The following is a 230,686-nucleotide window of genomic DNA, read 5'->3' on the forward strand; positions in this document are numbered from 1 at the left end:
CCAGGCGCCCGCTGGCACGGCGAACCGCATGCGCGTGGTGCTGCTGGGCGGCGATACCAACCCCGAGATCCCCTGCACCTATGGCGAGGTCACCCTCAATGAGATCCGCCGCTACCGCGCCGATGTCACGCTGCTCTCGCCGGTGGGCATCAGCGCGCACGATGGCGTGACCTTTGGCAACGAGCATGAAGCGAGCCTGGCCAGCGCCATGGCCGAGCAGTCTTCGTCCATGCTGGTGCTGGCCGACTACAGCAAGATAGGACTGCGCAGCCGCTACGCCGTCGCCTGCCCACCCACCCAGCAGACGCTGATCACCAATGCCCATCCCGCCAACACCGAGGCCTTGGCAGCGCTCGGCGCCCAGGGCGTGGCTGTGCTGCCCGTCTGATAAGGCTGACCAGACGCCGTAGCCCTTCACACCTGCAGCGCAGAGCCCACTTCCGCCGCGACCCAGGCCGCATAGGCGGGGCTGGCCGCGCTCTCACCCCAGAGCCACTGCGGCAGCGCATAGGGGTGCAGCGGCAGCAGCAAACGCTGCAAGGCCAGCAGGCTGGGGGGCGTGGTCTTCCAGGTAATGCGCCATTCATCGGCCTGCTGCAACTGACCGTCCCACCAGTAGTGCGAATGGATTTTCTCGACCTGGGCGCAGGCCGCCAGGCGGGCCTTCACGCCCGCCTGGGCCAGCGCCTGGGCCGCCGTTTCACTGTCCACCGTCGTGCTGGCCCATGCCACCAGGTAGTGGCCGGCCGGGCCGGGGTTCATGGCCAAGGGATGCATTATTCAACTCCATGATTTTTATCAAACACGCTGCATTTGGAAGGCTGCTTGACAGCACCCCAACCACTGAGAATATATCCAGATTTTTAGCCGCCAGTATGGAACTTATCCACAGACTGCCCACTCCAACTGCCCTGAAAGCGGAAACGGGTGTCAGACAGCGCCCCGCCAGCCGCTATGGTCGCGATAAAGAAATGTGAATAGCATCAAAATCAGGAGCAAGCTATTCTTTATCTACGCCAATCCTCGCCGTTCTTAGTCAGAACTTAAACCCGAGATTACCGCACTGCAGCATGGGAACTCCCACAGCATCAAGGGACTCCTACCGGTGTTACTATGTATCGCATAGACGAAAGGACTTCTAGCGTGACAACTCATTCTGGAGCCGCCACCATTTCTACCGCATTGGCTCCTGCAAACCCATGGTCGTTGGTGCCACCCCTGGGCAATCTGGACGCGTACATCACTGCGGTCAACCGCATCCCCATGCTCACCCCCGAGGAAGAGCTGGGCTATGCAAAGAAACTCAAGGAAAACGGTGATGTAGAGGCCGCCGGCCGCCTGGTGCTCTCGCACCTGCGCCTGGTGGTATCCATTGCCCGCCAGTACATGGGCTACGGCTTGCCGCACGGCGATCTGATCCAGGAAGGCAACGTCGGTCTGATGAAGGCCGTCAAGCGCTTTGACCCGGACCAGGGCGTACGTCTGGTCAGCTACGCCATGCACTGGATCAAGGCCGAGATCCACGAATACATTCTGAAGAACTGGCGCATGGTCAAGGTGGCCACCACCAAGAGCCAGCGCAAGCTGTTCTTCAACCTGCGCTCGATGAAGCAGGGCTTCAAGGCCGAAGCGGGCATGGAAGACGGCGCGATGCAGCGCGAGACGCTCTCCGAGAGCGAAATCGACGCGATGGCCGCGCACCTGAATGTCAAGCGCGAAGACGTGATCGAGATGGAAACCCGCTTGTCGGGCGGCGATGTGCTGCTCGATCCGAGCCCCTCCGATGACGGCGAGCAGGCCTATGGCCCGATCGCTTATCTGGCAGACGCCTCGCATGAGCCCACCGCGATGATCGAGTCGCGCCAGCGCGACTACCTGGCCACCGATGGCATTCAGGAAGCCTTGGCCACCCTGGACGAGCGCAGCCGCCACATTGTGGAAGAGCGCTGGCTCAAGGTGAACGACGATGGCTCGGGCGGCATGACCTTGCACGACCTGGCCGCTGTCTACGGCGTCAGCGCCGAGCGGATTCGCCAGATCGAATCGGCAGCGATGAAGAAGATGCGCAAGGCCTTGGCCGAATACGCTTAAGCCGTATTGCAACGATCTGCTATCGCAGCACACATCCATATCGCAATTGGCGATAATCAAAGCGCACATGCCTCCGGCCTGTGCGCTTTTTTTATGGCCCGTATGAGCCCGGCGGACGTACAGACGGATAAACCTCCACCCATGCGGGCAGCCATGCGAATCTGGAGCTTTTATGCATTTTTCCCTGTCCCGCCGCTGCCTGGTGGCAGCCACTTTGGCCACCCTCGCCAGCACCGGCGCCCTGGCTGCGGACAACTGGCCGAGTAAACCCCTGCACCTGATCGTGGGCTTCCCGGCAGGATCCTCGCCTGACCTGACCGCCCGCGCGCTGGCCGAGCCGCTGGAAAAGGCCCTGGGCCAACCGATCATCGTCGAGAACAAGGTCGGGGCTGGCGGCAACATCGCCGCCGAATACGTGGCGCGCGCCACCGACGGCTACACCTTCAGCGTGATGATCAACGGCAATATGACGATTGCCAAGCTGCTCAACCCCGCGATCCGCTACGACCCGCTGACCGATCTGCAGCCTGTCGGCCTGATTGGCGTGGCCCCGCTGGTGCTGGTCGCCCCGGCCAAGGCCCCGGAGGGCAAGGCCTTTTTCGAGGCCGCCAGCCAGGCGGGCAGCAGCTGGAGCTATGGCTCACCTGGCGTGGGCACCATCGGCCACCTGGGCATGGAGCTGCTCAAGAGCCGTGCCAAGATCAAGCCCGAGCACATCCCCTACCCCGGCTACCCGCAGGTATTTAACGGCATCCAGGGCGGCGATCTGCAGCTCTCGATGCTGCCACCAGCACTGGCGATGAACCAGATCCAGGCCGGCAAGCTGCGCGGCATTGGCGTGAGCTCGGCCGCCCGCAGCCCGCTGGCTCCCGGCCTGCCCAGCCTCAAGGAGCTGGGTATTGCCAACTACGACATGGAAATCTGGAACGCCGTGGCCGCCCCCAAGGCCATGCCCAAGGCCCATGTCGACAAGCTCGCTGCGGCCGTGGGCGAGATCGTGCGCAGCCCCGAGATGCGCCAAAAGCTCGCCCTGCAGGGCTGGCAGGCGGTGGGCAGCTCGCCCGAAGGCCTGAAAAACCGCATTGATGCCGATGTGAAGGCGCTGGGCGCCATCATCAAAGAGCAGAACATCCGCGCGCAATGACGGCCGCCCAAGTCTTCTCCGACCTCAGCGCCTGGCAGGTGATGGCTTGGGGCCTGGCATTTTTCAGTGTCCTGTATGTGGCGGGTGGCCTGGGCATGACGGCGCTCACCGGCTTTCTACAACGACGCGGCATCGGCCAGGTGCTCGATACCCGGCCGCTCAAGCCCGACCAGTTGCGGCGCGAGTGGCGCCAGTCTTTCCATTCGATCCTGGTGTTTGGCCTGGGCATGGTCGTGCCCTGGGGCTTCGTGCAGTTGGGCTGGGCGCATTTTGCAGTGGCGCCCAGCGGCTGGCAAATCGCCATCGAGATCTGGGTGCTGCTGATCTGGAACGATGTGCATTTCTGGATCAACCACCGCCTGCTGCACACGCGCTGGTTCAAGCGCTTCCATGGCGACCACCACCGCTCGGTCGTCGTCACGCCTTGGTCGACCTACAGCTTTCACCCCATCGAGGCGATGATGTTGGGCAATGTGATCCTGCTGCCGATGGTGCTGCATGACTTTGCCTTCTGGTCGCTGGCCTCGGTGCCGGTGTTCAGCATCTTCCTGAACGCCGTAGGCCATGCCAATTACGACTTCTTCCCGCGCGTAGGGCCCCGCCACCCGCTGGCTGCCAGCCGCCGCCACCACCTGCACCATGCCCGGCCCGCCGGCAACTATGGCTTTGCACTGGCCTTTATGGACCGCCTGATGCGCAGCGAAGCAGACCCGCTGCCCCCGCGCCCTCCACGCCCGGCCCCAGGCCGCCCCGCTGCTTGACCCGGTTGGCATGACCCGCGACGACAGCCCGCCCCTGCCCGCCACCGCCTCCCGCACACTGCCCCGGCTGCGCCACTGGCGTGACTGGCAATCGCTGCTCTACATGCTGGCCCTGCCGCTGATCGCCACCTGGCAGTGGCAGCATGGCCTGGTCTGGTGGCTCTATCTGGTCCAGCTATTTTTGACCTTGGGCATCGGCGTCATCCACCACAACCACACGCACCTGCGCATGTGGACGGGGCCGCACAGCCGCTGGGCCAACCGCGCCACCGACTATGCGCTGACGTTGCTGCAGGGCCACCCTACCTTTGTGTTCTGGCCCGCCCATGTGGCCAACCACCACCGCTACAAGCATGGCGAGCAGGACATCGCCCGCACCTACCGCTTTGGCGGTGACAGCAACCACCTATGGGGCTACCTGCTCCACCCGCTGCAGGCGGCCTGGGTGCTGTACCCGCTGTTCATCCGCTGGCTGGCGGGGCTGCGCCGGCGCCAGCCCGGCGCCTTTCGCTACTGCATGGGCCAGTACGCACTGTGGCTGGGCAGCTGGGCGGGGCTGCTGGCGCTGGATTGGAAAAAGGCGCTGGTCTTTGTCATCCTGCCCCAGCTCCATGGCCTGCACTGGCTGCTGGCCACCAACTACCTGCAGCATGCACATGCCGATGGCCGCAAGTCCCCAAAGTCCAAAAACGATACCGACGGTGGCATGCTGAACTACGCGCGCAATTTTGAAGGCTGGGTCAACCCGCTGCTCTTTAATATTGGCCTGCACACCGCCCACCACGAATGCCCGCATGCCCACTGGTCCGCGTTGACCCGTTTGCATGCTGAAGAATACCGACACCGGGTCCACCCGGCGCTCAATGAGGCAGGCCTGTTGCCCTATATGGCACGGGTCTTTGTTGGAGGGATGGTTTGCCGATCGGCCCGCAGCCGGTCGCTGATGCCGCCTATGGAGAAAAAGTAGTCATCTATGCCAGTCGCTTATTCGCAGGTCTATATCGAATCCGCCGGTCACTTCATGCCCGGCGCCCCCATTGCCAACGACGGCATGGATGCCTATGTCGCACCACTCAACCGCCTGTCCGAACGCATCAAGCGCCGCATCCTGGCGGAAAACGGCATCCAGCAGCGCCACTACGCGATTGCGCCCGATGGCAGCACCCGCTACAGCAATGCGCAAATGGCCAAGGGCGCCATCGAAGCGGCCCTGGCGCAGGCCGCGCGGCCGCTGGCCGACATTGGCTTTCTGGCCAGCGGGTCCTCTGGCGGCGACGCGCTGATGCCCGGCTTTGCCAGCATGATCCAGGGCGAGATGGCCGCCCCGCCGATGGAGCTGCTCAGCGTGCAGGGCGTCTGCGCGGCCAGCGTGGGTGCGCTGCAAAGCGCGGCGCTGGCGGTGGAGCACGGCACGCATGCCCATGCGCTGGCGGTGGCCAGCGAGATGCCCTCGCGCCTTTTCAAGCGCTCGCGCTACGCGGGCCAGGACTACAACACCGATTTCGATGCGCACTTTTTGCGCTGGATGCTGAGCGATGGCGCCGGCGCCGTGCTGCTGGGCCAGGGCGCCGCGTTGCCCCAGCGCCCCGACCTGCGCCTCAAACTGCGCTGGACCCACCAGCGCAGCTTTGCCGGCGACTACCCGGTGTGCATGCAGCTGGGCCTCACGCATGACCGCCAGCGCAGCCACCTCGATTTCCCCTCCTGGGCCGAGGCCGAGGCCGCAGGCGCGCTGTCCCTGCGCCAGGACATCCGCCTGCTGCCCCACCTCTTCGATGTCTGCATCCACGAGTACGCCCGCATCGCCCACCAGGGCTGGCTGCCCGAGCGCGGCATTGACCATTTTCTGTGCCACTACTCGTCCGAGAAATTCATTCCCGTCGTCGATGAGCTGCTGAACAAGGCGCAGCTGTCGATCCCGCGGGAGCGCTGGTGGAGCAACCTGGCCTGGCGCGGCAATACCGGCGCGGCCTCGATTTTTGTGATGATCGCCGAATACCTGCAGACCCAGCATGAGCGCTTGAAACCCGGCGACACCATGCTGTGCTTTGTGCCCGAGTCCGGCCGCTTTACCGCTGGCTATATGCTGCTGGAGGTGGAGCGCAGCACGCCTGCTGGCACGTCTGCCACCAGCGCCAGCACCCCGGCCCAACGCGCGCCCCAGGCCGCAGCCGCTGCAGAAAGCGCGCTGATCGCCCCGCCCCATGATCCGGCCGCAGCCCCAGCGGGCCTGGCGCCCTTGCTGACCGAGCTGGCCAGCATCTGGCATGACTACCGCTCCCAGGTCTGGCGCACGCCGCTGGTGCACCGCATCCACAGCGGCCAGATCCAGCAGGCCGACTATGTGCGCTGGATGAGCCAATGGGTGCCGCAGGTGCGCGAAGGCAGCCTGTGGATGCGCGAAGGTGCCACCTCGCTCACAGGGGCCTATGCCGAGCTGGCTGCGCTGATGGGCGTGCATGCCAGCGAGGAGCAGAACGACTTCAAGATCCTGCACCAGGACTACTTGAATGCCGGGGGCACCGAAACCGACATCCAGCAGCTGCGCCGCAACCCCGGCGGCGAGGCGCTCAACAGCTACCTGCACAGCCTGGCAGCCACTCCCAACCCGATTGGCCTCCTGGGCGCCATCTACATCATTGAAGGTACGGGCCAGCGCATCGTTCCCAGCCTGCTGCCGCTGTTGCGCCAGCACCTGGCGCTGGGCCCAGAGTGCTTCCGCTTTCTGGAGTACCACGGCGCCAATGACGAAGACCACCTGGAGCGCTGGCTGCTGGCGGTGCAGATGGTGATGGCGCTGGACGAGACCGGCACCGCCGCAGCAGCGATTGCCGCGACCGCACGCCATACCTCTGCGCTCTACCTGATGCAGTTCCGGCACATTCTGGAAGCCACGGCCTCGGAGCGCGCACGATGACCGATTTTCGGGACATCCCCCACGACGAGCGCGACCCCAACCCCTGGCTCGCGCTCTACCTGGACGACAGCACGCCGCTGCCCGACCATGTCAAGGCCGCCTGGCTCAAGGATTCGAGCAGCCGCTCGCGCCAGTTTCTGTTGCCCTTCATCCGGCCGATTGCGCGCATCAGCATCATTCTGATCCAGGTGCTCAAGGTGCTGCTGCCCAAGCGCTGGGCGCATTCCAAGCTGCTGCACCGCACCCTGGCCTTCAGCATGAACCGCTTTGTCTCGCCCGAGGCGAACTGGCTCATCATGCGCCACTTCCACCTGGGCTCGCAGATCCTGAGCTTTATCGGCGCCAATGCGCCCACGCCCGTGCCCACCAAGCCGCTGGCCCCGATGGAGATCGATGACATCAAGGACGAGCTGTTCCTGAAGCACGACCTGAACCTGTTCAACTTTGTCATCCGGCTCAACACCACGCTGCGCAGCCACGGCCAGCACATGGGCCCGGTGGCCGAGCCCGACTTTGGCATGCTCTGCGACCCACCGCTGCAGCTGGCCGCGATGCCCCATGGCCGGCTCAACATTCTCGATCTGCAAAGCGCCATCGAGATCTACACGCCGGTGTACCAGCTGCTGCTGACCGACAACGATTTCTGGCGCGCCAGCAATTCGCTGCAGCTCGATGAAACCGTTGCCATCTATGCGGCCAAGATCCTGTCCTCGCCCGAGCACCTGGTGATGCTCAACAACAAGCACCCGCTGGTGCCCCTGTCCACCTTGCGCGCTGGCCACCGCCTGGTGCTCCATGGCCTGTCCACCGAGATGCTGCACTGCCTGCTGATGCGCATGGCCACCGGCGAGACCCCGCTACCCAGCCGCGAAATTGCCAAGACCCGGCAAGCGGCGGGCCGGCCTGCGCAGGCCGGCTGATCAATCTCCACCACAGTATTCGATGCAGACTCCGCCCCCAGAACATCCCATCCGCAACCCGCCTTGGCACCCCTGCGGCGCGGGGCATGTCGCCGTCTATGGCACCTTGCGCGCCGGGGGCGTCAACGACATTGCCCGGCTGCAGCCTGGCATCGCCCTGCTGGGCCGCAGCTTGCTGACGGGAACGCTGTATGACCTGGGCTGGTACCCGGGCCTGCAATTGCAGGGCAGCAGCCTGGTGCTCGCCGAGGTCTACCCCTTGAACGATGCACTGGAGCAGGCCATGGACCGCATCGAAGGCATCTGGCCGCAGGATGTGGGTGAATACACCAAGCGCGTGCTGACGCTGGACGTCGCGCTGACCAGCGGCGGCCAACAGCCGCTGGAGGTGCTGGTCTACGAGGCCCTGCCCCCGGCCTTGCAAGGCCGCACGCAGATCACGGCGCAGGACTGGCTGGCCTGGATTACGCAGCAGGGCCGCGAGCACCCCGATACGGCTTTTAGCCTCAATACGCCCCAGCGCTGATGCCCTCGGTACGGCAACTCAGCCCAGCAGGAGGCCCTGCTTTTCGATAAAGGCCACCACCTCATCGAGGCCGTCCAGTGTCTTCAGGTTGGTCATCACAAAGGGCTTGGTGCCTTTGGGCGTGCTGCGCATGCGTTCGGTGTCGCTGCGCATCACCTCCAGGTTGGCACCGACATAGGGGGCCAGATCGGTCTTGTTGATCACAAACAGATCGCTCTTGGTGATGCCCGGGCCGCCCTTGCGCGGGATCTTTTCGCCGGCCGCCACATCGATCACATAGATGGTCAGGTCCGACAGCTCGGGGCTGAAGGTCGCAGCCAGGTTGTCGCCGCCCGATTCGATAAACACGATATCGGCATCGGGAAACTGGCCCAGCATGCGGTCGATGGCTTCGAGGTTGATGGAGGCATCTTCGCGGATCGCCGTGTGCGGGCAGCCGCCCGTCTCCACCCCCATGATGCGCTCGGCTGGCAGCGCGCCGCTGACGGTCAGCAGGCGCTGGTCTTCCTTGGTGTAGATGTCGTTGGTGATGGCGATCAGGTCCCATTTGTCGCGCATGGCCTTGCACAGCATCTCCAAGATGGTGGTCTTGCCCGAGCCCACGGGCCCGCCGATACCAACGCGCAGCGGAGGCAGCTTTTTGCTGCGGTGGGGGATGTGGTGCAGTGCAGTGCTCATGATCGAAAAAGCCGTGAGTATTGGTGTTCATGCCGGGCCGAAAGAATGGCCAGCATCGGGGAAAAAGCCTGGCGCTGGTCATCGCCCAGCACCAGCGCATGCTCGGCCGCCGCCGGTATCGCCTCTGCCAGCCGCGCCAGAATGCGCTGGCCGGCGCTCTGGCCCAGCGGCACGGATTTGATCGCTGCCTGCACCATGTTCTCGGCCCAGCCAAAGGCATAGGCGAGCAGCGCATCGCGCGCGCCTGCGCCTGCCAGGTGCGCGGCCAGCGCAAAGGCCAGCGGGTAGCTTGCATCCTGGGCAGCCAGCCAGGCCACCCGGGCCAGCGCCTCGCCATCATCGGCATAGCGGTTCTGCAACCAGGCCACCAGCGAGCGGCCCATCTGCTCGGTCTGCAGGCGCAGCTCGCTGCTCTCGCGCGTCTGCAGCACCCAGGCGTTGAGTGCCACCAGGCGCCCACGCTCATCGCTGTGCCAGGCCTGCATGGCCTGGGCCAGCACCGCCATATCGCCCCGGGCCTGGCTGAGCTGCAGCTGCTCGGCAATCCAGTCGGCCGCCTGCGCCTCGTTGCCCACCAGCGCGGCATTCACGCCCGCCTCCAGCCCCTCCGAATAGGAGAAGCCGCCGATCGGCAAAGCCGGCGAAGCCAGCCACATCAGCTGCAAAAAGCTGGCGGGTGAGAGGGTGAGGAGCGGCGTGCTCATCCGAGGTGGTGCGGATGCGGATGGGAATGGCCATGCCCATGGTGGCTGTGGCCATCGTTGGTGACATGCCCGCCATAGGCGCCGCCTTCCGGCTCAAAAGGCAGCTCCGCCTCGACCACGGTCATATGCATGCTGCGCAGCATGTCGGCCAGCACATGGTCGGGCTCGATCTTGAGGTGGTCGGGCTGCAGCTCGATGGGCACATGGCGGTTGCCCAGGTGGTAGGCGGCGCGCATCAGGTCAAAAGCCGAGCCATGCTGCGCGCAAGCGCTGATATGCAGCACGTTCTGCGGCGCGGCCACCACCTGGATCACCGAGCCGTCCTCGGCCACCAGCACATCGCCTCCGCGCACGGCCTGACCGCGTGGCAGAAAAATCGCCAGCGCACGGCCGCTGCTGTCGGTGGCCGAGAAGCGCGATTTCTGGCGCACATCCCAGTCCAGCTCGACAACAGTTGCGCGCTTGCGCAGGGCCGGTGCCAGGCCCTGGCCAGCGGGCAGGCATTTGGAGACTTGCAGCATCGCCCCGTCCGTCATGGCAGCTCCAGGCGCATAAAGCAGCTGTTCGGATCGGGCTGGTAGCTGCCAAACGGTGCGCAGTCCACAAAGCCATTGCGCGCGTAAAAACGGCGCGCCGGTGCAAAAAAGGCCTCGGTACCCGTCTCCAGGCTGATGCGCCTGGCCCCCATCGCGCGGGCCTGGGCCAGCACATGGTCTAGCACCTGCTGGGCGGCGCCTGAGCCGCGTTGCGCCGCCTCCACCCGCATCGATTTGAGCTCCAGGTGGCCGGCATCCAGGGTCTTGAGCGCGCAGGTGGCGACCAGGGTCTTGGGCTCCTGCGCAGCGGTCCAGCCGGTCCACAGCTGCAGCCCGGGCGCGCGCAGCTGCGCGGGGTCGAGCGCATGCACGCTCTCGGGCGGCGAGATACGGCGCATATCGCTCAGGTGCGCTTCCAAAAAGGCCAGCACGCGCGCGTCGGTCACGGGGTCCAGCTTGAAAATCAATGGGCTTGCCATGGGTCCTTACCGGTTCAAAACAGAAAATAACGCTGGGCCATCGGCAGGCTGCTCGCTGGCTCGCAGGTCAGCAGCTGGCCATCGGCGCGCACCGCATAGGTCTGGGCATCGACCTCCATGTGCGGCGCCAGGTCGTTGTGCACCATGTGCTGCTTTTGCAAGCCGCGTATGCCTTTGACAGCCGACAAGGTCTTGGCCAGGCCAAAGCGCTGGCCAATGCCGGCAGCCAAGCCCGCTTGCGAGACAAAGGTCAGCGAGGTCCTGGCAATCGCCCCGCCAAAGGCGCCAAACATCGGGCGGTAGTGCACCGGCTGGGGTGTCGGGATCGAGGCATTGGGGTCACCCATGGCCGCCATCGCGATAAAGCCGCCCTTGAGAATGCAGCTGGGTTTGACGCCAAAGAAGGCCGGCTTCCAGATGACGATATCGGCCCACTTGCCCACTTCGAGGCTGCCCACCTCATGGCTGATGCCATGGGCAATGGCCGGGTTGATCGTGTACTTGGCGATGTAGCGCTTGATGCGGAAGTTGTCATGCCGCTCGCTGTCGCCGGGCAAGGCGCCGCGCTGGAGCTTCATCTTGTGCGCCGTCTGCCAGGTGCGCAGGATCACCTCACCCACCCGGCCCATGGCCTGGCTGTCGGAGCTGAACATGCTGATGGCGCCAATGTCGTGCAGGATATCCTCGGCCGCAATGGTTTCCTTGCGGATGCGGCTTTCAGCAAAGGCCAGGTCCTCGGCAATCCCGGCATCAAGGTGGTGGCAGACCATCAGCATGTCCACATGCTCATCCAAGGTGTTGATCGTGTAGGGCCGCGTCGGGTTGGTCGAGCTGGGCAGCACATTGGCCTCGCCCACCACTTTCAAGATATCGGGCGCATGGCCGCCGCCCGCCCCTTCGGTGTGGAAGGTGTGGATGGTGCGGCCCTTGAACGCGGCCACCGTGTCTTCGACAAAGCCGCTTTCGTTGAGCGTATCGGTATGGATCGCCACCTGGGTGTCGGTGAGCTCGGCCACATCCAGGCAGTTGTCGATGGCCGCCGGCGTGCTGCCCCAGTCCTCGTGCAGCTTGAGGCCAATCGCGCCGGCATCGATCTGCTCATGCAGGGCCAGCGGCAGGCTGGCATTGCCCTTGCCCAGAAAGCCCAGGTTCATCGGGAAGGCATCGGCCGCCTGCAGCATGCGCTCCATGTTCCAGGCGCCGGGCGTGCAGGTGGTCGCAAAGGTGCCGGTGGCCGGGCCGGTGCCGCCACCAATCATCGTCGTCACGCCGCTGGTCAGCGCCTCTTCGATCTGCTGGGGCGCGATGAAGTGGATGTGCGTGTCGATGCCGCCAGCGGTCACGACCATGCCTTCGCAGCTGATGATCTCGGTGCCCGGGCCAATGATGATGTCCACACCCGGCTGCGTGTCCGGGTTGCCGGCCTTGCCAATCGCGGCAATGCGGCCGGCCTTCAGGCCAATGTCCGCCTTGACGATGCCCCAGTGGTCGATGATCAGCGCATTGGTCAGCACCGTGTCCATCGCGCCCTGCGCACTGCTGCGCTGGCTTTGCGCCATGCCATCACGGATGGTCTTGCCACCGCCAAACTTCACCTCTTCGCCGTAGCCGCCCGCACGCAGGGTGAAGTCCTGCTCCACCTGCACGACCAGTTCGGTATCGGCCAGGCGCAGGCGGTCACCCACCGTGGGCCCATAGGTCTCTGCGTATGCGCGTCTGTCCATTGTTGCCATCAGAACCATCCTGTCTTAGAACGCTGGCACAGCATGCCGGGCTTCATTCCAGCGCCCCTTGCACCAGGCCGCGAAAACCGTAGATCTGCCGCTCGCCGCCAACATCCACCAGCTCCACCGTGCGCTGCTGGCCGGGCTCAAAGCGCACCGCCATGCCGCTGGCAATATGCAGTCGCATGCCGTGCGCCGCCTGGCGGTCGAAGCTCAGGCCGGCATTGGTCTCAGCAAAGTGGTAGTGCGACCCTACCTGGATGGGCCGGTCGCTCGCGTTGTGTACCACCAGCGTGGTGGTACGGCGCCCGGGGTTCAGCGTGTGTTCGCCCTCGTCCAGCAGCAGTTCACCTGGGATCATGGTGCCGCTCCTCGTCAGGCCAGGCGCGTCAGCATGGCCGCGCCCAAGACCGCGGTGGCCCCGCCCGCCAGCTTGGCCAGCCAGCGGTGGCGCTGCATGAGGGCCTTGCCCAGCACCATGCCGCCCACATGCAACAAGGCCGAGCCCAGCGCCATGCCCGCCAGCGCGCCCGCCGATGCCAACGCCGAATCTGCTGCCAGCTCAAAGCCGTGGGCCGCGCCATGGAAAAACGCAAACACCCCGGCCAGCGCAGCGGCCAGCACCCAGGGCATCTGCTTTTGCACCGCCACCAGCAGGCCCAACACCAGCACCGATGCGGCAATCATCGGCTCCACGCCGGGCACCCACAGACCGGCAAAACCTGCCAGCGCCCCCGCCACCAGCAGGGCCACAAAGGCGGCCGGTGCGCGCCAGGCGGGCGTCACCGTCAGCGCACTCCAGGCGCCCACGGCCAGCATCGCGGCCATATGGTCGGCGCCAGTAAACGGATGGGCAAAGGCATGGCCAAAGCTGCTCAAAAAGCCATGGTGGCCGCCACCATCGGCGCCCACATGGGCCATGGCTGACAGCGGCAAAGCCGCAGCGGCGGTGGCCAGCGCGGCAGAGAATTTCTTGAAGTTCATAGTGGTCGAGTGCGCGAGAAAAATGGGAGGTTCAGACAATGGGCTCATGCACGGTGACGAGCTTGGTGCCATCGGGAAAGGTCGCCTCGATCTGGATATCGGCAATCATCTCGGGAATGCCCTCCATCACGTCGGCGCGCGTGAGCACCGTGCGGCCGGCGCTCATCAGTTGGGCAACGGTCTTGCCATCGCGCGCGCCCTCCATCACAAAGGCGCTGATCAGCGCCACCGCCTCGGGGTAGTTCAGCTTGAGCCCCCGGGCCAGGCGCCGCTCGGCCAGCAAGGCGGCGGTAAAGATCAGCAGCTTGTCTTTTTCGCGAGGTGTCAGTTCCATACCTAGTGCAAAGCAAGGCACATGCCAAGGGGCTACAACGGCTGGGCATGCACGCTTTCCGTGCCGCCACCCGCCCGCCTTGCACCACATGCATGCACAGCAGCCGCGCATGCACCAATTCGGCACAGACCACACCCCAGAGCAGTGCAGTTCCTGGCACGTGGCTTGCAAAAGCCCACGCATGTCTTTCGTCCCCCTGCTCCCGCTCCCGATCCCGGCCCTTGCGCCCTGCTGCCCGCCAGGCACCCACCGCCCGCCGCAGCCATGAGCTGGCATGCCCAACTAGACCTGCGCTACGGCCAGCAAGCCGGCAAGACGTCGGTGCAGTTCAGCCACGATGGCCCGCTGCGCATTCTCAAAAGCCTCTACCCCGAAGGCCCGGGCATTTGCCACAACGTGCTGGTGCACCCGCCCGGCGGCCTGGTGGGTGGCGATATGCTGGATATCTCGGTCGAGGTGGCGGCAGGCGCCCATGCGCTCGTCACCACGCCGGGCGCAACGCGCTTTTACAAGAGCAATGGCCAGCCGGCCTTGCAGCGCACCCGCCTCAAACTGCAGGCCGGCGCCCGGCTGGAATGGTTGCCGCTGGAAGCCATTGCCTACAACGCCTGCGATGCGGCCAATGAGCTGCAGATGGAACTGGCACCGGATGCAGAGCTGCTGACCTGGGACATCACCGCGCTGGGCCTGCCGCTGGCGGGTCAGCCCTTTACCCAGGGCGTGTTTTCGCAGCACATCGCATGGCCGGGGCATTTTCTGGAACGCGGCCGTATCCGGGCCGATGATGGGCTGCTGCTCAACGCACAGCTGGGCCTGGCGGGCCAGCGCTGCCTGGGGAGTTTGATCTACGCCAGCGGCTCGCCCATCAACCGCGCGCAACGCGAAGCGCTGCTGGAGAGCACCCAGCAGCTGCTGGACGCAGGCCCAGCGGGGTTGATGGCCGGGGTGACCGCGCCGAACGAGCATATGCTGGTGCTGCGTGGCCTGGCGCCCGTGGTGGAGCCGGCGATGCAGCTGTGGAAGACGGTCTGGGGCCACTGGCGCAGCAGCCTCTGGGGCCTGCCGGCGCAGCGGCCGCGTATCTGGTCGATGTGAGTGCAGCGCTTGCCCAGCGCTGTTAAGCGTGTAAGCGCTTAAGCGCCGTCGATCAGCTGCTCGATATCTTTGGCCAGCGTTTCAACGGGGGTGCCATAGCGGCTGTACAAGCGCAGACGCCCTTGCGGGTCAAAGATATAGTCGCCAGCGGTATGGTCCATCGTGTAGCTGCCCGGGGTCTGGCCCTCGACCCGCTTGTAGTAGACCTTGAAGTCCTTGGCCATCTTGGCCGTTTCCTCGTCGCTGCCGCGCAGCGCCAGAAAGCTGGGGTCAAAGTTGGCGAGGTAGGCCTGCAAGATTTCGGGTGTGTCGCGCGATGGATCGACCGAGGCGAAGATCACCTGCAGCTTGTCGCCCTTGGCGCCGAGCTTTTGCTTGACGGCGGCCAGGTCGCCCAAAGTGGTCGGGCAGACATCGGGGCACTGGGTAAAGCCAAAGAACACCAGTACGACCTTGCCCTTGAAGTCGGCCATGCTGCGGCGCTGGCCATGCTGGTCGGGCATGGAGAAATCCTGTCCATACTCCTTGCTGCCCGTCAGGTCGATGGCGTTGAAATCGGCCTTGGATTTGCAGGCGGTGAGGACACCGGCGGCCGAGGCCAGCATGGCCGAGCCCGCCAGCCAGCGAAGGGCATTGCGCTTGTTCATTGCAGATTTACCAGCTCACATAGTGGTCCACCAGCAGCGCCACAAACAGCAGGCTGAGGTAGACCAGCGAAAAACGGAAAGTCTTGCGCGCCAGCGCGTCGGAGTAATTGCGCCACAGCGCAAAGGCATAGCCAAAGAACCCGGCACCCAGCACGACTGCGGCCACCAGGTAGATCCAGGAGCTCATCTGGATGATGAAGGGCAGCAGGCCGGCGGCAAACAAGACCACGGTGTAGAGCAAGACCTGCACGCGGGTGTAATAGTTCCCATGCGTGACCGGCAGCATCGGCAGGCCGGACTTGCGGTAGTCCTCGACCCGGTACAGCGCCAGTGCCCAGAAGTGCGGCGGCGTCCACAGGAAGATGATCAAAAACAGCAGCAGCGCCTGGGGCGAGACATCGCCGGTCATCGCGGCCCAGCCCAGCACGGGGGGCATCGCGCCCGATGCGCCACCGATCACGATGTTCTGCGGTGTCAGCGGCTTGAGGATCACCGTGTAGATGACGGCATAACCGACAAAGGTCGCAAAGGTCAGCCACATCGTGATGGCGTTGATCCAGACGATCAGAATGGCCGAGCCGGCGATGCACAGCCCGGCAGAAAACATCAGGGTCTGCAGGTTGGACAGCTCACCGCGCGCTGTGGGGCGCCAGGCGGTGCGCTTCATGCGCGCATCGATGCTCTGCTCGACCAGGCAATTGAAGGCGGCAGCGGCCCCCGCCACCAGCCAGATGCCCACACACGCGACGGCCATGCGCAGCAGCTCGGCGCCGGTGGGCACACCGGGCACGGCCAGCACCATGCCGATCAGTGCGCAAAACACAATCAGCTGCACCACCTTGGGTTTGGTCAATGCATAGAACTGCGCAAAGCGGTTCGGCATTGGCGTTGCGGCAAGTTCGGTCATCGGGGCACTCAGTCTTTGTTCCATACAGCGTCATCAACTCGCAGCACTGCGGGCAGGTTCAGGGCCCGCAGTACACCAGATCCAGGTCAGCACCACCATGATGGCGGCAGCGCCCCCGGTGTGCAAAACGGCCGCCAGCATCGGCCAGTCCAGCACCACATTCGACAGTCCCGTGGCAAATTGCAGCAGCGTCAGGCCCACCAGCCAGCGGCGCTGCTGCCGTAGCAGCGGCACCGTGCTCAGGGCCCAGCCCAGCCACAGCAAGGCGGCAATCACCAGGTAGGCAAACAGCCGGTGCATGTAGTGGATGGCCACCAGCGCTTCATAGCTGATATGCGCACCGTCGGCCAGAAAGCCCAGCGGGCGCCAGATCTGGAACCCGTCAAAGTTCATCGCCGGCCACCAGGCGCCATTGCACATGGGAAAGCTGGTGCAGGCCAGCACCGCATAGTTGGTACTGACCCAGCCACCCAGGGTCACCTGCGCAAACACCAGCAGCGCCGTGACCGCCACCAGGCCGCGCAACAGGCGCGGCACTGGGACTAACCCTAGATTATCGGCAAATTGCGTGTGGCGCGTTGCCTGCACGGTTAATAGCATCAAGAGCACGGTGCCGCCCAGCAGGTGCAAGGTGACAATCGCCGGGAACAGCTTCATCGTCACCGTGAGCGCGCCAAAGGCCCCCTGGATCAGCACCCAGACCAGGGTGACCGTCGGCCACCAGGGGCTGATCGGCTGCGGCCCGCCGCGTTTGCGCTGCAGCCAGGCACTGGCTGTCAGCACAATGATGAGGCCGCCCACCGCAGTGGCCAGGTAGCGGTGGATCATCTCCACCCAGGCCTTGCCATGGGTCACCGGGCCGGTCGGCATCGCCGCCTGCGCGGCAGAGATCTCGGCATGCGCGCCAATCGGGCTGGCATTGCCGTAGCAACCGGGCCAATCCGGGCAGCCCAGGCCCGAATCGGTCAGGCGCGTGAACGCGCCAAACATCACCAGGTCAAAGGACAGGAACAGGGTCAGCACCGCGAGCACCTGCAGGCGCTTGAGCGGCGTGGCACCGCGGTGGCGCCACCAAATCCAGACGATGGGGCCCAGCGCAATGATGGCCCCGGTCAGCAACACACGCGCCAGCGGCGCGAAATCATATAAATCCTGCGATGTCATGCTAGCTATCCACTACCGCCCTTCCTTGTCCCAACTCGACGACGCACGCAGCAGCCGCTCCAGATCCTTGCGCGCCTTGGCCGCATCGGAGCGGCTGAGCTGGGCGGGAAAACGCATCATCCAGTGGCCCAGCGGGTCCACCACGTACAAATGTTCGCCCAACTGCTGGCCGGCCGCCGGCTGCAGCCACTGGACCACCAGCGCCTGGGGCACCCGCAGCACGGTGGCCTGGTCCAGTGCCGTGCGCAAGGCTGGCGGCGGCTCGCCGTCATCGGTCACCAGCCAGACCCAGTCCAGCCGGTCCTTCTCACGGCCCAGGCTCTCGCGCAGCTGGCGCTGCAGGTAGAGGTTGTTCTGGCAGACCTCGTCGCAGGCCGCGCCCGAGGCACTCAGCAGCAACCACTGGCCCTTGAGGCTTTGCAGCTCAAAGGGCTGGCCGTCCAGGGTCTTGACCTGCGCGACCGGAATCGTCGGCTGCTGGCCCACCAGCTCGCCAAAATTGCGCCGCCCTTCGGGACGGATCACGTAGTAGGTGAAGTAGGACGCGATCACCGGCGCCGCACAGACCAGCAGCACCAGCAGCATCTTGAGGCGGCCACTGCGCGAGCGCTCGGCCTCCTCCAGTGCGGCTTCCGCCTGCTCGGCAGGCGGCAGGCCATGCACGGTCAGGCCCAGCAGCGCCTCGTCAGCGGGCGGCGGCGCCTGGGTGGCTGCGGCGTCGAAGGACACGTCGGACAATTTGGAACCAGACATAGAGGATCGCAATCAGGCTACACAGACCAAACCATTGAAATGCATAACCATAATGCTTTTCCACGCCGCTGCCTACTACGGGCCAGTCGCGCAGCAGGCCCTCACTGGCCGGCCCGGTCTGCACCACGGTCAGTGCTGCCAAGGGCAGTCCGGTCTCCTGCGCGTAAGCATCGGTGTCGAGATTCTGCCGGATTCGGGAAACCCCTGGCTGCGCGGCGGACGTCTGCAGCTCCAAAAGGCGCGCCGGCTGGCCCGCCACCCGGCCCTGCAATTGCACGGTACCGCCAGGCGTTTGCACCTGCGGCAGCGCCAGGCGGTCTTCAAAATTGCGGGGCGCCCAGCCCCGCTGCACCAGCACGGTCTGCGGCTGGCCTGGCGCTACCGAGCCGGCCAGGCGCAGCGGTGTCAGCACATAAAAACCGGGGCGCGCCTGCATCTGGCGGTTGTCCAGGTAGACCGAGTACTGTGGCAGCCATTCGCCTCGCAGCACCACCTGGCGGTGCTGCAGGCTGGAACGCTCGGCCTCATTCATGGGTTGCAACAGGCTGGCCCCGTCCAGCGCCGGCAGGGCTGCACGCGCATCGAGCTGGGCATGGTAGGCCAGCTTCTCATCGGCGCGGCGCAGCTGCCAGAACCCCAGCGAGGCGGTCAGCAGCATCGAGGCTGCTGCCGCAACGGTGATCAGCACAAAACGCAGCTGGGCGCGGCGCTCCGTAGGGGTCTTGGGGATGGAGGAGGAAGCAGAAGGCGCGGGCATACGCTGCTTATACCCGGTGCAGAGCGCGGCAGCCAGCAGCACGCTGGCCACAATGCTGCGAGGAGAGGCTATTGGGGTGCAGGCCGATAGCGCCCCGTCTGGCGCTGCCGCACAATGGGTTTGTTGCGCCGGGCGCCAGAGAGCCGTTCGAAGCGACTCGCAGCGCACTCCAAGAACACCGAGACCACCCTGAGGACAGCACCATGCATCTGCTCATCGCACTCGCCTTTGTCGTGATACTGGCCTGCCTGGCAGCGGCCGGGATTTTCATGCTGCGCGGCAACCAGTCCGGCGCCGGCAGCAAGCGCATGGCCTGGGCGCTGACCTTGCGCATTGCGCTGTCGGTGCTGGTGTTTGCCGGCATCTTGCTGGCCTGGAAGCTGGGCTACCTGCAGCCCCATGGCATACCGCTGGGGGCTTGAGGCCCTCGGCAGCACCCCCACCCCAACTACATCCAGTACACGAGGATATAGAGGCCCAGCCAGACCACATCGACAAAGTGCCAGTACCAGGCAGCACCCTCAAAGCCAAAGTGCTTCTTGGCGGTGAAATGGCCTTTTTGCAGCCGCAAGGTGATGACCAGCAGCATCAGCATGCCGATGAACACATGCAAGCCGTGGAAGCCCGTCAGCATGTAGAAGGTGGAGCCGTAGGTGCCGGAGTTGAGCTTGAGGTTGAGCTCGGTGTAGAGGTGGAAGTACTCATAGCCCTGCACACAGAGGAAGACGATGCCCAGCACCACGGTCATCCACATGAAGCGGATGCATTTGCTGCGCTGGTCGGCCTGCAAGGCATGGTGGGCAATGGTCAAGGTAACGCCCGAGGTCAGCAGCAGCGCGGTATTGATGGTGGGAAGCCAGAAGGGCCCCACGGTCTGGAACGGCTCGACGATGCCCGCTGGCGAGGCGGTCGCGCCCATTTCCACGCTGGGCCACACGGCCTTGAAGTCGGGCCAGAGAATGGCATTGTCCAGGCTGCCCAGCGCCGGCAGCGAATGGGCACGCGCCCACCACAGCGCGGTGAAGAAGGCGCCAAAGAACATCACCTCCGAGAAGATGAACCAGCTCATGCTCCAGCGGTAGGACAGGTCGATGCGGTGGCTGTAGAGGCCCTGCTCGCTTTCACGGATCGCATCACCAAACCACTGGTACAGCACAAACAGCCACCAGGCAATGCCGACAAAGAGCAGGTACATGCCCCAGGTGTGGCCATTGACCCAGTTGCCGGCGCCGGCAATGACAAAGCCCAGCCCAATGGCCGCCATCACCGGGTGGCGGGACTCGGCCGGAACATAGTAGTACGGTGTGGTGCCATGGGAAGTCGCACTCATCGCTGCTCCTGGTATTTCGTTTATTAATTCATTCTTCCGCTATGCCAATACTGGCATCAAACCAACCATTGCACCAGGGCCATCAACCCCAGCACAAACAGGAAGATCGCCACCAAACCCACGGCGATCACCTGCAGTGGCGTGATCTGCACGCCATCCTCTTGCCATTCCGAACCCTTGCGCACGCCCAAAAACGACCAGGCCACGGCTTTGACCGTGCGCCAGAGATTGCCCTTGCGCGGCGGTTGCGGGCCGGGCGCGCTGGCCATCAGGATGCCCCTGCCGGTGCGCCAGCACCCTGCACCGCAGGCGCCAGCACCGCCGTCGATGCAGGTGCCGCCGGGATGCGGCCACCGACCTCAAAGAAGGTGTAGGACAAGGTGATCGTCGTCACATCCTTGGACAGCTTGGGGTCGATCACAAAGGCCACCGGCCATTCCTTGCGCTCGCCCGGCTCCAAGGTGTACTGGTTGAAGCAGAAGCATTCGAGCTTGTTGAAATACGGTGCGGCCTGCTTGGGCGCATAGCTGGGAATTGCCTGGGCCGACATGCGGTGGTCCTGCTCGTTGCGGAACTCGTACATCACCGTGCTCAGCGCGCCGGGGTGCACCTGCATCGAGCGCACCGCCGGCTTGAAGCTCCAGGGCCCGCGCGCATTCGCGTCGAACTCGACGGTGATGGTGCGGCTCTCGTCGACCTGGCTGTTGAGCTTGACGTTCTTGCCGGCCGTGCCGTTGCCCGGCACATCGCGCTCAGTCAGCGCCAGGATGTTGATGCCGGTGACCTCGCAGATGCGCTTGTACAGCGGGATCAGCGCGTAGCCGAAGGCAAACATGCCAAAGGCGACCACGGCCAGCTTGCCCACCATCTTCGCGTTGTCTGCGTGTCTGCTCACCTGCTGCTCCCTGTGCTGCTAGAGCACCGTCATTTTTACGAGAAATCCGATGAAGAACGCCAGCGCGATCGACGCCAGAATCCATGCCAGTCGCCGGTTGGCCTTGCGCTGCGCCGGCGTGATCATCCAATCACCTTGGTCGCAGTCGCATCCAGCTTGGGCGGGGTCTCAAAGGTGTGGAATGGCGCGGGCGATGGCACCTCCCACTCCAGGCCTTCGGCACCTTCCCAGGGCTTTTGGGGAGCCTTCTCGCCGCGGTGGCGCATGCCGGGCCAGACCACAAAGGCGAAGAAATACACCTGCATCAGACCAAAGCCGAAGGCGCCGATCGAGGCGATCATGTTGAAGTCGGCAAACTGCATCGGGTAGTCGGCATAGCGGCGTGGCATGCCGGCCAGACCCAGAAAGTGCATCGGGAAGAAGGTGATGTTGAAGAAGATCAGCGAGCCCCAGAAGTGGATGCGGCCGCGCGACTCCGAATACATCACGCCTGTCCACTTGGGTGCCCAGTAGTAGTAGCCAGCGAACATCGAGAACAGCGAACCGGCCACCAGCACATAGTGGAAGTGCGCCACCACGTAGTAGGTATCCTGCAGCTGGATATCGATGGGCGCCATCGACAGGATCAGGCCGGTGAAGCCCCCCATCGTGAACACAAAGATAAAGCCCACCGAGAACAGCATCGGCGTCTCGAAGGTCATCGAGCCGCGCCACATCGTCGCCACCCAGTTGAAGATCTTCACCGCTGTGGGCACCGAGATCAGCATGGTCGCATACATGAAGAACAGCTGGCCGGTCACCGGCATGCCGGTGGTGAACATATGGTGCGCCCAGACGATAAAGGACAGGATCGCAATCGCTGCCACCGCATAGACCATCGAGGCATAGCCAAACAGCTTCTTGCGGCTGAAGGCCGGCACGATCTGGCTGATGATGCCAAAGGCCGGCAAGATCATGATGTAGACCTCGGGGTGGCCGAAGAACCAGAAGATATGCTGGTACATCACTGGATCACCACCGCCAGCGGGATTGAAGAAGCTGGTGCCGAAGTGGCGGTCGGTCAGGGTCATCGTGATTGCGCCAGCGAGCACCGGCATCACGGCAATCAGCAAGTAGGCGGTGATCAGCCAGGTCCAGGCGAACATCGGCATCTTCATCAAGGTCATGCCTGGCGCGCGCATGTTCAAAATAGTGACGATGATGTTGATCGAGCCCATGATGGACGAGGCGCCCATGATATGCATCGCAAATATGCTGGTGTCCATCGACGGACCCATTTGCAGGGTCAATGGCGCGTACAAGGTCCAGCCGGCAGCGGGCGCGCCGCCGGGCATGAAGAACGAGCCCACCAGCATCAGGCCGGCCGGGATCATCAGCCAGAAGCTGAAGTTGTTCATGCGCGCAAAGGCCATGTCGCTCGCGCCAATCTGCAGCGGCAGCATCCAGTTCGCAAAGCCGACAAAGGCCGGCATGATCGCGCCAAACACCATGATCAGCCCGTGCATCGTCGTCAGCTGGTTGAACAGCTCGGGGTTGACCAGCTGCAGCCCAGGCTGGAACAGCTCGGCACGGATCAGCAGCGCCAGCACGCCACCCACCATCAGCATGGTGAACGAGAACAGCAGGTAGAGCGTACCGATGTCCTTGTGGTTGGTGGCAAACACCCAGCGCCGCCAGCCCGTGGGCGCACCATGGTGGTGGTCGTCGTGGGCATGGTCGGCGTGGCCGTGGTCGCTATGGCTGGGGTCTGTGGGGAGAACAGCGCTCATAAATCTTGACTCCGATGGCTCTTCTAGGGCTTGCACGCCTTAGGGTGCAGCAACAATATCGACACGGCGCGCCTGGCTGTCAGCGCCCTCACCTGCGGTTATGGTCTGCGGCTTGCGCATCTCGATACGCGCCTCTGCCACGCCTTGGGCCACCAGCAGCTCGGCCACGGCCTGCGCGCGCTTCTTGGCCAGCTCGGCATTCTGGTCGGCATTGCCGGTGCCATCGACAAAACCGGACAACGCCACCTTGCCGCTTTGGCCGGCCAGCGTGGTGGCGGCTTTCTTCACGGCCTCCTGGGCCTGGCTGTCGAGCTCACTCTTGCCACTGGCAAACAGCACCTGGGAGATCGGCGCCTCTGCGGTGGCCGATGCCGATGCCGCAGCAGGCGCAGCAGGCGCAGCGGTTGCAGCAGCGCCGGCATCAGACGCCGCAGGGGCCGCGGCGGGGGCTGCAGCCGGCGCAGCACCTGCTAAGCCTCCGCCTTCCGGGAATTTTCCGGTACGTGCCGCGACAAACTGGGCTGGCTGCACCATGGTGCCGGTCTTGTTGCTCCAGTGGTTCTTGGTAAAGGTGACGACCGCTGCCAGGTCGGTATCGCTCAGCTGTTTCCAGGACGGCATGGCGCCATTGGCGCGGCCTTCGAGCACCGTGTGCATCATGTCGGCCGTGGGGCCCAGCACCACCGGGCTGCCATCCAAGGCCTTGATGGGGCCGGCCCCCTTGCCATTGGCCTGGTGGCAGGCGGCGCAGTTGGCGGCATAGACCTTCTCGCCCCGGGCCACCAGTGCGGCCAGCTCCCAGACCTTGTTGGGGTCATCGGCCTGCGCGGCCAGCAGTTTCTTTTGCTCGGCGACCCATGCGGAGTAATCGCTGGCCGACAGCACCTTCACATGGATGGGCATGTAGGCATGCTCCTTGCCGCACAGCTCGGCGCACTGGCCATAGTAGTCGCCGGTTTTCTCGGCGCGGAACCAGGTGTCGCGCACAAAGCCGGGGATCGCATCCTGCTTGATGCCAAAGGCCGGCACCATGAAGGAGTGGATCACATCGGCAGCGGTGGTGATGATGCGCACCTTCTTGTCAACGGGCACGACCAAAGGTTTGTCGACGCGCAGCAGGTAGTCATTGGGCGCCTTGGAGACATCGCCGCTGTTGGACATCGCGCGCTGGCCGCTGTCCAGCGTAGAGATAAAGCTCAGGCCCTCGCCTTCGCCGGTCAGGTAGTCGTAGCCCCATTTCCACTGGTAGCCAGTCACCTTCACCGTCAGGTCGGCATTGGTGGTGTCCTTTTGTGCGACCAGCACCTTGGTCGCCGGCAAGGCCATCAGGATCACTATGATGAAGGGCAGCACCGTCCAGGTGACCTCGACCGTGACCGATTCATGGAAGGTGGCGGGCACCGCCCCCTTGGATTTGCGGTGCTTCCAGATGGAATAGAACATCACCGCGAACACACCGACAAAGATGATGGTGCAGATCCAGAGCATCATCCAGTGCAGCGTGTGCTGCTCCTGGGCAATTCGGGTGACGGGGGGCGCCAGGTTCATCTGCCCAACGGCCGGGCCGCCGGGAAGACTTTGCACCGCATGTGCTGCCGAGGTGAGGCCAGATGCCACCAGCAGCAGCCAAGAAGCCAGCTTATGAGAATCACTTTTCATAGTTGTCACTTACTTCTCATCTTCTCATCGTTATGTAGGGCAGGCTGGGGTGTCCTGTGGGGGGAAGACATCCAGCCGCGTGGTGCAGACACCGCCGGGTGCATCTCCGCTTGCACCCATGCCACTTGGTCATTACAGCGAGCATGGCCGCAACCGCGCAAGATTGCAACCCATGCAATCCCGGGATCATTGGAGATTGACAACAGCAGCTGTCCACCACTGGACAGCGCGCCCATATGTTAGGTGGTTTGCTGAATCACCCAATCGCCTGCGCACAACACATCAGCAGAGCCGGCAGCGGCCCCAGCCATCAGGCGCCACCTGGGCGCCCCTGGCGCAGCATCTGCTGCATGTCCTGTACGCTGATGCTGCTCTCGCCCTGCACTTTCATGCGCGGCGTGGGCTTGAAGGCATGGCCGTAGATGATCTCGAACGAGACCACCAGGCGCCCCTGCTCCTGGGCATCGGCCAGCTTGGCCGTCAGCAGGGCATCGAGCTGGTTGCGCCACTGGCGGCCACGCAGGCCGCCAAAGCGGGCCGGGTGCAGGTTGCGGCCCAGCTCGCGCAGCTCGGCGCGCAACTGGGCGGCGCCTGAGTACGACAGGGTGATGCGCTCCATGTCCATCACCGGCTCGGCAAAGCCGGCCTGCACCAGCATATCGCCCCAGTCGTGCATATCGGTAAACTCATGGCTGGCAGCGGGCCAGCCCTGGCTGGCATAGGCCGCACGCAGCTCCTTGAGCGTATCGGGCCCGAAGCAGGAAAACATCACAAAACCGTTGACCGCCAGGCTCTGGTGCCAGGTCTGCAGCAGCTGCTGGGGGTTGGGATGCTGGTGCAGCGCCATATTGGCCCAGAGCATCTGCACACTTCCGGGCGCCGGCAGGCCCCAGTGCAGCTTGGCCTGGCGCCAGCGGCTCAGCGCCCACCAGGGCTTGTCCAGCTGGCTGCGCAGCAGCGCGGCATGGGCCGGGCGGCTTTCCACGATATGGATATCGGCCGCCGGGTAGCGCTCTGCCACCTGCTGGTGCGCCTCCAGCCCGCCGTATACGGGCTCCCAGCTGCACCAGGCCTCGGGCTTTTGCACGATCCACTGCAGCCGGTCCTGCATGCGACGGCCCACCTCTTCGTGCAGCCAGGGGCTGTGCGCAGGCGCGCGCCGCTGCCAGGCATGGGCGGCGTTGGGGTCGATCGACGGAGGTGCGGTAAATTCAGCCATGGGGGAACACCTGCGCTTTGGCGCGCAGATTATTGATTGGTATTAAAGCGATGACAGCAGCCACACCCGAGAAACACCGGCCCAGCCTGTGGCAGCGTGCGGCCCAGGTGCTGGGCCACTGGCCCAGCCAGTGCCTAGTCTGCCGCAGCTGGCCCAGTGACTGGATCTGCACGGCCTGCGCCAGCGTCTGCTGGCAGCCGGGTCTGCGCCGCTGCAGCCGCTGCGCACTGCCGCTGCCGGCCAGCACCGAGGTCTGCGCCGGCTGCCTGCGCGATGCGCCGCTGTTGCAGCGCTGCCATGCCGCCGTGGACTATAGCCCGCCTTGGGATGCCCTGGTGCTGCGGCTCAAATTTCACCAGCAGCTGGCATGGGCAAACCGCATGGCGCAGTTGCTGCTGCACACGCCGGGGGTGCTGGCCAGTCTGCAGCAGGCCAGCGTCATCCTGCCCGTGCCGCTGTCTGCTGCCCGCATGCGCGAGCGCGGCTACAACCAGGCACTGCTGCTGGCCAAGGCACTGCGCCGCCAGGCCCCTGTCTCGCTGCGACTGGCAACCGTGCAGCCGCGCTACCTGCAGCGTCTGGTGGACACGCCCGCCCAGGCCGGCCTAGGGCGCGCTGCCCGGCTGCGCAACCTGCGCCATGCCTTTGCGCTGCGCCCGGGCCTGCAAGCGCAGGATCTGGGTGCGTGCCCATTGCTGATCGATGATGTGATGACCACCGGCGCCACCTTGGGCGCGGTGGCGCAGCTGCTGCAGGCGCAAGGCGCGCCAGCGGTGCAGGCGCTGGTGTTTGCCAGAACGCCGGCGCCCGGCCAATAGCGCAGCGGTCCACCCTTGTTTGGCGGGGCCGCTACACTGGCGCCCTTGTTTTTGCGCATTTGCCATGTTCAACGTCGTCCTGGTCGAACCCGAAATCCCTCCCAACACCGGTAATGTGATCCGCCTGTGTGCCAATACCGGCAGCCGCTTGCACCTGATCGAGCCGCTGGGCTTTTCGATGGAAGACCGCTTGATGCGCCGCGCCGGCCTGGACTACCACGAGTACGCCGCCACCCAGCGCCATGCCCATTGGGACGCCTTTATCGAACGCATGCAGCCTGCCGCCGACCGCATGTTTGCGATGACCACCCATGGCAGCAGCCCGGCGTTTGATGTGCGCTTTCAGCCCGGCGACTGGCTGGTGTTTGGCTGTGAAACCCGGGGCTTGCCAGTGGCGCTGCGCGAGGGTTTTCCCACCAGCCAGCGCGTGCGCCTGCCGATGGTGGCGGGCCAGCGCAGCCTGAACTTGTCCAATGCGGTGGCGGTGACGGTGTTCGAGGCCTGGCGCCAGAATGGCTTTGCGATGCCGGACGGCACGCCAGCGCAGTAACTACCCACCTGCCCCGCAACCTCAGCGGGGCATGTCTGAGAACCTGTTCAAAGTCTCTTCGCAGCCGCGTTGGAGTGCAATCGGGATGAGTTCGAAGGGATGGAACGCAGCTTGCACCGGGGTGCAAGCAAGGGCCAGCGCGAAGAAATCGCCCGATTTCACTCCAACCCGTAGGGACAGTGGCTTTGCGAGCGGTCTGCTTCGTTGCAGCGCTTGCCAATAGCTGGCTATTGGCTGCGCGCTGTGCCTCGCATCCCATCTCGCAAAGACACTGTCGCGGCGCGAGGAGACTTTAAACAGGTTCTTAGGCTCAAGCCGCGCTTTGCGAGCGCTTGACGAAAAACAGGCCCATGCCCACCAGCATCAGCAGGCCGCCAAACACCTTGTTCTGGATACGCATGGCGCGGCTGTCGCGCAGCAGGCGGCGCAGCACGCTGGCGCTGCCCGCGTAGCCATGCATCACCACGGTGTCGACGGCCAAGGTGGTGGCCGCCAGAATCAGCAACTGCAGCCACAGCGGCCGCTCGGAGGTCATGAACTGGGGCAGCACCGCCACCATGAAGATGATGCCCTTGGGGTTGGTGGCATTGGTCAAAAAGCCGCTCAGCGCCCGCTTTTGCCAGCTGCCGCTGGCGGGCTGCTCGGCCTGGGTGTCCATGATGCCGCCCTTGGCGCGCCACTGGGAAAAGCCGATATAGATCAGGTAGCAGGCCCCGACGATCTTGACGACATTGAAAGCCGTCTCCGAAGCGATCAACAGCGAGCCGACACCGGCCCCGGCAATCAGCAGGATCAGGAGCAGGCCCAATTGCAGGCCCAGGATGGTGGCGCTGGTCTTGCGCACGCCGTACGAGAGCCCGTGGCTCATTGACAACACGGCGCCCGATCCGGGAGATACGGCAATGATGCAAGCCGCAACGAGATACGCCATCCAAGTATGCAAATCCATGGTCCATCCTGAGGCAGCAGAGCCGTCTGCCACCAACGCAGCCCCTGCGGGGCAAAGCGGCGATTATCGCGCGGCCCGGCCAGGCCCGTGGGCGCCGCTGCCATTGCCGAGCATCCGCACATCCCTTTTTGATAGCTAAGGCGGCAATACCCACCTGCGCCAACCGCAAAACATTGCAATAAATTACCGTGACCCGGCAAATAAAAGTAATCTGTGCACCGCAACGACAAAACACCGATAACAAAACGCAAGCATGGAACACGCTCCCGCCTGGCTTACCTATACCTTTCTCTACCTGGCCGCAGCCGTCATCGCGGTGCCGATCTCCCGCGCGCTGGGCCTGGGCACCATCATCGGCTACCTGGTCGCGGGCATCATCATCGGCCCCAGCGGCCTGCAGCTGGTCAGCAATGTGCAGGACATCCTGCATTTCTCCGAATTCGGCGTCGTGCTGATGCTGTTCCTGATCGGGCTGGAGCTGCAGCCCAGCCGCTTGTGGAGCATGCGCCGGCCCATCTTCGGCGTGGGCACCGCCCAGGTGCTGCTGTGCACCGCCGGGCTCTTTGCAGCGGGCCTGGCTTTTGGCTATGACTGGCATCTGGCGCTGATTGCAGCGCTGGGCCTGGCGCTGTCATCGACCGCGATCGCACTGCAAAGCATTGCCGAGCGCAACCTGATGTCCACCACCAGCGGCAAGACCAGCTTTGCGATTTTGCTGTTTCAGGACGTGGCCGCCATCCCGATCCTGGCCATGATTCCGCTGCTGGCCGTGGGCCACCAGGCGGCGCAGAACGACGGCAACATCCTGCTGGAGATCGGCAAGACCCTGGCCATCATCGTGGCCGTGATTCTGGTGGGCCGCTACCTGCTGCGCCCGGTGCTGCGCTGGATTGCGCAAAGCGAGTCGCGCGAGATATCGACCGCCACCGCCTTGCTGCTGGTCGTGGGCATTGCCTTTTTGATGCTACAGATTGGCCTGTCGATGGCGCTGGGCGCCTTTCTCGCCGGTGTGCTGCTGGCCGACAGCGAGTTCCGCGCCGAGCTCGAGACCGATATCGAGCCCTTCAAGGGCCTGCTGCTGGGCCTGTTCTTCATCGCGGTGGGCATGAGCATCGATTTCGCGGTCATCCTGCAGGCGCCGCTCACCATGCTGGTGCTGGTGCTGATGTTCCTGCTGATCAAGTCCGTGGTCATCTATGGGCTGGCCAAGCTGCTGCGCATGCCGGTGCAGGAGCGCCCGCTGTTTACCCTGCTGCTGGCCCAAGGCGGCGAGTTCGCCTTTGTGGTGTTCAGCGCGGCTCAAGCGCAGCGCATCCTGACGCCCCAGCAGTCGTCCCTGCTGATCGGCTCGGTCGCCATCTCGATGGTGGCCACGCCGCTCATCGTGGCGGCGATGGACCGCTGGCTGATGCCCCGCTTTGCCAACCTGGCCAAGGGCGACGATGTGCCGCCTGAGCTGAGTGAGCAGCAGGAGGCCACCGTGCTGATCGCCGGTTTTGGCCGCTACGGCCAGATCGTCACCCGCGTGCTGCTGAGCCAGGGCATCAAGGCGGTGATCCTCGACCACAGCGTGGAGATGCTGGAAGTGGCGCAGAACTTTGGCTACCGGGTGTTCTACGGCGATGCCACGCGCCAGGACCTGCTGCGTATTGCCGGCGCCGAGAAGGCCGAAGTCATGGTGATTGCCGTGGATGACGAGCTGCAGACCAACCAGATCGTGCGCCTGGTGCAGCAGCATTTTCCGCACCTCAAGATCGTCGCCCGGGCCAAGGATGTGGCGCACTGGTATGCGCTGCGCGACATGGGCGTGCACCATGTCGACCGCGAGGTGTTTGACTCCAGCCTGCAGACGGCCGAGAAGGCGCTGGAGCTGATGGGCTACAGCGCCGAAGACGCCCAGTACGTGGTGACGGTGTTCCGCGCGCACAACATCGAGCTGTCGGACAAGATGTACGAACACCACCATGACCGCGAAACCATGCTCGCCGTTGCCAAGCAGGGACGTGAACAACTGGTCGAGCAAATGGCGCGCGAGCGGCAGGAAAGGCAAGAGCAGGTGCAGGAAGCCAAGGACGCACCGAGCAGCCCCTACCCGCCGCCGCCCGAAGACCCGCACAGCCAGATCTGAGCGCCGGCCATCCCTCCACCGCCTTAACCACAGCCCAGCGTCGCTGCCAAGCGCATGCTACGCTGTGCGCCCTATGTTCAACCCCTCCCAAGCCGATGTCCGGCGATTTTTCTGCGCCGCCTATGCCAAGCACCAGGCGGGCCAGCCGATGGAGGCCATCGAAACCCTGGCCAGCCTGTGGATCGATGAGCACCCGGAATACCGCGAAGACCTGAGCGATGTGGACGCGGCCATTGCCCGCAACTACGACCTCACGCCGGAAAAGACCAATCCCTTCCTGCACCTGTCGATGCACCTGTCGATCAGCGAGCAGTGCAGCATTGACCAGCCGCGCGGCATTCGCCAGGCGGTGGAGCTGCTGGCCAAGCGCCTGGGTTCGTTGCACGACGCCCACCATGTGGCCATGGAATGCCTGGGCACGATGCTGTGGGAGAGCCAGCGCTCGGGCCGCCCACCGGACGGCAATGCCTATGTGGCGGCCGTGCAGCGCCAGGCCACCAAAGACTGAGCGGCCAACCACTGGCCAGACTCAGGTGTCAGTTGGAGGCCTGCTTGCTGCGAAAACGCGACTCGGGCACGATTTGCAGCGGACCATCCAGGCTGCCAATGTAGTTGGCCAGCGCCTTCATCTCGGCGTGGGTCAGCTGCTTGGCCATGCCCACCATGATCGGGTGGTTGCGGCCGATGCGGGCGTTTTTCTCGATGGTGTAGGACTTGAGTGCCGCGTAAAGGTAGTCAGGGTGCTGACCGCCGAGCTTGGCGTACGAGGGATCGAGCGGCTTGGAGAAGTTGTCGCCATGGCAGCTCACGCAGGTGCCCTTTTTCAGCAGTTCGGCCACCTCGGCGCTGGGCACCTTGGACGGTTTATCCGCCAGCTGGGTCTCGCCCACCGTGTGCTGCGCGTAGTAGGCGGCCAGATCGGCAATATCTTGCTCGCTCAGCGAATCGGCAATGGCGCGCATCGTCGGATGTTTGCGGTCGCCCTTCTTGTAGGCATGCAAGGCAGCGTCGATGTATTTTTCGCTCTGGCCCGAAATCTTGGGCACCTGGTAGACCTCGGGGAAGCTGGCCTTGTAGCCCACAATGCCGTGGCAGCCGATGCACATCGCCACCTTGCCCTCAGCCGCCTTGGCATTGCCCTTGATCTCCTGCGCGCAGACTGCGCCGGTCGCTGAGGCGACAAGCAAGGCAAATATCGTGGTCCATCTTTTATTCATTGTGCGCACAATCGTGTGGTTCAGGCCGCCGCAGTGATGCGGAGATCTGGGTTTATAGTCAACGCTGTACTGGCCCCGTCATCACGATTCTGCATCCACTTCCATGAAATTCCAAGGCACACAGAACTACGTCGCGACCAATGACCTCATGCTGGCGGTCAATGCGGCAATTACCCTTCAAAGACCGCTTCTCGTCAAGGGGGAACCAGGGACAGGGAAAACCATGCTGGCGGAGGAGGTTGCACAGGCGCTAGGCATGCCGCTGCTGCAGTGGCATATCAAGTCCACCACCAAGGCCCAGCAGGGTTTGTATGAGTACGATGCGGTCAGTCGTCTGCGTGACAGCCAGCTCGCCGACCCCGAGAGCGCAGCCCGCGTCAAGGACATCAACAACTACATCCTCAAAGGCGTGCTGTGGCAGGCCTTCACGGCCGACGCGCCGGTGGCGCTGCTGATCGACGAGATCGACAAGGCGGATATCGAATTCCCCAATGACCTCTTGCGCGAAATCGATCGCATGGAGTTCTACTGCTACGAGACGCGCCAGATGATCCGCGCCAAGCACCGCCCGCTGGTGGTCATCACCTCGAACAACGAAAAGGAGCTGCCGGACGCTTTCCTGCGCCGCTGCTTTTTCCACTACATCAAGTTCCCTGATGCCGAGACCATGCAGCAGATCGTGGCCGTGCACTTTCCTGCGCTCAAGCAGGAGCTGCTGTCGGCGGCGATGAAGGTGTTCTTTGACATCCGCAACCTGCCTGGCCTGAAGAAAAAGCCCTCCACCAGCGAGCTGATCGACTGGCTCAAACTGCTGGTGGCCGAGGACATTCCGCCCGAAGTGCTGCAGACGGCCGACCAGAAAATCGCCATCCCGCCGCTGGTGGGCGCGTTGCTGAAAAACGAGCAGGATGTGAGCCTGTTTGAAAAGCTGGTGTTCATGAACCAGCGCAACCGCTAAAGCCGCCATGGCCACCCCACAGCAACTGCTGATCGAAGGGCTGAGCGATGCAGCCGGTTTTCTCGCCGGCGCGCTGCTGGGCTGGGGCATTGGCGCACTGCTGGGCTGGCAGCTGTTCTCCGAAGGCTATGGCGCCAGCAGCATCGCCGCCATTGCGCTGGTGGGCCTGGGCGGCGGCGCCGGCCTGCAACTGGCCCGGCGCTGGCGCATCCGCCGCAACAACCACACTGAATAGGACGAGGCAATGGCCTTTGTAGAACCCACCGAACTGCGCGCCCGTGGCGTGCTGCTGACCCCGCTGACCTTGGCGCATGAGGCGGGCCTGCGCGCCGCCGCGCAAGACGGTGAGCTGTGGAACATCCGCGTCACCTCGGTGCCCGAGCCCGAGAACACCCGCGCCTACATCGAGCAGGCACTGGCGATGCGCGAAGCGGGCAGCCGCATGCCCTTTGCGGTGGTGGACGAGGCCAGCGGCCAGCTGCTGGGCACCAGCAGCTACCACGACATCGTGCCGGCGCTCAAACGCGTGGAGATTGGCTACACCTGGTACGCCCGCAGCGTGCAGCGCAGCCATGTCAACACCACCTGCAAGCTGCTGCTGCTGACCCATGCCTTTGAGACGCTGGGCGCCGCCGTCGTGGGCTGGCGCACCGACAACTACAACTTTGCCAGCCAGCGGGCGATTGAGCGCCTGGGCGCCAAGAAGGACGGCGTCATCCGCCACCATGCACCGCGCCGCGATGGCACCGTGCGCGACACCGTGCTCTACAGCATGCTCGCCGGTGAATGGCCCGAGGCCAAGGCGCAGCTGCTTTACCTGCTGAACCAGCCGCGCTGAGATTAAAGAAACGGCTGATTTAAGCCGTCTGCAGGTTCAGCACGCCCAGGTACTGCTCCGGCAGAATCTGGCGCAGATGGGTTTTGACATTGTCGGCATAGCCGGTGTTGGTCATCTGCTCGAGGAAGGTGACCATGTCCACCAGGCCCAGGAGCAGCTCTGTCTCGTCGCTGGCCTGCTGCACCCGCACGGCAAGCGCCATTGCATCGGCACTGCGCTGCATCTGCAAAATCCCCACCGCATACATCTTGCAGCCCGCCAGCGAGCGTTTGCTGCCCTGGCTGGCTCGCGTTTGCTCGACATACACGGGCGCGGCGGCCGGGCTGGGCGCCACCTGCACTGGCGCAGGCACGGGCGCAGGTGCTGCGACGGGAGGCGGTGGCGGTGGCGGTGCGGGAGCCGGAGGTGGTGGAGCGGGTGGCTGCTGCATCGCCAGATAACCTGCCGTGACCAAGGCATCGAGCACGCTGCCAGCGCTGTCCCCGACCCAACGCGCGATCTCTTGACGCGAGCGGTTGCCATCGCACAAGATCAGAATCTGGCGCTCCTGCACGGACAGGCTGCCGCGGTCACGCAACGCCTGGCGTGCCTTGTCCGTTTTGATCATCACCATGACAGCTTGCCTTTTGAGTACCCGTTAGACTGGAAAGGCTAGCGCCAAACTGTTACGGATTGTTTACAAGACCATGTTGATAGACTTTTTCTACACCTTGCGCGCGGCCAAGTTGCCAGTGTCTGTCAAGGAGCTGCTCACCTTGCTCGAAGCCCTGGACAAGGGCCTGGCCGGGCCCCGCTCCGAGGACGCCTGGAGCTTGGACGATTTTTATTTTCTGGCCCGGCTATGCCTGGTCAAGGATGAAAAGCTGTTCGACAAGTTCGACCAGGCCTTTGGCGCCTACTTCAAGGGCATGGAGATGCTCACCGACTGGAAGAAGGAGCTGCCCGAGGACTGGCTCAAGCAGGTGCTGGAAAAAGAGCTCAGCGCCGAGCAAAAGGCTGCCATCGAGGCGATGGGCTGGGACGAGCTGATGGAGACGCTCAAAAAACGCCTGGAAGAGCAAAAAGGCCGGCACGAAGGCGGCAACAAATGGATTGGCACCAACGGCACCAGCCCCTTTGGCCATGGTGGCTATAACCCGGCAGGCGTGCGCATTGGCGGCCCGGGCAAGAGCCGCAGCGCCGTCAAGGTCTGGGAGCAGCGCGCCTACCGCGATTACGACGACACCCAGGAGCTGGGCACCCGCAATATCAAGGTGGCACTGCGCCGCCTGCGCCGCTTTGCCCGTGAAGGTAATGAACTGGAGCTGGACCTGCCAGACACCATCCGCGCGACCGCCGCCAATGCCGGCTACCTCGATATCAAGATGGTGCCCGAGCGCCATAACCATGTGAAGGTACTGCTGCTGATGGATGTGGGCGGCACCATGGACGACCATATTCAACGCGTCGAGGAATTATTCAGCGCCGTCAAAAGCGAGTTCAAGCACCTCGAGTTTTATTATTTTCACAATTGCGTCTACGACTATATGTGGAAGAACAATAAACGCCGCTACGCTGAGAAATTCCCCACCTGGGACATCATCAGAAAATATAACAAAGATTACAAACTCATCTTTGTGGGCGATGCCACAATGAGTCCATACGAAGTCCTACAAGCCGGGGGCTCTGTTGAGTACAACAATGAGGAACCTGGGGCCGAGTGGCTGAAGCGATTGACCTATGCCTTTCCGAAACACGCCTGGATCAATCCGGAGCCGCAAGGCGTGTGGCAATATCGCCAAAGCATCAGCCTGATACAACAACTCGTAGGCGATCGTATGTTCCCTCTGTCACTCAAAGGGCTGGAGGACACCATGCGCTTGCTGTCAAAGTGACCATGCGACACCGTCTGACAACGCCGGTTCTGCCGGCGTTTTTTATTCTTACTGCTGCCCTGCTCGCAGGCTGCAGCAGCACTCCCAAGGCCGATGACGCGGACGACTCCGCGACGCATGCCAGCAGTGAGCCCGCGTTTGATATCACCGTCAAGGCCCCCAAGAAGGTGCGCGAATACCTGGAGCAGTATGTGGAGCTCAAGCGCTACCGCAACTTTCCCGGCCTGCAAATGACGGAGATGACGCGCCTGCTGGGCGGCGCCGATGAAGATGTGCGTGAGCTGATGGGCACCTTGGGCTACTTCAGCCCCGAGATCAAGATCGATGCCTATGACACCGGAGCGGCTCCCGCCGACAGCGGCATATCGGCAGAAAACAGCCAGGCGCGCCCGCAGCTGGTCATTGAGGTCGAACCCGGCCCGCAGACCAAGGTGACCGAGGTGGAACTGGACTACAGCGGCGAAGTGACCCAGGAGAAGAACTTTCCCGCACGTCGCGCGCGCTTTGAGCGCAACTGGGATCTGCAGCCCGGCGAGGGCTTTACCCAGAAAGAATGGAGCAGCGCCAAGTCCGAGGGCCTGCGCAGCCTGCAGCGCAACCGCTACCCCACGGCCAAGATCAGCAACAGCCAGGCCAATATCGATGGTGATACCAACGAGGCCAAGCTCTCGGTGGGCTACGACAGCGGCCCGCTCTACAAGTTTGGTCCGCTGCGCATCGAAGGCGCCGAGCGCTACGACGCCCAAGGCATAGCCCGCATTGCGCGCCTGCCCAGCGGCCAGAACTACAGTGAGGCCGACATGCTCGACGCCCAGACCCGGCTGGCGGGCAGCGGCTACTACGACTCGGTGTTTCTGACGCTGGACACCGACACCGCCAACCCCAAGGAAGCACCGGTGATCGCCCAGGTGCGCGAGGCCAAGATGCAAAAGGTGGTGTTCGGTATCGGTATGTCCACCGACACCGGGCCGCGCCTGAGCCTGGACCACACGCACAACAAGATGCCCTGGCTGGGCTGGCGGGCGGTGAGCAAGTTCTCTTTCGAGCGTGACAAGAAGCTGCTGTCCACCGAATGGACCGATCTGCCCAAGGAAAGTGGCTGGGCCTACTTTGGCGCGGGCGAGGTCAAGCGCGAGCTCAATGGCGACTTCACCGTCAACTCCATGCAGCTGCGCGGCGGCCACAAAAAAAGCAGCGACCATATCGACCGCAGCGCGTTCTTGCAGTACGACTTCTCGTCGGTGCAGGGCCAGGAGAAGATCCCATCGAGCAGCGCGCTGAGCGTGAACTACGGCTGGACGGGCCGCTATTTCAACAACAACACCGACCCCACGCGCGGCTACGGCATTGCCGCCGAGCTGGGCGCGGGCTACACCATCACGCCGGACCGCGACCCCTTTGTACGCAGCCTGCTGCGCTGGCAAGGCTTTGTGCCGGCAGGCAAGGTCACCGCGCCCAATGGCAGCTCGCGCAGCGCGCGCATCGCACTGCGGGCCGAGGGCGGCGCCATCCTCGCCAAGGACTCGGCCGTGATCCCGGCCACCCAGCTGTTCATCACCGGTGGTGACACCACCGTGCGCGGCTATGGCTACAAGAAGATCGGCACCCGCGTGGCCGATGACCAGGTCTACGGCGGCCGCTATATGTATGTGGGCAGTGTCGAGTACCAGCGCCCCCTGGTGCGCAATGGCGAGATCAGCGCCTGGGAATCGGCCGTGTTTGCCGATGTGGGCTCGGTCGCCGACAAGGCCGGTGATCTGTCGCCCTACTGGGGCATTGGCACGGGCCTGCGCTGGCGCAGCCCCGTGGGCGCGCTGCAGGCCGATGTGGCCTACGGCTTGAAAGACGAACGCTTCCGCTTGCACCTGCGTCTGGGATACAGCTTCTAAAACATGGCAGATACACACGCAACCGCACCAACCGCCAGCGCAGCGCAACCAGCGGCGTCGCCGCCCAGCGGCCCTTCTTCCCCCAAAAAGCGCAGCGGCCTACGGCGCGCCGTGCGCGTGCTGCTGTGGCTGTTCGTCGCCCTGATCCTGCTGCTGGCCGCCCTCGTGGGCGGTGCCTGGTGGTGGACCGGGCAGAACGATTCGCTCGCCCGAAGCATCGCCCTGGCCCAGCGCTTTTTGCCGGCCGGCATGCAACTGCAAGCGCAGGACGTGCAAGGCAGCCTGCGCGGCGGCGGCAGCATTGGCCAGCTGCAGTGGAGCAACCCGTCGATCAGCGTGCAGGTCGAGCAAGCCACCATCGGCTGGAGCCTGGACAAGATCTGGGACCGCGAGCTGCGCCTGGCGCCCATCCATATCGCCAAGCTCAGCATCACGCCGTCGGGCATCGACCAACCCAAGGAACCCAGCCAGCCTCTGGAGCAGCTGCCCCTGCCGCTGCGCGTGCTGGAGGTGCCCTTCGCGGTGGACGAGATTGTCTGGGCTGCGCCCAAGCCCATCACCGTCACGCAACTGCAGGGCCACTACCTTTATGCGGCGGACAAGCACCAGCTGCAGATCGACGAGGTCGAGGCCTTCAACAGCCTCCTGCAGTTCAAAGCCGATGTGGATGCGCTGGCGCCCATGCAGATCGCTGCCGATCTGAAAGCCCAGCTGGACCAGCCCGCCACCGACACCCTGCCCGCCATCCTGGCCGATGCCGGTGTGCAGGTGACCGGCACCTTGTCCGGCCTGGATGCCGCCTTGCGCGTGCAGGCCCAGGTCAAGCCGCAGTTTGAGGCAGCTGCCGCCAAGCCTGCCGCTGCCGATGCACCGGCACCCACCGCCGCCCGCAAAAAGACGGCCGCCAAGGCGCCATCGGCGCAAGAGAAAGCCGCCAAGGCCCAGGCCGCCCGTTCCGCCCAGGCGCTGGCGGGCGCCGCGCCGATGCAGGCCAACGTCGATGCCACCGTCTACCCCTGGCGCCCCTGGCCGCTGGGCCCCGCGCAAGCCCAGCTGCAAAGCGTCAACCTGGCTGCCTTTTTGCCCAGCCTGCCCACCACCTTGCTCAATGGCCAGCTGACTGTGACGGAGGCGGCCGCTGATCTGCTCAGCAGCACCCATGCCGCCCATCCAGCGCCCGCACTGTTGGATGTGCCGGTGGACCCCATGGCCACCAGCAGCGCTGCACCAGCAGGTTCAGACACCTCAGATACCAAGCCCGCCGCGCCCCCTGCGCTGCTGCCGGTGCCGCTCGATATCCAGATCGACCTCAGCAACGCCCTGCCCGGCCCTATCAACCACCAGCACCTGCCCGTCAGCGCCGTGCAGACCCATGCGCTGTTTGATGGCCAGCGTGTTGATGTGCTAGGCGGCAGCCAGGTGCAACTGGGCAGCGGCAGCCTGAGTGCCCAAGGCCACTACCGCCTGGCGGACCACCATGCCGGCATCCAGGCGGCGCTGCGCGCGATCAACCCGGCGCTGGTCGACACCCGCATCGACAGTGCACCGCTGTCTGGCAGCCTGTCGGCCCAGTCGCAAAACGACGCCATTGTGTTTGACGCCAACATCACGTCCGACCGCCGCACACCGGCCAAGGCCACAGCAGCGAGCACCAGCTTGCCGATCGACCGCGTGATCGCCAAGGGCCAGTGGAAAGCGCCCGAGCTGCAGCTGCAAAGCGCGCAGATCGATGCGCTGGGCGCCCACATCAGCGCCAAGCAGCTGACCGCCAACATCGACCAGCGCAGTGGCGCGGGCGAGCTGTCGGTGCAGGCGCCCGGTGCCAACCTGGACGCCAAGGCCCAGGCCGCGCCCCAGCAAGGCCAGGGCACCATCGCACTGCGTCTGAGCAGTGCCGAGCAACTGCTGCAATGGCTGCGCAAGCTGCCCGGCATGGCCCAGACGCTGCCCGAGGGCATGCTGGCCCAGGGCAGCCTCGACGCCAAGCTGCGCTTTAGCGGCGGCTATGGCGATGCGCTGCGCCAGCTGCAGCAAGCGGGGCTGCTGGCCCAGCTGCCTGCGGGCATTCCCACCGGCGGCCAGCCCTTTGCGCTCGATGCCAACATCACCACCCCGCAGCTGAGCGTGCGCACCAGCGCCGATGCCGCGGACCTGTGGCAGCTGCGCGATACCGAGCTGGCGCTGGTCGGCAACCTCAAAAAAGTGCAGCTTGATCTGCGTGCCCAAGCCCAGCATGGCGAGCAGCAGATGGCCGCCCAGGTCAGCATGGCCGCCAACAGCACGGCGGCCAAACAGTGGAGCGGCGCCTTGAGCAAGCTGCAGGCGCGCGCCACGCTGCCGCCCAATAAGGCGCCGTGGCAGGTGCAGCTGCAGCAGCCGCTGGACTTCAAACTGCAGCTGCCCGCCGGCAACCAGCCACTGCGCGCCAGCACCGGCGCCAGCCAGTTGCAGCTGACCGGGCCCGAGCCCGGCACGGTCACCCTGCAATGGAACCCCCTGCAGTTCAGCCAAGGGGCAGACAAAGCGGTACAACTGCAAAGCACCGGCAGCCTGCAAGGCCTGCCCCTGCGCTGGATCCGTGCTTTCCAAAAGCCCGATCCCAGCCAGGCGCAAAAGCACAGCCCTTTTGACTCTGACCTGGTGGTCCAGGGCCGCTGGGATGTCAACACACAAAACGGCCTCAACGCCAAGGTCGAGATCGAGCGCGCCAGCGGCGATCTGCAGCTGCACACCCAGGGCAGCGCGCCCACAAACGTCACCTTCCACTCGAGCGGCAAGGAAGGCGCGGTCTCCAAGGCCTTCTCGGCCGAAGGCCAGACGATCATCGCCCGCATCCGCACCGCCAAGGTCGAGCTAACCGTGCAGGACCGCCAGGTGCGCAGCCGCGTGCAATGGGATTCGGTCAACGCCGGCCAGCTCACGGCCGATGTGCAAACCGCGCTGCAGTACGAAGGCAAGAACTACCTGGGCGCCACCGTGGCCCCCGATGCACCGCTGTCCGGCAACGTGCAGGCCCAAATGCCTGACCTGGGCATCTGGGCCAGCTTTGCCCCACCGGGCTGGCGCGTTGCCGGCAGCCTGGCGGCCAATGTGCAGCTGGCGGGCAACCTGCAAGACCCACGCTGGAGCGGCACCATCACCGCAGACAAGATGCATATCCAGTCGCAACTGGATGGCGTGGACCTGCGCAACGGAAGCCTGCGCGCCCAGCTTAACGGCAATACGCTGGAGCTGCAAAGCCTGCACTTTGACGGCGGCGAAGGCAGCCGCGCGCGCATTGCCGGCTACAGCGGCAACCTGACGGCCGCGCCCACCAGCGGCGGCACGCTCGATGCCACCGGCACCATCAGCTGGACCATGCCGCAAAACGGCGCCGCGCCCGATATCCGCATGGACATCCGCACCCAGGCCAAGGCGCTGCAGGTGCTGGTGCGCGCCGACCGCCAGGTCAGCGTCTCGGGCCAGGTGCGCAGCCAGCTGCAGCAGGGCCAGCTCAGCATCACTGGCGACCTGAAGGTGGACCGCGCCAGCATCATGCTGGCCGATGAATCCTCGCCCAAGCTGGGCAGCGATGTGGTGGTCAGCACCAAGGCCAGCCGCGCAGCCGCCGCAGAAAAAGCCAAGCAAGAAGCGGCCAAGGCCGCACAGGCCAAGCTCGATGCCCCCGCCGGCCGGGTCGAGCCCGCCAAGCCGCTGATCCTGAATATCAAGCTGGACATGGGCCGTGACTTTGCGCTGCAAGGCTATGGCATCACCACGCGCCTCACTGGCACACTCAATGTGCAAAGCAGCGGCAGCGCCGGCATCGGCATGCCGCGCATCACCGGCGTCATCAGCACCGAAGAAGGCCGCTACCGCGCCTGGGGCCAGGTGCTGAATGTGGAAACCGGCCTGATCCGCTTCAACGGCCCCTACAACAACCCCTCACTCGATATTCTGGCGCTGCGCCCCAATATCGCCGTCAAGGCCGGCGTGCAGGTCAGCGGCTCGGCGCAGGCGCCGCGCGTGAGCCTGTATTCCAACCCGGAGATGCCCGATGCGGAAAAGATCTCTTGGGTGGTCATGGGCCGTGATCCTGGCCAAGGTGGCGCCAGCAGTGCGCTGATACAGCAGGCCGCACTGGCTTTGCTGAGCGGAGGCTCGGGCGAGAGCGTGACCGGCAATATCGCCAAGAGCCTGGGCTTTGACGAGATCGGCATTGGCGGCACCGACCGCGATTCCGCCAGCCTGTCCGTCGGCAAGCGCCTGTCGCAAGACCTGTACGTGACCTACGAAGCGGGCCTGGCCGGGACCTTGGGTGCGCTGTACATCTTCTACGACTTCACACGCAACCTGCAGCTGCGCGGCTCAGCCGGTACGACCAGCGCGCTGGACCTGATCTATACCTTGCGCTATGACTGATGGAGCCCATGAGCGCGTGCCATGCGCGATGTGACCTATGACAGGCCCCTGCAGTTGCCAAACGGCGGGGGCCTGTTTGCCAGGGGTTCCGCAGACGTTAGGCTCAGCGTTGCGCTGGCAGCGTAGGCATCAATCCATGCCCATATCGAAGAATCCAGCACCGGACCACGGCGCAACGCCCGGCGCATCGCGCTGGCTCCTCACTCTGGCGGCCATGCGCTCTGGGAGCTGGGACAGTACCTTGGGGAAAGCTCTGCAGTAGGCCGTTTGCACGCCTGCCATCTCAGCGAGCTGCCGATAGCTGATCCAGGAACCCTCCGGCACCGCGCAGGCCACGTGTTGAACCCTCTCCTGCCACTGGTCGCTAAAGGCTGGCCCCTTGGCTCGGCACAGCGATACCCCGGCACCACGGCGAATGGTTCCGCCTCTCAACACGCGAGCGAGCATGCCTCTGTCTCGGCCGATCGAAGCCAGCGTCCCCGAGCACCTGCGCTCCAGCAACCGGCAAGGTTCACAGAGGAAGGTGATCGCGATGACGACCTCGCTGCCCATGCGCAACAGATCACCGGAGGCCAGCTCGCTGGTGGAGAAATCCACCCGTATATTCTCTCGGAGCGAGCCTTCCGCCAAGCCCCAGCGCTGGTAGGCATCGGTGCCGGCGACGAGCAACTGCCGGGGGGATAACGAGGAAGCATGCCGGTCTCCCGCCAGCCCATAGCCTCCCAGGGCCTGAACTTCGGCCACTGAACGGGGTTCAGGCTCCTGGCCCATCCTGACGTAGAGCGCCTGCAGCGTACCCATGGGCTGCCAGCTGTCTTGGAGGTCGGCCAAGGAGGGAAGTGGGAGGGGATGAACGGGGAACATGCGCTGCCATTTTGCACTTCCCATGCTGGGAATGGCCAGCGGTGCAGAGACGCTCTCGCGGCAGGCGGCGCTGAGCCCCTGCGCCCCAACCATGTCGAAACGGAAGGCACCAGCGTCGTGACGTCGCAGATTGGCTTGGGAGCTTTGCAAGTCCTCTACAATACACCGCTGTCCCTCTCCGTAGTTCAATGGATAGAACGAGTGCCTCCTAAGCGCTAGATACAGGTTCGATTCCTGTCGGGGGGACCAAGATTCTGCAATGGAATCAAGCACAGAAGTGCTATAAAAACACCAACGGGACAAGACCGGGACAAAACCAGACTAATTAGACCTATTTCGGCAGGTCGTTAGCTGGTTTTTTCATTGGTGCGTACTGCATTCCTGCGCTCGTCTTTGTCTGTGGCGGCGAAAGCCGGCCGGCGCAGACCATTGTTCGCTGCCACCCACTACTGGCTCCAGCGCAAGGCTATAGTCGCTCCGGCGCGGCTCTAGAGCGAGGCGCGCCTGTTACCCAAACCCGGCGAGCCCCCACCCTTTGCATTGATTGGCTGACCTGGGCCAAATTGCTTGAAAGATCTGACCTGCGTTATCCGGCTTTTTGCCGGATTTTTTGTATCTTGGACCGAGCCACTGAAGTTAAGGATGACGGCTATCGACCCGCTGCTCTCGTTCACACCTTTGATGCCAATGTCTGATGCGCAGCGGTTGCTGCCTCCCATGGCCGCATCGTGTGCGTTCGGTCATAAACTCATAGCGGTCATCCGAGTACCGAGGTTCGAGCCGAACCAGTGACTGCTTTCAGCGAAGTAGCCGACGCTGGCCATCAGGGCACTCCAAGTGTCTGCTAGATGCCGCTATCGCCGTGCAGGCGCTACCGAAACGTTGCTATCGTTCGCGGCTCGCTAGTCAATGCTTGCTTTGCATCGTTACCTGCAAGTGGCAGTCGATTCCTGAATGCATCCTTGATGCATAGCCCCTACGGCTATCAGGGACATGACTTGCGTTGAACGGTCGCCTTCTAGATGTAACTCACATCTCACTTCCCTGACGCGTGACCCTTCCATAGTCATGGCATGACACGCCACCACGGAGCCTTCATCAGCGGGCTTAGCGATACCCCCCCGCGTTGTATGTCTGTCACTACAAGCTCAGTAAGGGAATGCCCATTTATGCAGGCTGCATCGTCCAAGCCACAATGTGATGCTGCTAGCAATAAGAACAGTTTTGACCCTCGTGATCGCTAAGCAGCCATCCATCCAACTGCACCAATGGCAAGGATTCCTATTGTTTCCATCAGAAGTCTTGATGAGAGCATCCAAAGCCGATGTGTGGCAGCCCCTGTGCATGTCTGGTGACGACGCATAGTCGGTGTCAATTTCATACTTGGCATGGACTCCATGCGCCCGTTGATGACTATTGGCATTATTAAGTTGTGTTGAGGGTGGTCTGATAACGAGCTCAAGATGATCGCGATTAACTACAATTTATTCTTTGCCACGTCCGCCTTCGTTTCAGGGCTCGCACTTATTCCTCTGGTTTTGTCCAACCATACTCGCCAAATTGGTGTTAAGAGAATTGGACTATACACACTTGGTTTTTTAATTGCTACTTTAGCAGTGTGCTTGTATGTCGGCTGGTTTGGTGATAATCCAACAATTTACTCTTCTGCTGGAAATGGCTTGTTGACGCCAGGTGTGGCCGTGCAAACCCTTGGTATCAGGAGGTTTTATGACCGGCCTTTGATAGGGTATTTTATCATACCCTGCATGCTAATTTCCGAGGTCTTGGTTCTTTGGTTTATGTGGGGTAATGCAAATTATCAGTATAGACTGATGAGCTTTACTTCTTTTTTGTTTGTATTTGTTTTCATTCAATTCCTCACCGTTATTAGATATGGTGAAAAGTCTTTCGTTAACCGCTTACTTACCACCTCGCTTGCCATCGAAAGCTTGGTTTATTTGATTCGATTTGTCACTTTATTTATACCTGACCTAACACCCTCTAATCCAAGGGAATCTTCTTATATTCAAATTGTTTACGTTTTTGTTTTTTGCGCAGTGATGCCAATCACCGCCATCTGCTTGATGATCAACGGGAACTATTTACTTCAGCAAAAAACTATTGTTGATGCCAAAGTTAAAAATCAACAAAAAACAGAAACTTTAGGTTTTATCAGTCACGATCTTCGTGCGCCCCTGGCTACTATTTCTGGATATACCGAGCTACTACTCAATGATGCTACCGATGCACAAAGAAAATCTCTGATATCTATTCAAAATAATATTAAATATCAATTAAGTTTGATCGATGAGCTACAGGACTACTCGAAGCTTGAATTACAGCCACTAGCCCTGATATCCGAATTAACCTATTTACTTCCTTTGTTGGAAGATATTTCAGAATATGCTACTGCTTTATGTTTAAGACAGAAGAACTGCTTCCATTGTCAACTTCCATCAAGAGTTCCGACATTGATTGATGTGGACGGCAATCGACTGCGTCAAGTACTCCTTAATTTACTTTCTAACTCAGCGAAATTTACGCATGATGGGGTCGTAACGCTATCGGTAACTCTGGATTCTAATGAAGGAGGTCGCTATCTGCATTTCGCGGTAAGCGACACAGGAATTGGGATTGATTTGACTTCAAACATCGATATATTTGGGGCTTTTCAGCAGATCCAAGCAGCAAGCGGAAGCACAGGGTTGGGCTTGTTCATTGCGCAGCGCATTCTTTCGGCCATGGGCAGTACCTTGCGTGTGTCCAGCCGCGTTGGTAAAGGTTCCACGTTTTCATTTGCATTGCCCATGCTTGAGATAGAAGACACTGAATCGAGTTGGTCTGTTGTCCCACCAAGCAAGACAGGCTATAGCGACGTGCAGCAAGATATGGACTGGTCCAAGCAGGCTCTACCGGAGGATGCAGCCCTGGATGAGCTCGCCAGCCTAGCATTGCATGGCCGTCTAACGGATATTGAAAACTGGGTCGAATTCCATAGCCAAGATCCTAGCTGCGCCCCATTAATAACCCAGCTCAGAGGAATGTTGGAAAATTTCGATTTCTCCGGTATACATACGCTGGCATTGCGAGTCCAGGAATGCACTCAAAGACAGCCATAGCGCATCTGCAATTTAAAGCCCTGGTCATCCAGACTGCCATTGCTCAAGCCTCGACCGGCTCTATCGAGATGAACGAGCTACGCGCAAAGCGGTCGTCGAAGTGCTAGGCCTTTCAATTATCAGTCAGCAAGGGTGCTGAAATGGAACCTCAGGAAAGGTTGCATTCAAGAACTGGTGTTGTCCGTTTGCAGCCGGATATTGATTTCCTTGACCTCCAGTGTAGGCGGGAAAAAGCAACATGGGGGTGTCGAGTCAGGCTCGATAGTGCCGGTTTGCGATTCTGTGCAAACCACCGGTTGAGGACAACCCTGTACGAACCTCAGTGTGTCAACCCAGAACAGGGCTTTGTCAATCTAGAATGCGGGTTTGTCAATGTTCAGCCCCAGAACTGCACATGCAACAGCTTCAGCCGGGAGGCCAGCGTTTCGGGATCATGCTGCATGTGCAGCACAGGGGTTGTGCCAATGCTCACATGCTCATACCAAATGTGGAAGGCGCGGGCCTTGGGCAGCATCTGAGCGGTGTCCCTTATCGCTCCAGCGATTGAGCTGGCGGTGAAACTCAAGGCCTCTGAATACTCATTCATGACCCTGGCCAGATACTGACCGGGCGCGCTTTTTTCGATGTGCAGGCTCTGGATCATTTGTTACTCCGGATTGGATCAACGGAGCTTATTTTCTCCACCGCCACGGTGCTGGCTGTAGGCCAAATCCAATGGATCCACAGCCCCTTCATCCAGGCCAGCGCATAGAGCACACTGACTGCGAAAATTCCCTATTGCTCGGACTTCCAAGAGCCGTAGAACCAGAAAGGCTGGCCCGGCATGCGAAGATGCACGCCCAGCGCGGGAAGCTCTCAGCGCGGGCTTGCGACAGCCAAGCGGCACTTGTACCTAGCACCGCGATGGCAACCGGATCGATCTGCATAGGGTCATCCTTATCACTGGATAAAATACAGTTTAGCCAAGGTGCAATGGCTCCCAAACAAAAAAATAGCCTCGCCAGTGCCGTAGTGGCGCCGGGGAGGCTATTTCTATTTTTGGCTGCAGGCCTGGTTGCCGCAGCCACCGTTCAACCACGCTATAAGCAGATCACGGGTGCTATTGCAACAGGCTGACTTTGCTCAAAACCTGGTTAGTAGGAGGCTACATAAGTAGGTTGGAAGGTGTAACCTCTAATGCAACTGCAGGCGAATGAATAATACAAATTGGAACACTCAGTTGAGGGAACACAATCCTCCAAATTTACGTAAAAGATCAGTTGTTTAAGATTGATGATTTCGTGTTGATTGTGCGTAAACGCGTAAGAACAAAGTTAGTGATTTATGCCCTCAAGATTTCTTCGGCCAATGCGCCAGCTGCTGTGTGTTATGTTTTTTGCAGCAATCGGTTCCATCCAGCCAGTCAAAGCGCAAACGCTCGCCTTCTTAGATCAGCTGCAATTCTGCACTGTGGGATTGAACCGCGCATCTCCCATGGCAACTGGTATCGGCCCCGCGAACATGTTCTACCCTCGTGCTGAGCCAGCGGCAGAGTATGGACAGCCGACATGCGGAGGCACCTGGGCGTTCGATGGCGCTTCCTACCTTGTCACACCACATGGAGCCACTGTGTTTCCAGGTGGCGCATTAAAGCGGCTTGGCTAAATGAAGCCTCTTTTGACAGTGTTACGGCTACGTCTCGCGCCAGAGGTGAGATGCGCCGCAACATGTCTGGGTTGACTGTGGGCCAAATATATCGGGTGACAGCAGATGATTGGCAGGACGACTCTCCTGGCGACACGGCACCAGGTCTAGATTTTGGACCTTCCACGGCCACGCTTGCTATCCTGGCGACAACGTTGCTCGCTCCATTTCAGCGATGGTTTGTGCCAAGAGTGCCTCGCTCTTGATGCGCTTGTACGAGGCAGAAACTGCACCTGGTCGCACAGCGCGGCTACTTCGGCGTCTCGTCGCTTAAGGTCGCCTCCGAGGCTTGCGACCACACCGAGGCCTTCTGCAAGCTGTCGGTCGAGGGCTGCGGCTTTATCTGCAAGATCGCCGCGGGCAGCGGCGTCGGCTTGGGCTTGCGCGCGATAAGTGGCGGCTCGACTGTCGGTGTTGCGGTGCAGGCGCTCAGCACGCGCAAGCCTAGCACGCTCATCAAAATCAACGCCTGTCTTGAGGTTCGCCAGGAGCCATGACGGTCCTCGTCAAAGACATGCTGGAGAATTTCGATTTTTCCGGCATACATACGCTGGCATCGCGGGGTGTCGAGAATGCAACGCATCCATAGACAGCGATAGAACACCTGCTTCGGTCTACCCAGCCAAGTCATGGCTCAAATGGCGTCAGACTTCATCGAAATAAGCCGGTTAGGGCCCGCAAAAGCAACCCTCAAGTGCTGCGCTGCACATCGTCCATTTGAACTGCCATTGGGGTTGATGAATCGGTCTGGACAGCGTTCATCCAGCGACTGCTCCTGGCCAACCGGCGACTGTCGTAGACAGACCCATTGCCATGGCTCTAGACCCATCATCAGGGCCCGAACCGCGAGCGCATAGCACGGGGGCAGCCTCGCGCACTGCCCTGCCGCGCTCATCGCATGCGGCCGCCTGCCACAAGCCGTGGTCGGCGCCACACCACAAGCCCCATCAAGGCCGCCAGCACCGCCAGCGCAAACCCTCCGAGACCAGGCACGGGGGTGGGGTTGCTGGGATTCGTAGGGTTGGTCGGCGTCGTGACCTGCGGGGCAACCGCCGCGCTCGATGCATTGTTGCCCGCCGCTGCATCGCCCCCGCCATTGCTGTCATTGTCCGCACCAGCCCCGCCCACGACCGTGATGCTGGCGTTGCCGGCCATTGTAAAGCTCAGGGTGCAGCTGAGCGTGCCATTGGGCGGCAGATCAGCGGGCGCACTACAGACAGGTGTGGGGCTGCCGGGCAAGCTGGCGGCGTTGGGGATGGCGCAAAAAGCCTGCAGTGCAGCGGCGCTGCCGGCATTGGTACAGGTGGTTGTGCAGCTGACAGCGGCACCGGCCGCTGCCGTGCCCGGGGTGCATACCGTGGTGCTGAGCATATCGGTCACAGCGCGCAGCGCAAACAGATTGCCACTCGATCCATCGGGCGGCACGCTGATCGCAATGCTTTGCACACCCGTGCTACCCGCCACGCTGGTGTTGAGCGCGCCTGGCGCGCCACTCTCTCCGGTCGTGCCCTGTTGGGTATAGGCCATCTGGTAACCAGCGGGCGGCGTCGTCGTGATGGCGCAGTCTGCACCGGTCGGTACATTCTCAAAACTGAAGCTGCCATCGGCTGCCGCATCCACCGGGCCTGCGCTGTAATCCGGCCCGGTGCACAGCAAAGACACGGCCACGGCCATACCGGCATCCAGGCCGTTGCCATCGTCTTGCGTGTTGGCGGGGTCGCTACCCTCTGCATATACCCGGCCCGAGACATTGGCCACCTGGGTCAGGTTCATCATGAAGGGGATCGCGTTGACCATGTTCTCCTGCGTGGTAAAGCCGATGCAGCCGTCCTCCGCGCCTGCCGCCTCGCAAATCTCCGGATCCAGCGGAATGGCTGCAGGCTCAGGGAAAAAGCTGAAAGTAAACTCCTGGCCGTTCATCACCACGGTGCGGTTGACCGAACCGTCGAGCACCCAGATGTCGCTGCAGGGCACGCCGCCTGGCACCACACAGAGGGTCGGGTCGCTGCCGTTAGGAGTTTCAGAGAACTTGATGGTGTAGATGAAGTTCTCATAGGTGTAGGGATCACTGCTGCCTTTGGCTCTCAGACCGAGCGTGGTACTGATCGTGGCACTGGCCAAGGTGGCATAGCTTGAAGCCACGATATTGTTGGTATGGGTGTAGACATTGGCATATTGCGCGGCGCCATTGGCCACCAAGGTACCCGTCTGCTCACTGGCTGAGACACCGATACCACTGCGCCCGGTCCCAGCAGGCCCGCTGGGACATGCTCCCCAGGTGATATCAGTGGGTAAGACCAGTTCGCAGCCATTGGCGGAACCTGGGCCCGCGCCATTGAATGTGGTGGCACCCGTAGTCGTCACAAACCGGGCCGAGACGGTGTAGTCCCATTCCACCGGCGCGGCAGTGGCGCTGCCCATGAACAAGGCGCCAAGCAAACCCAGGACGGTGACCCTTATGCTTCGATGCAACATATTGAACCCCTCAACGAACTTTTGATATTCATTTTTCAACAACGAAAAATGAATCAAGAAAATCTACATGCAATGTAGCGGGTTCGCCATCAAGATATGTTAATTTTTAAAAATTACATTCAGAAACACAACGCTATCAAACGAAATAATGGAGGATTGAAAGAAATCTCAATAAATCCAAAAAAAATTTAAATTAAGCAAAGATGCAGTTTGAAACCATCTGCTAGATTTCTCCCTGTTTTGCGGTTCGCATATACACGATAGATGTAAGTTATGCTAGATAATATTCAATTGATTTAGTTTATCTTACAGGTGCATATGGGATATTTTTCAATGGGGATGGAGTTTTCAAGATGAGATTAATTCACAGACAGGCTGCTCTTTTTGCAGTGTCGCTTGCAGGGCTGACGGCTGCTGCTGGCGTACAGGCTGCGACATTGGCTTGTGGTGCGCCCTTACGCATTCACACCGCTAAGGCGACCTGGTCAACGGATGCCCAATACGTACCTCCTCCAAGCGGCACCGCCACAGGTGCAGCAGCCATTGTGGACGACTACAAATGGCGCGGCTGGTTTGATAAAACGACAGCGGTGCATACCAGCGGAGCAGGCGATCTTGCCGGCACTCCGCTCCAAGGGGATTGGATTTCTTTTGGCGATGCCGAGTATCCGGCGGGTGCAGGGGCTACTACGGGTAACGGACCTTATCCGGCAGTGAATGCGCGCGGTGTGGTGGCAAATGGTGCCTGGGTTGAAAACAGAATTACTTTCTACTACAACGAGCCTATCACCATTCCCAGCAATATCAAGCTTTCCAGTATCAAGATCATCGGTAGTGGCGGAGTAGATGACAGCTCGGAATTTGTTGTTCGCCCCGCTAGCCCGCCTTCTGGCAGCACGACCTGGTTGCAGATGCAGAATCTGGGAATGAGTTATGGTTCTCCAGGAACTATTAATCTGGACGGTAATGACAACGGTCTGGGTTTCTATTATGGAGACAACACCATCGGTTTTGTGGTGTATAACACTGCATCGACCACCGCCAGTTCTGGAAATCCAACTGGCCTCATTGCAGATTTTGAAATCACGGCCGATTGCCAGGATGAGCCTCCCGCCCAGCCCGCCACCATTCTGGCTTGCCCCGCCGGCAGCCAAGCTGGTGATGAAGTCCGTGTTGGCCCATTCACCACCAACGCCAGAGACTGGAAATGGACGCAGCGCATGAATGCGGCAGGAACCGCCCTGGAGAACGTCGAGCAGCCTTTGTTTGACAGCTACCGGTATCGCAGCTATTTCGATCCAGCATCGCTGGCAACGGCTACCGACGCCCGCTGGATCAGCCCGGGAACGACAAACCCTGCGAGCAGCGACATTCCTGGTGTGCCTTACCCAGTGGCTACCGGCCAGTCACGCGGCATCCAGGACGGCTCCACGTTCGTGATGAACCAGCCTGTCAATATTGGCAGCAATGTCGATTTGGCCAGCATCAAGCTCACCGGGCGGTTTGCCTTTGATGACTATGGAAGCTCCGTCTATGTGAAGCCTGCAGCTGGTGCGGAATCTGCTGCGGGACCCGTGTATCTGCCCAATGGCTACGGTGCATTCTCGACCTATACAACGTCCGCAGCGCTTGGTTTTGCACGCGGCAATAACACCGTGGGCTTCCGCCTGGATGGCGGTCAAAAAACCAACGATTGCGCCGGCGGCACTTGTGCGTTGGGTGCCATTGCTGACTTCTATGTCACCGCAGCCTGCACGGGTGAGCCTCCAAGTGCCGACCTGTCCATCACCAACGCCAGTGCCGCGACCAGCGTAGCACCTGGTGCAACGGTGACCTACACTGTCACCGCCAGCAATGCCGGCCCGGTGGAAGCCACGGGCGCCACGGTCACCAACACCCTGCCTGCCGCATTGACAGATGCCGCCTGGACCTGTGTGGGCGCAGGCGGCGGCACCTGCAGTGCATCGGGCAGCGGCAATATCAGCGACACGGTCAACCTGCCCGTCGGCGCCAGCGTGACCTACACCGTCACCGCCAAGGTCGCTGCAAATGCCACCGGTTCGCTGGCCAGTACGGCAAGCATCGCGGCTCCAGCGGGCATGGATGACCCCACTCCGGCCAACAACAGTGCAACCGCCAACAGCGTTATCGCCACCCCTGGCTCTGCCACCCCAGTCCCCGCATTGGACCTGGCTGGCTTGGCACTGCTGGGCGGATTGAGTGCCGGTATCGGTGCCTTGGCACTGCGCCGCCGCCAACGCAGCCAGTGAGGGCTAGAAGTCTCAGGGCCTGAAGACTTAGCGAGTTACTACTAATCGCCTCCAGCTGGAGGCGATTTTTTTTATTCCAAGACCTTTCGACAATGCAATACCAACAGCCGACTCGGCCATTGCTGACAGGCCGCCCCCACAAACCGGTATGACGAGCGGCATTTGCCAAGACATTGACCAAGCGCTTTAGCCAGACAAGACACCGCCCTCTTTGGGCTGCCTCTGCACAAGCCTCACCAAGCGCGACGGACACCGATCGGGTTAAAACGCTCAACGCGCCCCTTAAAGGCGAACCGGAGGTATTGCCGAGAAAGACATGGGATTGGATCGTCCGAGAGCACGTTCAGACCATGGCGGGGAGTTGTGCAGAAGTTCCCAAGGCTCACAGCCTATATCACATCCCTGCCGTGAACCGGTATTCGGCACGCATCACGCAGCGGACCATCCATCTGCCTCAAAAAATAGCTGGATAACCCCATTCCCGCTGCACTGTTAAACCGTACCGCCCCATCATTCGCACCCGCTTGGTTGAAAAGGGGTATTGACAATGGCCAATCCCAAGTTATCTACAAAAATCAAAAAAATCAAAGGGAATTAAATAAAAACAAAGAAAATGGATAAAAAGCAAAGGTTTTGAATTTGCACACCACCCGATTTGAAACAGCTCACAAAAAAAATGCTGCCCATGTCCACCTGCGCCTTGACCATGATTTAGGTGTGTGGCATTGTAAACAGCGTGACCGAGTGAATAGAAGGGCATAGGATTCCGCTATCGTGATCCTTCCATCATTCAAAGCCAAGAGAACTTGCATTTTTGTTTCATTACTGCATTCGCTTCAATTCAGTAAAGGGTGAATATGACCGATTCTAAAAAAATGCCGCCTGGCTCAGCCTTTCCAGCATTTTCGTCGCCACTGACGAATTCTCCCGACCTTAAAAAGACATTCAAGCAGCTGCTAATCTCGGCCGCTTTGCTATTACCAGCCGTATCGATGGCACAAGTCGCCTGCGATAGCCGGCTTTTTCTGTCGCAAAACGCACCGACCTCGTTAAACAGCGTGTCTACGGATACCAATCCGATGGTGTTTACCGGCATTGGGGGGGCTTCTGCGGTTTCCTACAATGCCTTGGGCTATTCCCCCACCGATGGCCAAATCTATGCCATGCGCACCGATGCCAATGGCAATAATCTGCTGAGCGTCAACCAGAGCACTGGCGCTGTCACCGTTGTGGGCGCTGTGACGGGGCTGCCAGCGAGTCCCGCTTACAACTCGGGCACGGTGGGCAGCGATGGCACCTACTATGTCAAACCCTTTGGCAACACCTCGGTGATTTATGCCATTGATACGAGCGCACTGACGGCTACCACCATCACCTTGGATACGGCATTCACGGCCTCGGACATCGCCTGGGTCGGTGGCGCTTCCGGGGGCTTGTATTCAGTGTCTGACGCAGGCCAGCTCTATGCCATCGATGTGGGTACTGGAGCCGTCTCGGCCATGGGTACGCCAGACGGCACCGGTGGTGTGCTTGGCGCGCAATTCGGTGCCACCAACGGCATGTTTGGCTCGGCCAACAATGGCAGCGGTTTTTACCAGATCAACCTGCTCACCGGCGTCAAAACGCTCATTGCCGGCTCGCCCGGATCGGGCACCAACGATGGCGCCAACTGCCCGAATGCGCCCATCCGGTTTCCTGCGGATTTGAGCATCACCAAAACCAACGGCCAAACCACCTATGTGCCGGGCACCAATGTCGTCTACACCATTACCGTGCGCAACAACGGTCCGTTCACCGCCGTCGGCGCCAAGGTGACGGATGTATTGCCCAGCGGCATCAGCACCGCCAACTGGTCCTGCAGCGCTTCGGCCGGTGGAAGCTGCACCGCCAGTGGCGCAGGCGGCATTGATGACACCATCAATCTGGCGGTGAATGCGACCGCGACCTATACGCTGACGATGGCCATCCCAGCCAGTTTCACGGGCAATCTGGTGAACACCGCCACCGTCGAAGCCGATGGCTCCAGCGCCAGCGCAGTCAATACCAATCCCGACCCGGACCCCTCCAACGACACGGCAACGGACACCGATACCCCTGCCACTGTTCCCCCCGTTGCGGCACCTACCCCCGTACCCACGATGACCGCGCTGGGCCTGCTCGTGCTGTCTCCATTGATGGGTTTGGCGGGCTTGATGGGCATGTCTCGTCGCCGCAAGGTCTGACCACCGCATATGGGCGTACACGCTGGGCCCTGCTGCGACAAAAGAGCTTCGTAAGTGCCTTATTGGCCCCAGCGAGGCTCTTTTTTTTTGGAGCTCGTGCAGCGGAAAGCTTCAAGGCCTTCGATCACGCAGCAATACCCATGCGGGATTCTCTGCACCACCCCTGCTCAATGGGCCGGCCTTCTCCCATGCTTTCACTGGAAAAACATGAAAAATCCATTACTTGCAAAGTTAGCAACCGTGGCCTGCTTCGGGGTTGCGGGCCACGCCATAGCCGCAGATTGCGTCAATGGCGTCAATGCGGCGGGCACCTGCACGGTGCCTGCAGGGGTGACCCACATCAGCTTTGAGGCCTGGGGTGGCGGCGGTGGTGGGGGCTCGAATGACCAGGGCTGGAACGGCATCGCAGGGGGCGGCAGCGGTGGCGGCGGCGGGGCTTATTGCAAAGCCCGTCTTGCAGTGACTGCAGGCAACGAGCTCTTGGTCATCGTCGCTGCCGGCGGCACGCCTGGCTTGGTCAACAGCGCAGATTGGACAGCCACCGGAACGCACAGCACGGGAGGCGGGTTCTCTGCAGTGACGGGGCCCGGTGTGGTCGGTGTGACTGCCAATGGCGGCGGCGGTGGCGGCGGCAGCACCGTGGACCTCAACTATTACGATGGCGCACGCGGCTTACCGGGGGAAGGTGCGACCGCAATCCGTGGCGGCACCGGTGGTGCTGGAGGGGCCAATTTCCTGGGGCGCCCTGGCGGCCTGGGCGGAGGCGGAGGCGCTGGCTCCATCGGAGGCTCGGGTGGCGCAGGTGGCAATGGCGCCAATGGAGTGGACGGAAGTAGCGCACCTGATTGGGATGCCAGCTGGGAAGGGCCCGGCATACCCGGAGGAAATGGGACGGACGGCGGCAATGGCGGGGATGGCGGTAACGGCGGCGACGGTGCCATAGCTGGGATAGGCGGCGCTGGCGGACAGGCGGGCTACGAAGGCCATGGTGGAAACGGTGGCTCGGGCTCTCCCGGCTATGGCTACGGAAACATAGGTACCAATGGCGTACCTGGAGTTCCCGGCATGCCGGGAGCAGACGGCCTGATCCTGACAGGCCCATTGGCCGTTGCAGCGTGCGCAGGAGAAAGCATCGCAGGCGCCAATGGATCGGGGACAAGCGGCGGCGCTGCCGGAGGAGTCAATGTTGGTGCAGGCGCTGGCGGCGACGGTGGGCAACCGGGGCAGGCCGGTATGGTTCGCATGGCTTTTGTTGTGGAACCAGACCCACCCATAACACCCGTGGAGCCCACTCCCGTGCCGACCCCGGTGCCCACGATGACAGCCTGGGGCCTGCTGGCGCTCTCGCCCATCATGGGTCTGGCCGGCTTCTTGGGATTCTCCAGGCGCCGCAAGGTCTAGGAACCCTTGGCAACACAGTCTGCTGTAGTCTGAACGCAGGCGCGGGTGATCCGCGCTGATCCGATGGGACAAGAGTCTGGCAGAAGATGCCAAGGAATGCACCGCTTTGGGGTTCTGACGCTGGTTTGCGCAGCCCCATGGCTGAGCAACCCCTCCCCCGGCGCCCATCATCCAGCGGCCGTCAATGCACCACCATGGCCAAGAGCACCGCACACAGCAAGGCGATATAGACCTTGGCATGGATACGGTCCGGGATCTTGCCAATCCAGCGCGACGCCAGCCGGATGCCCAACCAGGAGCCCGCCACCAGCACCAGGCAGGCGCGCACATCGATGTAGCCCAGATGCCATGCGCCCAACGGCGCCGTGTTGGACGCCAGCAGCGCGTAGGTGGCGGTGCCCACAATGGCCATCGGCAATGACAGCGGATTGGCTGCAGCGGTAGCGGCCGTCATGCTGGCGCCGCGCCGGCGCATCAGCGGGACGGTCATGACACTGCCGCCGACTCCCAGGCAGGCGGCGATTGCGCCGATAAAAAGCCCCAGCGCAGCGGCCGCTGGCTTGGCCAATGGGCGCATCCGGCTGCTGCGCTCTTGGGTAAAACCGGGCCGCAGCAGGCAGTCGAGAATCGTCAGCGCGAGATAGCCGACAAACGCCCAGCGGATCCAGCCGCCGCTCAGCACCAGCGCAGCCATCGCCCCAGGGATGGCCCCGAGCGCCACATAGCCCAGCAGCGGCCGCACCTGGCCCCAGGGCACCGTGCCGGTCCGGTGGTGCCGCCAGCTGGCCAGCCCGGCGCCAAAGACCATCACACAGGTGGATGTGGCCACCGCGATGTGCATGGCGGCAAGCCCCAGCGCACTGTCTGCGCCATACACCCCCACCAGCACCGCATACAGCACCGGAACGACGACGAAGCCGCCACCAAAACCAAACAGCACGGTGGTCACACCAGCCAGAACCCCAAAACACAGCAGCAGCAAATACATGGACAAGGACCATCAACGGTTGCAAAGCGCCACGATAGAGCGCCAGGCTGCGGCTGACTTTCGATTAAAAGCCAAGTACCCTTGCATTTAGGCCAAAATCGGCCGATGCACAACATCCCTCTCGCATCGGTAGATGCCGTGGCCCGGCCGCTCCTGGCCATCAGCACCGACTATGCACCCGGCACCCTGCTGGACACGCACAGCCACCGGCGCGCGCAGGTGCTGTACGGCATGAGCGGCCTGATGGAAGTGGAAACGGACGATGGCGCCTGGGTGATCCCGCCCTTTAGCGGTGTCTGGATCCCCGCTGGCAAGCCCCACCGGGTGCGCATGCAGGGCGTGAGCACACGCAGCCTGTATATCGAGCCCGCTGCTGCGCCCCGCCAGGGCCGGCATTGCGAAGCGCTGGTGGTCAGCGCACTGCTGCACCAGCTGCTGCTGGCCTCGATCACGATGGAGGCGCTGTATGACGAACAAGGGCGTGATGGCGCCTTGGCCCAGCTGCTGATGCACGAAGTGCGCCAGGCGCCCACCATGCCCTTGTTCGCGCCGATCCCGCAGGACCTGCTGCTGGCTGCGCGGTGCAAGGCCTTCTTGAAGGCGCCACAGATCCGGGCCGCGCCTGAGGCATGGGCTGCTCAGTTGCACAAAAGCCTGCGCAGCTTTAACCGGCATTTTCGGCAGCAGACCGGCATGAGTTTTGGCGCCTGGCGGCAGCAAGCCTGCTTGCTCGCGGCCCTGCCCCGCCTGGCGGGCGGTCAGTCGGTCACCCAGGTCGCTCTTGATCTGGGCTATGACAGCCCCAGCGCCTTCTCGACCATGTTTCGCAAGCGCTTGGGCAGGGCGCCCAGTGGCTTTATGCGGGCCGCGTCATCTGGCAACGAAAATCCGCCGGGCACCGCCCAGTGACAGCAGAACGCCTGCGGCCTGCGACACAATATCGCGGGCTACAAATTCGATAACACCCCATGAATAAAACCGTCCTCGCCTCGCTCGGCCTTCTGCTGCTGGCACACGCCACCTGCTCACAGGCAGACAACAGCAATGGCAAAAATATCTTTGTGCAGCGCTGCGCCATGTGCCATGGCGCTGACCTCCAAGGCAGCGGGCCGCTGGCGCGCAAAAGCAACCCGCCCACACCCGATCTCACCACGGCAGCTTTCAAAAAGCGCCTGCACGATTACCCCGGTGTCATCGTCTCACCGGTGGTGCTCCGGCCCAACGGCGATCTGATTCCGAAAACCTTGCGCGAGAACGGCGTCAAGCTGCCAGCCTTTGCCTGGCGGGTGAAGGATTTGCGGGACTTGAACGAGTACATGGGCGCCGAGATCGCGAAAAGGCGCTAACGCAGACACGACCTGAAGTTCATAGCTTTCCGCTCGGTGGACGCGGTTTGTGCCCCGGTACGGGCCATATCTTGCTGCATGGGCGCCTGCAGCGAGCCATGTTGTAGGCCCGCGCAATGCAGAATGCGAAAAGAGCCGCCACTCGGTCTTGCGGACCTTGGAAGCTCCCAGCTTGCCGTTAACCTACGCGGTGCGCTTGCTGCTTCGGCCCCTGCCCACCACCCCTAAGAGCAACGACAGGCACACCAAGCCCCATGCGCCCAGTGTTGGCACCGGAGCAGGGGCAGCCTGCGCGGAAATGGTGATCGTATAGCTCTGCGTCACGCTGTTGACGGCAGCCTTGGTCGCGCTAGCCAAGCTGATGGCCGTGCTATCCGACACCGTGACACTAAAGGTACTGATCTGGGTCTTTGTGGGTGTGCCTGTGATCGCTCCCGTTGTCAGATCCAGGCTCAAGCCCTCTGGCAGTTCACCATCGAGCACCAGGTGGTAGGGCGCCACGCCCCCTGAAACCCCAATACTGGCGGTGTACGTCTTGCCGACTTGACCATTGGGCAAGCTGGGGTTGACGGTCAGATCCAGTGGATCAATGACGAGCGTGATATTTGTGCTCTTGTCCCGGTTCTCACTGTCAACCACCGAAATGGTGACCTCCGCAGTGGTCGCCTCCGACGGCACACCACTGATAACTCCCGTCTCGGCGCCGATGCTCAACCCTGCCGGCAATCCGCTGGCCGACCAGGTATAAGGAGCAGTCCCCCCACCTGCAGTCATCGTGCTGCTATAGGCCACGCCGATCTTGCCGGCGGGCAAACTCGCCGGTGAAATCGCCAACACCACCAGGGGATAGCCACGCCAGGCCGCACCGGCTTGGTCTACGACCCAGAAGCGACCATTGGCAAAACTAAAGCTGAAATGGGAATCAAAAGAGGTGCCCGCACCCGCCAGGGAAGTCTGGCCAACCCGCTGCCCCGCAGCATCCCAAGCCGATACAACGCCCTGGGAATAGGTAAACCAGTAACTCCCCGATGCACTGATGCCTCGATTCTGGGGATAGTCGTTCTCGCCCGGTTGGGTGCCAAAGCCAACCAAGGCAACGCTGCCCAACGGACTACCCGCGAGGCTCCAACGATAGACGTTTCCTTCTACCAGTGCAATGTATTCGTTGCCGGCGCCGTTCAGCACCACCCCCACCTGCTGCTCCGTCAGATCCGTCAGAGTGACAAGTGGTGCAAATGTGCCGGCAGCCGCCTGCTGGTAAATAGTCGCGTCGTTGAATTGCCTCGCGTACAGGTTTGCGCCTTGCGTGAACACCGACCGAAAGTCCAGTCCGGAGGCAAACTTGGCGACCAGTGCACCGGCACTGCTGTACTGCGCCAGCCGTTCGCCACTTGCGCTGCCGCCTGAAGAAGACCAGTAATGGCTACCGTCATACGCCAGCGTCATCGAGGTGCTGGCCAGTTCGTCTTTGAATGACAGGTCAGAGCTCAGCGTGCCATTGGTAAAAATGCCTGTTTGGGCGAAGCTGCTGGTGGCGGCTACTGCCGCAATGACCAAAGGAAACAGAAGGCGTTTTATGTACATAAATGTTTCTCTGTAATGAGCACCCGCAATGTAACAAAAAACAAGCTATGTGGAAATACTTTTAATAGTTGCTGTTAAACAGCCACAGAGCGACAGGCACCTTTGCTGCAGTTCAGCGCGCGGGCTGCCGCTGCCGCCTCCCCAAAGGTTTGTTCGCTGCACGCTCAGCGCGCCTGCAACCGCGGTGGCGTACATTGCGCCCCACTTCATGCCTGGATCGCGGCGCGTTGTGCCGACCAGCGCATCCGAAGCGCGATGGGAGTCAGGGACTGAATGACGCATGTCAGGCTTCCTTTACATACACATCCGTTTTCGCCCCAAAAACCTGAGCGTTATGGTCACGGGTTGGAAGGCGGCCTGACTGGCCACAGTCGAATTGACTAGACTGGCACCCTCACTCCATGAGGGCGCAATGCAGCAAGAACCCGATTTCGTACAGAACCTGAGGCAAGAATTCGGGGATGGATGGCGCTGGGTGGAGCGTTGCATTGTGCTGGCCTACGCTGCGGCAGCGGGCCTGTGCGTGGTCGGTTTCACGATGGTGGCCGAGAAGGCCTTTGACTGGTTCATGCACATCTACCACTGGCAAGGTGGCTGGGCGGTGCTGGTCTGGACTCCGTGCCTGACAGCAGCCATTGTGTGGGCCACACGCCGCTGGGCGCCTGGCGCTGCGGGCTCGGGCATTCCACAGGTCATGGCCGCGCAAGAGACGGCGCTCAACGACCCGCAGCGCAGCCGCTTTGTCTCGCTGTGGTTGTCTGCCTGCAAGATTGCACTGGCCGGACTCGGGTTTCTGGCGGGGCTGTCGATTGGCCGCGAGGGGCCGTCCGTGCAGGTGGCCGCCGGCGTCATGCACCATGCCAAGCGCTGGTTTGGTCCGCGCTCAGGCATTACCAGCCATGCGCTGCTGGTGGCAGGCGGTGCAGCGGGCATTGCAGCCGCCTTCAATGCGCCGCTGGCAGGGATCGTTTTCGCCATTGAGGAGCTGTCCCGCAAGCTGGAATCTCGCGCCAGCGGCCTGATCATTGCCGCCATCGTGCTGGCCGGTCTGATGGGCGTTTCCGCATTTGGCAACCTGAACTATTTTGGGCGCATCCAGGTGCCCAGCCTCAACTGGCACGCACTGCTGCCCGGCATCTGTGTGGCCTTGAGCTGCGGCGTATTGGGGGGCCTGTTTGCCAAGCTCATGGCTGCGTCCCTGACCGGCGCGCCAGAGCGCCTCAACCGCCTGCGCGCGCAGTATCCCATCCGCTTTGCAGCTGCTGGCGGCTTGCTGATTGCCGTCATCGGCCTGTCCACCAGCGGCGCCACCTTTGGCGCCGGTTCGGAAGAAGTCAAGCACATGCTGGCGGGAGAGGCCGAGTTGCCTGCGCTGTATGTGACGCTCAAATTCATCGCCACCTGGCTGTCTGCCTGGGTGGGCGTGCCTGGCGGGATCTTCGCGCCCTCGCTGTCGATTGGCGCAGGTGTGGGCCACAACGTCTCGCTGATGCTGGGCAGCGACATCGCCCCCGCGTTGATTGCGATGGGCATGGCCGCTTTCCTGGCCGCCGTCACACAAGCCCCGCTCACGGCCTTCATCATCGTGATGGAGATGGTCGATGGGCACTCGATGGTGCTGAGTCTGATGGCCGCCGCGATGCTGGCCAGCCTGGTCTCACGCATGATCGCCAGGCCGCTGTATGAGACGCTGGCCAACTACATGCTCAGCCAGGTGCAGAGCGCAGCGCCCACGCCAGCGGAGCAGGCCGTGCAAAAGCCAGCCGCTTCATCCTGATCATCCAGATCGCCCTGGCCCAGGCCCGTAGGTAGCGCTGTCCATCCCGGTGGCGCCATTGCCACTGCCGCGCTCCAGCGTCACTGTGACCCGCGCCAGGTCATGCACAGGTGCCAGCTGCGCTTTGTATTGCGCGAGCGCCTGGGGTTATGGGCTGCGCACAGCCACGATGGCCGCACATCGCTTTGGCCCGATCAGCGGCTGACACCGCTAGAGCGGGCTGGCGGCCTGCCAAACAATGGGACGGACGGCGCAGCCCCAAGGTCACACCTACGGCCATCTTCGTGATGGCCACCTGCTCAAGCAGCATCCTCAGTGAGCACGCGCGGGCTCTATCGATGAGCAACCGGTTCAGGGCCTTATTCATACCAACGGTCAGACAATTATTAAACAACCATTATTAATTGTTTTGATTTATCTTGCCATTGAATAAAAGCTGCGTTGATTGTGAACAATATTAATTTTCATCGCTATTTATACCTTCGCCCGCCCAAAAATACAAATAACAAACTTCTTTAAATAAAACCAAAGATGCCTGAATGGTATTGCGTTGTACAGTTCCAACTGTAAGTTTTGTTTTGCCGCCAAGCCCTTAAGAGACATGAACCCATAACTTTCTGCACATTCATGTCAAATATATGGGTCTTGACCTATTAGCCAGCAGTTATCAGGCAATTATCTCCACCCGGGTTATCTGGTTGTGCGGCCATAGAGGCAGCCCCATACCCTGCCGCATTGAATGAATGGTGGGTATTTTTCTCAACCGAGGCATCTTTTCGCCTCCCCTAGAGAATGGAATTGAATCATGCGACAACAAATGCAGACCCTTGCTGCAGCGCTTGCGATGGCGGTGCCTGGCTTGTCCAGCGCCGCGTTCGTTTCTGGTGCGGTGAATTACAACTTCAGTTCGATCTATTCCGGGACCTCGGAAGAGCTCAGATACGATGCCAATGGGGCGCTGTATAGCGATGAGCCAGTACTGCTGATTTGCATTGACCATTCCACACAACCGCCTTTTGCCAACGCCGCCACACCCGTCCCCCAAGCCCAATTTGACACGGAAGCGGGCGCCAGCGCCATCAAGGGCGCCTCAGGAGCGGCGGGTGAGGCAGCGATTTACTGGCTGCTCGACCAGTACTACCTCAGCTATTACAAGAATGGGAGCGTGGAGCAGCGGCGAGCCCTCCAGTATGCACTGTGGGAGCTTGGCAACGACTACGACGGAAGCGCCGCCAGCATCAACATCAGTGCAGGCGCATCCCGTCCTGCTTCAGAGAACGTCATTGAGTATGGCGGCTCGGACCAAGCCGCATTTGTAAGCGCGTACAACTCCTTGTACGACGCCATGAAGGCCAGTCTGCCGACGCTGCGTACCTCCTACCGGTCCGGCACCTACACGATGGACCTGTTTCGCAATCGCGATCCTGCCTACCAGCACATGGTGGCCTTGATCGAACGCGCACCACCGAACACCGTACCGATTGCCGAGCCGACGATCACCGGCACCTCGCAGGTCGGCTCCACCGTGACCGGCAGCTACACCTATGCGGACAACAACAACGACGTTGAAAACCCCAGCGGTACCACCTACCAGTTTGTGACCAGCGCCAGTCCCAGCATCAGCAGCTCCAGCGACGGCACGGTAGTGGCGAGCGGAACAACCGGAGGTGCAAGCCAGACGCCCACCTACACCTTGCAGCCAGCGGACCAGGATAAAAATATCTTTTTCTGCGTCAGGCCAGATGCACAAACCGGCGCAACCCCCGGGCTGGAGGTCTGCACTACCGCGCTGGGCCCGGTGACCGAGCTGCCACCCAATGTGGTGCCCACGGCCGTCCCGTCGATCACCGGCACACCCCAGGTCGGCTCCACCGTGACCGGCAGCTACACCTATGCGGACAACAACAGCGACGTTGAAAACCCCAGCGGCACCACCTACCAGTTTGTGACCAGCCCCAACCCCAGCATCAGCAGCTCCAGCGACGGCACAGTAGTAGCGAGCGGCACCACCGGGGGGGCAGGCCAGACGCCTACTTATACCCTGCAAGCCGCAGACCTGAACCAATATGTCTTCTTCTGCGTCAAGCCTGCCGCGCAAACCGGTGCAAGCCCTGGGCTGGAGGTGTGCACCAGCCCTGTAGGGCCGGTCACCACCCGCGTGGTGCAGCAGGCGCCAACACCGGTGCCAGGCTTGGGCCCCTGGGCGCTCATGGGCTTGACACCGCTGATCGCCCTGCTGGGGATCCGGCGCCAGCGCAAGCACATCGGCTAAATACCATCGCCGATCACGGATAGCCATCGCAAGGTGGCTTTTTCATGTCCACGCATGCTGGGCAGATGTGCCGGCGGCTGGCTCAGCCCGCATGTTCCTTTGCGGGTAGTTTATGGTCGGGCGCAGGCACCTTGACCCAAAGACCACCAAGGCAAAAGCGCCGGAGCTGTGTTGCACAGCACACGGCGCTCTGCGCGACATGATCGACCTTAAGCAGTGGCCTTCGGATACACAAACTGGGGCAGGCCCTGCAAGGTCTCCTTGCTCGCATCGGGGAGCAGCAAGCCGTACTTGCCCACTTTGAAACGCGAGAACTCAATGGCGACATCGTAGGTGCCCAGGCCCATAAAGCCGCCAATGCCGACAATGGCAAAAATAAGATTGTCTTCCTTGCCGACGATCACATCATCCACGGTACCAATTTCCTGGCCGTTGGTATCGTGCACCGGCTCGCCGATGAACTCTTTCCTGACGCTCCAACCCGTTGCCAGAACCTCAGCCCCCCGGGGCGAGATCGCAAAAGGTGTATGGATGGTGACTGTTTCTTGGTTATCCATAGATCCACCACAAAAATTGATGCAGGCTCAAACTGTAGCAATCTTTACGTGCACTTGTGCCCTCGCCAGGCCAACTCTCAGCAAAAAGGCGTGGCGTCTGACAATAGCGTCTAACACAGCTTCAACGCCCATGAAATCCCCAGAATACGGGATAGTAAATACTTGCAAATGCGATACATTTGTTTGCATTCCACACACATGGAGATTGCGATGAAAACATTGCTGTGCGCCGGCGCCCTGGCCCTGGCCGTCGGGGGCTTTGCCTCGGCCGCGAATGCGGCGTTGGTGCAGTGGACCCTGACAGACGTGAAGTTTGTCGATGGCGGCACCGCCTCTGGCTCCTATGTGTTTGATGCCACCACCCAGACCTTTAGCGCCATCAATGTGACCGCCACGAGCACGGAGGGCATACCGGCTGCCAGCTTCAGCAATACCTGCGATGGCTCCAACTGCGACGCCTACCTGCCCGACCCGGCACAAAACATGATCTTTGTGCCTGCTGACACCAGCGATCTGACGGGCAAGCAAGTCATTTTGCTGGACCTGCAAAGCCCGATGACGGATGCCGGTGGCACGATTGCGATCAAGCCGCCTGAAGCAGAAGCGGCAGTCACGGTGGCACTACGGAACAAGGCCTTTTCCACCTTCTGCCCCGATGCCACCTGTTCAGGCCCAGGCGCCATGCGATTTATCGCCTCGGGTGAGGTGGTCGGTCGTGCGGTGGTAGTGCCTGCCGTGGCTCCCACCCCGGTGCCCACCCTGGCCCCATGGAGCCTGGCCTTGCTGTCGCTGGTGCTGGCACCCATCGCCTGGATGCAGCAACGCCGCCAACGCGCAGTGGCAAAGCCAGCGCGGCGCTGAGCCAGGCACGGTCCCCGGCTACTGCAACGGGGATAGCCTGGGGCGCTTAGCCGGCGTTGCGGCTGGATTCAAACAGGAACCAGGTGCGGCGCTCGGTCTCGTCAATCCAGTTTTCCAGCAGGCTGGACGAGGCAATGTCGCGGTGCTCGTCGGTCACGTTGTGGGCTTCGCGCAGGCGGGCGGCGAGCTGCTGGTTGTCCTCACGCAGCTCGGCCAGCATATCGAGCGGATCGACATAGTCGGCATCGTTGTCGCTGATGCGCTGCAGGCGCGCGATGTGGCCAATGGAGCGCAAGGTCGTGCCGCCCACTTTGCGGATGCGCTCGGCAATCGCGTCGGTCATCGCATAGAGCTGGTCGGCCTGTTCATCGAGCAGCAGGTGGTAGTCACGGAAGTGCGGGCCGCTCATGTGCCAGTGGAAATTCTTGGTCTTCAGGTAGAGCGCAAACACATCGGCCAGGATGCCGTTGAGGGCCGCGCTGATGTCCTTGGTGGCCCCGGCATCCAGATCGCTGGGCGTTGCCAGCGGGGCCTTGCGGCGGGCTTTGATATCCGTTTTCGTGCTGCGTTCAGATTTGGCCATGGTGTACCTTTCAAACAAGCATTGAAGACAAACGAAGCGAGAGCGAGTGGCGCCAGCGGCCAGTATCTGGCCCGATGATGGCAGCCAGATGGCGGCGCGCATGTTGTTCAGCTCTCTTATTCAGAGAGCCACTAGCTTCATACCAAAGCAGAGAAAACCCTGTCAGCCAATGCCGACGATAGGGGGCTATGCACGCCCATGCTTGACACAGATCAGCGATCGAAGCCCGGCGCGCTGCGGTAAGGGTTCTGAAAGATCGCCTCGACCGGCAGCTCAAACACCACGCTGATGCGGTAGGCCAGGTCCAGCGACGGGTCGTGCTTGCCCGTCTCCAGCGCGTTGACGGCCTGGCGCGATACCCCCAGGCGCTGCGCCAGATCGGCCTGGGTCCATTGGGCCTGGGCGCGCAGCGTACGCAGATGGTTGTCCATCTCAGCTGCGCAGCCGCATCACGCCAGTGACGAGCCCCCAGACCAGCCAGAACAGCGGCACCACCAGCCAGGCCGGTGCATGGGGCGCTGCGGCATAGCTCTCGCCAAAGCCCCAGACGCTGCACAGTATCAGCACCAGGCCGCAGGCGATCACCACGCTGCGGACGGCCTGCGCGCGCTGGTACTCGTCCGCTGCCTGTATCCACTGCAAGGACGCACGCAGCTGCGCGGCAATCGGCAGCGCAACGGACAGCGCCAGCAGCCAGGCCGCGGGCGTGCCAAGGATGGCATCAAAAACGCCCACGATGACCAGCGCATGGAGGGCGCAGTACAGGCCCATCCACAGCGCTGTGCGGAGGAAGTAGGCGCGCATGCTGGGGCTGGGGTAAGGGGGAGGAAGAGCGTTATGCATGGTCAGGATAAAGCGAGATGTAAAGTAAACCTGACTTTAGCAAATGTCAGGTTTACTTGTCAATGGCTGCCTGCATCGCAGACCACACCTTCGGTGCAGCCGCAAGCCACGCCCACCCCACCCTCCACCGTTGACAAGGCCACTGCAGGCAGCCTGCCCGCACCGGAGCAGCAGCAAAATGCCACAACTCTGTGGACAATTATCAAAAGGCATCCCTGGGCAGCGTTGGTAACAGACGCGGACAATTCGATTTGAAATAATAAAAAATCAATTGAATTCTTGGATGCCATTTACGATGTTTTTCCGGTCCACACCACAGCCCCAAGCCTGGCTTGCCAGCTCGCTGCTGGCGACAGCCATGGCCGTCTGTGCCCTGCCGGCGCAAGCCCAGAGCCCCGTCACCATCGACTGCAGCCCCAACTCGCTGGCGCAGCTCAACACCGGCCAGCCCAGTGCATCCAACCCAGCCATCGACGGACGTTGGCGCTTCCAGTACCTGGCGGCCTACGCGGGCAGCTCGCCTGCCAACTGGGGCAGTTTTGGTGATGCAGCCATCGTCACCAGCCGCAACGCGAGCTGGACCAGCACGCCAGCCAACAGCAGCACCGCGCAGTGGATTGGCCTCAATGCCTGGGGCGGCCAGCCCTACATCGATGGCGCCAACTTTGGCAATATCGATGGGCTGTTCCAGGTACAGTTCAACCTCGACCCCAGCGTGTCTCTGGGTAGCTTTCAGCCCTCGATGACCTACAGCGCCGACAACTCGGTGGTGGATATCTTCATCAACGGCCAATCGCAGCTGGCACGCGGTGCGGGAACCTGGGGTCTGCCCCAAGCGGGCAGCGCCAACCAGTTTGGCTACAACGGCTTTGGCAGCTCTCGCTGGCTCACCATTGCGATGGCCTCGCCCGATTGGCAGGCAGGGGCCAACACCATCACGGTCTATGTCAAAAGTGGCAACCCCGCCATGGGCTTTGCCGCCGCCATCGCAGGGGCCAATGCCTGTACCGCCAATGAGGCGCCCAGCGCCATCCCTGCCGTCAATGGCCAGCCCGAGGTCGGCCAGACGCTGACCGGCAGCTACAGCTATGCCGACACCGAAACCGACCCTGAAGATGGCAGCACGGCAGGTACGCGCTACCAATGGGTGCGCAGTGCCAATGCCGACCTGACCCAGGCGGCCCAGGGTACGGTGCTGCAGTCAGGCAACACGATGGGCGCATCGGGCACGGTGACCTACACCACGCAAGCGGCCGACGACAAGGCCTATCTGTACTACTGCGTCACCCCCGTGGCCCAGCGTGGCACCCTGGTGGGTGCCGAGGTCTGCAGTGCCGCCTTTGGGCCGATCAAGACCACGACGCCGCCGCAACCGGCCACGCCCAAGGCAGTTCCGCTGCTCGATATCTGGGCCTTGCTCGGTCTGTCGGGCCTGGTTGCCGGATGGGGCCTGGCGCGTGCACGCAAACGACCGCAGGCCTGATGCCAGCCACCTGCGGGTGGCTTTGTGGTGGCGCTGGCGCTGCGTTGCGCCTCAGAGCTGAAAGGCGACTGCGCGCACCAGCCCCTCCCCTACATCGCGCCACCAGCCAGGGGCGCGGTAGGCGTAGGGGGAGCTTTGCGCCATCTGCTGCTCAGACCACTGCTGCAGCCAGGCGATGTCGGGGGCGCTGTAGAAGGCGGTCATCGCCTCGTAGTTCAAGAACAGGCTGCGCCCGTCGAGGTTGGCCGATCCGCACAGCCCCATGCGGTCGTCCACCACCACCACCTTGGCATGCACCATGTGGGGGGAGCAAAATACCTCTGCCCCCGCCAGCACCAAGGCGCGCAACGCGCGCTCGCGCGCCCAGTCGGCCAGGCGGTGGTTGGAGCGCTGGGGCACCACCACGCGCAGGTGCACGCCGCGCCGGCAGGCCAGGCACCAGGCTTCGAGCAGCGCGTCATCGGGCACAAAATACGGGCTCACCAAGGTGATGGAGGTCTGCGCATGGAAGGCGCTGGCCAGGTAGAGCGCATGCAAGGTGTCGTCGGCATGGTCGGGCCCGCTGGGCAGCCACTGCGCCCAGGCCTGGTCCCCGCCACCCAGCGCCATCGCCGGCGACAGCCACACCGGGCGGCGCCGCCCTCGGGCTGCACGCCAGTCCGCCTCGAACTGCGCCGTCACCACACCGGCCAAGGCCCCTTGCACGTTGAAGCTCAGGTCCACCCAGGCCGGGTGCCCGGCGCTGCTGGGCAAAAAATACTCATCGGCCAGATTGCGCCCACCGCTCCAGACATGCACGCCATCGGCCACGGCCAGCTTGCGGTGGTTGCGCAGGTTGCTGCCGCCGCGAATGGGCTGGAGCATCGGCACCATGAAACGGCGCACCAGCACGCCCGAGCGCCGCAACTGGCGCAGCCGCGACGGCAGCAGGCGCCAGCAGCCCACGCCATCGAGCAGCAAGCGCACCTTGACGCCGCGCGCCGCTGCCTGCTGCAGCGCCGTGCCAATCTGGCGCCCCACCACATCGTCGGCAAACACATAGGTGCACAGGTCCAGATTGCGCTGGGCATGCTCGATCAGCCGCAGCAACTGCTGCAGGGCCTGCAAACCATCCTGGTGAAACACCACCTTGGCATTGGGCTGGGCGGCATCGAGCTCCATGCTCGCCAGCAGCTGGCCGGCCCAGGCCGGCACCTGCTTGGGCACGCTGCTGCGGCGCTGCCCGCTGTTGGGGATGACCGCATGCGCCGGGGGCCGCACCGCCTTGCGCGGCCCGAACACCAGAAACAGCGGCAAAAAGAGATAGGGAAAGGTGACCATGCCCAGCACCCAGCCAATGGCCGATGCCGGGTGGCGGCGCTGGTGGCCGGCGCGTGTGACCAGCGTGTAGACCAAAAGCGCCACCATCACCGCAATCGTGTGGCCCAGGCCGGACAGGACGGTCACGCGCAGCATCTGCTAGCCCCCGTCTGCTGGTGCAGGGCTGCGGCTTGGCAGGCAGGTGGCCGGGCCCATCAGAGCAGATCGAGCACCCGCTCGGGCGGGCGGCACAAACGGGCGCCCTTGGCGCTCACCACAATCGGCCGGTTGAGGAGCTCGGGGTGGGCGGCAATCTGCGCGATCAGCTCGGCATCGCTCAGGCCTTCGAGGCCCAGGTCCAGTTCCTGGTAAATGGCTTCCTTGCTACGCATCACCTCGCGCACTGGCAAACCCAGTTGGGCGATCAGCGCCGCCAGATGGGCGGCATCGAGCTGGGCATGGAGGTAGTCAACAACCCGGGGCTGGATGCCGCGCGCCTCAATCAGCGCCAGCGCGCCGCGCGAATTGCTGCAGCGCGGGTTGTGGTAGATGGTGATCGTGTCTTCTGGGGCCATGGCCCCGATCTTATTACAGAGAGGCTTCGAGCTCGGGCATGATGATGCGCGCCTTGGTCAGCGCCATGCCCAGATTGGCAGTGCGTCGGCAGACCAGCACGGCCACATACTCGGGGTTGGTCTTGCCGCGCATGAAGATGTGGATCAGGTTGTCGCTGTTGACGATGATCTCCTGGAAGTAGTGGTGGCCGTCGTCCTGCAGGCCACGCGACTTCTTGAACATGCGCTCGATCATCGAGACATTGGGGCCGTTGAAAAGGTCGGCCGTTGCAGCGGCCACCAGGTCGATCACCTCGCGCGGGTGCGAATCCACCGTGCGAATGGCCAGCAGCATGCCGGTGGCCACGTCGACATAGCCGGCAGCCAGGCATTCGGGCACAAAGGTGGCGACTTTCTGTAAAACGGTATCCATGGACATGAGTTGTGTTCCTTCAAAGTGGGTAGGTCAAGGGCCGACGCCAAACGGCGATCAGCCCATTTTTTCCAGCAGCATTTCCTCGTACGCCAGCAGCGCTCTCTCCTGCTGCTCGGACTGCACGTACTGCGGCTCGATCTCGCGCACACGGCGCAGCGCTTCTTCGGCGGTGACGCCTTCAAATACCAGCCAGGCGGCCAGCACGGTGCCGGTGCGGCCCAGGCCTGCCAGGCAGTGCACGGCCAGCACGTCACCGGCCAGCAGCAGGCGTTTCATCTTGAGCATCAGCATCTGCAGCTGCGACACCGAGGGCGGCTCGCGGTCATGCACGGGCAGATGCACATTGCGCAGGCCGTTGCGCGCCAGCGCCGCCTGGTCGATGTCGTTTTCGGTGAGCGACACCAGCACGGTGATGCCGCAGCGCTTCAAGGCCTGCATGTCCACATCGGTGTCGTTGACCACCCCTGGCAGCGGCGTGCCCGCCAGCTTGCCGGGCACCAGCCAGGCAAAGCCGCGCGGCCCGCGTGCGCCAGGCACAAAATATTCGGCCGCCAGCACCGGATTGGCCAGCACCAGATCGGGCAATACCGCGCGCTGGCTTTGGCGTGCGGCCTGCGCAGCGGTGGGCGCCGGCGCGGCAACAGTGACAGGGGCTGGCTCGGCCTGCATGGCCTCTTGCACCGTTCGCTGCGGGGCCACCACCGCGCAGCTGCCGCTGCGCACAAACTGCTGGCCGGCGGGTGAATAAGGCGCAGAGAAAAAGCGCTCGGCGCGGCTCGTCTCCTGCACCGCGCCGCCGGCCAGCAGCAGCACATGGTCGGCCACGCGCTGGGCGTGGCGCTGGTTGTGGGTCACCAGCAGCACGGCGCGCTCCTGGGAAATGCGCTTGAGCAGCTCCAGCAGCAGGTAGCTGTCGTAGTCCTGCAGGTCGGCGGTGGGCTCGTCACACATCAGCAGCGCAGGCTCGGCCGCGGCCTCGCGCAAGATGGCAATGGCGCGCTGGTGCATTGCCGACAGCTCGATCGTCGTGCGCGCCAGCAGCGGCTGGATATCGGCAAAGCCCATGCGCTCCAGATAGGCCTCGCACCAGGCACGCCGGTCCAGGCCGGAGCGCGGATGGCTGTGTTGCAGCAGTTCGGTCAGCGAATCGAGCACGCTCGATTGCATCAGGCGCACATGCTGGCGCACCAGCTGGGGCCGGTGCGTGCCTGCCAGCGGCTGGCCGGCATAGCGCAGCTGCCCCCATTGCACAAAGCGCGGGTTCTCGTCATTGAGACCGGCCAGGCTGCGCAGCGCGGTGGACTTGCCCCCGCCCACCGGCCCCATAAGGGCTGTCACGGCGCAGGGCGCAATCTGCAGTTGCAAGCCGGAGAGGATGACCTTGTCGCCATAGGCCACGCCCCAGTTGTCTGTTTCCAGAACGGGTGTTGGTGTTTGCACGCGATGGGAGCCGCTGGGCGGCAGTGGGAGGTGGACAGGGAGCCAAGCCGGGCACGACCTCAGCGCGCCTGCCATCCGACCGAGCGGATGGTGACCATCCCGGTGATTCAAAAAACGAAACACCAATAGTCAATTAATGTTTCAAAAATGAAGTTTAGGGGGAAACCCGAAGTGATTGTTTGATCCAGATCAAATGCGATATAGGTCCGCTATGGATCCGGCGAGAACACCACAGAATTGCCAATTATTGCGGCCACAGCGCGCTGTGGGTGGACAGCACATGGCAAGCGCATAGCCGGACCTGCCCGCTGCGTCAACAGACAGGCAAAGACCCAGGAGCCGAGGACTCTCAGCGCGCAGCCGAGCTGCGCATGGTGCGGATCAGCAAGATGACCGGCACCAGCCCCACCAGCACCAGTGCCAGCGATGGCAGCGCCGCCTCTCCCAGGCGCTCATCGCGTGCCAGCTGGTAGGCGACGACGGCCAAGGTGTCGCTGTTGAAGGGCCGCAGCACCATCGTCGCGGGCAGCTCCTTCATCACATCGACAAACACCAGCAAGGCAGCGGTCAAGGCCGAGCGGCGCAGCAGCGGACCATGCACGCGGGCCAGCAGGCCGGCGCTGCCCACGCCCAGCATGCGCGCCGATTCATCGAGGCTCTTGGGAATGCGGGTGTAGCCGCTTTGCAAGGCCTGCAGCGCAATGGCGGTAAAGCGCACCAGGTAGGCCCAGATGATGCCGGTCGAGGTGGCGGTGATCAGCGCCGGAAAGCCCCATTGCGGAAACGCCTGCTGCACCCAGCCAACGGGCAGCAGCAAGCCCACCACAATCACCGCGCCAGGCACCGCATAGCCCAGGCTGATAAGGCCCACGGTGCTGCGTGTGACCCAGTCCTGGCTGCGGCGTGCAGCGTAGGCGGCCAGCATCGCAATGGCCACCGCCAGCACGGCGGTGATGGCGCCAAAGCGGATGCTGTTGCCCGCCCACTGCACAAAGCGGTCCAGCGGAATCACCGACCAATCGGCCGCCAGGGGACGCAGCATGAACATGACGGGCAGCACAAAGCCCAGCAGCACCGGCAGACCACAGACCAGCCAGGCAGCCAGGCAGCGCGCGCCTTGCAGGCGGTAGGGCTGGGCCTCGGCCGATGAGGCGCGCCCCACCCCGCTGGTGACAAAGCGCATGCGCCGCTGCGCGCGCAGCTCCAGCTGCAGCACCACCAGCACCAGGACCAGCAGCATCGTGGCCAGCTGGGCGGCAGCACTGCGGTTTTCCATCGCCAACCAGGCCTTGTAGATGCCGGTGGTAAAGGTCTGGATGCCAAAGTAGCTCACCACGCCAAAATCGGCCAGGGTCTCCATCATCACCAGCGCCACCCCGGCCACCACGGCAGGTCGCGCCATCGGCAAGGCCACCGTCCAGATGCGGCGCGGCATCGACGCGCCCAGCAGGCGCGCGGCCTCCATCAGGTGCGCGGCGCGCTCGCTCAGCGCCGTGCGCGCCAGCAGGTAGACATAGGGGTAGAGCGAGACCACAAACACCAGCACGGCGCCGCCCAGCGACCGCACCTCCGGCAGCAAGCGCCCTTCCCAGCCAAAGCTGGCACGCATCCACACCTGCAGCGGCCCGCTGAACTGCAGAAAGTCGGTATAGGCATAGGCCGTCACATAGGCCGGCATCGCCAGCGGCAGCAGCAGCAGCCACTCCAGGGTCTTGCGGCCGCGAAAATCGAACAAGGTCACCACCGCCGCGCACAAGCTGCCCAGCACCGCCGCGCCCAGCGCCACCATCAGGCCCAGCGCCACCGTTGTGCGGATATAGCCGGGCAGCACCGTGGCAAACATCTCCCGCACCACGGCAAAGGCATCGGCGTCATTGCCCGCCCCGGGCAGCCAAGCGCTAAAGACCGTGAGCACTGGCAACACCAACACCAGGGCAATGGCTACGAGCAGCAGCTGACGACGGAAGCGGGCAAGGTTTTGCAAATGCGAATCACTGACGGGCCAAAAGCTGGCGATTCTACCTGCGCCCTTGCGAAGGATCCTCTGCATAAATCCCTGCCATGGCCTGAACGCGGTCTCGGGCGATCCGCTGCGTTGTCTCCCTTGTCAATAGCTACGGCTATTCACTGCGAAAGACGCCTTGCGGCTCATCCCGATCTGCGTCCATTCCATCGGGCGAGGGTTATGCAAAGCATCCTTATGCCCTTGCCATTGGGCGGCCCTCTACAATGCCACCATGTTTCTTGAGGTCTCCCAACTGAATGTGCGCTACGCCGGGCGCCCCCAGCCTGCCGTGGCGCAGGTGTCCTTGCAGCTGCAAGCTGGCGATATCGGGGTGCTGATTGGTCCCTCGGGCTGCGGCAAGACCACCTTGCTGCGCGCCGTGGCCGGGCTGGAGCCCATCAGCGGCGGCGAGATCCGACTGCAAGGCCAGGTGGTCAGCAGCACCAGCACCAGCCTGCCGCCTGAGAAGCGCCGCATCGGCATGGTGTTCCAGGACTACGCCCTCTTCCCGCATTTGAGCGTCGGCAAGAATGTGGCCTTTGGCATCCACCAGCGGCCCAAGGCCGAGCAACAAGCGCGCGTGCAAGAGGTGCTGCGCCTGGTGGGGCTGGAGAACAGCGCTGCGCGCTACCCGCATGAGCTCTCGGGCGGCCAGCAGCAACGCGTGGCGCTGGCCCGGGCGCTGGCACCCGAGCCGCAGCTGATGCTGCTCGATGAACCCTTCTCCAACCTCGATGTGGATCTGCGCGAGCGCCTGGCCCATGAGCTGCGCGACATCCTCAAGGCCGCACGGGCGACCGCCCTCTTCGTCACCCATGACCAGCTCGAAGCCTTTGCCATTGGCGACCAGATCGGCGTGATGGAAAGCGGCCATCTGCACCAATGGGCCGATGCCACGACCCTGTTCCAAAAGCCGGCGAGCCGCTTTGTGGCCAACTTTATTGGCCATGGCAGCCTGCTGCCGGCCAGCCCGCTGCCTTCTGCACAGGGCTGGCAGCTGGACACCCCCCTCGGTTCCATTGCCACGCCTGAGGCCCCAGAGGCCTGCGATGTGCTGCTGCGCGCCAGCGAGGTGGTGTTTGACCCGGCATCGCCCTACCGGGCAACCCTGCTGCGCAAGTCGTTTCGGGGATCGCAGTTTTTGTACACCTTGCAGCTGCCCAGCCAGCAGCTGGTCTACGCCCAGGTCTCCAGCCAGCTGCAGCATGCGCTGGGCGAGAGCATTGGCCTGCGCGCCCAGCCCGAGCACCTGGTCTGCTTTGCGCCCGAGCACTGAGAACCTGTTCAATGACTCAAGCCCCGTTACGCGCGGGTCTCAAGCCCAACAAATCTCGTCCGTATCAGCGCTGCACCTGGCGCAACTGGTCCACTGCCGCCTGCAGCTCGGCCGACCAGTCGCGCCGGTTGCGGCCTGCGCTGCTTTGCGGCTCGCCATAGTTGAGCTGGGCCACCAGCGGCGGGGCCGTCACCGTGCGCCAGATGGAGCCCAGCAGGCTCTCATCGCCGACATAGCTGGGGGCGCTGCTCATGCGGCCGCTGTGCTTGTCGTAAAAGCACAGGCCCAGCGGCAGCACCGGGGCCTCAGCGGCAATCGCCGATTGCAGCAGGTTCGCATGGAAGGGTAGCAGCTGCTGGCCATCACCGGTGGTGCCTTCGGGAAACACGGCGACCATATCGCCGTTGCGCATGGCCTCTTCCATGCGGCTGACGGTGCGCATCGCATCGCGCCGGGAGTTGCGCTCGATGAACAAGGTGCCCGCAGCGCTGGCGAGCCCGCCAATCACCGGCCAGGCCTTGACGTCGGACTTGGAGACAAAGCGGCAGTGCCGGGCCGCATGGATGGCCGGAATATCGAGCCAGGACAGGTGGTTGGCAACAATCAGCAAGGGGCCCTGCTGGGGCACGGCGCCCAGCACGCGCAGCTCGATGCCGCAAAGCTGCATGAGCTTGCCGGCCCAGCGCTCCACCGCGCGGTTGCGCTCCTCATGGCCCATGCGGCCAAATTTCAGCCAGATCGTGATGACCCCGGTGGTGATATGCCCGCCCATGCGCGCAAGACGCCACAGGCCGATGAGGGAGCGAGTCAGTACGGGCATGGAGGGTCTATAGCGGCTCAGTTCGGGTGGCCCACGTCAGGCACATCCAGACTGCGCATGAACTGTTCAAGAATGATGCAGGCCGAGGCCGCATCGGCGTCGCGCGCGCCGTTGGCCAGCGCTTCGGTGGTGCTGTAGCGCTCGTCCACCTCGAACACCAGCAGGCCAAAGCGCCCCCGCAGCTGGCGCGCAAAACGCAGCGCCAGCGCCGTGTTCTCATGGGCGGCGCCATCGGGGTGAAAGGGAATGCCGACCACCAGCGCATCGGGCTGCCACTGCGCAATCAGGCTCTCCATCGGGGTAAAGCGGGCTTTTCCTTCGGCATGGATCGTCGGCAGCGGCCGGGCCGTGCCCAGCATGCGGGTGCCAAAGGCAGCGCCGGTCCGCTTCATGCCAAAGTCAAAGGCGATAAAGCTTTGCATGCGCGCAGCCTCGGCCAGCAAAGGCTTGGTGGCCGCGTCCGTCATGCGCGGCCTGCGGCGGCAGACAGGGCCCAGGGCTGCACACCCAGCAGCGCCAGCGCGGTGTCATAGCGCTCGGCCACAGGGGTGTCAAAAATCACGCCGGCATCGGCATGCACCGTGAGCCAGGCGTTTTCGGTGATCTCCGACTCCAGCTGGCCTTCGCCCCAGGTCGAATAACCCAGCGAGACCAGCACCCGGTGCGGGCCGGCGCCGGTGGACAGCGCTTCGAGCACATCGCGCGAGGTGGTCATCTCCAGCCCGCCGGGAATGGTCAGGGTCGCCGAGTACGCCGACTCATCGGCGGCGCCCGACTCGATCACGATCCGATCGTGCAGCACAAAGCCGCGCTCGGTGTGCACCGGGCCGCCCTGGAACACGGGCTCGAGCTCCAGGTCCTCACGGCGCAGCGGCAGGTCGACCTTGTCAAACAGCTTGCCCATCGTGATGTCCGAGGGCTTGTTGATGATGATGCCCAGCGCGCCTTTTTCGCTGTGCTCACACACATAGACCACGCTGCGGCCAAACATCTCGTCTTGCATGCCAGGCATCGCAATCAGAAAGTGGTGGGTGAGGTTCATGGTCCCGGAAGTGTCAGTCTCAGCGCTCATGGGAACCATTGTACGGGCAGGCTGCCGCCCTTTTGTCTGCACAGCCCTCTGCATGCGCTGCCTGGCGCGCATAAAAAAAGGGCTGCCCGCAGGCAGCCCTTCTGGCAGGAGCCCTCCACCCGATCAGTGCAGCGTGCCGGCGTCGGCCGCCTTGATCTCGTGGTCCAGCACGCACTGGCGTACCAGCGACAGCAGCACCTCGTCGGCATAGGGCTTGCCCAGGTAGTGGTCCACGCCCAGGCTGGCGGCGTGCTCGCGGTGCTTGTCGGCAATGCGCGAGGTGATCATCACCACCGGCAGGTCGTTCATCGCCGCATCGGCACGGATCTCGCGCACCAGCTCGAAGCCGTCCATGCGCGGCATCTCGATGTCCGACAGCACCATGACCGGGCGCTCTTCGCGCAGACGGTCCAGTGCCTGCAGGCCATCGGCAGCCAGTGCCACCCGGTAGCCTTCGCGCTGCAGCAGGCGCTGCGTCACGCGGCGCACGGTGATGGAGTCGTCGACCACCAGCACCAACGGCGTCTGCACCACTTGCTCGGCCAGCTCGCGCACCGGTGCCTTGGCCACCTCGGGGTGCACGGCCGCCTGGGCAATGCGCTCGGCGATCTGATCGCCATAGACGGTGTACAAAGCCACCGGGTTGTAGATCAGCACAATCGCGCCCGATGCCAGCACCGACATGCCTGCCAGGCCTGGCAAACGCGCCAGCTGCGGGCCCAGGTTCTTGACCACGACTTCCTGGTTGCCCAGCACTTCATCGACGTGGACCGCCACCCGCTTGGTCGCTGAGCGCAGGATCACCACCGCACTGGTCTTCTCCGGCTCCTCGTTGCTGCGCAGGTTGCCCTGCAGCAGCGCGCCGGCAAAGTAGAACGGCAGCGCCTGCTCGTTGTCGGTGTAGATACTGTTGGCATGGGCCTGCTCGATCAGGGCCTTGGGCACGCGTCGCACATACTCCACCAGGTTGGCCGGCACGCCGAACTTGATGTCGCCCGCTCGCATCATCACCACCTGGGTGACGGCGGTGGTCAGCGGCATCACCATCTGGAAGCGCGTGCCCTTGCCCGTCTCCGAGGTGGTCACGATGTGGCCACCCAGCGACTGGATCTCGGTGCGCACCACGTCCATGCCGATACCCCGGCCCGACAGCTCGGACACCTCGGAGGCGGTGGAGAAGCCGGGCGCAAAAATCAGCTGCGCGGCCTGGTCCACATCGAGCGGCTCGTCGGCCGTGATCAGGCCCGACTGCACCGCCTTGCGGCGAATGGCATCGAGCTGCAGGCCGGCGCCGTCGTCGTGGATGGACACGGCGATATCGTTGCCTTCCTGGCGCACATCGATGGCGATGGTGCCCACCGGCTGCTTGCCCTGGGCCTTGCGCTCCTCGGGTGATTCAATACCGTGGGCCACGCTGTTGCGCAGCAAGTGCTCGAACGCCGGGGTCACCCGGTCCAGAACGCCGCGGTCGATCTCGATCGAGGCGCCGGTGATGTCGAGCTTGACCTGCTTGCCCAGCTCCTTGGAGATCTGGCGCACGATCGCATACAGGCGCTCGGAGATGGAGTCGAACTCCACCATGCGCGTGCGCAGCAGGTCGCGCTGCAGCTCACGGGCTTGGCGGCCCTGGGCAATCAGATCGTCTTCGGCGCCTTCGGCCGTACGCTGCAGATTGCGCTGCACGGTGCCCACGTCGTTGACCGACTCGGCCATCATGCGGGTGAGTTCCTGCACGCGGGTGAAGCGGTCGAACTCCAGCGGGTCAAAGCCCGAGTCCGAATCCTTTGCCAGCGCCATGCGCGACTGCATCTGCGACTCGGCCTGCATCTCCACATCGCGCAGCAAGGTGCGCAAGCGCTCCAGGTTGCTCGACATGTCCTTGATGGACGAGCGGATGTTGCTCAGGCGCATATCGAGGCGCGAGCGTGCAATCAGCACCTCGCCTGCCTCGTTGACCAGGCGGTCGAGCAGCTGCGAGCGCACACGCACCGACTGGCCGGCCGCGGCGCGCACCGGCGCCATGCGCAGCATCAGCGGCTTGTGCTGGACACCAGCGCCTGCGTCGGCCGTATCTGCCGCATGCGCAGCCTGCTCGGCACCAGCGCTTTCCTGGGCAGCTGGCGTGCTGGCGGCCACTTCAGCCACCACTTCGCCCATCTCGGTCGCGGGTGGTACCTGCTGGGGCAAGGCGCCTTCTGCCAGCACCTGGTTGCCACGCTCTTGCAGGCCGACAAACTCGTGCTGCAGGCCGTCATAGCGCGCCAGCAGAATCTCGATGTCCTGGCTGGTCAGGTTTTCCGTGCCAATGTCCTCGACCTCGGACTCCATGCGGTGCGACATCTCGCCCAGGCGCATCGCGCCCGCCAGCCGTGCACTGCCCTTGAGGGTGTGCAGATGACGCAGCACTTCGCCGCGCGGGGGCAGGTACTGCGCGTCGGCCGACCATTCCCGCAAGGCCGCGCCTAGCTTGGGCAGCAACTCCTGCGCTTCTTCCTCGAAGATCAGGAACAGGTCCGGGTCGATGACGTCGACCACTTCGATCGCATCGTCGTTGCGCAGCTCCAGCATATCGGGCAAGGCGGCTGAGGATACCGCTGCAGGCGCAAACGTGCGCACCGGCTCGGCCGCCGCAGGTGCGTGCTCGCGCAGCTCGGCCAGGCCCGAGGGCTCGGCGTCGAACTCGGCCATGCCGTAAGGAGGATGCAGCTGCGAGTTGACTTCCTGGTTGGCGATATCGACCAGGTCCTGCACAACGATCTCGCTGGCAGGTTTGACAAAACCGGCTGCCAGTTGGTGCAGCAGCTTGCGAATCTCCGAGCCCGCCGCCTGACAGGTATTGAGCCAGGAGACCTCCGGGTTGGAGAAGTTGTGGATATGGGAGAGCGCATGCTCGAGCGCGCGTGCCAGCTCAGACAGCGAGCCAAAGCCCACCGTGGACGAGCTGCCCGCCAGCGAATGGGCATAGGCAATCGCATCTTCGGGGAAGTTGCGGTTGGGCGCCTGGGCCCAGGCGTACAGCACCTTCTCCAGGTTGTGCGACCAGTTCTCCGCCTCTGCCAGGTAGACATTGAAGAGCGCGGTACTGACACCCAGCACATTGGCCACCTCGGCAGGCTCCTCGTTGTCCGCCACGGCCGGGGCTGTCGGGGCGGCATCCGGCGCCAGCGCTTCTACCAAAGCCTCTGGCTGCACAGGCACTTCGGGTGCTTCCTGCGCTGCAGGCACTTCGGCAGGGGCTTCCGGTTCGGCGGGTGCTTCCAGCTCGGCGACGGCTTCGGGCTGCAGCACCGCCTCAGGCTCCGGCACAGCGGCAGGGGCCAGCGCTTCGCCCAGGCTTTCTGCCGCGGTGTCCACGTGCTGCGCTTGCTCGGGCTGTGCAACGAGCGGGGTTTCCACCGCGCCCGTGGCCACTGCAGGCAGCACCAGGTCGGCGGGCACTTCCAGCCAGGTCTGGGGCTCGGCCACAGGTTCTTCGGGCAGCGCTTCCAGCTCGGGCAGCATGGTGTCTGCAAACTCTATGGAGTCGAAAGCGGTGGCGGCAGGCTGCGCGGAGGGCGCAGATGACTCAGGGGCAAGGGGCAGCCCCGTCAAATCCAGCGAAGGCAGCTCCAGCGGCAAGCGGGTCGGTGCGGGATCGAGCTTGGCTGCCTCGTCCTCGGCCACAAACTCCAGGCCGGCATCCATCGAGACAAAGTCCAGCGCGCTGTCATGGGGCTGCAGCGACTCGGGGGCCTGCACAGGGGCAGTCTTGGCCTCGGCACTGGCCATGGCCTGCGCGAACTCGGAGAAGTCCACTTCCTCGGCGCTTTCGGGCGCCATGGCCAGCGGCACCAGACCCGAAGGCGTGGTGAGTTCCGGCGCGGGCGCCAGTGCAGCGGGTGGATTGAGCTCCAGGTCGATGCCGTCGAGCGGCCATACCAGCGCGGGCGTTGCCTCGGCCTGGGCCACAAGCGCGGGGGCATCGTCCTCCACCGGCAGCTCCAGCTCGGCCAGGGCCTGGGCAGTCTCTACCGCGTCAGGGGCATCGGCCTCCAGCGCCATTTGCTGCGTATCGTGGGGCCATTCCTCGGCCTCGGGGGCCTGGCCTGGCTCGGCGGGCACCACCAGTGGCAGGTGCAGGCCATCGATGCGCATGGCATCGGCCGAGATGCGGAAGATCTCGGGGTTCCAGGTGGACTGGCGCTGCGCGCCAATGTCCTCGGCCCAGCGGCCAAAGCCGGTCAGTGCCTCGGCGCTCAGCGCCAGCAGCGGCGCATTGGCCGGCTTGTGCTCGGCCAGCCAGCTGTTGAGCACCTGCTCCATCGACCAGGCGGCATCGCCATACTGGACCAGCCCGACCATGCGCGAGCTGCCCTTGAGCGTGTGGAAGGCGCGGCGCAGGGTCGTCAGCGCCTCGGCATCGGCCGCGTTACGGCGCAAGGACTGCAGCGCCTGGCCGCCGGTCTGCACGACCGACTGGGCTTCTTCCAAAAAGATTTCCAGCAGCTCTTCGTCCAGCGATTCATCCGATGCCTCTGGCTGTGCTGCAGCGACCACCACCGGCGCGGGCGCCGGCGCTGGTGCATGCACCGGCGTGGGCGCAAAAAACTGCAGATCGGGCGCGAGCACCGCAGGCGCCTTGGGCGCCGGAGCGGGGCTGGCATCGAACAGCGGCGCCGGAATGGTGGGCGCAAAGTAGACGGAATCGTCTTCCGGCTCTTCAGGCACCGCAGGCGCTGCGACCGGCGCTGCTGCCACAGGCACAGGGGCAGGTGCGACATCGCCGGCCTTTTGCGTGCCCATCACAATGCGCAGCTCGCCGCTGGTCGCATCAAACACAAAGAGCTTGCGCGCCAAGGTGCGCTGGTAGCCCAGCATGTCGAGCAGGAAGCCCAGCGCGCCCAGGCTGTTGCCCAGCTTTTCGAACACGACCGGCTTGTCCTCGTCGGCCACCTGGCCGGCCGCGAGCTGGTCCACCACGGTGCGCAGGTGCTGCGTGGCAGCAACGGCCTGGTCCAGGCCCAGCACCGACAGCACGCCGCGCATCTGCGACAGCGAACCGGTGACGGTGCCCAGCATCGAGACATCGTCGGGGTTGCGGAAATACTGGTCCAGGTGCTTTTCGGCCTCGGCCAAGGTGGAGTGCAGTTCATCGACCACGCTGCCCATGGTCTGGTGGTCGCTGACGCGGCGGTACAGCTCCTCGACCCAGGTCTCCAGCGGCTCGGGTGGCTGGTCGGCCAGCACATGGTCCAGGCGCTGCGCCAGGCGGTCGGCGCGCTCGCGCATCAGCGCGGGCTTGACATCGAGCGACTCCAGATTGGCCTGCAGGTACAGCACGGCCGTGGCCACTTCCATGGCCATCGGCGTCGACGGTGGCGTGCTGGTACTCACCAGCCGCTCGGTGACGCGGCCCAGCGCTGCACCCAGCTCGTCGGCACCGATATGCAGCTTGTGCAGCGATTCGCGGATCAGGTGGAACTGGTCGGCCACCGGCTTGATCTTGTAGCGGTCGCCATCGGCAAGCGACGACCACAGCTCGGCAGCGGACTCCAGGCGCTTGCGCGCCTGCGCCAGCACGGCCGGGTCATACTGGCCAAACCGCTCCTGGCCGTAGTTGACGCCTTGCAGTGCTTCCGTCTGCAGGCTGACGCGCACCGCTTGGAGCACCGCCGCCTTGGCCTCATCGGGGCCCTGGGCCACGGCACAGAAGAAATTCAGCTCATGCTGCAGGCCCTGGTCCACATCGCTGCTACCCTTGGCGTGCGCTGCGAACTGCATGATGACCCGCGACGCCGAGCGCTTCACATAGAGGTCGGGGTCGAGCAACTTGTACGCGAGCGCGTCAAAGAAGCCTGCGGCCACCTTCCAGAACAGCTTCAGGGGTTTTTGCGTCTGGCCCTGGGCCAGGCCCAGGCAGACGGCTGTCAAATCCTGCGCAGCGCGGCTGTCGGCAGACTTGATGATCTGCAGCATGTCCGAGTCCAGGCGCTCACGCGCGCTGCGGTCCAGCGGCAGCGCGGCCACGGCCGGGGTCAGCGGCTCCTGCTGCGCTTGGTCGCCATGCCACAGGTCGGCCGGGTGGACGCGCTCCACGCCGGCAAAGGCCTGCATCTCTTTGTACTGCGGAAACAAGGCCACAAAGGAGACGTTGCGGCCCTTGAGCACATGGCTCAGGTACTCCAACAGCGCAAACGAGGTCTTCTCCATCAGCGCCACCGATTTCTCGGTGCACAGATGGGGCTTGGCCGCAAAGCGCTGCGCGGCCACCTCCATCAAACCCACCAGCTCGGCGGCCTGGTCGACACCCACCATTTGCAAGGCACCCTTGACCTGGTGCAGGTACTGCTTGGCCACGCGGATACCGGTGGTGTCGATAGCCTCCAGATCCGATACCTTGGCCGCTTCCACATCCCGGCTGTAGCGAAGCAATGCCTTGACCGTGGATTCCAATGACCGGCGTACCTCGTCATTGATCCACGCCAATGGCCCGAGATCCCTCTCTTCTGTTGGCTGTGCGTTTTCCGCTTTATTTTCAATAGCTATAGACATGCAACAGTCCCCGATTGCGGGTCAAAATTAAACAGCAGGCATGGGGTCAGGCAATCTTGAACCGAGACACCGACTGGCGCAGCTCCTCGGCCATTTGCGACAGCTCACGCACCTGCTGCGCCGTGGTACGGGTGCCATCACTGGTCTGCTCCGTCACCGCAAAAATATGCTGGATATTCTCCGCCACATCATTGGCCTGAACGGCTTCATCGGACGCGGAACGCGAAATCTGTTGAATCAGATCTGCCAGCTCACGCGACACACGGTCAATCTCCGCCAGTGCCGTACCGGCGCTGTCTGACAGACGGGCCCCTTCCACCACACCCTGGGTCGAGCGTTCCATAGCGGCCACCGCGTCCTGGGTGTCGGTCTGAATCGCCTTCACCAGCACCGAGATCTGGCGCGTTGCATCCGCAGAGCGTTCAGCCAGGCGCTGCACTTCTTCGGCCACCACCGAGAAGCCGCGACCGGCTTCACCTGCGGACGCAGCCTGAATGGCCGCGTTCAACGCCAGCACGTTGGTCTGTTCGGTAATGTCCGAGATCAGGTCGGTAATTTCACCAATCTCTTGCGAGGACTCGCCCAGGCGCTTGATACGCTTGGAGGTGTCCTGGATCTGGTCACGGATAGAGTTCATACCACCGATCGCGTTTTCCACGGCCTGCAGACCGGACTCGGCAGCCATCAGCGATTTGCGCGCCACCGAGGCCGATTCCTGCGCCTGCGAGGACACGAGGTTAATACGGGTTGCCATGTCCAAAATGGACTTGCCGGTTTCGCGAATCTCGCGCAGCTGCTCGGTCGAGGCGGCCAGCAGTTCGGTCGAGGTGGCATCCACCGTCGACGTGGTTTGCGCCACGCGGGTCGCCGTGTTCTGCACGCTGCCCACCAGCATGCGCAGCTCTTCCACCGTGTAGTTCACCGAGTCGGCAATCGCGCCGGTGATGTCCTCGGTCACGGTCGCTTCCTGGGTCAGATCCCCTTCAGCGACGGACTGCAACTCGTTCATCAGGCGCAAAATAGCCGCCTGGTTGGCGTCGTTGAGGCGCTTGGCCTCCTGCTCCTGGCGGGTTGCTTCTTGCTGCAGCGATTCGGCAGAGCGGCGGCGGTTCAAGCTGTCTGCCAGCTGCAGACGCACCAGGCCCCAGACACCCAGGCCCACCAGCAAGGCGGCCAGCACAATGCCCACCAGGTACAGCCAGACGCGGTCGGACCAGCTGTTCAGATCTGCCTGCAACACTTCCAGGCCCTTGCGCAGCGGATCGCTGGCCGACTGGATCGAGACTTCGGCCTCACGGGCCTCCGAGATGCCCTTGAGGTTGCTCAGCACCGAGGAGCCGTCCTTCAAGGTGATGTCGTACTGGGTCGACAGCTCCAGCAGCTTGTCGCGCACGGCGCCGTCACGGGCGGGGCTCAGGCGCAGCTCGGCACTGCCGTTGAGCAGGCCGGCGACGATTTCCTTGAAGGTGTTCAAGTCCTTGCCCAGCAGGAACACCGCTTCGGCATTGGCACCGGAGGCGCTTTGGAAGTCGTTGGCCGACTTGCCGATACGCTGGGTCAGCATGGCCAGCTGGCTGGCGGCGGCAATTTCAGCGGTCGGTGCTGCTTGCTGCAGCTTCAGGCTCACCACCGCCTCGCTCAGCTCCAGCAGGGTCTGGGTGTTCTTGTGAATCGCCTGCAAGTCCTTGTTCATCGCGACCAGCGAGGCCTTTTGCTTGACCACGGCATCGCTCTTGCTTGCGGTACGGTCAGAGGCTTCCACCAGCGGCGCCAGCACATCGGCGTAGGAGCTGCCCAGCGCCTTGATGGCCGGGTCGTCCGAGCCCATGTTCAGGCCGTCGATGTTCTTTTTCAGAATCGACGAGGCTTCTGCCACTTCGGCAAACGCCTGCTCGTTACCGTTGACGGCCTGGCCCACCGATTTGGCCAGACGCTGCGACTGGGTCAGAGCCTGGCCGGTCGCGGCCAGCTGGCCACCAGTGGTGCGCGACTGCAAAATCGCCCACACCGCCAGGCCAAAGAACACCACCAGACCGACGACCACGATGGTCAGCAAGGTCTTCTGGTGCTTGGCAGCCGGCGCGGCGCCCAGAATGGGCAAGGTCACCAGGTCTTCGCTGGCGGTATCGCCTTCGACCAGCTGGGCCATGTAGTCATCCTGCACCGCAGCGCCCGAGGCGCTTGCCGCCGTCTTGGCGGGCGGCACGCCGTCACCGGTCGAGCCTTCGGAGAGCATTACCTGGTCACCATCTGGGAAGATGCTGACACCTGGGTCTGCCACGTCTTCTTTGCGTTTGAATAATTTGTTGAACATACAAATACCGAAAAGGATGAAGCCGCGGAAGCCCCGCACTAAACCGTGATATCGAGAAAATCGGGCGCATTGGCCAGCAGCTGCAGGTTGAGTTCCTGCCACTGCTCGCCATTGGCGGATAGGTACAACGCACCAAAAAATTCCGGCGCATCGGCCGGTTTGTCTTTGGATTGCGAAAAATCATTGCTGCCGCGCAAGCCTTCGAGCTGCTCGACAAACAGTGCGGCATTGACGCCCATCATGGGATTGAGCGCGACCACCGAGGCCCCGGCAAACACCTGCTCACTGCGCGCGACGGGCAGGCCCAGCATGCGGGCCAAATCCACCACCGTCAACAAAATACCCCGAATGCTGGTCACGCCGAGCATCCAGGGTTTGGTGTAGGGTACAGGCTCCACCCCGCTCCAGCCCAGCACTTCGCCAGACTGGCTCAAAGGCAGCAGAAAGTTCTTGCCACTGATCTTGACGGCCAACCACGAGGCACCTACTGCGGTCTGGTTGCGTGCCTGGCTCAGACGATCGGCCAGCCGGGTTTGCAGCTCTCGCAAGTCTTCGCGCTGTGCCATGCCTTATCCCAGTGCCTCGATCTTGGCCTTGAGTTCGGCCGGATCCACCGGTTTGGTCACATAGCCACGCGCGCCCTGGCGCATGCCCCAGACCCGGTCGGTTTCCTGGTTCTTGCTGGTGCACATGATGATCGGGATATCCGCATACTCGGGGCTGCGGGTGATCAGACGGGTCAGCTGAAAGCCGTTCTGTCCGGGCATCACCACGTCCATCAGAATCAGGTCAGGGCGGTCTTCCGACAGGCGCAGCATCGCCTCGTCCGAGTTTTGCGCAGTGCGCACCACCATACCCTGGCGTACAAGCAGATCGCTCAAAAACATCAATTCAGTTTTTGAGTCATCAACGATAAGAACTTTTTGAATAGGCACGACCCCTCCTTAACGCTCGGCAACGAAACGTCCGACGGTTTCCAGTAATTGATCTTTGGTAAATGGCTTGGTGAGGTAGTCTTCACACCCCACCATTCGTCCCCGGGCCTTGTCAAAGACGCCGTCCTTGGACGACAGCATGACCACGGGTGTCGATGCAAAAGCATCATTGCGCTTGACGATGGCGCAGGTTTGGTAGCCGTCCAGTTTTGGCATCAGGATGTCGCAAAACACCATGTCCGGCTTGAAATCGTTGATTTTGGAGAGGGCGTCGAAGCCGTCTTCGGCAAGCAGCACCTCATAGCCGCCCTGCTTGAGAAAAATCTCAGCACTTCTGCGAATGGTATTGCTATCGTCGACCACCAATACCTTGAAGTTGTCTGCGGAAACTGTCACCGGCCACCCTCCTCATTGCATGTCATGAAATGTGAATGCACGCGGCAGCCAAGGCTGACAAAGCCCCTCCCACCCGTTTGCATTGAACACATACGCCCTATGGCAATTTTTCTTTCGACGAATCCGCATGTGCTGGAGATGCATTTTGCACCACAGCGCGTACACTGCATCCGTCGTCCCTGCTCCTAATTTTGAAAAGCTTACAGAGGCTTTACATAGAATGCAACGATTGTAGCTTTTCAACACAGATTTAACGGTGATTCCCGTACCAATGTGCCTTATCTCGTTGACCTATGACATCCTCCTTGACAAACCAGCCAGAATCCAGCCCGAGTGAGAGCACGTTGGCCGCCACGATCGATACCGCCAGTATCCTGTGCATCAACGCCAATGACCCCAGTGGCGCAGGCGGCACCAATGCCGATGCGCTGGCCGTGGCCTCCATGGGCGGCCACCCCTGCACCGTGGTCACCGGTGCCTTGATCCGTGACACCCTCGACACCATCGACTTTTATCCGCTCTCTGATGATGCGGTACAACAACAGGCGCAGACCGTATTGCAGGATATTCCCATCCGCGCGATCAAATTGGGCTTCCTGGGCTCGATCGAAAACATCAGGGTGTGTGCAGAAGTAACGAACGACTACCCGGATGTCCCGGTGGTGGCCTATGTGGCCGGCATGGCCTGGTGGGACAGCGAACTGATCGACGACTACCTGGACGCCTACCAGGAGCTGCTGCTGCCCCAGGTGACCGTACTGGTGGGTGCCTATGGCCTGCTGTGGCGCTGGCTTTTGCCCGATCGCACTTCCGAGCACCGCCCCAGCCCCCGGGACATTGCCAAAGCCGCCGCCGACCACGGCGTGCCCTTTGTGCTGGTCACCGGCATCCCCGCCCACGACCAGCATGTGGAAAACGTCCTCGCCTCGGCCGACACCATCTACGGCAGCGGCGAGTTCGAACTGTTCGAGACCGAATACATCGGTGCGGGCGACACCTTGAGCGCCGCCCTCACCGCCTTGCTGGCCACCGAGGTGCCGCTGAGCGACGCCACCGCCGAAGCGATGACCTACCTGGACAAGTGCCTCGAAGGCGGCCTGCGCCCCGGCATGGGCAAGACTGTGCCCGACCGCCTCTTCTGGGTGCATGCCGATGACGAAGAAGAAGACGAGAGCGAAGCGGCCGATGAGGGTGGCGGTATCGATACCCGCCCGCTCTAAAACCTGTTCAAAAGCCTGCGCATTCCAGTGCAGTGAATACCGGATTGACAGCCCCAAGCGCCCGCTTGGCCGACAATCCAAGGCCAGTGTAGATGTGAGCCCCTTATGACGATCGATAAAAACGCCCAGTTGTTTGAACGTGCCCGCCAGGTGATCCCCGGTGGCGTGAACTCGCCCGTGCGGGCCTTCAATGCGGTGGGCGGCACGCCGGCCTTCATTGCCCGCGCCCAGGGCGCGCACCTGTTCGATGCCAATGACAAGCAGTATGTGGACTACATCGGCTCCTGGGGCCCGATGATTTTGGGCCATGGCCACCCGCAGGTGCTGAGCGCCGTGCAGGCCGCGCTGCTCGAAGGCTTCTCCTTCGGCGCGCCAACCGAGCGCGAGATCGCGCTGTCCGAAGCCATCTTGAAGCTGATGCCCTCGATGGACATGGTGCGCCTGGTCAGCTCCGGCACCGAAGCGGGCATGAGCGCGATCCGCCTGGCGCGCGGCTTTACCGGCCGCAACAAGATCATCAAGTTCAACGGCTGCTACCACGGCCACGCCGATGCGCTGCTGGTGAAGGCCGGCTCGGGCCTGGCGACCTTTGGCGCCTCGTCCTCGGCCGGTGTGCCCAGCCATGTGGTGCAGGACACCATCGTGCTGGAGTACAACGACATCGGCCAGTTGGAAGAGGCCTTTGCCAAGTACGACGACCAGATCGCCTGCGTGATCATGGAGCCCATTGCCGGCAACATGAACTTTGTGCGCGCCAGCACCGCGTTTACCCGCCGCATCAGCGAGCTGACCAAGGAACATGGCGCGCTGCTGATCTACGACGAGGTGATGACCGGTTTCCGCGTGGCCCTGGGCAGCGCGCAGAGCCTGTATGCGCAGCAGATCCCCGGCTTCCAACCCGACATTACGGTCCTGGGCAAGGTGATTGGCGGCGGCATGCCGATGGCCGCCTTTGGCGCGCGCCGCGAGATCATGGAAAAGCTCTCGCCGCTGGGCCCGGTCTACCAGGCCGGCACCTTGTCGGGCAACCCCATTGCCACCGCCTGCGGTCTGCAGACCCTGGCGCTGATCAGCCAGCCGGGCTTCCATGAAGCGCTGCATGCCAAGACCGGCCAGCTGATGGCCGGCCTCAAGGCCGAGGCCGATGCCGCCGGCATCCCCTTCAGCGTGGACCACCAGGGCGGCCTGTTCGGCTTCTTCCTGCTGCCCGAGCTGCCCAGCCACTACGAGGCAGTGATGAAGAGCGACAAGCCGCTGTTCAACAAGTTCTTCCACGGCATGCTCGCGCGCGGCCACTACTTTGCGCCGGCACTGTACGAGGCCGGCTTTGTCAGCAGCGCGCACACCGATGCCGACATCGAAGCCACCATCGACGCGGCCCGCGAAGTCTTCAAGACCTTGTAAGCCACGTCCCCCTCCTCTGCCAGCGCTTCTGGCGGGCATAAAAAAAACCTCGGCATGCCGAGGTTTTTTTGTGGTCTGTCGCAGGCGATCAGTCGTCGCTGCCACCCAGTTGCATGATCAGACGCAGCACATACCAGAACAGCAGCGCCACCGATGCGAACAGGTGCAGGGCCGCGCCAGCGGGGCGGTCTGCGGGGTAGTGGCGCATGATCTGCGAGGTGTCATACAGCACGCAAGCGCCGGCAAACAGCACCATCGCGCCGGAGAACCAGATGCCCAGCTTGAAGCCGAACACGACACCGGCCAGGATGATGCCGATCGCCACCAGGCCGCCGATCTTCAAGAAGCCGCCCAGGAAGGAGAAGTCCTTCTTGCTGGTAAAAGCGGTGAAGGTCAGGCCCGCGACCAGTGCCAGGGTGGCGATCGATGCCGCCTGGATGGAGCCCGGCGCAATGATGCTGGCCATCGCCAGCATCGGCGCGAAAATGAGCGACTCGGCGAACACAAAGCCACCCAGCGCCAGGTACTGCACGCCGGTGCTTTCCGAATTGTCCGCCGCGTTGGTGGCGAGCCAGCCCACCACCATGAACGCGCCCATCACCGCAAGCCAGCCCCATTTGCTGACACCCAGCATCTTGAGCATCGCAAACGATGCGCCGCTGGCGTAGAGGCCAAACGACAGCACGGCAAAAGCCAAGATGGCTACGGCCAGATGGCTGTAGGCCGCCTTGATAAATTGGCCACGGCTGTTTGCCTCGGCCAGGCCTCCGCCGTGTCCGGCGTATTCGGGAAAGTTCATGCGTCCTCCTTCAGGTCTATGTCGGAGCAGTATCGCAGATTTGCTTTACAAAGCTGGGCCTTTCCAGGCCCTGCCTACGGGCATTGCCGCCGGGCACAAAAAAGCCCGCAGTCACAGCGGGCTCCAGAGCGTGGGTGCAGCAGGCCATCAAGGCGGGCTGGCAGCGGGCGTCTTGGCGGGGCTGAGCGCCATCAGCCAGCCGGCCATCAGCTCGGCCTGCTCCTGCGTGATCTGCGGGTGGCGCGGCATCACGATGCGGCCCCATTCGCCCACGCTGCCTTCGCGGATCTTGCCGGCCAGGTAGGGAACGGCGTCGTCACGGCCCGCATAGCGCTTGGCGATATTGCGAAAGCCGGGGCCCACCACGTCAAGCTCCATCGTGTGGCAGCGCATGCAGTCGCTGCTGCGGGTGACCAGCTCACGCCCCTTTTGCAGCTGCGGGCTGGCCTCGATCAGGCGGTCAGCGGCCGTCACCTCGGGCTTGGGCCGGATGATCAGCCGCCCGATATTGAACATGCCCAGGCCCACCACCAGCGCAAATGCCACGATCAGCACGCCCAGCCAGCGCGAGCGGCGCGGGGCTTCGGTCTCTGAATCGGGATGGAGGTGCGGGTCTGGTTGCTGCGAATCGCTCATGCTGGAATCGGCCCGGGGGCCAGCGCTGGAAACGGGCCGGCGAACGCGCAGGTTCGCGGCCCTGGGTGAAAAGCGGCAGCGCCCTCACAGGCGCCGCCCGTGCCATCAATGGCGGAAGTGGCGCACGCCGGTGAACACCATGGCCACGCCGCGCTCGTTGGCGGCATCGATCACTTCCTGGTCGCGCATCGAGCCACCAGGCTGGGCCACGCAGGTGGCGCCGGCATCGACCACCACATCCAGGCCATCACGGAAGGGGAAGAAGGCATCGGACGCCACAACGGTGTTCTGCAGCGACAGCTTGGCCGCCTCCGCCTTGATCGACGCGATACGGGCCGAATCTAGGCGCGACATCTGGCCCGCGCCCACGCCCATGGTCATGCCGTTCTTGCAGAACACGATGGCATTGGACTTGACGAACTTGGCCACCTTCCAGGCAAACAGCAGGTCCTGCAGTTCTTGCGGGGTCGGCTGCTTGACGGTCACGACCTTCAGATCCGCCAGTTGCAGCTCGTGGTTGTCGGCCGATTGCAGCAGGATGCCCGAGCCCACGCGCTTGGATTCAATGGCGTTGCGGCCCTGCTCCCAGTCGGTGTTGCCGCCAGCGGGCAGTGCGATCTTCATCAGGCGCACATTGACCTTGGACTTGAAGATCTCCAGCGCCTCGGCGCTGAAGTCCGGGGCCATCAGCACTTCGACGAACTGCTTGGACACGGCTTCGGCTGCAGCCTTGTCGACGGCGCGGTTGAAGGCGATGATGCCGCCAAAAGCGCTGGTCGGGTCGGTCTGGAAGGCCTTGGAGTACGCTTCGAACGCATCGGCACCCACGGCCACGCCGCAGGGGTTGGCGTGCTTGACGATCACACAAGCGGGCACTTCGAAGCTCTTGACACATTCCCAGGCGGCATCGGCATCGGCGATGTTGTTGTAGCTCAGCTCCTTGCCTTGCAGTTGCACGCCCGTGGCCAGCGAGCCGGGTGCGGGGTACAGATCGCGGTACCAGGCCGCTTGCTGGTGGCTGTTTTCGCCATAGCGCAGGTCCTGGATCTTGATGAACTGGCTGTTGCTCTGGCCGGGGAAGGCGGCGCGCTCGGGCACGTATTCTTCCGACAGCTTTTCGTCTTCGAAGGTAACCGACGACAGGTAGTTGCTGATCGCGCCATCGTACTGGCTGATGCGGTTGAAAGCGGCAACCGACAGTGCAAAGCGAAGTTGGTTGCTCAGCTTGCCGCCGGCCTTCAGCTCGGCGAGCACCGCGTCGTACTGGTCGGCGGCGGTGATCACGCCCACATCCTTCCAGTTCTTGGCAGCGGAGCGCACCATCGCCGGGCCACCAATGTCGATGTTCTCGATCGCATCGGCCAAGGTGCAGCCGGCCTTGGCAACGGTCGCTTCAAAGGGGTAGAGGTTCACCACCAGCAGGTCGATGGTCTCGATGCCGTGTTCCTTGAGCGCAGCCATGTGCTCGGGCAGGTCGCGGCGGGCCAGCAGGCCGCCGTGCACCATGGGGTGCAGGGTCTTGACGCGGCCGTCGAGCATTTCGGGGAAGCGGGTGACCTCGGCCACTTCGGTCACGGGCAGGCCCTTGTCGGCCAGCAGCTTGGCGGTGCCGCCGGTGGACAGCAGGTGCACACCCAGCGCATGCAGGGCCTGGGCAAACTCGACAATACCGGTTTTGTCGGAAACGGAAATCAGGGCTTTCATGTCAATCACTTCAAAGATAGAAACAGGCTTGTGCCGCATGCGCAGCGGGCGCAAGCAGCACTGAAATCAGGGCGCGAGTCAGAGCATCTTGTGCTCGACCAGCTTCTTGCGCAGCGTGTTGCGGTTCAGGCCCAGCCACTCGGCGGCCCGCGACTGGTTGTTGTCGGCGTGGTTCATCACCACCTCCAGCATCGGGCGCTCCACCATGCGCACCACCATCTCGTACACGCGGTCCGGCACCTCGCCTTCCAGATCCTGAAAATAGGTCTGCAGGCTGTCCCGCACGGACTGCTCAATCGTCGTCTTACTCATACAAAGTCATCACTCATTGTTGTTGCTTGGGCCATCGCACTCCCGCTGGCCTCTGGTGCTGGAGCCATGCCAGGCAGCCGGTCCATCTGTTGCCCCAGGGCTAACAGGTAATCGGCTACGGCCTGCCATTGCGCCGCACTGTTGTCAATCACATTCATCTCGCGCCGAAACGCATCGCCCCCCGGCAGATCGCGCACATACCAGGCGATGTGCTTGCGCGCCGAGCGCACGCCCGTGCTCTCGCCGTACAGCGCATAGTGGTCCTGCAGGTGCTCGAGCAGATGGCGGCGCAGCTCGGCCACCAAGGGTGGCGCGAGCAGCTCGCCGGTCTGCAGAAAATGCACGATCTCGCGAAAAATCCAGGGGCGGCCCTGGGCCGCCCGTCCCACCATCACCGCGTCCGCACCAGTGAAGGCCAGCACATCGCGTGCCTTGGCCGGGCTGGTGATATCGCCATTGGCAACCACCGGCACCGACACCGCCTGCTTGACGGCACGGATCGTGTCGTACTCGGCCAGGCCCCGGTAGCCCTGCTCGCGCGTGCGGCCATGCACGGTAAGCATCTGGATGCCCGCCTGCTCGAACTGGCGCGCCAGCTGCACGGCATTCTTGTGGTCATCGCTCCAGCCGGTGCGCATCTTCAAGGTCACCGGCACGCCATAGGGGGCGGCAGCCGCCACCACGGCTGCAGCAATCTCGACGGCCAGCGGCTCGTTTTGCATCAGCGCCGAGCCGGCCCATTTGTTGCAGACCTTCTTGGCCGGGCAACCCATGTTGATGTCGATGATCTGCGCGCCGCGCTCAATGTTGTAGACCGCCGCCTCCGCCATCATCGGCGCGTCGGTTCCTGCGATCTGCACGGAGATCGGGCCGGGTTCGCCGGCATGGTTGGCGCGGCGGCTGGTCTTGAGGCTGTCCCACAAGTCCTTGCGGCTGGTCACCATCTCGCTGACCGCATACCCCGCCCCCAGCGCTTTGCACAGCTGGCGAAAAGGCCGGTCCGTCACGCCCGCCATGGGCGCCACAAACACGTTGTTGGCCAGAGTGTAGGGACCGATGCGAACGGACATGGAATGCAAAAAGCGAGCACTTCGCCACCGAAGTGCTGGTTGTTGTGGTGAGGGGAAGGGGCAGATTGTACTGCTTAAAAAAGTAGCAAACATCCAATCTACCCGCTTGACATTTGGGAATGCCCAAAAAATCGGCGACGGGACGCCCGCTGGCCAGGTCCCAACAACGCACTTGGCGGCCGCAGTGGGCGCTCCAGCGCCGCTGCCGCAAGCGCTTGTCCAGATGGGATTTTTCGGCCTCTTGGCTGACACGGCAGCGGCCCGCAGCGCCGCTGACGGGCGCCCCCCAGCCGCTACACTGGCAGCCATGGAAGCTTGGATTCAACAGTTGCTGACATGGCTGGCCCTGCCGCAGTTCGGGCTCAGCACGGTCTTTATCGTGGCCCTGATATCGGCCACCTTGCTGCCGCTGGGCTCCGAGCCCGCTGTGGCCGGCCTGCTACACCTGAACCCCGATCTGTTCTGGCAGGCCATCTTGGTGGCTACCGCCGGCAATACCCTGGGCGGCGCCATCAGCTGGTGGACCGGCGCGCTCGCCCGCACCGCCTGGTACAAGGCCCGCAGCCTGCGTAAGGTTGGGCTTGACCTCGCCGACCCCAGCCAGCCCCCTGCGCCACCCAACAAGCAAAGCCGCCACCAGCGCATGGCCCGCATCTGGCTGCGCAAGTTTGGCGCCAAGGCCTGCCTGCTCAGCTGGCTGCCCATCGTCGGTGATCCGCTCTGCGCTGTGGCCGGCTGGCTGCGCCTGCCGTTCTGGCCCTGCGTGTTCTATATGGCGGTGGGCAAGTTTTTGCGCTATTTGGTAATGACGGCCACCATTTTGCATTTCTGGCCCTCGTGAAGTCGCGCTGAGGCTGGTGCCCACCTCTGCCGCACTAATCCACCCGCAGACCCAGCTGCTGCGCCACGGCCGCATAGCGGTCGATGTCGCTGGCGATCACCCGCCCAAACTCGGCCGCACTTTGTTGCATCGGCGTGTAGCCTTGCTCGCGCAGCCACTGCTGCATCGCAGGCTCGGCCAGAATCTGCGCCAGCTCCGCATGCATGTGCTGCACGACGGCATCACTGGTGGCGGCAGGCGCCAACAGACCATGCCACTGCTCCACGCTGAAGCCGGCACTGCCCTGCTCGGCCACAGTGGCAACCTGGGGCCACTGCGCCAGGCGCTGGGGCGCGGTGATGGCAATGGCGCGCACGCGGCCCGCCTCGATCAGTGGCGCAGCGCTGCTGGCGGTGACCATGCCCATGGCGACCTGGCCGGCGGCCACGGCGGTGATGGCCGGCCCGCAGCCCTTGTAGGGCACATGCTGCCAATGCAGCTGCGCGGCCTGGGCCAGCATTTCGCCGGCCAGGTGCTGTGGCGTGCCATTGCCGCAAGAGGCAAACGGCAGCTGCAGCTGCTGCGCCGAAGCGCGTACATCGGCCAGACTGCGCAGCGCGCTGCCCTGCGGCACCACCAGCACCGACGCGATCGTGCCCACATTGAACACGGCCTTGAAATCCTGGCGCGGGTCAAAATCGAGCTGGCGGTAGACGGCGGGGTTGATCGCGAACGAGCTGTTCACCATCAGCCAGCTGCTGCCATCGCCCGGGGCCTGTGCCACATGGCGCGCGCCAATATTGCCGCTGGCCCCGGGGCGGTTTTCCACCACCACGGTCTGGCCGGTGCGCTGCTGCAAGGCGGCGCCCAGTTTGCGCGCGAGCAGGTCGGTGCCGCCGCCGGGCGGAAAGGTCACGACGATGGTGATGAGCTTGTCAAAGCGGGCCGCCGCCATGCTGCTGCCGCCCAGCCACAGGCCAGCTGCAATGCAGGCCACAGTGGCGCTTGCGACCCACCACCAGGAAAAGCGTTGGAAAACTCGGGGCATCACAGGCCTCCTTCCAGGTTATGCCAGGTGTTCGGGTAATAGAGGGCCAGCTCAGGCATCCAGGCCAATATCGAGCACCTTGGCGCTGTGCGTGAGCCAGCCCACTGCGATCTGGTCCACCCCGGTGGCGGCCACCTGGGGCGCCGTCTCGGGCGTGATGCGGCCCGAGGCCTCGGTCACCGCCTTGCCCCGGCACATGGCCACCGCCGTGCGCAGGGTCTCCAGGTCCATGTTGTCCAGCAGCACCACGTCCACCCCGAGCTGCAATGCGGCATCGAGCTGCGCGAGCGTGTCCACCTCGAGCTCGATCTTGACCATATGGCCGACGCCCGCCCGGGCGCGGCCCACGGCGGTGGCCACATCGCCAGCCAGCGCAATGTGGTTGTCCTTGATCAGCACGGCGTCATCCAGGCCAAAGCGGTGGTTGCTGCCGCCACCCACGCGCACGGCATACTTTTGCAGCGCGCGCAGGCCCGGCATGGTCTTGCGCGTGCAGGTCACCCGCGTGCCATAGGGCTGGATGGCCTGGGCAATCGCATAGGTGGCGCTGGCCACGCCGCTCAGGTGGCAGAGGTAGTTCAGCGCCGTGCGCTCGGCCGTCAGGATCGCCCGGCTCTTGCCATGGATGCGGGCGATCTCCATGCCCGGCGCCAGCACCGTGCCGTCGCCGCACAGCGGCTCAAACACGACGCCGCTGTCGAGCAGATGGAACGCCAGCCGCGCCAGATCCAGCCCCGCCAGCACCCCCGCTTGCCGCGCCACCAGGCGCAGGCTGTCCCTGGCGTCAGCTGGCACTATCGTGTCAGTCGTCAGGTCACCGGCGCGGCCCAGGTCTTCGAGCAGCGCCATGCGCACCAGCGGCTCCAGCATCACATCGGGCAGAGGAGGAACGGGCAGCGCAGCCGTTTGATTAATGCTCATTTTGAGTATTTATGGAGTAAAAAAAGGGGCGCACCAGCCTTGTACCAGTCGCACGGGTATTTATGCTAAACCTGAGCATAAATACTGTCAAGCGCTGAAGCCCTGGGACCTGTCACCTGCGCTCAGGCCTTCAAAAAGGGGTTGGGGTACTCAGCCGCGTGCCAGCGGCAGCTTGTTGCCTGCCACTGCCCGCTCCACCAGCACATTGCGGCGGAAGCGAAACAGCTTGGCGGGGCGGCCTGCGCCCTGGCTGCTGATCTCGCCGGTGTCTTCGACCAGTGCCTGCTGCTCGATCAGGCGGCGAAAATTCTGCTTGTGCAGGCTGCGCCCGGCCAGCGCTTCCACCGCCTGCTGCAGCTGCAGCAGCGAGAAACTGTCGGCCATCAGCTCGAACACCACCGGGCGGTACTTGATCTTGGCCCGCAGCCGCGCCATGCCAGTAGCCAGAATGCGGCGGTGGTCATTGCGCATCGCCGTGCCCAGCAAAGTCTGGCCTTGGGGGGCCGCCATGCCATCGCGCCAGGCCTCAGCCACGAGGCCCGCTTCAAACAGCAGCTCGTAGCGCTGCAGCACCAGCTCTTCGTTCCAATCGCTGCCTTCGAGGCCAAAGCTCACACAGGCCCGCTCCCAGCGCGCGCTGGCTGCCGCCTTGTCCGCCGCCTGCTCACTCCAAGCCTGCAAGGCAGGCGCAATGCGCTGGCCCAGCATCGCCGGCGCGCCGCTGCGCCAGTCCTCCCAGGGGAAATAGCGGTACCAGTCCTGCCAGCCCCGCTGGGCCTGGCCGGCATCGTCCAACTCGCGCGTCAATGCTAGGTAGCTGATGGAGATCGCCCGCATGCCCAGCTCCTGCGAGCGGTCGCGGTCGGCAAAGGTGTAGAGCTGCTCCACAAAGCCCAGCGGGTGGTGGGTCTGCGTCTCCACCCAGGCGCGCAGGCTGGCCTGCAGCGAGCGGTGGTTGGCGGTAAAAGGCCCGGCCGGCAGCGTCTCGCCCGCTTGCGTGGTCAATATGCGCGGCTGCCCGCCCGTCACCGCCACCAGCACCGCCACCAGATCGGCCTGCACCGAATGCTGCTCGCGCTCGGCGGCGTTTTGCGCAAGGGGCGCATCCGCAGCAGTGGTTTTTGTGATCGCGGCAGGTGGGGTCACCAAAGGGGGGCTTTCAAAAATCGATGGACGGGGCGGCGCTTGCAGTGCCAGCCAAGAGGGCGCTACGTCGCAAGCAGCGGCTATCTTATAACGGCTTGCAGCGTTGCTCTGCCATCGCGCTGCCCCATGCGCATGAGCGCAGTGCAGCACGAAAAAGCCCGCTGACCTGCAGCGGGCTTGGGGGTTCTGACGGCCAGCACGCAGCGAATGCCTGCGGGCAGTGTTGTTGCCGAAACGGTCAGACGTTAAACAGGAAGTTCAACACATCGCCATCCTTGACGATGTATTCCTTGCCTTCGGCGCGCATCTTGCCCGCTTCCTTGGCACCCTGCTCACCCTTGTACTGGATGTAGTCATCAAAGGCGATGGTCTGGGCGCGGATAAAGCCGCGCTCGAAGTCGCCGTGGATGACGCCAGCGGCCTGGGGTGCGGTGGCGCCCACGGGCACCGTCCAGGCGCGCACTTCCTTCACACCGGCGGTGAAGTAGGTTTGCAGACCCAGCAGCGAGAAGCCGGCGCGGATCAGGCGGTTAAGGCCAGGCTCTTCCAGGCCCATTTCCTGCAGGAACATGTCGCGGTCTTCGTCGCCCATCTCGGACATTTCTGCCTCGATCTTGGCGCAGATGGCGACCACGGGCGCGCCTTGCGCTTGGGCATAGGCCTTGAGGCTGTCGAGCAGCGGGTTGTTCTCGAAGCCGTCTTCGCTGACGTTGCCGACAAACATCGCGGGCTTGGCGGTGATCAGGCAGAACTGCTTGAGCAGCGGCGCGTCTTCCTTGGACACGGGCACGATGCGGGCGGGCTTGCCCTCGTCGAGCACGGCCTGGATGGGGGTCAGCAGCGAGACCAGCTTGGCCGCTTCCTTGTCGTTGCCCGACTTGGCCGCCTTGCTGTAGCGGTTCAGCGCTTTTTCGACGGTGGCCAGGTCGGCCAGGCACAGCTCGGTCTGGATGACTTCGATATCGGCAATCGGGTCGACCTTGTTGGCCACGTGGATCACGTTCGGGTCTTCGAAGCAGCGCACGACGTTGACGATGGCGTCGGTCTCGCGGATGTGGGCCAGGAACTGGTTGCCCAGGCCTTCGCCCTTGGAGGCGCCTGCCACCAGGCCGGCGATGTCGACAAACTCCACGATGGCCGGAACAACGCGCTCGGGCTCGACGATCTTGGACAGCTGGTCCAGGCGCGGATCGGGCACTTCCACCACGCCGGTATTGGGTTCGATCGTGCAGAAAGGATAGTTTTCGGCGGCAATCCCTGCCTTGGTCAACGCATTAAAAAGGGTGGACTTGCCAACATTGGGCAAACCGACGATGCCGCATTTGAGGCTCATGGCAGTGCTTTCTCTATTCTTTCGGACAAACCAGGCATTTTAAGCCGACTGCATGGCAATCGCGAATCCAGGCGTATTTCAACGGAAAGCCTCAATCAAACTGTAAGGCACCGCCGACCGCATCACCCACCCGCAATATCCCGCCCGTACCTGCCGGCACATAGGCATTCATGCCAAAGGTGACGGCGCCGTCCAGGCGCTCATCGTGACGGTAGGTCTGCAAGGTGTCGGTCACGCTGGTACCGCTCGCAGCGGTGGCCGGGTCGATATCGGGGATCGGGCAGCGTGCGCAGGGCTTGACCAGCGGCAGATCGGCCCATTGCTGGCTGCCCGGGCCGCCCTGCTGCACCGACAGGCTCTCGATGCGGTCTTCGTCATGCGACTGAAAGCCTTCGACAATGATATTGGCGCGAAAGCGCTCAGCCACCACCGGCGCGTCGCCCGCCTGGCGCAGGCGCTCATTGAGCTCATTGACGGAGGCCTGGCTGACCACCAGCACCGGAAAGCCATCGGCAAACTGCGTGGGCGCATCGGCCCCGCCTGTCCACTTCTTGCTCGCCAGCCGCAGCGCCTGCGGCGCCATGCGCACCAAAGTGCATTCGGTCTGCAGGAACGCGCTGAACCAGGCATTGACGGCATCGGGCGCCTGCAGGCCCGTCACCTGGTCGTCCCAGACGCGCACCGCCCGCTCGGGGCCGCTAAAGGCCATGTCCACCTGGAGCGGGTCCATGCCCGGGGCGGTGACCGTCATCACGCCATCGGCAATGGCCGGCTGCACCAGCACCATGCGGGCGATTTCGCGCTGCGAGATGAATTCGCCCCGACCATCGACGAGCATGAAGGCCCGGTCATGCTCCAAGCCTGTGGCCAACAGGCGTGCGCTTTGCACGGCGATACCGGCACAGGATTTGATGGGAAAAACCCACAATTGGCCAATATGGCCGGTGACATCAAAAAATTCGCTATTTGCCATGCTGCTCTGCGCCTGGGTTGATTCTGGGCAAACCACACTGTAACGAGTAAATGGCCGCCTTGCATCTGGGGACCGCCTGCTGAGCGCCCAACGGTGGCCAGCCCCCTGCGCCAAGTCGTACCTGCGCGCTGCACTGCCATGGTGCCCCACTACAATAGATCGCTTATGGCTTCTGAATTCGACGTTTGTATCCGTGGCGCGGGCATTGTGGGCCGCAGCTTGGCATTGTTGCTGGCGCGCGAGCGCATGCGCGTGGCGCTGGTGGACACGGCGCCTGCACCCAGCAACAGCGGCCACGGCGATGTGCGCGCCTATGCGCTCAACCAGCTCTCGCGCGAGGTGCTGCAGTCGGTGCGCAGCTGGCCCGAGGCCCAGCACGCCACGCCGGTAACCCGCATGGATGTCTATGGCGACCAGGGCGGCGAGGTGCATTTTGATGCGGCTCAGCAGCATACCCAGGCGCTGAACTGGATCGTCGATGTGCCGGCGCTGGAAGCGCAACTGGCCGCTGCCGTGCGCTACCAGCCGATGGTCGAGACGGTAGGCAGCCCGGTCGATGCCGCCCTGACAGTGGTCTGCGAGGGCAAGCACAGCCGCACCCGGGAAGAATTTGGCGTGGAGTTTGCCACGATCCCCTACCACCAGACAGCCGTCGCCACCCGCCTGCGCTGCGAGCGCCCGCATGGCCAGGCCGCGCGCCAGTGGTTTTCTGCAGCCGGCGACATTCTGGCCTTTTTGCCGCTGGGCGGCCCGGACGGCCATGAGGTGGCCGTCGTCTGGTCGCTGCCGGTCAGCCAGGTCGAAGGCGTCAAGGCGCTCGACGATGCCGGCCTGGCGATGGCGCTGGAATCGGCCAGCCAGGGCATGCTGGGCCAGCTCACTGTTTGCGCCGAGCGCGCCGCCTGGCCGCTGCAGCAGTCGGTGGCGCGCCAGTGGTGCGGCCCCCTGCCGGGGAGCGCCCTGCAAGACAGCGCCCGCGCCAAGAGCTGGGTGCTGGCCGGCGACAGTGCCCATGCCGTGCACCCGCTGGCCGGCCAGGGCCTGAACCTGGGCATGGCCGACATCGCCGCGCTGGCCCGCCTGCTAACCAGCGAAGATGCGCGCTGGCGCCGCCTGTCGGACCTGCGCCTGCTGCGCCGCTATGAGCGCGAGCGCAAGGCACGCCTGGCCCCCATCGGCTTGGCGATGGACAGCATTCAACAATTGTTTACCAGGCCCGAGACGCCTTTGCAAAGCCTGAGAAACTGGGGCATGCGCGGCTTTGAGAGCAGCGGCCCGCTGAAATCCTGGGTCACCCGCCAGGCCATGGGAGTGAACTTTTAGCGCCCATCTGGTACAAAGCTGTGCTCGGCCTGAAGCCGCTTGCAGGTAGCAAAATGTTAATAGTTGCGAGGGCTTAGCGCTGGCCCGGGCCTGAGGGGTCCCGGGGCACATGCTTGCTTCGAAGACAGACGTCGGAGTGCGGTCAAGCGGCTTGTAGGCACTGGTATCTGCCAGTGCCTGGGCTTTTCACCATCAAGATTCAAAAAAAGGTTTCTCATGCGAATTCTCTCTACCGTATTGGCCAGTGCTGCCATCGCGGCCAGTTTCTCCGCCAGTGCACAAGAAGACGCGATCCGCAAGGCGCTGGCAGAGCGTATCCCCCAGCTGCAAAAGATTGACGAAGTCAGCGCCACGCCGATGCAGGGCCTCTATGAAGTGCGCGTGGGCACCGACCTGTTCTACAGCGATGCCAAGGGCAACTACCTGATCCAGGGCGAGCTGATCGACACCCAGGCACACCGCAACCTGACCGAAGACCGCATGAACAAGCTGACGGCAGTGGACTTCAACAGCCTGAACCTGAAGGACGCGATCAAGACCGTCAAGGGCAATGGCTCGCGCAAGATTGCCGTCTTTGAAGACCCCAACTGCGGCTACTGCAAGCGCTTCGAGAAGGACCTGCAAAACGTCAAGGACGTGACGGTCTACACCTTCCTCTACCCGATCCTGAGCCCCGACTCGGTCGAGAAGTCGCGCAACATCTGGTGCGCCAAGGACCCGGCCAAGGAATGGGCCAGCCACATGCTCAAGGGCACCGATGCCCCCGCCGCCGCATCGAGCTGCGACGTGACGGCGCTGCAGCGCAATATGGAATTTGGCCGCAAGTACAAGATCACCGGCACGCCGACGATCTTCTTTGCCGATGGCTCGCGCGTTCCCGGCGCAATCGGCTCGGACGACCTGGAAAAGCGCCTCAAGGCCGTCAAGTAAGCCAGGCAGCTTGCTGCCCGCATTCCATCAGGCCCTTCGGGGCCTTTTTTGTGCCCGCTGAATTCCTGGGTCGGCACGCGCCCATGCAATTGGGGCTACGCTTGCGGGCTATGACCCAAAGCGCAGCCGCCACGGCACCCCATGCCATCCAGTACACCATCACGCCCATCGATCTGCACGCCCACCTCTACCAGGTCGTGCTCAATATCCCCCGGCCCAAGGCGATGCAGACCGTGTCGCTGCCGGTCTGGATCCCGGGCAGCTACCTGGTGCGTGAGTTCTCCAAATCGCTGCAGGGCCTGAGCGCCAGCCAAAGCGCGCAGCTGGTCGATATCCAGCAGCAGAACAAGAACACCTGGGTGGTGGACTGCAGCGCAGCGGAACCGCTGACCCTGAGCTACCAGATCTGCGCCTATGACAGCTCGGTGCGCACTGCCTGGCTCGACAGCCAGCGCGGCTTTTTCAACGGCACCAGTGTATTTTTGCGTGTGCATGGCAGCGAGGCCCTGCTGCAGGTGCTGCACATCGAGCCGCCGGCCCAGCAGCCCCATTGGCAGGTGGCCACCGGCCTCCTGGCCGCGCAGACCAACCCCCAAGGCTTTGGCCGCTACCATGCCAGCAGCTATGATGAGCTGGTGGACTGCCCGGTGGAGATGGGGCCATTCTGGAGCGCCGAGTTCAGCGCGCACGGCGTGGCGCACCGCTTTGTGGTGGCCGGCGCACCGCCCAGTTTTGATGGCGCACGCCTCATTGCCGATACGCAAAAGATCTGCGAGACCGAAATCCGCCTCTGGCACCCCCGGGGCAGGCCGCCTTTCGAGCGCTATGTGTTCATGCTCAACGCCATGGACGACAACTACGGCGGCCTCGAGCACAAGAACTCCACCGCCCTGATCTGCAGCCGGCGCGACCTCCCCCGCAAGGGCGAGGCCCAGGCCAGCAGCGGTTACATCACCTTGCTGGGTCTCATCAGCCACGAGTATTTCCACACCTGGAACGTCAAGCGCCTGCGCCCGATGGAGCTGGCCAGCTACGACTACGAACGCGAGAACTACACCGAGCTGCTGTGGTTCTTCGAGGGCTTTACCAGCTACTACGACGACCTGGTCCTGCGCCGCGCCGGCCTGCTGGACAACAGCCAGTACCTCAAGCTGCTCAACAAGACCTTGAACCAGGTGCTGCAGACGCCGGGCCGCCATCTGCAAAGCGTGGCCGAGGCGAGCTATGACGCCTGGGTCAAGTACTACCGCCAGGACGAGAACACGCCCAACGCCACCGTCAGCTACTACACCAAGGGCTCGCTGGTGGCCCTGTGCCTGGACCTGAGCCTGCGCCGCGCAGGCCACAGCGGGCTTGATGGGGTGATGCGGGCACTGTACCGGCGCTGCAAGGCCGGCCCGATGCGCGAGCAGGACCTGCTCGATGTGCTGCACGAGCTGACGGACCGCAGCTGGGCCGCCGACATCAGCGCCTGGGTGCATGGCAAGCTCGATCTGCCCGTGGCCGCCCTGCTCCAGGCCCATGGCGTCGATTGCCAGCCCGACAAGCCCCAGATCGCCCAGCAGCTGGGCCTGCGCGTGGCCGAGGGCGCTGCGGGCATCAGCATCAAGGTGGTGCTGCGCGGCGGCGCGGCCGAGGCCGCCGGCATGATGGCGGGCGACGAATGGATCGGCATCGAGCCGCTGCAGGCCAGTGCCCAGAGCGGCGGTTGGCGCCTGCACAAGCTCGACGACCTGCTGCTCTACGCCGGGGATGCCCAGCAGGTGCTGGCCCTGGTAGCCCGGGACAAGCGCCTGCTGCGCCTGCCGCTGGCCTTGCCAGCCCGCGCAGACGCCGCCCCTGCAAAAGGCCGCAAGAAAGCCCCAAAAACTGCCAGCCAGAGCGACACCGTCACCTTGGCTGTCACCGATGCGAATCTGGTCAATCTCTGGCTGGACGGGCGTTGATCGCGGGCAGTGACCCGCCCACCTGCACCCAAAAAGCGCCATCTTGCGCAGCTCGCTACGCCGCAACAGCCCGCTTGGTGTAGGATGCCTGTCGACCATGCGGGCGCCAGCAGGCCGCTGCTGCCCCACAACCCAAGGAGATAGACCGTGGCCTATGAAATGATCGAAGTGCGCGTCGAAGCCGAGAAAGTGGGCATCATCACGCTCAACCGCCCCAAGGCGCTGAACGCGCTCAACGACCAGCTGATGAACGAGCTGGGTGAGGCGCTCAAGGCCTTTGACGCCGACAAGAACATTGGCTGCATGATCATCACCGGCAGCGAAAAGGCCTTTGCCGCGGGCGCCGACATTGGCGCCATGGCCAAGTACAGCTTTGCCGATGCCTATGGCGGCGACTACATCACCCGCAACTGGGAAGCGATCCGCAGCATCCGCAAGCCCGTCATTGCCGCCGTCAGCGGCTACGCACTGGGTGGCGGCTGCGAGCTGGCCATGATGTGCGACTTCATCATCGCCGCCGACAACGCCCGCTTTGGCCAGCCCGAGATCAAGCTGGGCGTCATCCCCGGCGCCGGCGGCACGCAGCGCCTGCCCCGCGCCGTGGGCAAGGCCAAGGCCATGGACCTGGCCCTCACCGGCCGCATGATGAACGCCGACGAGGCCGAGCGTGCCAGCCTGGTCAGCCGCGTGGTGCCCGTGGACAAGCTGATGGAAGAGGCGCTGGGCGCGGCCATCATCATCAGCGGCTTCTCGCAGCTGGCCGTGATGGCCGCCAAGGAATCGGTGAACCGCGCGTTCGAGGGCAGCCTCAACGACGGCGTGATGTTCGAGCGGCGCCTGTTCCACGCGCTGTTCGCGACCAATGACCAGAAAGAAGGCATGGACGCCTTCGTCAACAAGCGCCCGGCCCAGTTCAGCAACAGCTGATCAGGCGCTACGGTGCCATTGGTGCAGGGGCCATGGTCCTTGCCAGCACCCGCCACGCAAAATGACTGTTTTTGACAAAACCTGGCGACATTGATCGCCGAGCCAAATTTTCGGTATATAATTTCGTTCTGCCGGTCGTATAGCTCAGTTGGTTAGAGCGCAGCATTCATAATGCTGATGTCGTAGGTTCAAGTCCCACTACGACCACCAGGTTTCAAGCCGCAGTGATTGCATGATCACTGCGGCTTTTCTCTTTGGCGCATCCGTTTTGATGGCTGCAAGTCGCGCCGAAAAAGTCGCAGCCAGCAGCCGGTACGCCGCCCATCCGCCCCTACAATGGAGTCTGCCGGTCGTATAGCTCAGTTGGTTAGAGCGCAGCATTCATAATGCTGATGTCGTAGGTTCAAGTCCCACTACGACCACCACATCCCACCGCAGTGCCTGCCACAGGCCCTGCGGTTTTTTTATGCCCACAGGGGCACAATAGCCCCATGCAAGACCTGTTCAGCCCCGCCGCCAACGATGACCAGACGCACTGGGAGCGCATTGCCATTGGCCGCCAGGCCTGTGTGCTGCGCGGCTTTGCGCTGCGCTGGGAGGATGACTTGCTGCGCCAGGTGCAGGCCATCGTGCAGCAGGCGCCGTTTCGCCATTTGCGCACCCCCGGCGGGCGCCCTATGCAGGTGGCGATGAGCAACTGCGGCGCATTTGGCTGGTACAGCGACCAGCACGGCTACCGCTACAGCGCCACCGACCCCTTGAGCGGCCAGCCCTGGCCCGCCATGCCACCCGCCTTCGCAGCGCTGGCCGCCCAGGCGGCGCAGGCAGCCGAGCTGCCGCCTTTTGCCCCCAATGCCTGCCTGATCAACCGCTACAGCGTCGGCACCCGCCTGACCCTGCACCAGGACGAAGGTGATGCCCGCCACCCGATCGTGTCGGTATCGCTGGGCCTGCCCGCCATCTTTTTGTGGGGTGGTGATGCCCGCGCCGATGCCACGCAAAAGCTGCCGCTGCAGCATGGCGATGTGGTGGTCTGGGGTGGCGTGGACCGCATGCGCTACCACGGGGTGATGCCGGTCAAGGATGGGGTGAGCGCTGTGGCGCATCCGCTGCTCGATGGCCAAAGAATCAACCTGACCTTCCGCCGCGCAAGCTAGACCGCTGGCTCAGGGGCCGCGCCACCCAGCTCCTGCGACAGGCAATCGATAAAGCTGCGCACCTTGGGCGCCAGGTAGCGCCGGCTGGTGTAGATCGCATACAGGGTCACCGTCAGCGCCTCCCACTGGGGCAGCACCCGCTGCAGCTGGCCGCTGCGCAGGTCGTCCTCCACCAACCAGGATGGCAAAAAGCCCAGGCCCATGCCGGCGCGCACCGCATGCAGGCTGAGGTTGGAATCATCGGACAGCAGGGCCGGCTGCAGGTGCAGCGGCGCGCTGCGTGCGCCGGGCTGGCTCAGCTGCAAGGGGCTGAGCGATACATAGCTGGGCAACACGGCAGGGTGCTGGGCGAGGTCGGCAGGCTGCTGGGGCGGGCCAGCCTGCCCCAGGTAAGCGGGGCTGGCCACCAGGTAGAACGGCACCTGGCACAGCGGGCGGGCAATCAGATGCGGGGCGGGGTCGGACGAGGCGCGCATGGCCATGTCATAGCCGGCGGTGGCCAGGTCGATCTTGTGGTTGTCCAGGTGGATATCGACCAGCACCTGCGGATAACGGGCGCGGTAGCGCGCCAGGATGCGCGCCATCTGCGGGGTAGCGCACCAGACCGGCGCGCTGATCTTGAGCTGACCGCTGGGGGCCTGGTGGTGCTGGCCGATCTCCTGGGCAGCAGCGTCCAGCATCTCCAACGCCAGGCTGCTTTGCGCATACCAGCGCTGGCCCGCCTCGGTCAGGCTGACATGGCGGCTGCTGCGGTTGAGCAGGCGCGCACCCAGGCGCTGCTCGAGCTGGGCCACATGCTTGCTGACCATCGGGGCCGAGATGCCCAGGCGCTCGCCAGCCTGCGCAAAGCTGCCGTTATCCACCACCGCCTGGAATACCTGCATGCTGGTGAGCTGGTCCATAGTTTCTTAGTAGGAAATCAATTGCTGCATTTTAGCTACTTGGTTTCCTTTTAGGCAGCTACTACATTGGAGACAAGGAGTTTTCCATATGACCACGACGACGACCACCACCCCCGTCAGCACCAGCAGCAGCCGCCTGCCCGTCTATTTCATCTCGCACGGCGGCGGCCCCTGGCCATGGATGCCCGAGATGCACGACCACTATGCGCAGCTGGCCGCGTCGCTGGCCGATATGCCGCGCCAGATCGGCCGCACACCGCGCGCGATCCTGATGGTGTCGGCCCACTGGGAGGCCGATACGTTTACGGTGCAGTCCACGCCCCAGCCCGGCATGATTTATGACTACGGCGGTTTTCCGGCCCATACCTACCAGATCCACTACCGCTCGCCCGGATCGCCTGCGCTGGCCGAGCGGGTCGCTGGCCTGTTGGCCCAGGCCGGCATTGCGGTGCAGCAGGACGCCGAGCGCGGCTATGACCACGGTATGTTCTCGCCAATGGCCGCGATCTACCCCGAGGCCCATGTGCCGGTGGTGCAGCTGTCGCTGCGCCGGGGCCTGGACCCGGCCGAGCACCTGGCGCTGGGCCGGGCGCTGGCCGCCTTGCGCGATGAGGATGTGCTGATCATTGGCAGCGGCTTGTCGTACCACAACCTGCGTGCCTTTGGGCCCCAGGCGCGCGTGCCCTCCAAAGCCTTTGACGACTGGCTGGCCGAGACCATGCTGCAGGCGGACAGCGCCCGCCGCAGCCAGCGCCTGCTGGACTGGGAAGACGCCCCCGCCGCACGCATTGCGCACCCGCGCGAAGAGCATCTGCTGCCGCTGATGGTGGCGGTCGGCGCCGCCGAGGCTGACCGCGCCGTGCGTGTGTACCATGAAGACAACTTCATGGGCGGGCTCGCCGTGTCGAGCTACCGGCTGGATGCCGCCTAAGCGCTGCTGAGGGCGGGATGCTGGCTCCCTGTCCAAAAAAGTTGCACCATACAACCAAAAAGTTGTATATTGCAACCAAATACTGGAGAGACGCATGGCAGCCGCTACCGACACCCCCTTGGTCAACGACATCCGCAGCGCCTCTCGCGCCATGGTGCGGGAGCTGGGCTTTATGGCGAGCACCTTGGCGGGTACGCCCTACTCCGCCTCTGCCGTCCATGCGCTGCTGGAAATCGATACGCATGGCCAGGTCACCGCCGCCCAGTTGGCAGAGTATCTGGGGCTGGACAAATCCAGCGTCAGCCGCATGCTCGCCAAGCTTATCGCCAACGGCGAGCTGCAAGAAGAGCCCTGCGCAGACGATGCCCGCGCCAAGCAGTTGCTGCTAACGGCCCAAGGCCAACGCACCGTCGCAGGCATCCACGCCTACGGCCAGGCCCAGGTGCGCAGTGCGCTGGCGCAGCTCAACCCCTCGCTGCAGCAGTCCGTGGTGCAGGGCTTGATGGCCTATGCCCAGGCCTTGCAGGCGCACCGGCTGGGCAGCGCGGCGGGCCAGGACAGCGCTGCCACCTCGGCCACGACCAGTATCCAGATCCACAGCGGCTACCGGCCCGGCGTCATCGGCCGCGTGGCGGAGATGCATGCCGTGTTCTATGCCCGGCACTGGGGCTTTGGCGCCTTCTTTGAAAGCAAGGTGGCCTCGGGCCTTGCCGAATTCAGCGGCCGCCTGGGCGAGCCCTGCAACCAGATCTGGACGGCGGTGCACAACGAGCGCATCGTCGGCTCCGTCGCGATTGACGGCCAGGACCTGGGCAACAACCAGGCGCATCTGCGCTGGTTCATTCTGGATGATGGCTGCCGCGGTGGCGGCGTGGGCCGCCAGCTGCTGACGCAGGCCCTCGCCTTTTGCGACCAGCGCGGCTTTGCCAGCACCGAGCTCTGGACCTTCCAGGGGCTGGATGCGGCACGCAAGCTCTATGAATCGCTGGGCTTTGCCTTGGTGCATGAAGAGACCGGCCAGCAATGGGGCTCGGCCGTGGTCGAGCAGCAGTTCAGCCGCCGCCGGCACGGCGCCTAGGTGCGCGATGCAGGCGCACCAGCCAGCGCTGTGGGCGGCCGCTACCACCGGCATGCTGGTGGGCGCGGCCATGGTCTCCACCAGTGCGCTGTCATCGGCTGCCTCGCCAGCCAGCCTGGCGTTTTTGCGCTATGCCATCGGGCTGGCGATCCTGGCGGGCCCTGCGCTGCTTGCCACCTGGCCGCGCTACCGCGCCCGCGATGCGCTGGCCATTGCCTTGCTTGGCGTGGCGCAGTTTGCGCTGCTGATCCTGCTGCTCAACCATGCACTGGCGCGCCTGCCCGCCTCCACCTGCGCACTGGTGTTCGCCACCATGCCGCTCTTTACCTGGTGCCTGGCGGCGCTGTCGGGGCGCGAGCCTTTGAGCCGCCGCCGGCTGGCGGGCCTGGCACTGGCCGTCGGCGGCGTCGCCGTGCTGCTGCTCGGCAGTGCGCGCGCTGCCAGCGGCGGGGGTGGCGCAGGCAGCCTGGGCCTGCTGGGCGGCAGCGGCATGGCGGCCTTGCTCGCCGCAACGCTGGTGGGTGCGGCCACCAGCATTCTCTACGGTCCCTATATGCGGCGCTACCCGGCGCTGCCCACCTGCGGCCTGGCCATGGCGGCATCGGTGCTGTTTTTGGCGCTCTACTGCAGCTGGCAGGGTCAGCCGCTGTGGCCGGTGTTTTCTGCCACGCAGTGGGGCCATATGGTCTTTGTCGGGCTGTCGAGCGGCCTGGGCTACTTTTGCCTGCTGTGGGCGCTGGGCCGGCTGCAGGCATCGCTGGTGATTGCCTTCCAGGCGCTGGGCCCTGTCACTGCGGCCTTGCTGGAGCTGGCCTTGCACCAGCGCCTGCCATCGCCTGCGCTGCTGGCCGCCCTGGTCCTGGTGCTGGCGGGCCTGGTCGTGAGCACCCAGGCAGCAGCGCGCTAAGCCCGGCCTTGGCGCCCTCAAGCTGCAGCCTTGCCCCAGTGCTGGACTGTGGCACCGCCAGTGTTTGTAGAATGCGGCCTCCAGCCCCTGGATATACACCATGAACCGCTGCACCACACCCCACACATCCCACCACCATCGCCTGCGACGCACGGCCCGCGCCAGCCTTGCAGCCTTGGCGCTGGCACTGGGCGGCATCAGTGCCCTGCCCAGCCTGGCCCAGACCGCCACCTTTGCCCCGTTCCAAGGCCCCGTCCGCGCCTTTCCTCCACAGGCCCTGCGTGGCAACCTGGTGGTCACCAGCACCAGCCAGGCCACGATCGATGGCCAGACCGTGGGCCTCGCTCCCGCCTTCAAGCTCTACAACCCGCGCAACACCACGATACGCCCCGGCACGGTGCTCAACGAGCGGCTGACGGTGAACTATGTGATCGAGAAAACCAGCGGGCGTGTGCATGCCGCCTGGATCTTGAACAGCGAAGAAGCCGCCCTCAAGCGCGACCGCGCCGACAACGGCTTTTGGAGCGGACTCTTTAAATAACGCGCCCCAGCGCCGCCGCATGGCCTGACCGCACCGGTCAAGCCCGGCTCGGCGCCCGCGCATCGACACCCATCAGCAGCAGTGCGCCCGCCGGGCGCCTGGCTTGTTGCCGTATTGCTGTATTCACCCAGGCCTGCGATGGCAGCCCCGGGCCCCCACGAGATTTGCACCATGTCCAAAAAAGTATTTATCAAAACCTTCGGCTGCCAGATGAACGAGTACGACTCGGACAAGATGGCCGATGTGCTGGGCGCCGCCCAGGGCTATGAACCCACGCAGGACATGGACGAGGCCGACCTGATCCTGTTCAATACCTGCTCTGTGCGCGAGAAGGCGCAGGAGAAGGTGTTCTCCGACCTGGGCCGCATCAAGCACCTGAAGGAAAAAGGCGTGCTGATTGGCGTGGGCGGTTGCGTGGCCAGCCAGGAAGGCGCCGAGATCATCAAGCGCGCGCCCTATGTGGATGTGGTGTTTGGCCCCCAGACTCTGCACCGCCTGCCCGAACTGCTCAATGCCCGCGCGGCCAAGGCCAAACCGCAGGTCGATATCTCCTTCCCCGAGATCGAGAAGTTCGACCACCTGCCCCCTGCCCGCGTCGAAGGTGCCTCGGCCTTTGTGTCGATCATGGAGGGCTGCTCCAAGTACTGCAGCTACTGCGTGGTGCCCTACACCCGGGGGGAAGAGGTCAGCCGCCCGTTTGAGGACGTGCTGGTCGAGGTCGCAGGCCTGGCCGCGCAAGGCGTCAAGGAAATCACCTTGCTGGGCCAGAACGTGAATGCCTACCTGGGCAAGATGGGCGATACGGCCGAGATTGCCGACTTCGCGCTGTTGCTCGAATACGTGGCCGAGATCCCCGGCATCGAGCGCATCCGCTACACCACCAGCCACCCCAATGAGTTCACGCCGCGCCTGATCGAGGCCTATGCCAAGATCCCCAAGCTGGTCTCGCACCTGCACCTGCCGGTGCAGCACGGCAGCGACAAGATCCTGATGGCGATGAAGCGCGGCTACACCGCCATGGAGTACAAGAGCACGGTGCGCAAGCTGCGCGCCATTCGCCCCGATCTGGCGATGAGCAGCGACTTCATCGTCGGCTTCCCCGGTGAGACCGAAGAAGACTTCCAGAAGATGATGAAGCTCATCGATGACGTGCGCTTTGACAACTCGTTCAGCTTTATCTTCAGCCCGCGCCCCGGCACCCCCGCTGCCAACCTGCCCGATGACACGCCTTACGAGGTCAAGCTGCGCCGCCTGCAGGATCTGCAAGCTGTCATCAACCACAACATCAAGACCATCAGCGAAGAGCGCCTGGGCACCGTCCAGCGCCTGCTGGTGGAGGGCAAGTCCAAGCGCGACAACGGCGAGCTGATGGGCCGCACCGAGTGCAACCGCGTGGTCAACTTCCCCGGCCAGGAGCGGCTGATTGGCCAGATGGTCGATGTGCGCATTACCGAGACGATGACCTATACGCTGCGCGGCGAAGTGCTGATCACCCATTGAGGCATAGAGCCGGTCGGCTGATGCCGCGCTGGTCAGCCGCAGCAAACACGGTGAAAATAGCCCTCTGCCCTGCTTTTGTGGCCCGCAAAGGCCATATCTGCCTTGGGGCCCGTTAGCATGCAGGGGGCGCATGAGGGATGCGCCATCACCAGAAAGGCATCATCACCATGGCATCCGTGTCCGACCCGTCCACCGCACTGCGCAGCGAGGCGCTTGACGCCTTTCTGGACCATGTTGATGCCCTCTTCAACACCGAGGACGAGACGCAGGAGTGGCCTGACCGCCAGGCCGCTGCCGCCCAGCAGCTCGCATCGCGCGCGCTGGAGCCCGAAGACCTGGACCAGCTGCGCCGCCTCTACCGGCTGTGGAGCATGGCCGGCCAGCCCGCCCAGGCCCTGGCCGCCGTGCAGCAGCACCAGGCCCGCCTGCTGCAGGAGCTGACCGCCGACGCCCAGCGCGACGCCGCCGTCACGATGGCGATGCTGCAAGCCGATGCCGCCGAGGATGTGCCCGACCTCCCCCCCGAACAGTACCGCGCGGTAATCGCGCAGGCCATGGCTGCCGTGGACCAGGCCGGTGACCTGGGCGATCCGGACCGCGCCTGGCGCCATCTGGCCCGCCATGCCCACCAGGCCCAGGCGCTGGACCTGCAAGAGCAGATCACCCGCAAGCAGCACCACTACAAAAGCCAGCAGGCCGACCGCGCCCATCTGCGCGCCTGGGACGATGCGATGCTGGCCACGCGCCTGGGCCGCATCGAAGCGGCCAGGGGCAACAGCGCTGCAGCCCGCGACCTGGGCCACTACGCACTGCAAAAACTCCAGCGCGCCGAAGCGGGCCAGGACATCGACACCGATGACTGGCTGCTGCTGGGCGAGGACATCATTGCGCTGGCCCCGGATGCGCTGGCCCAGCACAGCGAGCTGACGCTGGCGAGCCTGCCCAGCACCGCCTCGCCCGCCGCCTGGCGCGATACCCGCGCCCAGCTCGCGCGCCTGGCTGCTGGCAGCCTGCACCAGCAAGGCGCGCTCGATGCCGCGATCAGCAAAGGCCAGGAAGGCCGCTTTGCGCTGGTGCGCGACAGCAACGACCGTAGCAGTGCCTTGCTGATCGACTGGCTGGTGCAGGCAGCGCGCCTGCCCGAGGCGGCCCACATGTGCTTTGAGAGTACCCTGCACAGCCGCCCCGGATCGCGCGAAGCTGCCTGCCGCCAGGCATTGGCCCACCTGGGTGAGCCGGGCGGTGCGCCGTACTGGGCGCTGACCCTGATGGTCGCAGCCCAGGACGAGGACCTGGCCGAATTCCTGCCTGCCGACATGGACGCCGAGCAGGCCTTTGCCCACTACAGCGCGCTGGTGCAGCAGCAGTCGCTGAACCACCCGATGTGGCGACTGCTGCAGGGCAACCATCTGTTTGAACAGCAGGACTATGCGCAGGCCTTGCCGCTCTTGGAAACCCTGGCCGAGCGCCCCCAGTGCGCCAATGGCGAACTCGCCTACCGCCTGTTTGTCTGCCGCGCCCGCGTGGCGGGCCTGGCCAGCGCGCTGCAGTCGCCCTATATCCGCTGCGACAGCGGCAGCTGGTGCTATGCGATGGGCGTGCAGCTGGATGACGACGAAGAGCTGATGAAGGCCATTGGCGGTGAAGGTGACGAGCTGCCCGCCGACTGGCCCTACGACGAGCTGCTGCGCTGGATCAAGCACTACTACGAGACTGGCCAGGCCCGCTTCGAGCACTGGTTTGCCACTGGCCAGGGCAGCTACAAGGATGGCAACCTGCACGACTACTCAATGCTGTGCAACAACCTGGCCATCAAGTACCGCTACAACGACGAGAACTACGACGGCGCGCTGGCCCTGCATGCCAAAGGCATTGCGACCAGCCCCTTTGCCGAGCACTACAACGGCATCGTCTCGACCCATATCGACAGCGACAACTACGCGCAGCTTATCGGCGCCGCCGAGCAGCTGTGGCACTACAGCCAGGACAATGGCTACAGCCGACACAGCCCCTGCGACTACTTCCCCAAGGTGGCCTACGCGCTCTACCAGCAAGACCGCAATGTGGAAAACAGCATCTGGCTGGAGCGCCTGGACGAGTGGTGGAGCCAGCTGGACGAAGACGAGCAGCGCAGCGAGCGCTATGACTACCTGCGCAGCCTGCTCAACCAGCTCGACTACTACTCGGCTACGCATGGCGCCGAGGTGCTGCCGCGCCTCCAAGCGCTGCTGCCCGAGCTGGAGCAGCGCCAGAACCCCTACCTGCTGCGCCGCGCGGGCGACGCGATGCAGACTTCGGGCACAGACCAGCAGGCCTTGCAGATCTACCAGCAGGCGCTGGCCTGCGCGCCTGCCGATGACGCGGCCGAGCGCGAGAAGCTGCAGACCACGATCGACAAGCTCCATGCCCAGCTGATCACCGCTGCGCCTGGCGCGGGCGACAGGCCCTGGTGGAAGTTCTGGTAAGCCCGTTCATGCGCTCAAGCACGGTGTACCTGGCGCGCAATGTGGTCAACGCGCCCGAGCTCAAGGCCCGCATCATCGCGCGCAGCCGCGAGCGCGGCGACACGCCCGAGATCGCCGCCTGGCTGCAGAACCATTTCTACCGCTACCTGGTGGGCAATCTTCAGTCGCCGCCCGAGGCCGTTCAGGCCATCCCCACGACCGAGGCACTGCAGCAGCGCTATGCCGCCGGTGCGCCGGCCTGGGCGCTCGCGTTGCTGGCGCGCAAACCCGGGCCTGAGGCTGCGCCGGCAGACACGGCGCTGTGGTGGATCAGCCCTGCCCATCAGAGTGTCCTGGCACTGGAGCGCCAGCTGCTGGAGTTCTTGCAGTCGCGCCAGGGCACCTCGCTGGAGGGCAAGCTCGCCCGCATCAACTGCCCGCAGGCGCTGGAGCGCTGGGCGCAGGAGCACCAGGCTTTCGAGGCCCAGCAACTGGCCGGTTGGCGCCAGCACCAGCCCCATGCGGTGCAGACGGTTTGGCAAGGTAGCCAGGGCGCATTTGTCGAGCTGCTGCCCGGCAGCGGCGTGCTGCGCGAAGAGATGGCCTACGAGAGCCAGATGATGCGCCACTGCCTGGGCCAGTTTGCCAACCGCCGCCAGCTCAGCGGCGGCTATGGCGAGCACTATGCCGAGGGTTGCGAGCAAGGCCGCATGCGCATCTTCAGCTACCGCACCGGCCAGGGCCAGCCGCGCATCACCATCAATGCCTGGCTGCAGCCCGATGGGCGCCTGCGCATCGACCAGATCAAGGGCAAGCAAAACCGCCCGCCGGTGGACCGCTACCGCGCTGACGTCATTGCCTTTTTGAACCAGCTGAACACCAGCGAGGACACGCCAGACGATGCACTGGGCATGCGCCTGCTGCGCACCACCGGTGCCCAGGCGGGCTGGCATGCGGTGGAGAGCTTGCTCAGCGAGGCCGAGCAGTTGCAGCTGTGGCAGCGCCAGCCCAGGCTGCTGGCCCATGTGCCCCAGGCCTCACCACTGGTGCAATGGCTGGCAGCCGCGCACGACAGCAGCCTGCTGGCCGGCCAGCAGCTGCCCCCTGCGCTGGCCTACAGCCTGGCGCAAGCGGGCAGGGCGCCCGCCAACATGCCGTCGGGCATGCAGCCGGAGGCACAGCGATGATCCAGATCGTGGTGGCAGCGATCGGGCTGTGGCTGGTGTGGCAATGCGTGCAGGCCTTTCGCCGCCAATGGGGCAGCCAGGCGCCTGCGCCCTCGGGCCCCCTGGGGCACTACCGGCTCACGCCCGAGCAGAACTGGGCGTTGGCGCTGGCGCACCCGATGGCCTTCCATGCGCTCAAGGATGGCTTTGCCGACAGCGCGATGCCGTCGCCCACCACCGGCCTGGCAGCATCGTTGCGGCCCATGGCCTTGCATGCCTTTGGCCTGCGCACCGACCTGGACGATGCCAAGGTGCGCGAGCAGTTGCCCGAGCGCATGCGCACGCGCTGGTGGTGCCTGGATGTGGAGCGGCTGCAGGCGGGGGATGACGCCCGCGCCGCGATGGCCTTTGCCTGCGTCCGGACTGCCTTTTTTGTGCGTACCGCCGCCATGCTGGGCTGGCTCAGCGCCGAGCATCAGTGGCAGCTGCTGCAGCTCAATGCCGCGCGCGCCCGCGATTGCTTTGGCAGCTGGCAGGAGCTGGGCACCGCCTATGTCCAGGGCCGGGCGCAATGGGTAGCCAAGGGCCGCTCGGACGCGCTGGGCCGCAGCCTGGACCCGGAGGAGTTGCAGCAATGGCTGCAGGATGCCTCGCATCCCTGGAGTGCCTATGCCTGGCGCTGACCCCGCCTTTGCCGCCGTTTTGGGCGCGCTGCCTCTTGTTTTATTCAGCCGATGAATATTCTCATGCGTCAAAAATCGTGCGTGCCTCGGTGAAGCGGCGTGAGAAATAGGGATTGTCCAGGCTCACCGTCTTGACCACGCCGCCGCTCGACGGCGCATGGACAAACTGGTTGTTGCCGGCATAAATGCCCATGTGCGAGTAGCGCCCGCCCATGGTGTTGAAGAACACAAAATCGCCGCGCTGCAGGTCGCGCCGGTCGATCTCGGCGCTCACGCCCGCCCACTGCGCCGTGGTGCGGGGCAAGCGGCGCGTGGTGATGCCCTGGATCGCGTACTGGATCAGACCGCTGCAGTCAAAGCCACCTTCGGGCGTATTGCCGCCATAGGTGTAGGGCGTGTTGACCACCAGCATGACCCGTGCATAGAGCGCCTCGCGCAGCTCGCCGCTCAAGCCCAGGTTGACGGGTACCACGCCGGTGTCCACCCGGGGCGAGGACCCCGCGCCACCTGCCGTGCGCTGGCCACTCTCTCGCCGGGCGCTGCGCGGCGGCGACGAGCCGCAGCCCGCCAGCAATGCCGATGCCGATGCCGACAGCGCCCAGAGCAAAAAGGGACGGCGCGCAGCCGCGTCTTCGTGGTCCATGGTCTCCCCCTTGGATTCAGGCCGCAAAAAATTCATAAAGCATATTATTCACAATTTCATGCAAGTTTGTGAAATGTATTGGTATTTCTCGCTGACAGATGGTCCCACTCGTATTTTTACCAATTTGTCAAACGTGCTGAATACCCGGAATGCCCAACTATTCTGCTTTCAGAGGGAGAAGACTACAATTTGTGTCGTAAGCATAGAAAACAAGCATCCTTCATTGAAAGGACACCCCATGGTGCAATTCTCCAGACGCCAGTTCATGAAAGTGACTGGTTCGACTCTGGCGGGTTCCAGCCTGGCAGTGATGGGCTTCTCGCCCGCCACTGCGCTTGCCGGAGTCCGTCAGTACAAGCTGGTCGGCAGCACAGTGACACGGCAAACCTGCACGTATTGCTCTGTTGGCTGCGGCATTTTGATGTACTCGCTGGGCGATGGCGGCAAGAACGCCAAACTCTCGGTGATCCACGTCGAAGGCGATCCCGACCACCCCGTCAACCGCGGCACCCTGTGCCCCAAGGGCGCATCGCTGCTGGACATCGTCCACAGCCCCAACCGCCTGCTCTACCCCGAATACCGCGCGCCCGGCTCCAATGAGTGGAAGCGCCTGTCCTGGGATGAGGCCCTGACCCGCATTACCAAGCTGCTCAAGGACGATCGCGACGCGAACTTCCTCGAGAAGACCGATGATGGCCTGACGGTGAACCGTTGGACCTCGACCGGCATGCTGGCCGCCTCGGCCTCCAGCAACGAAGCCGGTTACATCACCTACAAAGTGGCCCGCTCTTGGGGCATGTTGGCGTTCGATAACCAAGCCCGTGTCTGACACGGCCCGACGGTGGCAGGTCTTGCCCCGACGTTTGGCCGTGGAGCGATGACGAACCATTGGGTCGACATCAAGAACGCGGACGTTATTTTGATCATGGGCGGCAATGCCGCTGAAGCCCACCCTTGCGGCTTCAAATGGGTGACCGAGGCGAAGGAGCACAACAAGGCTCACTTCATGGTGGTCGACCCGCGCTTCAACCGCTCGGCATCGGTGGCAGATTTCTACGCCCCTATCCGCTCCGGCTCGGACATTGTTTTCCTCGGCGGTGTGATCAACTACCTGCTGACGAACGACAAGATCCACCACGAGTACGTGCGCAACTACACCGACTTCACGTTCATCGTGCGGGAAGACTTTGCGTTCGACGAAGGCATCTTCTCGGGCTACAACCCGGAAAAGCGCACCTACGACAAGGCCAGCTGGGACTACGAGCTGGGCGAGGACGGTTACGTCAAGACCGACCCGAGCCTGCAGCACCCGCGCTGCGTCTACCAATGGCTCAAGCGCCACTACGCCAGCTACACGCCTGAGAAGGTGGAGAGCGTCTGCGGCACGCCCCAGGCCAAGTTCCTGCATGTCTGCGAAAAGCTCGCATCGACGGCACAAGCGGGCCGCGCGGCAACCATCCTGTATGCCCTCGGCTGGACCCAGCACTCGATCGGCGCGCAGATCCTGCGCACCGGCGCCATGGTGCAGCTGCTCTTGGGCAATATCGGTGTCGCCGGTGGTGGCATGAACGCCTTGCGCGGTCACTCCAACATCCAGGGGCTGACCGACCTGGGCCTGCTGTCCAACGCACTGCCCGGCTACCTGACGCTGGCCAACCAAGGGGAGCAGGACTACCAGAAGTACATCGACGCGCGCACGCAAAAACCTTTGCGTGCCAACCAGATGAGCTACTGGCAGAACTACCCCAAGTTCCACGTCAGCCTGATGAAGGCTTTCTGGGGACCGGCTGCAACCAAGGACAACAACTGGGCCTATGACTACCTGCCCAAGCTCGACAAGCAGTACGACATGCTGCAGATTTTCGAGCTGATGAACGAAGGCAAGGTCAACGGCTACATCGCCCAGGGCTTCAACCCGCTGGCGGCGCTGTCCAACAAGAGCCGTGTGCGCAACGGGCTGGCCAAGCTCAAGTTCCTGGTCGTGATGGACCCGCTGGCCACCGAGACCTCGGAGTTCTGGAAGAACTACGGCGAGTACAACGACATCGATACCGCATCGGTGCAGACCGAGGTGTTCCGCCTGCCCACCACCTGCTTCGCAGAAGAAGATGGCGCCGTCGTGAGCTCCTCGCGTGTGCTGCAGTGGCACTGGAAGGCCTCCGAGCCCCCAGGCGAGGCCAAGACCGACATCGCGATCATGTCGGCGCTGCACCTGCGCATGAAGGCGGCCTACCAAAAGGACGGCGGCAAGTTCCCCGATCCGATCCAGAACCTGTGGTGGCCATATGCACAGCCCGCGCACCCTTCGTCCGAAGAGATTGCCAAGGAGTACAACGGCCGCGCACTGACCGACCTGACGGCGCCCGATGGCAAGGTGCTGCGCCCTGCCGGCCAGCAGCTGTCCGGCTTTGGCGAGCTGCGTGACGACGGCTCCACGATGAGTGGCTGCTGGATCTGGACGGGCAGCTGGACCGAGGCGGGCAACCAGATGGGCCGCCGCGACAACAGCGACCCGACCGGCATCGGCAACACGCTGAACTGGGCCTGGGCCTGGCCGGCCAACCGCCGCGTGCTGTACAACCGCGCATCGGCGGATCTGGAAGGCAAGCCTTTCAACCCCAACCGCACCTTGGTCAAGTGGAATGGCTCGACCTGGGGCGGCGCGGACGTGCCCGACTACGGCCCGACCATCAAGCCCGAGACCGGCACCGGCCCGTTCATCATGAACCCCGAAGGGGTGGCACGCTTCTTTGCCCGCAAGGGCATGAACGAAGGCCCGTTCCCGACGCACTACGAGGCATTCGACAACCCGCTGGGCTACAACCCGATGTACCCGAAGAACGACAAGGCGGTCAGCAACCCGGCCGCCCGCGTCTTCCCGGCCATCTGGGAGACCTTCGGCAAGGCAGACGAATTCCCGCATGTGGGCACGACCTACCGCCTGACGGAGCACTTCCACTATTGGACCAAGCACGCGCTGCTCAACTCCATCATTCAGCCCGAGCAGTTCGTCGAGATCGGCGAGGCGCTGGCCAAGGAGATCGGCATCGCGACGGGCGCGATGGTCAAGGTCAGCTCCAAGCGTGGCTACATCAAGGCCGCTGCGGTGGTGACCAAGCGCATCAAGCCCATGCAGATCGAAGGCAAGACGGTGCACCACGTGGGTATCCCTATCCACTGGGGCTTCAAGGGCCTGACCAAGCCTGGCTTCCTCGCCAACACCCTCACCCCGTTTGTGGGTGATGGCAACAGCAACACGCCAGAGTTCAAGACCTTCCTCGTGAAGGTTGAGAAGATCTAAGGAGCAGCGATGTCATCTCTTCAATCATTGGATATCAAGCGCCGCTCCGCCACCACCACCCCATCGCCCAGCGTGCGCAGCCCGCATGGCGGTGAGGTGGCCAAGCTGATCGATGTCTCCAAGTGCATCGGCTGCAAGGCCTGCCAGACCGCCTGCATGGAGTGGAACGATCTGCGTGACGATGTGGGCACGGCAGCGGCCGGGGTGTACGACAACCCGACCGACCTGACGGCCAACTCCTGGACGGTGATGCGGTTTTCCGAGTACGAAAACGAAGCCACCGGCAACCTCGAATGGCTGATCCGCAAGGACGGCTGCATGCACTGCGAAGACCCGGGCTGCCTCAAGGCCTGTCCCTCTCCCGGTGCGATCTTGCAGTACACCAACGGCATCGTGGATTTCCAGGAGGAAAACTGCGTGGGCTGCGGCTACTGCGTGACCGGCTGCCCGTTCAACATTCCGCGCATCTCCAAAAAGGACCACAAGGCCTACAAGTGCACGCTGTGTTCGGACCGCGTGGCCGTGGGCCAGGAGCCCGCCTGCGTCAAGACCTGCCCGACCGGCGCGATCATGTTTGGCACCAAGACCGCCATGCAAGAGCGTGCCGAGGAGCGCATTGTCGACCTGAAGGAGCGCGGCTTTGACAAGGCTGGCCTCTACGATCCGCAAGGCGTGGGCGGCACCCACGTGATGTATGTGCTGCACCATGGCGACAAGCCCTCGCTCTACCACGGCCTGCCCGATGATCCATCGATCAGCCCCATGGTGAGCCTGTGGAAGGGTGTGGCCAAGCCGCTGGCGCTGGCAGCGCTGGGCGTGGCCGCTGTCGGCAGCTTCTTCCACTACATCACCAAGGGCCCGATCGAAGTGCCCGAGGAGCTGGAAGAGGAAGAGGCCGCCAAGGCGCGCGCGGACAAGGGCGCCGACCACCACGAGGAGTCTGGACGATGAAAAGCAAGACCCGTGATCTCCAACGCTACACCGCTGGCGAACGCGTCAACCACTGGGTGGTCGCGATCAGCTTTGTGCTGCTGGCCTTGTCGGGCCTAGCGTTCTTCCACCCCTCGTTCTTCTTCATGACGAACCTGTTCGGTGGCGGCCCCTGGACCCGCATTCTGCATCCCTACATCGGTCTGGTGATGACCGTCGGCTTCGTGCTGATGTTCTTCCGCTTCTGGCAGCTCAACATCATCCGCAAGAACGATGTCGAGTGGCTCAGGAATGTGCCCGCGCTGGTCAACGGCGAGCACGAGAAGATGCCACCGGTGGACAAGTACAACGGCGGCCAGAAAGTGCTGTTCTGGATGCTGGTGGTGTGCATGGCGGGCCTGTTGGTGACCGGCGTGCTGATGTGGCGCGCCTGGTGGAACCTGCCGGTGAACGTGGTGCGCGCTGCGGCGCTGCTGCATGCGCTGTCGGCCTTCGGCCTGATCGGTCTGATCATCGCCCACATCTACGCGGCCATCTGGACCCAGGGCACGATCCGCGCGATGACGCGCGGCACGGTGACCCGCGCCTGGGCGCGCTTTCACCACCCGCTGTGGTACCGCCGCATGACGGGTGACACGGCGGACCTGGACAAGCCCGCCAGCCACAAGCACGGCGCCTGATGCGCCCCCTGGGCATGCCCCGGCGAGCAGCCCAGCGCTGCGCCGGGCCAGGCCCTCCCTGCTCCCCAACGCCGATAGCCCCGCCAGGTCTATCGGCGTTGATTTTTGAGAAAATCCCCGTATGCAACGCATTCTTCAACCCGGTGAGATCGAGTCGCTCGACCACACCAGTTTTCCACGCGTGCTGCTGCCCAATACCAGCAGTCTTTTCCTCGACCGTGCGCAGCGTATTCGCCAACTGGCCGACGGCAACCCGATTGCAGACTACCTGCTGTTCATCGCCAAGCTGGTGGATGCCCAGCACAAAGCAGCCCAGGGCCTGCAGGTGGCTGCCCCCGATGCAGCGGCCATCGCCCAGGCTCAGCAGTACTCGTCGCCGCTCTTGCCGGCCGCTGACCACCTGGACCCCATCTGGCACCAGGTGCTGGACGGCATGCTCGCCCAGTTGGCCAGTGCCGATGGCCTGCCCGAGGCCTTGCAGCCGCTGATTGGCGAGCTGCAGCGCTGCAACACCGACGACCGCAATGCGCTGGCCAAGCGCCTGCTGACCAAGGAGCTGGCCGCGCGCGATGTGGGCCTGGCACCTTTTGTCATGGCGGCCTTGCAAGTGGTGTTTGCCACCCGCGCCAGCCAGCTGCGCCTGGCCGACATCCCCTTCACCGACCCGGCCACCATCTGCCCGGTCTGCGCCAGCGAGCCGGTCGCCGGCGTGGTACGCATTGGCGGCAAGATGGCCGGCCACCGCTACCTGCACTGCGGCTGCTGCGCCACCGAATGGCATATGGTGCGCGTCAAATGCAGCCACTGCGAATCGACCAAGGGCGTGCGCTACCAGGGCCTGGAAGGTGGCAAGGATGTGGTGCTGGCCGAAACCTGCACCGAATGCGGCAGCTACCGCAAGCTGGTCAACCAGGAAAAAGACCCGCTGGCCGAGCCGCTGGCCGATGACCTGGCCAGCCTGATGCTGGACCTCTTGATGAGCGAGCAGACCGCGTTCTCGCGCGCCAGCGGCAACCCGCTGCTGTTTGTCGCCGTGGCCGAGCCGCAAGCGGCCGATGCCGATGGCAGCGTGCCCGATCTGCACTGAGCGCGTGCCGAGCACCTGAACGTTTTGGCACCATGCCATACTGGACGATGGCGCTGCCCGCTGCAGCCCATCGTTTTTTTGTTTCAGCCCTTGTTTGAGCTTGTTTGCCCATGAACGCACCGTCCCACCTGCCCTCTGTTGACAAGCTGCTGCAGCACCCGCGCACCGCTGCGCTGGTGGACAGCTATGGCAAGACCCAGTGCACGCAGGCCATCCGCGCAGCGCTGGGCGAGGCGCGCAGCCGCTGGCTGGCAGAGGCGGGCAGCAACGCAGAGGGTGCCGATGCCTTGCTGGACGCTGCCGAGCAAAAGCTCCAGCAGCTGTTTGCGCCGCGCCTCAAGGCGGTCTACAACCTGACCGGCACGGTGCTGCACACCAACCTGGGCCGCGCGCTGCTGCCGCAAGAGGCTATTGACGCGGTGGTGCAGGCGCTGGCGACCCCCAGCAATCTCGAATACGACCTGGCCGACGGCGGCCGGGGCGACCGCGATGACCTGGTCGAAGACCTGGTCTGCCGCCTCACTGGCGCCGAAGCCGCCACCATCGTCAACAACAATGCGGCAGCCGTGCTGCTGGTGCTGTCCACCTTGGCACGCGACAAGGAAGTGGTGGTCTCCCGCGGCGAGCTGGTCGAGATTGGCGGCGCCTTCCGCATCCCCGATGTGATGACGCGCGCCGGCGCCCGCCTGGTGGAGGTAGGCACCACCAACCGCACCCATGAGAGAGACTACGAGGCCGCGCTGGGCGAGCACAGCGCTGCGCTGATGAAGGTGCACTGCAGCAACTACGCGATCAGCGGCTTTACCAAGTCGGTGGCCGAAGCCGATGTGGCGCGCATCGCCCATGCGCGCCAGCTGCCGCTGATCGTGGACCTGGGCAGCGGCACCTTGGTCGACATGCGCGACTGGGGCCTGCCCTATGAGGTGACGGTGCGCGAGACCATCGAGGCTGGCGCCGATGTCGTGACCTTCAGCGGCGACAAGCTGCTGGGCGGCCCGCAGGCGGGCATCATCGTCGGTAGCAAGGCCTTGATCGCCCAGATCAAGAAGAACCCGCTCAAGCGCGCACTGCGCGTGGGCAAGCTCACCCTGGCTGCGCTCGAGCCGACCTTGCGCCTCTATCTGCACCCGGAAAAACTGGCCGAGCGCCTGACCACCTTGCGCCTGTTCACCCGCCCGGCCGCTGCCATGGAGCAGCAAGCGATCGCGCTGCAGGCGCCACTGCAAAGCTTGCTGGGGCCGGACTATCGGGTGGAGCACGCCGCGATGACCAGCCAGATCGGCAGCGGCGCATTGCCCGTCGAGAGCCTGCCCAGCCACGGCCTGGTCGTGCGCCCCCAAGAGCGCAAACGCGCCGGGCGCCTGCTGCAGCAGCTCGAAGCCGCGCTGCGCCAGCTGCCGCGCCCGGTGATCGGCCGGCTGCGCGACGATGCGCTCTGGCTGGATCTGCGCTGCCTCGAAGCCGCTGACCAGGCCGACTTTGCCGCCAATCTGCAGCAGCTGGCCCTGGGCAGCACCCCAGCGGACGGTCAGGCATGATCATCGGCACCGCAGGCCATATCGACCATGGCAAGACCACCCTGGTGCGCGCGCTCACCGGCGTGGAGACCGACCGCCTGAAGGAAGAAAAGGCGCGCGGCATCTCGATCGAGCTGGGCTACGCCTACACCCCGCTGGCCAATGGCGATGTGCTGGGCATCATCGATGTGCCCGGCCATGAGAAATTTGTGCACACGATGGCCGCCGGCGCCGTCGGCATTGACCATGCCTTGCTGGTGGTGGCTGCCGATGACGGCGTGATGCCCCAGACCCTGGAGCATCTGGAAATTTTGCAGCTGCTGGGCATCCGCCAGGGCACGGTGGCGCTCACCAAGGTCGACCGCGTACCCCGCGACCGCATCGATGAGGTGCGGGACGAGATCACCGCCATCCTGGCCCGCAGCAATCTGGCCGATGCGCCCGTCTTTGAAACCGCAGCCGCGCTGCCCGATGACCCGGGCGTGCGGGCGCTGCGCCAGCACCTGCACCAGCAGGCCCAGGCCATGCCCCAGCGCGCCAACAGCGGGCTGTTCCGCCTGGCAGTGGACCGGGTCTTCAGCCTGCCCGGCCAGGGCACGGTGGTGACCGGCACCGTCTTCAATGGCCAGGTGGCCGTGGGCGACAGCCTCGTGCATTCGGCCAGCGGCGCGCCCGTACGCGTGCGCAGCATCCATGCGCAGAACCAGGCGAGCGAGCACGGCCTGGCCGGCCAGCGCTGCGCGCTGAACCTGGCAGGCATTGCCAAGGAGGCCATCACGCGCGGCGACTGGATCATGGACGCGCGCCTGCGCCAACCCACCCAGCGTATCGATGTGCGCCTGCATCTGCTCGCCGATGCAGCGCCGCTGGCGCAGTGGTCGGCTGTGCACCTGCACCTGGGCACCATGCGCTGCACCGGCCATATCGCCTTGCTGCAAGATGGCGACCTGGCCCCGGGCACCGAAGCGCTGGCCCAGCTGGTGCTGGATGCCCCCGCCCTGGTGCTGCCGGGTGACCGCGTCATCGTGCGCAATGCCCAGGCCAGCCGTACCATTGCCGGCGCCATGTTGCTCGATCCCTATGCGCCCGCCCGCAAGCGCCGCAGCGACAGCCGCATGGCCTACCTGGCCGCCTTGGCGCACTGGATTGATACCGCCGATACCGGTCCGCTGCTGGCCGAAGCCCCGCTGGGCCTGGCCCGCTCACAGCTGGTACGGCTGACTGGCACGGCGACACCGGTCGTGGCCGAGCACTGCACCCACCTGCCGCTGCCCGATGGCGATGCGCTGCTGGTAGACAGCCAGGCCTGGCAGACGTTGCAAGACCAGCTGCTGCAGGCGCTGCACCGCTTTCATGAAGTCGCCCCCGATGAGCCCGGCATCAACGCAGCCCGGCTGCGCCGCATGGCCCTGCCCGCGCTGCAGCATGGCCCGCACGATGCGCTCTACCACGGCCTGCTCGATGCGCTGATCGCCGCCGGCCAGATCGCCAGCAGCGGCGCCTGGCTGCACCTGCCCGGCCACCAGGTGCAGCTGAGCGAGGCCGAGCAGGCCCTCGCCCAGCGCTTGATGCCAGCGATCACCGAAGGCCGCTTTGACCCGCCCTGGGTGCGCGACCTGGCCCGCGACCATGGCGCCGGGGAGGAGCTGGTGCGCCAGCTGCTCAAAAAGCTCTCGCGCCAGGGCCTCGTGTTCCAGGTGGTCAAGGACCTGTTCTATGCCGCCCCCTCCATGGATGCGCTGGCGGCACTCACCGCAGAGCTTGCCCAGCAGGCCGAGCGCGGCGAAGTGCAGGCCCATGCCTTCCGCGATGCCACGGCCCTGGGCCGCAAGCGCGCCATCCAGATCCTGGAGTTCTTCGACCGCGTGGGCTATACCCGCCGCGTGCGCGATACGCATGTGCTGCGCCCGGGTGTGCGCTGGCAGGCGGGCGCAACCTCGTAAGCCACCCAAGGGTCTGCGGCAGCGCCAGCCGCAGGCGCCACGCAGAGCCGCTACAATCGGCCATCTTGCCCAACACGCACGTGTTGCAGGGAAGGCAATCGTGCCCGGTGGCGCGGCCGGGCTTCAAACCCGGTGAGGGGTGTCAGCCACTCCTGGGTTGGTTCGACTCCAGCTGTCTTCCGCCATCTCGGTCTCCGTACAGGTGGTATGCGCTCAGTCAGGTAGCGCTCTTCTGATCCCCCGCTTATGAGCACTGCAGCGCATGGCTCCTAGTCCTGATGCTTGCGCCGGGAATTTCTCAAATCCAAGGCAAGTTTTCTGGCTTCATGCACCTTAGGGACGCATTCCTCCGCAATAGCTACCCACGGCTCCACCGTCAAAAGACGCCTTGCGTCTTATCTCCATCCGCATCCAACCCGCTTGGCGAGGGCTATGCAAAGGACCCTCTGCAAATGCGTTATCGCAGCTGTTGATTTTTGTAGAGTGGTTGAAGAACAGGCTGGGCAGGGACAGTGGGGTGCAACCAGTGGTTGATTTTTTGGCGGCAAAACATGTAGACCGGCCGCTCCACCCAGTGGTAGTAAGCGGCTGACACCAGTAGCAATGCAACGAGGACACCAACGACAATCAAAAGCTGCACCTGGCTATGCCAGCTGTGCCAAGGCAATAGCGTCAACATCATGCTGAATACCAGGATATGCAGCAAATAGATGGCGTAAGAATAGTCACCAAATTTTGCCAGCGCCAGTGCGATCTGGCTGCGCGGAGAGGGCAGCTTCAACGCCATGCCTACGATCGCCATTGCTGCGCCGCCCATCAATACTGCGCGCTCAGGCCAATAGTGAAAATTGGCCAAACCATAGGGATAATCTTCAAAATGGGGCATGAAATAGACAATCAAGGCAATCCATGCTGCAGCCAGCAAGGCCCAAAACTTCCATGATGCGCGCGAAGGGCGTTGCAGGTACTGGTAGAGGAAGTAGCCCATGAAAAATTCTGCCACAAGGGGAGCCACATAAAAGAGCCGAATCCAGTTTTGCTCGATGCCTCCATCTGCGGCAGAGCGATGCGCCAACAAGTAGAGGTTGAGCACAACGAGTGCCGCAAACAGGGTTTTAATAAAGCGCTGGCGATGCCATTTCGGAAACAACAAGACCAGTGACAAGACCACGTAAAAATACAGCTCAAACATCAGTGACCAGATGGCAATACTGACAAGGCCTGCAAGATCGGAAAAGTAGAGAAAAAAAGATGCTTGCAGCTGAATGTGGGGATCGAGTTGCTGCGTTAGTTTTAAGTAAATGACATAGAGCAGCATGGCCGGCCACCAGCCTGTATAGATTCTTGAAAATCTAGCCAGCAAAAATGCAGTGGCAGTGCGTGGCCCATGGCCCATATTTTTGGTGGAATGCGCCATGATCACGCCACTGATGACGAAGAAAACATCCACCCCGGCATAGCCAAAGTTGATGACAGCAGCCACCCAAGGTGTCGCATCCGAAAAAATACCGAGTATTGCACCATGAAAAACTACTACCCAGAGGGCTGCCATCAGCCGGAGTATTTGTATCTGTTTAATCATTTCACGGTTTTACATGGGGATGTGAGGACCGACGCGTAGGCGGCACCAGAGGCCGGGACCAGGCGATGGCCGGGTGCTCGATAAAGACCCAGGAAGCCAGCGCCAGCATCAACACGATGACCAGCGCCACGACGATATATATATCGGTTTGGAAATCCCATGCCTTTGACTGATCTCGGTGATGGCCTGCTGCACCAGGAATGCATAAATGTGGATGCCGTAGGACAGATCTTGGTCCAGCCGAATGCGGGTCAAAGGCTTCCAATAGGCAAGCAGAAAAACGGCACAGGGCAAGCAAAGGAAGACACTGCCCTGAACGATCGCCAGGGTGGTGCTGGTACAAGCAATGACAAAGCCCACCAGCATTGGCGGTACCAGCCATAGCCTGCGGTCCACCGGGATGTAGTTAAAAGCGGCTCCTGCGAAGAACATCGTGGCGAATTGCCAGAAATCTCGCCAGCTGATCGCGCCCTCATCCAGCGCGGGGATTTTCACCAACAGAAAAGCAGCGGCCGACACGGCCACTACTAGCACAAGAATCCGGCGAGAGAGCCCTAGCGTCATGCCGAATAAAACCAGCAGCACATACATCAAGACCTCGTACTTGATCGTCCACAACGAGCCGTTTACCACGTTCTGAATTGGATTGTGCGCAAACACCCCGGGGAGGTCATTGAGTGTCGCAAGGCCTGTTCCATAGTTGACAAACAGCCCCCAGGTCTGCCCCGAAGACAGAAAGCTTTTCAGGTCCAGCGTCGTCATGAGCCCACCAATGACAAACACGGATACGAAGGCTGCCGCCAGCAGCCCAGGGAAAATTCTCAGCGCCCGTTTGATGCCAAACGCAGTCCATTGCGCCGTTCGGCTCCAGCTTTGGACATTGAGATAGCCGCTGATGAAGAAAAAGACATAGACCGACAGCGAGCCCATGCTGTAGGTATTGTTGAAAAATGGGGTGATCTGCAGGTCGTAGAAGAGCGAGCCATGGGCCCAGAAAACGCCCAGGGCCGCCATCAGTCGCAGCAGGTCAAAGTTATTCTCTCGCATACCCCTGCCTCAATAGGATCCCGCAGAAAAATCCGAGAGCATACCCGATGCGACACGGGTCAGCGCTTCCCTGACGACTATCGATGCTCGGCTTTTAAGCTGTCTGGTTGCCACAGCCAAGGTGGCACTGAATTCATCGGAGCCACTTTTGGCCCCATCGGCGATTGCTGCCGCTTTGCCCCTCACGCGCAATGCAGCATGGCGCACGCCTGCCCGCCAAATGCCGATAATGGTGGGCCGCCATGGGCGGCACCGCTTTTCTCGCCAGTCTGTTAGCCCTGAGGATGCCCGTATGAATGCCCCTACCGCCACCCTGCCCACCTCGCCACGCCTGACCTCGCTGTCGCATGGCGGCGGCTGCGGCTGCAAGATTGCCCCTGGGGTGCTGGCCGATCTGATGAGCCGCAGTGCGGTGCCCAAGCAGTTCTATGCACAGCTGCTGGTGGGCACCGAGACAGCGGATGACGCGGCGGTCTACCAGATCAATGACACGCAGGCGATTGTCGCGACCACCGATTTCTTCATGCCCATCGTCGATGATCCCTATGACTTTGGCCGCATTGCCGCGACCAATGCGCTGTCGGACATTTACGCGATGGGCGGCACGCCGCTGATGGCGCTTGCCATTGTCGGCATGCCGATCAATGTGCTGCCCCACGACGTCATTGCCAAGATTCTGGAAGGCGGCGAGGCCGTCTGCCGCGATGCCGGCATTCCGCTGGCCGGCGGCCACTCGATCGACTCGGTCGAGCCCATTTATGGCCTGGTCGGCATCGGTATCGTCAACCCGGCGCAGCTCAAGCGCAACCGCGATGCCCAGGCGGGCGATGTGCTGATCCTGGGCAAGGCCATCGGCGTGGGCATCCAGTCCGCGGCCTTGAAAAAAGGCCTGCTCAGCGACAGTGACTACGCCAGCATGGTGCGCACCACCACCCAGCTCAACCGGCCTGGCGCTGCTCTGGCGCAACTGGCCGATGTGCATGCGCTGACCGATGTCACTGGCTTTGGCCTGCTGGGCCATACCCTGGAACTGGCACGCGGCGCGCAGCTCACAGCCGTGATCGACAGCCAGGCGCTGCCGCTACTGCCTGGCGTCCTCGATCTTGCCAAGCAAGGCGTGGTGACCGGCGCATCGGGCCGCAACTGGGCGTCCTACGGCCATGATGTGGCAATGGGCGCGCAAGTGCCCGATGCGATGCGCAGCCTGCTGACCGACCCGCAGACCTCCGGCGGCCTGCTGGTCTCCTGCGCGCCGGAGGCTGCCGGTCAGGTGCTCGAACTCTTCAAAGCACAGGGCTTTGCCGATGCCTGCGTAGTCGGCCATATGCAGGCCGGCGAGGCGCAGGTCGTGGTGTCGTAACACCGCAGCGCCTGGATGCAAAAACGCCTGCTGGATGCAGGCGTTGTGGTTGGGGCCGCGATAAAGCCGGTATGGGCTTAGAACCTGTTCAATGTCTCCTCGCGCCGCGACAGTGTCTTTGCGAGATGGGATGCGAGGGGGCGCCCAGCCGCGCAATACCGCAGCAATAGCCATGCTATTGCGAGGATTTGCAACGACGCAGACCGCCCCTGCCCGGGAGGCCCTCGCCGGGCGCCCCTTCCCGGGTAGCGCAAAGCCACTGTCACTATGGGTTGGCGTGAAATCGGGCGATTTCTTCGCGCTGGCCCTTGCTTGCACCCCGGTGCAAGCTGCGCTCCACCCCTTCGAACTCATCCCGATTGCACTCCAACGCGGCTGCGTAGAGACTTTGAACAGGTTCTTAGAACGGCAGCTTGGGCATGCCGCCGCCCATCATGCCCTTCATGCCACCCATCTTCTTCATCATCTTCATCAGGCCGCCGCCCTTCATCTTCTTCATCATCTGCTGCATCTGGCCAAACTCGTTGAGCAGGCGGTTGACCTCTTGCACCTGCACGCCAGCGCCAGCGGCAATGCGCTTCTTGCGCGTGGCCTTGATGAATTCGGGCTTGGCGCGCTCATAGGGGGTCATCGAGCAGATGATGCCTTCCTTGCGGCGCACTTCGCGCTCGGCCTTGTCCATGTCGACCTTGCCAGCCTTGCCCGCCAGCTCCGAGGGCAGTTTGTCCATCAGGGTCGACAGGCCCCCCATCTGCTTCATCTGCTGGAGCTGGCCCAGGAAGTCGTTCAGATCAAAGCCGTCGCCGGACTTGATCTTCTCGGCCATCTTCTGGGCCGCCTCCATGTCCACGCCCTTGGAGACCTGCTCGACCAGGGCCACGATATCGCCCATGCCCAGCACGCGCTGCGCATGGCGCTCGGCGTCGAACACTTCCAGGCCGTCGAGTTTTTCGGACACACCGGCAAACTTGATGGGCGCGCCGGTGATCTGGCGCACCGACAGCGCCGCACCGCCGCGCGAGTCGCCGTCTAGCTTGGTCAGCACGATACCGGTGAGCGGCAGTGCCTCCTTGAAGGCCTTGGCAGTGTTGATCGCGTCTTGGCCCTGCATCGCATCGACGACAAACAAGGTCTCGACCGGTTTCAAGGCCGCATGCAATTGCTGGATTTCGGTCATCAGCACTTCGTCGATGGCCAGGCGCCCGGCGGTATCGACCAGGAGCACATCAAAGTAGTGCTTCTTGGCGTAATCGAGCGCCGCGTTGGCAATATCCAACGGCTTTTGGTCGGGTGTGCTGGGGAACCATTCCGCGCCCGCCTGCTGGGTCACAGTCTTGAGCTGCTCGATAGCGGCGGGGCGGTAGACGTCACCCGAGACGGTCAGCACCTTTTTCTTGCGCCGCTCGATCAGGTGCTTGGCCAGCTTGGCCGTGGTGGTCGTCTTACCGGCACCTTGCAGGCCGGCCATCAGGATCACCGCAGGCGGCTGGGCCTGCAAGTTGATGTCGGCCACGCCCTCGCCCATCGTGGCGGCCAGCTCCTTGTTGACGATCGACACCAGGGTCTGGCCCGGCTTGAGGCTGCCCAGAACCTCCTGGCCCAGCGCTTTTTCCTTGACGCGGGCAATGAAGTCACGCACCACGGGCAAGGCCACATCCGCCTCCAAGAGGGCCATGCGCACTTCACGCAGCATGTCCTGGACGTTGGATTCGGTGATACGGGCCTGGCCACGCATTTCCTTGACGAGGCGCGAGAGTTTATCGGTCAGTGCGGAAGCCATAGGGTGGAGTCTTGAGTAATCGTGGCAAAGGAGGCGCCCAGGTGTAGCCGCTAGCCGGAGCCCGGGCTAAAAACGGCTGGCGCCAGGGGCTGTAAGCCACAGCCCTGCAAACCTTTGATTCTACCCGCTCGCCCCAAAACTGACGCGGGACCAGGGCTGGCAGCTCGCCCGCCAGCGCAAGAAACTATGGCCCGCTTCCTACAATAGGTAAATGTTTGCCCGTAAAGCGCCAAACGAATTTAGCCTTTGAGGCTGCGCAAATGCCTGCCCGAAGCCGCGACAATGCACCCGCGGCCTGGGCGTGCCCGCGCTTGCATGGCCTCCCGCAATGCCAAAGCCCTGCCCGCCACCCTGAGGTGGCGCTTTCTTTGACCAGGATCACCGATGCCAGATACGCCGTATCGCCACTTGCTAGACCATTTCTCGGACGCCTTCTTTGTGACCGATACGCAAGGCCGGATCCTGGATGTCAATAGCCAGGCCTACCGGGAGATGGGCTACAGCCTGGCAGAGCTGATGGCCCTGAACGTGGCCGATTTTGCGCTGGACTACACCCGCGATGAATTGCTGGCCCTGTGGCAGAAAATGGAGCCCGGTGAACACACTGTGGCCACCAATACGCACCAGCGCAAGGATGGCTCCTGCTTCCCCGTGGAGGTGCACATCACCTGCCAGCTGGTCGAGGGCGAGAAGCGCTTTTTCACCATCTCCCACGACATCACCGAGCGCGTGCGCCGCGACCAGGAAATTCAGCTGCTCAACGCCGCGCTCGAGCAGCAGGTCGAGAAAAGCACCCAGCAGTGGCGCCATTCCACCCATCTGCTCGATGCAGTGATGCGCGGCACCTCGGACATCGTCTTTGTCAAGGACAGGCAGGGCCGCTATGTGTTTGCCAACCCTGCGGCCGAGGCCATCACAAAGATGCCGCCCGGGGGGCTGATTGGCAAGACCGACGCCGAAATCCTTGGCGGACACAACAATTTTGCCGAGGACGATGCCGCCGTTTATCGGAGCAGCACGCCCGTGGTGTCGGAGTCGCACGCACTGATCGATGGGCGCCGGCTCAGCTTCCAGTCCATCAAGAGCCAGTACCGCAACGAGAACGGCGAGGTCATCGGCCTTCTGGGTATTTCGCGTGACATGACGCAGATGCGCGAGTCGGAAAACCAGCTGCGCCAAAGTTATGACTCGCTGCGCCGCGCCGAGCGGCTCTCGCGCATCGGCAGCTGGACGCTGGACCTGGCCAGCGGGCAGATCGAGGCCTCGGAGATGATGTACGAGATGAATGGCCTGGACCCGCAGGGGCCAAAGCTGACCCAGGACAACATAGCCCACATGATGCCGCCGCAGGACTATGCCAAGGTGACTGCGGCCATTGCGCAATGCGCCCAGACCGGCCAGCCCTACCGGCTTGATGTGACCCACTACACGCCCGATGGCGGCCAGTTCCCGGCCAGCATCCTGGGCCAGGCGGACTATGACAGCAGTGGCCGCATCGTCAGCCTCAGCGGCACGCTGCAGGATCTGTCCGAGCGTGAACAGGCGCGCCAGCGGCTGGAAGCTCTGGCCGACAACCTCCCCAGTGGCGCGATCTACCGCGTTGAAGGCTCAGCCACGACCTTGCGCATGAGTTACATCAGCGCCGGTATTGAAAAGCTCATCGGTGTGAGCGCGCAGGCCATCATGGCCAACAACGATGCCTATATCAAAACCATCCACCCGGCAGATCTGGCGATGTACCGGCAGCACCAGCGCGAAGCGCTGGAGCGCCTGAGCCTGTTTGACTGCAGCTTCCGCATCATCCGCCCTGATGGCGGACTGCGCTGGCTGCGCTGTCGCTCGGCACCCAGCCGCCAGGAAGCGGGCACGATCTGGGACGGCATCATGCTTGACATCACCCGCGAGCGCGAGGCAGAGCTGGCGCTGCAAAAAGCCAAGGAGATGGCCGAAGCGGCCGAGCGCGCCAAGTCCGAGTTCCTGGCCACGATGAGCCACGAGATCCGCACGCCGATGAACACCGTCATCGGCATGACGCGCCTGATCCAGCAGACCCCGCTGCTGCCCAAGCAGCGCAACTACTTAGAGAAGGTGGAGCTGTCGGCCAACGCACTGCTGTCGGTGATCAATGACATCCTGGATTTCTCCAAGATCGAGGCGGGCATGCTGACCCTGGAGAACGTGGAGTTCGCGCTGGACGATGTGCTCGAGACCGTCTCGGCCGTCACCACCTTGCGCGCCGAGGAAAAGGGCATCGAGGTGGTCTACTCGGTCGCGCCCGATGTGCCCCGGCAGCTGAGCGGCGACCCGCTGCGCCTGAGCCAGGTGCTCAACAACCTGGTGAGCAATGCCATCAAGTTCACCCACCTGGGCGAGGTGGTCATCAGCATCCAGACCACCGAGACCGCCGGCAACCGCCCCGTGGCCCCTGGCAAGATCGGGCTGGAGGTCACCGTCAAGGACACGGGCATCGGCATGAGCCCGGCGCAGATGAGCCAGCTGTTTCGCCCCTTCTCGCAGGCCGACAGCCAGACCACGCGGCGCTATGGCGGCTCGGGTCTGGGCCTGGCCATCTGCCAGCGCCTGGTGGGCCAGATGGGCGGTGAGCTCAAGGTCGAGAGCAACCCGGGACTGGGCAGCACCTTCTACTTCTCGGTGCAGTTGCACCCCGCGCAACTCAAGCAGGCGCCCAAGCCGGCCCGCTACCACGGCACGCCGGTCGACCGCGTGCTGATCGTCGACGACAACGCCAGCGCACGCGACATCCTCGCCGAGATGGTGCGCGGCTTTGGCATGCGCGCCGACACGGTGGATTCCGGCGAGCAAGCCCTCTTCGATCTGCAGCTCGCCTCGCGCGTAGGCACGCCCTATGGCCTGGTGCTGATGGACTGGCGCATGCCCGGCATGGACGGGCTGGAGGTGGCGCGCCGCATCCGCGAGGAAGAGCATCTCTCGGCCACCCCGGCAGTGCTGATGGTGACTGCCTACGGCCGTGACGAGGTCATGCGCAGGTCCGAGGAGCTGCGTCTGCAAGGCCTGCTGATCAAGCCGGTGACACAGTCCGTGCTGTTCAATGCCATTTTGGAAGCGCTGCAGTCGCAAGGCAGCAGCATCTCGCGGCGCGCACTGCCCGGTGCCTCGGGCCCACCGCAGGTGGTTCACAGCAACCCGATCCAGCTCTATCCCCAGCTGCATGGCAAAAATGTGCTCGTCGTCGATGACAATGCCCTCAACCGCGAGGTGGCCGCCGACTTCCTCAGCCTCGTGGGCGTGCAGGTGAGCCTGGCCACCAATGGCGCCGAAGCGCTCAGCATGCTCGAGCACCACCATTTCGACGCCGTGCTGATGGACGTGCACATGCCGCAGATGGATGGGTTGGACGCCACCCGCGCGCTGCGCCAGCTGCCCCATCTGCAGCAACTGCCGGTGATTGCGCTGACCGCACAGGCCCGCGTCGAAGACCGCAGCGCCATTGAAGAGGCGGGCATGAATGCCCACCTGACCAAGCCCATTGATGAGCGCAAGCTGTACGAAACGCTGAGCGAATGGATCGCAGGCCCTGGCAACAGTGCCGAAGCACTGGATGCACCCGAGTCCGAATTTTTGCGCGACGAGGCCCGCGTGGCAGCCACGCCCGGCATCAACCACGCCAAGTTGCTGCAGCGCTTCCACGGCAATGCCGAGCGGGTCGACCGGGTGCTGGCCGGCTTTTACCGCGACTTTGCCGATGCCCCCCAGACCCTGGTGCTGCATGTGCAGCAGTCGGCCTGGGAGCCGCTGTCCATGCTCGCCCATTCGCTCAAGGGGGCACTGGGCTACCTCGATGCCACCTCCCTGGTACAGGCGGCCGAAACCATCGAGAACCAGGCCCGGGAGTGGATGCAGGCCCCACCGCCCGCCCCCCAGCCCCAGCGCCTGCTGCATACCGAGACGGCCGAGTTTGCCGCCCAGTTGCAGACGCTGCTGCAAGGCCTGGCCACGCGCCAGCCTGCACCGGCCCCGCCGAGCGCAGCGCTGGACGCGCCGCCTGCGGCCAACCCGCCTGCCGCTGCCAGCCTGCGCCAGGACCTCAAGCACCTCAAGCGCCTGGTGGCTGACGGCGACTATGCGGCTGTCAGCGAGCTCGAGCGGATGCTCTTGGCCAGCCCGGCGGCGCGCTGGACGCCGCTGCTCCAGCAGATCCTGCAGCATGTGGAAGACCTGGACGGCGACGCCGCGCTGGCGGCGATCGAGCGGCTCGAACACATACTGCCCTGACCATCTGGCTGCCAGCCCCCTTGAGACCCCTTACCATCGCACCATGCAAGCTGAGCCCGATAACGACCAACCCACCATCCTGATTGTGGATGACGAGCGCGTCAACCGCTCCATGCTCGCCGAGTTGCTCGGCCAGCAGTACCGCGTGCTGCTGGCCAAGGACGGCCCCAGTGCGCTCACGATCGCCGCGCGCGAATCGCACCGCCTGCTGCTGGTGCTGCTCGATGTCAGCATGCCCGGCATGAATGGCTACGAGGTGCTGACCCAGCTGAGAAAACAGGAGGCGACGGCCGGCATTGCGATCATCTTCATCACCGGCCAGAGCGATGCCGCGGCCGAAGAGTATGGCCTGCGCCTGGGCGCGGCCGACTATGTCTCCAAGCCCATCCGCCCGGCAGTGGTGAGTGTGCGGGTACGCAACCAGATCGACCTGGCGCTGCAGCGCCAAGCCTTGCAGCGCCTCGCGCAGGTCGACGGCCTGACCAACCTGGCCAACCGCCGGCATTTTGATGACATGCTGCAGCGCAGCCAGCGCCTGTGCCTGCGCAGGCACGACCCGCTGGGCCTGGCGCTGATCGATATCGACCACTTCAAGCTGTACAACGACCACTACGGCCATGTGCAAGGTGATGAGGCGCTCAAGCAAGTAGCAGGTACGCTGGCGCGCCATGCCCGCCGCCCTTATGACCTGGCCGCCCGCTTTGGCGGTGAGGAGTTTGCACTGATCCTGCCCGGCCACGCCGATGCCGTGGCCGTGGTGGAGCGCTTTCGCCAGGAAGTGCAGAAGATGGCGATTGCCCATGCGGCCTCCACCACGGCGCCTGAGCTGACGGTGAGCTGCGGGGTGCTGACCATCCACTGCGGCCAGACCGACGGCCTGGAGGACTGCCTGCGCCGGGCCGATGAACTGCTGTACGAGGCCAAGACCAGCGGCCGCAACCGGGTCTGCGCGACCAGCATCGGCCTGTAGCGCACCCCAGGAAGCCTCTGCGGCCTATTGCCGGCAATAGCCAGCAGATGGCGAGGCGCTAGCGCCCGCGCAGACCACACAGGCCTTTCGCCGCCGCTATGATAGCGGGCATGCTCTCTCCCGCCTTTGCCGCAGCCAGCACCAGCCCCATCGGCTGGGCACTGGCCATTGCTGCAGCTATTGCCTACGCCATTCCCGCACTTGCGGCCCGACGCCTGCAGGAGCCCAGCGCGCGGCTGGGCTTGCGCGCGGCCTGGGCCTTGCACCTGGCGGCCATCGCCTGGAGCCTGATCGGTGACATGCCCCACTTCGGCTTTGCGCCGGCGCTGTCCGTCACCGCCTGGCTGGTGCTGACGGTGTATGTGGTCGAGCAGCAGCTCTACCCGCAGCTGCGCTCACGCTGGCCACTGTCGGCCATGGGTTGCATCGCGGTCCTGCTGGCCGGCGTCTACCCCGGCAGCCCTTTGCATGTGAATGCCTCGCCCTGGCTGCCGCTGCACCTGGCGCTGGGCATTGCCTCCTATGGCCTGTTTGCCGCAGCCGTCGTGCATGCCGCACTGATGACCCGGGCCGAGCGCCAGATGCGCCAGGATGGCAGCCACGACGGCGGCCTGCCGCTGCTGGCGCTGGAGCGCCTGACCTTCCGCTTTGTCACGGCCGGCTTCATCCTGCTGTCCGCAACCTTGCTGGCCGGCTGGTGGTTTGGCGAGGCGCTGTACGGCAAGGCCTGGGTCTGGAACCACAAGTCGGTGTTCTCGCTGCTCGCCTGGTTGACCTTTGCCGTGCTGCTGGTGGGCCGCAAGCGCTTTGGCTGGCGCGGGCAGCGCGCCGTCAACATGCTCTATGTGGGCGCCACCTTGCTGCTGCTGGCCTACGTGGGCTCGCGCTTTGTCCTTGAAGTCATCTTGAAACACTGAGCTGCCATGAAGTATTTGCTGGTATTGCTGGTGCTGGCCGTGGGCTGGCACATGTGGCGCAGCCAACGGGTCAAGAACGCGCCGCCGCCACCGCCCAAAAAAGGCCTGGGCAAGCCTGAGCCCATGGTGCACTGCGCGCACTGCGGCGTGCACCTGCCGCAGTCCGATGCCATCGGCTACCAGGGCGCGCATTACTGCTCGCAAGCCCATCTCGCCCAGGCGCTGCCGCCTGGCCAGCGCTAGGCTTTGGGCATCGCCACGATGGCCGCGCTGGCGTTGATGGAAACCCCCTTCAAGCGCCTGTGGCGCGGCTACCTGGTGGCCCGCGTCTTCGTGGCCCTGCTGCTGGCTCTGGGGGCCATGGCCATCACGCCGGCGCAATCGGGCCCCTTGCTGTCGCAGCTGGCGCTGCTGGGCGCCTATGGCATCTCGGCCATGCTGTATGCCGCGCTCAGCCACCAGCCGCCACCGCAGCGCCGCGTCTACGCCTGGCTGCCCACGATCGGCATGGATCTGCTGCTGATCTCGCTGCTGGAAGTGACCAAAACCGGCACCTACACCTTGACGCCGATGTTCGGCCTGGCGGTGCTGTTTGCCGGGACCCTGGGTGGCTGGCTGGTGACCTTGGGCAGCTGCGCCTATATCACGATTTTCCTGATTGTCGAGTCGCTGAGTTTTCGCCTGTCGGTGTTTGACCCCGATGGCACGCAGAACACCGTGCAGGCCGGGCTCGCCGGAGCGGCCTATTTTCTGGTGGGCATTCTCGTGCGGCTGCTCGCCTCGCGGGTGGAGCGCGAGACCTTGCAGGGCCTGCGCAATGCCGCTGCGGCCAACCAGCAAGAGCAAATCAATGCGCTCATCTTGCAGAACCTGCCCGATGGCGTGCTGGTGGCCGATCAGGCCTTGCAGGTGCGTATTGCCAACCCGGCCGCCATGACCTTGCTGGGTCACCCTCACCTGCCACTGGCGCTGGCGCAGCTGCCCGCCTGGCGCGGTGTGGTCGAGCAGGTCACCCAGACCTTTGCAGAGCAAAAGCCCTTCTCGCAAGACCTGGCGCTGACCGCGCCGCAGATGGCCCCCATTGGCCTGCATGTGCGCACCTGGCTGACCCACCCGCTGCCCACCTTCGGCAACATTGGCAGCAATGACAATGACCCGCTGTGCCTGGTGTTCTTGCATGACCTGCGTGAGATAGAGGCGCGGCTGCGCACCGAGAAAATGGCGGCAATGGGGCGTATGTCCGCGGCCGTGGCCCATGAAATCCGCAACCCGCTGACGGCCATCACCCAGGCCAATGCGCTGCTCGATGAGGAGCTGACCGACCCGGGCCAGAAGCGCCTGACCTACATGGTCGAGCAAAATGCCCAGCGCCTGGGCCGCATTGCCGAAGATATTCTGGACATTGCCCGCGTACATAACCAGATCCAGCCCGGCGATGGCGACTCCATTGCCCTCAATGAGACCGTGCTGCACATCTGCCATGACTGGATGGCGCTGGCCCCCGCCGCCCACACCGTGGCGCTGTCGCTCAGTGCCGAGGACAGCCTGGTGGCCTTTGATACCGGACACCTGCGCCAGCTGCTCTACAACCTGCTCAACAACGGCCAGCGCTACCGCCGGGACTGTGCAGACTCCTTGCGTGTCAGCACGCACAGCAGCCTGACGGGCACCACCACCTTGGTCGTGTGGAGCGATGGCGCGCCCATCGAGCCGACCATCGAAAAGCATCTGTTCGAGCCCTTCTTCTCCTCCGAGAGCCGATCGAGCGGCCTGGGCCTGTACATCTGCCGCGAGCTGTGCACCCGCCATGGCGCTATGATCCGCTATGAAAGGCAGAGCGCAGCGCTGCCCGAGCTGGCACAGGGCAATGCCTTCATAGTGCAGTTTCGCCGGGCCGCCAGCCCCGCGCATCCCCAGCAGACTGATTTGATCCACCAGGCATGAGTTTTGAAAACACCACTGTTCTGGTCGTGGACGATGAGCCCGACCTCAGAACCCTTTATGAGCTGACCTTGCTGCGCGAAGGCTACCGGGTCTACACGGCCGGCTCGGTGCAGGAAGCGCGCGCCCAGCTGCAGCAGCGCCGCTTCGAGATTCTGATCACCGACATGCGCCTGCCCGATGGCCTGGGCATGGAGCTGCTGCAGGACCTGCGCAGCCAGGGCCGCAGCGAGCGCGCCATCGTCATGACCGCCTATGGCTCGGCCGACAATGCCGTCGCGGCCCTGCGCGAAGGCGCGTTTGACTACCTGACCAAGCCGGTGGACCTCAAGCAGTTTCGCCAGGTGGTGGCGTCCGCCTGCCAGGGGCTGCAGGATGCCGCTGCGCTGGCCCCGGCGCAGTCCGCTTTTCAAGCGGCGCCGCAGCCCGGCACGCCCACCCGGCCTGCCCCCCCGGCCCAGCGCGAATTGATCGGCCCGTCGCTGGTGATGCAGCAGGTGCGCGAGCGCATTGCCAAGGTGGCCGGCAGCATGGCGCCCATTTTGGTGCGCGGCGAATCGGGCACCGGCAAGGAGCTGGTGGCCCAGTCCTTGCACCGCAACAGCCAGCGGGCCAGCGGGCCGATGGTGGCCGTCAACTGCGGCGCCATCCCCGAGAACCTGCTCGAAGCGGAGTTCTTTGGTGCCCGCAAAGGCGCCTACACCGGCGCGAACCAGGACCGCGAAGGCTTTTTCCAGGCAGCCCATGGTGGCACCCTCTTCCTCGATGAAATCGGCGAGCTGCCGCTGTCGATGCAGGCCAAGCTCTTGCGTGCGATCCAGGAGCGCAAGGTGCGGCCCCTGGGCTCGCAACAGGAAGAAGCGGTCGATGTGCGCATCGTCAGTGCCACCCACCGCGACCTGGCGGCCGACGTGCAGACCGGGCGCTTTCGCCAGGACTTGTACTACCGGCTCAACGTCATTGACATCTTCATCCCGCCGCTGCGCGAGCGCCGCGAAGATGTGCCTGCGCTGTGCCAGGCGCTGCTCGAGCGCATCGCCAGCGAGAGCGGCCAGCCGGTGCCCCAGCTCAGCGCCCAGGCGCTGCACACCTTGGCAGGCCATGCACTGCCGGGCAATGTGCGCGAGCTGGAAAACCTGTTGCTGCGCTCGGTCGCCTTGAGCGATGGCGCGTTTCTGGATGTGGAGCCGGCCCGGGCCGATGCCGCGCATCCGGCGCCCGTGCACAGCCAGGCTGCAGAGCCGGCCCCTGCCTATGAGCAGCCCACGCCCGCGCCAAAGGCCGCAGCCGTCGCGCCTCAGCGCCTCCACGGCTTTGCGCCGCCACAGGATCTGCCCGCCGATCTGCAGGCCTGGCTCGATGGCATCGAGCGCGACATCCTCGTGCGCGCGCTGCAGGAGTTTGGCTTTAACCGCACCGCAGCGGCCAACCGCCTGGGCATCAGCCTGCGCCAGATCCGCTACCGCATGGAGCGGCTGCAGATCCATGACCCCAGCGATGGGGTGCAGCCCTAGGGGCCCAACGCCATGCCCCAAGATCTGCCCGAGACGCCGCCCGGCGCCCCCGCTCCCCACGCTGCCACCGCGCCGCAAGCTGCGCTCTGGCAAAAAGGCTGGCTGCGCACGGCCACGCACTGCCCCTCGCCCAATTACAGTCCCCGGCCCGAGGGGGCATGCATCGATCTGGTGGTCGTCCACTCGATCAGCCTGCCGCCGGGCATCTACGGCACGGGGGATGTGCAGCGGCTCTTTACCAACCAGCTCGACTGGGATGCGCACCCCTACTTCCAGAGCATCCGGGGCCTGCAGGTGTCCTCGCATTTCTTCATCACGCGCCAAGGCGTGGTGTGGCAGTTTGTCAGCGCCGACCAGCGCGCCTGGCATGCCGGCCAGTCGTTCTGGCGCGGCCGGCCGCGCTGCAATGACGACTCCATCGGCATCGAGCTCGAAGGCCTGGAGGGCGAGACTTTCGAGCCCGCCCAGTACCACAGTCTGGTGCAGCTGTGCCAGCAGATCCGCGCCCAGTATGCGATCGCCTATATCGCCGGCCACGAACACATTGCGCCAGGCCGCAAGAACGACCCGGGCCCAGGATTTTTGTGGCCCCAGCTGCAGCAGGATCTGGCCTGGCCGGCATCCATGTTTCCTGCCTCACTGCATCTCTGAGAGCCAGCAACACCCCCCTTGATCGTCGTTGCCCCACCTTGCCCTACGCTTGTACGGCCTGCGGCGGTGTGCCTCGTTCCAACCGCAAACCGTTGGTTTGCTGGCCCGTATTGGCAGCTCTAAATCAGGCTATAGGCCAACCCTCTAAACAGCCTGCATTTTTCACGCATCCGCATGCAGCTGATGGCATGCGCACTTCAAAAACACAGCAATTTCCCCACATCTGAAAAATTTTTTTTCAGATGCAATGCCTAAGTTTTACGCAGGCTCTGCAACGCAGATGGCGCAGAAACACACGCACAGTGGTGGTTTGCAGGCGCAAACCACGACGCCATGCGCAGTAGCCGCCGTTTTGCTGCGCAGCATGGTCATCGGCACTACACACAAACCATGCATTGCGCCATACACTACAGGTAGTGTCCAGCGCTTAATAAAACACTATATGTAGTGTGAGGTGGTATCCAGCGGCTCAGTGATACCGGCATGCACAGCGCTGTTTCTCCGGCTTTTCACGCACCACAGAGAGGACATCATGAGCGCTGCTTCGCTTTCCGAGCAACGAGCCGCACCGGCCGCCAGCTCGCGCACCCTGGATGGATTTACCGTACTGCCGGACTACCAGATCATGCGGCGCAACGGAGCAGTCGTCCCTTTCGAGCCCCCCAAGATCACCACCGCCATCATGAAAGCGTTCCTGGCCGTGCATGGCAGCCAGGGCTCGGCATCGGCCAGTGTGCGCGAAGTGGTCGAGAACCTGACCCACACGGTGGTGCGCGCGCTGATGCGCTCGCGCCCGGGCGGCGGCACTTTCCATATCGAAGATGTGCAGGACCAGGTCGAGCTGGGCCTGATGCGCGGCGGCAACCATGAGGTGGCACGCGCCTATGTGCTGTACCGCGAGCGCCGCAACCAGGAGCGTGCCCAGCTCCAGGCCCAGCACACGCCGGCCCATGCCAGCTTGCATGTGCAGGACCGGGGCCAGCAGGTGGTGCTTGATGTCAAAAAACTCCATGACCGCATTGCCGCAGCCTGCCAGGGCCTGGGCCAGGACGTCGACCCCGCGCCCATCCTCAGCGAGACCCTGCGCAACCTCTATGACGGCGTCCACATGGACGAGGTGTTCAAGGCCTCCATTCTGGCTGCCCGCACCTTGATCGAAAAGGACCCGGACTACAGCTTTGTCACCGCGCGCCTGCTGCTGCACACCATCACGCGCGAAGTGATCGGCCAGGACGTCAGCAGTGCCGATATGGGCGCGGCCTACCGCAGCTACTTCCCCGGCTTTGTCGCGCAAGGGGTTGAGCACGAACTGCTCGCCCCCGAGATGCTGGACTTTGACCTGCACCGGCTGGCCGCCGCTCTCCAGCCCGAGCGTGATCTGCAGTTTGACTACCTGGGTCTGCAGACCCTGTACGACCGCTATTTTTTGCATGTACGCCAGCAGCGCATCGAGTTGCCCCAGGCCTTCTTCATGCGCGTGGCCATGGGCCTGGCGCTGAAGGAGGACGACCGCAATGCACGCGCCATCGCGTTCTATGACCTGCTCTCGTCCTTTGACTTCATGTCATCCACGCCCACCCTGTTCAACAGCGGCACCCTGCGCTCGCAGCTGTCGTCGTGTTACCTGACCACGGTGGCCGATGACCTGGGCGGCATCTACGATGCGATCCGCGAAAACGCCTTGCTGTCCAAGTTTGCCGGCGGTCTGGGCAATGACTGGACGCCGGTGCGTGCAATGGGCGCCCGCATCAAGGGCACCAATGGCGAGTCGCAAGGCGTGGTGCCCTTTCTCAAGGTGGTCAACGACACGGCCGTGGCCGTCAACCAGGGCGGCAAACGCAAGGGCGCCGTCTGCGCCTACCTGGAGACCTGGCATCTGGACATCGAGGAGTTTCTGGAGCTGCGCAAGAACACCGGCGATGACCGCCGCCGCACCCACGACATGAACACCGCCCACTGGATCCCCGATCTGTTCATGCAACGGGTCATGGAAAAAGGCATGTGGACCTTGTTCTCCCCCTCCGATGTGCCCGATCTGCATGACCGCTTTGGCCAGGATTTCGAGCGCGCCTATACCGCCTACGAAGCCCAGGCGGCCAGCGGCGCGCTGGCGCTGAGCAAGACCGTGCCCGCGGTCGATCTGTGGCGCAAGATGCTGTCGATGCTGTTCGAGACCGGCCACCCCTGGATCACCTTCAAGGATGCCTGCAACCTGCGCTCCCCACAGCAGCATGCCGGCGTCGTGCACTCGTCCAACCTCTGCACCGAGATCACGCTCAACACCAGCGACACGGAAACCGCCGTCTGCAACCTGGGCTCGGTCAACCTGGCACGCCACCTGAAGGACGACGGCCAAGGCGGCCTGGCGCTTGACCATGACAAGCTCAAGCGCACGATCGCCACGGCCATGCGCATGCTCGACAACGTCATCGACATCAACTACTACGCGGTGGGCAAGGCACGCGACTCCAACCTGCGCCACCGCCCGGTGGGCCTGGGCATCATGGCCTTTCAGGACAGCCTCTACCAATTGCACATCCCCTACGCCAGCGATGCGGCCGTGCAGTTTGCCGACACCTCGATGGAAGCCGTCTGCTACTACGCCTACTGGGCATCGACCGAGCTGGCGCGCGAGCGCGGCGTCTACAGCAGCTACCCCGGCTCGCTCTGGAGCCAAGGCATCTTGCCGCTGGACACACTGGACCTGCTCGCCCAGGCGCGCGGCCAGGCCGGCTATGTGCAGGTCGACCGCAGCATGCGCCTGGACTGGGAGGCGCTGCGCCGCAAGATCGCGCAGGACGGCATGCGCAACTCCAACTGCGTGGCCATTGCGCCCACCGCCACCATCTCCAACATCGTCGGTGTCGATGCCTCGATCGAGCCCTCGTTTGGCAACCTCTCGGTCAAGTCCAACCTCTCGGGCGAGTTCACCGTCATCAACCAGTACCTGGTGCGCGACCTCAAAGCGCTGGGCCTGTGGGACGATGTGATGGTCATGGACCTCAAGCATTTCGATGGCTCGCTGCGCCCCATCGACCGCGTGCCCCACGCACTCAAGGCCCTGTATGCGACAGCCTTTGAGGTCGACCCCGTCTGGTTGGTGGAAGCGGCCTCCCGGCGCCAGAAATGGATAGACCAGGCGCAAAGCCTCAATATCTATATGGCAGGGGCCTCGGGCAAGAAGCTCGACGATGCCTACAAGCTCGCCTGGGTGCGTGGCCTCAAGACCACCTACTACCTGCGCACCACCAGCGCCACGCAGGCCGAGAAATCCACCATCCAAAGCCGCGTGCTCAATGCCGTGCCCAGCAGCTATGCGTCGCCCGTCGCCCAGGCTGTCGCCCACGCCGCCGCTGCTGCATCGCAGTCCGCCGCGCCCGGCACCGACATCCGCTTTTGCGCCATCGATGACCCCGGCTGCGAAGCCTGCCAGTAAGAGCTGCTAACCGTCTGAACCTGGCCGCAGCCGCGGCCCCCACCAGGAGCATTCATTCATGTTGAGCTTTGAAGAAGATTCGATGGACGCGCTGGCCACACCAGCCGCGCCGGCCACCTCTGCGGCCTCGCCCTCTGCATCGCCTGCCGCATCCCCAGCCGCCACATTCAAGCGCGTCCATGCCGCCGACAAGCGAATCATCAACGCCAAGACCGATGTCAACCAGCTGGTGCCCTTCAAATACAAATGGGCCTGGGAGAAATACCTGGCCACCTGCGCCAACCACTGGATGCCTCAAGAAGTAAACATGACGCGCGACATCGCGCTGTGGAAATCGCCCCATGGCCTGACCGAGGACGAGCGCCGCATCGTCAAGCGCAACCTGGGCTTTTTCGTCACCGCCGATTCGCTGGCCGCCAACAACATTGTGCTGGGCACCTACCGCCACATCACTGCGCCGGAGTGCCGCCAGTTTCTGCTGCGCCAGGCCTTTGAAGAAGCCATCCACACGCATGCCTACCAGTACATCGTGGAGTCGCTGGGCTTGGATGAGGCCGAGATCTTCAACGCCTACAACGAGGTTCCCTCGATCCGCAACAAGGATGCGTTTCTGATCCCCTTCATCGAGGCGATCATGGACCCCCACTTCCAGACCGGCACGCCGCAGACCGACCAGACCTTGCTCAAAAGCCTGATCGTTTTTGCCTGCCTGATGGAGGGCCTGTTCTTCTATGTCGGCTTCACGCAGATCCTGGCGCTGGGCCGCCAGAACAAGATGACGGGCGCAGCCGAGCAGTACCAGTACATCCTGCGCGACGAGTCCATGCACTGCAACTTCGGCATCGACCTGATCAACCAGCTCAAGCTGGAGAACCCGCAGCTGTGGACCAGCGCGTTCAAGGACGAGATCAAGGCCTTGTTTATTCAGGCAGTCGAACTTGAATACCAATACGCCGAAGACACGATGCCAAGAGGTGTGCTGGGCATGAACGCATCGATGTTCAAAGGCTACCTGCGCTACATCGCCAACCGCCGCGCAACGCAGATCGGCCTGGATGCTTTGTACCCCAACGAGGACAACCCTTTCCCGTGGATGAGCGAGATGATCGACCTGAAAAAGGAGCGAAATTTCTTCGAGACACGGGTCATCGAATACCAGTCCGGTGGCGCGCTTTCCTGGGATTGACGCCGACCTTGATGTGCAAACCTCGTCAGAATGTGGTTTTCCTGAGAGAAAACTGTGAAATTTGGCGTCTTTATTGAGGTTTGCACTATGCCAGTTGCTAGCAGCTGATGCACAATTCAGTTTGCTATCAAAACTTCGTGTCGAATTCAATCAGGCATGAAGTCTGCTTTCTAAATTGACCGAAGGAGAAGAGCATGGCAACGTCCAAAGCAAGCAAGAAAACTGCTGACACCAAGGCAACTGCCAAGAAGGCAGTTGCAACCAAGGCAGCCGCCCCCAAGGCAGCTGCAAAGCCCAAGGCCGCTGCCAAGCCAGCCGCCACCAAGGCAGCGGCAAAGCCTGCTGCTAAGGCCGTCGCCAAAAAGGCCGCTGCTAAGCCAGCCGCCAAGAAGGCCGCCGCCAAGCCCGCAACCAAATCCACCGCAGCTGCCAAGACTGCCGTGAAGAAGGCCGCTGCTCCAGCTAAGAAGGCTGCAGCTCCTGCGAAGAAGGCTGCCGCTCCTGCGAAGAAGGCTGCCGCTCCTGCGAAGAAGGCTGCCACTCCTGCGAAGAAGGCTGCCGCTCCTGCGAAGAAGGCTGCCACTCCTGCGAAGAAGGCTGCTGCTCCTGCCAAGAAGGCCGCAGCTCCCGCCAAGAAGGCTGCTGCTCCTGCGAAGAAGGCCGCAGCTCCTGCCAAGAAGGCCGCTGCTCCTGCCAAGAAGGCTGCAGCTCCAGCTAAGAAGGCGGCCGCTCCTGCGAAGAAGGCCGCTGCTCCAGCTAAGAAGGCTGCCGCTCCTGCCAAAAAGGCTGCAGCTCCCGCCAAGAAGGCCGCTGCTCCCGCCAAGAAGGCCGCTGCTCCTGCCAAGAAGGCTGCTGCTCCTGCCAAGGCTCCAGCTCCCGCCAAGAAGGCCGCTGCTCCTGCCAAGGCCCCTGCTGCCAAGGCTCCAGCACCTGCGAAGAAGGCTGCTCCCGCCAAGAAGGCTGCTGCTCCTGCCAAGGCCCCAGCTGCTGCGCCTGCTGCTGCAGAGCCTGTCAAGACCGTGCTCAGCACCAATGCGGCATGGCCTTTCCCAACCAACAGCCGCCCACAATAATTACCCCAAGCCGGGCAGCATGCCCGGGTGCCGCAAGGCACCGCTTGGCATCCAAGGCAACGCACAATGCGTTGCCTTTTTTTATGCCTGGTGTCCGCTGCTTGGTGCGCACAAAAAAGCCAATGACGCCGCAACAACCGCTCCCAGTTGCCACGGTCCAGAGCGCGCATCGTTGCCCACGCCTTCGATGGATGCGTCATCCAAGCCGGCTCGGTGAGCAAGGCAGCAGACGGGTCTGCCAGACAGTCCACCAGGACAGCGTCACAGCGCGAGGAAATCGCCCGCGACCAGCAGGTTCTTCATGCAGCCGCGCCATCGGCGATCGCAAATGCCAGACAATACAGGCTCATGAATGATGCCCTTCCCACACCGCCAGCGCTCTCGCAGGCAGCCACTGCAGAGATGGCACGCAAACCCAGTGCGGCCCGTCTGCGCAAGATTGACCTGATCCTGGGCTCGGCAGAGCGGCATTTCGCATTGCTGGGTTTTGAAGGTGCTCCGCTGGAGCAGATCGCGCAGGATGCCGGCTTTAGCCGCCACAACCTGCTGTACTACTACCCCAGCAAGGAGGCGCTGTACCAGGCCGTGCTGGCATCGGTGATCGACGACTGGCTGGGCCATATGACAGGCCTGTCCAAGGACGGCGACCCGGCCCAGCAGATCCGCCAGTACATCCGCGAGAAGTTCGAATTTGCACGCACCCGCCCTTATGGCAGCCAGCTGTTCACCAAGGAGATGATTGCTGGCGCGCCCTTTGCCGCCTCGGCCGTGCGCGAGCGCATCGCCCCGTTGCTGGCAGCCAATGTGGCAGCGTTTGCGCATTGGGCCGAACAAGGCCTGATTGCGCCCGTCAATTTCCAGCACCTGATGTTCAGCATCTGGGCCATCACCCAAGGCTATGTCGACCAGCAAACCCAGTTTGCGCTGCTGCAAAACAAGGCCGCGCTGGACGCGGGTGACTTCGCCCAGGCCGAGGCCTTGCTGGTGCAGATGCTGTCGGCCACGCTCAAGATCGAGCTGCCGGACTGACCCGGGGCATGCCGCCTCCAGGCCCATGCATGGAAGTTCCAGCTGCGGTGATCTGGCCCGGGCCCCCGTGCGGGCTTCGCAGCATGGGTGCGCTGCGCGGGATCGGCTGCCGCCATGAGATGCACCTCTTTCAATAGCAGCATCTTCAGTCCCCACCAGCGCTTTCGTGATTCTTGCGCAGAGGTATCGTGATCGGGCAGTGCCCCTGGATCGATTTTTTAGCCCCCGCAGTCTTGAACTGTCATCAAATGACCTTATTATTAGCACTCGAAGGGGTAGAGTGCTAAAACCACCACTTCTCAGACATTTTTGCGTATTTGGCGCGGCATCTGCCGGGCCATCTTTCATCAAAACCTGGTATTGATATTGAAGGAGTTGTTATGAACCTGCGTCCTCTGCACGATCGCGTGATCGTTAAGCGTCTGGAAAACGAAACCAAGACCGCTTCGGGCATCTACATCCCCGACAACGCTGCTGAAAAGCCAGACCAAGGCGAAGTGCTGGCCGTCGGCCCAGGCAAGAAGAACGACAAGGGCGAGTCCATCACCCTGGGTGTGAAGGTCGGCGACCGCGTGCTGTTCGGCAAGTACTCTGGCCAATCGGTCAAGGTGGACGGCAATGAACTGCTGGTGATGAAGGAAGAAGACCTCTTCGCCGTCGTCGAGAAATAAAGCTACTGCGCAGGCGCCAGGCGTCGTTGCGCGGTGCTCGCAATCCTCACGTACCCAAGTACGTTCCGGTTGCTGCGATCCGTGCGCCTAGCCTGACACCTGCTCGCTACGCTTTCTCTCCCGAGCATTCATTCTCATTTCAAGTTTTCAAGTATTTAGGAGCCAAAAATGGCAGCAAAAGACGTAGTATTCGGCGGTGAAGCACGTGCACGCATGGTTGAAGGCGTGAACATTCTGGCTAACGCAGTCAAAGTGACCCTGGGCCCCAAGGGCCGCAACGTGGTGCTCGAGCGTTCGTTCGGCGCCCCTACCGTGACCAAGGACGGTGTGTCCGTGGCCAAGGAAGTGGAACTCAAGGACAAGCTGCAGAACATGGGCGCCCAGCTCGTGAAGGAAGTGGCCTCCAAGACCAACGACATCGCTGGTGACGGCACCACGACCGCTACCGTGCTGGCCCAAGCCATCGTGCGCGAAGGCTCCAAGTACGTGGCCGCTGGTCTGAACCCGATGGATCTGAAGCGCGGCATCGACAAGGCTGTCGCCGCCCTGGTGGAAGAGCTCAAGAAGCAATCCAAGGCCACCACCACCTCCAAGGAAATCGCCCAAGTCGGCTCGATCTCCGCCAACTCCGACGAATCCGTGGGCAAGATCATTGCTGACGCGATGGACAAGGTCGGCAAGGAAGGCGTGATTACCGTGGAAGAAGGCAAGTCGCTGGACAACGAACTCGACGTCGTTGAAGGCATGCAGTTCGACCGCGGCTACCTGTCGCCCTACTTCATCAACAACCCAGAAAAGCAAGCCGCTATTTTGGACAACCCCTTCGTGCTGCTGTTCGACAAGAAGATCAGCAACATCCGTGACCTGCTGCCTACGCTCGAAGCTGTGGCCAAGGCCGGCCGTCCTCTGCTGATCATTGCAGAAGACGTCGAAGGCGAAGCACTGGCAACGCTGGTGGTCAACACCATCCGTGGCATCCTGAAGGTCGTGGCTGTGAAGGCTCCAGGCTTTGGCGATCGTCGCAAGGCCATGCTGGAAGACATCGCCATCCTGACCGGCGGCAAGGTGATCGCTGAAGAAGTGGGCCTGTCGCTGGAAAAGGTGACCCTGGAAGACCTGGGCCAAGCCCAACGCGTCGAAATCGGCAAGGAAAACACCACCATCATCGACGGTGCTGGCCAAGCTGCTGAAATCGAAGCCCGCGTCAAGCAAATCCGCGCTCAGATCGAAGAAGCCACGTCCGACTACGACCGTGAAAAGCTGCAAGAGCGCGTGGCCAAGCTGGCCGGCGGTGTTGCCGTGATCAAGGTGGGCGCTGCCACCGAAGTCGAGATGAAGGAAAAGAAGGCCCGCGTGGAAGACGCCCTGCACGCGACCCGCGCTGCGGTGGAAGAAGGCATCGTGGCCGGTGGTGGCGTGGCGCTGCTGCGTGCCAAGCAATCCGTGGGCGCGCTGGCTACCGGCAATGCCGAGCAAGACGCTGGTATCAAGCTGGTGATGAAGGCCATCGAAGCGCCTCTGCGCGAAATCGTGTCCAACGCTGGTGGCGAGCCATCGGTGGTGGTCGATGCCGTGCTCAAGGGCACGGGCAACTTCGGCTTCAACGCTGCCAACGACACCTACGGCGACATGCTGGAAATGGGTATCCTGGACCCAACGAAGGTGACCCGCACCGCGCTGCAAAACGCTGCGTCCGTGGCTTCGCTGCTGCTGACCACCGAGTGCATGATCGCTGAAGCCCCCAAGGCTGAATCCGCTCCTGCCATGCCCGACATGGGCGGCATGGGTGGTATGGGCGGCATGGGCATGTAATTGCCCCGGCTGTCATAGCGCACCATCAAGCCTGCAAGACCCCTTGCGGGCTTGGGGCCAGACACCAAAAAACCCGGCACCGTCAAGGTGGCCGGGTTTTTTTATGGCTTGTGCCTCAGGCTCACAGCGCCTTGCGGTGGGACTGCTGCAGCGCGGTGGAGACCCGCCGCGCAGCCTCTCACCGGCTCAACGGCCTGCGCGCTCCAGCATCGCGTGCAGCAGCACATTGCAGCCGGCCGTGATGTGCTCGGGCTTGGCGTCTTCGATCTCGTTGTGCGATATGCCATCCTTGCAGGGGATGAAGATCATGCCCGCTGGCGCCAGGCGCGCCATGTAGACGGCATCATGGCCCGCGCCCGAGACGGCATCCATGTGGGAGTAACCCAGCATCTGCGCGCCGCGCCGCACCGCATCGATGCAATCGGGGTTGAAAGGTTGCGCGGTGTAGCTGGACACCAGATCGATCTTGATCGTCAGCCCCGTCTCCTGGCTGATGCGCGCGGCCACCGCGCGAATATCCTGGTCCATGGCCTCGCAGTCGGCGTCGGTGGCATTGCGCAGGTCGATGCTGAATTTCACCTCGCCCGGAATCACATTGCGGCTGTTGGGATGCACATGCACCATGCCGACCGTGCCGCGCCCGTGCGGCGGGTGGCGGTGCGCGCAGGCCACCACCTCCTGCATCACCCGGGTGGCAACTTGCAGCGCATCCTTGCGCAGCGCCATCGGCGTGGGGCCGGCATGCGCTTCCATGCCGGTGACGGTGCAGTCATACCAGCGGATTCCCAGCACCCCGGTCACCACGCCAATCGTCTTGTCATGGTCCTCCAGCACCGGGCCCTGCTCGATATGGGTTTCAAAGTAGTAGCCGATAGGGTGGTCGCCGGGCTCCTGCGGGCCGATGTAGCCGATGCGCGCAAGCTCGTCCTTGACGCTTTTGCCGTCGGTGTCTTTGGCCGCATAGGCATGCTCCAGGCTGAAGGCCTTGGCAAACACGCCTGAGCCCATCATCACCGGCACAAAGCGCGAGCCCTCCTCGTTGGTCCAGAACGCCACCTCAATGGGCGCCTCGGTCTCAATGCCATGGTCATTGAGCGTGCGCACCACCTCGATGCCGGCGAGCACGCCATAGTTGCCGTCGAACTTGCCGCCCGTGGGCTGGGTGTCGATATGGCTGCCGGTCATGATCGGCGGCAGGCTGTTGTTGCGGCCTGGGCGGCGCATAAAGCCATTGCCGATCTTGTCGATGGTGACCGTCATACCCGCCTCCTGGGCCCAGCGTGTCACCAGGTCGCGCCCCTGGCGGTCCAGGTCGGTCAGGGCCAGGCGGCACACGCCGCCTTTGGCGGTGGCACCAATCTGGGCCAGCTCCATCAGCGATGCCCAGAGCCGGTCGCCATTGATGCGCAGCTGGCTGGTATCGGTCTTCACTTTCGTGTCCATGCTTGGTCTCCTTGTTTCATTGCGCGCGGGCCACGGCCGTGGGCGCCGTCTCTTGCGCCCGCTTTTGCACTGCCTGGAAGTTGGGGCCGAAGGCCGGCCGCTTGAAATACTGGCCTGCGCCCTTCTCGGCGCGCAGGTCGCCGTTCGCATACACCACGCGGCCCCGGCTGATGGTGTGGCTGGGCAGGCCTGTCACCTGCCGGCCTTCAAAGATGTTGAAGTCGCCCTTCGAGTGCTGGGTCTTGGCCGACAAGGTCTTGGTCGCCTTCGGATCCCAGATCACCACATCGGCATCGGCGCCCACGCCGATAAAGCCCTTGCGCGGATAGACATTGAAGAGCTTGGCCGTGTTGGCCGAGGTGATCGCAACAAACTCGCTGGGCGTCAGGCGCCCGGTGTTTACTCCGGCATCCCAGACCACGGCCATGCGCTCTTCGACGCCACCGGTGCCATTGGGTGTCTTGGCAAAATTGTCCTTGCCCACGGCCTTTTGCTCGGCGCAGAAGGTGCAGTGGTCCGTGGCGGTGGTGTGCAGATGCCCGGCCTGCAGGCCACGCCACAGCGCTTCCTGGTGTTCCTTGGGGCGGAACGGCGGGCTCATCACATAGGCAGCGGCCGTCGCGTAATCAGGATGGCGGTACACGCTGTCGTCAATCGTCAAATGGCCGGCCAGCACCTCGCCGTAGACGCGCTGGCCGCGCGCCCGGGCACGGGCAATGGCGTCGGCCGCCTCGATGCAGCTCACATGCACCACATAGATGGGTACGCCCAGCACATCGGCAATCGCAATCGCCCGGTTGGCGGCCTCGGCCTCCACCATCGGCGGGCGCGACAGCGGATGGCCTTCCGGTCCGGTGATGCCCATGCGCGCCACCTCCTGCTGCAGCAGGTAGACCAGCTCGCCGTTTTCGGCATGCACGGTGGGCATGGCACCCAGCTCCAGCGCGCGCCGGAAGCTGTTGACCAGGGTTTCGTCATCGCACATGATGGCGTTCTTGTAGGCCATGAAGTGCTTGAAGCTGTTGATGCCCTCGTCGCGCACCAGCACGCCCATGTCCTCGCGCACCTGCTCACTCCACCAGGTCACCGCCACATGGAAGGAGTAGTCGGCCGCCGACTTCTCAGCCCAGCCGCGCCACTTGCGGTAGGCGTCCATCAGCGGCTCCTGCGGCGCGGGAATCACAAAGTCGATGATGCTGGTGGTGCCACCGGCCAGGCCCGCGGCAGTGCCGGTGAAGAAGTCATCAGCGGTGACCGTGCCCATGAAGGGCAGCTGCATATGGGTGTGCGGATCGATACCACCGGGCATCACATACTGGCCGCTGGCATCCAGCGTTTCGGTGCCGGCCGGTGCTTGGGCCGCAGCCCCTTCACCGACGGCCACAATCCTGCCGTCCACCAGCAGCACATCGGCGCGCTCTTCACGGTCCGCATTCACGACGGTACCACCACGGATCAGAAGGGGGTGGCTGGCTGTGCTCATCATGTCTCTCCTTGGTTCAAATCACAAAAACGGCGGCTGCTGCGCTCAAGCGCGCCGCAGCATGGCCTGCGACGCCACCACATGGCTGGCCATGCCGATGCGGTACACCACACCGGCAATGAACAGACCGATGAACCAGGCATAAGCGTACAGGTCCTTGAAGATCGCTGCCACATCGGGGAAGCTGGCAGGAAACGCGGCATTGAGAAAGCCCGGAATATTGGGCGCCACGCCGCAGGCAAATGCGGCAACAGCCACCCAGTTCCAGCCGCCGGAATAGCTGTATTTGCCGCCCTCGCGGTAGAGCTCGTCCACATCGAGTTGGGTGCGGCGGATCAGGAAGTAATCGACCATCAAGATCCCGGCAATCGGGCCGAGCAGTGCCGAGTAGCCGATCAGCCAGGTGAAGATATAGCCCTGGGTGGACTCCAGAATCTTCCAGGGCATCATCAGGATGGCAATCGCCACGGTGATGTAGCCGCCGGTGCGGTAGCTGATGCGTTGGGGGTTCAGCGCAGAAAAGTCGTAGGCGGGGCCCACCAGGTTGGCCGCCAGATTGACGCTCACCGTATCGACCAGCAGCACGATGAGGGCGATGAGCACTGCAGCGCCGGTCATGCGCGCGGCCACATCCACGGGGTCCCACAGCGCCTTGCCATAGATGACCACGGTGGCCGAGGTGACGATCACCGCCAGGGCCGCCAGCAGGCCCATGGGCACCGGCAGGCCAATGGCCTGGCCCACGATCTGGTCCCGCTGCGAGCGGGCAAAGCGGGTGAAGTCGGGGATGTTCAGCGCCAAGGTGGCCCAAAAACCAATCATGGCCGTGAGCGACGGCCAGAAGGTGCCCCAGAACTGGCCGGCCTTGGCTTCGCCAGCCGCAAAGGCCGACGGCTTGCTCAAGATCGGACCAAAGCCGCCCGCCTTGTCATACACCCACCACAGCAGCACAAAGCAGATCACGATCTTGGCCGGCGCCGTATAGGTCTCGAGCTTGCGGATGGACTCGATGCCATGCACCACAAAGTAGAACTGGATGGCCCAGAAGACCAGGAAGCAGACCAACTGCGCCACATTGATGCCCAGCCAGGAGATCTTCTCGCTCTCGAGCGGATGGCCCAGGATCACCCCGAGCAAGGTATAGATCATCAGGCCGCCAAACCAGGTCTGGATGCCATACCAGCCGCAGGCCACCAGCGCGCGCAGCACTGCAGGCAGCTTGGCGCCCCGGGTGCCGAAGGAGGCGCGGGCCAGCACCGCATAGGGGATGCCGTATTTGGCGCCCGCATGCCCGATCAGCAGCATCGGCACCAGCACAATCAGGTTGGCCAGAAACACCGTCATGACCGCCTGGAACGCCGACATGCCGCCTTCGACCAGACTGGCGGCCAAGGTGTAGGCCGGAATGCACATCACCATGCCTATCCACAACGCCGTGAAGTGGTACCAGGTCCACGTTCGCTGCGAGGCTTGCGTGGGTGCGAGGTCGTCGTTCCAAAGGCCACCGGCTTCGCTGCCGGCGGCACCCCTTGCTTGCGCGTCATGGGACATTGCTCACTCCTTGAGAGGTGTTATCGATAGGTTCTAAGCGTCCAAATCCAAAGTCTTGGTTTCCATCCTGTAGCACATCGGGTCATGCAAAAAGCGCGCCACCACAACGGATGGCGCGCTCGCCGCTCAAGGGGAGATCTGCGCGTCCACCCGTGACGGGTTGTTGGGGTGGGTGGTCCAGTTCGCACACTCGCCGGTGACGGTCTTGCCGGTACGCGCATCCACCTCGCCGGGCTGCAGACTGCGCATCGAAATCGTGTCGGGCACCGGGCAGATCGACACGCAGAGGTTGCAGCCCACGCACTCGGCCTCGTTCACCTCAAAACGGCGCTCACCGGCCGCACCCTTTTGGTAGAAGATGGCCTGGTGCGAGGTGTCTTCGCAGACCACATGGCAGCGCCCGCACTGGATGCAGCTGTCCTGGTCGATCACGGCCTTGTCGATGTGGTTGAGGTTCAGGTCCTTCCAGTCCCTGACGGTGGGCACGGCGCGGCCCTGGAAGTCTTCGATGGTCTTGAAGCCATGCGCGTCCATGTAATGCGACAGGCCATCGCACATGTCCTGCACGATCTTGAAGCCATAGACCATCGCAGCGGTGCAGACCTGCACCGTGCCGCAGCCCAGCGCAATGTATTCGGCCGCATCCTTCCAGGTGGTGATGCCGCCAATGCCGGAGATCGGCAGGCCAGCGGTTTGCGGATCTCGGGCGATCTCGGCCACCATATTCTGCGCAATCGGCTTGACTGCCGGGCCGCAGTAGCCGCCGTGCGAGCCCTTGCCATCGGTGCTGGGGTGCATCACCAAGGTGTCCAGGTTCACGCCCATCACCGAGTTGATGGTGTTGATCAGCGACACCGCATCCGCCCCGCCCGCCTTGGCCGCGCGCGCCGGAAAGCGCACATCGGTGATGTTGGGCGTGAGCTTCACAATCACCGGCAGCCGGCTGTAGTGCTTGCACCATTCGGTGACCATCTGGATGTACTCGGGCACCTGACCCACCGCAGCGCCCATGCCGCGCTCGCTCATGCCGTGCGGGCAGCCAAAGTTCAGCTCAATGCCATCGGCACCCGTGTCCTCCACCATCGGCAGGATGCGCTTCCAGCTCTCTTCGACGCAGGGCACCATCAGCGACGCAATCAGCGCGCGATCGGGCCAGGCCCGCTTCACCCGGGTCATCTCCTCCAGGTTGATCTGCAAGGGGCGGTCGGTGATCAGCTCGATATTGTTCAGGCCCATGACCCGCCGGTCCTGCGACATCAAGGTGGAGTAACGCGGCCCGTTGACGTTGACCACATGCGGGTCCTCGCCCAGCGTCTTCCAGACCACACCGCCCCAGCCCGCCTCGTAGGCGCGGGTGACGTTGATCTCCTTGTCGGTCGGCGGCGCAGAGGCCAGCCAGAAAGGGTTGGGGCTGCGGATGCCCAGAAAATTGCTGCGAATATCGGCCATGGCGACTCCTAGGTTCGGTGGAAAGAGGGCTGGGCGTGCGCTTAGGCGCTGACACCCACTTCGCGCATCAACATGCGGTGCATGGCCGCTGCGGCGCGTTTGCCGTGCTCCACGGCTTCCACCGTCAGGTCTCGGCCGCCCCAGCGGCAGTCGCCTCCCGCCCAGACCCGCTCCAGGCTGGTCTGGCCATCTTCGTCCGTCTCGATTCGCCCGGCCTTGAGGGCGATACGTGCGCCGGCGGGCTCGGCGATATAGCTCTGGCCGATGGCCTTGAGCACCATGTCGGCCGCCAGCACCTCGGTCTCGCCGGTGGTTTGCAGCTTGCCATCGACCTGCTGCGTGGCCGCCAGGCGGATGCCGCTGACGGCACCGTTGTCCACCAGCACTTCCTGCGGCGCCGCCCACAGCCGGATCGTCACGCCATGGGTCTGCGCCCATTGCTGCTCCACCGCGGAGGCCGACATCGCATCCTGACCACGCCGGTAGACGATGGTGACTTCCTGGGCACCCAGCAGGCGCGCTTGGACGGCCGCGTCCACGGCCGTCATGCCCCCGCCAATCACCACCACACGCCGGCCTACCGGCACCGTGGATTTGTCGGGCGCCTGGCGGATATCGGCAATGAAATCGACCGCATTGCGCAGGCCCTGGGCGGCGGGCTCGGCAATACCCAGGTCATTGACCCCTGCCAGGCCCAGGCCCAGAAACACCGCATCATGGCTGGCCAGCAGGCTGTCCACGCTAAAGTCGCGGCCCAGCCGCTGGTTGTTGCGCGGGGCAATGCCACCCACCGACAGCAGCCAGTCAATTTCCCGCTGCGCAAAATCATCGGTGGTCTTGTAGCTGGCCAGGCCGTACTCGTTCAAGCCGCCGAGCTTGGGTTTGGCATCGAGCAGGCTGACATCATGGCCCTGCAAGGCCAGCAGGTGCGCACAGGCGAGCCCGGCCGGACCAGCGCCCACAACGGCCACCTTCTTGCCGGTGGGCTCGGCGCGTTGGAACAGCGGCGCGCCGCCCGCTGCCATGAAGCGGTCGGTGGCATAGCGCTGCAGCGCGCCAATTTCCACCGGCTTGTCCTCATGGGTGTTGCGCACGCAGGCCTGCTCGCACAGCACCTCGGTCGGGCACACCCGGGCGCACATGCCCCCCAGCGGGTTCGATTCGAGAATGGTCTTGGCCGCGCCCCGGATGTTGTCCTGCGCAATGCGGGCAATGAAGCTGGGCACATCGATGCTGGTCGGGCAGGCCGTGGCGCAGGGCGCGTCGTAGCAGTAGTAACAGCGCTCGGCTTCGATCGATGCCTGCGCCCATGTCAGCGGCGGGTGCGCATCCGAGAAATTTTCAGCGTATTGGTCCGCGCCAAGCCGTCCTGCGCGCACACCGCATCCTGTGGGTCCGTTCATGACTCATCCTCCTCGACTGGGTTACCAGCGCGAGTGCGAACGGCTCCATCACCATGCCGCCTGCGACCGCGCCACTGCCTCTACAACAAGTCCGGCCAATGGCATGGCTGCGCCATCCATTCACCGCCAAAGCTGCACCAACCAGGGAGGGTTCATCAGGCCCTCATCGTGGGTGTTTGATCTGTCCTGTGCTGCTGTTGCCGCAGCACTTAGGGAACCATTAAATGCCCGATTAAAGTTTTACGCACTGGTAAAAACACTAGGCAAACGCTACGACTGACGCTTCAGTCCGGCCACGAGGCGGGGCTGGCCTGGCGCGAACCTGGCGTTCTGGGCTTTTGCGAAAGTGCGCAAAGCTGGCCTGCCATGAAGGGGCGATCCATCGGCGCATGCGCCGATCTGCCAGGCGCCATCACCCGCGCAGCAAGCAGTGCCAGCGGAAGATCTGCATGTGGCTGGCGGCGCAAATCCAGTCCCTTGGGATAAGCGTGCGCCATCCCCCTCCAAGCCCAGCGGCATTGGTGGAGCGGGGCCAGCAATCAGCGATAATGATAACAATTCCCATTTGCGTATATGGCAGGACTGCGTTCCTGGCCACGGCGACGGCGTCCACCGGTTGCGAAGTCCCCTCTTTCCCTTTTTGCAACGGCCGCCTGGTGTTTGAGCGCTACTACCGCGAACTGCTGAACTTTCTGTCCCGATCGGTACAGGACCGCGACACGTCGGCCGATCTGGCCCAGGAGAGCTATGCCCGCGTGCTGGCGGCCCAGCAGACCGGCCAGGCCGTGCATGACCCGCGCGCGCTGCTCTACCGCACCGCCCGCAACCTGGTCATCGACCAGCACCGGCGCAGCAGCATTCGCGCCGAGCTGGAGACCGCAGCGCCCGCAGCCGGCGATGAGCCGGCGCTGGAGCACCTGCCGGGCCCGCGCACCCTGGAGCCCGAGACCATCCTGGCCTCGCGCGAAGGTCTGGCGGCCCTGGTCGCCACCATCGACCAATTGCCCCCGCGCTGCCGCGAAGCCTTTATGCTCTACAAGTTCGACGGCCTGAGCTATGCCCAGATCGCCGAGCACATGGGCATCTCCACCCGCACGGTCGAGATGCAGCTGCAAATCGCGATGGAGGCCTGCTGGCGTTGCCAGGACCGGCTCGACGGTGCTGCACATGCCCGCCATGGACGCGCCCGCACCAGACGCGCCAAGCCATGAGCCGCCCATGCCCGCCTCCGACTCCAGAATTGACCACGAGATGAACGCATCGCCCCTGCCACCAGAGAACACCGCCGGCCTGCGCCAGCAGGTGCTGGACTGGTTTGTCCGGCGCCAGCGCGAGAGCTGGAGCACGGCGGAAGAGCAGGCCTTGCAGCAGTGGCTGGCGGCCGATGCCGCGCACCGCGCCGCCTATGTGCAGTGGGAGCAGCACTGGCGCGCGATCGATGCCATGCCAGCCGATGCCATCGCCCAGTTGCGCCGCAACCTGGCGCATGACAAGGCGCTGCCAAGCGCCACGGCCGCTGCTGCCCCCACGCCGCGCCCGGCCGCAGCAGCGTCTGCGCCTGCGCCTGCCGCAGCCCTGCCAGCCTTGCGCCGCCGCTGGCTGTTGCCATCGCTGGGCATGGCCGCTGCGATCGTGATGACCAGCGGCACGGGCCTGCTGGCCTGGCAGCACTGGCAGGCGCAACCCGTGTTCAAACAGGCCTATGCCTCGCAGCGCGGCCAGCAGCTGCAGGTACAGCTGCCCGATGGCAGCGAGCTGCGCCTCGATACCGCCACCCGGCTGGAGGTGGCCTACTACCGCGACCGCCGCGAAGTGCTGCTGCACGAAGGCCAGGCCCTGTTCAGCGTGCAGGCCGCTCCGCAGCGCCCTTTCCATGTGCTGAGCGGCCCGGTCGGCATCACCGTGGTGGGCACCCGGTTTTCGGTACGCTATACACCGGGTCTGGCTGACAGCGATGGCGTGCGCGTGGCCGTCGAAGAAGGCAAGGTGCGCGTGGTACGCCGCGATGGCGCGCCCGGCCCCGCGCTGACGCAGCTCCCCGAAGCCCAGACCTTGGTGGCCGGCCAGCAGATCAGCGCCAACCCCGAAGGTGGCCTGAGCCCCATCCAAGCGGTCGCCGCCGAAGGCATTGCCGCCTGGCGCGAGCACCGCATCAGCTTTGTCAACACGCCGCTTGCGCAGGCGCTGGCCGAGTTTGAGCGTTATGGCAGCACGGGCCTGACAATCAGCGACCCGGCCGTGGCCGCGTTGCGCCTGAGCGGCACCTTTGACCCCAGCGATACCCAGACCTTGCGCAAGGTGCTGCCCCATGCGCTGCCGGTGCGACTGCAGCAGGTGGCGGGCGGACTGGAAATACGCGCGCTGCGTTGACGTCGCCAAGCCCCAGAAAATTTTAATATTTTTCGCGCTGACTACCGTATTTCTCGGAACTCGTGCGTCTACCTCAGTAGGAATGATTTGCATTGACTACTTTGAGGACCTCCATGTCGTACCCCCTTCTGCGTCCCGCTCCGCTGGCTTTGGCCATGGCCCTGGCCTTGGGCTCCGTAGCAGCCCATGCGCAAAGCGCCGCACTGCCGACCACCCCACTGGCCTTCAGCATCCCGGCACAGCCGCTGGCCGAGGCGCTCAACGACTGGGCGCGGCAAACGCGCATCCAGCTGATTGCCCAGCAAGGCCTGGTCGCCGGTAAGCGGGCACCAGCCATCGTCGGCACCTTGACGCCCAACCAGGCGCTGGACCGCCTGGTGGCCGGCACCGGCCTGGTGGCCACGGTGGAAGGCCAGGCGGTGGTGATCAAGGCCGCCTCGGTGGGGGAAGAAGGCGCGACCCTGGCGACCGTCACCGTGACGGCCGATGCCCAGCGCGATGGTGCCACCGAAGGCACGGGCAGCTATACCCAGCGCGGCCCCAGCGCCACCGCCACGGGCTTGAGCCTGAGCCTGCGCGAAACCCTGCAGTCGGTCAGCGTGATGACGCGCCAGCGCATGGACGACTTCAAGCTCGACACCTTGACCGATGTGATGGAGCAGACCCCGGGCATCGGCACCTACCGCCAGGGCAATGCCACCGATTTCCAGGCGCGCGGCACTTCGGTCAACCTGCAGACCGATGGCATGGCCCAAGTGCGCAGCGGCTGGTACTACCTGACCAGCACCCTGTTCTCGCTCGACGACATGGCCGAGATCGACCACATCGATGTGCTCAAGGGCTCGTCGGGCCTGGTGGTTGGCAAGGGCGAATACGGCGCCACCGTCAACATGGTGCGCAAGCGCCCCACACGGACCTTCCAGGCCAGCGTGCAGGCCAGCGCCGGCAGCTGGGACAGCTACCGCGCGCAGGCCGATATCGGCGGCCCGCTCAACGAGGCGGGCACCCTGCGTGGCCGCCTGGTCGCCTCAGCCACCGATGCGGGCAGCTTTCGCGACCATGAAGACAGCAGAAGCAAGATGCTGTTCGGCACCCTGGAAGCGGACCTCAGCCCGGACACCTTGTTGAATGTCGGCTTTACCTACCGCCAGCGTGCGGCCAACGGCATCGGCACCACCCAACCCATCCAGGGCTACACCCGCGCCGGTGTCAAAACGCCCGACCGTCCGCGTTCGTTCAACACCGGCGCGCCCTGGGGCGGTTATGACCAGAACGCGCTCAACCTCTTCGGCAGCCTGGAGCAGCGCCTGGGCAATGGCTGGTCCACCAGCCTCAAGTTCTCGCACCAGCAGGTGCGCATGGATGACATGTTTGCCGGCTACCTCTACGACCAGGACCGGCTGAACTATGGCCGCTGGCTGGACATGCGCAACGACAACTGGACCGTGAACCTGGACATCAAGGGCCCGTTCAGTCTGCTGGGCCGCCAGCATGAGCTGCTCGCCGGCATCGGTATCTCGCGCTTCCAAAGCAGCGTCAAGCTGCCGTTGAACGCGCTGACCCTGCTGCCGCTCGATGGCCTGGGCACCAGCTACGACCAGGGCGGCGCCTACCTGCCCGAGCCCGACACCAGCAGCTGGACCTATGGCAACAACCGCTTCAGCCAAAAACAGCGCTACGCCTATGCGGCTGGCCGCTTTCAGCTCAGCGATCCGCTGCAGCTGATTGCCGGCTTGCGCGTGACCAAGTTCGAGGAGCGCGACATCACCCCCTACTGGTGGAACTACGACATGAACGAGAGCGCGGTCTACACGCCCTACGCCGGTCTGGTCTACGACTTCCACCCCAACATGTCGGCCTACGCCAGCTACGCCAGCATCTTCCAACCCCAGACCTCGCAGGACGAGCAGGGCCGCACCCTCAAGCCCGAAGAAGGCAACACCTATGAGGTCGGCATCAAGGGCGAGTTCTTTGACAAGCGCCTCAACGCCAGCATCAGCCACTACTGGATCAAGACCAAGAATACCGCCGAGGAAACCGGTGGCCTCACCCCTGGTGGCGACACCGCCTACCGCTCCGTCGCCTCTGCCACCCGCCACGGCTGGGAGCTGGAGCTGTCGGGCGAGCTGGCGCGCGGCTGGCAGGCCCAGGGCAGCCTGGTGCGGCAAAACAGCTCGCTGAGCAACACCAGCCAGTACCCCGAGTACCAGTTCAAGCTGGGCAGCACCTACCGCTTTGACGAAGGCGCGCTGCGTGGCCTGACCGTCGGTGCCTCCACCCGCTGGCAGGACAAGACCTCCGTCAGCAACAGCGCTGCTACCCTGGAACAAAGCAGCTACGCGGTGCTGGACCTGATGGCCCGCTACCAGGTCGACAAGCAACTGTCCTTCAGCCTGAACGTCAACAACGCGCTGGACAAGCACTACAAAGCGGGTGTGAACAACTTCAGCGCCATTGGCCTGTACTACACCTGGGGAGCGCCGCGCAGCGTGAATGTGGGCATGCGTTACGACTTCTAAGCGGTCACCATAGCGGTACCTGGGCCGGGTGGCCAACCATTGCGCCCATCTTGGTGACAAATGCCACAGCCCACATTCTGTGGGCTCTGGCGCGATGGTGTGCCATGGTTTTCGAAGGCGATGTCAGCGACCGAGGTACGGCTTACAGGCGGCTCCCTGGCTCAGCCAGTATCTGCAAGCCTGGGCTTGTCTTGGCAGGCAACGTGCGCCGCAACACGGTGCCCGTCCGACTTCCTTGGTAAGCACCCTGCTCGTAGGCGATGGCGCCATTGACAATGACACAGTCGATGCCGACAGCGGGCTGTTTCGGATCGTCATAGGTAGCGGTATCACGCACGGCCTGGGGATCAAACACGCACAGGTCTGCGTAATGGCCTTCGACCAACACACCTCGCTTTTCGATACCAAAGACCTGGGCAGTGAGGCCCGTCATTTTCCAGACGGCGGTCTCCAGCGGGAGCAGGCCCAGATCACGGCTGTAGTGCCCCAGCACGCGGGGGAAGGTACCCCACAGGCGCGGGTGCGGTCGCTCGTTGGAGGGCACGCCATCTGAGCCAATCATGGTGGGAGCAAACTGCAAAATGCGCTGCACATCACCCTCATCCATGTTGAAATAAATGGCGCTGGCCGGTTGCAGGCGGTTGGAGGCTTCGGCGCGAGACACCTGCCAGTCCCTGGCGATGTCGCCCAGCTCCTTGCCTTGCAGTTCGGGATGAGGTCCGCTGTCGGCTATCACGATCTTGCCGGACAAGCGCTCTTCCTGCAGGTGCAGCATGGTGGAGCTGGCGTGGTAGGGATAGCAATCAAGTGCCACGCACTGGCAGTGCATGGCCGCTTCGATCTGCGGCAATGTCTGCGCCGAATTCCCCCAGTTGGCCTGACCCTGCAGCTTGTGGTGCGAAATGACGACGGCGGCCTGCGCGTGCTGTCCAATCTGCAAGGTCTCATCAATCGACTGCTGGCTGTGCACAGCCTCGTCACGCATATGACTCACATACAGCGCGCCAAATTCGGCCAAGGGTTGGGCTACATCGCACACCTCTTGCATGGTCGCAGCTGCAGCGGGCGGGTAATAGGTGCCCGATGACAGCCCCACTGCTCCAGCCACCAGCGCCTCACGCAGCAATGCCCGCATTTGAACAATTTCTTCCGCAGTGGCCGCCCGGTTCAGGTCTGCCATTGCCAACACCCGCAGGTTGGTATGGCCCACCAGCGGAATCACATGCACCGCAGGCGGTGATGTGCGCAGCGTCTGCACATAGGCTTGAAAGGTCGTGAACCGCATGGCAGCATCGCTGAGCAGGTTCAGCGGCGCGGGCATCGGCGAATCCGGGTAGAGCGGCGCAGCGCTAATACCGCAGTTGCCGGTCACCACTGCCGTCACCCCTTGTGAGAGCTTGCACTCCATCTGCGGCTGCAGCAGCAGCGCCTGGTCGTCATGCGAGTGCGCATCAATAAAGCCGGGTGCCACTATCTTGCCGTTGGCGTCGATAACCCGATGGGCGGTGGCTGAGGACAGGTCACCCATGGCGGCAATCATCGTGCCTCGAATGCCTACATCGGCTCTGTAGCGGGGGCAGTTACTGCCGTCGATGACCACACCGCCTCGGATTACCACATCAAATGCCTGCGTCTTCATCTTGCTTGCTCGCCCAAAGATGCTTGCTCGCCCAAAGAGGATGGATGGATTCCCTGCACCAACGGAATGCAGTAGACAGGCGCGACCTCATTCCACCTTGGCACCACTTGCTTTCACCACGGCCCCCCATTGCGCACGCTCTGAGTCGGCCAGCGCCCCGAAATCCTCAGGAGCCCCCGCCAGCGGGATGTAGGCCATCTTTTCCAGCTGCGCCCTGATCTCGGGCATCTGGAGCACTTGGTTCAATGCCGTGTTCAGCCGCGTCAGCACCTTCTGCGGTGTGCCCGGTGGTACCAGCAACCCTCCCCATGCGTTCATTACAAATCCCTGGACACCCGCTTCCTGCATAGTCGGTATGTCTGGATACTGGGGGGAGCGCTCGGCGCTTGTCACGGCTAACGCGCGTACTTTGCCCGCTTGCAGCTGCGGCGCAGCGGTAACGATGTTTTCAAAGTAAAACTGCAAAGTGCCACCGACCAAATCGTTCAGTGCCTGAGGTGAGCCCTTGTACGGGACGTGCACTGCCGATTGCAGCCCCATCTTGGTTTTGAACCACTCCGCGCCCAGATGGCTGGTGGTACCAATGCCGCCGGACCCATAATGCACCGGCGCATCCGAGCTGTTGATATAGGTCACCAGTTCCGTCACCGATGTGGCGGGCACCAGGTTGTTGACCAGCAAGAAACTGCTGGTCGTGGCAATGCCCCCAACCGGCACCAGGCTGCGCGGGTCATAGGGCAGCCTGCTGAACAGAAACTCATTGGTTGTCAACGTCGCATTGTTGCCGTAGCCAAGCGTGTAACCATCGGGCGCCGCGTTGGCGAGCGCCTGCATGCCGATATTGCCCCCCGCCCCACCCTTGTTCTCGATCACCACCGGCTTGCCCAACTGCAGCGACAGCGCATTGCCGACCAAGCGAACCAATACATCGGGGCTGCTGCCAGCCACGCTGGGCACAATGATCTTGATGGGTTTATCAGGGTAGGCCGCGTGCGCGCTATAAGCCAGCAAGCCCGCAGCGACCATCAGCGAACGACGTGAAAACAGTGCAGCAGCCATGGCGTTTCTCCAGAAGATCGGAGTACAGGCGAAAGAACAGGCTGGTATGCCGACCGATCCCTCACACGCCCCCGGTTGAGCCTTGAGTCCTGCACGGCATAGCGTCCAAGACAGTGCCATTCTGCTCGGCATTCTTGCCAAAATCTCCTGAATTAACAGCAACATACCAAAGCAACATCTGCGGAATGCAGAAACGCATGGCTGACAGCCTCAGCGCCAAGCACAAAACGTCAATAAGAAAGCCCGTCAGCTTCGATGCCAACGGGCTCGGGTGCTATGGCTTGCCTAGCGATTAGCCGGCTTTATCAAATGCTTCTGCCAGCCTATCGACCGCCTGCTCAATCTGCGCCACATCGGGCGCGGCAAATGACAGGCGCATCGAATGCAGATGGGCGTTGTCGGCATAAAAGGCTTTGCCCGGCACAAAGATCACGTTGGCGGCGACGGCGGCATCAAACAGCTTTTGCGGATCGATGCGGGCATCAAACGTCAACCAGACAAACATGCCGCCAGCGGGCTGCACAAACTGCACCAGGTCACCCAGGCGCGCCTTCAGGCCCTGGGTCAAGGCCAGCATGCGGCGCTGGTATTCAGCGCAGGCCTTGGCGACGGCCTGGCCATAGCGGCCCGACTGCAGGTAGCTGGCGGCCACGGCTTGCGCCAGCGGCGAGGTGCAGAGGTCATTGGTCTGCTTGGCCACCGTGCAGCGGCGCAGCACGGCCGGGTCGGCCACCATCCAGCCCACGCGCAGGCCGGGGGCCACGGTCTTGGACAGGCTCGACAGGTAGACCACCGGGTTCTCAGCCTCGCCCACTTGCTGCTGGGCTGCGGCATAGACGGGGGCTGGGCGGGCGTCGGTGAAGGCCAGCTCGCCGTAAGGATCGTCCTCGACCACGACAAAGCCATACTGCAGCGCCAGCTGCACCAGGCGCTCGCGGCGCTGTTGTGTCAGCAAGGTGCCGCAGGGGTTGGAGAAGTTGGGCACGGTGTAGAGCAGCTTGGGGCGCTCGGCCACCGGCAGCGCAGCCAGCATGGCGGCCAGCGCTTCGACATCCAGGCCATCGCCGTCGACCGGCGTGCTCAGCATCCTGGCGCCCGCCTGGCGCAGCGCCGCAAGGGTGGCGGGGTAAGCCGGGGTCTCCACGCAGACGGCATCGCCGGGCTGAATCAGCACGCGCAGCAGCAGGTCAAAGCCCTGTTGCGAGCCGGTAGTCACCAGCATGTCAGCCGCTGTGCAGCGGATGCCCCGGGCCTGGCACTGGGCTGCCAGCTGCTCGCGCAGCGCGGGCGAGCCTTCGGTGGCGCCGTACTGCAGCGCGGTGGCGCCGGTGGTCATCGCCTGCGCGGCCGCCGCTGCCAGGCCTTCCTGGTCAAACAGGCTGGGCGAGGGATAGCCACCCGCCAGCGAGATCATGCCCGGGCGGCTCAGGTAGGGAAACAGCTCGCGGATGGGCGAGCCCTGGGGGTTGGCGAATGCGGGAGTGAATTGAAAAAAGGACATGGCCTTGTCTCGCTGGGTTGTCTCTGGTTGTTGTTGGCCATGTCTGCCAACGCAGGCATGGCCAGGGTCTTAGTTTTTGGCCGTGCCCAAATCCACGGTGCCGCAAAGGTGCTGGGGGTCTAGCCGGTCGCGCCAGCCATCGGCCCATTGCTGTAGCAGCGGCGGCGTAAAGCGTTGGTAATAGGCCTGGTTGTGGGGGCCCACGCCATGCTCGGCGCTGTAGCTGCCCGCAAAGTCCTGCACCACCATGCCATAGATGGCATCACGCAGGCGCTGCACCACGGCCGGGTCGTACTGTTCGGGGGCATCCTTGCGCCAGATGACGTTGAAGTGCACACCGCCATCGGCGATATGGCCAAAGTCCACCACCGTGAGGAAGGGGTAGTCGCGCGCCACCAGTTCGCGGCCTTTGCGGCAGAACTCCATGATGCGCGAGCGCGGCACCGACACATCAAACGCAATGGGCTTGCCCAGCGCCCGCGCGCCTTCGCTGATGCTATGGCGCAGGTGCCACAGCTCGGTGGCATTACCCAAGGCTGCGTTGACGATGGTCGACTCGAACTGGTCTTCCAAGAAGCTGTTGAGCGCCTCTTGCAGATCCAGCTGGCTGTATTTGGCAGCGGCATTGGCCTCCAGCTCGACCAGGATGGCGAACTCGGGCGCATCGTCGGGCGCAAAGGGGTTGCGCAGGTTGGGCACATGGTCAATGGCCGCCTGCATCGCGTTGCCCGAGATGCCTTCAAACGCAGCCAGCCAATCGCCCAGGTCGCGCTCAAAGGCCTGCAGCAGCTCCATCACCGCCTCGTCCGAGGCCGGAACCACCAGCGCCGTGGCGCGCTGCGCCGGGCGGGCATGCACCTGGAGGGTGGCCTGCGTCACGATGGCGCCGGCGCCAGAGCCGCCGACAAACAGCTGCTTCCAGTCCACGCCGGTATTGTTCTTGCGCAGCGCGCGGCCCAGCTCCACCACCTCACCGGGCGGGTCCATCAGCACCACTTGCAGCGCCATCAGGTTGGAGCGCACATCGCCGTAGCGGATCAGGCGCGTGCCACCGGTGTTGGTGGCCACCATGCCGCCGATCGAGGGGTTGGCCCCCAGGTCGATCGGGAACCAGAGGCCATGGGCTTCGAGCTGCTCGTTGAGCTCTTGCAGGGTGACGCCGGCATCGACGACCACACTGCGGTTGGCCACATCCACCGCGCAGTGGCTGCGCAGGCGCGAGAGGCTCAGCACCAGCTGGCTGCCGCTCATGTCCGGCGTGCTGGCGCCCACCATGCCGGTGTTCGCGCCTTGGGGCAGCAGCGCAATGCCGCGCTCGGCGCACAGCCGCACCACGGCCTGCACCTGCGCCACATCGGCAGGGCGCACCACCAGGCGCGCACGGCCCTGGCCGTAGCGCGCGCCTTCTTCATAAGCGGCCATATCGGCGCCTTGCAGCACCCCTACTTCGCCCACGATGGCGTGCAGCGCGCTCAGCAGTTCGCTGTTGTCGCGGATGGCCAGGTCAGAGGCGGCCATCGCTCAGGCCACGCTTTCTGCCACGTCGGCTTGCGCCAGGGCCTGGCGCACCGCTTGCAAGGATGCATCCTGCATCGCCTGGTACAGCGCGATCTCGTCATGCACCTGGGCACCCAGGTCGGCCTCGAAGGCCTGCTGGGCCTGGTTGGCCTCGTAGTGCTTTTGCTCTTCGCCGCCCAGGTTGGACTGGAAGATACCGGCCGCGCTCACCGGCAGAAAGTCTTCGTACACGATGGGCTCGGCACGCACCACGCCATCGGCAATCAGGGTCTCGATATCGGCCGAGGCATCGCCCACCGGCTGCTGCAGCACATAGCGGTAAAAGGCCAGGCCTTGCTGGCGCATGGCGTCATGGCTGTCGGGGAAGGCGGCGAAGGACGACTCCAGGCGGTCCTGGTAGTTGGCGCTGGCGCTGCCGGCATTGCCCATGCTGCGCACATTGGCCAGCAGGCTGTCGTACAGCGCGCGGCCCTTGCGGGTCAGGGCCACGCCGCGCTGCTCGATCTCGCCAAAGCGGGCGGTGTGCGTGCCCTGGTCGCCGCTGCCGGGGAAGTTCACGCGCTCCTGCAGCGCCTTGAAGCTGGTCTGGCGCAGCAGGATCGGGCAGGCGCGGCGGGGTGGGCCTTCGACCACCTCCTTGGCATCCATGCCATGGGCGGGCATGCCCAGCTGGGCGGCGTCGATATCCAGGGTGCGCGGCGTCAGGTGGTTGATGTGCGGGCCCTTGAAGCAGACCACATCGGCCACCAGGCGGTGCGCCTTGTGCAGCTTGTCGTAGGTGGCGGCATCCACGGTCGCCTCGCTGTGCCAGCGGAAGGTCTCCAGCGCTTCGCGCACGAACTCGTCGGCCTCTGCATCGCTCAGGCCACCAGCGGCTTCGCACTGGGCGATCAGCGCCAGTGCGCGTTCGGTAAAGATCTGGCGGCGGGCCAGAATCTCCGCGGCTTGCGCGCGCAGCGCTTCATCGGCGAGCAGGTCCAGGCGCAGCAGCGAGGTGAACACGCGAAACGGGTTGCGGTTGAGCGAGCTGCCCAACACCGGCCGGAAGGCGGTGGAGTGCACCGGCACGCCCGCCACCGACAGGTCGTAGTAGCCCACGGCCTCCATGCCCATCACGGCAAACAGGCGGCGCAGGGTGGACAGCTCTTCCTTGGTACCCACGCGGATGGCGCCATGGCGCTCCACATCCAGGCGGTCCAGCTCGTCGGCCTGCGCCATTGCATTGGCCAGTGCGGGCTGGGCCTTGAGCACTTCAGCATTGACCTGGGCCACCAGCGCCATCAAGTTGCCGTATTGCGGCACTTCGTCGCGGTACATATCGGACATGGCGCGGGAGAAGCGCGAACGAACCTCATCGGGGTGCACAAAGTGGGTCATCGTGGGTACCAGATCAACAATAGCTAATAAAACGGGAAAACCGGTCCTTGGCGGCCGGCCAAAAAGCGGCTGGGCACCAAGACAACACTGCGCGTCATGCTAGGCAGAGCCTTGTGCCAGGTCAAACGACAATAGCGCGGCAAATTATTCCAATTACGCACAACATGGCTGAGGCCGGTGCCTGCGATGAAAAATGCGATGTTTGGCGCAGCCATCGCTGCCTGATAGGCGCGGCCTGCGGGCATAAAAAAACCCAGCCGGGGCTGGGTGGGGTGCAGGGTGCAAGCGCGCGGCTTACTGGTCCGCGTAGGCTTCCAGTGGCTTGTCGTTGGGCTCTTGCAGCAGCTTCTTCAGGGTATCACTCATCGGCAGGTTCAGCGCCTGGCCCTTGGGCGGGATGGGTTGCATGAACCACTTGTCATAGACCTTGGCCAGCTCGCCGGACTTCATCATCTTGGTCAGGCTGTCGTCCACGGCCTTCTTGAAGGCCGGATCGTCCTTGCGGAACAGCAGCGCAATGGGCTCCGACCCCAGCGCCTCGCCGACGATCTTGTAGCCAGCCGGGTTGGCCGAGTTCGCGATCACACCAGCGAGCAGGTTGTCGTCGAGCACAAAGGCGTCAGCGCGGCCTGATTCGAGCAGCATGAAGCTCTCGAAATGGTCCTTGCCCAAGGTGGTGGGCAGGTTGATGCTGTTGTCCTTGGCGAACTTGCGCAGCAGCTGCACGGCGGTGGTACCGGCCGAGGCTGCCACCGTCTTGCCATCGAGCTGCTTGACGCTGGTGATGTTGGAGTCCGCACGCACCGCTGCGCGCACCTGGCTCACATAGGTGGTCACGGCAAAAGCCACTTGCTTTTGGCGGCTCAGGTTGTTGGTGGTGGGGCCGCAGCCAATGTCCACGGTGCCGTTTTGCACCAGCGGCATCGTGTTCTGCGCCGTCAGCGCCATGTATTCGATCTTGGCCTTGGGCGCGATTTCCTTGAGCACGCGCTCGCACAGCTCAACGTGGTAGCCGCCAAAGGTCTGGTTGGAGCCAATCGCATAGGCCATCGGGGCCGAGCTCTCGCGCACGCCCACCACCACCTTGCCAGTGCTGTTGATCTTGTCAAAGGTGCTTTGCGCAAACGCCGCGCCGCCTGCGGCAAAAGCCACCGCCGCAGCAACCATCTTGATGCTGAATGTCATTGTGTACTCCTTGGAATGAACGAACGGGTATCCCGGCACCGGGCCAAGATGCCTCACCAGCTTTGCGATTGCGCTGGTCTTGGTGCGCTGCACATGCGCTTTAAAACAAAAAGGATGCGCCGGTTTTGCGCCAGCGCATCCAGCCTCCGAGTATTCCAGAGAGTCGCGCCAATCCCTAGCGCGTATTTAGAAGCATGTGTTGCTGTTTTGGAAACACCGTGCTGCACTGCCGTATCTCCACACGGCAGTGCCTGGCGAGCAGCGTCAGGGCGCCAGCCGGCTCACCAGCGCCACGGTCGAGGGATCCACGCCCTGCCAGTCACCCTGGTCGCGGCGCGCAAACAGGTCCTTGGCCAGTTGCTTGCCCAGCTCCACGCCCCACTGGTCAAAGCTGTTGATGCCCCAAAGGGCACCGCTGACAAACACGCGGTGCTCGTACAGAGCAATCAGCGCGCCCAGCGAGGTGGGGGTGAGCTTGTCCATCAGCAAGAAGCTGCTGGGGCGGTTGCCCGGGCAGTACTTGGGGCCTTGCTCTTCGGTGCGGCCCACCAGCAGCGCCTGCGCCTGCGCAATCGCATTGATCACCAGGTTGTTCTGGTGGCTGGCCAGGTTCTTGCCGCCCTCGCGCGCGGCGATGAACTCCACCGGGATCACATCGCGGCCCTGGTGGATCATCTGGAAAAAGGCGTGCTGGCCATTGGTGCCGGGCTCGCCCCAGACCACCGGCGACGTTGCATAGGGCAGCGGCTGGTTGTCTACATCCCGGCCCTTGCCGTTGCTCTCCATCTCCAGCTGCTGCAAATAGGCCGACAGCCGGCGCAGACCATGGCTGTAGGGCGCTACACAGCGTGTGGCAAAGCCGTGGAAGTTGCGGTACCAGACATCGAGCAGGCCCAGGCGCACCGGCAGGTTCTGCGCCAGCGGCGCGGTCTTGAAGTGCACATCCATGTCATGCGCGCCCTGCAGCAGCGCACGGAAGGACTCGGCCCCCACCGCAATCGCAATCGGCAGGCCGATCACCGACCACAGCGAGTAGCGGCCACCGACCCAGTCCCAAAAGCCCAGCGTGGTGTCGATGCCAAAGGCAGCGGCCGCCTCGGTGTTGGTGGTCAGCGCCCAGAAGTGCTTGGAGATCGACAGCGCGGCGCTGCGGTCCTCGCTGCCGCCTTGCGCAATGAACCAGTCGCGCGCCGAATGCGCGTTGACCATGGTCTCCAGGGTCGTGAAAGACTTGGATGCGACCAGGAACAAGGTGCTCTCGGGCCGGGTCTGCGCCAGCACATGGCCCAGCTCATGCCCGTCCACATTCGAGACAAAGTGGAAGCGCTTGCCGGCAATGCGCCAGTCCTCCAGCGCATTGACCACCATGGCCGGGCCCAGGTCCGAGCCACCAATGCCGATGTTGACGATGTCGGTGATCTGCGGGTTGGCACGCACCTGCTCGGCCAGCGCCAGCATCTGGGCCAGGCTGCTGTGCACATCGGCCAGCGCCGCATGCACCTCGGCGGAGCTGCCCGGTAGCCAGTTGTCCAGGCCCTGGGCGGGCTGGCGCAGCAGCCAGTGCATGGCGGCGCGGCCTTCGGAGGCATTGACCTCTGCCCCAGCAAACATCGCATCGCGCGCCTTCTCCAGGTCACAGTCGCGCGCCAGCTGCAGCAAAAGCTGCTGGCTGTGGCGGTCGATCAGGTTCTTGGACAGGTCGGCAAACAGATGGGGCGCCTGCTGGCTGAACTGGTCCAGTCGGGACGCATCGTCGGCAAAGGCCGCGCGCAGGTCCTGGCCTCGGCCCTCAGCGTCGTAGTATTTTTGCAGTTCTTGCCACGCGGGCGTTTCATCGCAGCGCTTGCGCTGTGTCGCACATTCTCGGTTCATAGGGCAGTGTAAATGGCTGCACGGGGCTGCCAGGCGGGCTGGCAGCCACCCGATCAGGCCGATTGCAACAACTTGTCGAGCTTGATGGCATCGGCGACAAAAGCGCGGATGCCTTCGGCCAGCTTCTCGGTGGCCATCGCGTCTTCGTTCAGTGCAAAGCGAAAGCCCGCCTCGTCATACTGCACATGCTCCAGCGACAGCGCCTTGGCCGCTTCGGCGTTCAGCGCGGGCTGCAGCGGTGCGTCAGCGGCGGCCAACTGGGCCAGCAGCTCGGGCGAGATGGTCAGCAGATCGCAGCCCGCCAGCGCGGTGACCTGGCCGATATTGCGGAAGCTTGCGCCCATCACTTCGGTCGTGATGCCGAAATGCTTGTAGTAATCGAATATGGCCTTGACCGATTTCACACCCGGGTCGTTGGCACCGGCCATCGCAGCTTCGTCCCAGTTGCTGCCAGCCTGCTTTTTGTACCAGTCGTAGATACGGCCGACAAACGGCGAGATCAGCTGCACCTGGGCCTGGCCGCAGGCGATGGCCTGGCACTGGGCGAACAGCAAGGTCAGGTTGGTGTGGATGCCCTGCGCTTCCAGCGCCTTGGCCGCCTGGATGCCTTCCCAGGTGGAGGCGATCTTGATCAGCACGCGGTCGATGTGCACGCCCTCGGCCTCGTACAGCGCGATGATGCGCTGGGCACGGGCCACTGTCGCGTCTGTGTCGAATGACAGGCGGGCATCGACCTCGGTCGACACACGGCCCGGGATGATGGACAGGATCTCGGCGCCAAAGCGCACCAGCAGGCGGTCCATCACCTCATCGAGCGGCTTGCCGCGGAACTTTTGCACGGTCTCCGTCAGCAGCGGCGCGTATTCGGCCTTCTGCACAGCCTTGAGGATCAGGGACGGGTTGGTCGTCGCGTCTTGCGGCTGGAACTGCGCCAGCTGGTGAAAGTCACCGGTATCTGCCACCACCGTGGTCAGCGCTTTGAGTGCATCGAGTTGGTTCATGGTCTGCTCTTGGTCCATATCCGGTTAGCCGTGCTTGTCTGCCCCTACGCGTTGCAGCCAACACGGGGGGCGCTCAAGCTTAACCGAACTTATGTGCGGTTGAGGGGTGGATGCATTCTACGTCTTCTCCCCGAACATGAAACTGAGTTACATTAATCCCTGCCTTGATGTTCAGGAAGTTTCATGCGTTTTGATCTGGTTTTATTTGGCGGCACCGGCGATCTGGCCTGGCGCAAATTGCTGCCCGCGCTGTTTCAATCTTTCCGCCACGGCAGCCTGCCTGCGGGCGGGCGCATCATCGGCGTGGGCCGAGGGGCAATGAGTGACGACGAGTACCGCGCGCTGATCGCCCAGCGGCTGGCCGAGGTCGAGGCCGACAAGCGGCCCAGCGACGCGGAATTTGCCCGCTTTGCCCAGCACCTGCACTACCTGCGCATGGACCTGTCGCAACCGGCCGACTATGCCGCGCTGCGCGCGCTGCTGCAGGCGCGCGATGCCGACACCGTGGTGATGTACCTGGCCACCGCTCCCTCGCTGTTCACCACCGTCTGCGAGCAGCTGGGCGCAGCGGGCCTGGCCACCGAGCGCACCCGCGTGGTGCTGGAAAAACCGCTGGGCCATGACCTGCCCTCGAACCGCGCGATCAACGCAGCGGTGCGCGAGGTGTTTTCCGAGGCGCAGATCTTCCGCATCGACCACTACCTGGGCAAGCCCTCGGTCCAGAACCTGCTGGCGCTGCGTTTTGGCAATGCCATCTTTGAGCCATTGTGGCGGCGCGAGAACATCGCCAGCATCGAGATCACGATGGCCGAGCAGCTGGGCGTGGAAAAGCGCGGCGAGTTCTACGAAAGTACCGGCGCGCTGCGCGACATGGTGCAAAACCATGCGCTGCAGCTGCTCTGCGCCATTGGCATGGAGCCGCCCATCAGCGCTGACGCCGATGCGATCCGCAATGAAAAGCTCAAGGTGCTGCAGTCGCTCAAGCGCTGGACGCCGGAGACGGTGAGCCGCGACGTGGTGCGCGGCCAGTATGCGGCCGGCCAGATTGCCGGCAAGCCGGTGCCGGGCTACCGCCAGGAAGAAGGCGTCTCGCCCACCAGCCAGACCGAGACCTTTGTGGCGCTGCGCACCGAGATCAGCAACTGGCGCTGGGCCGGCGTGCCGTTTTTCATCCGCACCGGCAAGCGCCTGGCCGGGCGCGAGGCCTCGATCGTCGTGCATTTCCGCCAGGTGCCCCATGCCATCTACCGCACGCCACTGGGCGCGGCCAACCGCCTCACCATCCACCTGCAGCCCAAGGATGGCCTGACCCTGCAGCTGATGGCTGCTGCGCAAAGCCAGGCCGATACCGGCGGTGTGCAGACCTTGTCGCCCGCCGCGCTGGATCTGGACTTTGACCAGCGCTTTGGCACCGAGCGCGTGGGCGCCTACGAGCGCCTGCTGCTCGACGTGATCGCTGGGCGCCTGAACCTGTTTGTGCGTGCCGACGAGCAGGAGGCCGCTTGGCAGTGGGTGGAGCCGATTCTGGAGACCTGGCAGCAGGCCAATGCCCGCGGCGAAAGCCCGCGCCCCTATGTGGCCGGACATTGGGGCCCGGGCGCTGCCAGCGCACTGGTCGCGCGCGACGGCCACAGCTGGATGGAAGAGTTTTGAGCACCGCTACCACCCACAAGGGATCCCCATGCTAGACCGCATCACCGCTTCTCTCCCCTCGCTGGCACCGGCCGAGCAGCGCGTGGCCCGCCTGGTGCTGGCCGACCCGCGCGCCTTTGCCTCGCGCCCGGTGCGCGAGCTGGCCGAGCTCGCCCATGTCAGCAAGCCCACCGTGGTGCGCTTTTGCCGCAGCATGGGCTATGACGGCCTGGCCGATTTCAAGCTCAAGCTCGCTGGCAGCGTCAGCGAAGGCGTGCCTTTTATCCACCGCAGTGTCGATGCCGATGACAAGACCAGCGATGTGCTGGTCAAGGTGGTGGACAACTCGGTCGCGGCCTTTCTGGCCTACCGCAATGCTGCCAGCACCACGGCGCTGGAGGCCGCGTCCAGCGCCATCGTGGCGACCTGGCAGGCGGGCAAGCGCATCGAGTTCTATGGCGTGGGCAATTCCGGCATCGTCGCGCAGGATGGGCAGCACAAGTTTTTCCGCCTGGGCGTTACCAGTTTGGCGACCAGCGACGGCCATATGCAGGTGATGAGCGCCACCATGCTGGGTGCGGGCGACTGCGCTATCGTTATCTCCAACTCCGGCCGCACGCGCGACCTGATGGATGCCACCGACATTGCCAAGCGCAATGGCGCCACGACGATTGTCATCACCGCCAGCGGCTCGCCGCTGGCACGCGCGGCCAATATCCACCTGGCCGCCGACCACCCCGAAGGCTATGACCGCTACAGCCCCATGGTTTCGCGCCTGCTGCACCTCTTGATTCTCGATGTGCTGGCCACCAGCGTGGCGCTGCGCATCGGCGAGCCGCTGCAGCCGGTGCTGCAGCAGATGAAGGACAACCTGCACGCCAAGCGCTATACCTGACGGCGTTTTTGCCTGGCCGGAACGAAAAATGGGGCAGCCTAGGCTGCCCTTCGTCATGCGGCGTCAGTGTTTAACGCACATCCACAAAGCTCTTGGTGCTGTACAGGTCGGTGGACAGGCGCTTGAGCGCTGGCAGACCGGTGGTGGCATCCTTGGGCTGCGATTCGATGTAGTTGAAGAACACATCGGCATCGAGCACGCCGATATCGAGGCGGCGCGCTGCTGGCACCGAGGCCAAGGTCTTGTAGCCGTCACCGCCGTTGGCGTTGAAGCTCAGTACAAAGAGGCGATAGGTCTTGCCCTGGTCCAGCGCAGTCCATTGGCCGCTGGTGGTGTCGCGCACTTCGATGCCGGTGACACGGCTGCCAAAGGCGGCCTTGGCATTCACATCAAAGCGCATGCCGCCGGTGTAGGGGTAAGGGCCCGTCGAGCCGCCTGCGCCGTAGACAGCTTCCAGGCCGTCTTCAAGCATGCCCTTGACTTCCGCGCCGGTCACATCCAGGCGGAACAGCATGTTGCCAAACGGCAGCACCTGGATCGCATTGGCCGCGGTCACTTCACCATTGAGCGGAATGCGCACGCCACCGCCGCTTTGCAGCGAGATGTCGGCACCGCCGTAGTGCGCGTTGGCCACTTCCAGGTAGGACTGGGCCACCAGCTGCTGGATATCGCCACCGCGCAGGCTGACGCTGCCTTCGGCATTGCAGGCCGCGCTGGAGCGGCTGTAGTCGGTGCTGCCTTCGCCGCCCGGCACCCGGCGCGAGCACAGCTCTTGCGGGGCATAGGCCACCTTGGTCACGTTGAAGCTGGCGACCTTTTCGGTGAAAGGCTTGAGCACGGCGGCCGCCTGGGCAGACGGCGACGTGATGCGCAGGAAGCCGGCGGCGTTCACGCTGCTGATGATGGACGTGCGCTGCGCTTCAGTCGCGGCAGTGCCTGCGATCTTGAAGTCATCGCCGATCAGCACGTGTGGCGTGCCTTCGCACTGGCTGACCACGCCGTCCTTGTCGAACTTGACCTTGAGCTCACCGACGACCTGCGAGTATTCCCAGGCCTGCACGATACAGACGGGCTTGCCGTCGAGGTCGGTGGTGTTGGTGGGGTAGGCGCCGCCTGGCGTGCCCACGCCAATGGTCTTCATCGCATCCGGGCCCAGCAGCGTGTGCGAGTCACCGCCGACGATCACATCCACACCGCGCAGCTTTTTGGCGAGGGTGCGGTCGTTGTCGTAGCCGATGTGGCTGAGCAGCACAATGCGCTTGACGCCTTGGGCCTGCAGCTTGTCGATCTCACGCTGGGCCGCCAGGGCTTCGTCTTCGAACAAGGTGTCCTTGTCCGGGCTGGACGAGGCCTTGGTCTTTTGCGCAATGGTCAGGCCGACGATGCCGATCTTCTGGCCGCCACGCTCGACCACGGTGGAGGGCGAGACCATGTTCGGTGCGCGGCTGGGGTTCAGCGCCGAGCTGGCACCGAACTGCACGTTCGCGCTCAGCACCGGGGTCGTGCATTTGCCGTTCTTGAGGCGATCGAGGATGCCCTTGAGGCCCGTGTCGCCCTTGTCGAACTCGTGGTTGCCCAAGGTGTAGGCATCAAAGCACACGGTATTGAGCATGGCCATGTCGGCCTCGCCATCGGCGCCTGCGCGGTTGAAGTACAAGGTACCGGTCACCGCATCACCGGCGTGCAGCTTGAGCACATGGGTCGACTGCGCAGCGATCGCTTCGATGGCGGCCGTCACGCGGGGGAAACCTGCGGCGTCCACGGTGACGGCCGTGGTCTTGCCGTCCACCGGCAACTGCAGCGTCGCCGTCTTGCTGGCCAAGGTGGAATGGTGGTCGTTGATGTGCAGGATCGTCAGCACATCGTCTTTTTCGCTGTCGTTGTCGCTGGAGCCGCCTCCACCGCAAGCCATCAACACGGCGGCTGCCACGCCGCACACGGTCCAAACCATCACCTGACGTGCACCCTCTCGCACTGACAATGCAACCATTTCTGCTCTCTCCGTTTTGACAAAGAGCTCTATGGTTTGTCCGCCAGATGACGTAGGTGTGACTTTCTGTAATAGCCAAGGGGCTTGTCAAGGCATCCGCTCCAAGAAAAAACCGGCGTCCAGGACGCCGGTTTGGAGGGCTGCCCGCGCACAGCGCAGGCGGTCGCCAGTGCATCACACAACGGGGATGCGCCCCTCTTGCACCGCATGGCAGGCCACCTTCACGCCGCCATCGTCGAGCAGCTGTGGACGCTCGCTGCGGCAGCGTTCATTGGCCAGCGGGCAGCGCGGGTTGAAAGCGCAGCCGGTGGGAGGGTTCAGTGGATTGGGCACCTCGCCCTGCACGGGGGTGCGCGCCTTGCCGGTGTCGTGCATCTTCGGGATGGCATCGAGCAGCATGCGCGTGTAGGGGTGGCGCGGCTTGGCAAACAGGGTTTGCTTATCGGCCAGCTCTACCAGCCTACCCAGATACATGACCCCCACCTGGTCGCTGACATGGCGCACGACGGCCAGGTTGTGCGAGATGAACAGGTAGGTCAGACCGCGCTTTTTCTGCAGGTCCTTCATGATGTTGAGCACCTGGGCCTGCACCGACACATCGAGCGCCGAGGTGGGCTCGTCGCAGACCAGGAACTCCGGCTCGGTCGCCAGTGCGCGGGCGATGGAGATGCGCTGGCGCTGCCCGCCCGAGAACTGGTGCGGGTACTTGATCATGTCCATCGGCGCCAGGCCCACCTGCACCAGCAGCTCGGCCACGCGCGCCTTGAGCTGCTCGGTGTTGGTGATCAGGCCATGCTCCTTGAGCGGCTCGCCAATGATCTGCTCGACCGACCAGCGCGGGTTCAGGCTGGCATAGGGATCCTGGAAGATCATCTGCACGCGGCGGCGCATCGCACGCGCATTCGGGTCGCGGAATGCGGCATGCGCGTCCTGGCCATCGAAGGTGAAGGTGCCGCGCGTGGGGCCGTACAGGCCCACCAACAGGCGCGCCACCGTGCTCTTGCCGCAGCCGGACTCGCCCACCAAGGCCAGGGTCTTGCCCTTTTCTATGTCAAAGCTCACGCCATCGACGGCGCGCAGCAGGCTGCGCGGCTTGCGCTCCAGCACCCGGTTGAGCCAGGGCGCCGACACATCAAAGGTCTTGGCCAGGTCACGCGCCTGCACCAGGGGCTGCTTGTCGCCCGCGCCTTGCAGCGCTGCTGTGTCCTTGTTCGTCATGGTTGCCATCTCGCTCATACCGTGTCCTCGGTGGCAGCCACTTGGGGCTGGTAATCGGCTGCATGCAGCCAGCAGGCGGCCTGGGTGGCGCCCGCGGCCATCAGCTCGGGGCGCTGCTCCATGCAGCGGTCAAACACCTGGGGGCAGCGCGGGTTGAAGGCGCAGCCCTTGGGGATGGCATTGAGCCGGGGCATGGCGCCGTCGATCTGGTTCAGGCGCTCACGGTCGGCTTCCATATCGGGGATGGACGCCATCAGGCCGCGTGTGTAGGGGTGCGCGGGGTGGTTGATCACCTCATGCACCGGGCCGATTTCCGCAACACGGCCGGCGTACATCACCGCGACCCGGTCACAGGTCTCGGCAATCACGCCCATGTCATGGGTGATCAGCATCACCGCCGCACCCCGGGTGCGGCAGATGTTCTTGAGCAGGCTGATGATCTGCGCCTGGATCGATACGTCGAGCGCCGTCGTGGGCTCGTCGGCCACGATCAGCTTGGGCTCGGCCGCCAGGGCCAGCGCAATCACCACGCGCTGGCGCATGCCGCCGGAGAACTGGTGCGGAAAGTGGTCAATCCGCTCTTCGGCTGCCGGAATGCCGGTGTCCTTGAGCAGTTCGATCGCGCGCTGGCGCGCCTCCGAGGCCGAGAGCTTGAGGTGGGTCTGGATGGTCTCGATCAGCTGGCGCCCCACGGTGTAGAGCGGGTTCAGCGACGTGAGCGGGTCCTGGAAGATCGCGCCAATGCGGCGGCCCCGGATATGGCGCATCTTGTCGGCGGACAGGTTGTCGATGCGTTCGCCTTCGAGCACGATCTCGCCCGAGGCCACATGGCCTGGCGGCTCGAGCAGGCCGATGATGGACGCGCCCGTCAGCGACTTGCCCGCGCCCGATTCACCGACCACGCCCAGGATCTCGCCGGGGGCGATGGAAAAGGAGATGTTGTCCAGCGCCCGCAGCACACCATAGCGATTGGGAAACTCGACCACCAGATTTTTAACTTCCAACAATGACATCGTGGTTGTTCCTTGTTCGTCTTGTGTCCGCACCATCAACGCAGGCGCGGGTTGAGCGCATCGCGCAGCCAGTCGCCCAGCAGGTTGACCGACAGCGCGATCAGCACCAGCATCAGGCCCGGGAAGATCGTGATCCACCATTCGCCGGAGAACAGGTAGTCATTGCCCACGCGGATCAGGGTGCCCAGCGAGGGCGACGTGGGCGGCGCGCCCACGCCGAGGAAAGACAGGGTCGCCTCGGTGATGATGGCTGTGGCCACCTGGATGGTGGCCAGCACCATGACCGGGCCCAGCACATTGGGCAGCACATGCTTGACCATGATGCGCAGCGGCGCCACGCCGGTGACGCGGGCGGCCTGCACATATTCCTTGTTGCGCTCGACCATCGTCGAGCCGCGCACCGTGCGTGCGTACTGCACCCAGCCGGTGAGCGAGATCGAGATGATCAGCACGCCAAAGGCCAGCGATTCATTGGCATTGGGAAACACCGCGCGGCCCACACCGGCGATCAGCAAGGCGACCAGGATGGCCGGGAAGGACAGCATCACATCGCACAGGCGCATCAGCACCGAATCGATCCAGCCACCCTTGAAGCCAGCCAGCAGGCCCAGACCCACCCCGACGACCACGGACAGGGCCACTGAGGCCAGTCCCACGATCAGCGAAATGCGCGCGCCATACATCAGCGCCGACAGAATGTCGCGGCCCTGGTCATCGGTGCCCAGGATGTACTTCCAGCCGCCCTCTTCGCTCCACACCGGCGGGATGCGCGCATCGCTCAGCTCCAGCGTGGTCAGGTCAAAGGGGTTGTGCGGCGCCACCCAGCCGGCAAACAGCGCGCAAAACACGCAGACCGCCGCAATGAGGGCGGCCACGATGGCTGTGGGCGAATTGCGAAAGCTGTAGCCCACATCGCTGTCCATCCAGCGCCTGATTCGGTTTTTCATCGTCATCTTCTCTCTCTAGTCGCCAGCCGCTGCAGCGCAGCGGCCCGGGGCATTTACTTCTTCACGGTCATCCACTTGAAGGGCATGAAGCCATCGGCCATCTGCACCAGCTCGACGTTCTTGCTCACCCCCCAGTTCATGAACTGCTGGTGCAGCGGCAGGTACCCCACATCGTCGGCCACGGTCTGCAGCGCCTCATGGATCGCCTGGTTGCGCTTGGTGGTGTCGGTCTCCGACTGCACCTGGCGGGTCAAGGCATCGACCTTGGGATTGCAGTAGTTGCCGTAGTTGAACGCGCCAGCACCCTTGCCGTCATTGCAGTTCATCAAGGCCAGCAGCGGGTTGTGGGCGTCGTAGGTCGACGGCGTCCAGCCCAGGATGTAGAAGGCCGTTTCATGGCGCATGATGCGCGGGAAATAGGTGCCCTTGGTCTCGGCATTGAGCTGCACCTTGACGCCGATCTTGGCCAGGTTGGCCGATACCGCCTGGCAGATGCGGCTGTCGTTGATATAGCGGTCGTTCGAGCAGTTCAAGGTCAGCGAGAAACCATCGGGGTAGCCCGCTTCGCTCAGCAGTTTCTTGGCCGCAGCCGGGTCGTAGGGCAGGCGCTTGATGTCGTCGGTGTAGCCGTTGACGCCCTTGCCGATCAAGGTGGCCAGATTGCCCGAGGCCCCGCGCATCACCTGTTTGTGCAGGCCCTCGATATCGATGGCCTGGTAGAAGGCCTGGCGCACGCGCTTGTCCTTGAACGGGTTCTTGCCCTTGACGCTGGAGTTCAGCAGCTCATCGCGCTTTTGGTCCATGCCCATGAAGATGGCGCGCAGCTCAGGCCCGGACACCACACGGGTGCCGCCGGTATTGGCGACACGGTCCAGATCCTGCACCGGCACCGGGTCGATCACATCGACCTGGCCCGACAGCAGCGCGGCCACACGGGTCGCATCATTGGCCACTGGCGTGTAGACCACTTCCTGCACATTGCCTTCGACCTTGTCCCAGTAGTTGGCGCTGCGGTTGAAGACGGTGCGCACATTGGGCTGGCGCTCGCGCACGCGGTAGGGGCCGGTGCCATTGGCCTTGAACGAGGCGGTGTTCTCGATGCCCTTGCGGCGGTCCACCGGGTTGACGGCATTGTTGGCCTCGGACCAGGCCTTGCTCATGATGTAGACCTGCGAGATCATGCTCGGCAGGATCGGGGCCGGGTCCTTGGTCTCGATGTCCACCGTGTAGTCATCGACCTTGCGCGTCTCCTTGATGGGGTTGGTGTAGGACTTCATGTCCGAGCCTTCGAGCTGCGTGCGCATCATCGAGAACACCACATCATCGGCGGTGAACGGCGTGCCATCATGGAACTGCACGCCCTTGCGCAAGGTAAAGCGCCAGACGGTCGGTGAGGTCTGCTCCCACTTGGTGGCCAGCACCGGGCGCAGGCTCAGGTCCTTGTTGCGGCCGGCCAGCGGCTCGTAGACATTGCCGGTCACACTCAGCTGCACCGTCTCATTGAAGGAATGCGGATCCATGGACAGGGCGTCGCCCTGGGAACCGATGCGCACCGTCTGCGCGCCGGCGCAAACATAGGCGGCCGCCAACATCGATACCAACAAGGTCTTGCTCATCGTGTGTTTCATCGTTTTCCCCTTTTCTGAAGTCCGGCCCGCAAGGGCCGGGTGCGGAGGCTTTAGCCCAAAGCAAGTGGCATGCCACGCTCGACAATGCCGGCGTGCAGCGCCGCACCCAGCGGCAGCACATCGTCATTGAAGTCGTAGCGGTTGTTGTGCAGCGGAATGATGTCGTCACCGACGGCCTGGCCCAGGCGCAGATAGGCCCCGGGCTTTTGCTGCAGCATGAAGGAGAAATCCTCAGCGCCCATGCTCGGGTCCATGTTGCGCACCACCAGGGCTTCGCCCACCAGGTCAGAGGCCACATCGCCGGCAAACACCGCTTCTTCGGCCGTGTTGATCGTCGCCGGGTAGGAGCGCTCGTACTGCAGCTGCGCGTTCACGCCAAAGGCCAGGCCCAGCGCCTGGCACAGCTCGCCCAGGCGGCGCTCGACCATGTTCTGCACATCGGGGTTGAAGGTGCGCACCGTGCCCACCAAGGTCGACGAGCCCGGCGTGACGCTGAACGCAGCCAGGTCCCCCGACTGCAGCGCGCAGATGCTGATGACGGCCGAGTCGATGGCACGCACATTGCGCGAGACGATGGACTGGATCGCCGTAATCAGGTGTGCCGACGCCAGCACCACATCATTGGTCTGGTAAGGATGGGCGCCGTGGCCGCCCTTGCCCGTGATATTGATCTGGATGCGGTCGGCCGCGGCCATCATCGCGCCGGGGTTGATGCCGATCATGCCCTGGCGCATCGCAGGCCAGTTGTGCATCGCATAGACCGAATCGACCGGGAAGCGCTCGAACAGGCCATCCTGGATCATCTCGCGCGCGCCGGCATAGCCCTCCTCGCCGGGCTGGAAGATCAGCACAGCGGTGCCGTCAAAATTGCGCGTCTCGGCCAGATAGCGCGCCGCGCCCACCAGCATCGCAGTGTGGCCATCATGGCCGCAGGCATGCATCAGCCCCTGCTTGCCCGAGCGCCAGCTGCAGTTGCCCTGCTCGGTGATCGGCAGTGCATCCATATCGGCGCGCAGGCCGATCATGCGGCCGCTGCCGTGCTTGTGGCCACGGATCACACCGACCACGCCGGTCTTGCCGATGCCCTGGTGGATCTCATCGACACCACACAGGCGCAACGCCTCGCTCACGCGAGCAGCGGTGTATTTTTCTTCAAAACCCAGCTCCGGATTGGCATGCAGGTCACGGCGGAAGGCCGTCAGCTCCGGATGGATCTGGGCCAGGTGAGAAAAGGCGCGCGAGCTCGCGCTATAAGGCAGACGTGGCATCTCAGTGCCCTCCCGATTTTTCGACGCGCAGGCGCGGGTCGACAGCGAAATACAACAGATCGACCACCAGGTTGATCACCACAAAAATCAGCGCAATCAGGCACAGGTAGGCGGCCATGACCGGGATATCGGCAAAGGTCACCGCCTGGATGAACAGCAGGCCCATGCCGGGCCACTGGAACACCGTCTCGGTGATGATGGCAAAGGCAATCAGGCCGCCCAGCTGCAGACCGGTGATGGTCATCACCGGCACCAGCGTGTTCTTGAGGGCGTGGCCAAAGTAGATCGTACGGTTGCTCAGGCCCCGGGCCTTGGCGAACTTGATGTAGTCGGTGCGCAGCACCTCCAGCATCTCGGCGCGCACCAGGCGCATGATCAACGTGAGCTGGAACACGGCCAAGGTGATGGCCGGCAAGATGATGTGGTGCCAGCCCTTGGCGCTCAGCAAGCCGGTGCTCCAAAAGCCCAGCTGCATCGTCGTGCCACGGCCAAAGCTCGGGAACCAGCCCAGGTGCACCGAGAAGATCAAAATCAGCAAGATACCGATCAGGAAGGTGGGCAGGGACACACCCAGCAGCGACAAGGTCATGAACACCTGGCTCATGAAGCTGCCGCGCCGCAGCGCGGCATACACGCCCATCGGCACACCGATGACCAAGGCCAGCAACGCAGCCACCATAGCCAGCTCAAAGGTCGCCGGGAAGCGCTCGGCAATCAGGGACGAGACCTTGGCACCCTGGCGCAGGCTGATGCCGAATTCGCCCTGGGCAGCGTTGAGCAAAAAGTGCCAGAACTGCACGAAAAACGGTTTGTCCAGCCCCAGCGCACTGCGCAACTCGGCAATCTGCTGTGGGGTGGCATCCTGGCCCAGCAAGAAGGTGACCGGGTCACCCACATACTGGAACAACATGAAGGAAATGAACGCCACGGCGATCATCACGATCACCGCCTGTATCAATCGGCGCAATATGAATGCAAACATGGCTGACTCTCATCGTGACAAACAGAGGGAAGGTGCCCTAGGAACTCTCTGCAAAACCCAGTTGGTGAGGGTTCTGCAGAGCGTTCCTGGCACCCGTGTTGTCTGCCTATTCTTCTTTCGCTTTTTATGAAATGGCCGGCTGCCGCATCGGGCAGCCGGCCTGCGCACCGCTCGCCGTTGGTTAACGGACCGTCACCAGTTTGATGTCCACCCGGTTGTCTGCGCGGTGCACCAGGTCGATGTTCTTCTTCATCGCCCAGGGGATCACCTGGTCATACAGCGGCAGGTGCGAGACCGTGTCGTTGGACAGCTGCAAACCCTCGGTCAGCATGCGGGTGCGCACGGGCTGGTCGGTTTCCGTTTTCACGCGGTCCACCAGATAATCCATGCGCTCGTTGCTGTAGCGGCCGACATTGTAGTTTCCGTCGCCGCCCTTGCCGACGGTGCGCACCAGTGACTGCAGGCTGTAGAGCGAATCGAAAGTCGGCACACCCCAGCCGAGCATGTAGATGCTCGCTTCGTTGCGCTGGATCATCGGGAAGTAGGTGACCATTGGCAAGGTGCGCAGCTTGGCCTTGACCCCGATCTTGGCCCACATCGCGGTGACCGCCTGGCAGATCGCCTCGTCGCTGATATAGCGGTTGTTGGGGCAGGCAAAGTCGACCTCGAAGCCATCGGGGTAGCCCGCTTGCGTGAGCAGCTTCTTGGCGGCGTCCTGGTCATAGGGCAGGCGCTGGCCCACGGTCTCGGTCCAGCCATTGACCTGGGGCGCCACCAGGGTGCCAGTGGGCTTGCCCAGGCCGCGCAGGATGGTCTTGGTGATCGCCTGGATGTCGATGGACTGGTAGAGCGCCTGGCGCACCTTCTGGTCCTTGAGCGGGTTCTTGCCCTTGACGCTGGAGCCGGGCAGCTCGTCACGGAACTGGTCCATGCCAAAGAAAATTGTGCGGTTCTCCAAGCCTTCAAGGATCTTCAGGTCCGGGCTGGCGCGCAGGCGGTTCAAGTCTTGCGGCGTTGGATCGAGCACCATGTCCACTTCACCGGACAGCAGCGCCGCCATGCGGGTCGGCGCCGATTTGATCGGGGTGTAGGTGATCGAAGTCACATTGCCCGGCATCTGGCCCCACCAGTTGGGGTTCTTCTTGAGCACCATGCGCACATCGGGCTGCCAGGACTCCAGAATGAACGGGCCGGTGCCCATCGCATTGCGGTGGGCAAAATTCTCGTCGGACTTCTTGATGTCCATCGGCTCGGTGGACTTGTTCTTCTCCGACCAGGCCTTGCTCATCATGCGCAGCTCGGTCATCTGGCGCAGCAGCACGGGATTGGGGTCCACCATGAAGATATCGATGGTGCCATCATCGACCTTGACGACCTTCTCGATGCCCTGGACAAAGGGGCCGTAGTTCGAGGTCTTGGCCATCGCACGGGTGATCGAGAACACCGCATCATCGGCGGTGAAGTTCGAGCCATCCTGGAACTTCACACCCTGGCGCAATGAAAAGCGCATCTGTTTGGGGGTGACTTCCTTCCACGAGGTAGCCAGCAGCGGCTCGACCGCAAAGGTCTTGCTGTTGTAGGTGACCAGGGTCTCGTAGACATAGGGATGAATGGCGTTGTGCAGGCCATTGTTTTGCGCATGGATATCCCAGCTGGCAACGTCGGCCTGGCTGGCCCACTTGAAGGGCTTGGCCTGGGCCACGCCAGCTGACAAAACGGTGGCTACCGCTATCGCAACCAGAGCAAGAGAAGGCTGTTTCATAAGTCCTCGCAGAATAGTAGTGCTTCACTATGCCGCAAGGAATCGATCTTCCGCATGGTGCTTCCCCCAGGGCGGGGATATTCCCGAGTCGCGTTTATTTCTGTTAGGTGACCGGCAAAAGCAGGTGTTTTGTCGGGCAAAACACGGCTTCATCTGCTAATTATGAAAACGCGCTGCCTGCCAGACCACGCCTGCCCTTCCATTCCCACATGTCAAAAAAGCGATACAGGCGCATCTTGGCGGCTACCAGCGCCGATACAGCATGCGGTATGTATCAAGCCTGCCACAAGCCAGCGCCGCAGCGCTCCTGCCGCATCGGCAGGAAAGCACAACGGGTCTCGCGCTTCCCACGGCGTGGGGCTTCAAGATGGGACCTTTGACAGGCTGATAACACGAGCGGGCGCAGCCGCTGTCGCCGCTGCAGTGACCCCATCTACCCAGAACAAGGCCGAGCGCCTGGACAGGGCAGCGGCGAGCAGGCATAAAAAAAGCCCGTCTTTCGACGGGCTTTTTGCTTTTCAGATTGAGTAGCTAGGAACCCCTAGCCATTCATTAGAAAGCGTGACGCACACCAACGGTGATAGCGTTTTGGTTCTTGCCGGCGCGGGCTGGGTCGATGCCCAGGCCGTTAGCCGACAGGCTCATGGTTTCGCTCTTCTGGTTCTTCAGGAAAGCGTAGGTGCCGTACAGAGCGGTGCGCTTCGACAGGTTGTGGACATAGCCCAGCGACAGCTGGTGAGCCTTGCCTTCGATTTCCTTGTTGTCGTAGTAGTTGTAAGCCAGACGGGCTTCGCCAGCAGCGCCGACAGCAGCGGTTGCGCCCAGACCAGCGGACTGGAACTTAGCCTTGCTGCCACCACCCACTGGGGTGCTTTGCACTTGACGGATCAGACCCGACAGCTTGAAAGCGCCGAAGTTGTAAGCAGCGCCCAGACCCAGACCTTGAGCCTTTTCGAAGCTGGCGGTAGGATCGTTTTGCTGGTCGTAAGCAATACCGGCGCTCAGAGGGCCGTTGTTGTAACCAGCGGACACGCCGATGTAACGCTTAGCGGAGCTGTCGCCAGCGGTTTCGCCGAAGCCGTAGTTCACGCCAGCGGTGAAGCCGGACATGTTAGGGGTGTAGTACGAAACCATGTTGCCCACGCGAACTGGGTCGCCGAAGCCGTAGGTGCCGTTGCCGAAGCTGAAGTTTTGGCCGATACCGACTTGGCCGAACACGTCGTAGCCAGACACGGTGTTGTAAGCTGCGGTCAGTTCGCGACCCAGACGCACTTCACCGAAGTTGCCCATCAGGGACACGGTGGAACGACGCTTGAACTCGAAGCCAGGACCTGCAGCGCCGCCGCCGGAAGCGGTACCGCTGTCGTTCTGGATTGCGCCTTCCAGCCAGAAACCAGCCTTCAGACCGCCACCCAGATCTTCCACGCCGCGGAAGCCCAGACGGCTGGTGGCGTTACCGGAGTTGGTCAGACCGTAGTTGCTTTCGCCACCGCTGGTCTTAGCGTAGGTCACGCCAGCATCAACGATACCGAACAGGGTCACGGAAGATTGAGCCATTGCGGCGCCGGAAGCGGCCAGCACTGCCAAGGCAACAAGAGATTTTTTCATTGCGAGTTACTCCAAGGTTTAACAGACGGCGCTGGTACGGGGGGGTTGATGTCAGCCTCACGGTTCTGCACAACTTCTACCTGCTCCCGCGCCAACCTCCTAGTGTGGAAGTTCTCTCTATTTCAACAGACCGCAGGCGGTTGCGCAAACAAATTCCCCCACTTGAGGACCTATTCGCTGTAAATCGTTGCTTGAGTGCAACGTTTAACGAATGTCAGCCGCCGTCCAATTTTTCGACAAAAATTTGCTGCAAAACAAGCCCCTCCAGAGGAGATTCGCCATGTTTGCAGCGGGGTGTATTCTACTGGTTAGCATGGCACCCTATGCAAGATCGACTCCTTTGCGCAGCAGATACTGCGCTGCGCACCCTGTTTGCCACGCCCCGTGCGGCCAACCCCTCGCCCGCTGCGGGCATCGATGAGGCGGACCTCAGCCCTGAGGAGAAGAAGCTCTCCGCTTCTTATATGCGGGTCAACCACGTGGGCGAAGTCTGCGCGCAGGCGCTCTACACCGCCCAGGCCATGGTCACGCGCGACGAGCATCTGCGCGAGCACCTGTTGGAAGCGGCCCAGGAGGAGATGGACCACCTGGCCTGGACCCACCAGCGCCTGCAGGATTTGGGCGAACGCCCCAGCCTGCTTAACCCACTGTGGTTTGCCGGCGCTTTTGTGATTGGCACTGTGGCCGCCAAGGTCAGCGACCGCGCCAGCCTGGGCTTTGTCGAGGAGACGGAAAACCAGGTGTCCTTGCACCTGCAGTCCCACCTGGACCTGTTGCCAGCACACGACGCACCATCGCGGGCTGTCGTCAGCCAGATGAAAGCCGACGAGGAGCGCCACGCGGCCGCTGCGGTGGACGCCGGCGCCTTGCCCGTGCCCCTGCCCGCCCGGATGCTGATGAAGATCGCCTCCAAGGTGATGACCGTGACGGCGCACCATATATAGAGATAGAGAGATAGATAGGGCCCGGACGGGGACCCCATGCAAAGGCTGCCTCAGAGGTGGCCTGCAAAAGCACTCAATCGAGCCAGTGAGGCCGCTGCGCCAGCAGCCAGGCATGCACATGGGCGAGCAAGGCCATCGCATTGCTCCGGCAGCTGCCTACCGCCGCCTGGGAGACCAAGTCTCCCGAATAGTCCGTCAAATTGCGCTGTTTGCGCAAGGCATCCAGCGGCCATATCTTCTCGCTGGGCCACTGCACGGTGAGCGCAAGCGTCTGGATGGCGGTCTGGTGGTGGCCGGGCTTGCTCTTCAGTGTGCGGTAGCCATTGGCCATCAGGCCCAGCATGGCCAACTGCATGATGGCCTTGTAGGCGGCATCAAACTGGTTTTCTTCACTTAAGCCGGCAATGTGCGCATCGGCAATATTGCGGTCAGGCGCAGCCAGCAAAGACTGCACTTGCTGCGTTGGGCTCCACGGTCTCAAGACTGATGCCGACTAAGTTTTGCAAGCTCATCGTCACCCCCCATCACAAAGATCTTGGGCTTGGACAGCACATCGCGCATGAACGCCGCCTGGGCGCGCGCCGCGAACTCTTGCTGGCCCAGTACCTGCGGATTGATCTCCCGGCCCAGCTCCGCTTGCAGCGGCCACAGCACATGCACCGCCTCGTCAAAGCCTAGTGTACCGACCAGCATCAGGTCAATGTCGCTGCCCGCAGTCTCTTGCCCGCGCGCCACAGAGCCATAGATAAAGGCCACATCGATCTTGTCGGCGACAGGTGCCAGGGCGGTCGCGAAGACATCTGCCACGCCTGATGTCTTGCGCAAAATACGGGCCAGCTCTGTATAAACGGGGCAGCTCCAGTCTGCGCGGTACAGCTGTTGGTTGCCCCGTTTTTCTCATTGCAACAGGCCCGCCGATGTCAGCTTGCCAAGCTCTCTGGTGATGGTGCCTGCCGGCAGCCCCGTGCGCCTGGCAATTTCTCGCCCGTGCAGCTGTGCATCAGGGTGCAGCAGCAGCAACCCCAGGACACGTCGCCGGTACTCCGGCAGCAACAAGGCAATCAGAGATTGATTCATATAAGGCGTCAATTGTCGCCTTTTTTGCATCGAACTTCCAGTCAGGTTGACATCCCGCACAATGGCCACCTGGGCATTGCGGGAGGTCTACGCCCGTGCTTAGGCTTCCACCAGGTCAAACCCCGTGGTGATCTCGGCCGTCTTGCTCAGCATGATGCTGGCCGAGCAGTATTTCTCATGGCTCATCGCAATCGCACGCTCCACCGCCGCTGCGGGGATGCCCTTGCCGGTGACGGTGAACTGCATATGGATCTTGGTGAAGACCTTGGGTTCGGTGTCGGCGCGCTCAGCCTTCAGCGCCACAGTGCAGTTTTTCACATCGTGGCGGCCGCGCTTGAGGATCAGCACCACGTCATAGGCGGTGCAGCCGCCGGTGCCGGCCAGCAGCAGCTCCATCGGGCGGGCGGCGAGATTCTGGCCGCCGTTGGCAGGATTGGCCGCATCAGGCGCGCCATCCATGGCCACCACGTGGCCGCTGCCCGTTTCTGCGACAAAGCCCATTCCCGAGCGGGCGCCGCTCGCGCCCGTCCACGTTACCGTGCATTCCATTGCAAGACTCCAAAAATCAAACGCCACCAGTGTGGCAGATCTGCCCTCTCCCCTGCCACTTGTTGCTGTCTATCAACAGCATTGGGAAAAAAAATGGTTGCGGGCATTATTTTGCTGCAACGCAGCAGAAACATCGCTATACTTGGACTCATCTGCTGCTCCACAGCCAGGCGAAAGCCCCCACTGCGGGATGCAGCTTGCAAGTTGTCTCCTCCACCTCTCAAATGGTGGTTTCAAGCCCCTGATTCACATCAGGGGCTTTTTTTCTGCCCGGCGCCGGCGCAATTCCACCGCCGGTCCGCTCCAGTGAATGCCAGCGGTTATAGTGCATCGGTCTCTCGATCACCTGATGTTCGCCACCCCGCCCATGCCGCCACCCGCGCATGCCCTGCTGGCTGGCACATCAACCAGGCGCGCCATCCGCATGCGCTACCTTCTCGTTGCCTCCTTTCTCTAGCGTGCATCCCTATGCCCTCCAAGACTGCAGCCGCGCTGACGCCGGCCGATTACCTGAAGAAAATCCTCACTGCGCGTGTCTATGACGTGGCCATTGAATCCAGCCTGGACTCGGCCAAGAACCTCAGCCGCCGCCTGCACAACAAGGTGCTGCTCAAGCGCGAAGACCAGCAGCCGGTGTTCAGCTTCAAGCTGCGCGGCGCCTACAACAAGATGGCCCACCTGACGGCCGAGCAGCTCAAGGCCGGCGTGATCTGTGCATCGGCTGGCAACCATGCCCAGGGTGTCGCGCTGTCGGCCAGCCGCATGGGCACCCGCGCCGTGATCGTGATGCCCACCACCACGCCGCAGCTCAAGATCGATGCCGTCAAGGGCCTGGGGGGCGAGGTGGTGCTGGCCGGCGAGAGCTTCAGCGATGCCTATGAGCACTCGCTCAAGCTGCAAAAGGAACAGAACCTCACCTTTGTCCACCCCTTTGATGACCCGGACGTGATCGCCGGCCAGGGCACGATTGCGATGGAGATCATGCGCCAGGTGCAGAAAATCGGCTCATCGCCGCTGAACGCGGTCTTTGTCGCGATTGGTGGCGGCGGCCTGATTGCAGGTGTTGCCAACTACATCAAGGCAGTGCGGCCCGAGATCAAGGTCATCGGCGTGCAGATGAACGACTCGGACGCGATGATCCAGTCGGCCCGCGAAGGCAAGCGCGTGGCACTGAACGATGTGGGCCTGTTTGCCGATGGCACGGCCGTCAAGCTGGTGGGCGAGGAGACCTTCCGCGTCGCCCATGGCCTGGTCGATGAATACATCACCGTCGACACCGATGCCGTCTGCGCCGCGATCAAGGATATCTTTGTCGACACCCGCTCCATCGTCGAGCCCTCGGGCGCGCTGGCCGTGGCCGGTATCAAGCAATACGTTGCCAAGAACAAGACCAAGGGCGAGACCTATGCCGCCATCCTGAGCGGCGCCAACATGAACTTCGACCGCCTGCGCTTTGTCGCCGAGCGGGCTGATGTGGGCGAGGAAAAGGAAGCGCTGTTTGCCGTGACCATCCCCGAAGAGCGCGGCAGCTTCAAGCGTTTTTGCGAAGTCATCGGCAACCTGCCCGGTGGCGCACGCAGCGTGACCGAGTTCAACTACCGCATCAGCGATGACCGGCGCGCCCATGTCTTTGTCGGCATCTCGACCAACAGCAAGGGTGAGTCGGAAAAAATCTGCCGCAACTTCCAGAAGAACGGCTTTGAAGCGCTGGATTTGACCTTTGACGAGCTGGCCAAGGAGCATGTGCGCCACATGGTGGGCGGGCGCTCGCAGCTCGCGCAGGACGAGCGCCTGCTGCGCTTTATCTTCCCCGAGCGGCCCGGCGCGCTTTTCAAGTTCCTGAGCCTGATGGCGCCGAACTGGAACATCTCGCTGTTCCACTACCGCAACCAGGGCGCAGACTACGGCCGCATCCTCGTGGGCATGCAGGTGCCCCAGGAAGACTCGCACAGCTTTGAGCAGTTCTTGAACAACCTGGGCTACCCCTGGATCGAAGAGACCCAGAACCCGGCCTACAAGCTGTTCCTGCAGGCCTAACGCCAAACGGGCCCAGCCGCAGCATGCAAGCCTTGCGCCATTTTCTGCTCGCGGTGCAGTTTTTCACCCGCATCCCGGTCACCGGCAAGCTGGGCGACTGGGTGGGCTACAGCCCCGAGATGCTGCGCGCCAGCGCCGGCCACTTCCCCGGCGTGGGCTGGATCGTGGGCCTGGTGGCCGCCGGGGTGCTCGCCGCTGGCAGCCTGCTGCTGCCAGCTGGCAACGCCTACAGCCCGCTGGTCGCCGCCGTGCTCAGCACCTTGGCCACCGTGCTGCTCACCGGCTGCTTCCATGAGGATGGCTTGAGCGATGTGGTCGATGGCCTGGGCGGCAGCCACGAGCGCCAGCGCGCGCTGGAGATCATGAAGGACTCGCGCATCGGCGCCTATGGCGCGATGGCGATGGTGCTGGCCGTGCTCAGCAAGACGGCCCTCATCGCGCTGCTGGCCAGCCATAGCCTGGCGCTGGCCATGGCGAGCTTGGTGGCCGCCCATGTCATTGCCCGGCTATGGCCCATGTTTGTCGTGCGCAGCCTGCCCCATGTGGGCGACAGCGCCTCGTCCAAAAGCAAGCCTTTGGCTGCCTTTATCAGCCGCCAAGGCCTGGCCTGCTGCCTGCTCTGGTCGCTGCCCGCCGCCTTGCTGCTGGGTCTCAGCCAAGGCTGGGTGGTCTTGCTGCTGGCGCTGGTGCTCAGCGCCGCCGCTGCGCTGTGGATGCGCCAGTGGCTGCAGCGCCGCCTGCAAGGCTTTACCGGTGATGGCCTGGGCGCTGCCGAGCAGGTCAGCGAGATGGCGTTCTACCTGGGCGCGGCGCTGTCGCTGGGCCCCGCAGGCCTGTGGTTGGCCAAGGCTGTGGCATGAGCGCACTGTGGCTGCAGCGCCATGCCCAGCCCCTGGTGGCGCCGGGCATCTGCTACGGCCGCACCAACATCGCCGCCGATGACAAGGCCACCGCTGCCGCCGCACTGGCCCTGCAAAGTGCCTGGGCGGCTGAGGCACTGCCGGCCGGCACCGTCTGGCATTCGCCACTGCAGCGCTGCAGCCAGCTGGCCACCGCCTTGCAGGCGCAGGCACCGGCATTCGCGCTGCGCGCCTGCGACGATCTGGCAGAAATGGACTTTGGTGCCTGGGAAGGCCAGCGCTGGGACGGCATCGCCCGCGAAGAGATGCAGGCCTGGACCGCTGACTTTATGGCCTATGCACCAGGCGGTGGTGAGGCGCTGGCCACGATGATGGCGCGCGTGGCGCGTGCGCTGGATGCCGCGCGCCAACAGGCGCTGGACACCGGCCAGCCCGTGCTGTGGATCAGCCACGCAGGTGTTGCGCAATGCGCGCATTGGCTGCTGACCCGGGGCCAAAGGCTACCGCTGGCCAAGGACTGGCCCTCGGTCAAGCTCACGTATGGGGAATGGCTCCGATTGCCGCTGTTCGGCGAGGCCTGAGAGCCGCTTCAGGCCGCCCCCAACAAACTTTTACGTAAAGCGCCGGCGATCAGTCGCGCAAGGAACCGGTGCTGCGGTCCACATTCGGTGCGGCAGCGGGTACGGGGGCAGCGCCTTGCGGTGCCGCAGCCACGGCATTTGGGGCATTCTGGGCATTGGGCACAGTGGCCGGGATCGGCGCAGCCACCGTATCCACTGGGCGCAAGGCCGGCAGGTTGATCGTCACAGCTGCCGGGCCATCGACACCGGCGCCCAGGCTCACGGCACGGGGCGCATCGCTGCGCAAGGCCTGCAGCACCAGGCCATCGGCCACGACCGTGCCCACGCGGAACACCTTCGCAGGCTGGTCATCCACGGCGATGACGGCCGCGCCGCCACCGCTGTCCTTGCCCACCATCACGCCCAGCAGGCGCCAGCGGGTCGGGGCAGCGGGCGCCGCAACGGGCGCGCCATCCTGCACACCAAAGAGCCGCGCCATCGCAGCGCCATCGACCTGCACCTGGGCGGGGCCACCGGCCTGCGGGGCCAACAGCACCTGGCGTGGCGCCGACAGCTTGAGCCCCCAGAACACCGCCAATGCCGCAGCGCCAGCCCACAAAAGGCCGGCCGCCAGCCGAGGAGACCAGGGGTTGCGTGATAGTGTCACCATTCGCAGATTATGATGCACCCAGATGTCAGTTTCACCACTTTGACCCCCTTTGACCTGAGAGCATGATGTTTTCCTTCCGCCCGCAGTCGGCTGCACGCCGCATCCAAGCCAATATCCAGCGCGGCTTTACCCTGATCGAGCTGATGGTGGTGCTGGTCATCATCGGCGTGCTGGCCGCGCTGATCGTGCCCAATGTGATTGGCGCTGCCGACGAAGCGCGCGTGACCGCAGCGCGCACCGACATCACCAACATCAGTGGTGCGCTCAAGCGCTACCGCCTGGACAACCAGCGCTACCCCACCGCCGAGCAGGGCCTGGCCGCGCTGATCAACCGCCCCAGCAGCGGCCCCGCGCCGATGAACTGGAAGCCCTATCTGGAAAAGCTGCCCAATGACCCCTGGGGCCACCCCTACCAGTACCTGAACCCCGGCGTCAAAGGCGAAGTCGATGTGATGAGCTTTGGCGCCGATGGCCAGGCCGGTGGTGAAGGCAACAATGCCGACATCGGCAGCTGGCAATAAGCGGCAATAAGCCCGCCTGATCGCTGCTTTCTGCCTTTTCCCGCTGCCCCGCTCTCCGGCCCCATGCCCTGCGCCCTTGCCCACCCCTTCCAGCCGCGCCGCCAGCGCGGCTTTACCTTGATGGAGCTGCTGGTCGTCATCACCTTGATGGCGCTGGCCAGCGCCGGCGTGGTGTTTGCGATAGGTGACAACAGCCAGGACCAGCTCCAGCGCGAAGGCCAGCGCCTGGCCGCCCAGCTCGAAGCCGCGCGTGCCCAGTCCCGCGCCAGTGGCCAGCCGGTGCGCTGGCGGGCCGACAGCCAGGGCTTTGTCATCGAAGGCCTGCAAGGCGGCACCCGCCAGGGCGCCTGGCTGCACCCGCCGGTGGCGGTGCGCAGCAGTGGCGATATCATCCTGGGGCCCGAGGCACTGATCGGCCCGCAGACGGTGCTGCTGGCCTACCCCAGCCGCAATGCGGGCAGCATTGCCGTGGCGACCGATGGTGTGCGCCCGTTTGAACTACAGGCCCCCTGAACCCTTTCCCGACCAGCCCCGCGTGCCCAGCAAGCCCTCTCCCCATTCCGGCTTCACCCTGATAGAGGTGCTGGTCGCGCTCGCCATTGTCGCCATCGCCTTGCTCGCCGGCGGTAAGGCGATGAACGCGCTGACCCAGACGGCAGGGCGGCAAAGCGATGTGATGCTCGCGCAGATCTGCGCCGAAAACCAGCTGATCGCCGCGCGCCTGTCGCAGCAGTTGCCGGGACTGGGCAGCACCAGCGTGGCCTGTGAGCAGGCCGGCCGCATGTTCGATGTGCGCGTGGGCGTGTTTGCCACGCCCAACCCGGATTTCCGCCGCATCGATGCCCATGTGTTCTCCGGCGGCGCGCCCTTGCTGCGCCTGAGCACCATCGTGGGGAGGTACTGATGCAGCGCTTCCCCCGTTGTAGCCAGCCACGCAGCCAGGGCTTTACCTTGATCGAGCTGCTGATCGCGATTTCCATTCTGGCGGTGATGACCATTGCCAGCTGGCGCGGCATCGATGGCATGGTGCGCGCCCAGCAGCAGGCCCGTGATTACAGCGAAGAGGTGATGGTGGTGCAGGCGGCGCTGTCGCAGTGGAACACCGACCTCAATGGCATTGAGCGCGTCGCAGCCACCACCCCGATCGACTGGGATGGCCGCGTGCTGCGCCTGACGCGCCGCAGCAGCGATATCAATGAACAAGGCCTGCGCGTGGTCAGCTGGGCCCAGCGCCGCCTGGGCAACCGCGACTACTGGGTGCGCTGGCAGTCGGCCCCCGTGCGTGATCTGCAGCAGTGGCAGCAGGCCTGGGACATGGCCGCGCATGCGGTCACCAACAGCGCGCTGACCAACAACGCCGATGGCGGCCCGCAGCAAACGGTGCTGATGCCCATCAGCGGCTGGCAGCTGCTGTATTTCCGGGGCAACAGCTGGAGCAATCCGCTGTCCAGCCAGGGCGCCAATCCCCAGGCCGATGCCAACAACCCCACGACGGTGGCGCTGCCCGACGGCATCCGCCTGCGTCTGGAGCTGCCCGCGCCCGGTGCGCTCTCCGGGGTCATCACCAACGACTGGGTCAACCCCATCGTGTCGGGCAACAAATCATGAAGCGGCTCCGCATTCCCCGCCGTGGCCAGCGCGGCGCAGCGCTGCTGGCGGCCATGCTCACCGTCACCCTGGTGGCCACGATTGCCGCCAGCGCCGTCTGGCAGCAGTGGCGCAATCTGGAGGTCGAAGGCGCCGAGCGCACCCGCGTGCAGGCCGCCTGGCTGCTGCTGGGCGGGCTGGATTTCTCGCGCCAGGTGCTGCGCCAGGATGCGCGTGTGGGCGGCCCCGATTCGCTCTCCGAGCCCTGGTCGGTGCCGCTGGCCGAAGCGCGCCTGTCCACCTTCTTGCAGGCCTCCAACAACCAGAGCAATGCCGACGACAGCAGCATCGATGCGGCCCAGGCGTTTTTGTCGGGTGCGATTGTCGATGCCCAGGCGCGGCTCAATATCCGCAACCTGGTCTCCAACAACCAGATCAACAGCGTCGCGCTGCGCCAGTTCCAGCGCCTGTTCGAGCGCCTGGGCCTGCCCGGCACCGAACTGACCGTCCTCAGCCAGCAGGCACTGGCCGCGCTGCGCACCGAGGGGAAGGCGGCCAATGCGCCGCTGCTGCCGCGCACCTACAAGGAGCTGGCCTGGTGGGGCCTGTCGCCGTCCACCCTGACCCAGCTGGAGCCCTATGTGGTGCTGCTGCCCCAGGAGAGCAAGGTCAACGTCAACACCGCCTCGGCCACCGTGATCTGGGCCGCTGTCGAGGGCATGGATTTTGCAACTGCCCAGCAGATCGCCCAGCTGCGCCTTAACAAGGCTTTCGAGAGCAGCGCCGAGCTGCAGCAGCGCTTTAGCAGCAACACCGCGCTCAACAATGCCAACGCAGTGCTCGATGTCAAATCGGTGTATTTCGAGGTCTGGGCGCGGCTGCGCTTTGACGACCTGGTGGTGCAGGAGAAATCCCTGGTCTACCGCCAGGGGCTGAATGTAACAACCGTGGTGCGTGAGCGTGGTGCCGCACTGGCCACCAGCCTGATGGGCGATGGCAGCGCCAACCCGGTGGCGGCGCGCTAACAGGAACATGATGACAAACGTATTGCAGTTTGGTGAAGCCGGGCCCTCTACAATGCAGCGCACAACACGCTCATGAGTACATTACTGATTTCACTGCCGCTGGCCTCGGGGCCAGATACAGGGCCCAGCTCGGCCTGGAGCTACAGCTATGCCCTGTCGCCCGATGGCGTGACCATCGGCCAGCAAGGCAGCACCACCGCCGGCCTGCTGCCCCAGCCCGGCCGCGCCGGTGAAGTGGTGGCCGTGGTGCCCGCGGCCATGCTGTCGTGGCAACGGGTCAGCCTGCCCCAGGGCGTCGGCCCGGGCTCGCCCCGGCTGCGAGCGGTGCTCGAAGGTCTCTTGGAAGAGCGCCTGCTCGACGACCCCGCCCAACTGCACTTTGCCTTGCAACCCGACACCCGTGCCGCCGGCCAGGGCGAGCCGATCTGGATCGCCTGCTGCCCGCGCCAGTGGCTGCGCGAGCACCTGCAGGCGCTCGAAGCCGCAGGCCGCGCCGTGGCCCGCGTGGTGCCCAGCCATGCCCCGGGCGAGCCCGCACCTGATGGCGCGCAGATCCTGGTCACCGGCAGCCCCGAGCTGGCGCAGGCCGTGGTCTATGGCACGGACAGCGCCGACGCGGTGCTGGTGCTGCCAGTCTCGCGCGAAAGCGCAGCGCTGCTGCCCCCGCTCGGGCCCGACAGCATCGTCCATGCCGAGCCGGCCGTGGTCAGCACCGCCGAGCACTGGCTTCAACGCCCGGTACAGCTCTACAGCCCGGCGCAAACCATGCGCGATGCCGCGCGCAGCGACTGGGACCTGGCGCAGCTCGAATTTGCCAACAGTGGACGCAACCGCCTGCAGCGGCGCCTGGGCAGCGGCCTCAATGATGTGCTCCATACCCCCGCCTGGCGCCCGGCGCGCTGGGCCCTGCTGGCCCTGGTCGTGCTCAGCTTGGTGGGCGCCAATATCTGGGCGTGGCAAGAGCGCCAGCAGCTGCAGGCCAAGGCCGCACTGGTGCGCAGCAGCTTGACGCAGGCCTTCCCCAAGGTGCAGGTGGTCGTCGATGCGCCCGTGCAGATGGCGCGCGAAGTCGCCAACCTGCGCCAGGCCTCGGGTGGCTTGTCGCCATCGGACGCCGAGCCGCTGCTGGCCGCCGCCGGCCAGGCGCTGGCCAGCCTGCCCGCAGGCACGGTGCCCAGCACGGTCGAATACAGTGGCGGCGAGCTGCGCCTGCGCGGCCTGCCCACCGATGGCTTTGATGCCTTCAGCCAGAAACTGCAAGCCCAGGGCCTGCAGGCCCAGATGCAAAACGACCAGTGGGTCATCCGCGCGCAGGCCCAGCCATGAAGAAAAATTCCTCCCGACCGTCGGCATCTGCAGCGGCTTCGTCCCCCGCAGCCCAATTGCTGCGCCAACGCTGGCGCGCGCTGGATGCGCGTGAGCGCCGGGGCGTCAGCCTGGCCGCTGCCCTGGTGCTGATGGCGCTCTTGTGGTGGCTGGCGATTGCGCCGGTACTGCAGACCTGGCGCAGCGCGCCCGCCGCGCATGCCCAGCTCGACCAGCAACTCGCCCGCATGCAAGCCTTGCAGGCCGAAGCGCGCCAGCTGCAATCGGCCACCACGGTGACCACCACGCAAGCGCGCCAGCAGCTCGAAGCCTCGCTCACGCAGCAGCTGGGCACCAGCGCCAAACTGGCCGTGCTCGGCGAGCGCGTGACCGTCACCTTGAGCCGCGCCTCGGCCGCATCCACCCAGCGCTGGCTGGGCCAGGTGCGTGCCAATGCGCATGCGATTGCCACCGAGCTGCGCCTGACCCGCGATGAGCCGGCCAAGGGCGCAGGCCCGGCTGCCGCGCCCACCTGGTCGGGCAATATCGTCTTGCAGTTGCCGGCCCAATAAGCGGCACACAGCGCATGGCCCGGCAACACTCGAACCCCACCCTGCCCCACGGCAGCGCCCGTGCGCCCTGGCGCTGGGCCGCCGTGGGCGCCTGCACCGGCGGCCTGGCCGCCCTGGTGCTGTTTGCGCCCGCACACTGGTTGGCGCAGGGCCTGGCCTGGGCCAGCCAGGGTCAGCTGCAGCTGCGCGAGCCGCGTGGCACCGTCTGGAACGGTTCAGCCCAATGGGTATTTACTGGTGGCCAGGCCAGCCGCGACCAGATGGCCCTGCCCGGCCGGGTGGACTGGGCACTGCGCCCCAGCCTGCGCGGCCTCAACATGCGCTGGAATGCCAGCTGCTGCATGGCCGCGCCGATGCCCATCCGCATCCAGCCCCACTGGGGTGGCGCCAAGGTGCAGCTGGGCGCCCATGAAAGCCGCTGGCCGGCATCGCTGCTGGTGGGCCTGGGCACGCCCTGGAACACCATCCAGCCCCAGGGCCAGCTGCTGCTCAAGACCCGTGAGCTGTCGCTGGCACTCAACGCCGGGCGCCTGCAGGTCGAGGGCGGCGCCGATCTCGATGTGATGGCGGTGACCTCACGCCTGTCCACGATACAGCCGCTGGGCAGCTACCGCCTGCAACTGCAAGGCGGTGACAGCACCAGCTTGCAGCTGTCCACCTTGGACGGCGCGCTCCAGCTCAAAGGCCAGGGCCAATGGGTGGGCCAGCGCCTGCGTTTTCAGGGAGAAGCCTGGGCTGCCGAAGGGCGCGAGGCGGCTCTTGCGAATCTATTGACTATGATTGGGCAGCGCAGCGGAAGCCGCGTGCTGCTCTCGGTTGGCTGAACATATGATGCAATACCACTCTCCCATTTATCGATTTGCGCTGCACTCCATCGCAGCGAGCGTCCTTCTAATGGGCGGCAACGGCGCGGCGCTGGCGCAGACAGCCATCAACACCGGCACGGCCAGCATTCGCGCCGGCGAGCCGGTGACGCTGAACTTCGCCAACGCCGACATCGAGTCCATCGCGCGCACCATGGCCACCATCACCGGCAAGAGCGTGGTGGTCGATCCGCGCATCAAGGGCACGATGAACCTGGTGACCGACCGGCCCGTCTCGCCCCAGGCCGCGTTCGAGCAGTTCCTGGCAGCGCTGCGCCTGCAGAACTACACCGTGGTCGAGGCCGCAGGCCTGTACAAGGTGGTGCCCGAGGCCGATGCCAAGCTGCAAGGCGGCACGGTGCGCATCACCCAGGGCGGCGCGGGCGGCCAGGTGCCCGGTGGCGGCCAGATCGTCACCCAGATCTTCAAGCTCAACTTCGAGAGCGCCAACAACCTGGTGCCGGTGCTGCGCCCGCTGATCAGCCCCAACAACACCATCAATGTGAACCCGGGCAACAACTCCCTGGTCATCACCGACTACGCCGACAACCTGCAGCGCCTCTCGCGCATCATCGCGTCGATGGATGTGGCCAACGCCAGCGATGTCGAAGTGGTGCAGCTCGAACACGCGGTCGCTACCGACATCGTGCCCATGCTGCAGCGCCTGCTGGAAGGCGGCCAGACCGTGTCTGCCAGCGGCAGCGCCACCGCCGGTGCAGCCCCCGGCGCCGCGCAGACCGACAATGCCTACCGCACCTCGGTGCTGGCCGACCCGCGCACCAACAGCATCTTGCTGCGCGCAGCCAACCCGGCGCGCCTGTCGCAGGCCAAGATGCTGATCGGCAAGCTCGACAGCCCCAGCCGTGGCGGCAATGCCTCGGGCAACATCCATGTGGTCTATCTGCGCAATGCCGATGCCACCGCGCTGGCCACCACCTTGCGCGCGGCCCTCGCCGGCCAGGACGGCAACAGCGCCAGCCCCGCCACCAACCTGTCGAGCAGCGGCAGCAGCGGGGGCCTGAGCAGCAACACGCGCAGCGGCGCCACGTCGCTGGGCGGCAGCACCAGCGGCACGCTGGGCAACAGCGCCAGCAGCAGCAGTGCGGGCGGCCTGGGCTCGGGCGCACGCCTGGGCACCGGCACCTCGCTGGGCACCTCGGGGGAGAGCGGCAGCGCCACCGGCGGCATCATCCAGGCCGACACGGCCACCAATTCACTGATCATCACCGCGCCCGAGCCGCTGTACCGCCAGATCCGCTCGGTCATCGACCAGCTCGACAGCCGCCGCGCCCAGGTGCTGGTCGAGAGCCTGATCGTCGAAGTCAGCGCCGAGAAGGCCGCGCAGTTTGGCGTGCAGTGGCAAAGCCTGCTGGGCCAGGGCAACAATGTTGTCGGCGTCATCGGCAACAACTTCACCGTGGGCGGGGCCAACCTGTTCAACCTGGCCGCCGGCATTGCCAACAACACCTACAGCACCCTGCCCAGCGCCGGCATGAACGCCGGTATCGCCTTCAAGCACAACGGCGAGTATGTGCTGGGCGCGCTGGCCAACCTGCTGCAGTCCAATGCCGATGGCAATGTGCTGGCCACCCCCAACCTGCTCACCCTGGACAACCAGGAAGCGCAGATCCTGGTCGGCCAGAATGTGCCCTTTGTCACCGGCTCCTACGCCAACAGCACCGGCAGCAGCACCGTCAACCCCTTCACCACGGTGGAGCGCAAGGATGTGGGCCTGACCCTGCGCGTGCGCCCGCAGATCAATGCCAATGGCACCGTCAAGCTGACGATCTACCAGGAGACGTCTGACGTGCTCGCCGGCACGACCACCAATGCCAACGGCCCCACCACCAACAAGCGCTCGATCGAATCGACCGTGCTGGTGGACGATGGCTCGGTCATCGTCATTGGCGGCCTGCTGCAGGACCAGTACTCCGGCTCGGTGCAGAAGGTGCCTTACCTGGGCGATATCCCCGGCATTGGCGCGCTATTCCGCAGCGACACCCGCTCGCGCAAGAAGACCAACCTGATGGTCTTCCTGCGCCCCGTGGTGATGCGCGATGCCGCCGCCACCCAGCAGGTCAGCATGGACCGCTACGAGCTGATGCGCGGCGCCCAGATCGCCGCCCAGCCCGAGCAAAGCACCCGCGTGCCGATCAATGAGTCGTCGATCATCACGCCGCTGGCCCAGCAGACCTCCGGCCTGCCGCTGGGTGCGTCCGAGACGCCGGTGATCGAATCGCGCCCCCTGACCGTGACGCCGCAAGGCATGCGCTTCGAGCCCTGATAGCGCCCACAGAGACCCGAAGCCATGCGCCACCCCCTGCCCTATGCCTTTGCGCGCAGCAGCCAGCTGCTGCTCGAAGAAGATGCCGGCCAGCACCTGCTGTGGCACGGCGCCCAGCCCCAGGGCTCGGCGCTGTCCGAGGTGCTGCGCAAGTACCCCGTGCAGCACCTGGCCCAGCTGGGCGATGCCGAGCTGGCCCAGCGCATCAGCGCTGCCTACTCGCACAGCGAATCGAATGCCGCCACCGTGATCAGCGAGGTCGAAGAAGGCACCGACCTCTCGCGCATGATGCAGGACATCCCTGCCGTCGAGGACTTGCTCGAATCGGCGGGCGACGCGCCCATCATCCGCATGCTCAACGCCCTGCTCACGCAAGCGGCGCGCGACGGCGCCTCGGACATCCACATCGAGCCCTATGAGCGCCATTCCAGCGTGCGCTTTCGCATCGATGGCTCGCTGCGCGAAGTGGTGCAACCCCACCGCGCCTTGCATGCGGCGCTGATCTCGCGCCTCAAGATCATGGCCGATCTGGACATCTCGGAAAAACGCCTGCCCCAGGACGGCCGCATCAGCCTGCGCCTGGGCACCCGCGCCATTGATGTGCGCGTCTCCACCCTGCCCAGCGCCCATGGCGAGCGCGCTGTGCTGCGTTTGCTCGACAAGAGCGAATCCAAGCTCAGCCTGGGCTCGGTCGGCATGCAGGGCGAAACCCTGCGGCGCTTTGAAAAACTGGTGGCCCAGCCGCACGGCATCGTGCTGGTGACCGGCCCCACCGGCTCGGGCAAGACCACCACCTTGTATGCGGCGCTGAGCGGCCTCGACGCCAGCCAGGGCAACATCATGACGGTGGAAGACCCGATCGAGTACGAGCTCTCGGGCATCGGCCAGACCCAGGTCAACCCCAAGATCGACCTGACCTTTGCCAAAGCGCTACGGGCCATCCTGCGCCAGGACCCGGACATCATCATGATTGGCGAAATCCGCGACTTCGAGACCGCGCAGATCGCCATCCAGGCCTCGCTCACCGGTCACCTGGTGCTGGCCACCCTGCACACCAACGATGCGACCAGCGCCATCACGCGCCTGACCGACATGGGCGTCGAGCCCTTTCTGCTGTCCTCGTCGCTGCTGGGCGTGCTGGCCCAGCGCCTGGTGCGCCGCATCGACGACAGCGACCCCAGCGGCTACCGGGGCCGCACCGGCATCTTCGAGCTGCTGGTGGTGGACGAGGCCATCCGCGCCCAGATCCACGCCCAGGCGCCGGAAACCGAAATCCGCAACCAGGCGATGGCCGCCGGCATGCACCTGATGCGCGAGGATGGCGAGCGCTTGGTGCGCGAAGGCATCACCAGTGCAGAAGAGGTCGTGCGCGTCACCCGCGATTAACCAAAATTCGCCGAATACCCCGTAGTCGCCGCCCACGCCAACGGGTATTGGCGATTTGACACAATCGCCCCATGTTGGAATCGCTCAATACCCTCGTCGCGCCCTACGGCGGCATGTTGTTTCTCTGGCTCACCGTGCTGGCCATCGCCAGCCTGGCAGCGCTGCGCCATTTTCAGCCGCGCATGTCCACCGCACAGCTGCGCCGGCTGATGCGCATCGCCGGCCTGATGGCGCTGGTGATCTCCTGGTTTGCGATGCAGCAAGGCGAGCGCTACCTGGCGACCGCGCTGCTGGTGCTGCTCTGGGGGATTCTGGTGGGCATCAGCTGCGCGCGGGCGATTCGGCAGCGTTGAATTCAGGCTCCTTGTACAAGGGGCCGGTCGGGCAAGAACAAGGCTCCGACCTTCGCATTTCCCCCATACCCACAGTCAGCAAAGGATATTTGCCTAGGCAAGAATGTCCGCATGACTGAGACAAAAACACCCCCCGCGCTTTCGATGTTGGACCTGGTGGCTGTGCGCGAAGGCGGCACCGTTGCTCAGGCTTTGCAACTGGCCGTGCGCACGGCGCAGCATGTCGAGTCGCTCGGCTTTACGCGCTACTGGATGGCCGAACACCACAATATGCCGGGCATTGCCAGCTCGTCCACGGCCGTGCTGATCGGCCATGTGGCGGGCGCCACCCGGCACATCCGTGTGGGTTCGGGCGGCATCATGCTGCCCAACCATGCCCCCTTGGTGGTGGCCGAGGCCTTTGGCACCTTGGCCGAGCTCTACCCAGGCCGTATCGACCTGGGCCTGGGCCGCGCGCCCGGCACCGATGGCATGACGATGCGGGCGCTGCGCCGTGACCGGGTCGAGACCGAAGAAGACTTTCCCCGCGATGTGCTGGAGCTGCAGCGCCTGCTGGGCCCCGCCCAACCCGGGCAAAAGCTGGTGGCCACACCGGGCGCTGGCACCAATGTGCCGCTGTGGTTGCTGGGCTCGAGCCTGTTCTCGGCCCAGTTGGCCGCGCACCTGGGCCTGCCCTATGCCTTTGCCTCGCACTTTGCGCCGCGCATGCTGCAGCAGGCGGTGCAGCTGTACCGCGACCTGTTCAAGCCCTCGGCCACGCTGGACAAGCCCTATGTGATCGTCGGCGCGCCGGTGATCGCAGCGCCTACCGACAGCGAGGCCGAGTTCCTCGCCAGCAGCACCTACCAGCGCGTGCTGGGCATTGTGACGGGCAAGCGCGGTCTGCTGCCTCCACCGGTCGAAGGCTTTATGGAGGGCCTGAACATGGCCGAGCGCCAGGCGATCGAAGGCTTTTTGGCGGTGGCCTCCATCGGCGGCCCCGAGCGTGTACAGCAGCGCCTCAAGGTGCTGGCCCAGCACACCGGCGCCGACGAGCTGATGCTGGTTTGCGATATCTATGATGGCGATCTGCGTCTGCGCTCGCTCGATATTGCTGCGCAGGCCCTGCGGGCCGGCTACGCAGCCTAAACACGGCCTTTACTCCCTGATCGGCGCCCTTTTTTCAGCAAAAGGGACGCTGATCCCGTCCCACCCAGGCTATGCTTGCGCCATGTCTGTCTCCTATAGAACCACCCTGCCAGCGGCGCTGACGGCCTGCAGCTTGCTGGCCGGCTGCATGCAGCAGCCCCCCGACGATCCCCCAGCTCCCACGCCCCAGGCCCAGCAGGCCGCACCGGCCGTGGCCCCGCCTGCCGCAGCCGCGCAGCCCCAGCCCAGCGCTCGCAGCGAAGACCCGGCCTTGGCCGCGCATATGCAAACGCCCGAGTTCCGCCGCGAATACCGCAGCAAGCAGGAGCAATTGCAGACCGAGGCCGAGGTGCAGGAAAGCGCCCCCTGGTTGGGCAGCACGGGCCTGACGGAGGCCCAGGAGCGCTCCGTGCCCCGCTATGTGCGCATGGAGCTGGGCCAGTCGCTCGCCAGCGCCGACCCGGTGCGTGCCGAAGATCTGCAGTACATCGGCCAGTTTGCCGAGTTGGATGGCACCGTCTACTACTGGCGCATTCCCGACAAGGCCCATGCCCATGGCGACACCCATGCCGGCCCGGCCTATGTCTATATCCGCAAGGATGCGGCGGGCGTGTTCTACACCGACTGGGGCAACCGCACGCCACCCGGTTGACACGCGGCGCCGTGCGCGGCGTTATCGCACTGCTGAACACCCCCTGGCCAGGAATAACGCCTATTCCACCTGCGCCTGCCGCCTGCTTTCATAATGGCCAGCGGAGACCTACCGCATGAGCCACACCCCCCAGCCAGCGCTGGCCGATCCCCGGCGCGATCCCCTGCAGTTTCTTCTGGACCTGTACCAGCGCGCGGTACAGCGCGCCCAGCCCCTGCACAGCATGGCGCAGTACCTGCCCCCGCCGCCCAAAGGCCGCACCGTGGTGCTGGGCGCCGGCAAGGCGGGCGGCTCGATGGCCCAGGCGCTCGAGGCCCTGTGGCCCCAGGACGCGCCGCTGTCGGGCCTGGTCGTCACCCGCTATGGGCATATTCCGCCGCGCCCGCCTGGGCTGGCCCAGCGCCTGGAGGTGGTTGAAGCCGCCCATCCCGTGCCCGATGCCGCCGGCCTGGCCGCTGCCGAACGTATATTGGCGCTGACCCAGGGCTTGACGGCCGATGACCTGGTGCTTTGCCTGATCTCGGGCGGCGGCTCGGCCCTGCTGACCCTGCCAGCCGACGGCATGGACCTGCAGGACAAGCAGCGCATCAACCAGGCCCTGCTGGAGAGCGGCGCCGCCATTGGCGAGATGAACTGCGTGCGCAAGCACCTCTCGCGCATCAAGGGCGGGCGCCTGGCCGCTGCCTGCTACCCCGCCAAGCTGGTGACCTTGACCATCAGCGATGTGCCCGGGGACGACCCCTCGGTCATCGCCAGCGGCCCCACGGTGCCCGATGCCTCAACCTGCGCCGACGCGCTGGCGATTCTGAACCGCTACCAGATCGCGCTGCCCGAGCGCCTGCGCGCCGCACTGGAAGATGGCTCGCTGGAGACGCCCAAACCCGGCGACCCGCGTTTTGCCGGCCATGAGGTGCATCTGATCGCCACGCCCCAGCAATCGCTGGATGCGGCGGCCGAAGCCGCAGGTGCAGCCGGTATCGCCGCCCATGTGCTGTCGGATGAGATCGAGGGCGAGTCGCGTGAGATCGGCAAGATGCATGCGGCGCTGGCACGCGCCGTGGCCCGCCACGGCAGCCCCTTTGCCAAACCTTGCGTCATCCTCTCCGGAGGCGAGACCACCGTCACCATCCGCCCGCGCCAACCCGGTGCTGCGAAGGGGCGCGGCGGCCGCGCTGGCGAGTTCTGCATGGGCCTGGCGCAGGCCCTGCAAGGCCAGGCGGAAGTCTGGGCGCTGGCGGCCGATACCGATGGCATCGATGGCGTCGAAGACAATGCCGGCGCGCGCCTGGCACCCAACACGCTGCAGCGCGCCGCTGCACTGCAGCTGCGCCTGAGCGACCACCTGGACCGCAACGATGCCTATGGTTTTTTCGAGGCGCTGGGCGACCTGGTGGTGACCGGGCCTACGCACACCAACGTCAACGATTTCCGCGCCATTCTGATCCTGTGATGCGGGCTGCCAGGCTTGCCAGACCCTCCGCGCCTAGCCTCCTTGGGCCAGGTTCTCCCACCAGGCGGCATCAAAGCTGCCCTGCAAGAACGCGATAAAGGACTGCACCTTTTGCGGCACCAGGCGCGGCGAGGGGTAGACGGCGTGGATCTCCTGCTCAGGCAGGCGGCAGGTCTTGAGCACCTCGACCACGCGGCCCGCCTTGAGCGACTCATGCGCCACATAGCGCGGCAGTGCGGCCACGCCCATGTGCGAGCGCGCCGCGGCCAGTAAGGCCGAGAGGTTGTTGGAACGCAGCCGCCCGGTGACCGGCACGGAGACGGACTCGCCACTGGCATTGCGCAGCCGCCAGACATCGTTGCCCTGCACGCTGCTGTAGATCAGCGCCGAGTGCTCTTTCAAATCCGATGGCCGGCGCGGCGTGCCGTGCTTGCGCAGGTAGGCGGGCGAGGCCACCAGCACCCAGGGATTGACGCCCAGCATGCGCGCACCCAGCGACGAATCGGCCAGCTTGCCCAGGCGCAGCGCCACATCGATGCCCTGGGCCACCAGGTCGGTGTAGCGGTCTTCAAAGCTCAGGTCCACCTGCACCTGCGGGTTGTGTTGCATGAACTCCATCGCCAGCGGAATCAGCACGCGCCGCCCAAACGCGACTGAGCTGCCAATGCGCAGCTGACCCTGCACCTGCGTCTGCCGCACCTGCACCACATTGTCGGCATCGGCCACGTCGCTCACGATGCGCTTGCATTTTTCGTAGTACAGCGCGCCCGGCTCGGTCAGGCTCACCCCCCGCGTATTGCGGTTGAGCAGGCGCACCTTGAGCCGCGCCTCCATCGCTGCGACCTGCTTGGTCACCGTGGGCTGGGTCGATGAGAACTCCTGCGCCACCTTGGTGAAGCTGCCCGTTTCCACCACGCGCACAAACATGTGCATGGCATCGAGTCGGTCCATGGTTGTGTCTCCTGGGATTGCTGCGGCATGGCTTGCCGCATGTCACATGCTGGGCGCTTTTCTGAACAGGTTCGTGGCGCCTCTGCGCCCGATGATGCGGCATGCAGCGCAGTGCTGTCCATTCCTGGCTGGAATAAATTTTATGGTCCGCCTGCGCCTTCCGGCAAACGCTCGCCTTCCCTACAGTCGATCCCAGCTGTAAAGGAGACCCCATGGCCAAAATGAAAGCGATCGAAGCCGCAGTCCGCGTGCTGGAAAAAGAAGGTGTGAGCGTCGCATTCGGCGTTCCTGGCGCTGCCATCAACCCGCTGTACGCAGCGATGAAGGCGCATGGAGGCATCGGCCATATCCTGGCCCGCCATGTCGAAGGCGCCAGCCACATGGCCGAGGGTTATACCCGCGCCGTGGCCGGCAATATCGGGGTCTGCATCGGCACCAGCGGGCCGGCCGGCACCGACATGATCACGGGCCTGTACTCGGCCAGCGCCGACTCGATCCCGATCCTGTGCATCACCGGCCAGGCGCCGCGCGCCCGGCTGCACAAGGAGGACTTCCAGGCCGTGGACATTGCCTCCATCGCCAAGACTGTGACCAAATGGGCCACCACCGTGCTGGAGCCCGCCCAGGTGCCCGGTGCCTTCCAGCAGGCCTTCCATTTGATGCGCTCGGGCCGCCCCGGCCCGGTGCTGATTGACCTGCCCATCGATGTGCAGCTGGCCGAGATCGAGTTCGACATCGACACCTACGAGCCCTTGCCCGTCTACAAACCTGCCGCCACGCGCAAGCAGGCCGAAAAGGCTATCGCGATGCTCAATGCGGCCGAGCGCCCGCTGATCGTCAGCGGCGGGGGCGTCATCAACGCCGATGCGGCGGACTTGCTGGTGGAGCTGGCCGAGACCCTCAATCTGCCGGTGATCCCCACCTTGATGGGCTGGGGCAGCATCCCCGACGACCACCCCTTGATGGCCGGCATGTGTGGCCTGCAGACCAGCCACCGCTATGGCAACGCCAGCATGCTGGCCTCGGATTTTGTGCTGGGCATCGGTAACCGCTGGGCCAACCGCCATACCGGCTCGGTCGATGTCTACACCCGGGGCCGCCAATTCATCCATGTCGATATCGAGCCCACGCAGATTGGCCGCGTGTTTGCGCCCGATTTCGGCATCGTCTCGGATGCCAAGGCTGCGCTGGAGCAGTTCGTCGCCGTGGCCAAGGACTGGAAGGCCGCGGGCAAGCTGCGCGACCGCAGCGCCTGGGTCGCAGACTGCCAGGGCCGCAAGAACAGCATCGCCTACCTGCGCAAGACCCACTTCGACAACGTGCCGATGAAGCCCCAGCGTGTCTACCAGTGCATGAACCAGAGCTTGGACCGCGACACCACCTATGTCTCCACCATCGGCCTGTCGCAGATTGCCGGGGCGCAGTTTCTGCATGTCTACAAGCCGCGCAACTGGATCAACTGCGGCCAGGCCGGCCCCCTGGGCTGGACGACACCGGCCGCGCTGGGCGTGCGCGTGGCCGATCCGCAGCGCAAGATCGTCGCGCTGTCGGGCGACTACGACTTCCAGTTCATGATCGAGGAGCTGGCCGTTGGCGCGCAGTTCAAGCTGCCCTATATCCATGTGCTGGTCAACAACAGCTACCTGGGCCTGATCCGCCAGGCGCAGCGCGCCTTCAGCATCGACTACTGCGTGCAGCTGGCCTTTGACAACATCAACATGGAGCCCGACGAGGCCGCACGCGGCTATGGCGTGGACCATGTCAAGGTCGTCGAAGGCCTGGGCTGCAAGGCCATCCGCGTACACCGCCCCGAAGACTTTGCCCCGGCGATGCAGCAGGCCGAGGCCTGGATGGCCGAGCACCGCACGCCGGTCGTCATCGAATGCATCTTGGAGCGCGTGACCAATATCGCGATGGGCACCGAGATCGACAACGTCATCGAGTTCGAGGACCTGGCCAGCGGCAAGGCCGATGCGCCCAGCGCCCTTGCACTGCTGGATTGATGGATCCCTCGTTTTTTAACCGGAGTTTTGCCATGCCCCGTTTTGCTGCCAACCTCAGCATGCTGTTTACCGAAGTGCCGTTTCTCGACCGCTTTGAGCGCGCCGCCCAGGCCGGTTTTGAGGCCGTGGAGTTTCTGTTTCCCTATGCCTATACGGTTGAAGAGATCCAGCAGCGGCTCGATGCCACTGGCCTGCAGATTGTGTTGCACAACCTGCCTGCGGGCGACTGGGAATCGGGCGAGCGCGGCATTGCCTGCGATCCCCGGCGGGTGGACGAGTTCCGCGCCGGCGTCGCCCAGGCCGTCACCTATGCGCATGCACTGGGCGTGCCCCAGCTCAACTGCCTGGCAGGCAAAGCGCCCGCCGATGTGGATGCCGCCACCCTGCGCCGCACCCTGGTGGACAACCTGCGCTTTGCCGCAGCGGCGCTGAAGTTGGCCAAGCTGCGCCTGCTGGTCGAGCCCATCAATACCTTTGATATTCCCGGCTTTTACCTGAGCCGCACCGACCAGGCGCTGGCCATTCTGGATGAAGTGGGCGCCGCCAATGCCTTTGTGCAGTACGACATCTACCATGCCCAGCGCACGGAAGGCGAGCTGGCCGCCACCTTGCAAAAACACCTGGCGCGCATCGGCCATGTGCAGCTGGCCGACAACCCGGGCCGCCACGAGCCGGGCACGGGCGAGATCCACTACCCCTTCCTGTTCGCGCACCTGGACCGCATTGGCTACAGCGGCTGGGTGGGCTGCGAGTACAAGCCCGCGCAGGGCACCGAGGCGGGCCTGCACTGGCTGCAGACCGTGGCGGGCCAAAGGCGCACGACGGCTACCGCTTGATCGCACTCGAGAACCACACCCTTTTCCATAAAAACCAAGGAGATTTCTGCATGCATGCAACGCCCCTCAAACTGGGATTCATCGGCCTGGGCATCATGGGCGCGCCCATGTGCAGCCACCTGATTGCCGCCGGCCACCAGCTGTTCATCAACACGCGCGGCAAGGTGCCGGCCCCCATCGCAGAGAGCAGCGCCACCCAATGCACATCGGTGCGCGGCGTAGCCGAGCGGGCCGATATCGTCTTTGTGATGGTGCCCGACACCCCCGACGTCGAGCAAGTGCTGTTTGCGCCCGATGGCCTGGCCGCCGGCCTCAAGGGCAGCAGCGGCAAGATCGTGGTCGATATGTCGTCCATCTCGCCGGTCGCTACCAAGGACTTTGCCAAACGCATCAGCGCGCTGGGCGCGCAGTACCTGGATGCGCCGGTATCGGGCGGCGAAGTGGGTGCCAAGAATGCGACGCTGTCCATCATGGTGGGCGGGCCGGAGGCGGCGTTTGAACGGGTGAAACCGCTGTTCGAGACGCTGGGCAAGAACATCACCCTGGTCGGCGGCAATGGCGACGGCCAGACCGCCAAGGTGGCCAACCAGATCATCGTCGCCTTGAACATCGAGGCGGTGGCCGAGGCACTGCTGTTTGCATCGCGCGCCGGTGCCGACCCCGCACGGGTGCGCCAGGCGCTACTGGGCGGCTTTGCGTCATCCAAGATTCTCGAAGTGCATGCCGAGCGCATGATCCATCGCACGTTTGATCCCGGTTTTCGCATTGCGCTGCACCAAAAGGACCTGAACCTGGCGCTGGCCAGCGCGCGCCAGCTGGGCGTGTCCCTCCCCAACACCGCCCAGGCGCAGCAGCTGTTCAACAGCTGCGTGGCCCATGGCGGTGCGGGCTGGGACCATTCCGGCCTGGTACGCGCGCTGGAGATCCAGGCCAATTTCGAGATCGGGCAAAAGGCACCTGCCTGAATCTATGACAGGCCTGGCAGACCGGCTATGCTTGCGCGATGTCCCGCCCTGCCCGCCTGCTCCGCCTGCTCGATCTGCTGCGCCGCGCCCGCCAGCCCCAAACCGGCCCGGCGCTGGCCCAGACCCTGGAGGTGAGCCTGCGCACCGTCTACCGCGATATCGCCAGCCTGCGTGAGCAAGGTGCGGCGATCGAGGGCGATCCAGGCATTGGCTTTGAGATGCGGCCTGGCTTTTTGCTGCCGCCTTTGATGTTCAATGCCGATGAGCTCGAAGCCCTGCTGCTGGGCGCGCGCTGGGCCAGCCTGCAGGCCGACCCGCAGCTGGCCAGTGCGGCGAGCGCCGCGATGGATCGCATCCGCAGCGCCTTGCCGCTGGAGCTGCGCATCGCCGTCGATACCAGCGGCCTGATGGTTCCCAACATGCAGCCCAGCCCCCCGCCCGAGACCTGGCAGACTGGACTGCGCCGCGCGATCCGTGCCGAGCACAAGGTAGTGCTGCACTATGAGGACCAGCACGGCCGCCTGACCGAGCGCCTGGTCTGGCCCTTTGCGATGGCCTATTTCGACCGCAGCCGGGTGGTCTCCGCCTGGTGCGAGCTGCGCCAGGGCTTTCGCCACTTTCGCGCCGACCGGGTGCATGCGATGCAGGAGCTGCAGGAGCGCTATCCGCAAAGCCGCCATAGCCTCATCCAGCAGTGGTTGGCAGAGACCGGCTATACGCTGGACGGCTGGTCGTAAGCGCTCATCTGCGGCTTGATGCCAGCTGCTGACAGTTTCTGTCAGCCTCCCTGCCTAACCTACGGGCATGGCGATTTTGCCAGCCACCCGAAGGACCAAGACATGACCCCCCACAACGCCCCGCTGCGCTTTTTCTACCACCCCCAGTCCCGCGCCCGCATGGTGCGCTGGATGCTCGAAGAGTGCGATGCCGTCTACGAGCCGGTGCGGCTGGAGTTTGGCGGCACGATGAAGTCGCCCGACTACCTGGCGCTCAACCCCATGGGCAAGGTACCGGCACTGCAGCATGGCAACACGGTGGTGAGCGAGACCGGCGCGATCCTGGCCTACCTGGCCGATCTTTATCCCGAGAAAAAGCTGGCACCGGCGCTGGGCAGCGCCGAGCGCGGCAGCTACTACCGCTGGCTGTTCTTGGTGGCGGGCCCGGTCGAGGCGGTGTCCACCGCCAAGGCCGAAGGCTGGCTGCAGAACCAGACCGAGCGCCAGGCACTGTCGGCCGGCTATGGCCGTTTTGACGATGTGCTGCGCAGCCTGCAGCTGGCGGTGTCCGGCAAGCGCTATGCCTGTGGCGACCACTTCACCGCCGCCGACCTGTACCTGGCCAGCTATATCGGCTGGAGCATGCACGAAGGCACCCTGCCCAGCCTGCCCGAGTTCCAGGACTACGCGCTGCCGCTGCTGCAGCGCCCCGCTGCCCAGCGCGCCGATGCGCTCGATGGCCCCGCAGAGATGCCCGCCGCAGCCGCTGCCTGATCGGGCCACTGCCATCTGCATGCCATGGGGATCAGGCACAATAGCCCGGGGTGGCCATGGAGCCACCTTGTTTTATCCACCTGCCCCATGCCCGCTTTTTCGTACGAAGTTCTAGACGCCCAGGGCCAGACCCGCAAGGGCATGATCGAAGCCGACAGCGCCAAGGCCGCGCGCAGCCTGCTGCGTGCCCAGGCCATGGTGCCCTTGGCGGTCGAGCCGCTGGGCGATGTCGACGACAGCGGTGCCAGCATGGTGCGCAGCCGGCGTGCGGTCTTCAATGCCACGGGCCTGGCGGTCTGGACGCGCCAACTCGCCGGCCTCATCAGCTCGGGCCTGCCGCTCGAGCGCGCGCTGACCGCGCTGATGGAAGAGATCGACAGCGAGCCCCAGCGCCAGCTGGTGGCCAGCCTGCGCGCCGAAGTCAATGGCGGCTCCACCTTTGCCAAGTCGCTGGCCCTCTACCCCCGTGATTTTTCGCAGATATACCGCGCCGTGATCGATGCGGGCGAGCACAGCGGCCACCTCGACCAGGTGCTGTCGCGGCTGGCCGATGATTTGGAAGAGCGCGACCAGCTCAAGAACAGCCTCATCGGTGCCTCGCTCTACCCGGCCATCGTCACCTGCTTTGCCTTTGTCGTGGTGATGGTGCTGATGAGCTATGTGGTGCCCCAGGTGGCCGAGGTGTTCTCGGGCACCAAGCATGCGCTGCCGCTGCTCACCCGCATCATGCTGGGCTTTAGCGATCTGATCCGCCACTGGTGGTGGTTGGGCGCGGGCCTGGCGGTTGTCGGCACCGTGCTGCTGCGCCTGTCGCTGCGCCAGCCCGCCTTTCGCCAGCGCTTTGATGCCGGCTGGCTGCAGCTGCCGGTCGTCGGCAAGCTCTCGCGCAACTACAACGCCGCCCGCTTTGCCTCGACCCTGGCCATGCTCAGCAATGCCGGCGTGCCCATCTTGAAGGCGCTGCAGGCCGCTGCGCAGACCGTCTCCAACCAGGCGATGCGCCAGGATGCCATCGATGCGCTGGACCAGGTGCGCGAGGGCGCGCCGCTCGCCTCGGCCCTGGCGCAGAAAAAGCGCTTCCCCGCGCTGCTGTCGATGTTTGCCCGCCTGGGCGAGCAGACCGGCGAGTTGCCGCAGATGCTGCAGCGCGTGGCCAACCAGCTGGCTGGCGATGTCAAGCGCCGCGCGATGCGCCTGGCCACCATCCTGGAGCCGCTGCTGATCGTCGGCATGGGCATCATTGTCGGCATCATCGTGATGGCGGTGCTGATGCCGATCATCCAGCTCAACCAGTTTGTGCGTTAAGCCACCGGTCTGACCCCGCTTGGCTCTGCCAAGGCCAGCGGGGCCCCCTTTAGAGTCGCTAACACGACCCAGCAAACCGCAGGTTTGCGGTTGAGACTAGGCGTCCTGCCGCAGGCAGTACAGTAGTACGACAAGGCAGGGCAACGACGTATCAAGGGTTGTGTTAGCGACTCTTACTCGGCGTGGATCTTGTTGGCCTTGACCACATCGCCCCAGAGCTTGTACTGCGCGCGCGTCATCGCGTCGAGCTGCTCGGGCGTGCCGCCGCCAGGCTGGTCACCGCGCTCCTGAAAGCTGCGGATCACCGCAGGTTCCTTCAGCACCGTGTTGATGGCAGCGTTGAGCTTTTGCACCACCTCAGGGCGGGTGCCGGGCGGGCCGTACATGCCGATGAAGGAGATGATCTCGAAATCCTTCAGGCCCACTTCGGCGGGGGTCGGCACATCGGGGAGCGAGGCCACGCGGCTGCTGCTGGTGACCAGGATGGGGCGCACCTTGCCGGACTTGATATACGGATCAAACACCGAGGTCGCATCAAACATGGCCTCGATGCGGCCGGCCATCAGGTCGATCACGGCAGGGCCACTGCCCTTGTAGGGCACATGGTTCATCGCCGGGCTGCCCAGGCGCTCGCGCATCAGCTCGGTAGTCACATGCACCAGCGAGCCGGCACCGGGCGTGCCATAGTCCACGCCCTTGCCAGCCTTGGCGCGCTCCTTGACCAGGGCCGCAAACTGCGCAAAGTCCTTGACAGGCGACGAGGTGGGCACCACCAGCACCAGTGGCGACTGCAGCAAGATGCCCACGGGCACAAACTTGGTCGGGTCCACAATGCCCAAGGTCGGGAAGACGTGCGGGGTCACCGTCATCGAGCCATTGCCCACCAGCATGCGGTAGCCATCGGGGGCTGAGCGCATGATGTCGGCCGAGCCCAGGTTGCCGTTGACGCCGGCCTTGTTCTCGATGACCACGCCCTGGCCCAGATTGGCCGCCAGGCTGTTGCTGAGCACACGGGCGGCAAAATCGGTCTGCCCCCCTGGCGGAAAGCCCACCATCAGGGTGACCGGCTTGGTCGGGTAGGCGGTCTGCGCCAGCGCCGGGGCGCCCGCGCCGATCAAGCTGGCGCCCAGCGCCAGACCCAGGGTCAGTTTGCGACGCAGCATGGCGTGCGATAGTTGAACGGTCGTCATTGTTATGTCTCCTTGGTGTGAAATCAGACTGCAGCAGGCACTGCGCTGTCTTGCTGCTCGGGCGAGAACTTGTCCACCGCCTCCCACAGGCCATTGATATAGACGGCGCCCAGCGCCCGGTCGTAAAGGCCATAGCCGGGCTTGCCGGTTTCGCCCCAGATCATGCGGCCGTGGTCCGGGCGCACATAGCCTGCAAAGCCCACATCGTGGTAGGCCTTGACGATGGCCGCGATATCGAGCGAGCCACAGGTCGAGAGGTGCGCGGTTTCTTCAAAGTCGCCCTCGGGCGATACCTTGACATTGCGGATATGCGCAAAGTGGATGCGGCCGCGCCCGCCAAACTCGCGCACCAGCGCCTCGACATTGTTCTGCGGGCCAGCGCCCAGCGAGCCCGAGCACAAGGTCAGGCCATTGGCGGGGCTGTCGATCAGGTCGACGATGCGGGCGAGGTCATCGCGGTTCTTGACGATGCGCGGCAGGCCAAAGATCGGGCGCGGTGGGTCATCGGGGTGGATGGCCATCTTGATGCCGCATTCCTCGGCCACCGGGATGACGGCCTGCAGAAAATAAGCCAGGTTCTGCCAGAGCTGCTCGGCATCGACCTGGCGGTAGGCCTGCAGCAGGCCTTGCAGCTCATCGCTGCGGTAGCTGCTGTCCCAGCCGGGTAGCGAGATGCCTTTTTCCGCATCGATGCTGTCGGCCTGGCGGCTGTCAAAGGCCAGGCAGGTGGAGCCATCGGGCAGCTGCTTGGCCAGCTCGGTGCGCGTCCAGTCAAACACTGGCATGAAGTTGTAGCAAACCACCTGCACACCGGCGGCGGCCAGATGGCGCAGGGTTTGCTGGTAATTGGCGATCAGCTGGTCGCGGCTGTCGCGGCCGAGCTTGATGTCCTCGTGCACCGGCACCGATTCCACCAGCTCAAAAGCCAGGCCAGCGTCTTCAATCTGCTGCTTGAGCGCCTCGATCTTGGCCAGCGGCCAGACGGCGCCCACCGGCTCGTCGTAGATCGCCGAGACGATATGCGTGACCCCGGGGATCTGGCGGATATAGGCCAGGGACACGGGGTCTGCGCTGCCAAACCAACGAAACGACATCTTCATGAAAAACCTTTTGCTGCAATCAAAAATCTGGTTAGACCAATTCTACAAACTGGCTAGACCATTTAGATTGATGGTTTACCACTATGTCCGGTATTTGCCGCGTTGGGGCCGGACGGCGGCTTACACTGCTGCTGGCCCTTCCGGTTTTGTCGGACCGGCCGATGAACGGAATACGGAATACGCGCAAGATGCCCAACAAGCTGGTCCCGACGGTTGACGACGACAGCCGCACCACCGGTGTCAGGTCCTACCAGGACCTCGCCAGAAAAATCCTGGAAGAAACTGCCACAGACAGCGCGGCGGCCGACCAGCGCCTGCCCTCGGAGCGCACCCTGGCCGATATGTTTGGCGTCAGCCGCACTGCCGTGCGCGAGGCCATCATTGCGCTGGAGGTGCAAGGCCTCGTCGAGGTGCGCCTGGGCTCGGGCATCTACCTGCAGCCCACGGGTGCCAGCGGCCCCAGCCGCCTGCCCGCCTTTGATGTGCCCACGGGCCCCGGCCCGCTGGAAACCCTGCGCGCCCGCGTGCTGGTCGAGGCCGAGATTGCCGCAGCCGCTGCCAGCGAGCGCCGCGATGCCGACCTGGACCGCATGCTCGACGCCCTTGCCACCATGCGCCTGCAGCTGGCCGACAAGGACGCCTACGACGCGGCCGACCGGCGTTTTCACCTTGCCATTGCCGAGGCCACCGGCAACCGCGTGCTGCAGCACATGGTGGAGGCCATGTGGGACAACGCCCGCCAGGACCCGCGCTGGGACAAGATCGAGCAGCATTTCCACTCCGAGCAGCTGCGCGAGGCCAGCCTCAAGGACCACCAGGCCATCTTTGCCGCGATTGCCGAGCGCCAGCCCGCGCAGGCGCGCCAGGCGATGCAGCAGCATCTGGGGCGGGTGATCTCGCAGTTCTCCCAGGCCTGGTATTGAGAGGGACTAATACAGCCCTTGATACGTCGTTGCCTGGCCGGCCGCGCCAAGCCTTGTCGTACTTTCAGTACTGCCTGCGGCTTCACGCGTCGTTGGGAGCGCCTAGCTTCAACCGCCAACCTTGGGTTGGCTGGGCCGTATTAGCCCCTGGAGAAAGTACCTCTGTTGATTGGGAAGACTGCGCTATATTGGCCCTCAGTTCAGCAACAAGGACGGCCATGGCTGCCACTCTCGAAAACAAGCTGGTGGTCGCGATCTCGTCGCGGGCGCTGTTCAACTTTGAAGAAGAAAACCGGGTTTTCGAGCAGGACAAGGACCAGGCCTATGCCCGGCTGCAGCTGCAGCGGCTGGAGACCCCCGCGCCACCCGGGGTGGCGTTCTCGCTGGTGCGCAAGCTGCTGGCTTTCAACAGCGGCACGGCACAGAAGGTCGAGGTGGTGCTGCTCTCGCGCAATGACCCGGTCAGCGGCATGCGGGTGTTCCGCAGCTGCAAGGCCCATGGGCTCCATTCCATCCAGCGGGGCGTGTTCACCCAGGGGCGCGATCCTTTTCGCTACCTCAAGCCGCTGGGCGCGCATTTGTTCCTCTCGGCCAATGCCACCGATGTGCAGCAGGCGCTGCAGCTGGGCTTTCCGGCCGCACGTGTGCTGACCGAATCGGCCCAGGCGCAGGACGGCAACCCCGATGAAGTGCGCATTGCCTTTGACGGCGATGCCGTGCTGTTCTCGGACGAGGCCGAGCGTGTCTTCCAGGCCCAGGGGCTGGATGCGTTCCAGCGCCATGAGATCGAGCATGCCACCCGTCCGCTGCCCGATGGCCCCTTCAAGCCGCTGCTGGCGGCGCTCCACCGGCTGCAGCAAGATACGCAAAGCCAGATGCGCATCCGCACCGCGCTGGTCACCGCCCGCAGCGCCCCCGCGCATGAGCGCGCCATCCGCACCCTGATGGACTGGAACATCGGCGTTGATGAAACCATGTTCTTGGGCGGCCTGGCCAAGGGCGAATTTCTGCGCGAGTTCGAGCCCGATTTCTTCTTTGACGACCAGACGGGCCATGCCACCAGCGCGGCGGCCCATGTGCCGGCCGGCCATGTCAGCAGCGGCATCTCCAACCTCTGATCCGCTCTAGCCACCGCAGACGCAAAAAAGCCGCTGGCTCCTGATCGAGACAGCGGCTTTGGCGTTCAGGCCTGGGTTTTCAGAGGCTTAGAACTGCTTGATAAAGCCCAGAGAAATTGCACGGCCCTGCAGCGGCGCCGCGTTCTTGATGAACGAGGTGTGGACGTACGCCAGCTTGTTGGTCAGGTTGTCCAGCTTCAGGTAAATCTGCCATGGCGTGCCATCGCTGGAGGTCTGGTGGTAGCTCACGCGCCAGTTCAGCATGCCGTAGCCTGGGGTCTCGGTCTCGTAATCGGCCACCTTGTTCTGGCGCTTGACCAGCTGCCACTGCGCTTCGCTCCTCCAGTTGGCCCATTTGCCGGCCACGCGCAAGCCTACGCGGGCGGGAGCCAGGCGCGGGATCTTGCTGCCGTCTTCGAGCTTGGCATGCACCAGGTCACCGGTGGCGCCCACCGTCCAGTTCGCATTGATGCGGTGCTGGATCTGGCCCTCCAGACCGGTGAAGGTGGCGGTCTGCTGCGCATACTGCAGCAGCTGCAGGCCTTCATGCTCATCGACGGTGCGGCCATAGATGTAATTGTTCACGCGGTTGCGGTAGACATTGACCGAGTAGGTCGTGTCGCCCGCAGTGCGCGCAATGCCGATGTCGATATTGCCCGAGCGCTCCTTGCGCAGGTCGGGGTTGCCCAGCTCATAGGTCGAGGTGGCCATGTGCAGGCCGCGTGCATACAGCTCTTCGGCCGTGGGCAGGCGGCTGGCCGAGGTGACATGGGCGCTCAGGCGGTAACCCGGCATAAAGCGCCAGCTGCCGCCCAGCGACACCGAATTGCCCTTGTGCTTGCGCACCAGGCCGTCGTCGTTGGCGTAGACGCTTTGCCAGTCGTGGCGCAGTGCGGCCTCGACACCAAAGTCACCAAAGCGGCGCTCTTCGAGCAGGTAGACGCCCTGGCTTTGCGTGCGGGTCGGCTGCACATAGGCTTCCTCACCGGTGGCGCTGAAGCGGCGCTGCGCGGCCTCAAAGCCGACCAGACCGGTCCAGCCGGCAATCGGTTCATGCAGCACATCGACACGCATGTCATGCGCGCGGTTCTTGAAGCTGGTGGAGATCTCGCCACCCTCGATCTCGTCGTGGTGGTAGCGCGTCACGCCGCCGCGCACACGGATGGCCGACACGCCGGCAAACGGCTGGCGCCACTCGGAGCGCAGGTCATAGCGCTCGCTGTGCATGTCCACCACCGGCACGCCTTCTTCCTCATGGTCATGGTCGTGGTCATGGTCGTCATCCCCATGGTCATGGCCATCATGGCCGCCGCAGTGCAGGTGCAGGCCGTGGGTGTGGCAGCCTTCAAAGCTGTGGTTGTGGCCGGGCAGGCCGTAGCGTGCCTGGGTGCGGGTGTAGGCCAGGCCCACATAGCCGCTGTCGCCTATCCAGGACAGCCCGATGCTGCCGCCGGCATTGCGCGCGCGGCTGCCATCCACCTTGTTGCCCAGGCCCCAGCCGCTGCCCACGCGGTAGTCATCGGCATTGCGGGCCATGCCCTCCACATGCAGGGCAAAGGGGCCCGAACCAGCCGTCAGCGACAAAGCCGTCGCCGCGTCGTTGGCGCCCGTGCCGGCACGTACTTCGACCTGGCCTTCATAGCCCTTCTCGGGCACCTTGGTGGGGATCTTGTTGTCCAGCACATTGACCACGCCGCCAATCGCACCGGCGCCATAGATCAGTGCCGAGGGGCCGCGCAGCACCTCAATCTGCGTGGCCAGCATGGGCTCACTCACCACGGCATGGTCGGGGCTGATCGTCGAGGCATCCTGGATCACCGCGCCATCGTTCAGCACCTTGACCCGCGCACCATCCATGCCGCGAATCACCGGGCGGCTGGCACCGGCACCAAAGTGCGTGGCCTGGATGCCGGGCTCATTGGCCAGGGTCTCGCCCAGGCTGGCACCGCGTTTTTGCACCAGCTCATCGCCTTGCAGCACCGTCACCGGCGTGGTCATGTCGTCGACCGTCCGGTTGGTGCCGCTGGCCGATACCGTCACCTCGGGCAAGGTGGTGGTGTTTGTGGCCGTTGCCGGCGTGCTGCCCTCGGCGTTTTGCGCCAGCGCGGCGCTGCCCAGCAGCAGGCCGATCACGGCGGCTGCGACCGGGCGCAGATCCCGCGCCTGTGGCTTCAAAATTGCTGTGCGCGCCACCAGCGGCTGCGCCTGTTGTGCATGGAAACCCATGGTCTACCCCTCGAAAAGCACATGCATCCAGCGCATGTGCGCGCGCAGCCCAGCACTGCTGGCTGAACCGGCCCGGCGCAGTGGCGCCGGGCAGCTGCGCGAAAAAACAAGACAGACCGGCCTGCGCTGCCCTGCACCATCAAAGGTCAAGGGCTAAGGGGCCGTGTCACTGGAACGAAGAGGGGGAGAGAGAGGGAGGGCCGCGCGCAAAGAACAGCGCCGGGCTTTGGCGCAGCAAGATGGCCAGCACGGTGGGTGCCGCTTCCTGCGCCGCCGCGAGCAACGGAGCCTGCAGCGCATCGCAGAGCAGGCCAGCTCCCAGCGCCATGTGCGAGAAGCCCTGGCAGTCGGCCTCGGAATGCTTGCCAAACAGGTCATGCGCACCATGGCCGGGGCTGACCACGGTATCGCTGCCGTCACGCTCGCCAGCCGATGCCGTGGCCGCAGCCGTCTGCAGCGCGCGGGCATGGAGGTGGCTGATGTCATGGACCTTGCCCAAGAGCGGCAGGCACAGCTGCGCAAAACACAGCCAGCACAGCAGCGCCATCGCCCAGCCACGCAGCGGCCTCGGCGCATGCGCCGAGACAGACAGGGGGTGGAGAGCGCGCAGGGAAGACACAGGCCGGGCAGACAATCAAACCAGTGGCCGCGCAGACGACGGCCACTATTGCAAATGAATTGCATTATGCCTGTAAATGCCAGGCAAAGCAGCACCGAAAGGGACAAGGCCCGCAAAAAGGCAAGGGCCCGCAATTCCAGGCCCCGCACTGCAGCTTGCGGTAGAGGCTGCTTACAAAAAGCGCTCCAGCAGCTTGCGCGACGCCTTGTCGAGGCGGTTGGTATCGGGCAGGCGGTAGTGCACGCCATCGGCCGAGGTGATCAGCAGGTTCTGGCGGCCATGCAGCTTGCGGATGTCTTCTTCGGCCTTCAAGGTCATGTGGACAGGGCCCCGGTCGGTCTCCAGGGTCCAGATGCTGGGGACTGAGAAGGTCGAGACGCTGACGATGCGCTCGATCAGCGGCTGGAACTCGCGCGCGGCCAGGTCTTCGTTGAGCAGTGCGCGGGCCGCCGGGTCCACCGCGTCCATGTCAGCGATCCACAGCACCTCCTTGCCGTCTTCGCCGACCAGGGAGATGCCCAGCGATGGGGCCGACAGCGGAAAGGCGCGCACCGGGTTGACCTGGTGGGGCCTGCCGTCCTTGTCCAGAACCAGGCGGCCAAAGGGATTGCGGCTGAGCGCCAGCGGAGAGGAAATGGTTGTCATGAAAGGGCTTTCCTGGGCTGCTGATCAGCGGTTGTCATCGGACCCGTCCACATGGGACTTGGGCAGGGGCTGCATGTCATAGGTCACGCCCGCAGCGCGCGCGGTGACCACGCCAGCGGCTTCGGCATCTTCCTCGGCGCGGCGCGCCTGCGCCATGTACAGGCGCCAGTAGGCGCCCTCTTGGGCCATCAGCGTGTCATGCGATCCGACTTCGACAATCTCGCCACGGTCCATCACCACCAGGCGGTCGGCCTTGCGCAGGGTCGACAGGCGGTGGGCAATCGCAATCGTCGTGCGGCCTTGCACCAGGTTGTCCAGCGCACGCTGGATTTCCTTTTCGGTCTCGGTATCCACCGCCGAGGTCGCCTCGTCCAGGATCAGGATGCGCGGGTCGATCAGCAGTGCACGTGCAATCGAGATACGCTGGCGCTCACCGCCGGACAGGCCCTGGCCACGCTCGCCAACCAGCGAGTCATAGCCATGGGGCAGGCGCAGGATGAACTCATGCGCATGGGCGGCGCGCGCTGCGGCGACGATCTCTTCGCGCGTCGCATCGGGCTTGCCGTAGGCAATGTTCTCGGCAATGGTGCCAAAGAACAGGAAGGGCTCCTGCAGCACCAGGCCGATATTGCTGCGGTAGTCAGACACGGCGATGCGGCGCACATCGACGCCATCGAGCTGGATCGAGCCGTCGGTCACGTCGTAGAAGCGGCTGATCAGGTTGACCAGGGTGCTTTTGCCCGAGCCGCTGTGGCCCACCAGGCCAATCATCTCGCCGGGGCGGATCTGCAGGTTCAGGTCCTTGATGACGGTGCGGCTGCCATAGCGGAAACCGACGTTCTCCATCGTGATGGCGCCCTGCACCTTGCCCAGCTTGACCGGGTTGACCGGGTCGGGCACGTTGCTGACATGGTCGAGGATGTCGAAGATGCGCTTGGCGCCGGCAGCGGCCTTTTGCGTGACCGACACAATGCGGCTCATCGAATCGAGACGCGTGTAGAAGCGGCCGATGTAGGCGATAAAGGCGGTCAGCACACCGACAGTGATCGAGCCACCGGCCACCAGGTAGATACCAAAGGCCCAGACGATCAAGAGGCCGATTTCGGTCAGCAAGGTGACCGTGGGGGTGAACAGCGACCAGGTCTTGTTGACGCGGTCATTGGCTTCGAGGTTGACCTGGTTGGCAGCGGCAAAGCGGTCGGCCTCGCGCTGCTCCTGCGCAAAGGCCTTGACGACGCGGATACCGGGAATCGTGTCAGCCAGCACATTGGTCACTTCGGACCAGACGCGGTCGATCTTCTCGAAACCGGTGCGCAGCTTGTCGCGCACCGTGTGGATCATCCAGGCGATAAAGGGCAGCGGCACCAGGGTCACCAGGGCCAGCCAGGGGTTGATCGAGAACAGGATCGCCGAGGTCATCACGATCATCAGCACATCGGTCGCGAAATCCAGCGCGTTGAGCGAGAGAAACAGGTTGATGCGGTCGGTTTCGGCGCCGATACGGGCCATCAGGTCACCGGTGCGTTTGCTGCCGTAAAAATCGAGCGAGAGCTTGAGCAGGTGGTTGTAGGTGGTGGTGCGCAGGTTGGCGCCAATGCGCTCGGAGACGCGTGCCAGCACAAAGGTACGCGCCCAGCCCAGCAGCCAGGCGATCAGTGCCGAGACCAGCAGCGCGCCCAGGTAGAAACGCACGAGGCCGGCATCGATCTTCTCGCCGTTCTGGAACGGGATCAGGATCTTGTCCATCAGCGGAATCGTCAGGTACGGCGCCACCAGCTGGGCAGCCGTGGTGCAGAGCGTCAGGACGAAACCCAACAACAATTGCATTTTGTAGGGTTTGGCAAAGCGCCACAGGCGCAGCAGCACCCAGCTCGAGGTCGGTGCATTCTGCTGGCGGGCGCAGGCCGGGCATTCTTCGCTGTCGGGGGGCAGCACGCTGCCGCAGACCGGGCACAGCGAGCGCTCGTCCTCGGCCACTTGGTAGGCCTCGTTGCGCAGCAAGCGCTCACGTTGGCGCTCGAACTGCTGCATCAGGCCCAGCACCGCCGTCTGGTGGCTCAAGGTGATGCGCCACAGGCCCAGGCGCTGCGCGCTGTCATGGAGCTCCAGGCTGCCTACGCCGCCATGGTCAAAAAAACGCAGACTCAAATCGGGCGATAGCGCCCACTCACTCCACTGTTGGGCATCGGGATCAAAGGCCAGAAGGCGTTCAGAAGTCAGTACCACCTGGCCGCTGCCGAAGCGCAAATCCGAGGTCAGGTCAACGGGAGTGACGGCAAGCACGTTTTCCAGGGTGTTGAGCTTGGCTCGCAATTGGGTTCCTAGCGGACCCGCAAAGAATGCTGACGCGTCCGCGGAATGAAGATGTTGCATATGGCGTTTTTTCTCTCCGCACGGGGCGGTGGCAGTGGTCCGGTGAACAACCGCATATTATTGTGGCGAACGGCGGCATGGGTCGCCCCGCCCTCATCTGTCTTTAACGTCTGACAGCCCCAATAGGCTGACAGCGATTAATCTGCCTCATTTGGGCGCACAATGCTTTCCCATCTACGGCGATTCCCCCCGGAATTGTTACTTATGTTTATCCGTTGATCGATATGGCGAAATTCAATACCATCCAACTCTTGCGCACCACGTTTTTGCGCGGCCCCAGCGTCTGGACTTACCGCCCCGTACTGGAGGTCTGGCTGGACCTTGGAGAGTTGGAGGACTATCCCTCGAACAAGATCCCCGGGCTGAACGAGCGTCTCACCACCTGGCTGCCCGACCTGATCGAGCACACCTGCGGCGTCGGTGAACGCGGCGGTTTCATCCAGCGCCTCGAAGGCGGCACCTGGATGGGCCATGTGATGGAGCACGTGATCATCGAGCTGCTCAACCTGGCGGGCATGCCGGCCGAATTTGGCCAGACGCGCGAGATCTCCAAGCGCGGCGTCTACCGCATGGTGTTCCGCTGCCCCGAAGAGGCCGTGGCCCGCGTCGCGCTGGAGCATGGCCACCAGCTGCTGATGGCCGCGATCAACGACGAGCCCTACGACATCAAGCCGGCGGTCCATGCGATCAAGACGGCGATCAATGACCGCTACCTCGGCCCCTCGACCGGCTGCATCGTCGATGCCGCCAGCGAGCGCCGCATTCCCCATATCCGCCTCAACGATGGCAACCTGGTGCAGCTGGGCTATGGCGCTGCGCAGCGCCGTATCTGGACGGCCGAGTCAGACCAGACCAGCGCGATTGCCGAAGGCATTGCCCAGGACAAGGATTTCACCAAGCGCCTGCTGACCGCCTGCGGCGTGCCGGTGCCCGAAGGCCAGATCGTGGCCACCGCCGAAGAAGCCTGGGAAGTGGCCCAGGAAATCGGCTTCCCCGTCACCGTCAAGCCGTCTGACGGCAATCATGCCCGGGGCGTGACCCTGGAGCTGTCGCAAGAGGCCGATATCAAGGCCGCGTTTGCGCTGGCCCAGCCCGAAGGCTCGGACGTCATCGTCGAGAAGTTCATTGACGGCGTCGAGCACCGCCTGCTGGTGGTGGGCGACAAGGTGGTCGCGGCCACCAAGGGTGAGACCGTCAGCGTCTACGGCAATGGCAAGGCCACCTTGCGCGAGCTGGTGGCTGTGCTCAACGAAGACCCCCGCCGAGGCCCCGAGCAGGAGTACCCGCTCGACTGGATCAAGCTCGAAGCCGGCGCCGTCAAGCTCGAACTCAACCGCCAGCATGTCACGCCCGATTCGGTCATTCCGCAAGGCCAGGGCGTGCTGCTGCAACGCAATGGCAACATGGCCATCGACTGCCTTGATGACGTGCACCCGGATGTGGCCTACTACGCGGTGCTGGCGGCCAAGATCGTCGGCCTGGACATCGCCGGCATGGACATGATCCTGAAGGACGTCTCCCAGCCGATGCAAGGCCAGGGCGCGATTCTCGAAGTCAACGCTGGCCCGGGCCTGTTGATGCACCTCAAGCCCACCAGCGGCGCGCCGCGCCCGGTCGGCATGGCCATTGCCGACCACCTCTTCCCGCGCGAAGAAGGTGCCGGCGCGGGCCGTATCCCGATCGTCGGCATTGTCGGCACGCAGAACAATGCGTTCATCGCGCGCCTCGTAGGCTGGCTGCTGCAGCTGTCGGGCAAGCTCACCGGCGTGGCCAGCGACGAGGGCATGTTCCTGTCCAACCGCCAGACCCAGAAGACCAATACCGCCAACTGGGCCGGCGCCCATCGCCTGCTGACCAACCGCCTGGCGCAGGCTGCGGTGATCCAGACGACGGCCCGTTCCATCCTGGAAGAAGGCCTGGCCTACGACCGCTGCCTGGTCGGTGTGGTGACCGATATGCAAGGCTTTGAGAGCCTGGCGGACCACGATGTGCTCGAAGCCGGCCAGATGCGCCGCGTGATGCGCACCCAGATCGATGTGGTGCTGAGCGATGGCGCCGGCGTGCTCAATGCCGACCTGCCCGAAGTGGCCGATCTGGCCGAGCTGTGCGACGGCGAAGTGGTGCTGTACACCACCGATGCGAACAACGAAGCCGTGGCCACCCACCGCGCCAACACCGAAGCCCAGCACGAAGGCGGCCGCGCCGTTCTCATCAAGGGCAACAATGTGGTGCTGGCCACCGGCGCGCAAGAGCGCGTGCTGGGAACCCTCGATGCGCTGAGCCTGCCGGGTGGCAAGAAGCCCGACACCTCGGCCCTGCTTGCCGCCATCGCCACGGCCTGGGCGCTGGATATCACCCCCGATCTGATCGGCGCCGGTATCAAGACCTTCGAGTACAACGCCTGATACGCCGGACACGGCTCTCCACGACGACAAGCATGCACGGCCCGCTGATTCAGCGGGCCCTCCATCTGAAAGAAACACTATGCAGCTCTCCCGCACCCGTGCCTTGCGTGGCCCCAACCTCTGGACCCGCAGCACCGCCATCGAGACCATCGTGCGCTGTGAAGACAGCGAACAGCGCTACAGCACCATCCCTGGTTTTGAAGAAAAACTGCGTGCGCGCTTCCCCAATATCGCC

General features: G+C 63.9%; 195 protein-coding genes, 4 tRNA genes and 1 pseudogene (2 of these 200 only partly in view). 104 read left to right on the forward strand and 96 right to left on the reverse strand.

From position 1 onward, the window contains the following. Positions 1-388: the 3' portion of a DeoR/GlpR family DNA-binding transcription regulator gene (locus tag ACPEE1_RS18535; protein ID WP_116924703.1), read on the forward strand. It extends 392 nt beyond the left edge of the window; 388 of the gene's 780 nt are visible here — the last part of the coding sequence; its start codon lies off the left edge, out of view; it ends in the stop codon at positions 386-388. A 26-nt stretch (positions 389-414) separates the two neighbouring features. On the opposite strand, the gene cutA is transcribed toward ACPEE1_RS18535, so the two are convergent. Then, a complete protein-coding gene (gene cutA, locus ACPEE1_RS18540; RefSeq protein ID WP_423934336.1) occupies positions 415-777 on the reverse strand; it encodes a divalent-cation tolerance protein CutA in 363 nt (120 codons plus the stop codon). A gap of 336 nt (positions 778-1,113) precedes the next feature. Between cutA and rpoH the strand changes: the two genes are divergently transcribed. The 7 genes from rpoH (at position 1,114) to ACPEE1_RS18575 (ending at position 8,359) form a co-directional block, all read left to right on the forward strand. Further along, on the forward strand, positions 1,114-2,091 hold the full coding sequence (rpoH, locus tag ACPEE1_RS18545; protein WP_052329887.1) for an RNA polymerase sigma factor RpoH: 978 nt from the start codon (positions 1,114-1,116) through the stop codon (positions 2,089-2,091). A gap of 172 nt (positions 2,092-2,263) precedes the next feature. Continuing rightward, a complete protein-coding gene (locus ACPEE1_RS18550; RefSeq protein WP_182345104.1) occupies positions 2,264-3,235 on the forward strand; it encodes a Bug family tripartite tricarboxylate transporter substrate binding protein in 972 nt (323 codons plus the stop codon). After that, a complete protein-coding gene (locus tag ACPEE1_RS18555) occupies positions 3,232-3,996 on the forward strand; it encodes a sterol desaturase family protein (RefSeq protein WP_182345103.1) in 765 nt (254 codons plus the stop codon). Before ACPEE1_RS18550 ends, ACPEE1_RS18555 begins: the two co-directional genes overlap by 4 nt. Positions 3,997-4,099: 103 nt before the next feature. Next, positions 4,100-4,963, forward strand: coding sequence for a fatty acid desaturase (locus ACPEE1_RS18560; RefSeq protein WP_182345574.1), 864 nt, complete (start codon positions 4,100-4,102; stop codon positions 4,961-4,963). Between the two features lie 6 nt (positions 4,964-4,969). Continuing rightward, entirely contained in the window at positions 4,970-6,913 is a 1,944-nt protein-coding gene (locus ACPEE1_RS18565) for an iron-containing redox enzyme family protein (RefSeq protein WP_182345102.1), read from the forward strand. Next, the gene (locus ACPEE1_RS18570) at positions 6,910-7,833 is read left to right on the forward strand and encodes a DUF6999 family protein (protein ID WP_182345101.1); all 924 of its coding nucleotides are present in this window, start codon (positions 6,910-6,912) and stop codon (positions 7,831-7,833) included. The genes ACPEE1_RS18565 and ACPEE1_RS18570 overlap by 4 nt, the downstream gene beginning before the upstream one ends. A 22-nt stretch (positions 7,834-7,855) precedes the next feature. Then, on the forward strand, positions 7,856-8,359 hold the full coding sequence (locus ACPEE1_RS18575; RefSeq protein ID WP_116924698.1) for a gamma-glutamylcyclotransferase family protein: 504 nt from the start codon (positions 7,856-7,858) through the stop codon (positions 8,357-8,359). 18 nt (positions 8,360-8,377) lie between these two features. Here the strand turns inward: ACPEE1_RS18575 and ureG are convergent, their stop codons facing one another. The 8 genes and pseudogenes from ureG to ACPEE1_RS18615 form a co-directional block, all read right to left on the reverse strand. Continuing rightward, positions 8,378-9,037, reverse strand: a complete 660-nt coding sequence (gene ureG / locus ACPEE1_RS18580; protein WP_116924697.1) for an urease accessory protein UreG — start codon at positions 9,035-9,037, stop codon at positions 8,378-8,380. Further along, on the reverse strand, positions 9,034-9,741 hold the full coding sequence (locus tag ACPEE1_RS18585; protein ID WP_423934342.1) for an urease accessory protein UreF: 708 nt from the start codon (positions 9,739-9,741) through the stop codon (positions 9,034-9,036). The genes ureG and ACPEE1_RS18585 overlap by 4 nt, the downstream gene beginning before the upstream one ends. Further along, a pseudogene (gene ureE / locus ACPEE1_RS18590) lies at positions 9,741-10,262 on the reverse strand (urease accessory protein UreE); the annotation flags it as partial. The gene ACPEE1_RS18585 and the pseudogene ureE, both read right to left, overlap by 1 nt. A gap of 11 nt (positions 10,263-10,273) precedes the next feature. Continuing rightward, entirely contained in the window at positions 10,274-10,756 is a 483-nt protein-coding gene (locus ACPEE1_RS18595; protein ID WP_423934345.1) for a GNAT family N-acetyltransferase, read from the reverse strand. Between the two features lie 14 nt (positions 10,757-10,770). Next, on the reverse strand, positions 10,771-12,489 hold the full coding sequence (ureC, locus tag ACPEE1_RS18600) for an urease subunit alpha (protein ID WP_182345097.1): 1,719 nt from the start codon (positions 12,487-12,489) through the stop codon (positions 10,771-10,773). A gap of 43 nt (positions 12,490-12,532) precedes the next feature. Further along, a complete protein-coding gene (locus ACPEE1_RS18605; protein ID WP_116924693.1) occupies positions 12,533-12,841 on the reverse strand; it encodes an urease subunit beta in 309 nt (102 codons plus the stop codon). 14 nt (positions 12,842-12,855) lie between these two features. Next, positions 12,856-13,464 carry a HupE/UreJ family protein gene (locus ACPEE1_RS18610; RefSeq protein ID WP_116924692.1) on the reverse strand — a complete coding sequence of 203 codons (609 nt, stop codon included), beginning with the start codon at positions 13,462-13,464 and terminating at the stop codon, positions 12,856-12,858. A gap of 31 nt (positions 13,465-13,495) precedes the next feature. Beyond that, complete coding sequence (locus tag ACPEE1_RS18615; RefSeq protein ID WP_116924691.1) at positions 13,496-13,798, reverse strand: urease subunit gamma; 303 nt, start codon at positions 13,796-13,798, stop codon at positions 13,496-13,498. A 264-nt stretch (positions 13,799-14,062) separates the two neighbouring features. On the opposite strand from ACPEE1_RS18615, the gene ACPEE1_RS18620 reads away from it, so the two are divergent. Then, a complete protein-coding gene (locus tag ACPEE1_RS18620; protein WP_116924690.1) occupies positions 14,063-14,893 on the forward strand; it encodes an urease accessory protein UreD in 831 nt (276 codons plus the stop codon). Between the two features lie 38 nt (positions 14,894-14,931). Here the strand turns inward: ACPEE1_RS18620 and ACPEE1_RS18625 are convergent, their stop codons facing one another. From ACPEE1_RS18625 to ACPEE1_RS18645, 5 genes are read right to left on the reverse strand one after another with little or no spacing between them, the layout of a single operon-like run. Further along, complete coding sequence (locus ACPEE1_RS18625) at positions 14,932-15,540, reverse strand: SCO family protein (RefSeq protein WP_116924689.1); 609 nt, start codon at positions 15,538-15,540, stop codon at positions 14,932-14,934. 7 nt (positions 15,541-15,547) lie between these two features. Continuing rightward, positions 15,548-16,447, reverse strand: coding sequence for a heme o synthase (gene cyoE / locus ACPEE1_RS18630; RefSeq protein WP_116924688.1), 900 nt, complete (start codon positions 16,445-16,447; stop codon positions 15,548-15,550). Positions 16,448-16,480: 33 nt separating this feature from the next. Continuing rightward, positions 16,481-17,611, reverse strand: a complete 1,131-nt coding sequence (locus tag ACPEE1_RS18635; protein WP_423934352.1) for a COX15/CtaA family protein — start codon at positions 17,609-17,611, stop codon at positions 16,481-16,483. Between the two features lie 12 nt (positions 17,612-17,623). Then, entirely contained in the window at positions 17,624-18,364 is a 741-nt protein-coding gene (locus tag ACPEE1_RS18640) for an SCO family protein (RefSeq protein ID WP_182345094.1), read from the reverse strand. Next, complete coding sequence (locus ACPEE1_RS18645; RefSeq protein WP_232539542.1) at positions 18,297-19,121, reverse strand: SURF1 family protein; 825 nt, start codon at positions 19,119-19,121, stop codon at positions 18,297-18,299. The genes ACPEE1_RS18640 and ACPEE1_RS18645 overlap by 68 nt, the downstream gene beginning before the upstream one ends. 203 nt (positions 19,122-19,324) lie before the next feature. Here ACPEE1_RS18645 and ACPEE1_RS18650 point away from each other — a divergent pair, with 203 nt between their 5' ends. Then, the gene (locus tag ACPEE1_RS18650; protein WP_116924685.1) at positions 19,325-19,543 is read left to right on the forward strand and encodes a DUF2909 domain-containing protein; all 219 of its coding nucleotides are present in this window, start codon (positions 19,325-19,327) and stop codon (positions 19,541-19,543) included. A 26-nt stretch (positions 19,544-19,569) separates the two neighbouring features. On the opposite strand, the gene ACPEE1_RS18655 is transcribed toward ACPEE1_RS18650, so the two are convergent. From ACPEE1_RS18655 to ACPEE1_RS18685, 7 genes are all read right to left on the reverse strand, one after another. Further along, complete coding sequence (locus tag ACPEE1_RS18655; protein ID WP_027010763.1) at positions 19,570-20,451, reverse strand: cytochrome c oxidase subunit 3; 882 nt, start codon at positions 20,449-20,451, stop codon at positions 19,570-19,572. Positions 20,452-20,507: 56 nt separating this feature from the next. Continuing rightward, the gene (locus ACPEE1_RS18660) at positions 20,508-20,720 is read right to left on the reverse strand and encodes a DUF2970 domain-containing protein (RefSeq protein WP_021026277.1); all 213 of its coding nucleotides are present in this window, start codon (positions 20,718-20,720) and stop codon (positions 20,508-20,510) included. Then, positions 20,720-21,346: a cytochrome c oxidase assembly protein gene (locus ACPEE1_RS18665; RefSeq protein WP_116924683.1), complete on the reverse strand. Its 627-nt coding sequence runs from the start codon at positions 21,344-21,346 to the stop codon at positions 20,720-20,722. Before ACPEE1_RS18665 ends, ACPEE1_RS18660 begins: the two co-directional genes overlap by 1 nt. An 18-nt stretch (positions 21,347-21,364) precedes the next feature. Continuing rightward, positions 21,365-21,472 carry a cytochrome oxidase small assembly protein gene (locus tag ACPEE1_RS18670; protein ID WP_021026279.1) on the reverse strand — a complete coding sequence of 36 codons (108 nt, stop codon included), beginning with the start codon at positions 21,470-21,472 and terminating at the stop codon, positions 21,365-21,367. Next, positions 21,469-23,115 (reverse strand): cytochrome c oxidase subunit I, encoded by a 1,647-nt coding sequence (gene ctaD / locus ACPEE1_RS18675; RefSeq protein ID WP_116924682.1) that lies wholly within the window; start codon positions 23,113-23,115, stop codon positions 21,469-21,471. The genes ACPEE1_RS18670 and ctaD overlap by 4 nt, the downstream gene beginning before the upstream one ends. A gap of 39 nt (positions 23,116-23,154) precedes the next feature. After that, a complete protein-coding gene (gene coxB / locus ACPEE1_RS18680; protein ID WP_182345092.1) occupies positions 23,155-24,774 on the reverse strand; it encodes a cytochrome c oxidase subunit II in 1,620 nt (539 codons plus the stop codon). A gap of 310 nt (positions 24,775-25,084) precedes the next feature. Next, positions 25,085-25,993 carry a biotin synthase gene (locus ACPEE1_RS18685; protein WP_182345091.1) on the reverse strand — a complete coding sequence of 303 codons (909 nt, stop codon included), beginning with the start codon at positions 25,991-25,993 and terminating at the stop codon, positions 25,085-25,087. A gap of 50 nt (positions 25,994-26,043) precedes the next feature. Between ACPEE1_RS18685 and ACPEE1_RS18690 the strand changes: the two genes are divergently transcribed. Both ACPEE1_RS18690 and trmL read left to right on the forward strand, forming a co-directional pair. Continuing rightward, positions 26,044-26,811 (forward strand): ComF family protein, encoded by a 768-nt coding sequence (locus ACPEE1_RS18690; RefSeq protein WP_232539541.1) that lies wholly within the window; start codon positions 26,044-26,046, stop codon positions 26,809-26,811. Positions 26,812-26,875: 64 nt separating this feature from the next. Further along, positions 26,876-27,361 carry a tRNA (uridine(34)/cytosine(34)/5-carboxymethylaminomethyluridine(34)-2'-O)-methyltransferase TrmL gene (gene trmL / locus ACPEE1_RS18695; protein ID WP_182345090.1) on the forward strand — a complete coding sequence of 162 codons (486 nt, stop codon included), beginning with the start codon at positions 26,876-26,878 and terminating at the stop codon, positions 27,359-27,361. Positions 27,362-27,671: 310 nt separating this feature from the next. Here trmL and ACPEE1_RS18700 read toward each other — a convergent pair whose 3' ends face one another. Beyond that, positions 27,672-28,310 carry a LysE family transporter gene (locus tag ACPEE1_RS18700; RefSeq protein ID WP_116924678.1) on the reverse strand — a complete coding sequence of 213 codons (639 nt, stop codon included), beginning with the start codon at positions 28,308-28,310 and terminating at the stop codon, positions 27,672-27,674. A 253-nt stretch (positions 28,311-28,563) separates the two neighbouring features. Here ACPEE1_RS18700 and kefC point away from each other — a divergent pair, with 253 nt between their 5' ends. Both kefC and ACPEE1_RS18710 read left to right on the forward strand, forming a co-directional pair. Further along, entirely contained in the window at positions 28,564-30,438 is a 1,875-nt protein-coding gene (gene kefC, locus ACPEE1_RS18705; RefSeq protein ID WP_182345089.1) for a glutathione-regulated potassium-efflux system protein KefC, read from the forward strand. 73 nt (positions 30,439-30,511) lie between these two features. After that, on the forward strand, positions 30,512-30,946 hold the full coding sequence (locus ACPEE1_RS18710; protein WP_021025342.1) for a DUF1841 family protein: 435 nt from the start codon (positions 30,512-30,514) through the stop codon (positions 30,944-30,946). Positions 30,947-30,974: 28 nt separating this feature from the next. Here ACPEE1_RS18710 and ACPEE1_RS18715 read toward each other — a convergent pair whose 3' ends face one another. Beyond that, a complete protein-coding gene (locus ACPEE1_RS18715) occupies positions 30,975-31,655 on the reverse strand; it encodes a c-type cytochrome (RefSeq protein ID WP_182345088.1) in 681 nt (226 codons plus the stop codon). Between the two features lie 103 nt (positions 31,656-31,758). Here ACPEE1_RS18715 and ACPEE1_RS18720 point away from each other — a divergent pair, with 103 nt between their 5' ends. From ACPEE1_RS18720 to ACPEE1_RS18730, 3 genes are read left to right on the forward strand one after another with little or no spacing between them, the layout of a single operon-like run. Further along, entirely contained in the window at positions 31,759-32,613 is an 855-nt protein-coding gene (locus tag ACPEE1_RS18720; protein WP_021025344.1) for an AAA family ATPase, read from the forward strand. 7 nt (positions 32,614-32,620) lie between these two features. Beyond that, positions 32,621-32,848 carry a hypothetical protein gene (locus tag ACPEE1_RS18725; RefSeq protein WP_021025345.1) on the forward strand — a complete coding sequence of 76 codons (228 nt, stop codon included), beginning with the start codon at positions 32,621-32,623 and terminating at the stop codon, positions 32,846-32,848. 9 nt (positions 32,849-32,857) lie between these two features. Then, positions 32,858-33,451 carry a GNAT family N-acetyltransferase gene (locus ACPEE1_RS18730; RefSeq protein ID WP_116924673.1) on the forward strand — a complete coding sequence of 198 codons (594 nt, stop codon included), beginning with the start codon at positions 32,858-32,860 and terminating at the stop codon, positions 33,449-33,451. A 19-nt stretch (positions 33,452-33,470) separates the two neighbouring features. Here the strand turns inward: ACPEE1_RS18730 and ACPEE1_RS18735 are convergent, their stop codons facing one another. Beyond that, entirely contained in the window at positions 33,471-34,064 is a 594-nt protein-coding gene (locus tag ACPEE1_RS18735; protein ID WP_182345087.1) for a hypothetical protein, read from the reverse strand. Positions 34,065-34,137: 73 nt separating this feature from the next. On the opposite strand from ACPEE1_RS18735, the gene ACPEE1_RS18740 reads away from it, so the two are divergent. From ACPEE1_RS18740 to ACPEE1_RS18750, 3 genes are read left to right on the forward strand one after another with little or no spacing between them, the layout of a single operon-like run. Continuing rightward, positions 34,138-35,325, forward strand: coding sequence for a vWA domain-containing protein (locus ACPEE1_RS18740; protein WP_423934365.1), 1,188 nt, complete (start codon positions 34,138-34,140; stop codon positions 35,323-35,325). Between the two features lie 2 nt (positions 35,326-35,327). Further along, positions 35,328-37,214 (forward strand): autotransporter assembly complex protein TamA, encoded by a 1,887-nt coding sequence (locus ACPEE1_RS18745; protein ID WP_182345086.1) that lies wholly within the window; start codon positions 35,328-35,330, stop codon positions 37,212-37,214. A 3-nt stretch (positions 37,215-37,217) separates the two neighbouring features. Beyond that, positions 37,218-41,615: a translocation/assembly module TamB domain-containing protein gene (locus ACPEE1_RS18750; RefSeq protein ID WP_423934369.1), complete on the forward strand. Its 4,398-nt coding sequence runs from the start codon at positions 37,218-37,220 to the stop codon at positions 41,613-41,615. A gap of 129 nt (positions 41,616-41,744) precedes the next feature. On the opposite strand, the gene ACPEE1_RS18755 is transcribed toward ACPEE1_RS18750, so the two are convergent. Continuing rightward, complete coding sequence (locus ACPEE1_RS18755) at positions 41,745-42,446, reverse strand: MOSC domain-containing protein (RefSeq protein WP_182345084.1); 702 nt, start codon at positions 42,444-42,446, stop codon at positions 41,745-41,747. Between the two features lie 207 nt (positions 42,447-42,653). On the opposite strand from ACPEE1_RS18755, the gene ACPEE1_RS18760 reads away from it, so the two are divergent. Together ACPEE1_RS18760 and ACPEE1_RS18765 are read left to right on the forward strand one after the other, a co-directional pair. Next, positions 42,654-42,728, forward strand: a tRNA-Arg gene (locus ACPEE1_RS18760). A 1,214-nt stretch (positions 42,729-43,942) separates the two neighbouring features. Beyond that, positions 43,943-45,598: a sensor histidine kinase gene (locus ACPEE1_RS18765; protein ID WP_423934373.1), complete on the forward strand. Its 1,656-nt coding sequence runs from the start codon at positions 43,943-43,945 to the stop codon at positions 45,596-45,598. Between the two features lie 376 nt (positions 45,599-45,974). On the opposite strand, the gene ACPEE1_RS18770 is transcribed toward ACPEE1_RS18765, so the two are convergent. The 3 genes from ACPEE1_RS18770 to ACPEE1_RS18780 form a co-directional block, all read right to left on the reverse strand. Continuing rightward, the gene (locus ACPEE1_RS18770; protein ID WP_116924666.1) at positions 45,975-46,241 is read right to left on the reverse strand and encodes a hypothetical protein; all 267 of its coding nucleotides are present in this window, start codon (positions 46,239-46,241) and stop codon (positions 45,975-45,977) included. Between the two features lie 1,290 nt (positions 46,242-47,531). Beyond that, positions 47,532-47,912, reverse strand: a complete 381-nt coding sequence (locus tag ACPEE1_RS18775) for a hypothetical protein (RefSeq protein ID WP_133248066.1) — start codon at positions 47,910-47,912, stop codon at positions 47,532-47,534. Positions 47,913-48,172: 260 nt separating this feature from the next. Then, complete coding sequence (locus tag ACPEE1_RS18780; RefSeq protein ID WP_423934377.1) at positions 48,173-49,756, reverse strand: THxN family PEP-CTERM protein; 1,584 nt, start codon at positions 49,754-49,756, stop codon at positions 48,173-48,175. A 353-nt stretch (positions 49,757-50,109) separates the two neighbouring features. Between ACPEE1_RS18780 and ACPEE1_RS18785 the strand changes: the two genes are divergently transcribed. From ACPEE1_RS18785 to ACPEE1_RS18795, 3 genes are all read left to right on the forward strand, one after another. Next, positions 50,110-52,026 (forward strand): DUF11 domain-containing protein, encoded by a 1,917-nt coding sequence (locus tag ACPEE1_RS18785; protein ID WP_260718942.1) that lies wholly within the window; start codon positions 50,110-50,112, stop codon positions 52,024-52,026. A gap of 992 nt (positions 52,027-53,018) precedes the next feature. Further along, positions 53,019-54,248 (forward strand): DUF6923 family protein, encoded by a 1,230-nt coding sequence (locus ACPEE1_RS18790; protein ID WP_420093977.1) that lies wholly within the window; start codon positions 53,019-53,021, stop codon positions 54,246-54,248. Positions 54,249-54,488: 240 nt separating this feature from the next. Then, a complete protein-coding gene (locus tag ACPEE1_RS18795; protein WP_423934381.1) occupies positions 54,489-55,649 on the forward strand; it encodes a hypothetical protein in 1,161 nt (386 codons plus the stop codon). A 181-nt stretch (positions 55,650-55,830) separates the two neighbouring features. Here the strand turns inward: ACPEE1_RS18795 and ACPEE1_RS18800 are convergent, their stop codons facing one another. Then, positions 55,831-56,637: a sulfite exporter TauE/SafE family protein gene (locus tag ACPEE1_RS18800; RefSeq protein WP_423934383.1), complete on the reverse strand. Its 807-nt coding sequence runs from the start codon at positions 56,635-56,637 to the stop codon at positions 55,831-55,833. A 105-nt stretch (positions 56,638-56,742) separates the two neighbouring features. On the opposite strand from ACPEE1_RS18800, the gene ACPEE1_RS18805 reads away from it, so the two are divergent. Both ACPEE1_RS18805 and ACPEE1_RS18810 read left to right on the forward strand, forming a co-directional pair. Further along, positions 56,743-57,546 (forward strand): AraC family transcriptional regulator, encoded by an 804-nt coding sequence (locus ACPEE1_RS18805; protein WP_423934386.1) that lies wholly within the window; start codon positions 56,743-56,745, stop codon positions 57,544-57,546. 59 nt (positions 57,547-57,605) lie between these two features. After that, positions 57,606-57,983, forward strand: a complete 378-nt coding sequence (locus tag ACPEE1_RS18810; RefSeq protein WP_116924657.1) for a c-type cytochrome — start codon at positions 57,606-57,608, stop codon at positions 57,981-57,983. 183 nt (positions 57,984-58,166) lie between these two features. Here ACPEE1_RS18810 and ACPEE1_RS18815 read toward each other — a convergent pair whose 3' ends face one another. Continuing rightward, complete coding sequence (locus ACPEE1_RS18815; protein ID WP_423934389.1) at positions 58,167-59,567, reverse strand: IPTL-CTERM sorting domain-containing protein; 1,401 nt, start codon at positions 59,565-59,567, stop codon at positions 58,167-58,169. Between the two features lie 412 nt (positions 59,568-59,979). Between ACPEE1_RS18815 and ACPEE1_RS18820 the strand changes: the two genes are divergently transcribed. After that, the gene (locus ACPEE1_RS18820) at positions 59,980-61,344 is read left to right on the forward strand and encodes a chloride channel protein (RefSeq protein WP_116924655.1); all 1,365 of its coding nucleotides are present in this window, start codon (positions 59,980-59,982) and stop codon (positions 61,342-61,344) included. 805 nt (positions 61,345-62,149) lie between these two features. Next, on the forward strand, positions 62,150-63,616 hold the full coding sequence (locus tag ACPEE1_RS18825; protein ID WP_116924654.1) for an IPTL-CTERM sorting domain-containing protein: 1,467 nt from the start codon (positions 62,150-62,152) through the stop codon (positions 63,614-63,616). A 209-nt stretch (positions 63,617-63,825) separates the two neighbouring features. Here the strand turns inward: ACPEE1_RS18825 and ACPEE1_RS18830 are convergent, their stop codons facing one another. Continuing rightward, on the reverse strand, positions 63,826-64,173 hold the full coding sequence (locus ACPEE1_RS18830; RefSeq protein WP_116924653.1) for a PRC-barrel domain-containing protein: 348 nt from the start codon (positions 64,171-64,173) through the stop codon (positions 63,826-63,828). Between the two features lie 210 nt (positions 64,174-64,383). Here ACPEE1_RS18830 and ACPEE1_RS18835 point away from each other — a divergent pair, with 210 nt between their 5' ends. Continuing rightward, the gene (locus ACPEE1_RS18835; protein WP_423934393.1) at positions 64,384-65,034 is read left to right on the forward strand and encodes an IPTL-CTERM sorting domain-containing protein; all 651 of its coding nucleotides are present in this window, start codon (positions 64,384-64,386) and stop codon (positions 65,032-65,034) included. 46 nt (positions 65,035-65,080) lie between these two features. Here ACPEE1_RS18835 and ACPEE1_RS18840 read toward each other — a convergent pair whose 3' ends face one another. From ACPEE1_RS18840 to ACPEE1_RS18850, 3 genes are all read right to left on the reverse strand, one after another. Beyond that, positions 65,081-65,617 carry a Dps family protein gene (locus ACPEE1_RS18840; RefSeq protein WP_182345069.1) on the reverse strand — a complete coding sequence of 179 codons (537 nt, stop codon included), beginning with the start codon at positions 65,615-65,617 and terminating at the stop codon, positions 65,081-65,083. A gap of 212 nt (positions 65,618-65,829) precedes the next feature. Further along, on the reverse strand, positions 65,830-66,048 hold the full coding sequence (locus ACPEE1_RS18845; protein WP_116924650.1) for a helix-turn-helix transcriptional regulator: 219 nt from the start codon (positions 66,046-66,048) through the stop codon (positions 65,830-65,832). Position 66,049: 1 nt separating this feature from the next. Beyond that, the gene (locus tag ACPEE1_RS18850) at positions 66,050-66,460 is read right to left on the reverse strand and encodes a hypothetical protein (protein WP_423934396.1); all 411 of its coding nucleotides are present in this window, start codon (positions 66,458-66,460) and stop codon (positions 66,050-66,052) included. A 358-nt stretch (positions 66,461-66,818) separates the two neighbouring features. Here ACPEE1_RS18850 and ACPEE1_RS18855 point away from each other — a divergent pair, with 358 nt between their 5' ends. Further along, a complete protein-coding gene (locus ACPEE1_RS18855) occupies positions 66,819-67,943 on the forward strand; it encodes an IPTL-CTERM sorting domain-containing protein (RefSeq protein WP_133248062.1) in 1,125 nt (374 codons plus the stop codon). Positions 67,944-67,994: 51 nt separating this feature from the next. Here the strand turns inward: ACPEE1_RS18855 and ACPEE1_RS18860 are convergent, their stop codons facing one another. From ACPEE1_RS18860 to ACPEE1_RS18880, 5 genes are all read right to left on the reverse strand, one after another. Next, positions 67,995-69,398 carry a phospholipase D-like domain-containing protein gene (locus tag ACPEE1_RS18860; RefSeq protein ID WP_116924647.1) on the reverse strand — a complete coding sequence of 468 codons (1,404 nt, stop codon included), beginning with the start codon at positions 69,396-69,398 and terminating at the stop codon, positions 67,995-67,997. 59 nt (positions 69,399-69,457) lie between these two features. Beyond that, complete coding sequence (arsC, locus tag ACPEE1_RS18865; protein ID WP_116924646.1) at positions 69,458-69,817, reverse strand: arsenate reductase (glutaredoxin); 360 nt, start codon at positions 69,815-69,817, stop codon at positions 69,458-69,460. A gap of 13 nt (positions 69,818-69,830) precedes the next feature. Next, entirely contained in the window at positions 69,831-70,235 is a 405-nt protein-coding gene (locus tag ACPEE1_RS18870; RefSeq protein WP_116924645.1) for a hypothetical protein, read from the reverse strand. 51 nt (positions 70,236-70,286) lie between these two features. Next, on the reverse strand, positions 70,287-71,672 hold the full coding sequence (locus ACPEE1_RS18875; RefSeq protein WP_423934403.1) for an ATP-binding cassette domain-containing protein: 1,386 nt from the start codon (positions 71,670-71,672) through the stop codon (positions 70,287-70,289). Positions 71,673-72,021: 349 nt separating this feature from the next. After that, on the reverse strand, positions 72,022-73,656 hold the full coding sequence (locus ACPEE1_RS18880; RefSeq protein ID WP_423934405.1) for an ABC transporter permease: 1,635 nt from the start codon (positions 73,654-73,656) through the stop codon (positions 72,022-72,024). A gap of 253 nt (positions 73,657-73,909) precedes the next feature. Here ACPEE1_RS18880 and ACPEE1_RS18885 point away from each other — a divergent pair, with 253 nt between their 5' ends. Then, positions 73,910-74,953, forward strand: a complete 1,044-nt coding sequence (locus ACPEE1_RS18885) for an ABC transporter ATP-binding protein (RefSeq protein ID WP_182345064.1) — start codon at positions 73,910-73,912, stop codon at positions 74,951-74,953. A 64-nt stretch (positions 74,954-75,017) separates the two neighbouring features. Here ACPEE1_RS18885 and ACPEE1_RS18890 read toward each other — a convergent pair whose 3' ends face one another. The 8 genes from ACPEE1_RS18890 to ACPEE1_RS18925 all read right to left on the reverse strand — a co-directional run bounded on the left by ACPEE1_RS18890 (position 75,018) and on the right by ACPEE1_RS18925 (position 87,021). Beyond that, positions 75,018-75,773, reverse strand: a complete 756-nt coding sequence (locus ACPEE1_RS18890; protein ID WP_182345063.1) for a lysophospholipid acyltransferase family protein — start codon at positions 75,771-75,773, stop codon at positions 75,018-75,020. 17 nt (positions 75,774-75,790) lie between these two features. Then, the gene (gene ruvX, locus ACPEE1_RS18895) at positions 75,791-76,240 is read right to left on the reverse strand and encodes a Holliday junction resolvase RuvX (protein WP_116924640.1); all 450 of its coding nucleotides are present in this window, start codon (positions 76,238-76,240) and stop codon (positions 75,791-75,793) included. After that, positions 76,237-76,845, reverse strand: coding sequence for a YqgE/AlgH family protein (locus ACPEE1_RS18900; protein WP_021027281.1), 609 nt, complete (start codon positions 76,843-76,845; stop codon positions 76,237-76,239). The genes ruvX and ACPEE1_RS18900 overlap by 4 nt, the downstream gene beginning before the upstream one ends. A 123-nt stretch (positions 76,846-76,968) precedes the next feature. After that, positions 76,969-83,376: an Hpt domain-containing protein gene (locus ACPEE1_RS18905; protein WP_423934411.1), complete on the reverse strand. Its 6,408-nt coding sequence runs from the start codon at positions 83,374-83,376 to the stop codon at positions 76,969-76,971. Positions 83,377-83,422: 46 nt separating this feature from the next. Beyond that, positions 83,423-85,690, reverse strand: coding sequence for a methyl-accepting chemotaxis protein (locus tag ACPEE1_RS18910; RefSeq protein WP_232539538.1), 2,268 nt, complete (start codon positions 85,688-85,690; stop codon positions 83,423-83,425). Between the two features lie 38 nt (positions 85,691-85,728). Then, positions 85,729-86,256 (reverse strand): chemotaxis protein CheW, encoded by a 528-nt coding sequence (locus ACPEE1_RS18915; protein ID WP_021027284.1) that lies wholly within the window; start codon positions 86,254-86,256, stop codon positions 85,729-85,731. A 3-nt stretch (positions 86,257-86,259) separates the two neighbouring features. Then, positions 86,260-86,625: a response regulator gene (locus tag ACPEE1_RS18920; RefSeq protein ID WP_021027285.1), complete on the reverse strand. Its 366-nt coding sequence runs from the start codon at positions 86,623-86,625 to the stop codon at positions 86,260-86,262. A gap of 9 nt (positions 86,626-86,634) precedes the next feature. Beyond that, positions 86,635-87,021, reverse strand: a complete 387-nt coding sequence (locus ACPEE1_RS18925) for a response regulator (protein ID WP_021027286.1) — start codon at positions 87,019-87,021, stop codon at positions 86,635-86,637. A 344-nt stretch (positions 87,022-87,365) separates the two neighbouring features. Between ACPEE1_RS18925 and thiD the strand changes: the two genes are divergently transcribed. Both thiD and hemL read left to right on the forward strand, forming a co-directional pair. Next, positions 87,366-88,241 (forward strand): bifunctional hydroxymethylpyrimidine kinase/phosphomethylpyrimidine kinase, encoded by an 876-nt coding sequence (gene thiD, locus ACPEE1_RS18930; protein WP_243419236.1) that lies wholly within the window; start codon positions 87,366-87,368, stop codon positions 88,239-88,241. A 105-nt stretch (positions 88,242-88,346) separates the two neighbouring features. Next, on the forward strand, positions 88,347-89,645 hold the full coding sequence (gene hemL, locus ACPEE1_RS18935; protein WP_116924636.1) for a glutamate-1-semialdehyde 2,1-aminomutase: 1,299 nt from the start codon (positions 88,347-88,349) through the stop codon (positions 89,643-89,645). A gap of 88 nt (positions 89,646-89,733) precedes the next feature. Here the strand turns inward: hemL and ACPEE1_RS18940 are convergent, their stop codons facing one another. From ACPEE1_RS18940 to dusB, 5 genes are all read right to left on the reverse strand, one after another. Continuing rightward, positions 89,734-90,444: a Bax inhibitor-1/YccA family protein gene (locus ACPEE1_RS18940; RefSeq protein ID WP_116924635.1), complete on the reverse strand. Its 711-nt coding sequence runs from the start codon at positions 90,442-90,444 to the stop codon at positions 89,734-89,736. A gap of 147 nt (positions 90,445-90,591) precedes the next feature. Then, positions 90,592-91,080: a c-type cytochrome gene (locus ACPEE1_RS18945; protein WP_116924634.1), complete on the reverse strand. Its 489-nt coding sequence runs from the start codon at positions 91,078-91,080 to the stop codon at positions 90,592-90,594. Positions 91,081-91,185: 105 nt separating this feature from the next. Continuing rightward, positions 91,186-92,784 (reverse strand): bifunctional phosphoribosylaminoimidazolecarboxamide formyltransferase/IMP cyclohydrolase, encoded by a 1,599-nt coding sequence (purH, locus tag ACPEE1_RS18950; RefSeq protein WP_116924903.1) that lies wholly within the window; start codon positions 92,782-92,784, stop codon positions 91,186-91,188. A 78-nt stretch (positions 92,785-92,862) separates the two neighbouring features. Beyond that, a complete protein-coding gene (locus ACPEE1_RS18955; RefSeq protein WP_021027292.1) occupies positions 92,863-93,096 on the reverse strand; it encodes a Fis family transcriptional regulator in 234 nt (77 codons plus the stop codon). Next, positions 93,093-94,166: a tRNA dihydrouridine synthase DusB gene (dusB, locus tag ACPEE1_RS18960; protein WP_116924633.1), complete on the reverse strand. Its 1,074-nt coding sequence runs from the start codon at positions 94,164-94,166 to the stop codon at positions 93,093-93,095. The genes ACPEE1_RS18955 and dusB overlap by 4 nt, the downstream gene beginning before the upstream one ends. A gap of 307 nt (positions 94,167-94,473) precedes the next feature. On the opposite strand from dusB, the gene ACPEE1_RS18965 reads away from it, so the two are divergent. Continuing rightward, positions 94,474-95,007 (forward strand): YqaA family protein, encoded by a 534-nt coding sequence (locus ACPEE1_RS18965; RefSeq protein WP_182345060.1) that lies wholly within the window; start codon positions 94,474-94,476, stop codon positions 95,005-95,007. Positions 95,008-95,041: 34 nt separating this feature from the next. Here the strand turns inward: ACPEE1_RS18965 and ACPEE1_RS18970 are convergent, their stop codons facing one another. The 5 genes from ACPEE1_RS18970 to ACPEE1_RS18990 all read right to left on the reverse strand — a co-directional run bounded on the left by ACPEE1_RS18970 (position 95,042) and on the right by ACPEE1_RS18990 (position 100,407). Continuing rightward, the gene (locus tag ACPEE1_RS18970) at positions 95,042-96,034 is read right to left on the reverse strand and encodes a tripartite tricarboxylate transporter substrate binding protein (RefSeq protein WP_182345059.1); all 993 of its coding nucleotides are present in this window, start codon (positions 96,032-96,034) and stop codon (positions 95,042-95,044) included. A 51-nt stretch (positions 96,035-96,085) separates the two neighbouring features. After that, complete coding sequence (gene nadC, locus ACPEE1_RS18975) at positions 96,086-96,955, reverse strand: carboxylating nicotinate-nucleotide diphosphorylase (RefSeq protein WP_116924631.1); 870 nt, start codon at positions 96,953-96,955, stop codon at positions 96,086-96,088. A gap of 150 nt (positions 96,956-97,105) precedes the next feature. After that, a complete protein-coding gene (locus tag ACPEE1_RS18980) occupies positions 97,106-98,017 on the reverse strand; it encodes an NUDIX hydrolase (protein WP_232539653.1) in 912 nt (303 codons plus the stop codon). 322 nt (positions 98,018-98,339) lie between these two features. Beyond that, the gene (gene ychF / locus ACPEE1_RS18985; RefSeq protein ID WP_116924619.1) at positions 98,340-99,434 is read right to left on the reverse strand and encodes a redox-regulated ATPase YchF; all 1,095 of its coding nucleotides are present in this window, start codon (positions 99,432-99,434) and stop codon (positions 98,340-98,342) included. A gap of 91 nt (positions 99,435-99,525) precedes the next feature. Continuing rightward, positions 99,526-100,407: an MOSC domain-containing protein gene (locus tag ACPEE1_RS18990; protein WP_182345057.1), complete on the reverse strand. Its 882-nt coding sequence runs from the start codon at positions 100,405-100,407 to the stop codon at positions 99,526-99,528. A gap of 165 nt (positions 100,408-100,572) precedes the next feature. Between ACPEE1_RS18990 and ACPEE1_RS18995 the strand changes: the two genes are divergently transcribed. From ACPEE1_RS18995 to alkB, 7 genes are all read left to right on the forward strand, one after another. Then, positions 100,573-101,730: an FAD-dependent monooxygenase gene (locus tag ACPEE1_RS18995; protein ID WP_182345056.1), complete on the forward strand. Its 1,158-nt coding sequence runs from the start codon at positions 100,573-100,575 to the stop codon at positions 101,728-101,730. 216 nt (positions 101,731-101,946) lie between these two features. Next, positions 101,947-102,660 carry a DsbC family protein gene (locus ACPEE1_RS19000; protein WP_021027301.1) on the forward strand — a complete coding sequence of 238 codons (714 nt, stop codon included), beginning with the start codon at positions 101,947-101,949 and terminating at the stop codon, positions 102,658-102,660. Positions 102,661-102,770: 110 nt separating this feature from the next. Beyond that, entirely contained in the window at positions 102,771-104,606 is a 1,836-nt protein-coding gene (locus tag ACPEE1_RS19005; RefSeq protein ID WP_116924616.1) for a M61 family metallopeptidase, read from the forward strand. 147 nt (positions 104,607-104,753) lie between these two features. Continuing rightward, on the forward strand, positions 104,754-105,533 hold the full coding sequence (locus tag ACPEE1_RS19010; RefSeq protein ID WP_021025456.1) for an enoyl-CoA hydratase: 780 nt from the start codon (positions 104,754-104,756) through the stop codon (positions 105,531-105,533). A 133-nt stretch (positions 105,534-105,666) separates the two neighbouring features. Beyond that, positions 105,667-105,743: transfer RNA gene (locus tag ACPEE1_RS19015), tRNA-Met, on the forward strand. 138 nt (positions 105,744-105,881) lie between these two features. Then, positions 105,882-105,958: transfer RNA gene (locus tag ACPEE1_RS19020), tRNA-Met, on the forward strand. 66 nt (positions 105,959-106,024) lie between these two features. Continuing rightward, on the forward strand, positions 106,025-106,690 hold the full coding sequence (gene alkB, locus ACPEE1_RS19025; protein WP_116924615.1) for a DNA oxidative demethylase AlkB: 666 nt from the start codon (positions 106,025-106,027) through the stop codon (positions 106,688-106,690). On the opposite strand, the gene ACPEE1_RS19030 is transcribed toward alkB, so the two are convergent. After that, positions 106,687-107,592, reverse strand: a complete 906-nt coding sequence (locus ACPEE1_RS19030) for a LysR family transcriptional regulator (protein WP_116924614.1) — start codon at positions 107,590-107,592, stop codon at positions 106,687-106,689. The two genes, alkB and ACPEE1_RS19030, sit on opposite strands and share 4 nt — an antisense overlap. An 88-nt stretch (positions 107,593-107,680) precedes the next feature. Here ACPEE1_RS19030 and ACPEE1_RS19035 point away from each other — a divergent pair, with 88 nt between their 5' ends. The 8 genes from ACPEE1_RS19035 to ACPEE1_RS19070 all read left to right on the forward strand — a co-directional run bounded on the left by ACPEE1_RS19035 (position 107,681) and on the right by ACPEE1_RS19070 (position 116,842). Next, positions 107,681-108,523, forward strand: coding sequence for a DODA-type extradiol aromatic ring-opening family dioxygenase (locus tag ACPEE1_RS19035; protein WP_116924613.1), 843 nt, complete (start codon positions 107,681-107,683; stop codon positions 108,521-108,523). Positions 108,524-108,617: 94 nt separating this feature from the next. Then, positions 108,618-109,601: a bifunctional helix-turn-helix transcriptional regulator/GNAT family N-acetyltransferase gene (locus ACPEE1_RS19040; protein ID WP_182345055.1), complete on the forward strand. Its 984-nt coding sequence runs from the start codon at positions 108,618-108,620 to the stop codon at positions 109,599-109,601. 7 nt (positions 109,602-109,608) lie between these two features. Further along, positions 109,609-110,508, forward strand: coding sequence for a DMT family transporter (locus tag ACPEE1_RS19045; protein ID WP_182345054.1), 900 nt, complete (start codon positions 109,609-109,611; stop codon positions 110,506-110,508). A 100-nt stretch (positions 110,509-110,608) separates the two neighbouring features. Beyond that, positions 110,609-111,049 carry a hypothetical protein gene (locus ACPEE1_RS19050; protein WP_116924610.1) on the forward strand — a complete coding sequence of 147 codons (441 nt, stop codon included), beginning with the start codon at positions 110,609-110,611 and terminating at the stop codon, positions 111,047-111,049. A gap of 171 nt (positions 111,050-111,220) precedes the next feature. Next, positions 111,221-112,549 (forward strand): tRNA (N6-isopentenyl adenosine(37)-C2)-methylthiotransferase MiaB, encoded by a 1,329-nt coding sequence (gene miaB, locus ACPEE1_RS19055; protein ID WP_116924897.1) that lies wholly within the window; start codon positions 111,221-111,223, stop codon positions 112,547-112,549. A gap of 167 nt (positions 112,550-112,716) precedes the next feature. Beyond that, positions 112,717-115,014 (forward strand): hypothetical protein, encoded by a 2,298-nt coding sequence (locus ACPEE1_RS19060; RefSeq protein WP_423934428.1) that lies wholly within the window; start codon positions 112,717-112,719, stop codon positions 115,012-115,014. Positions 115,015-115,022: 8 nt separating this feature from the next. Beyond that, a complete protein-coding gene (locus tag ACPEE1_RS19065; protein WP_182345052.1) occupies positions 115,023-116,180 on the forward strand; it encodes a hypothetical protein in 1,158 nt (385 codons plus the stop codon). After that, the gene (locus ACPEE1_RS19070) at positions 116,177-116,842 is read left to right on the forward strand and encodes a DUF1266 domain-containing protein (protein WP_182345051.1); all 666 of its coding nucleotides are present in this window, start codon (positions 116,177-116,179) and stop codon (positions 116,840-116,842) included. Before ACPEE1_RS19065 ends, ACPEE1_RS19070 begins: the two co-directional genes overlap by 4 nt. Before the next feature lie 61 nt (positions 116,843-116,903). Here the strand turns inward: ACPEE1_RS19070 and ACPEE1_RS19075 are convergent, their stop codons facing one another. Continuing rightward, on the reverse strand, positions 116,904-117,485 hold the full coding sequence (locus ACPEE1_RS19075; protein ID WP_116924896.1) for a C40 family peptidase: 582 nt from the start codon (positions 117,483-117,485) through the stop codon (positions 116,904-116,906). A 238-nt stretch (positions 117,486-117,723) separates the two neighbouring features. Between ACPEE1_RS19075 and fdnG the strand changes: the two genes are divergently transcribed. From fdnG to ACPEE1_RS19110, 7 genes are all read left to right on the forward strand, one after another. Further along, a complete protein-coding gene (gene fdnG, locus ACPEE1_RS19080; RefSeq protein ID WP_182345050.1) occupies positions 117,724-120,786 on the forward strand; it encodes a formate dehydrogenase-N subunit alpha in 3,063 nt (1,020 codons plus the stop codon). Positions 120,787-120,795: 9 nt separating this feature from the next. Then, a complete protein-coding gene (fdxH, locus tag ACPEE1_RS19085; protein WP_116924605.1) occupies positions 120,796-121,737 on the forward strand; it encodes a formate dehydrogenase subunit beta in 942 nt (313 codons plus the stop codon). Further along, positions 121,734-122,396: a formate dehydrogenase subunit gamma gene (locus ACPEE1_RS19090; protein WP_116924604.1), complete on the forward strand. Its 663-nt coding sequence runs from the start codon at positions 121,734-121,736 to the stop codon at positions 122,394-122,396. Before fdxH ends, ACPEE1_RS19090 begins: the two co-directional genes overlap by 4 nt. A gap of 121 nt (positions 122,397-122,517) precedes the next feature. Further along, positions 122,518-123,483, forward strand: a complete 966-nt coding sequence (gene fdhE, locus ACPEE1_RS19095) for a formate dehydrogenase accessory protein FdhE (RefSeq protein ID WP_182345049.1) — start codon at positions 122,518-122,520, stop codon at positions 123,481-123,483. A gap of 110 nt (positions 123,484-123,593) precedes the next feature. Continuing rightward, the gene (gene selA, locus ACPEE1_RS19100; protein ID WP_182345048.1) at positions 123,594-125,021 is read left to right on the forward strand and encodes an L-seryl-tRNA(Sec) selenium transferase; all 1,428 of its coding nucleotides are present in this window, start codon (positions 123,594-123,596) and stop codon (positions 125,019-125,021) included. Then, positions 125,018-126,943 (forward strand): selenocysteine-specific translation elongation factor, encoded by a 1,926-nt coding sequence (gene selB / locus ACPEE1_RS19105; RefSeq protein ID WP_423934435.1) that lies wholly within the window; start codon positions 125,018-125,020, stop codon positions 126,941-126,943. The genes selA and selB overlap by 4 nt, the downstream gene beginning before the upstream one ends. An 89-nt stretch (positions 126,944-127,032) precedes the next feature. Continuing rightward, positions 127,033-127,128 (forward strand) — tRNA-Sec (locus tag ACPEE1_RS19110). A 272-nt stretch (positions 127,129-127,400) separates the two neighbouring features. Here ACPEE1_RS19110 and ACPEE1_RS19115 read toward each other — a convergent pair. Then, positions 127,401-128,525: an acyltransferase family protein gene (locus ACPEE1_RS19115; protein WP_116924600.1), complete on the reverse strand. Its 1,125-nt coding sequence runs from the start codon at positions 128,523-128,525 to the stop codon at positions 127,401-127,403. A gap of 108 nt (positions 128,526-128,633) precedes the next feature. Further along, the gene (locus ACPEE1_RS19120; protein WP_423934438.1) at positions 128,634-129,572 is read right to left on the reverse strand and encodes an acyltransferase family protein; all 939 of its coding nucleotides are present in this window, start codon (positions 129,570-129,572) and stop codon (positions 128,634-128,636) included. Between the two features lie 292 nt (positions 129,573-129,864). Here ACPEE1_RS19120 and selD point away from each other — a divergent pair, with 292 nt between their 5' ends. Continuing rightward, complete coding sequence (selD, locus tag ACPEE1_RS19125; RefSeq protein WP_116924598.1) at positions 129,865-130,932, forward strand: selenide, water dikinase SelD; 1,068 nt, start codon at positions 129,865-129,867, stop codon at positions 130,930-130,932. A 400-nt stretch (positions 130,933-131,332) separates the two neighbouring features. Here selD and ffh read toward each other — a convergent pair whose 3' ends face one another. Next, the gene (ffh, locus tag ACPEE1_RS19130) at positions 131,333-132,712 is read right to left on the reverse strand and encodes a signal recognition particle protein (protein WP_021026457.1); all 1,380 of its coding nucleotides are present in this window, start codon (positions 132,710-132,712) and stop codon (positions 131,333-131,335) included. A 384-nt stretch (positions 132,713-133,096) separates the two neighbouring features. Here ffh and ACPEE1_RS19135 point away from each other — a divergent pair, with 384 nt between their 5' ends. The 13 genes from ACPEE1_RS19135 (at position 133,097) to groL (ending at position 152,166) form a co-directional block, all read left to right on the forward strand. Further along, positions 133,097-136,966: a response regulator gene (locus tag ACPEE1_RS19135; RefSeq protein WP_423934441.1), complete on the forward strand. Its 3,870-nt coding sequence runs from the start codon at positions 133,097-133,099 to the stop codon at positions 136,964-136,966. A 43-nt stretch (positions 136,967-137,009) separates the two neighbouring features. Further along, entirely contained in the window at positions 137,010-137,936 is a 927-nt protein-coding gene (locus ACPEE1_RS19140) for a diguanylate cyclase (protein WP_116924596.1), read from the forward strand. 110 nt (positions 137,937-138,046) lie between these two features. Continuing rightward, entirely contained in the window at positions 138,047-138,853 is an 807-nt protein-coding gene (locus tag ACPEE1_RS19145; RefSeq protein WP_116924595.1) for a cytochrome C assembly family protein, read from the forward strand. 6 nt (positions 138,854-138,859) lie between these two features. Continuing rightward, a complete protein-coding gene (locus tag ACPEE1_RS19150; protein ID WP_116924594.1) occupies positions 138,860-139,096 on the forward strand; it encodes a PP0621 family protein in 237 nt (78 codons plus the stop codon). 3 nt (positions 139,097-139,099) lie between these two features. Continuing rightward, positions 139,100-140,797, forward strand: a complete 1,698-nt coding sequence (locus ACPEE1_RS19155) for an ATP-binding protein (protein ID WP_243419233.1) — start codon at positions 139,100-139,102, stop codon at positions 140,795-140,797. Beyond that, entirely contained in the window at positions 140,794-142,308 is a 1,515-nt protein-coding gene (locus ACPEE1_RS19160; protein ID WP_116924593.1) for a sigma-54-dependent transcriptional regulator, read from the forward strand. Before ACPEE1_RS19155 ends, ACPEE1_RS19160 begins: the two co-directional genes overlap by 4 nt. A gap of 12 nt (positions 142,309-142,320) precedes the next feature. Continuing rightward, positions 142,321-142,959 carry a 1,6-anhydro-N-acetylmuramyl-L-alanine amidase AmpD gene (gene ampD / locus ACPEE1_RS19165; RefSeq protein WP_116924592.1) on the forward strand — a complete coding sequence of 213 codons (639 nt, stop codon included), beginning with the start codon at positions 142,321-142,323 and terminating at the stop codon, positions 142,957-142,959. Positions 142,960-143,491: 532 nt separating this feature from the next. Further along, on the forward strand, positions 143,492-146,395 hold the full coding sequence (locus tag ACPEE1_RS19170) for a ribonucleoside-diphosphate reductase subunit alpha (protein ID WP_182345045.1): 2,904 nt from the start codon (positions 143,492-143,494) through the stop codon (positions 146,393-146,395). Positions 146,396-146,453: 58 nt separating this feature from the next. Continuing rightward, complete coding sequence (locus ACPEE1_RS19175) at positions 146,454-147,581, forward strand: ribonucleotide-diphosphate reductase subunit beta (protein ID WP_182345044.1); 1,128 nt, start codon at positions 146,454-146,456, stop codon at positions 147,579-147,581. Positions 147,582-147,775: 194 nt separating this feature from the next. Further along, entirely contained in the window at positions 147,776-148,654 is an 879-nt protein-coding gene (locus tag ACPEE1_RS19180; RefSeq protein WP_423934448.1) for a histone H1, read from the forward strand. 348 nt (positions 148,655-149,002) lie between these two features. Continuing rightward, the gene (locus ACPEE1_RS19185) at positions 149,003-149,683 is read left to right on the forward strand and encodes a TetR family transcriptional regulator C-terminal domain-containing protein (protein WP_232539535.1); all 681 of its coding nucleotides are present in this window, start codon (positions 149,003-149,005) and stop codon (positions 149,681-149,683) included. Between the two features lie 380 nt (positions 149,684-150,063). After that, complete coding sequence (locus ACPEE1_RS19190; RefSeq protein ID WP_021025779.1) at positions 150,064-150,354, forward strand: co-chaperone GroES; 291 nt, start codon at positions 150,064-150,066, stop codon at positions 150,352-150,354. A gap of 168 nt (positions 150,355-150,522) precedes the next feature. Beyond that, positions 150,523-152,166: a chaperonin GroEL gene (groL, locus tag ACPEE1_RS19195; RefSeq protein ID WP_116924589.1), complete on the forward strand. Its 1,644-nt coding sequence runs from the start codon at positions 150,523-150,525 to the stop codon at positions 152,164-152,166. A gap of 186 nt (positions 152,167-152,352) precedes the next feature. Here groL and ACPEE1_RS19200 read toward each other — a convergent pair whose 3' ends face one another. The 5 genes from ACPEE1_RS19200 to ACPEE1_RS19220 all read right to left on the reverse strand — a co-directional run bounded on the left by ACPEE1_RS19200 (position 152,353) and on the right by ACPEE1_RS19220 (position 159,495). Beyond that, positions 152,353-153,609 carry a Zn-dependent hydrolase gene (locus ACPEE1_RS19200; RefSeq protein WP_116924588.1) on the reverse strand — a complete coding sequence of 419 codons (1,257 nt, stop codon included), beginning with the start codon at positions 153,607-153,609 and terminating at the stop codon, positions 152,353-152,355. 16 nt (positions 153,610-153,625) lie between these two features. After that, the gene (gene hydA / locus ACPEE1_RS19205; RefSeq protein WP_182345042.1) at positions 153,626-155,092 is read right to left on the reverse strand and encodes a dihydropyrimidinase; all 1,467 of its coding nucleotides are present in this window, start codon (positions 155,090-155,092) and stop codon (positions 153,626-153,628) included. Between the two features lie 45 nt (positions 155,093-155,137). Beyond that, the gene (locus tag ACPEE1_RS19210; RefSeq protein ID WP_116924587.1) at positions 155,138-156,643 is read right to left on the reverse strand and encodes an NCS1 family nucleobase:cation symporter-1; all 1,506 of its coding nucleotides are present in this window, start codon (positions 156,641-156,643) and stop codon (positions 155,138-155,140) included. 126 nt (positions 156,644-156,769) lie between these two features. After that, entirely contained in the window at positions 156,770-158,092 is a 1,323-nt protein-coding gene (preA, locus tag ACPEE1_RS19215; protein ID WP_423934454.1) for an NAD-dependent dihydropyrimidine dehydrogenase subunit PreA, read from the reverse strand. Between the two features lie 41 nt (positions 158,093-158,133). Further along, positions 158,134-159,495 (reverse strand): NAD(P)-dependent oxidoreductase, encoded by a 1,362-nt coding sequence (locus tag ACPEE1_RS19220; protein ID WP_182345040.1) that lies wholly within the window; start codon positions 159,493-159,495, stop codon positions 158,134-158,136. A 656-nt stretch (positions 159,496-160,151) separates the two neighbouring features. On the opposite strand from ACPEE1_RS19220, the gene ACPEE1_RS19225 reads away from it, so the two are divergent. The 3 genes from ACPEE1_RS19225 (at position 160,152) to ACPEE1_RS19235 (ending at position 164,384) form a co-directional block, all read left to right on the forward strand. Next, positions 160,152-160,706, forward strand: a complete 555-nt coding sequence (locus ACPEE1_RS19225) for a sigma-70 family RNA polymerase sigma factor (protein ID WP_423936471.1) — start codon at positions 160,152-160,154, stop codon at positions 160,704-160,706. A gap of 7 nt (positions 160,707-160,713) precedes the next feature. Further along, entirely contained in the window at positions 160,714-161,865 is a 1,152-nt protein-coding gene (locus ACPEE1_RS19230) for a FecR family protein (protein ID WP_232539534.1), read from the forward strand. A gap of 113 nt (positions 161,866-161,978) precedes the next feature. Beyond that, entirely contained in the window at positions 161,979-164,384 is a 2,406-nt protein-coding gene (locus tag ACPEE1_RS19235; protein ID WP_423934457.1) for a TonB-dependent siderophore receptor, read from the forward strand. Between the two features lie 142 nt (positions 164,385-164,526). On the opposite strand, the gene ACPEE1_RS19240 is transcribed toward ACPEE1_RS19235, so the two are convergent. The 8 genes from ACPEE1_RS19240 to tal all read right to left on the reverse strand — a co-directional run bounded on the left by ACPEE1_RS19240 (position 164,527) and on the right by tal (position 175,536). After that, positions 164,527-166,023, reverse strand: a complete 1,497-nt coding sequence (locus tag ACPEE1_RS19240) for an N-acyl-D-amino-acid deacylase family protein (protein WP_423934460.1) — start codon at positions 166,021-166,023, stop codon at positions 164,527-164,529. A gap of 87 nt (positions 166,024-166,110) precedes the next feature. Further along, positions 166,111-167,082, reverse strand: a complete 972-nt coding sequence (locus ACPEE1_RS19245; protein WP_165841114.1) for a Bug family tripartite tricarboxylate transporter substrate binding protein — start codon at positions 167,080-167,082, stop codon at positions 166,111-166,113. A 292-nt stretch (positions 167,083-167,374) separates the two neighbouring features. Beyond that, positions 167,375-168,583 (reverse strand): PLP-dependent aminotransferase family protein, encoded by a 1,209-nt coding sequence (locus tag ACPEE1_RS19250; RefSeq protein ID WP_116924580.1) that lies wholly within the window; start codon positions 168,581-168,583, stop codon positions 167,375-167,377. 69 nt (positions 168,584-168,652) lie between these two features. Next, positions 168,653-170,101: an FAD-binding oxidoreductase gene (locus tag ACPEE1_RS19255; protein ID WP_423934464.1), complete on the reverse strand. Its 1,449-nt coding sequence runs from the start codon at positions 170,099-170,101 to the stop codon at positions 168,653-168,655. Between the two features lie 3 nt (positions 170,102-170,104). Then, on the reverse strand, positions 170,105-171,478 hold the full coding sequence (hglS, locus tag ACPEE1_RS19260; RefSeq protein WP_260718903.1) for a 2-oxoadipate dioxygenase/decarboxylase HglS: 1,374 nt from the start codon (positions 171,476-171,478) through the stop codon (positions 170,105-170,107). A 294-nt stretch (positions 171,479-171,772) separates the two neighbouring features. Further along, positions 171,773-172,663 (reverse strand): transporter substrate-binding domain-containing protein, encoded by an 891-nt coding sequence (locus ACPEE1_RS19265; RefSeq protein WP_116924577.1) that lies wholly within the window; start codon positions 172,661-172,663, stop codon positions 171,773-171,775. Between the two features lie 264 nt (positions 172,664-172,927). Further along, positions 172,928-174,535, reverse strand: coding sequence for a glucose-6-phosphate isomerase (pgi, locus tag ACPEE1_RS19270; protein WP_423934468.1), 1,608 nt, complete (start codon positions 174,533-174,535; stop codon positions 172,928-172,930). Positions 174,536-174,588: 53 nt separating this feature from the next. Beyond that, complete coding sequence (tal, locus tag ACPEE1_RS19275; RefSeq protein ID WP_116924891.1) at positions 174,589-175,536, reverse strand: transaldolase; 948 nt, start codon at positions 175,534-175,536, stop codon at positions 174,589-174,591. A gap of 183 nt (positions 175,537-175,719) precedes the next feature. Between tal and zwf the strand changes: the two genes are divergently transcribed. Together zwf and ACPEE1_RS19285 are read left to right on the forward strand one after the other, a co-directional pair. Beyond that, a complete protein-coding gene (gene zwf / locus ACPEE1_RS19280) occupies positions 175,720-177,189 on the forward strand; it encodes a glucose-6-phosphate dehydrogenase (RefSeq protein ID WP_116924575.1) in 1,470 nt (489 codons plus the stop codon). Positions 177,190-177,217: 28 nt separating this feature from the next. Next, positions 177,218-178,063, forward strand: coding sequence for a MurR/RpiR family transcriptional regulator (locus tag ACPEE1_RS19285; protein WP_116924574.1), 846 nt, complete (start codon positions 177,218-177,220; stop codon positions 178,061-178,063). A 70-nt stretch (positions 178,064-178,133) separates the two neighbouring features. Here ACPEE1_RS19285 and ACPEE1_RS19290 read toward each other — a convergent pair whose 3' ends face one another. The 9 genes from ACPEE1_RS19290 to ACPEE1_RS19330 all read right to left on the reverse strand — a co-directional run bounded on the left by ACPEE1_RS19290 (position 178,134) and on the right by ACPEE1_RS19330 (position 190,479). Next, positions 178,134-180,014, reverse strand: a complete 1,881-nt coding sequence (locus ACPEE1_RS19290) for a bifunctional metallophosphatase/5'-nucleotidase (RefSeq protein WP_232539650.1) — start codon at positions 180,012-180,014, stop codon at positions 178,134-178,136. A gap of 213 nt (positions 180,015-180,227) precedes the next feature. After that, positions 180,228-181,280 (reverse strand): ABC transporter ATP-binding protein, encoded by a 1,053-nt coding sequence (locus ACPEE1_RS19295; RefSeq protein ID WP_232539649.1) that lies wholly within the window; start codon positions 181,278-181,280, stop codon positions 180,228-180,230. 5 nt (positions 181,281-181,285) lie between these two features. Next, positions 181,286-182,284, reverse strand: coding sequence for an ABC transporter ATP-binding protein (locus ACPEE1_RS19300; protein WP_182345031.1), 999 nt, complete (start codon positions 182,282-182,284; stop codon positions 181,286-181,288). A gap of 35 nt (positions 182,285-182,319) precedes the next feature. After that, positions 182,320-183,231 carry an ABC transporter permease gene (locus ACPEE1_RS19305; protein WP_116924572.1) on the reverse strand — a complete coding sequence of 304 codons (912 nt, stop codon included), beginning with the start codon at positions 183,229-183,231 and terminating at the stop codon, positions 182,320-182,322. Positions 183,232-183,284: 53 nt separating this feature from the next. Then, positions 183,285-184,859 carry an ABC transporter substrate-binding protein gene (locus ACPEE1_RS19310; RefSeq protein ID WP_116924571.1) on the reverse strand — a complete coding sequence of 525 codons (1,575 nt, stop codon included), beginning with the start codon at positions 184,857-184,859 and terminating at the stop codon, positions 183,285-183,287. Positions 184,860-184,909: 50 nt separating this feature from the next. Beyond that, a complete protein-coding gene (locus ACPEE1_RS19315) occupies positions 184,910-186,127 on the reverse strand; it encodes a M20 aminoacylase family protein (protein ID WP_021025744.1) in 1,218 nt (405 codons plus the stop codon). Between the two features lies 1 nt (position 186,128). After that, positions 186,129-187,109 (reverse strand): ABC transporter permease, encoded by a 981-nt coding sequence (locus tag ACPEE1_RS19320; RefSeq protein ID WP_116924570.1) that lies wholly within the window; start codon positions 187,107-187,109, stop codon positions 186,129-186,131. Positions 187,110-187,290: 181 nt separating this feature from the next. Continuing rightward, positions 187,291-188,871: an ABC transporter substrate-binding protein gene (locus ACPEE1_RS19325; protein ID WP_182345029.1), complete on the reverse strand. Its 1,581-nt coding sequence runs from the start codon at positions 188,869-188,871 to the stop codon at positions 187,291-187,293. A 552-nt stretch (positions 188,872-189,423) separates the two neighbouring features. Then, positions 189,424-190,479 carry a porin gene (locus tag ACPEE1_RS19330; RefSeq protein WP_182345028.1) on the reverse strand — a complete coding sequence of 352 codons (1,056 nt, stop codon included), beginning with the start codon at positions 190,477-190,479 and terminating at the stop codon, positions 189,424-189,426. Positions 190,480-190,802: 323 nt separating this feature from the next. On the opposite strand from ACPEE1_RS19330, the gene coq7 reads away from it, so the two are divergent. Continuing rightward, on the forward strand, positions 190,803-191,423 hold the full coding sequence (coq7, locus tag ACPEE1_RS19335; protein WP_116924568.1) for a 2-polyprenyl-3-methyl-6-methoxy-1,4-benzoquinone monooxygenase: 621 nt from the start codon (positions 190,803-190,805) through the stop codon (positions 191,421-191,423). 73 nt (positions 191,424-191,496) lie between these two features. Here the strand turns inward: coq7 and ACPEE1_RS19340 are convergent, their stop codons facing one another. The 4 genes from ACPEE1_RS19340 to ACPEE1_RS19355 form a co-directional block, all read right to left on the reverse strand. Continuing rightward, positions 191,497-191,877 (reverse strand): DNA-binding protein, encoded by a 381-nt coding sequence (locus ACPEE1_RS19340; protein ID WP_232539533.1) that lies wholly within the window; start codon positions 191,875-191,877, stop codon positions 191,497-191,499. Positions 191,878-191,900: 23 nt separating this feature from the next. Continuing rightward, positions 191,901-192,230: a nucleotidyltransferase domain-containing protein gene (locus ACPEE1_RS19345; RefSeq protein WP_232539532.1), complete on the reverse strand. Its 330-nt coding sequence runs from the start codon at positions 192,228-192,230 to the stop codon at positions 191,901-191,903. A 90-nt stretch (positions 192,231-192,320) separates the two neighbouring features. Further along, positions 192,321-192,500 carry a MarR family transcriptional regulator gene (locus ACPEE1_RS19350; RefSeq protein WP_232539531.1) on the reverse strand — a complete coding sequence of 60 codons (180 nt, stop codon included), beginning with the start codon at positions 192,498-192,500 and terminating at the stop codon, positions 192,321-192,323. Between the two features lie 99 nt (positions 192,501-192,599). After that, entirely contained in the window at positions 192,600-193,049 is a 450-nt protein-coding gene (locus ACPEE1_RS19355) for an OsmC family protein (protein WP_116924567.1), read from the reverse strand. A 468-nt stretch (positions 193,050-193,517) separates the two neighbouring features. Between ACPEE1_RS19355 and ilvA the strand changes: the two genes are divergently transcribed. From ilvA to ACPEE1_RS19370, 3 genes are read left to right on the forward strand one after another with little or no spacing between them, the layout of a single operon-like run. Continuing rightward, the gene (gene ilvA / locus ACPEE1_RS19360) at positions 193,518-195,086 is read left to right on the forward strand and encodes a threonine ammonia-lyase, biosynthetic (RefSeq protein WP_182345027.1); all 1,569 of its coding nucleotides are present in this window, start codon (positions 193,518-193,520) and stop codon (positions 195,084-195,086) included. Positions 195,087-195,109: 23 nt separating this feature from the next. Further along, complete coding sequence (gene cobS, locus ACPEE1_RS19365; protein ID WP_182345026.1) at positions 195,110-195,946, forward strand: adenosylcobinamide-GDP ribazoletransferase; 837 nt, start codon at positions 195,110-195,112, stop codon at positions 195,944-195,946. Beyond that, complete coding sequence (locus ACPEE1_RS19370) at positions 195,943-196,527, forward strand: histidine phosphatase family protein (protein WP_182345025.1); 585 nt, start codon at positions 195,943-195,945, stop codon at positions 196,525-196,527. The genes cobS and ACPEE1_RS19370 overlap by 4 nt, the downstream gene beginning before the upstream one ends. A 49-nt stretch (positions 196,528-196,576) precedes the next feature. On the opposite strand, the gene ACPEE1_RS19375 is transcribed toward ACPEE1_RS19370, so the two are convergent. Beyond that, entirely contained in the window at positions 196,577-197,176 is a 600-nt protein-coding gene (locus ACPEE1_RS19375) for a type II secretion system protein N (protein WP_182345024.1), read from the reverse strand. Between the two features lie 65 nt (positions 197,177-197,241). On the opposite strand from ACPEE1_RS19375, the gene gspG reads away from it, so the two are divergent. The 14 genes from gspG to ACPEE1_RS19445 all read left to right on the forward strand — a co-directional run bounded on the left by gspG (position 197,242) and on the right by ACPEE1_RS19445 (position 210,302). Next, entirely contained in the window at positions 197,242-197,697 is a 456-nt protein-coding gene (gspG, locus tag ACPEE1_RS19380; RefSeq protein WP_182345023.1) for a type II secretion system major pseudopilin GspG, read from the forward strand. A 63-nt stretch (positions 197,698-197,760) separates the two neighbouring features. Further along, positions 197,761-198,210: a pilus assembly FimT family protein gene (locus tag ACPEE1_RS19385; RefSeq protein WP_116924562.1), complete on the forward strand. Its 450-nt coding sequence runs from the start codon at positions 197,761-197,763 to the stop codon at positions 198,208-198,210. A 22-nt stretch (positions 198,211-198,232) separates the two neighbouring features. Beyond that, a complete protein-coding gene (gene gspI / locus ACPEE1_RS19390) occupies positions 198,233-198,601 on the forward strand; it encodes a type II secretion system minor pseudopilin GspI (protein WP_232539648.1) in 369 nt (122 codons plus the stop codon). Continuing rightward, positions 198,601-199,305: a PulJ/GspJ family protein gene (locus tag ACPEE1_RS19395; RefSeq protein WP_116924560.1), complete on the forward strand. Its 705-nt coding sequence runs from the start codon at positions 198,601-198,603 to the stop codon at positions 199,303-199,305. The genes gspI and ACPEE1_RS19395 overlap by 1 nt, the downstream gene beginning before the upstream one ends. Beyond that, the gene (gene gspK / locus ACPEE1_RS19400) at positions 199,302-200,309 is read left to right on the forward strand and encodes a type II secretion system minor pseudopilin GspK (RefSeq protein ID WP_423934482.1); all 1,008 of its coding nucleotides are present in this window, start codon (positions 199,302-199,304) and stop codon (positions 200,307-200,309) included. The genes ACPEE1_RS19395 and gspK overlap by 4 nt, the downstream gene beginning before the upstream one ends. Positions 200,310-200,381: 72 nt before the next feature. Continuing rightward, the gene (gspL, locus tag ACPEE1_RS19405) at positions 200,382-201,635 is read left to right on the forward strand and encodes a type II secretion system protein GspL (RefSeq protein WP_182345022.1); all 1,254 of its coding nucleotides are present in this window, start codon (positions 200,382-200,384) and stop codon (positions 201,633-201,635) included. Continuing rightward, a complete protein-coding gene (gene gspM, locus ACPEE1_RS19410; RefSeq protein ID WP_182345021.1) occupies positions 201,632-202,186 on the forward strand; it encodes a type II secretion system protein GspM in 555 nt (184 codons plus the stop codon). Before gspL ends, gspM begins: the two co-directional genes overlap by 4 nt. Before the next feature lie 14 nt (positions 202,187-202,200). After that, entirely contained in the window at positions 202,201-203,010 is an 810-nt protein-coding gene (gene gspN, locus ACPEE1_RS19415) for a type II secretion system protein N (protein WP_182345020.1), read from the forward strand. 4 nt (positions 203,011-203,014) lie between these two features. Continuing rightward, positions 203,015-205,333 (forward strand): type II secretion system secretin GspD, encoded by a 2,319-nt coding sequence (gene gspD / locus ACPEE1_RS19420; protein WP_182345019.1) that lies wholly within the window; start codon positions 203,015-203,017, stop codon positions 205,331-205,333. Between the two features lie 24 nt (positions 205,334-205,357). Beyond that, complete coding sequence (locus ACPEE1_RS19425) at positions 205,358-206,719, forward strand: GspE/PulE family protein (RefSeq protein ID WP_021025525.1); 1,362 nt, start codon at positions 205,358-205,360, stop codon at positions 206,717-206,719. Positions 206,720-206,790: 71 nt separating this feature from the next. After that, positions 206,791-207,072: a hypothetical protein gene (locus tag ACPEE1_RS19430; RefSeq protein WP_021025524.1), complete on the forward strand. Its 282-nt coding sequence runs from the start codon at positions 206,791-206,793 to the stop codon at positions 207,070-207,072. Between the two features lie 111 nt (positions 207,073-207,183). Continuing rightward, a complete protein-coding gene (locus tag ACPEE1_RS19435; RefSeq protein ID WP_198424348.1) occupies positions 207,184-208,200 on the forward strand; it encodes an LLM class flavin-dependent oxidoreductase in 1,017 nt (338 codons plus the stop codon). Between the two features lie 82 nt (positions 208,201-208,282). Then, on the forward strand, positions 208,283-208,852 hold the full coding sequence (locus tag ACPEE1_RS19440) for a hypothetical protein (protein ID WP_182345018.1): 570 nt from the start codon (positions 208,283-208,285) through the stop codon (positions 208,850-208,852). 115 nt (positions 208,853-208,967) lie between these two features. Continuing rightward, entirely contained in the window at positions 208,968-210,302 is a 1,335-nt protein-coding gene (locus tag ACPEE1_RS19445; protein WP_423934493.1) for a glycerate kinase type-2 family protein, read from the forward strand. 33 nt (positions 210,303-210,335) lie between these two features. On the opposite strand, the gene ACPEE1_RS19450 is transcribed toward ACPEE1_RS19445, so the two are convergent. After that, on the reverse strand, positions 210,336-211,253 hold the full coding sequence (locus ACPEE1_RS19450; protein WP_116924552.1) for a LysR family transcriptional regulator: 918 nt from the start codon (positions 211,251-211,253) through the stop codon (positions 210,336-210,338). Between the two features lie 212 nt (positions 211,254-211,465). Between ACPEE1_RS19450 and gcl the strand changes: the two genes are divergently transcribed. From gcl to gspF, 6 genes are all read left to right on the forward strand, one after another. Continuing rightward, positions 211,466-213,256: a glyoxylate carboligase gene (gcl, locus tag ACPEE1_RS19455; protein ID WP_423934496.1), complete on the forward strand. Its 1,791-nt coding sequence runs from the start codon at positions 211,466-211,468 to the stop codon at positions 213,254-213,256. Positions 213,257-213,288: 32 nt separating this feature from the next. After that, positions 213,289-214,092 (forward strand): hydroxypyruvate isomerase, encoded by an 804-nt coding sequence (gene hyi, locus ACPEE1_RS19460; protein WP_423934500.1) that lies wholly within the window; start codon positions 213,289-213,291, stop codon positions 214,090-214,092. A gap of 50 nt (positions 214,093-214,142) precedes the next feature. Then, the gene (locus ACPEE1_RS19465) at positions 214,143-215,057 is read left to right on the forward strand and encodes a 2-hydroxy-3-oxopropionate reductase (RefSeq protein ID WP_116924549.1); all 915 of its coding nucleotides are present in this window, start codon (positions 214,143-214,145) and stop codon (positions 215,055-215,057) included. A gap of 38 nt (positions 215,058-215,095) precedes the next feature. Continuing rightward, positions 215,096-215,794, forward strand: a complete 699-nt coding sequence (locus ACPEE1_RS19470; RefSeq protein ID WP_182345012.1) for a helix-turn-helix transcriptional regulator — start codon at positions 215,096-215,098, stop codon at positions 215,792-215,794. A gap of 102 nt (positions 215,795-215,896) precedes the next feature. Next, positions 215,897-216,547, forward strand: coding sequence for a glutathione S-transferase family protein (locus ACPEE1_RS19475; RefSeq protein WP_116924547.1), 651 nt, complete (start codon positions 215,897-215,899; stop codon positions 216,545-216,547). An 87-nt stretch (positions 216,548-216,634) separates the two neighbouring features. Further along, a complete protein-coding gene (gene gspF, locus ACPEE1_RS19480) occupies positions 216,635-217,852 on the forward strand; it encodes a type II secretion system inner membrane protein GspF (protein WP_116924546.1) in 1,218 nt (405 codons plus the stop codon). Between the two features lie 173 nt (positions 217,853-218,025). On the opposite strand, the gene ACPEE1_RS19485 is transcribed toward gspF, so the two are convergent. Then, a complete protein-coding gene (locus ACPEE1_RS19485; RefSeq protein ID WP_116924545.1) occupies positions 218,026-219,042 on the reverse strand; it encodes a Bug family tripartite tricarboxylate transporter substrate binding protein in 1,017 nt (338 codons plus the stop codon). Between the two features lie 23 nt (positions 219,043-219,065). Next, positions 219,066-220,142, reverse strand: a complete 1,077-nt coding sequence (gene uxuA, locus ACPEE1_RS19490; RefSeq protein ID WP_207788041.1) for a mannonate dehydratase — start codon at positions 220,140-220,142, stop codon at positions 219,066-219,068. A gap of 188 nt (positions 220,143-220,330) precedes the next feature. Between uxuA and ACPEE1_RS19495 the strand changes: the two genes are divergently transcribed. Both ACPEE1_RS19495 and ACPEE1_RS19500 read left to right on the forward strand, forming a co-directional pair. Beyond that, positions 220,331-221,065 (forward strand): FadR/GntR family transcriptional regulator, encoded by a 735-nt coding sequence (locus ACPEE1_RS19495; protein WP_260718885.1) that lies wholly within the window; start codon positions 220,331-220,333, stop codon positions 221,063-221,065. A 218-nt stretch (positions 221,066-221,283) separates the two neighbouring features. Further along, positions 221,284-222,183, forward strand: a complete 900-nt coding sequence (locus ACPEE1_RS19500) for a 5'-nucleotidase (protein ID WP_116924543.1) — start codon at positions 221,284-221,286, stop codon at positions 222,181-222,183. A gap of 87 nt (positions 222,184-222,270) precedes the next feature. On the opposite strand, the gene ACPEE1_RS19505 is transcribed toward ACPEE1_RS19500, so the two are convergent. The 4 genes from ACPEE1_RS19505 to ACPEE1_RS19520 all read right to left on the reverse strand — a co-directional run bounded on the left by ACPEE1_RS19505 (position 222,271) and on the right by ACPEE1_RS19520 (position 228,046). Then, on the reverse strand, positions 222,271-224,409 hold the full coding sequence (locus ACPEE1_RS19505) for a TonB-dependent receptor domain-containing protein (RefSeq protein WP_116924542.1): 2,139 nt from the start codon (positions 224,407-224,409) through the stop codon (positions 222,271-222,273). Between the two features lie 166 nt (positions 224,410-224,575). Beyond that, a complete protein-coding gene (locus tag ACPEE1_RS19510) occupies positions 224,576-225,028 on the reverse strand; it encodes a hypothetical protein (protein ID WP_133248055.1) in 453 nt (150 codons plus the stop codon). A gap of 171 nt (positions 225,029-225,199) precedes the next feature. After that, positions 225,200-225,673: a DUF1854 domain-containing protein gene (locus ACPEE1_RS19515; protein WP_182345009.1), complete on the reverse strand. Its 474-nt coding sequence runs from the start codon at positions 225,671-225,673 to the stop codon at positions 225,200-225,202. Positions 225,674-225,697: 24 nt separating this feature from the next. Beyond that, the gene (locus ACPEE1_RS19520; protein ID WP_182345008.1) at positions 225,698-228,046 is read right to left on the reverse strand and encodes an ABC transporter ATP-binding protein; all 2,349 of its coding nucleotides are present in this window, start codon (positions 228,044-228,046) and stop codon (positions 225,698-225,700) included. 224 nt (positions 228,047-228,270) lie between these two features. Here ACPEE1_RS19520 and cphA (ACPEE1_RS19525) point away from each other — a divergent pair, with 224 nt between their 5' ends. Beyond that, positions 228,271-230,451, forward strand: coding sequence for a cyanophycin synthetase (gene cphA / locus ACPEE1_RS19525; RefSeq protein ID WP_182345007.1), 2,181 nt, complete (start codon positions 228,271-228,273; stop codon positions 230,449-230,451). A gap of 79 nt (positions 230,452-230,530) precedes the next feature. Continuing rightward, on the forward strand, positions 230,531-230,686 hold the 5' end (the start) of the coding sequence (cphA, locus tag ACPEE1_RS19530; RefSeq protein WP_116924538.1) for a cyanophycin synthetase. 2,427 nt of this gene lie beyond the right edge of the window; 156 of the gene's 2,583 nt are visible here — the first part of the coding sequence; it begins with the start codon at positions 230,531-230,533; its stop codon lies beyond the right edge, outside the window.

This window comes from Comamonas sp. 23 (assembly GCF_049601575.1).
In the GTDB taxonomy this organism is placed as follows: domain Bacteria; phylum Pseudomonadota; class Gammaproteobacteria; order Burkholderiales; family Burkholderiaceae_C; genus Comamonas; species Comamonas squillarum.

Coding starts and splice junctions, on each gene's coding strand:
- ACPEE1_RS18940 (WP_116924635.1), bottom strand. CDS start 90,444: ATGAACTTTCCCGAATACGCCGGACACGGCGGAGGCCTGGCCGAGGCA.
- ACPEE1_RS19445 (WP_423934493.1), top strand. CDS start 208,968: ATGAGCCACACCCCCCAGCCAGCGCTGGCCGATCCCCGGCGCGATCCC.
- ACPEE1_RS19200 (WP_116924588.1), bottom strand. CDS start 153,609: ATGGACACGAAAGTGAAGACCGATACCAGCCAGCTGCGCATCAATGGC.
- ACPEE1_RS19425 (WP_021025525.1), top strand. CDS start 205,358: ATGCGCCACCCCCTGCCCTATGCCTTTGCGCGCAGCAGCCAGCTGCTG.
- ACPEE1_RS19255 (WP_423934464.1), bottom strand. CDS start 170,101: ATGGCCGCCTCTGACCTGGCCATCCGCGACAACAGCGAACTGCTGAGC.
- ACPEE1_RS19040 (WP_182345055.1), top strand. CDS start 108,618: ATGGCAGCCGCTACCGACACCCCCTTGGTCAACGACATCCGCAGCGCC.
- ACPEE1_RS18825 (WP_116924654.1), top strand. CDS start 62,150: ATGCGACAACAAATGCAGACCCTTGCTGCAGCGCTTGCGATGGCGGTG.
- ACPEE1_RS18840 (WP_182345069.1), bottom strand. CDS start 65,617: ATGGCCAAATCTGAACGCAGCACGAAAACGGATATCAAAGCCCGCCGC.
- ACPEE1_RS19210 (WP_116924587.1), bottom strand. CDS start 156,643: ATGTCCCATGACGCGCAAGCAAGGGGTGCCGCCGGCAGCGAAGCCGGT.
- zwf (WP_116924575.1), top strand. CDS start 175,720: ATGCGTTTTGATCTGGTTTTATTTGGCGGCACCGGCGATCTGGCCTGG.
- hyi (WP_423934500.1), top strand. CDS start 213,289: ATGCCCCGTTTTGCTGCCAACCTCAGCATGCTGTTTACCGAAGTGCCG.
- ACPEE1_RS18850 (WP_423934396.1), bottom strand. CDS start 66,460: ATGCATAACGCTCTTCCTCCCCCTTACCCCAGCCCCAGCATGCGCGCC.
- ACPEE1_RS19485 (WP_116924545.1), bottom strand. CDS start 219,042: ATGACGACCGTTCAACTATCGCACGCCATGCTGCGTCGCAAACTGACC.
- preA (WP_423934454.1), bottom strand. CDS start 158,092: ATGGCCGATATTCGCAGCAATTTTCTGGGCATCCGCAGCCCCAACCCT.
- ACPEE1_RS19145 (WP_116924595.1), top strand. CDS start 138,047: ATGCTCTCTCCCGCCTTTGCCGCAGCCAGCACCAGCCCCATCGGCTGG.
- ACPEE1_RS18810 (WP_116924657.1), top strand. CDS start 57,606: ATGAATAAAACCGTCCTCGCCTCGCTCGGCCTTCTGCTGCTGGCACAC.
- trmL (WP_182345090.1), top strand. CDS start 26,876: ATGTTCAACGTCGTCCTGGTCGAACCCGAAATCCCTCCCAACACCGGT.
- gspF (WP_116924546.1), top strand. CDS start 216,635: ATGCCCGCTTTTTCGTACGAAGTTCTAGACGCCCAGGGCCAGACCCGC.
- ychF (WP_116924619.1), bottom strand. CDS start 99,434: ATGAGCCTCAAATGCGGCATCGTCGGTTTGCCCAATGTTGGCAAGTCC.
- purH (WP_116924903.1), bottom strand. CDS start 92,784: ATGAAAGCCCTGATTTCCGTTTCCGACAAAACCGGTATTGTCGAGTTT.
- ACPEE1_RS18965 (WP_182345060.1), top strand. CDS start 94,474: ATGGAAGCTTGGATTCAACAGTTGCTGACATGGCTGGCCCTGCCGCAG.
- ACPEE1_RS18735 (WP_182345087.1), bottom strand. CDS start 34,064: ATGGTGATGATCAAAACGGACAAGGCACGCCAGGCGTTGCGTGACCGC.
- kefC (WP_182345089.1), top strand. CDS start 28,564: ATGGAACACGCTCCCGCCTGGCTTACCTATACCTTTCTCTACCTGGCC.
- gspD (WP_182345019.1), top strand. CDS start 203,015: ATGATGCAATACCACTCTCCCATTTATCGATTTGCGCTGCACTCCATC.
- ACPEE1_RS18765 (WP_423934373.1), top strand. CDS start 43,943: ATGATCGCGATTAACTACAATTTATTCTTTGCCACGTCCGCCTTCGTT.
- gspL (WP_182345022.1), top strand. CDS start 200,382: ATGAGTACATTACTGATTTCACTGCCGCTGGCCTCGGGGCCAGATACA.
- ACPEE1_RS19115 (WP_116924600.1), bottom strand. CDS start 128,525: ATGATTAAACAGATACAAATACTCCGGCTGATGGCAGCCCTCTGGGTA.
- ACPEE1_RS19505 (WP_116924542.1), bottom strand. CDS start 224,409: ATGGGTTTCCATGCACAACAGGCGCAGCCGCTGGTGGCGCGCACAGCA.
- ACPEE1_RS19160 (WP_116924593.1), top strand. CDS start 140,794: ATGAGTTTTGAAAACACCACTGTTCTGGTCGTGGACGATGAGCCCGAC.
- ACPEE1_RS19065 (WP_182345052.1), top strand. CDS start 115,023: ATGCGCTCAAGCACGGTGTACCTGGCGCGCAATGTGGTCAACGCGCCC.
- ACPEE1_RS19090 (WP_116924604.1), top strand. CDS start 121,734: ATGAAAAGCAAGACCCGTGATCTCCAACGCTACACCGCTGGCGAACGC.
- tal (WP_116924891.1), bottom strand. CDS start 175,536: ATGAACCAACTCGATGCACTCAAAGCGCTGACCACGGTGGTGGCAGAT.
- ffh (WP_021026457.1), bottom strand. CDS start 132,712: ATGGCTTCCGCACTGACCGATAAACTCTCGCGCCTCGTCAAGGAAATG.
- ACPEE1_RS18955 (WP_021027292.1), bottom strand. CDS start 93,096: ATGAGTAAGACGACGATTGAGCAGTCCGTGCGGGACAGCCTGCAGACC.
- ACPEE1_RS19515 (WP_182345009.1), bottom strand. CDS start 225,673: ATGACAACCATTTCCTCTCCGCTGGCGCTCAGCCGCAATCCCTTTGGC.
- alkB (WP_116924615.1), top strand. CDS start 106,025: ATGCAAGACCTGTTCAGCCCCGCCGCCAACGATGACCAGACGCACTGG.
- ACPEE1_RS18700 (WP_116924678.1), bottom strand. CDS start 28,310: ATGGATTTGCATACTTGGATGGCGTATCTCGTTGCGGCTTGCATCATT.
- ACPEE1_RS18790 (WP_420093977.1), top strand. CDS start 53,019: ATGGCACAAGTCGCCTGCGATAGCCGGCTTTTTCTGTCGCAAAACGCA.
- ACPEE1_RS18780 (WP_423934377.1), bottom strand. CDS start 49,756: ATGTTGCATCGAAGCATAAGGGTCACCGTCCTGGGTTTGCTTGGCGCC.
- ACPEE1_RS19310 (WP_116924571.1), bottom strand. CDS start 184,859: ATGAAACACACGATGAGCAAGACCTTGTTGGTATCGATGTTGGCGGCC.
- ACPEE1_RS19300 (WP_182345031.1), bottom strand. CDS start 182,284: ATGTCATTGTTGGAAGTTAAAAATCTGGTGGTCGAGTTTCCCAATCGC.
- cobS (WP_182345026.1), top strand. CDS start 195,110: ATGCAAGCCTTGCGCCATTTTCTGCTCGCGGTGCAGTTTTTCACCCGC.
- ACPEE1_RS18640 (WP_182345094.1), bottom strand. CDS start 18,364: ATGTCTGGTTCCAAATTGTCCGACGTGTCCTTCGACGCCGCAGCCACC.
- ACPEE1_RS18830 (WP_116924653.1), bottom strand. CDS start 64,173: ATGGATAACCAAGAAACAGTCACCATCCATACACCTTTTGCGATCTCG.
- ACPEE1_RS19180 (WP_423934448.1), top strand. CDS start 147,776: ATGGCAACGTCCAAAGCAAGCAAGAAAACTGCTGACACCAAGGCAACT.
- ACPEE1_RS18565 (WP_182345102.1), top strand. CDS start 4,970: ATGCCAGTCGCTTATTCGCAGGTCTATATCGAATCCGCCGGTCACTTC.
- ACPEE1_RS19245 (WP_165841114.1), bottom strand. CDS start 167,082: ATGGCTGCTGCACTGTTTTCACGTCGTTCGCTGATGGTCGCTGCGGGC.
- gcl (WP_423934496.1), top strand. CDS start 211,466: ATGGCCAAAATGAAAGCGATCGAAGCCGCAGTCCGCGTGCTGGAAAAA.
- ACPEE1_RS19220 (WP_182345040.1), bottom strand. CDS start 159,495: ATGAACGGACCCACAGGATGCGGTGTGCGCGCAGGACGGCTTGGCGCG.
- ACPEE1_RS19495 (WP_260718885.1), top strand. CDS start 220,331: ATGCCCAACAAGCTGGTCCCGACGGTTGACGACGACAGCCGCACCACC.
- ACPEE1_RS18595 (WP_423934345.1), bottom strand. CDS start 10,756: ATGGCAAGCCCATTGATTTTCAAGCTGGACCCCGTGACCGACGCGCGC.
- ACPEE1_RS19355 (WP_116924567.1), bottom strand. CDS start 193,049: ATGGAATGCACGGTAACGTGGACGGGCGCGAGCGGCGCCCGCTCGGGA.
- gspG (WP_182345023.1), top strand. CDS start 197,242: ATGTTTTCCTTCCGCCCGCAGTCGGCTGCACGCCGCATCCAAGCCAAT.
- ACPEE1_RS19190 (WP_021025779.1), top strand. CDS start 150,064: ATGAACCTGCGTCCTCTGCACGATCGCGTGATCGTTAAGCGTCTGGAA.
- dusB (WP_116924633.1), bottom strand. CDS start 94,166: ATGTCCGTTCGCATCGGTCCCTACACTCTGGCCAACAACGTGTTTGTG.
- ACPEE1_RS19120 (WP_423934438.1), bottom strand. CDS start 129,572: ATGCGAGAGAATAACTTTGACCTGCTGCGACTGATGGCGGCCCTGGGC.
- coq7 (WP_116924568.1), top strand. CDS start 190,803: ATGCAAGATCGACTCCTTTGCGCAGCAGATACTGCGCTGCGCACCCTG.
- ACPEE1_RS18775 (WP_133248066.1), bottom strand. CDS start 47,912: ATGACTTGGCTGGGTAGACCGAAGCAGGTGTTCTATCGCTGTCTATGG.
- ACPEE1_RS18670 (WP_021026279.1), bottom strand. CDS start 21,472: ATGATCACGCCGGCGCAGCGCAAGGCCAACCGGCGACTGGCATGGATT.
- rpoH (WP_052329887.1), top strand. CDS start 1,114: ATGTATCGCATAGACGAAAGGACTTCTAGCGTGACAACTCATTCTGGA.
- ACPEE1_RS19035 (WP_116924613.1), top strand. CDS start 107,681: ATGACCACGACGACGACCACCACCCCCGTCAGCACCAGCAGCAGCCGC.
- ureG (WP_116924697.1), bottom strand. CDS start 9,037: ATGAGCACTGCACTGCACCACATCCCCCACCGCAGCAAAAAGCTGCCT.
- fdhE (WP_182345049.1), top strand. CDS start 122,518: ATGCAACGCATTCTTCAACCCGGTGAGATCGAGTCGCTCGACCACACC.
- ACPEE1_RS18890 (WP_182345063.1), bottom strand. CDS start 75,773: ATGCCCGTACTGACTCGCTCCCTCATCGGCCTGTGGCGTCTTGCGCGC.
- ACPEE1_RS18625 (WP_116924689.1), bottom strand. CDS start 15,540: ATGAACAAGCGCAATGCCCTTCGCTGGCTGGCGGGCTCGGCCATGCTG.
- ACPEE1_RS18725 (WP_021025345.1), top strand. CDS start 32,621: ATGGCCACCCCACAGCAACTGCTGATCGAAGGGCTGAGCGATGCAGCC.
- ACPEE1_RS18870 (WP_116924645.1), bottom strand. CDS start 70,235: ATGTCCATGGATACCGTTTTACAGAAAGTCGCCACCTTTGTGCCCGAA.
- ACPEE1_RS19265 (WP_116924577.1), bottom strand. CDS start 172,663: ATGACATTCAGCATCAAGATGGTTGCTGCGGCGGTGGCTTTTGCCGCA.
- ACPEE1_RS18660 (WP_021026277.1), bottom strand. CDS start 20,720: ATGGCCAGCGCGCCCGGCCCGCAACCGCCGCGCAAGGGCAATCTCTGG.
- ACPEE1_RS18805 (WP_423934386.1), top strand. CDS start 56,743: ATGCACAACATCCCTCTCGCATCGGTAGATGCCGTGGCCCGGCCGCTC.
- ACPEE1_RS18555 (WP_182345103.1), top strand. CDS start 3,232: ATGACGGCCGCCCAAGTCTTCTCCGACCTCAGCGCCTGGCAGGTGATG.
- ACPEE1_RS18800 (WP_423934383.1), bottom strand. CDS start 56,637: ATGTATTTGCTGCTGCTGTGTTTTGGGGTTCTGGCTGGTGTGACCACC.
- ACPEE1_RS19295 (WP_232539649.1), bottom strand. CDS start 181,280: ATGGCAACCATGACGAACAAGGACACAGCAGCGCTGCAAGGCGCGGGC.
- ACPEE1_RS19170 (WP_182345045.1), top strand. CDS start 143,492: ATGAGCGCTGCTTCGCTTTCCGAGCAACGAGCCGCACCGGCCGCCAGC.
- ACPEE1_RS19000 (WP_021027301.1), top strand. CDS start 101,947: ATGCGAATTCTCTCTACCGTATTGGCCAGTGCTGCCATCGCGGCCAGT.
- ACPEE1_RS18900 (WP_021027281.1), bottom strand. CDS start 76,845: ATGAGCGCTGAGACTGACACTTCCGGGACCATGAACCTCACCCACCAC.
- ACPEE1_RS18860 (WP_116924647.1), bottom strand. CDS start 69,398: ATGCTGCGCGTGACCGTCCTGTCCGGCCTGGGCCACACGATTGCGGTG.
- ACPEE1_RS18945 (WP_116924634.1), bottom strand. CDS start 91,080: ATGAGCGATTCGCAGCAACCAGACCCGCACCTCCATCCCGATTCAGAG.
- ACPEE1_RS19135 (WP_423934441.1), top strand. CDS start 133,097: ATGCCAGATACGCCGTATCGCCACTTGCTAGACCATTTCTCGGACGCC.
- ACPEE1_RS19240 (WP_423934460.1), bottom strand. CDS start 166,023: ATGAAGACGCAGGCATTTGATGTGGTAATCCGAGGCGGTGTGGTCATC.
- ACPEE1_RS18750 (WP_423934369.1), top strand. CDS start 37,218: ATGGCAGATACACACGCAACCGCACCAACCGCCAGCGCAGCGCAACCA.
- ACPEE1_RS18605 (WP_116924693.1), bottom strand. CDS start 12,841: ATGATCCCAGGTGAACTGCTGCTGGACGAGGGCGAACACACGCTGAAC.
- ACPEE1_RS18995 (WP_182345056.1), top strand. CDS start 100,573: ATGGCTTCTGAATTCGACGTTTGTATCCGTGGCGCGGGCATTGTGGGC.
- ACPEE1_RS19450 (WP_116924552.1), bottom strand. CDS start 211,253: ATGGACCGACTCGATGCCATGCACATGTTTGTGCGCGTGGTGGAAACG.
- ACPEE1_RS18745 (WP_182345086.1), top strand. CDS start 35,328: ATGCGACACCGTCTGACAACGCCGGTTCTGCCGGCGTTTTTTATTCTT.
- hemL (WP_116924636.1), top strand. CDS start 88,347: ATGACGATCGATAAAAACGCCCAGTTGTTTGAACGTGCCCGCCAGGTG.
- ACPEE1_RS18575 (WP_116924698.1), top strand. CDS start 7,856: ATGCAGACTCCGCCCCCAGAACATCCCATCCGCAACCCGCCTTGGCAC.
- ACPEE1_RS19465 (WP_116924549.1), top strand. CDS start 214,143: ATGCATGCAACGCCCCTCAAACTGGGATTCATCGGCCTGGGCATCATG.
- ACPEE1_RS18855 (WP_133248062.1), top strand. CDS start 66,819: ATGGCCGTCTGTGCCCTGCCGGCGCAAGCCCAGAGCCCCGTCACCATC.
- ampD (WP_116924592.1), top strand. CDS start 142,321: ATGCCCCAAGATCTGCCCGAGACGCCGCCCGGCGCCCCCGCTCCCCAC.
- ACPEE1_RS18610 (WP_116924692.1), bottom strand. CDS start 13,464: ATGAACTTCAAGAAATTCTCTGCCGCGCTGGCCACCGCCGCTGCGGCT.
- ACPEE1_RS19075 (WP_116924896.1), bottom strand. CDS start 117,485: ATGGACCACGAAGACGCGGCTGCGCGCCGTCCCTTTTTGCTCTGGGCG.
- ACPEE1_RS18550 (WP_182345104.1), top strand. CDS start 2,264: ATGCATTTTTCCCTGTCCCGCCGCTGCCTGGTGGCAGCCACTTTGGCC.
- ACPEE1_RS19250 (WP_116924580.1), bottom strand. CDS start 168,583: ATGTCCTTTTTTCAATTCACTCCCGCATTCGCCAACCCCCAGGGCTCG.
- ruvX (WP_116924640.1), bottom strand. CDS start 76,240: ATGACGGACGCGGCCACCAAGCCTTTGCTGGCCGAGGCTGCGCGCATG.
- gspN (WP_182345020.1), top strand. CDS start 202,201: ATGGCCCGGCAACACTCGAACCCCACCCTGCCCCACGGCAGCGCCCGT.
- ACPEE1_RS18910 (WP_232539538.1), bottom strand. CDS start 85,690: ATGTTCAACAAATTATTCAAACGCAAAGAAGACGTGGCAGACCCAGGT.
- ACPEE1_RS19385 (WP_116924562.1), top strand. CDS start 197,761: ATGCCCTGCGCCCTTGCCCACCCCTTCCAGCCGCGCCGCCAGCGCGGC.
- selA (WP_182345048.1), top strand. CDS start 123,594: ATGAACGCACCGTCCCACCTGCCCTCTGTTGACAAGCTGCTGCAGCAC.
- ACPEE1_RS18685 (WP_182345091.1), bottom strand. CDS start 25,993: ATGGCTGAATTTACCGCACCTCCGTCGATCGACCCCAACGCCGCCCAT.
- ACPEE1_RS19235 (WP_423934457.1), top strand. CDS start 161,979: ATGTCGTACCCCCTTCTGCGTCCCGCTCCGCTGGCTTTGGCCATGGCC.
- ACPEE1_RS19150 (WP_116924594.1), top strand. CDS start 138,860: ATGAAGTATTTGCTGGTATTGCTGGTGCTGGCCGTGGGCTGGCACATG.
- ACPEE1_RS19330 (WP_182345028.1), bottom strand. CDS start 190,479: ATGAAAAAATCTCTTGTTGCCTTGGCAGTGCTGGCCGCTTCCGGCGCC.
- cyoE (WP_116924688.1), bottom strand. CDS start 16,447: ATGACCGAACTTGCCGCAACGCCAATGCCGAACCGCTTTGCGCAGTTC.
- selB (WP_423934435.1), top strand. CDS start 125,018: ATGATCATCGGCACCGCAGGCCATATCGACCATGGCAAGACCACCCTG.
- ACPEE1_RS19350 (WP_232539531.1), bottom strand. CDS start 192,500: ATGAATCAATCTCTGATTGCCTTGTTGCTGCCGGAGTACCGGCGACGT.
- groL (WP_116924589.1), top strand. CDS start 150,523: ATGGCAGCAAAAGACGTAGTATTCGGCGGTGAAGCACGTGCACGCATG.
- ACPEE1_RS18835 (WP_423934393.1), top strand. CDS start 64,384: ATGAAAACATTGCTGTGCGCCGGCGCCCTGGCCCTGGCCGTCGGGGGC.
- ACPEE1_RS18915 (WP_021027284.1), bottom strand. CDS start 86,256: ATGGCACAGCGCGAAGACTTGCGAGAGCTGCAAACCCGGCTGGCCGAT.
- fdxH (WP_116924605.1), top strand. CDS start 120,796: ATGTCATCTCTTCAATCATTGGATATCAAGCGCCGCTCCGCCACCACC.
- ACPEE1_RS19060 (WP_423934428.1), top strand. CDS start 112,717: ATGGCATCCGTGTCCGACCCGTCCACCGCACTGCGCAGCGAGGCGCTT.
- ACPEE1_RS18845 (WP_116924650.1), bottom strand. CDS start 66,048: ATGGACAACCATCTGCGTACGCTGCGCGCCCAGGCCCAATGGACCCAG.
- ACPEE1_RS18560 (WP_182345574.1), top strand. CDS start 4,100: ATGCTGGCCCTGCCGCTGATCGCCACCTGGCAGTGGCAGCATGGCCTG.
- ACPEE1_RS19325 (WP_182345029.1), bottom strand. CDS start 188,871: ATGAAACAGCCTTCTCTTGCTCTGGTTGCGATAGCGGTAGCCACCGTT.
- ACPEE1_RS19175 (WP_182345044.1), top strand. CDS start 146,454: ATGTTGAGCTTTGAAGAAGATTCGATGGACGCGCTGGCCACACCAGCC.
- uxuA (WP_207788041.1), bottom strand. CDS start 220,142: ATGAAGATGTCGTTTCGTTGGTTTGGCAGCGCAGACCCCGTGTCCCTG.
- ACPEE1_RS18785 (WP_260718942.1), top strand. CDS start 50,110: ATGAGATTAATTCACAGACAGGCTGCTCTTTTTGCAGTGTCGCTTGCA.
- ACPEE1_RS18815 (WP_423934389.1), bottom strand. CDS start 59,567: ATGTACATAAAACGCCTTCTGTTTCCTTTGGTCATTGCGGCAGTAGCC.
- coxB (WP_182345092.1), bottom strand. CDS start 24,774: ATGAAAAGTGATTCTCATAAGCTGGCTTCTTGGCTGCTGCTGGTGGCA.
- ACPEE1_RS18740 (WP_423934365.1), top strand. CDS start 34,138: ATGTTGATAGACTTTTTCTACACCTTGCGCGCGGCCAAGTTGCCAGTG.
- ACPEE1_RS18585 (WP_423934342.1), bottom strand. CDS start 9,741: ATGAGCACGCCGCTCCTCACCCTCTCACCCGCCAGCTTTTTGCAGCTG.
- ACPEE1_RS18650 (WP_116924685.1), top strand. CDS start 19,325: ATGCATCTGCTCATCGCACTCGCCTTTGTCGTGATACTGGCCTGCCTG.
- ACPEE1_RS18905 (WP_423934411.1), bottom strand. CDS start 83,376: ATGTCTATAGCTATTGAAAATAAAGCGGAAAACGCACAGCCAACAGAA.
- ACPEE1_RS18615 (WP_116924691.1), bottom strand. CDS start 13,798: ATGGAACTGACACCTCGCGAAAAAGACAAGCTGCTGATCTTTACCGCC.
- ACPEE1_RS18620 (WP_116924690.1), top strand. CDS start 14,063: ATGAGCTGGCATGCCCAACTAGACCTGCGCTACGGCCAGCAAGCCGGC.
- ACPEE1_RS18655 (WP_027010763.1), bottom strand. CDS start 20,451: ATGAGTGCGACTTCCCATGGCACCACACCGTACTACTATGTTCCGGCC.
- ACPEE1_RS18690 (WP_232539541.1), top strand. CDS start 26,044: ATGACAGCAGCCACACCCGAGAAACACCGGCCCAGCCTGTGGCAGCGT.
- ACPEE1_RS18970 (WP_182345059.1), bottom strand. CDS start 96,034: ATGCCCCGAGTTTTCCAACGCTTTTCCTGGTGGTGGGTCGCAAGCGCC.
- ACPEE1_RS19440 (WP_182345018.1), top strand. CDS start 208,283: ATGTCTGTCTCCTATAGAACCACCCTGCCAGCGGCGCTGACGGCCTGC.
- ACPEE1_RS18715 (WP_182345088.1), bottom strand. CDS start 31,655: ATGAATAAAAGATGGACCACGATATTTGCCTTGCTTGTCGCCTCAGCG.
- ACPEE1_RS19290 (WP_232539650.1), bottom strand. CDS start 180,014: ATGGTTTGGACCGTGTGCGGCGTGGCAGCCGCCGTGTTGATGGCTTGC.
- hglS (WP_260718903.1), bottom strand. CDS start 171,478: ATGACCCACTTTGTGCACCCCGATGAGGTTCGTTCGCGCTTCTCCCGC.
- ctaD (WP_116924682.1), bottom strand. CDS start 23,115: ATGAGCGCTGTTCTCCCCACAGACCCCAGCCATAGCGACCACGGCCAC.
- ACPEE1_RS19305 (WP_116924572.1), bottom strand. CDS start 183,231: ATGAAAAACCGAATCAGGCGCTGGATGGACAGCGATGTGGGCTACAGC.
- ACPEE1_RS18770 (WP_116924666.1), bottom strand. CDS start 46,241: ATGATCCAGAGCCTGCACATCGAAAAAAGCGCGCCCGGTCAGTATCTG.
- ACPEE1_RS18710 (WP_021025342.1), top strand. CDS start 30,512: ATGTTCAACCCCTCCCAAGCCGATGTCCGGCGATTTTTCTGCGCCGCC.
- ACPEE1_RS18645 (WP_232539542.1), bottom strand. CDS start 19,121: ATGCCCGCGCCTTCTGCTTCCTCCTCCATCCCCAAGACCCCTACGGAG.
- ACPEE1_RS19185 (WP_232539535.1), top strand. CDS start 149,003: ATGAATGATGCCCTTCCCACACCGCCAGCGCTCTCGCAGGCAGCCACT.
- ACPEE1_RS19005 (WP_116924616.1), top strand. CDS start 102,771: ATGACCCAAAGCGCAGCCGCCACGGCACCCCATGCCATCCAGTACACC.
- ACPEE1_RS19050 (WP_116924610.1), top strand. CDS start 110,609: ATGAACCGCTGCACCACACCCCACACATCCCACCACCATCGCCTGCGA.
- ilvA (WP_182345027.1), top strand. CDS start 193,518: ATGCCCTCCAAGACTGCAGCCGCGCTGACGCCGGCCGATTACCTGAAG.
- ACPEE1_RS19045 (WP_182345054.1), top strand. CDS start 109,609: ATGCAGGCGCACCAGCCAGCGCTGTGGGCGGCCGCTACCACCGGCATG.
- ACPEE1_RS19520 (WP_182345008.1), bottom strand. CDS start 228,046: ATGCAACATCTTCATTCCGCGGACGCGTCAGCATTCTTTGCGGGTCCG.
- ACPEE1_RS19030 (WP_116924614.1), bottom strand. CDS start 107,592: ATGGACCAGCTCACCAGCATGCAGGTATTCCAGGCGGTGGTGGATAAC.
- ACPEE1_RS19500 (WP_116924543.1), top strand. CDS start 221,284: ATGGCTGCCACTCTCGAAAACAAGCTGGTGGTCGCGATCTCGTCGCGG.
- ACPEE1_RS18730 (WP_116924673.1), top strand. CDS start 32,858: ATGGCCTTTGTAGAACCCACCGAACTGCGCGCCCGTGGCGTGCTGCTG.
- ACPEE1_RS18570 (WP_182345101.1), top strand. CDS start 6,910: ATGACCGATTTTCGGGACATCCCCCACGACGAGCGCGACCCCAACCCC.
- ACPEE1_RS19475 (WP_116924547.1), top strand. CDS start 215,897: ATGACCCCCCACAACGCCCCGCTGCGCTTTTTCTACCACCCCCAGTCC.
- ACPEE1_RS19315 (WP_021025744.1), bottom strand. CDS start 186,127: ATGCCACGTCTGCCTTATAGCGCGAGCTCGCGCGCCTTTTCTCACCTG.
- ACPEE1_RS18635 (WP_423934352.1), bottom strand. CDS start 17,611: ATGACATCGCAGGATTTATATGATTTCGCGCCGCTGGCGCGTGTGTTG.
- ACPEE1_RS19140 (WP_116924596.1), top strand. CDS start 137,010: ATGCAAGCTGAGCCCGATAACGACCAACCCACCATCCTGATTGTGGAT.
- ACPEE1_RS18990 (WP_182345057.1), bottom strand. CDS start 100,407: ATGGCAAATAGCGAATTTTTTGATGTCACCGGCCATATTGGCCAATTG.
- hydA (WP_182345042.1), bottom strand. CDS start 155,092: ATGAGCACAGCCAGCCACCCCCTTCTGATCCGTGGTGGTACCGTCGTG.
- ACPEE1_RS19070 (WP_182345051.1), top strand. CDS start 116,177: ATGATCCAGATCGTGGTGGCAGCGATCGGGCTGTGGCTGGTGTGGCAA.
- ACPEE1_RS19370 (WP_182345025.1), top strand. CDS start 195,943: ATGAGCGCACTGTGGCTGCAGCGCCATGCCCAGCCCCTGGTGGCGCCG.
- miaB (WP_116924897.1), top strand. CDS start 111,221: ATGTCCAAAAAAGTATTTATCAAAACCTTCGGCTGCCAGATGAACGAG.
- ACPEE1_RS19285 (WP_116924574.1), top strand. CDS start 177,218: ATGCTAGACCGCATCACCGCTTCTCTCCCCTCGCTGGCACCGGCCGAG.
- ACPEE1_RS19435 (WP_198424348.1), top strand. CDS start 207,184: ATGACTGAGACAAAAACACCCCCCGCGCTTTCGATGTTGGACCTGGTG.
- ACPEE1_RS19230 (WP_232539534.1), top strand. CDS start 160,714: ATGCCCGCCTCCGACTCCAGAATTGACCACGAGATGAACGCATCGCCC.
- ACPEE1_RS18885 (WP_182345064.1), top strand. CDS start 73,910: ATGTTTCTTGAGGTCTCCCAACTGAATGTGCGCTACGCCGGGCGCCCC.
- ACPEE1_RS19375 (WP_182345024.1), bottom strand. CDS start 197,176: ATGGTGACACTATCACGCAACCCCTGGTCTCCTCGGCTGGCGGCCGGC.
- selD (WP_116924598.1), top strand. CDS start 129,865: ATGAATGCCCCTACCGCCACCCTGCCCACCTCGCCACGCCTGACCTCG.
- ACPEE1_RS18820 (WP_116924655.1), top strand. CDS start 59,980: ATGCAGCAAGAACCCGATTTCGTACAGAACCTGAGGCAAGAATTCGGG.
- ACPEE1_RS19430 (WP_021025524.1), top strand. CDS start 206,791: ATGTTGGAATCGCTCAATACCCTCGTCGCGCCCTACGGCGGCATGTTG.
- ACPEE1_RS19470 (WP_182345012.1), top strand. CDS start 215,096: ATGTCCCGCCCTGCCCGCCTGCTCCGCCTGCTCGATCTGCTGCGCCGC.
- gspM (WP_182345021.1), top strand. CDS start 201,632: ATGAAGAAAAATTCCTCCCGACCGTCGGCATCTGCAGCGGCTTCGTCC.
- arsC (WP_116924646.1), bottom strand. CDS start 69,817: ATGGCCCCAGAAGACACGATCACCATCTACCACAACCCGCGCTGCAGC.
- ACPEE1_RS19395 (WP_116924560.1), top strand. CDS start 198,601: ATGCAGCGCTTCCCCCGTTGTAGCCAGCCACGCAGCCAGGGCTTTACC.
- ACPEE1_RS19320 (WP_116924570.1), bottom strand. CDS start 187,109: ATGTTTGCATTCATATTGCGCCGATTGATACAGGCGGTGATCGTGATG.
- cutA (WP_423934336.1), bottom strand. CDS start 777: ATGCATCCCTTGGCCATGAACCCCGGCCCGGCCGGCCACTACCTGGTG.
- pgi (WP_423934468.1), bottom strand. CDS start 174,535: ATGAACCGAGAATGTGCGACACAGCGCAAGCGCTGCGATGAAACGCCC.
- cphA (WP_182345007.1), top strand. CDS start 228,271: ATGGCGAAATTCAATACCATCCAACTCTTGCGCACCACGTTTTTGCGC.
- ACPEE1_RS18720 (WP_021025344.1), top strand. CDS start 31,759: ATGAAATTCCAAGGCACACAGAACTACGTCGCGACCAATGACCTCATG.
- ureC (WP_182345097.1), bottom strand. CDS start 12,489: ATGGCAACAATGGACAGACGCGCATACGCAGAGACCTATGGGCCCACG.
- gspK (WP_423934482.1), top strand. CDS start 199,302: ATGAAGCGGCTCCGCATTCCCCGCCGTGGCCAGCGCGGCGCAGCGCTG.
- nadC (WP_116924631.1), bottom strand. CDS start 96,955: ATGAGCATTAATCAAACGGCTGCGCTGCCCGTTCCTCCTCTGCCCGAT.